Below are 216590 nucleotides of genomic sequence, written 5' to 3' on the forward strand. Positions count from 1 at the left end.
GCTCCGGACGACACCGGCGAGCGGCCGTCCGTGATAGGCGCTGACCGGGTTGCGGTGCTTCAACTTCGCGACGTCGACGACGAAAGCCTCGTCGGGTGCGAACACGCTGAAGTCGGCGTCGTAGCCCGGCGCGAGATGTCCTTTGCGCTTCATCCCCGCCTGCGCGGCCGGATGTTCGGCCATCCAGCGGACGACGTCGGTGAGCGCGAAACCGCGCTGCCGCGCCTGGGTCCAGACGGCGGGCAGGCCGAGCTGCAACCCGGCGATCCCGCCCCACGCGAGCCCGAAATCGCCGCTGTCGAAGCGTTTCAGCTCGGGCGTGCATGGCGAATGGTCGGTCACCACACAGTCGATGACCCCGTCCGCGAGGCCTTTCCACAGCAGTTCCCGGTTCCCGGCCTCGCGGATCGGCGGACAGCATTTGAACTGCGTGGCGCCGTCGCCGATCTCCTCCGCGGTGAAGCTCAGGTAGTGCGGGCAGGTCTCGGCGGTCAGCCGGACACCGTCGCGCCGCGCGCTCTCGACCATCGGCAGCGCGTCCGAAGAGGACAGATGCAGGATATGCGCACGGACGCCGGTCTTCCTGGCCAGCTCGATGACCTGCGCGATCGCCACGTTCTCCGCGCCGCGCGGCCGCGAGTGAAGGAAGTCTTCGTACTTCTCGCCGTGTGGATCGGGCGCGTGGTCGATCGCGTCGGAGTCCTCCGCGTGCACGATGATCATGCCGTCGAAGGTCCTCAGTTCGGTCATCGCCTCTTCGAGCCCGCGCGCGTCCAGCGGCGGGAACTCGTCGACCCCGGAGTGCAGCAGGAACGACTTGAAACCGAAGACTCCGGCCTCGTGAAGGCCGCGCAGGTCCGCGAGGTTGCCGGGGATCGCGCCACCCCAGAACCCGACGTCGACGTGCACCCGCCCCTCGGCGGTCTTGCGCTTCACCTCCAGCGACGCGACGTCGACCGTCGGCGGCAGGCTGTTCAGCGGCATGTCCACGATCGTGGTGACCCCGCCCGCCGCGGCCGCGCGGGTCGCCGAGGCGAACCCCTCCCATTCGGTGCGGCCAGGGTCGTTGACGTGCACATGCGTGTCCACGAGACCCGGCAGCAGGACCACGTCCTCAGCGAGTTCGAGCACCCGGTCGCCGTCCAGATCGGCTCCGGCGGGCTCCACCGCGACGATGCGGCCCCCGTCGACACCGACGGTCGCGGGTACCTCTCCGGCGGCCGTCACCGCCCGGGCGGCCTTGATCACCAGGTCCATCTCAAGCCTCCAACTTCCACTGAGTGGAATCGAGGTTTCGCACTCCGACATTAACTCCGGCCACCCTGCTCGTCAACGAGCCCGGGCGGCGCTACCTTCGCTGGGTGCAGTTAGAAGCCGAGTTCACCAGCGAACCGTTCCACGGCGAGGGTCCGCCACCCGAACACGCCGTCAAAGCCCGCGACACCGCGGAGGACGCGGGCCTGTCCGCCGACTTCGGCCCGCTCGGCACCCTCGTCCGCGGCGACGCCGACACCCTCCTCGACGCGCTCCCCGCCATCGCCAGGGCGGCCCTGGACGGCGGCGCCACCCGCGTGACCCTCCAGCTCCGGCAGGTCGGCGACGACGCGGGCGAACCCGCGGTCGAACTGCACAGCGCGCTGGCCCGGCTCATCGGTGACGTCGAACGCGAACTCGGCGGCAAACTCGACACTCTCGACCGCGCCTCGAAGCAGCGCGCGGTGCGGCTGCTCAAGGAACGCGGTGCGTTCGGCCTCCGCAAGTCGGTGTCGACCGTCGCCGAGGCGCTGGGGGTCACGAGGTTCACGGTCTACAACTACCTCAACCGGGACCAAGACTGAAGAGCTCTTTCAACAAAATGTTGACGACGGCCGAATCGTCGCCGTACCGTCAGTTCCCGTGCCGCTCACCATCCGAGAGTTCAACGAGGCCCCCGCACAGGACGTCCGGCCGGCGCTGACCGCCTGTCTCGACGTCCCGCGCTGGGTGGAGACCCTGCTGGCCAGGCGCCCGTACGCCGGCCTCGCCGCACTGCTCGCCGCGTCCGAGGCGCTCACCCCGTTGCGCCCCGAAGAGGTCCGGCGCGCCATGGCCGCCCATCCCCGCATCGGGGAGAAAGCGGACGGGAGGAGCACCGAAGCGGGCTGGTCCCGCTCGGAACAGTCCGGTGTGGACGGTGAAGCGGCGCGCGAGTTCGCCGCGGCCAACGCCGAATACGAAGCGACGTTCGGGCATGTCTTCCTGGTCTGCGCGAGCGGCCGGAGCGGTGCCGAACTGCTGGAAAACCTGCGTTCGAGGCTCTCGAACGACCCCGAGAAGGAACTCGAAGTGGCCGGCCAAGAGCTGGCCATGATCGCCGCGCTGCGGCTGGAGAAGGCGGTGACGGCATGAGCCTCGTGACCACGCACATCCTCGACACCGCCGCGGGACGGCCCGCAGCGGACGTCGGCGTCCGGCTCGAAACCGGCGCGGGCGAACCCGTCGCCGAAGGGCGGACCGACGCCGACGGCCGGATCCGCGACCTCGGCCCGGACACCCTGGACCCCGGGGTCTACCGGCTGGTCTTCGACACCGGCGCCCACCTCGGCCCGGACTCCTTCTTCCCCGAAGTCACTTTGACCTTCCGCATCGCCGACGGGACCGAGCACCACCACGTGCCGTTGCTGCTGAGCCCGTTCGCCTATTCCACCTATCGAGGGAGCTGATCGCCCGTGGCCATCACCCTGGGCCCCAACCAGTACGGCAAGGCCGAAGTCCGGCTCGTCACCGTCCAGCGCGAAGGCACCGTCCACCACCTCAAGGACCTCACCGTTTCGACGTCGCTACGCGGCGATCTCGCGGCCACGCATCTCACCGGCGACAACGCCGACGTCGTCGCGACCGACACCCAGAAGAACACCGTCTACGCCTTCGCCAAGGAAGCCCCGGTCGGCGAGATCGAGGACTTCGCGCTGCGGCTCGGACGGCATTTCGTGGGCTCGTTCGAGCACATCACCGGCGCCCGGATCCTGATCGACGAACACGGCTGGAACCGCATCTCCGGTCACGACCACGCGTTCTCCCAGGCGGGCAGCGAAAAGCGGACGACCGCCGTGACCGTCCAGGGCGACCAGGCCTGGGTGGTGTCCGGTTTGGACGATCTCGTGGTGCTCAAGTCGACCGGTTCGGAGTTCCACGGCTTCCCGCGCGACGAGTACACGACGCTGGCGGAGACGAACGACCGGATCCTCGCCACCGCCGTGACCGCGCGCTGGCGCTATCAAGGCGACGGGATCGACTGGGCCACGAGCCACGCGGAGGTCCGGCGGATCCTGCTGGAGACCTTCGCGGACAAGCACAGCCTCTCCCTGCAGCAGACGCTGTACGCCATGGGAGAGGCTGTGCTCAAGGAACGCGAAGAGGTCGCCGAAGTCCGGCTCTCACTGCCGAACAAGCACCACTTCCTGGTCGACCTGTCACCGTTCGGGCTGAAGAACGACAACGAGGTCTTCTACGCCGCCGACCGCCCGTACGGCCTGATCGAAGGGGTCGTCCTCCGCGACGACGCCGAGGACGCCGGCTTGGCCTGGCACACCCTCGCCGCCTTCTAGGGCACCGGCAGCGGCATACCGGGGACGCTCTGGTCGGCGGGAACGACCCCGTCGACCAGGTAGGCGTTCACGATCTCGTCCAGCTTGGGGTTCCCGTCCGCGTAGAGCCCGTGGTCACCCTCACCGGTCACGGTCAGCATGCGCGAGTTCGCGAACCCCGCGTGCGCCTTGCGGGCGCCTTCGATCGCCGTGGCCGGGTCGTGCTCGGAGTGCACGATCAGCACCGGCGGGACCCCCTTGCCGTCCATTTTCGGCAGCGGACGGGGTTCCTTGTCCCAGAACAGGCAGACCGAGGCGTTCAGGGTGCCACCACCCGCCAGGAGCAGACCGCGGTCGAGGTTCCGCTGCGAAGCGCGGATCAGCGACTCGCGGGTGCCGGTGAACCGTCCCTCACCGCAGAGGGTGTTCCAGAAGGTGGCGTCCTGCGCGTCGGGGTGGTCACCCGCCGCCTCGACGGCGGCCTCGGCCTCGGCCCTGGCCTGCGGATTCTCCATCGCGTCCCGGATCTTGACCAGCAGATCGGCCAGCGCCGGGAAGGTCGCCTTCTTGTAGAGCAGGTAGATGATGGAGGTGTCGAGTTCCATCGGCCCGCTCCCGTTCAGCGGGTTGCGGGACAAGGCGTAGCGGACCCGCTCGTAGGTCTGCCGGACCTCTTCGCCGTTCGTGCCGAAGTGGTACTTCGCGTCGTACCGCGCCATCCACGGCAGGAAGTCCTGCCGCCAGCGCCGTTCGAAACCGACCGGCTGCCGGTCGAACGTCTTCTGCCAGTCCGTGGTGAACTCCGTCGAGGAGTCCAGCACGAACCGCCCGGTCCGCTGCGGAAACCGCTGGGCGTAGTGCGCGCCCAGCCAAGTGCCGCCCGAGTAGCCGACCCAGTTGATCTTCTCGCGGCCGAGCAGGTCGCGAAGCAGATCGAAGTCCCTGATCGTCTGGTACGTGGTGATCAGCGGCCCGAGCTCGCCGCCCGCACTCTGGCAGGACTTGGCCACGTGTTCGGCGTTGGCCAGGATCTGGTCCAGATTGCGCGGATCACGGTCGCGCGGATCCAGCTGCCGGATGAGATCGGCCGTGCCCCGGCAGGTGACGTTGGTGCTCTTGCCGGTCCCGCGGACGTCGATACCGATGATGTCCTGGTGCTCGCGCAGTTTCTCCTGCCCGCGGAACATCGTCGGCTGCCAGCGGCCCGCACCGCCCGGCCCGCCCGGGTTGGTGAGCAGCGACGCCGTCGACGGCCCGGTGGACTTCAGCCTGCTGACCGCGATGGTCAGGTCCTGCCGCTCGTCCGCACGATCCCAGTCCCGGGGCGTGCGGAACGTCGCGCATTCGAGCCCGCTGATATCGGTGCCCGGCGGCAACGAGATCAGGTCCGATTCGGCGCAGGGTTGCCAGGCCAGCTTCTGCTCGGCGTAGTGAGCCGGGACGCTCGCCGAAGCCGTCGTGGCTCCGGCGAGCAATCCGCCCACGATCACCGGGAGCAACCCGACGGCCAATAGCCGCTTCATGTTCTTCCCCCTTCTTCCTTGGTTTCCCAACGGATCACGACGCTAGGGCCGGACACATCAGGCGAACATCGACCGCAGGTAGCGCCGGAAGGTGAACCAAGGTCGAAGGGAGCACCGGAACTTGATAGAACGCTCTATCATGGGGGGCGTGACTGGAACGCGGGAACGCATCGTGAACGCCGGCGCCGCGCTGCTCCGGCGCAACGGGTACACCGGCACCGGGGTGAAGCAGATCGTCGAGGCGGCGAACGCGCCGTTCGGCTCGCTGTACCACTTCTTCCCCGGCGGCAAGGAACAGCTCGGCGAGGAGGTCATCCGCACTTCGGGGATGATGTACCTCGCGCTGTTCGAGATCTTCTTCGCCGACGAACCGGACCTCGTCCACGGTATCGAGGCGTGTTTCGCCAGCGCCGCCGAGACGCTGAAGGCGACCGATTACGCCGACGCCTGCCCCATCGCGACGGTCGCGCTGGAGGTCGCCAGCACCAACGAGAAGCTGCGGATCGCGACGGCCGACGTCTTCACGGCGTGGATCGAGACCGGTGCCGAGAAGCTGGGCAAGTACGGCCTCGAACCCGAAGCCGCGCGGCGCCTCACGATCGCTTTGGTGAACAGTCTCGAAGGAGCGTTCGTGTTGAGCCGTTCGCTGCGTGACACCGAAGCGCTCGAGGTCGCGGGGGCCTCGTCGGTGGCATACGCGCGCACGTTGCTCCCCGATGCGTGAAGCACCGACGGCGGAATCCTGAACACCGGGATTTTCCCGCAACGCACCGCGGCTTCCGGCCGACCTAGCCGTCGCCAACACCGGAATCCGTTTGGGGAGCCCATGATCATCAGGAAGCTCGTGATCGGCACCATCGCCGCGGCCGCGCTGCTCACCGCCGGCGCGGTACCCGCGACCGCCGCCGAGGTCCAGCCGTCCACCCTCACCACGACCACCAGCAGCACGAGGATCGACGCCGGGCAGACCGTCACGATCTCCGGCAAGCTCGCCAAGGCCGACGCCACGCCGATCGCGGGCGCCGAGGTGGGTATCTCGTTCTGTTTCAACGGCTTTTGCGGTGAGGCGCAGGCCAAGCCGGTCACCGACGCCGCCGGTGCCTACAGTGCGACGCTGACCCCGATCCGCACCGGCAACTACCGCGCCGACTTCTTCTCCACCGACCCGTCGATCGCGAACTCGGGCGCCGACACCGCGAAGATCGTCGTGCTCCACCCGGCGAAGATCACGTCGTTCGCGGCGGGCCGGGACGCGGCCAAGGCGGTGACCGGCTCCGGCACGATCGAGTTCCCCGGCCGGTACACCGCGAACCCGATCCCGGTCGAACTCCAGTACTTCTCGTTCAGCACCTACCGCTGGACCACGGCGGCGACGGTCACCGCCACCTGGAACGGCACCACCTGGGCCTTCGCGGCTTCGGCCGAGCACCGTAAGCCCAGTGCCTGGCGGGCCTTCTACGCGGGCTCGCCCGAGATGTTCCACGCGGCGGCGAGCGACCTCGTCTTCGTGCTCTGACGTTCCGTGAAGGCCTCCTTCCCTACTCTCAAGGTAGGGAAGGAGGCCTTCACGGACCACTAGCGGGACGCGAGGTAGGCCCGCCAATCGCCGACGGAGGAGATGTCGGTCAGTTCCGGTGAGTCCACACAGGACGAACGCAGGACCGTGGCGAGGCAGGCCGCGCCGTCCTCCAGTTCGATGACGCCCAGCTCCAGCTCGGGCGGCTCGGCCGGGACGAGGTGGTCCCGCAGCACCGTGAGCGGCAGGTCGTAGACCTCGCCCACGACGGACGCGGAACCGCCCTCGTGCATCGCCGGGAACCGGTCGCCCACCGAGTAGTAGTGGTACTTGGGAGCGGATCGGGCCACGCAGCACAAGGGCGCGCCCTGCAACTGTTCGTGCAGCGGTCCGCCGCGCATCCCGCCACCGTTGAGGAACATCAGAACCACGACATGATCCCTTCGATCCCGAAGTAAACCCCGAACACCGCGGCGAGGATCCCGAGGATCCAGCCGATCTCGCGGATCTTGCCCTTGCAGATCTTGATCAGCACGTAGGCGACCAGCCCGGCGCCGATCCCGTTGGTGATCGAGTAGGTGAACGGGATCAGCGCGATGGTCAGGAACACCGGGATCGCGAAATCCAGGTCCCGCCAAGGAATCCGCGCGCATTGCGCCATCATCATCCCGCCGATGACCACCAGCGCGGGCGCCGCGGCCTGCGCCGGGACGATGGCCGCGATCGGGGTCAGGAACAGCGTGGCGGTGAACAACCCGCCGGTGACGATGCTCGCCAGCCCGGTCCGCGCGCCCTCGCCGACGCCGGCGGCCGATTCGAGGAACACGGTGTTCGGCGCCGATCCGGTGACCCCGCCCGCCAGCGCGCCCGCGCCGTCGACGAGCAGGATGCGGCCCATCCCCTCGACCTTGCCGTTCTTCACCAGTCCCGCCTCCTCCGAGACGGACGTGATCGTGCCCATCGCGTCGAAGAATCCGGACAGCACCAGCGTGAACAGGAACACCGCCGCCGTCACCGCGCCCGCCGAACCGAATCCGCCGAAGAGATCGATGTCGCCCAGCAGGCTGAAGTCCGGGTGCGCCACGACCTGGTCGGGCACCTTGGGTTCGACCAGCCCCCAGCCTTCGACGTGGAACACGCTGTTGACCAGCACGGCGAGCCCGGTCGCGACCGCGATGCTGATCAGCACCGCGCCCGGCACCCCGCGGCTCACGAGCACGATCATCAGCAGCAGCCCGAGGCAGAAGATCGCGATCGGCCAGCCTTCGAGATGGCCGGCGATCCCCATCCGCACCGGTACCGTCGACTGCGCCGAATCCGGTGTCCTGGTCACGAAACCCGCGCTGACCAGGCCGACCAGCGCGATGTAGAGGCCGATGCCGACGGTGATCGCGACCTTGAGCGCCATCGGGATCGCGTTGATGATCCGTTCCCGGACGCCGGAAACGGCCATCAGCACGATGCAGAAGCCTTCGAGGACGACGAGGCCGAAGGCCTGCGCCCACGTCATGGCCGGAGCCATCTGGAAGGCGACGACACCGTTGACGCCGAGACCGGCCGCGAGCGCCAGCGGCGCGTTGCCGACCAGTCCCATCAGGATCGTGGTGACGCCCGCGGCCAGCGCGGTCGCGGTGGTGATCGCCTCGGTGGTCAGCTTCGCGCCGGTGATGTCGGCCGAAGCGCCGAGGATGAGCGGGTTGAGCAACACGATGTAGCACATCGCGACGAACGTGGTGATCCCGCCGCGCACCTCGCGGCCGACCGTGCTGCCGCGATGGGAGATCTTGAACCAGCGGTCGAGCCCGGACAGCCGCCCCGGCTCGGGTGAGGGCAGGTGGGGACGCTCAGTACCTAATTGGGTCATGCCTACTCCACAACGTTGTGGGGCGGGAAGAACTTCAGTAAGCCTTCTTGTCGGGTTTCGACAGCCAGGCTTGGAAAGGCGCGAAAGAGTCCGGAAGGGACAGTTGGCCGACGGGTAGTGACCAGGTCTCGCGCGGGCGGGAAAAGAGGTCGTAGAACTCGCGGTCGTCGAAGCCCGCCTCGGCCGCGTCGTGGCGGTCCGCGGCGTAGACGACCTTGCCGACACGCGCCCAGAGCGCGGCGGAAAGGCAGAGCGGGCAAGGCTCGCAGGAGGTCACGAGGACGCAGCCGTCGAGTTTGTAGTCGCCGATCGCCTGGCAGGCCGCGCGGATCGCGACCACCTCGGCGTGCGCCGTAGGGTCCAGCGTCGGCGTCACCTGGTTCGTCCCGGTGGCCAGCACGGAACCGTCCCGGACGATCATCGCGCCGAACGGGCCGCCGCCGCGCTCGACGTTCGAGGTGGCCAGCTGAACGGCTTCGGCGAGCCATTTCTGCTCGTCGGACTCCGAAATGGACAGACGGGTACCCACGGATGTGCTCCTAGCTCGGAAAAGTACGGATTTCTCAGGTGCCGGTCGGCGGAGCTGAAGGTGGATCCGAAAGCCGACCAACGCGTGAACCCGCCCCGGCCGAAGGCCCCGCTATCGCGGTGGCAGGGCGCCTTGTCCGCCATCGTGAGAGGGATGACCAGGCGGCGCCCTGCCGACGTCGATCGCGGACGCGGGTTCACCAACAGACAATCAGGTGCCGGTGAGGTGTTCGGGACGCACCGGGACACGGGGCAGCGCGAGCCCGGTGGCCGCGCGGATGGCCGCGACGATCGCCGGGGTGGACGAGATCGTCGGCGGTTCGCCGACCCCGCGCAGACCATACGGCGCGTTGGGGTCGGGCCGTTCGAGGACGTCGATGTCCATCGGCGGCATGTCCAGCACGGTCGGGATCAGGTAGTCGGTGAACGACGGGTTGCGGATCTTCCCGTCGGCGGTCTGGATCTCCTCCATCACCGCGAGCCCGAGCCCTTGTGCGGACCCGCCCTGGATCTGGCCGAGGACCGCCTGCGGGTTCAGCGCCTTGCCGACGTCCTGCGCGCAGTCGAGCGCGACGACCTTGATCAGGCCGAGTTCGGTGTCGACGTCCACGACCGCGCGGTGTGCCGCGAAACCGTACTGGACGTGCGCGTTTCCTTGCCCCGTCTCGGGATCGATGGGCACCGTCGGCCGGTGACGCCATTCCACGGTCTCGTCGAAGACCTCGTCGCCGAGGACGTCGGCGAGGTCCGCGAGCACGCTGCCGTCGGCGGAGACGACCTTGTTCGCGACGACGTTCACCTTCCCGTCCGCGGCGAGTTTGCCCGCCAGGTGCTTGTGCAGCCCCGAACGCACCGCGACGCATGCCGCCTGCACGGCGCCACCGGTGACGTAGCTCTGCCGGGAGGCGGACGTCGAGCCGCCGTTGCCGATGTTGGTGTCCATCGGCAGGATCGTCACCTGCTCGATGCCGAGTTCGGTCCGCACGATCTGCTGCATGATCGTGACCAGGCCCTGGCCGACCTCGCAGGCGGCGGTGTGCACGGTCGCCGCCGGTTCGCCGCCGACGAGCTGCAACCGCACGCGGGCGGTCGAGTAGTCGTCGAAACCCTCGGAGAAACAGATGTTCTTGATGCCGACCGCGTATCCGACACCCCGGACGACGCCCTCGCCGTGCGTGGTGTTGGAGACGCCGCCGGGCATGCGGCGCAGGTCGAGTTCCTGGTGCGTGACCGGCAACGGCTTGGCGCGCAGGCGTTCCAGCAGTTCGGCGACCGGGGCGGCCGAGTCGACCACCTGCCCGGTGGGCATGACGCTACCTTCGGCCATCGCGTTGCGGATCCGGATGTCGACCGGGTCGATCCCGCACGCCTCGGCGAGTTTGTCCATTTGGGACTCGTAGGCGAAACCCGCCTGCACCGCGCCGAAGCCGCGCATCGCGCCACAAGGCGGGTTGTTGGTGTACACACCCCAGCAATCGACCGAAGCACTGTCCACATTGTACGGTCCGACGCCGAGGGTGGCGGCGTTCGCGACCACCGCGCCGGTGGACGACGCGTACGCGCCGCCGTCCAGGTACAGCTTCGCCTTCACGTAGACGAGCCGGCCGTCCTTGTCGGCACCGTGCTCGTAGTACATTTTCGCCGGGTGGCGGTGCACGTGACCGTAGAAGGATTCCTCGCGGTTGTAGACCATCTTGACCGGCTTGCCGGTGTGCAGCGCCAGCAAACACGCGTGGACCTGGATCGAGAGGTCCTCGCGGCCGCCGAACGCGCCGCCGACCCCGCCCAGCGTCAGCCGCACCTTGTCCTTGGGCAGGCCGAGCGCGGCGACGATCTGCTGCTGGTCGACGTGAAGCCACTGCGTGGCCACGTAAAGGTCGACGCCGCCTTCGGTGTCCGGGATCGCCATACCCGACTCCGGCCCGAGGAAGGCCTGGTCCTGCATGCCGACCTCGTAGACCCCGGACACCACGACGTCGGCCTTCACCGACTGGTCGCCGTGCCGGATCTTCGCGTGGCGCACGACGTTCCCGCCGGGGTGCAGTTCGGCTCCCTCGCCGGCGGCGGCCTTCTCGGAGTCGGTCACCGGTTCGAGGACCTCGTAGGAGACCTTGATCCGCTTCATCGCCCGGCGCGCGGTCTCGGGGTGGTCCGCGGCGACGAGCGCGACGGGCTCGCCCTGGTAGCGCACGACATCGACGGCGAGCACCGGCTGATCCGCGTGCTCCAGGCCGTACTTGTTCACGCCCGGCACGTCTTCGTGCGTCAGCACCGCGTACACCCCTTGCACCGCAAGGGCTTCGGTGATGTCGATGCCGGTGATCCGCGCGTACGGATGCGGGCTGCGCAACGTCGCGCCCCACAACATGTCCTCGTGCCACAGGTCCGAGGAGTAGGCGAATTCGCCGCGGACCTTGACCGTTCCGTCGGGTCGCTGCGGGCTCGTCCCCACCCCGTTGCCGGTGGTCTGCCTGGAGACTTCCGTGGTGGTCATACCGTCTCCCTCAGCCGCGCACTGGCCACGGCCAGCTCACGGGCGATCTCGTCTTCGGATTCCTCGCGCAGTGTTCCGCCTTCGACGACGGTCGCGCCGCCGACGTACAGCCGCTCGACCGGCGGGGTCGTGCCGAGCACCAGGGCGGCGACCGGGTCGGTGATCCCGGCGTGGTTCAGGCCGTTCAGATTCCAGACCGCGAGGTCGGCGAGCTTGCCGACCTCGATCGAGCCCAGATCCTTTTGGCGGCCGAGGCAGCGCGCGCCGCCCATCGTGCCCATCCACAACGCCTCCCGCGTGGTCAGCGCGCGGGGCCCGCCGCGTTGACGGGCCAGGAGCAGCGACTGGTGCAGTTCTTCGCCGAGGCCACCGGATTCGTTGGACGCGGCGCCGTCGACGCCGAGCCCCACCGGCACCCCGGCGTCGAGCAGCTGCCGGACCGGGGCGATCCCGGCGCCGAGGCGCCCGTTGGACGTCGGGCAGTGGGCCGCGCCGGTGCCGGTCGCGCCCATCCGCCGGATCGCCTCCGGGGCGAGATGGACCGAGTGCGCGAGCCAGACGTCGTCGGCGAGCCAGCCGAGTTTGTCGGCGTACTCGGCCGGAGTGCAGCCGACTTCGGCTAGGCACTGCTTCTCCTCGTCGACCGTCTCGGCGAGATGCGTGTGGAGCCGGACGCCCTTGCGGCGCGCCAGTTCCGCCGCGCCGCTCATCAGCCGCTCGCTCACCGAGAACGGCGAACACGGGCCGGCCGCGATCTGCAGGTGGGCACCCGCGGAGTCGTCGTGGAACCGCTCGATCGCGGCCTCGGTGCCGAGCAGCGCGGCCTCGGTCTCCTCGACGAGGTTGTCCGGCGGGAGCCCACCCTGTGACTCGCCCCGGTCCATCGAGCCACGCACGACGTGCAGCCGCACGCCGACCCGGATCCGGGCGGCGGCGAGGGCCTCGACCTGGTCGCCGCCGTCGCGCGGGAAGACGTAGTGGTGGTCGGCGACCGTGGTGCAGCCGGTGGTCGCGAGCCGGGTGAGCCCGGCCGTGGCCGCCGCGTGCGTGATCTCGGCATCGAGCCTGCCCCAGACCGGGTACAGCGCGACAAGCCATTCGAAGAGCGTGTGGTCGGCGGCGAGGCCGCGCGTGGCCCACTGATAGAGGTGGTGGTGGGTGTTGATCAGTCCAGGGGTGACCAGGCAGCCGGAGCCGTCGACGCGTTCGTCGTACTCGTCGTCGGGCGCCTTCCCCGCGCCGACCGCCGCGATCCGGTCGTTCTCGATGACGACGTGACCCGAGGCGTGTTCGGTGCCCGCTCCGTCGACGGTCGCGATCGCGGCGTTCTCGATGACGGTCTTCACGTGGCTTCTCCCCTGGTCGCGGCCAGCCGGACGGCGTCGAGGATCTTCTCGTATCCGGTACACCGGCAGAGGTTCCCCGCCAGCGCCTCGCGAATCTCCTCGTCGGCGGGGTTTTCGACGCGGTTCAGCAGATCGTGCGCCGCCACCACGAGACCGGGGGTGCAGAAGCCACATTGGACGGCTCCCGCGTCCACAAAGGACTGCTGGACCCGATCCAGCTTGTCCCCCTCGGCGAGCCCTTCGACCGTACGGACCTCACGGCCCTCGACCTGACCGGCCGCGACCAGGCAGGAGCACACCGGGACGTCGTCGAGATACACCGTGCAGGAGCCGCATTCGCCCTGTTCACAGGCATTCTTGGAGCCCGGGAGACCGAGCCGCTCGCGGAGGACGTAGAGCAGGCTTTCCCCCTCCCAGACGTCGTCGGCCTGGCGGGACTCGCCGTTGATCGTCACGTTCACGCGCACTCGCGTTCACCCTTCTGGAAGTCGTTCCACGCCCAGGTCAGCGTTCGTCGCGCCAGGACGGACAGCGCGTGCCTGCGGTAGTCGGCGCTGCCACGGACGTCGTCGATCGGCGACGCCGCCTCCGACACCAGCTCACCGAACCGGCGTTTGACGGAATCCGTGATCGAAGCCTTGGTGGACCAGGGAAGTTCGTCGCCGAGGAACTCTTCGGCGGCGGTCGCGCGACGCGGGGTCGGCGCCGCCGAACCGACGGCCGCGCGGATCTCGCGCGTGTCCAGGTGCAGCGCCAGCGCGAACGAGCAGACCGCGATGACCATCGCGTTGCGCGTCCCGACCTTGGCGAACTGCTGCGGGCCGGCCTCGGCGGGCAGGTGCACCGCGGTGATCAGCTCGTCGGGTTCGAGGGCGTTGCGTTTGACGCCGAGGTAGAACTCCTCGGCCGGGATCAGCCGGGTGCCGCGGACGGAGGCGACCTCGACCTCGGCACCGAGCACGAGCAGGACGGGATGCGTGTCGCCGGCCGGCGAAGCGGCGCCGAGGTTGCCGCCGACGGTGCCCCGGTTGCGGATCTGGGGTGAGCCGACGGTGCGCGAGGCCATGGCCAGCGCGGGCAGAACTTCACCCAGCTCAGCGATCACCCGGACGTAGGGCACCGAGGCGCCGAGCCGGATCTTGCCGTCGCTCTCACTCCACTCGGCGAGTTCGGTGACACGGTTGAGGTCGAGCAGCGCACCGGGGCGGCGGTGGTCGAAGTTGAGCTCCACCATGACGTCCGTACCGCCCGCGATGGGCACCGCGTCGGGTCGCTCGGCCTTGACGGCGAGCGCCTCGGTCAGCGAGCTGGGGCGCAGGAAATCCACTCTCGGGCTCCTCGGTTCGGCGGCGTTGTGTGACGGCTGACTCAGTAGACGCCCTGCGCCCATACGGCGGCAACGGTGCCGAAGCATGAAATCTCCCCTGCACGCACCGGTCGTTTTGTGCTTTCCTACAAACCTGATGACGACCGTGAAAACTCTGCTGGCGCTCCCCGGGCTGCGCTTGCGCGTACGCGCCGGGACGGCCTTGCTCGACCGTCCGGTGTCCAGGATCTACGTCACGGAGCTGCCCGATCCCGGGCGGTACGTGTCGGCGGGCGAACTCGTCCTGAGCGGGTTGCTGTGGTGGCGCGGGCCGGGTGATTCCGAGGCCTTCGTCGCCGCGCTGGCGAAGGCCGGTGCGGCGGCGCTGGCGGCGTCCGGGGCGGATTCCGACGGCATTCCCGAAGACCTCGTCGAAGCCTGTACGCGCCATGGGATCCCGTTGCTGGAAGTGCCGGCGGATCTGTCGTTCTCGGTCGTCACCGAACGGGTCGTGCTGGCCTTGGCCGCGGCCGCGGAAGGCGCCCGCAAACGTTTGCTTTCGGCGGCGACGGAGGACTCTTCGGTCGAGGCCCTCCTGGAACGAGCACGCGGCGAGATCGGCCTCCCCTGCTGGGTGGTGCCCGTCGGCACCCCGTCGGATCTGGTGCGCCGGTTCGTCGCCGCGGGCGGGCGGTCCCTGGAAGCCGACGACGTCTCTGTCCGGCCTGTCGGCGGCAGGCACGCGTTGCCATGGCTGCTCGCGATCGGCGGCACACTGACCGCCGCCCAGGCGGAGATCGCCGAAGAACTCGCCGGGCTGATCGGCCTCGCGCGCACGCGGGCGGACGAGGTGCGCGCCGTCACCGACCGGGTGCTCGAACCGTTGCTCGCCGCGCTCGGCGAGGGAAGCGATCCGCACGCGGCGCTGGCCGCGACCGGGTTGCGCGGCGACCTGAGGTTCGTCGTCGCGCGCACCGAAGGATCCGAAGCGGCGCGCGGCATCCTGACGGAACTCCTGCCGACGGGCGCACTGGTCGGCCCCGCCGGGGAAACCACCTGGGCGGTGGCCGAGGACGACGGCGAGTGGCCGGAAGAGTGGCCGGCCACGGTGACCGCCGCACTGTCCACAGTGGAGCCGCTGTTGCCGTGCCGCCGGGTGCTGATCGGCATCAGCGACCGCTCCCCGGTCTCCGTGCTCCGGGGCGCGAAGGAGGTCGCGCGGTACGCGCTGGCCGTGGCGGCGGAACGGCCCGGCACGATCGAGGTCGTCCCCGGCGGCGAGATCGGCATGCACCGGCTGCTGCTGGCGGGCACACCCGACGACCTGCGGGCGGCGTTGCGGCGCCGGGTGCTGGGCCCGCTGCTGAGCTACGACGCCGAGCAGGGCACCGATCTGGTGCACACCCTGCGCGTCTTCCTCGAATGTTCCGGCTCGCCGACGCGGGCCGCGCGGGCGCTGCACGTCCACGTCAACACGTTGCGGTACCGGATCGGGCGCGCGAGCGAACTGCTCGGCACCGACCTGACCGAGTTCACCGAACAGCTCGACGTCTATTTGGCCTTGTCGGCAGGGAGCTGAAATGGGCATCACCACGGCGAAAGAAGCCGCCTACGACCCGCGCGTGGTCGCCTTCGGCCGGATGATGGGCGCCGCGAACCGGCTCGAATACCTGCTCGGCCGCGCGCTGGAGGCCGAATGCGGGATCTCGCATCTGATGTTCGAGGTCCTGCTCATCGTCGGGAGGTCGGGGGCCGCCGGGATGAGCATGCGGGCGATCGCGCAGGAACAGGTGCTGACCACCGGCGGCGCGACCAGGCTGGTCGACCGGATGACCACCCTCGGTCTTGTCGTCCGTGCGTCCGATCCCCAGGACCGTCGCGTGCAGCTCGTGCGGCTGACCGCGCAGGGCGAGGAGACGACGGTGCGGGCGGCGCGGGTGCACGTCGAGAACATCCAGCGGCTCTTCCTCGATCCGCTGCCCGCCGACCACCGTGAACGGTTCGCGCAGGACCTCCGGACGCTGAGCCACTCGGCACGTGACGCACTCCCCAAGCTCCGATAGGAATATCTGACCAGTCAGACATCGTTGGGTCTCGTCATGAAGCTCATCTATGTCTTCGACGCGTATTGCGGCTGGTCGTACGGGTTCGCCCGCACCATGGCCGACGTCGCGCACCGGCATCCGGACCTGCCGGTCGAGGTGGTGTCCGGCGGTCTGTTCCTCGGCGGGCGCCGCGTCCCGATCCGGCAGTTCGGCTACGTCCAGGGAGCCAACGCCGAGATCACCCGCCGGACCGGCGCGCCGTTCGGGGAGAGCTACGAACGGCTCATCTCGGACGGGGAGTTCGTCATGGACTCCGAAGCCGCCGCCTGCGGGATGGCGGCGTTGCGCGAGGTCGGGCCGGACCGCGCGGTACGGCTCGCGGCGCTCCTGCAGGAGGCGTTCTACCTGGATGGGCTGAGCCTGTCCGAGGTCTCGACCTATCGCGTGGTCGCGCAGCGGGCAGGCCTGGACGCGGACGCCGTCGAGGCCGCGCTGGACCGCGTTTCCGCGGCGGACGACTTCCGGCGGGCGCGGGAACTGGGCGTCACCGGCTATCCGACTCTTTTGGCCTCCTTGCCGTCGGAGCAGGTGGTGACGCTGGTCGCCGGGAACGCGAGCGCGGACGAGGTGGAACGGCGCATCGGCGCGCTGGTTTCCTAGACTCGGCGCCATGTCTCCTTCTTCGGTGTTGCGCCAGGCGATGCCCTCGGACGCCGACGCGGTCGCGAAGATCTGGTACCAGGGCTGGCAGGACGGCCATCTCGGCCACGTGCCCGACTCACTCGTCCGGATCCGCACCCGCGATTCGTTCTGGACACGGGCCGCGGACCGCGTCGGCGACACCACCGTCGCCGTGCTGGACGGTGAGGTGGCGGGTTTCGTGATGGTCGTCGGCGACGAGGTCGAACAGGTCTACGTTTCGCCGGACCATCGCGGTAGCGGAGTGGCAGGCGTGCTGCTCGCGGAGGCCGAACGGTTGGTGAGCGCGGGCGGACATTCGCGCGCTTGGCTCGCGGTGGCGCCGGGGAACGCGCGGGCGCGGCGATTCTACGAGCGCTGCGGATGGGCCGACGAGGGCGAGTTCGACAATCGGGTCGACGGCCCCGACGGACTGGTCTCGGTGCCCTGCCTGCGCTACGTGAAGCCGGTTTGAGTTCCGCATTCAGCCGACTAATTGCGGCGCTCTTTCAATGCGCAGCTTCAGGCTGGACGCCGCCGGTCGGGGCCGGGCGCATTTAGCCGACTAAATGCGACGCGGTTTCCTTGCGTGATCTCCAGGCTGGTTCATCACGGTGATTGGGCAGTACGGATGGCGGCCGATGGGTTACCGGAGTTCATCCCGCCCCAGTACCGGGATCCGCTCCGACACCCCCGCCGCAACACCCTGCACCACCCCTGAACCCCTAGGAGCCCGTCGCCGGCGGACGCGCCTCGGTCGTTGATGAAGGATTCGGGACGCTCAACGTCCCAAATGCTTCATCAACGATGGAGGCGGGCTTCGTGGATGCGCGGCTGGCTCAGAGGAAGATCTTGACCAGCTGATCCTGACCGTCCGGATCCCTCAGCACGACCTGTTTGCCCGCGCGGAGTTCCGCGTCGACGAACTCGTAGATCAGCAGCGCACGGTTGACCAGGTCGACCTTTTTCAACCCGGTGCGCTCCTGCAGTTTGCCCAGCGCGTCGACCGCCTCGGCGATCAGCGCGACGTTGACGCGATCGACCACCGCGGGGCGGCCGGTCGCGGTCTCCTCGACCGATGGCATACCCGCTCCCTTCCCCTGCGGCCGTTGGGCCGCCTGTCCATGCTGACACAGAAGGTGCGCGTTAACCACATTTTCCACACTGAAAATGTGCTAGATGGGTTGCGATCTTCCACACGACGGTCCTACAGTGGGTCTCGGCCCTTCGGGGCCGAGCCGGACCGGCATCCGTCCCATGCGACGGACGGCAAGTGCGACCACTCACTTCGTCGGTCTGGAAGGAGGAACGCGGTACGCGGGTTGGAGAGGGGAAATCCGCGAGCCGCAGTTTCTGGAGGGAGACGGAGGCGATCCGAGTCGCCTCCGGGCAAAGTGGTCCCCAGCGTGATGGGCCAATCCCGGCCCGCCCGACTGGGTCGGAAAGGGCATGCGCATGGCTGCCGAACTCGAGGGCCCGGGAGAGACCGCGCCCGTGGAAGCAGTACCGAGCTGGGCCGAGACACCGAGCCCGCTCGCCAGGGTCAGGATCGAAACGACCGAACTGAGGGCCGAAGCGGCGGTGCCCGCCGCTGAAACCCCTCGATTCCTCGCGACGATCCTGAACACGTCGTTGGTGCTCGGAGCCGTACTCGGCCCGGCGCTCACGTTGCAGGTGGTTCCGGCCGCCTTTCCGGTGTGGGCGACGGCTGGAACGATCGCAGCCCAGCTCGCCATGCTGGCGCTGGTCGCGAAGTCCGCCTAACGCCGCCGAGCGAGCAGCGGTTGAGTGAGCGCCTGCCACGAAAGGCGCTCACTCAACCGCTACTCACGGAGTTCGACGCGCGTAGCCGTCCAGTTCCGCCCGCGAGAACGAAAGCTCCCCCACGTCCACGGCTCCACAATCCAGCCCGCGCACCAAGAAGTTCGCCAGAGCCTGAGCGGTCGCCGGCTCGTCCAGCACGCCACGACCAGTCTGGTCCGCATAGTCCCGCAACCGGCCCAGCGCGGCCGGGAAACCTTCACGGAAGAACGCGTACGTGGCGGCGAACCGGGTCGGCAGTTGATGCGGATGCAGATCCCAGCCCTGATAGAAGCCGCGTTCGAGGGATCGCCGCACGAGCCGCAGATGTTCGCGCCAGGCCGGGAGGATCGCGTCGCCGACGGGCAGCTTGTTCGTCGAACCGTCGGAAAGCCGGACGCCGGTGCCCGCGGCCGAAACCTGCATGAGCTGCTTGGCGAAGTCGGCAGCCGGATGTTCCATGCTCTGGTACTCGGCGCTGATCCCGAGCCCGGCGCTGTAGTCGTAGGTTCCGTAGTGCAGGCCCGAACACCGGCCGCGCGCGGCTTCGATGATCCGCGGCACCGCCACCGTCCCATCGATGTCCACAATGGACTGGGCGGTCTCGATCTGGACTTCGAACCGCAGCGCGCCGTCGGGCAGCCCGTACGCGGATTCGAGGCGCTCCAGGACGTCCGCCGCCACTTCGACCTGCTCGACGGCGGTCACCTTCGGCAGCGTGACGACGAAACCGTCCGGCAGCGGGCCGCTTTCCAGCAACCCGGCCAGGAAGAGGTCGAGAGTGCGGATGCCGCGGCGGCGGGTCGCCTGCTCGAAACTCTTGAACCGGATGCCCACGAACGGCGTGCCGCCCGTGACGGCCAGGGTCCGCCCGGCGGCGAGCGCGATGGCGTCCTCTTCGTCGTCGCCCGGCCTGCCGAGGCCGTCTTCGAAGTCGATCCGCAGATCCTCGATCGGCTCGGTCAGCAGTTTGGTCCGGACCCGGTCGGCGATGTCCGCGTCCAGGCCCAGCTTGTCGGCGTGCTCGCCGAAGACCCGCAGGGCCTGTTTGCCCCAGTCCGCCACGAGCCGCGTCTTGTACTGCGACGCGGGCACGTACACGGTGTGCACGGGCTGGCGGCCGGGCGGCTCGCCGGGGTACTTGGCCGTGACGCGCGCGTCGGCCTCGGCGAGGCGCGCGTCAGCGGCGGTGTAGACGTCCTCGGTGAGCCGCCCGTTCCCCATCTGTCTACTTGATCCGTTCGTAGGCGGGCAGGGTCAGGAAGTCCGGGAACTCGTCGGCGAGCGCGACCTGCTCGAACAGCTCGACGGCGGGCTCCAGCAGTTCCGGCTTGATCTCGGCGGTGAGTTCACCGCGGACTTCGGCCAGCACGCCGCGCACCAGTTCGGCCGTGACCTTGTCGCCGGTGTCGAGCTGAGTGCCGTTGCGCACCCACTGCCACACCTGCGAACGCGAGATCTCCGCGGTGGCCGCGTCCTCCATCAGGTTGTGGATGGCCGCCGCGCCGTTTCCGCTCAGCCACGAGGCGATGTAGCGGATGCCGACGTCGACGGCGGCACGAAGCCCGGCCGCGGTGGCGCCGCCCGGCGTCGAAGCCGCGTCGAGCAGCTGGTCGGCGGTGACGGACACCTCGTCGCGGGTGCGGTCGAGCTGGTTCGGCTTGTCGCCGAGGACCTTGTCGAACTCCTCACGGCAGATGTCCACCATGCCGGGGTGCGCGACCCAGGAACCGTCGAAGCCGTCGCCCGCTTCACGGCTCTTGTCGGCGCGGACCTTGTCGAGCGCCGCCGCGGTGACCTCCGGGTCCTTGCGGTTCGGGATGAACGCGGCCATACCGCCGATCGCGAACGCGCCGCGCTTGTGGCAGGTGCGCACCAGCAGCTCGGTGTACGCGCGCATGAACGGCGCGGTCATGGTGACCGAGTTGCGGTCCGGCAGCACGAACTTCTCGCCCGCGTCGCGGAAGTACTTGATGACGCTGAACAGGTAGTCCCAGCGGCCGGCGTTGAGGCCGGAGGCGTGCTCGCGCAGCTCGTAGAGGATCTCCTCCATCTCGAACGCGGCCGGGATGGTCTCGATCAACACGGTCGCGCGGACGGTGCCGTGCTCGATGCCGAGCGTCTTCTCCGCGTGGGTGAAGACGTCGTTCCAGAGCCGGGCTTCGAGGTGGCTCTCCATCTTCGGCAGGTAGAAGTACGGACCCTTGCCGCGATTGAGCAGCTCCTGCGCGTTGTGGAAGAAGTGCAGCCCGAAGTCGACCAGCGCGCCGACGGCCTGACGCCCGCCGAAGGACAGACCGCGCTCGTCGAGGTGCCAGCCGCGCGGGCGGACGACGATGGTCGCGTGCTCGACGTCGTCCTTCAGCGCGTAGCTCTTGCCACCGCTTTCCAGCGTGATGGTCTCGCGGACCGCGTCGTACAGGTTGACCTGGCCGGAGACGACGTTCGCCCAGTGCGGCGTGTTGGCGTCCTCGAGGTCGGCCAGCCAGACCTTCGCGCCGGAGTTCAGCGCGTTGATGGTCATCTTGCGGTCGGTCGGGCCGGTGATCTCGACACGACGGTCACGCAGGGCGGGCGGCGCCTCGGCGACCTTCCAGTCGCCCTCGCGGATCTCCTTGGTCTCGGGCAGGAAGTCGAGCTTGCCGGTGGTCCTGGCCTCCTCGCGGCGCTTGCTCCTGGCCTGCAGCAGCTCGTCACGGCGGGCGGCGAAGGCCTCGTGCAGGCCGGCGAGGAAGGCGAGGGCCTCCGGCGTGAGGATTTCGTCCCCGCGCTCGACCGGATCGCCGAGCACCTGAGCTTCAGACATGAGTAACACCCCGAGTTCGGATAAATAACGTCCCTACGGTTTTACATGACGGACTATAGTTTCTGCATAGCGGAACATCAACGCCGACGTAAGGAGTACCACGATGGCGGCGGAGAAGAACGGGCGCGACGGCGGCGTCCAGTCCCTTCAGCGGGCCTTCGAGCTCCTCGAGCATCTCGCGGACACCGGCGGTGAGGCCAGTCTTTCGGAGCTGGCGACGCTGTCCGGGTTGCCGATGCCGACCATCCACCGGCTGATCAGGACGCTGGTGGATCTGGGTTACGTCCGGCAGAACACCAACCGCCGGTACGCGCTGGGCGCCCGCCTCATCCGGCTGGGTGAGAACGCCAGCATGCAGTTCGGCTCGTGGGCCCGCCCGCTGCTCGCGGAGCTGGTCGACGAGGTCGGCGAGACCGCGAACCTCGCCGTCCTGGAGCGGGACGAGGTCGTCTACGTCGCCCAGGTGCCCTCGAAGCACTCGATGCGGATGTTCACCGAGGTCGGACGGCGTCTCCTGCCGCACGGCACCGGTGTGGGGAAGGCGATGCTGGCGCATCTGCCGTCCGACGACGTCACGGCGCTGCTCGCCCGGACGGGCATGCCCTCCTACACCGAGCACACCTTCACCGACCAGGACGCGCTTCTGCGCGAGCTGGCGAAAATCGCCCAGCAGGGTTACGCGCTCGACGAAGCGGAGCAGGAGCTGGGCGTCCGTTGCGTCGCCGTCGCGGTCCCGGGGGCGCCGGTGCCGGCGGCCGTCTCGGTGTCCGGGCCGTCGGGACGGCTCACGATGGAGGCCGTCGAGCGGATCGCGCCCGTCGTCCAGCGGATCGCGACCTCGCTCGGTTCGACCCTTTCGAAGGACGGGGTCACCGTTTGAGCCTGACCTGCAGGCCGTCCAGCCCGTAGCGGAACTTCACGTCACGGGCCGCGGCGGGCTCCTGGTGCCTCGCAGTCCGCTAGCTGCTGAGCAGGGCCTCGACGAACGCGCCCGGCTCGAACGGCGCCAGATCGTCCGGCCCCTCCCCGAGGCCGACCAGCTTGACCGGCACCCCGAGTTCGCGCTGCACCTGGAAGACGATGCCGCCCTTCGCGGTGCCGTCCAGTTTGGTCAGCACGATGCCGGTGACGTCGATGACCTCCGAGAACACGCGGGCCTGCATCAGCCCGTTCTGCCCGGTGGTGGCGTCGAGCACCAGCAGCACCTCGTCGACCTTCGCCTGCTTCTCGACGACTCGCTTGACCTTGCCCAGCTCGTCCATCAGGCCGGTCTTGGTGTGCAGACGGCCGGCCGTGTCGACCAGGACCGCGTCCACCCCCGCCTCGGTGCCGCGTTTCACGGCGTCGAAGGCGACCGCCGCCGGGTCCGCGCCTTCCTTGCCGCGCACGACCTCCGCGCCGACCCGCTCGGCCCACGTCTGGAGCTGGTCCGCCGCGGCGGCACGGAAGGTGTCGGCCGCGCCGAGCACCACGGTGCTCCCCTGCGCGACGAGCACCCGGGCGAGTTTGCCGGTGGTGGTGGTCTTGCCGGTGCCGTTGACCCCGGCGACCAGCACCACGGCCGGCTGCTTCTTGCCGTCGACGGTATGCGGCAGCGCGCGGACGGCCCGGACCGCGTCGGTCGACAGGGCGGCGGTCAGCACCTCCTGCAAGACCGTGCGCGCCTCCTCGGACGTCCGCACGGCGCGTCGCTTCAGCTCGTCACGAAGACGTTCGACGATCTCGGTGGTCGTCGCGGCACCCAGGTCCGCCATGAGCAGCGTGTCTTCGACGTCCTGCCAGGAGTCCTCGTCCAGGTCGCCGGCGCCCAGCAGGCCGAGCAGGCTCTGCCCGAACACCGAACGGGACTTGCCGAGCCTGCCGCGCAGCCGCTCCAGGCGACCGGTGGCCGGGGCGATCTCCTCGGCGGGTGCCGGGGCCGCTTCCTCAGTGGCTTCGGGGGCTTCGACGGGTTCGGGAAGTTCGACGTCGCGCACCGTGCGCTGCGCGGAATCCCTCGGCACCGCGGCGTCGTCCCCGACCGCGGGCTGCCCATCGGTCTCCGGACGATCCTCGACCGGGTGTTCCGGTTCTTCCTCGGTCTTCTCGCCGCCGGGAGCGAGAGCGATCCCGCCTGTCGCGGTATAACCGCCGCCCTTCGGCTTCTCGACGACGTCGGCAGCCTTGGACTCGTCCAGGCTGATCCGGCGGCGGCGCGCGATGAGCAGCCCGGCCACCAGTACGGCGACCAGGACCACGACGGCAACGACAACGATCCAGAACCAGGGGGTACTCGACACGGCGCCATCCTCGCATCCGCACCCCGTCGCGCTCAGACGCCCCACGGGAAGGAAGCCGATCTTGTCAAGCATCCACTGGATAGGACTCATTTCGGACAAGAAGAAACGGTCCGGCTTGCGCGAGATCCGGAACGACGGCTAGACCACTCCGAATGACGGTTTCTTCCGGCACTGGGGTCCGGGTGATCGGGCTCATCTCCGGCACATCGATCGACGGGATCGACGTGGCGGCCGCCGAACTGCGCGCCGACGGGGACACGGTGGTGCTCTCGCCGCTCGGCCAGCTCGAAATCCCTTATCCCGAAGCGCTCCGCGAGGCGTTGCTCGCCGCCCTGCCGCCGAATCCCTGCGACGCCGAACAGCTCACGAAACTCGACACCCTGGTCGGCCAGGCCTTCGCCGAGGCGGCCGCGCGCGGCGTCGAGGAGCTGGCGGGTGGCGAGGCGGACGTCGTCGCCTCGCTGGGCCAGACGGTGTTCCACTGGGTCGAAGACGGCATCGCGCGCGGCACGCTGCAACTGGGGAACCCGGCGTGGATCGCCGAACGCACCGGACTGCCGGTGGTGGCCGACCTGCGCGTCCGCGACGTCGCCGCCGGCGGGCACGGCGCGCCGCTCGCCAGCACGCTGGACGCGTTGTGGCTCCGTGACATGGCCGCCTCCGGCCCGGTCGCGGCACTGAACGTCGGCGGCATCGCGAACATCACCGTGGTCCCCGCGAACGGTGCCGTTCTCGCCTACGACACCGGCCCCGGCAACGCGTTGATGGACATCGCCGCGCACCGCGTCACCGGACGGCGTGCCGACATCGACGGAGCGCTCGCCCTCCGCGGCACCGTCCGGCCCGATCTGCTGGCGAAACTCCTGCTCGATCCCTACTACGCGGCCGCGCCGCCGAAGTCGACCGGCAAGGAACTGTTCCACGCCACGTATCTCGACGAAGCGCTCGACGGGCTCCCGCCGGTCGGCGCGGAAGATCTCCTGGCGACGCTGACCGAACTGACCGCGGTGACGATCGCCGCGGAATGCCGTCGCCACAGCATCGCCACGGTGATCGTCTCCGGCGGCGGCGCCGACAACCCGGCGCTGATGGCCGCGCTCGCCAGGAACCTGCCGGATACGGCGCTGAAGACCAGCGACGACCACGGGCTGCCGCGCGCGGGCAAAGAGGCATACCTGACCATTCTGCTGGGCTGGCTCACCTGGTCCGGCGTCCCGGGGAACCTCCCGTCGGCGACCGGAGCCCGCGGCGACCGGCTGCTCGGCAGCATCACCCCGGGCGCGGGACCCCTGCGGCTCCCCGCCCCGCACAACTCAACCGTGACCCGGTTACGGGTAGCGGCGAAGACCGGCGAGCGATAGGAGATACGGATGCGCGCACTTGACCTCGCGATCATCGGGATTTTTCTGGTCGGCATGCCCCTGCTGGGCGTCTGGATCGGCGGCAAACAGAAATCCGGCTCCGACTACTTCGTCGGCGAAGGCAAGATCTCCTGGTGGGTGGCCTGTCTCTCGGTGGTCTCCGCGGAGACGTCCACCCTCACCGTGCTCTCCGTGCCGACGGTGGCCTACATCGCCACCCCCGGCGACGGCGGGATGACGTACCTGGCACTGGCGATCGGCTACATAGCGGGCCGGATAGTGGTGTCGATGGTGCTGTTGCCGCGCTACGTGGCGGGCAACCTGGTCACCGCGTACGCCTTCCTCGGCAAACGCTTCGGCAGCGGGTTGCAGGGCACCGCGTCGGTGACCTTCCTGCTCACCCGGACGCTGGCGGACGGCATCCGGCTCTTCGCCACCGCGATCCCGATCAAGGTGGTGATGGCGGCCTACGGCCTGAACGTCTCGTACTGGACCATCGTGATCGGCCTCGGCATCGCGATGGTGCTCTACAGCTTCTTCGGCGGGGTCCGCGCGGTCGTCTGGGTCGACGCGATCCAGATGCTCTGGTACGTCCTCGGCGCGGTCGTGGTGATCTGGGTGATCTCCGGCAGGCTGCCCGACGGCTGGTTCGGCAAGGCCGTGGACGCCGACAAGTTCCAGATCTTCGACTTCTCCTCGAACATGCTCACCGGCCAGTACGCGTTCTTCACCGCGTTGATCGGTGGTGCGGTGCTCTCGATGGCCTCGCACGGTTCGGATCAGCTGATCGTGCAGCGCCTCCAGGCCACCAACGATCTGCGCGCCGCACGGAAGGCCCTTGTGGCCAGCGGTTTCGTGGTGTTCCTGCAGTTCGCGCTGTTCCTGTTCATCGGCGTGCTGCTGTGGGCGCTGTACAACGGCCTCGCCCCGACGAAGCCGAAGCCGGAAGGACTGGGGCTGGCCAACAAGGACGAACTGTTCGCGAACTTCATCGTGAACGATCTGCCGAGTGGCCTCTCCGGCTTCGTGATCGCCGGAATCCTCGCCGCCGCACTGAGTTCGTCGCTCGGCGCGCTGGCCTCGTCGACGGTGACCGACGTCTACGAACGGGTGATCGGCCGGGAACTGCCGGAAGCCGACCGGCTGAAGCACGGCCGGATCTGGACGATCGTCTGGGCGGGCGCGCTGATCCTGTGCGCGGGGTTCTTCGCCTCCTCCAACAAGACCTCGGCCGACCCGATCGTGGTGCAGGCGCTCGGCATCACCGGCTACACCTACGGCGCGCTGCTCGGCGCGTTCCTGTTGGGCCTGCTGTTCAAGCGGGCGAGGCAGGCGGACGCGATCGTGGCGTTCGTGTCGACGGTGATCGTGATGGCGTTCATCATCCTGGGCGTCAAGTTCAACAAACCGGACGGCAGCCTGATCGGTGTCGACTTCAGCAAGGCTTCCGGGAACACCGTGGCGCTGGCGTGGCCCTGGTACACGCTGTGCGGCGTGGTGATCACGCTCGTGGTGGGCGGGTTGCTCTCGCTGCGGCACGGGAGCGTGGACCCGCTGGCCGAACCGGACGTCAAGGAGTCCACCCCCGTCTAGGGCCTCGTGAGTGGTAAGGACGGTTAGAACCGTCCTTACCACTCACGAGGTGACGAGCTCCTCTTCGGACGTACGCAGCCGCTGCGAGATCACCTTCGTGATGCCGTCGCCCTGCATCGAAACGCCGTACAGGGCGTCGGCGATCTCCATGGTCGGCTTCTGGTGCGTGATGATGATCAGCTGCGAAGAGTCCCGCAGCTGCTCCAGCAACCCGATCAGCCGTCGCATGTTGGTGTCGTCGAGCGCCGCCTCGACCTCGTCCATGACGTAGAAGGGCGAAGGGCGGGCACGGAAGATCGCCACCAGCATGCCGACGGCGACGAGCGACTTCTCGCCACCGGAGAGCAGTGAGAGCCGCTTGACCTTCTTGCCCGGCGGCCGCGCTTCGACGTCGACGCCGGTGGAGAGCAGGTCGTTGGGCTGAGTGAGCACCATGCGCCCCTCGCCGCCCGGGAACAGCACGCTGAACACCGTCTCGAACTCGCGCGCGACGTCCTCGTACGCCGACGCGAAGACCTCGAGGATCTTCTCGTCGACCTGCTTGATGACGGCTTCGAGGTCCTTGCGGGTGTCCTTGAGGTCTTCGAGCTGGGTCGAGAGGAACTTGTACCGCTCCTCCAGCGCCGCGAACTCCTCCAGCGCCAGCGGGTTGACCTTGCCCAGCAGGCTCAGGTCCTTCTCCGCACGCTTCGCCCGGCGGGCCTGGGTGTCGCGGTCGAACGGCATCGGCGGCGGCGGAGTGACGTCCTCGCCGCGTTCCTTGGCGGCCTCGTACTCGGCCATCTCCCCCGCGCTCGGCGGAACGGGAACGTCCGGGCCGTACTCGGCGACGAGATCCTCGAGACCGATGCCGAAGTCCTCGGCGATCTTGGTTTCGAGCTGTTCCAGCCGCAGCCGCTGCTCGGCACGCAGTACCTCGTCACGGTGGACGGCGTCGGTGAGCTTCTCCAGTTCGCCGGTCAGCTCGCGGACCTTGCTGCGGACCTGGGTCAGCGCGGTCTCCCGGGACTGCCGCTGCGCCTGCGCCTCGTCCCGTTCGTGGGCGGCGCGCTGTACGGAGAGCTCGATGCGCTCCAGCGCGATCTCGCCGCCGTTGACCACCGCGTTGGCGATCTCGGCGCCGCGTTTCCGCGCGGCCCTGGACTTTTCGGCGCGTTCGCGCGCCTGCCGCTCGGCGTGCGCGGCCCGGCGGAGCGATTCCGCCTTGCCCTGGATGCTCCGCGCGCGCTCCTCGGCGGTGCGCAGCGCGAGCCGGGACTCCATCTCCTCCTGGCGGACCGTGCCGAGGTCTTCGGCGGCCTGGTCGCGCTCGGCGGTGTCCGGATCCTCGTCGACTTCCTGGTCGGCGACGGCGGCCAGGCGCTCTTCGAGTTCGGCGAGCTGCCGCAACGCCTCTTCGCGACTCTGCTCGACCTTGGCGCGCTGATTGCTCAGCCGGTCCATTTCGGCCTGCGCGGCACGCGCGGCCTGCTGCATCCGGTTCAGCCGCTCGGACGAGCGGGCCTTGCGGACCTTCGCGTCCCCGAGCGCTTCCTTGGCCCTGCCGACCTCTTCGCGCCGCGCGGCCTGTCCCGCGCGGGCTCCTTCGAGTTCGGCGGCGGTGCGTTCCAGCGCGCGCTCGGCGGCACTCAGCCGATCGCCAGCCTCGTCGACCGCGGCCTGCACCTCGATGACGCTTTCGCTGCGGGCGGACCCGCCGACCGCCCAGCGTGCACCGAAGACATCGCCTTCGGGCGTGACCGTGCTGACTTCGGGATGCACCTCGACGAGACGGCGCGCGGACTCCAGACCGTCCACAATGGCCACCCGGTCGAGCGCGTGCTCGACGGCGGAGCGCAACGCGGGCGGCGCGGTGACGACTTCGCGCGCCCAGCGCGCACCCTCGGGCAGCGACGGCCAGCCGCTCGTGTCCACAGTGGACTCCAGGCCGCCGAGCAGGATGCCCGCGCGCCCGGAGTCGTTGTCCTTCAAGAACTTCAGCGCGGCGAGCGCGTCTTCGCCACCGTTGACCGCGACCGCGTCGGCGACCGGTCCGAGCGCCGCGGCCAGCGCGACCTCGTGTCCGGCCTCGACGGTGAGCAACGCGGCGACCGAACCGAGCAGGCCCGGAAGTTCGTGCTGAGCGCCGAGCAGCGCGCCGGCGCCGTCCTTGCGCCGCAGGCCCATCGACAGCGCCTCGACGCGCGCCTTCTCCGACGCGATCTCGCGTTCGGCGGCGCGCTCGGCCTTGACCAGCTCCTCGACGCGGGCCTTGGCGGCGTTGTTGGCCTCCACCGCGCGGTCGTGATGGGCCTGCAGGTCGGAGTCGTCGGATTCCTCGACGCCACCCGCGGCCTTGGCCTCTTCGAGCTCCTCGACGGCGATCTCGGCCCGCTCGGCGGCCTCTTCGAGCGACACGGTGAGCCGGTCGATCTCGTCGGAGGTGGCGCCGTTCTTACTGCGCAGCGCCTCGACCTGACCGGAGAGCTTCGCGAGCCCTTCCCGCCGGTCGGCGATCGCGCGGACGGCGGCCATATGCGCGCGCTCGGCGGCCTGGACGAGGTGTTCGAGCTGCTCGCGCCGCTGGACGGTCTCGGAAAGCACCATCCGGGCCTCGGCGACGGCCTCGTTGAGCTCCTGCTCCCGCTCGGCGACCTGCTCGGCCTCGGCGAGCAGCTCGTCGGGGTCGCGACCGGTGCTCGCCTGCTGGACGTCGGACGACAGGTGCCGCTGACGCTCCAGCGCGAGCCGCACGGTGCCGCGCAACCGCTCCGTCAGCGCGGAAAGCTTGTACCAAGTCTCCTGTGCCGCGGCCAGCTTCGGCGCGTCCTCGGCGAGCGACGCTTCGAGCTCGGCCTCCTCGGCGGCGACGATCTCCAGCGCCTGCTCGACCTCGGCGCGGCGCTGGCGGGCGACGCGTTCGTCGGCCTCTTCCTTGGCGATGCCTTCGCGCTGGGTGACCAGGTCGTGGGCGAACAACCGCAGCCGGGCGTCGCGCAGTTCGGACTGCACCCACTGCGCCTTGCGGGCGATCTCGGCCTGCTTGCCCAGCGGCTTGAGCTGACGGCGGAGTTCGGTGGTGAGGTCGCCGAGGCGGTCGAGGTTGCCCTGCATGTTCGCGAGCTTGCGCAAGGTCTGTTCCTTGCGCTTGCGGTGCTTGAGGACGCCCGCGGCCTCTTCGATGAAGGCGCGGCGCTCCTCGGGCTTCGATTCGAGGATCGCCGAAAGCTGCCCCTGTCCGACGATGACGTGCATCTCGCGGCCGATACCGGAATCCGACAGCAGTTCCTGCACGTCCATCAGGCGGCAGCGGTCGCCGTTGATCTCGTACTCGCTCGCGCCGTCACGGAACATCCGGCGGGTGATCGAGACCTCGGAGTATTCGATGGGCAGCGCGCCGTCGGCGTTGTCGATGGTCAGGGTGACCTCGGCGCGCCCGAGCGGGGCGCGGCCGGCGGTCCCGGCGAAGATGACGTCCTCCATCTTGCCGCCGCGCAGGTCCTTCGCGCCCTGGGTGCCCATGACCCAGCGGAGCGCGTCGAGGACGTTCGACTTGCCGGACCCGTTCGGTCCGACCACGCAGGTGATGCCCGGCTCGAAACGCAACGTCGTCGCCGAGGCGAAGGACTTGAAGCCCTTGAGCGTCAGGCTCTTCAGGTGCACGTCGTGCTGACCCCTCTGGCTGCGGGAACCGGTCTTTCAATCGACCCAGGCTACCTGTGTGCTCACGGTGATCGTGGGACGCCGGGCCTCAGCGCTCCACGAACCCGCGAAGCCCGCCTTTCGCGGGCGACCACCGCTCGACGACGTGATCCACACTTCCGGGTGATTCCCCGGAGCGCAGGGCGGCCAAAAGCCGCTCACAGTGTTCACGAACACCCTCCGCTACCACCTCGACACGCCCGTCGGCCAGATTGGCCGCGCCGCCGACCAACCCCAGCTCAAGCGCCCTGCTGCGGGTCCACCAGCGGAAACCGACACCCTGCACCCGGCCGTGCACCCACGCGGTCAGCCTGATGTGCGTTACTTCTTCACTCACGACCCCTATCGTGCACCATGCGGATGAACGCGGAGGGTGAACACCACGTGCGCTGTAGTTCGCAGACGGTGAAGCGGCGGTGATAATCTCCGCGCCGGGTCCCCACTTTGGGCTACCTCGCCCGGGTAGCCGAACTCCCCGAAGTCCCCCATCCGAGGAGCCAGCACATGCCCCGTCCCGACGGGTCTGATTCGAGCGCACGCGTGTCCGTGGCACCGCCGCGCGGCGCGACCGGCAAGCTCAACCGCGCGGGCTACGCCGTACTCGGCGTCAGCGGCCTCGTGGTGGCGACGGCCTTCGCCGCGATCGCCGAACTCGCGGGCCCCGGCGTCTCCGCCACCGCGGGCGGCACCGGCGTCCCCGGCGGCGGACAGGGCATCGCCCCCGCCGGCGCCCAGCTGATCCCGGGCAACGCCGTCCCCGGCGGCCCGATGACCGTCTCCGGCTCGCCGATGCCGGGCGCGCCCTCCAGCTCGACGGCGCCGCCGACCACGGTGACCTCGGTCGGGGCGGACGGCAAGGAGACGACGAGCGTCGTCACCCCGCCCCCGCCCGTCGTACCGCCGAACCCGAACCCCGGGCCTGGCCCCGGGCCGAAACCTGATCCTTCCTCGTCGGATCCGACGCCCACTCCGACCCCCACACCGACGAAGACGACGACGCCCACTCCGACTTCGACGACCCCGACGGATCCTCCGACGAGCACGCCCAACGGTAGCTCCAGCCCCGGCGGCGCCCCCAGCGAATCATCGCCGGGCAAGTCCAGCACCTCGGGCACCGACACGTCCACGAGCAGCGCCCAGTAAGACTTGAGGTCCGTGAAGGCCTCCTTGCCTACCTTCAGGGTAGGGAAGGAGGCCTTCACTACTTCCCAGGTCCGCGCCGAATCCGCCGCAGTTAGCCGACTAAATGCGGCACGGCGCTAGGCGGCAGGGGAGGTTGCGAAAGCCACTTTCGCAACCTTCAACGTTGCGAAAGTGGCTTTCGCAACGCGTCAGCCCGACACGCACCGGGGGCTCAAACCTCGAAGCGGTACCCCATCCCCGGTTCCGTCAGCAGGTGCCGCGGCCGCGAGGGTTCCGGTTCCAGCTTCCGCCGCAGCTGCGCCAGATACACCCGCAGGTAGTGCGATTCGGTCTCGTAGGTCGGGCCCCACACCTCGTGCAGCAGCTGCTTCTGCGCCACCAGACGGCCGCGGTTGCGCACCAGCAGTTCCAGCACCCCCCATTCGGTCTTGGTGAGATGCACTTCCTTGCCGTCCCGGCGCACCTTCTTCGCCGCGAGGTCGATCCGGAACGATCCCGTGTCCACCACCGCGTCCGCACCGTCCACACCGGACGACGCCGAGCGGCGCACGGCGGCCCGCAGCCGCGCCAGCAGTTCGTCCATGCCGAAGGGTTTGGTGACGTAGTCGTCGGCGCCGGCGTCGAGGGCCTGCACCTTGTCGGCCGAGTCGCCGCGCGCGGACAGCACGATGATCGGCACGGTCGTCCAGCCGCGCAGCCCGGCGATCACCTCGGTGCCGTCGAGGTCGGGCAGACCGAGGTCCAGCACGACGACGTCGGGTTTGGTCTCGGCGACGGCCTTCAGCGCGGCCGTCCCGTCGTGCGCGGTGATCACCTTGTAGCCGCGGGCGGACAGGTTGATCCGCAGGGCTCGCACGATCTGCGGTTCGTCGTCGACGACCAGCACGGTCGCCGACGCGGTGTCTGCGCTCATCGCACTCGCTCCTCCTCTTCGTTCTCCAGGCCCTCGTCGTCGAACGCGAGGAGGCTCTTTTCCGGATCCTGACCAACATATGCGGGCAGAGAGATGACGACGGTGAGTCCGCCGCCGGGCGTGTCCTCCGCCCGGATCCGCCCGCCCATCGCCTCGGTGAACCCCTTGGCGACCGACAGCCCCAGCCCCACGCCGGGCACGCTGTCCCGGTCTCCCCCGAGCCGCTGGAACGGCGCGAACGCCGAGTCCGCGGTGCCCTTCTTGAGCCCGCGCCCGTGGTCGACGATGCGCAGCTCGACGTGGTCCGAATGCGTGCTCGCGCGGGCCGAGACCGGCACGCCGGACCTGCCGTGCCGCAGCGCGTTGTCGATCACGTTCGCCACGACGCGTTCGAGCAGGCCGGGATCGGCGCACACCGAGGGCAGCCGCGAGTCGATCGCGACCACGACCGAAGCCGAGTTGTCCACATTGGACAGGGCGTGGGAGACCACCTCGTCGTAGCCGACCGGGCGCAGGTGCGGGCGCACCGCGCCGGTGGCCAGCCGGGACGAGTCGAGCAGGTTGTCGATCAGCCCGGCCAGCCGGTCCGCCGATTCCTCGATCGCTTCGAGCAGTTCGTCGGTGTCCTCTTCGGACAGTGAGATGTCGGTGGCGCGCAAGCTGCCGATGGACGCCTTGATCGACGTCAGCGGCGTGCGGAGGTCGTGGCCGACGGCAGACAACAGTGCCGTGCGGAGTTCGGTCGCCTCGGCCTTGCGTTCGGCCCGGATGGCCGCCTTCGCCGTCCGCTGCTGCCGCAGGGCGAGCAGCGCCTGCCCGGCGACGGCTTCCAGCACTCCCCGGTCCGACGCGGGCAGCGCGCGGCCCCGCAGCGTCAGGTGGACGTCGGCGGTGACGGCGATGTCGGCGTCGGCCTGATCCGGATCGGCGCAGGGATCCGAGCCGGCGTTCGCCACCCGTTTCCACTCCCCGTCCCGCTTTTCCAGCAGGGTCACCGACGTCAGGCCGAAGTTCTCGCGGACCTTCTCCAGCAGCCGCTCGATCGGATTGGTGTGCGTGAGCACGGTGCGCGCGTACGACGCGAGCAGCGCCGCCTCGGTCCGCGCCCGCGCGGCCTGCGTCGCGCGTCGGGCGGCGGTGTCGACGACCGCGGCGACGAGGATCGCCACCAGCACCATCGCGATCAGCGTGATCACGTTGCGCGGCTCGTGGACGGTCAGGGTGTAGAGCGGCGGGGTGAAGAAGAAGTTCAGCAGCCCCGCCGCGAGCACCGCCGCCAGTAGCGCGGGTCCGAGCCCGCCCACGAGCGCGACGAGCACCGTCGCCAGCATGTAGGCGACCACGTCGGTCGAGAAGTCGAGCTGCTCCTTCAGCAGGACGCCGAACAACGTCGCCAGGACGGGCAGGACGAAGGCGAGGATCCAGCCCGCCAGCCGCCGCGAGGAAGGCAGCGAGCTCCTGGTGAGCCGGGCACGCAGCCGCCCGCCCGCTTCGTCGTGCGTGACCATGTGGACGTCGATCGGGCCGGACCGCTGGACCACGGCCGCGCCGATGCCCTCGTCGAACAGTCTCGCCACCCGTGACCGCCGAGAGGTCCCGACCACCAGCTGGGTCGCGTTCACCCCGCGCGCGAAGTCGAGCAGCGCGTTCGGCACGTCGTCGCCGACGACGGTGTGGAAGGTCGCGCCGACCTCTTCGGCCAGCTTCCGGTACTTGCCGACGGCGGTCGGCCCCATCCCGGCAAGCCCGTCGCCGCGCAGGATGTGCAACACCTGAAGTTCGGCGCCCGCGCGGTTCGCGATGCGGCTCGCGCGGCGGATGAGCGTCTCGCTCTCCGGACCGCCGGTGATCGACACGACCACCCGTTCGCGGGCTTCCCACGTGTCGGTGATCTTCTGCTCGGCCCGGTACCGCTGCAGCGCGACGTCGACCTGGTCGGCGACCCACAGCAGCGCGAGCTCCCGCAGCGCGGTGAGGTTGCCGGGCCGGAAGTAGTTGCCCAGCGCCGCGTCGATCCGCTCGGCCGGGTACACGTTGCCGTGCGCCAGGCGCCGCCGAAGCGCTTCAGGCGTGATGTCGATTAGCTCCAGCTGCTCGGCCCGCCGCACGACCTCGTCGGGCACCGTCTCCTGCTGGGTGACGCCGGTGATCCGCTCGACGACGTCGTTGAGGCTCTGCAGATGCTGCACGTTCACCGTGGAGAGGACGTCGATCCCGGCGTCGAGCAGCTCGTCGATGTCCTGCCAGCGCTTCTCGTTGCGCGAACCCGGCACGTTGGTGTGCGCGAGTTCGTCGACCACGGCGACCTCGGGGGCACGGGCGAGCAGCGCGTCGAGGTCCATCTCCTCGAACTCGTGGTCCCGGTGCACGGACCGGTGGCGTGGCACGCTCTCCAGGCCTTCGACGAGCTCCTCGGTCTTCTTCCGCCCGTGCGTCTCGACCAGGCCGATGACCACGTCGGTGCCCCGGTCGAGGCGGCGGCGCGCCTCGCCGAGCATCGCGTAGGTCTTGCCGACGCCAGGGGCCGCGCCGAGGTAGATCCTCAGCTCACCCCGGCGCGGCTTGGTCGTGTTCTCGTCCACGTCTGTCAGTGTGCTCCTCCGGCCGCGTCGCGCACGGCCAAGTTGACCTTCAGCACATCGACTCCCGGCACCCCGATCCCGGCGCCGCTCGTGTTCTCGGCCACGAGCTGCCGGACCTTCTCCTCCGGCAGGCCCGTGTTACGCGCCACACGCGGGATCTGCAGGTCGGCGTAGGCGACGCTGATCGCCGGATCCACCCCCGACGCCGACGCCGTCACCGCGTCGGCGGGCACCTGTGACTCCTGGACACCCTCGCGGGCGGCGATGAGCTTCTTGCGTTCACCGATCGCGGCGACCAGGTCCTCGTTGTACGGGCCCTTGTTCGACGCGCCGGACGACGACGGGTCACCGGGGCCGAGGGCGTCCTTCGAGCCCGCGGACGGGCGGTTGTGGAACCACGGGTCCCTGGCCGGGTCGGCCGCGACCGGGTCGATGCCGATCAGGGACGAGCCGACCGCTTGCCCGTCCTGGGTGATGATCGAGCCCTCGGCGTTGCCTTCGAGGCCGGGGATCCTGGAGATCGCCCAGACACCCAGTGGGTAGACGACACCCAGCAGGACCGTGAAGACGAGCAGGACACGCAGCCCGGCGAGGGTCTGCTTCAGCAATGCGTTCATGGGGTCACCCGATTCCAGGGATGAGACGGACGAGCAGGTCGATCAGCCAGATCCCGAGGAACGGGCTGACGATGCCGCCGAGGCCGTAGACCAGCAGGTTCCGGCGCAGCAGCGCCGACGCCGAAGACGGCTTGTACCGGACGCCGCGCAGCGCGAGCGGGATCAGCCCGACGATGATCAGGGCGTTGAAGATGACCGCCGACAGGATCGCCGACTTCGGCGTCGCCAGCTGCATGATGTTGAGCGCGCCGAGCTGGGCGAAGATGCCGGTGAACATCGCGGGCAGGATCGCGAAGTACTTCGCGAGGTCGTTGGCGACGCTGAAGGTGGTCAGCGCGCCCCGCGTGATCAGCAGCTGCTTGCCGATCTCGACGATCTCGATCAGCTTCGTCGGGTCGGAGTCGAGGTCCACCATGTTCCCCGCCTCCTTGGCGGCGGAGGTCCCGGTGTTCATCGCGACGCCGACGTCGGACTGCGCGAGCGCGGGGGCGTCGTTGGTGCCGTCACCGGTCATCGCGACCAGCCGTCCGCCCTCCTGCTCCTTCTTGATCAGCGCCATCTTGTCTTCGGGTTTGGCTTCGGCGAGGTAGTCGTCGACGCCCGCGTCCCGCGCGATGGCCTTGGCGGTCAGCGGGTTGTCCCCGGTGATCATGACGGTCTTGATGCCCATCGAGCGGAGCTGGACGAACCGCTCCTTCATCCCGGGTTTGACCACATCGGACAGCCGGATCACGCCGCGTACGAACGCTTTGACGCCGTCGTACTCCGCGACCACGAGCGGCGTGCCACCCTCCCCGCTGATCTCGTCGACGACGCGTTCGGTCTCGTCCGGCATGTCGCCGCCCTGTTCGCGGACCCAATCCCGGACGGCCGAAGTGGCGCCCTTGCGGACCTGGCGTGCCCCGATGTCGATACCGCTCATCCGGGTCTGCGCGGTGAACTCGACGAACTCCGCGAGCTTCTCCTCGTCGGACGCGGTTTCCGCGAGACCGTGCTCCCTCGCGACGAGTTCGACGATGCTGCGGCCTTCCGGCGTGCCATCGGCGAGACTGGACAGCCGGGCCGCCTTGGCGATGTCGTCCATAGTGGACTCACCGACCGGGATCAGCTCGGTGGCCTTGCGGTTGCCGAAGGTGATCGTGCCGGTCTTGTCCAGCAGCAGCGTCGAGACGTCGCCCGCGGCCTCCACCGCGCGACCGCTCGTCGCGAGGACATTGCGCTGCACCAGCCGGTCCATCCCGGCGATCCCGATCGCGGACAGCAGCGCGCCGATCGTCGTCGGGATCAGGCAGACCAGCAGCGCGGTCAGCACGATCACGGACTGCTGGCTGCCCGAGTATCCCGCCATCGGCTGCAACGCCACGACGGCGAGCAGGAAGATGATCGTGAGCGTCGAGAGCAGGATCGTCAGCGCGATCTCGTTCGGCGTCTTCTGCCGGGAAGCGCCCTCCACCAAGGCGATCATGCGGTCCACAAAGGACTCGCCAGGTTTGGTGGTGATCTTCACGACGATGCGGTCCGAGAGCACCGTGGTGCCGCCGGTGACCGCGCACCGGTCGCCGCCCGATTCGCGGATGACCGGGGCCGACTCGCCGGTGATGGCCGATTCGTCGACGGTCGCGATGCCCTCGACGACGTCGCCGTCGCCCGGGATGACCTGCCCGGCCTCGACGACCACGAGGTCACCGACGCGCAGGTCGGCGCCCGGCACGGTCTCTTCGCCGCCGTCCTCGGTGAGACGGCGGGCGACGGTCTCCTTCTTGCTCCGCCGCAGGGTTTCCGCCTGCGCCTTGCCCCGGCCCTCGGCGACGGCCTCGGCGAGGTTCGCGAACAGGACGGTGAACCACAGCCAGATCGTGACGAGGATGGTGAACACGCTCGGATCGGTGACCGCGAAGACCGTGGTCAGCGCCGAGCCGACCCACACCACGAACATGACCGGGTTGGCGAGCTGGTGCTTCGGATTGAGCTTGCGCAGTGCTTCCGGCAGGGAGGTCAGCAGCTGGCGCGGGCTGAAGATCCCCGCGCCGACCCGGCCCGTGTTCTCCACGTGGTGCTGGGTCGTTTCTTCGGGGGTGCGTTCCTGGGTGACGGTCATGCCAATGCCTCTGCGATGGGCCCGAGCGCGAGCGCCGGGATGAAGGTGAGGGCCGCGACGAGCACGATCGTGCCCGCGAGCATCGTGCCGAAAAGCGGCCCGGTGGTAGGCAGCGTGCCGGCGGTCTCCGGAACCTTCCGTTGGGAGGCAAGGGATCCGGCCAGGCACAGCACGGCGAGGATCGGGATGAACCGGCCGAGCAGCATGGCCACCCCGAGGGAGGACTGGAACCAGTCGTCGGTGACGGTGAGCCCGGCGAACGCGCTGCCGTTGTTGTTGCCCGCCGAGGCGTAGGCGTAGAGCACCTCGGAAAGTCCATGGGCGCCCGGGTTGTTCAACGCGGCCAGGTTGCCGGAGTTCATCACCGCGATCCCGGAACCGAGCAGTACCACCGTCGGCATGGCGAGCATCGAGACCGCCGCGCAGGTGACCTCGCGTTTGCCGAGCTTCTTCCCCAGATACTCCGGTGTCCGGCCGACCATCAGCCCGGCGAGGAACATCGCGATCACGGCCATCACGAGGATGCCGTAAAGACCGGTGCCCACCCCGCCCGGCGAGATCTCGCCCAGCAGCATGTTGAGCAGCACTCCGCCGCCGCCGAGCCCGCTGTAGCTGTCGTGCATGCTGTTGACCGCGCCGGTCGACGTGCCGGTGGTGGCGTTGGCGAACAGCGAGCTCAGGCCGATGCCGAACCGCTGTTCCTTGCCCTCCATGTTCGCCCCGGCGGCCAGCGACGCCGGCCCGCTCGCGTTGGCCTCGGACAGCCAGGTGACCGTGAGCATCGCGGTGAACAGCCCGGCCATCACCGAAAGCAGGACGTAACCCTGGCGGGTGTTGCCGACGAGCTTGCCGAACGTGCGGGTGAGCGAGACCGGGATGACCAGGATCAGGAAGATCTCGATGAGGTTCGTCCAGGCGTTCGGGTTTTCGAACGGGTGCGAAGAGTTGGCGTTGAAGATGCCGCCGCCGTTGGTGCCGAGTTCCTTGATGGCCTCCTGGCTCGCGGCGGGCGCGAGCGCGATCTTGCTCGTGCTGCCGTCCGGGTTGAGGACGTCGACGCCGCTCTTGAGGCTCTGCACGACCCCGAGCGCGATGAGCACGATCGCCGCCACGAACGCGATCGGCAGCAGGATCCGGATCGTTCCGCGCGTCAGGTCCACCCAGAAGTTGCCGAGGCGGTCGGTCTTCGAACGGACGAAGCCGCGGACGACCGCGATGGCGACCGAAAGGCCGACGGCGGCAGACAGGAAGTTCTGCACGGTCAGGCCGGCCATCTGCACGAAGTGACCCATGGTCGCTTCGGGGCTGTAGGACTGCCAGTTCGTGTTGGTCACGAAGCTGACGGCGGTGTTGAAGGCGACCGCCGGCGAGACCGGTTCCTTGCCGAGGCTCCACGGCAGGATCGCTTGGAGCCGCTGAATCAGGTAGAGAAGAACGACGGAGACGAACGAGAAGCCGATCACGGCGGACGCGTAGGTCTTCCAGTGCTGTTCCGATCCGGGGTTCACCCGGAACAGGCGGTACAGGCCGCTTTCGGCCTTGGTGTGCTTCTCTGTCGAGAAGACGCGCGCTATGTAATCGCCCATTGGCCGGTAGACCACGGCGAGCGCGACGAGAAGGAGGCCGGCCTGTAAGAGGCCGGCCATGACGTCTGACATCAGAATTTCTCCGGCCTGACCAGTGCGATGAACAAATAGACGATCAGCCCCAGCGCCAGCAGTCCGCCGACGACGTTGGCCACGATTCCCGTGCCGGTCACAGCTTTTCCAGACCGCGAAGGGTCAGCGCGAGAACCACGAATACGCCGATCAGGAGCACGGCGTAGAGCAAGTCGGCCACTAAGCACCTCTCAGGACAGGTCACCCCATCGGTGACCAGACTCCGCAACACTGCGGCAGGTCAGGCCCTATCCGGCGCCGGAATGACGGCCTCTTGATGCCCCGATCGGGTGCCTTTACGACTTCTTGATGCTCGGTGACGTGCCCCACAGGCCGTGACGTACTGCGGACGGAGCGTGCAATTCGGGCAGACAAGCGACCTAAATCGTGTTACACCAGTGTTACGAATAGTTGTATGTGCTAACTAATCACCGGGAGGTAGCGATGTGCGGAATCGCAGGGTGGGTCTCCTATGACACGGACCTGACACAACGTCGCGAGGTCGTCGACGCGATGACCGCGACCATGGCGTGCCGCGGACCGGACGACTCGGGCACCTGGGTCCGGCCGAACGTGGCGCTGGGCCACCGGCGGCTGGCGATCATCGACCTGCCGGGCGGCAGGCAGCCGATGGCCGAGGCCGGGCTGGCCGCGATGGTCTACAGCGGTGAGGCGTACAACTTCACCGAGCTGCGCGAGGAACTTCTCAAACGTGGCCACAAATTCGAGACCGACAGCGACACCGAGGTCGTGCTCCACGGCTACCTGGAGTGGGGCGACGAGGTCGTCGACCACCTCAACGGCATGTACGCCTTCGCGATCTGGGACGAGCGCGACGAGAAGCTCGTGATGATCCGCGACCGCATGGGTATCAAGCCGTTCTACTACTACCCGACCTCCGACGGCGTCCTCTTCGGTTCCGAGCCGAAGGCGATCCTCGCGAATCCCTTGGCGCGCAAGGTGGTCGACACCGACGGCCTCCGCGAGCTGATGTCCATGACCAAGACGCCCGGCTGGTCGCTGTGGAAGGGTATGCACGAGGTCGGGCCGGGCACCATCGTCACGGTCGACCGCTCCGGGATCCGCACGCGGACGTACTGGAAGCTCGACGCGAAACAGCACACGGACGACCGGGAGACCACGGTCGAGCGGGTGCGCGAGCTGATGACCGACATCGTCCACCGCCAGCTGATCGCCGACGTGCCCCGCTGCGTCCTGCTCTCGGGCGGGCTCGACTCCAGTGCCGTCACCGGTCTCGCCGCCGCACGGCTGGCCGAACAGGGCGAGCGGCTGCGCACGTTCTCGGTCGATTTCCAGGGCCAGGAAGAGAACTTCAAACCGGACGAGGTGCGGGACACCCCGGACTCGCCCTTCATCCGCGACGTCGCGCAGCTGGTCGGCTCCGACCACAAGGACGTCGTGCTCAACCCGGCCGAACTCAGCGATCCCGAAGTCCGGCGCAAGGTGCTGGCCGCGCGGGACATCCCCGCCGGGCTCGGGGACATGGACACCTCGCTGTACCTGCTGTTCAAGGCGATCCGCGCGGAATCGACGGTGGCGCTGTCCGGTGAATCCGCCGACGAGGTCTTCGGCGGATACCGCTGGTTCCACGACGAAGCCGCGGTGAACTCGGGGACGTTCCCCTGGCTCGCCTTCCGGATGGGGCTCACGAGCGAGCGGGGCGCCCTCCTGCGCGGCGAGGTCCAGGAGAAGCTCGACCTGCCCGGCTACATCGCCGACCAGTACGCCACCGCCGTCGCCCAGGTCGAGCACCTCGACGGCGAAAGCGAGCAGGACCGCAAGATGCGCACGGTCTGCAACCTGCACCTGAGCCGCTTCGTGCGGATGCTGCTGGACCGCAAGGACCGGGCGTCGATGGCCGTCGGGCTCGAAGTGCGGGTGCCGTTCTGCGACCACCGCCTCGTCGAGTACGTCTACAACACGCCGTGGTCGCTGAAGACCTTCGACGGCAGGGAGAAGAGCCTGCTGCGGCACGCGACCGAACACGTGCTGCCGGCGTCGGTGCGGGACAGGGTCAAGAGCCCGTATCCGTCCACACAGGACCCCGGCTACGCGGCGGCGTTGCAGCAGCAGGCCAAGGAGGCTCTGACCGAACGGGACAACCCGGTGTTCGAGCTGGTGGACCGCGACTGGCTGCACCGGGTGTCCGAAGTGGACCCGGCCACGATGTCGTCGGCCCAGCGCTCCGGGATCGACCGGGCGCTGGACCTCTACCACTGGTTCGATCTGTACCGGCCCGAACTCCAGCTCGACTGAGGTCCTGGTCCGCCGCCGTCTCAGCGACGGCGGCGGACCGTGCCCCCTACCGCGGTGCCCCCGAGCACCGCGGTCGCGGCGAGCAGGATGCCCGCCTCGGTCCATTGGAACCGCCAGAACCGATCGGCGGGCTGGTAGACGGTGAAGTCCCGGTATCCCGCCGCCTGGGCGCACGCGTTCTTCCCCAACCCCAGCGGACAGCCGGGCACTTCATCCAGCGAACTCGTCTCGCGGCCGTCCGGCGTGACCCTGCCCAGCTTGACGATCAGCGCCCCCTTGGTCGCCGGATCCGCGCCGATCGTGCGCACCGGCTCGGCGTAATGCGGCCTCAGCACCAGCAGGGCGATCGAAGCCGCGAGGAACACCGCGACGGTGATCGCGATGGCGGGCAAGGTCTTGCGCACGAGTGCCCCGGCCGCCGCACCGAGCGTGAAGGCGAACAGCCACCAAGCGGCGGGCGCGATCCCCAGCGCGCCGAAGTAGGACGTCTCGGCGAAGGTTTCGGCCTTGCCGGGGAACATTTCCAGCCACTTGCCGAACATCTGGCCCGAAGTGAGCCCGGCGAGCAGCGCGCACCCGGCGAGAACGCCGAACTTGACGGCCAGCCAGTGTCCCCGGCCGACCGATTGGGTCCACGCGAGCTGGTGGGTGTTGCGCTCGTACTCCCTGGCCAACAGCGGTGCGCCCCAGAAGACACCCGCCAGCAAGGGAATGAACGGCACCAACACGACCAGCGGGTAGATCTTCTGGTAGAGATCCTCCAGCCCCGCGTCGTATTCACGGCACGGGACGCCGCCGCCGTGGCAGTACAAGGAGGTCTTGCCGTTCGCGGCGTCGGCGGCGATCTGTCCGGAAAGGAACAGGACCCCGCCGAGCACGGCAAGGAATCCCAGGGTGACGAGCAGCTGGGTTCGATGCTGCCGCCAGGTTAGCCAAAGCAAGAAGCTGTGCCTTTCTAGGAGCGACGGCGGATGGCGAAGGTCGCGGCGACGGCCAGCAGGAGCGAGACGCCCGTCAGGATCGCGGCTTCGGTCCATTGGAAACGCCAGTACCAGTCCGCGGGCAGGACCTTGAGCGCGGTGATCTCCCCGGCGGCGTCCCTGACCATTTCGACCACCCGGCCCACGGGTTCCGCGCCCAGCGCGACGACCCGGGGTTCCGCGTAGAGGTCACGGACGTCGCTCAGGCCGATCATCAAGCCCACCGACACCGCGATGGTGGCGGCGATGGCGGGCAGCGTCTTGCGGACGAGCGCGCCCGCGGCCGTGCCGAGCACGAACCCGAAGAGCCACCACGCTCCCGGCGCGACACCGGTCATCGCGAACAGGACCGGGTTGTCGAAGCGGCTGGTGAAGGCGGTGTCGCCGCGGTCGGTGGGGAAGACCGCCACCCACCGCTGCGTCATCGTGCCGAACGCGAGCCCGCCGAGGGTGGCGAGAACGGCGAGGAACCCCAGCTTCACGCCGAGCCAGTGGAACCGTGAGATCGACTGGGTCCAGGCGAGTTTCGTGGTGCCGCGTTCGAATTCGGCCGCGATCAGCGGGGCGCCCCAGAACACGCCGATCGCCACCGGGACGACCTGGAGCCAGGAGAGGTAGGTGTAGAGGTCCTTGAAGAGCTTCGCCGGGTCCGGGCTCGTCGCCGCGGCGTTGCCGTTGACCAGCAAGACGATCCCGACGGCGACGAGCAGACCGGCGGTGATCACCAGCTGCATGCGATGCTGACGGTAGGTGAGCCAGAGCATCGTTTCCCCCTTACGCCGAAGCCAGTGTCGGGCGAGGCAGGCTCGCGGATTCGGGCCGTCGCAGGTAGGCGAGCACCAGTTCCTCCAGGTTGGCCGGCCGCTCGGTCCACTGTGGACCCAGCGGGACCGGTTCGGTGCGGGCGAAGACGGTCGCCTGCCGCCCTGCCCTCGCCTCGTCCACGATCGCGACCCGCCTGGCCAGCGCGTCGGCCTCCTCGGCGGGGCCGACGAAGGTCCGGTGCCCGGCGACGAGTTCGTCGATGTCGCCGCTGACCTGGACGCGGCCGCCGTTGAGGACGATCAGCCAGTCGCAGGTGTTCTCCAGATCGGAGACGACATGGGACGAGAGCAGCACGGTCATCCCGGTCTCGGCGACCGCCTCCATCAGCCCGCGCATGACCTCGTGACGGGCCAGGGGGTCGAGGTTCGCGAGCGGTTCGTCGAGGACCAGGAGGTCCGGGCGTTTCGCGAGGGCGAGGGTGAGCGCGACCTGCGCGCGCTGCCCGCCGGAGAGCTTGCCGACCTTGTGCTTCAAGGGAAGCCCGAGCGCGTCGATGCGCTTGAGCGCGAACTCGTCGTCCCAGCCGGGGTTGAGACGCCTGCCGAACTTGAGCATCTCCGCGATGCTGAAGCCGGAGTACAACGGCTTGTCCTGCGCGAGAAAGGCGGCGGTGCCCCGGATCGAGACCGAGCCGAGGGTCGCGTCGAGCAGGCCGACGGCCAGGTGCAGGGAGGTCGTCTTGCCCGCGCCGTTGGGCCCGACCAGCGCGACGACACGGCCTTTCGGGACGGCGAGGGAACAGTCGCGCAGCGCCCACTTGCGGCGGTAGCGCTTGCCGAGTCCGGTCGCCTCGATGACGGATTCATCGGTCATGCCGTCCGCTCCCCTCGAAAGCCATCGACCACCACCGAGGTGAACAGCGCCTCGACGTCTTCCTGATCCAGCCCGGATTCCCGCGCGTCGCGGACCCAAGCCCCCAGGCTTTTCCGCAAGCGGGTGTGCTCCGCGAACGAAGCGCCTCCGAGCGTCTTCTTGACGAAGGTGCCGAGCCCCGGCTTCCCCTCGACGAGCCCTTCGCGCTCCAGCTCGCGATAGGCCTTGAGGACGGTGTTGGGGTTGATCGCCAGCTCGGCGACCACTTCCTTCGCCGTCGGCAGCCGGTCCCCCGGCTCCAGCAATCCCAGGCGCAGGGCGTTCTTGACCTGCTGGACGAGCTGGACGTACGTCGCGACGCCCGTGCCCTTGTCCAGGTGGAAGGTGACCACTGGCAACACCCTTTCACTAATTAAGTAGTGAAAGGGTGCAGGCAGACGGCGGCGCCTGTCAAGTGATCACGCGGAAAAGACGTGAAGGCCCCCTTGAAGGTCCATCCATGCCCCCACCGCCACCCTCAGCGGAGACGCTGCGCGCCACTGCATGGATTCAAGTCCCTCAAGGGGGGCCTTCACGGATAAACCCCAGCCCCAGTCAAGAAGAAGCGCCAGTTCGACGACACGGGGGAAGACGTCGAGCTGGCACTACCCCCAACCCCCACCGCCCTCAGATGGCGGTGCCTGTGCAAGTGAGGGTGCCCACCGTCGTACCGGAACCGAATGGGGGGGTCCTGCCCGTCTGGTTGGTTGGGCACGGTTCCGGCGACGGGTCCTCGGTGGACACGTCGGCAAGCATCGCGCCGTCCGGATGCAGGGCGCTTGCACTACGCTTGCAGGCTCTGACGAGGGTGAGCGGAGGTGGCCGGGTGGAGTTCCGCGTCCTCGGCGCCGTCGAGGCGTGGGCCAGTGACGGTCCGGTCGATCTCGGCTCACCCAAACAACGGCTGGTGCTGGCGGTTCTGCTGCTGGAGGCGGGCAAACCGGTCCCGCGCGACCGGATCATCGATCTGCTCTGGCCCGAAGAACCCCCGGCCAGCGCACGGAACACCGTTCAAGCGCTGGTGTCCAGGCTACGTGCGGTGTTCCGCGGCGCGGGCGGGCCGGAGATCGTCTCCGAGGGGACCCGGTACCTGCTCAAGGTCGACCCGCGTCGGGTCGACCTGCACCGCTTCACCGAGCTGACCGCGCAAGCCCGCGACGCCGACGACGAGACCGCCGTCGAGCTTTTGGACGAGGCGCTCGGCTTGTGGCGCGGCGAGGCGATGTCCGACGTGGTGAGCGGCGACGTCGCCCAGCGGCTCCGCGGCGGTATGCACGAAGCACGCTGGACGGCACTGGAGGATCGCGCCGAAGCGCAGCTGCGGCTAGGCCGCGGCAGGCAGGTCCTCGCGGAGCTGACCGAACTGGTCGCCGCGCATCCCCTGCGCCAGCGGTTCGTCGGGCAGCTCATGCTCGCGCTGCACCGCGAAGGCCGCACCGACGACGCTCTCGAGGCCTTCCGTGCCCTGCGGGACCGGCTCGGCGCCGAGCTGGGTCTCGACCCCTCTCCTGAACTGCGGCGACTGGAATCCGCCATCCTCGGCGCCGATCCCGCGCTGGAACCCGCGACCCGGCCCGAGCCGGTCCGCCCGGCTCAGCTGCCCCACGACGTCCGGGGGTTCGCCGGGCGGGCGGCCGAACTGGGACGGCTCGACGAGGCGGCCCATGCGGGCGGGGGCACCGATATCTGGGTCATCAGCGGCACCGCCGGAGTGGGCAAGACCGCGCTCGCGGTCCGCTGGGCGCACCGCGTCCGCGACTCGTTCCCCGACGGCCAGCTCTATCTCGACCTGCGCGGTTTCGACCCCGACCACGAACCGCTCACCCCGGCCGTCGCGCTCACCCAGCTCTTGCAGGCGCTCGGCACCGCGCCCAAGGCGATCCCGCCGGACACCGACACCCGGGCCGCGCTGCTCCGGTCCCTTCTCGCCGACCGCCGGGTGCTGCTGGTGCTCGACAACGTGCGCGACAGCGGCCAGGTGCTGCCGCTGCTGCCGCCTTCGGGCACCGTCCTGGTCACCAGCCGTCAACGGCTCGGTGACCTGATCGCCCGCACCGGCGCCCGCGCGCTCCCACTGTCCGTGCTGCCCGCCGAGGACGCGCGGAATCTGCTGGAAGCCGTACTCGGCAGCGAAACCGTCGCCGCCGAGGCCGTCGCCGCCGCGGAACTGGCGCGGCTGTGCGGGCATCTCCCGCTCGCCCTCCGGATCGCGGCGGCCAACCTCGGTGCCAGTGGCGAACCCGAGATCGCCGAGCTCGCCCGCGAGCTGGCAGGCGGTGACCCGCTGGCGGAGCTGACCGTCGACGGGGCCGAGGAAAGTGCCGTGACCACGGCGTTCGGCGTCTCCTACCGGGCACTCCCCGAGGAGCACCGGGAGCTGTTCCGCCGGCTCGCGCTCGTTCCGGGCCAGACGTTCACCGCTCCCGCCGCGCAGGCGCTCACCGGTGTTCCGCACGCGAAGGCGAACCAGCAACTCAAGGCGCTCGCGGCGGCGCATCTGGTCGAGCGCTACACCCCGGGGCGCTACCGGTTCCACGATCTTCTCCGCAGTTTCGCGGCGGGCCGCACGCTGTCCGAGGACTCGAAGGCCGAACGTGACGCCGCGGAGAGGCGGCTCTTCGAGAGCTATCTGAGCACCGCCGACGCCGCGGGCCGCGCGCTCATCCCGCACTTCCTGCGCCTGCCGCGCGAAGAACCGGCGGACAAACCCTTCGCCGACAGCGAAGAGGCGCTGGCCTGGCTGGACGCCGAATGGCCGAACCTCGCCGCCGCCGTCGAGCACAGTGCCGAGCACGGCCCACCCGAGTTCTCGTGGCATCTCGCCGACGCGCTCCGCGCCTTCTTCCACCAACGCGGGCATCACGCGGAATGGATCGACACGGCCTCGACCGCGCTCAAGGCCGCCCGCCGCAGCGGCGCCGGGCAGGCACAGGCCGCGATGCATCTGAGTATCGCGCTGGCCTGCGTCAACAGCGGCCGCTACGACGAAGCGCGCGAACACCTCACCAGCGCCCTGCGCGGCGATCTCCTGGACGACTGGGACGCCGGCCGCGCGGCCGTGCTCAACAATCTGAGCGCGGTGCACCAGCGTCTCGGCGACCCGCAGGAGGCGATCCGCTGCGGACTGGAATCCCTGCGGCTGTGCGAGGAATTGAACATGCCCGCCGTCTCGATGGCGCTGGCGAACCTCGGTTTCCCGTACTGGCAGACGGGTCAGCTCGACGAGGCGCTCACCAACTTCACCCGCGCCCTCGCGGTCTCCGAACGCGACGGCGCCCGGTTCAGCGTCGCGGTCCTGCTGGTCGACCTCGGCAACGTGCACCGCGACCTCGGCCTTCTCGACGACGCCTACGACTTCTACACCCGCGCGCTCGCGGCCAACCGCGAGCTGGGCTACACCTACGGCGAGGCGATGGCGCTGTCCGGCAGGGCCGTACTCGAAAGCAGGCGCGACCCGGGCGAGCAGAACCGCGCGGACGCGCTCGAAGCCGTCGAACTCACCCGGAAGATCGGCGACCGGGGCACCGAGGCATGGACGCTCGTCGGGCTCGGCGAGGTCTGCCTGCGGCTCGGCCTGCCCGAGGAAGCTGTGGAGCACTACCGGCTCGCGTTGTCCATCGCGCGGACGACCAGCTTCTTCTGGTGCGAGGCCGCCGCACGGACCGGGCTCGCGGAAACGCTGCTGGAACTGGGAAAGCTCGCGGAAGCCCGCACCCACGGCGAGCTGGCGCAGGAACTCGCCGCGCGCTCCGGCTACCGGCTCGTCGAGGAACGCGCGAAACTGATCTTGGACGAACTCTAGCTCTTCTTCCCGTACGACTTCACGCTGGCCGCGATCGCCGCCGCGACCGCTGCCAGGACACTGAAGACGATCATCAGCGCCATCGCGGTGCTGTCGCTGTCGTCGAAGCTGAAGAGCCACTTGACCTGACTGCCGAACGGCGTGCCCCCGACGAGCGGCATCCCCGCGAACACGGCCACCACGGAGAACACGCAAAATCCGAACAGGGTCCACGCACCGGGAATCCTGCGAGCGAACGTGAATCCCGCCGCGACCACCAGCACCACGGAGGCGACGGTGCCGCTGACGATGTTCTGCACCGTGATACCCGACAAGCCACCGTTCGCCTCGACGGCGACGAAGACGTTGTAGAGCGCGAACCAGACGAGCATGGCGGCGGCGAGCAACGCGAGGATGCCGGCCGTCACCGCTGCCGGCGCGTTGGCCCGCGGCTTGGGCCGCGCCGTGTGGCCCCACGGCGGAGGTCCGCTCGGCGTCGGCTGACCGTACTGCGGAAAGCCGGGCTGCGGTGGATTCGGCTGCATCCGCACTCCTCGCGCGTTCGGCGGCACGAACCGGCCGCCTGTCGTGGTTCGTGGTCACCGTAGCGATAGTCGGCTCGTGGTGGGCCGTTGATGGCAGGAAACGGCCTACGCGACGCGGTGAGGCCGCCCAGGTGACACAGTCGGCCCCGAGCCATGTCGCGAAAGCCACTTTCGCGACGTCGGATGTCCCGAAAGTGGCTTTCGGTTGTTCGGCTGAGGAAACTCGACCTTCGCACGTGGCACCGGGGCAAGCACTCGTGACTTCTTCGGGGTCGCTAGAGCCGACCGTGTCTCAGGGATGTACCGCCGGGTGCGCGAGTGGACGACACGCGTGACTGGATGGACGACACGCGTGATCAGACTGCCGACTCATTGCGAGCTCCGGCCACGCGCGTGTCGTCCGCCCAGTCACGCGTGTCGTCCATCTGATCACGCGTGTCGGCTGGTCAGACGCGGACCTCGTCGACGCGGACGGGGCGACGTTCGCGGCGCGAGACTTCGCACGCCTCGGCGATGTAGAACGCCTCCAGCGCGTCGGCCGCGCCGCACGGGCTCGCCGCGCGACCGGCGGCGACGTCGAGGAACGCCTTCAGTTCGCTGATGTACGCGGGGCGGAAGCGTTCCATGAACCCGGGGTAGGCCGGGCCGGGCAACGGCTGGACGCCGGGTTCCACCGAGGTCAGCGGCGCCCGGTCGTCCAGGCCCACCACGGCGTTGCCCGCCGAGCCGAGGACTTCCAGCCGGACGTCGTAGCCCGCGCCGTTGTAGCGCGTCAGCGAAACCACCGCCAGCGTTCCGTCGTCGAGCGTCAGCGTCGCGGCCGCGGTGTCGACGTCACCGGCGTCGACGAAGAACCGCTCGCCCTTGTTGGCGCCGACCGCGTAGACCTCGACGACCTCCCGGCCGCTCACGAACCGGACGACGTCGAAGTCGTGCACCCCGCAGTCGCGGAACAGGCCACCGGAGTGCGCGACGTACTCGGCGGGCGGCGGTGCCGGGTCGAGCGTGGTCGCGCGCAAGGTGTGCAGCCAGCCGAGTTCACCGGACGCCACCGCCGCCCTGGCCGCCGCGTAGCCCGCGTCGAACCTGCGCTGGAAACCGATCTGCACCGGCACGTCCGCACCGGAGATCTTGTCGATCACCGCGAGCGTTCCCGGGATGTCGGCGGCGACCGGCTTCTCGCAGAACACCGGGATACCCGCGTCCACGGCCCGGAGGATCAGCTCCGGGTGCGCGTCCGTCGCCGCGGCGATCACCAGACCGTCCAAAGAGGACGCGAAAAGCGCGGGGATGTCCGCCACCGCCTCGACGCCGAGCTTCGCCGCGGCGGCCTGGGCACGAGCGGCGTCGACGTCGGCGACGACCACGGAGGAAACCTCGTCGAAGCTCTTCAAGGTCTCGGCGTGCGAAGTGCCGATCCGGCCGGTGCCGGCGAGTCCCAACCTCATCTGGTTACCTTTCTGGAGCGGCGGTGGTCGAACGGACCACCAGCGACGGGTGCAGCAGATGCCGGACCGGTTCGGCGCGTTCGCCCCGGATCCGTTCGAGCAGTGCTTCGACGGCCAGCCTGCCCATTTCCGTGCGCGGCTGGTCCACAGTGGTCAGTGAGAGATGGCGCAGCGCGGCGAGCGAGGTGTTGTCGTAGCCGACCACCGAAACGTCTTCCGGCACGCGCAGGCCCACCTCTTCGAGAGCGGAGATCGCGCCGACGGCGTTGAAGTCGTTGCCCGCCACCAGCGCCGTCGGCATTCCGCCCATCGGCGGGTCGCCGAGCAGTTCGTGCACGGCCTTCTCCCCGGCGGTGTCCGTATGCTCGCTGTGCACGATGATCGGGTGCAGCCGATGCCGCCGCATGGCCTGCTGGTAACCCCGGCGCCGGGCCGCCGCACCGGCGGCGAGCCCACCGTCCAGATGGGCGATCCTTCGGTGGCCCAACGAAACCAGGTGATCGACCGCGAGCGCCGACCCGGCCTCGCCGTCGTCGTTCACGGTGTCCACGCCCGCGGCGCGCGAAGTACGTGACACCAGGACGACGGGACCTTGCGCGGCCGCCTCCTCGATCGCCGACGCGGGGACCACCGGCGACAGCAGGATCACCCCGGCGGGGCGGAAGGACAGCAGGCTCTTCAGCGCGGCACGCTCGCGCGCGGGACTGCGGCCACCGGTGTTGAGGATCAAATGGAACCCGGCCGCTTCGGCCGCCGCGTCCAGCCCCTCGACGACGTCGGCGAAGAACGCGTTGCGGAGGTCGGAAACCATCACGCCGAGGACGGTCGACGTCCGGCTCGCCAGCGACCTGGCCATCGCGTGCGGTTCGTAACCGAGTTCGTGGGCCGCGCACAACACACGCGTGCGCCGTTCGTCGGAGACGTTCGGCGCGTTCCGCATCACCAGCGACACGAGCGCACGGGACACCCCCGCCTTCGCGGCGACGTCCTCCATCGTCGGTCGCGCCATTTCCACCGCCCCCCGCTCTTCCGCCCCTGCCCTTGACTTTACTGTGACGGACGCTACATGATTGGAGCGCTCTAATCAATAGAGCGCTCTAACCCGATCACCCGGAGGCCGCCGATGACAGCCACGACACCCCGGATCCGAATCGCCGCAGCCCCGATCTCCTGGGGCGTCTGCGAAGTCCCCGGCTGGGGCCGCGTGCTCGACACGGAGACCGTACTGGGCGAGATGGCGGAACTGGGGGTGCGCGCCACCGAACTCGGACCGCCCGGGTACCTGCCGCGTGACCCGGCCGCGCTGCGTGAACTGCTGGGCGGGTACGAGCTCGAACTCGTCGGCGGTTTCCTCGCCGTGGTGCTGCACGAGAACCCCGAGGCCGCGCTGGCCGCGGCCGAGGAGTCGGCGGCGCTGTTCGCGGCCTGCGGCGGCGACGTGCTCGTGCTCGCCGCCGCCACCGGTCTCGACGGCTACGACGACCGGCCGAAGCTGAGCGGCGCCGAATGGACGACCCTCGTCGAAACCTCCGGCGCGATCAGCGAAATCGCCGCGCGCCACGGGCTTCGCACCGTGTTGCACCCGCACGTCGGGACACACGCGGAAACCGAGGAAGAGGTCGAGCGCTTCCTCGCCGATTCCGCTCTCCCGCTGTGTCTGGACACCGGGCATCTCCTGATCGGCGGGACCGATCCGGTCGCGCTGGCGAAGCGGTATCCCGGACGGGTCGGGCATCTGCATCTCAAGGACGTGCGCGGCGAGCTCGCCGAAGACGTCCGCGCCGGCAGGCTTCCCTATGCCGAAGCGGTGGGCAAAGGTCTGTATGTCCCCCTCGGCGACGGGGACGTCGACATCGAAACGATGGTCAGGTCCGTCCACGAGGCGGGCTACGACGGGTGGTACGTGCTCGAACAGGACACCGCGCTGAGCGAGGGGAGCCCGGAGGATCTGCCGAAGCGGGACGTGGCCAGGAGCCTGGCGCATCTCGACGGAATCGTCAGCCGGCTCCCGGCTGCCAGGTAACGGAAGAAGCGAGGAGAGACGACGATGTCCCATCGCTTGAAAGCGGCTTTGGTGGTCGTGGCGGGGCTGCTGCTCCTGTCCGCGTGCACCGGGCCGAAGGCCGAGGTGAAGCCCGTCGCGGGCGCGGGCCCGGAGACGGAACAGCCCAGCGGGCCGTTGCGGGTCGCGGTCATCTCGCACGGCACGGCGGGCGACGCGTTCTGGAACGTGGTCAAGAACGGCGCCGAGGAGGCGGGCAGGCAGCTCGACGTCCAGGTCGAGTACAACTCCGACGGAGACCCCGGCAACCAGGCCAAGCTGATCGACAACGCGGTCGCCCAGCGGGTCGGCGGGCTGGTGGTGTCGATGGCGAACCCGGAGGCGCTCAAGACCTCGATCGAGAACGCGGTCCGCGCCGGGATCCCGGTCATCACGATCAACTCCGGAGAGGACAAGAGCGCGGCCTACGGCGCGCTCACCCACGTCGGGCAGAACGAGACCATCGCCGGCGAGGAAGCCGGGAAGAAGTTCCGGGAACTCGGCAAGAAGAAGCTGCTCTGCGTGGTCCACGAAGCGGGCAACGTCGGGCAGGCGCAGCGGTGCGACGGCGCCAAGACCGGCTTCGCGGGCGACGTGCAGACCCTGCAGGTCGACATCAGCAACCCCACCGACGCCGAGTCCCGGATCAGGGGCGCGGTGCAGACCGACTCCTCACTCGACGCCGTTCTGACCCTGAACTCGCAGGTCGCGGCGCGGGCGGTGAGCGCGATCAAGGCGGTCGGCTCGCAGGCCCAGGTCGGCACGTTCGACCTCAACACCGACGTGGTCGGCGCGATCAAGGCGGGCGACGTGGTCTTCGCGGTCGACCAGCAGCAGTACGAGCAGGGCTATCTCCCGGTGCAGTTCCTCAAGCTCTACCGGGACAACGCGAACGTCGTCGGCGGCGGGAAGCCGGTGCTCACCGGGCCCGACCTGGTCGACAAATCCACTGTGGACACCGTCGGCAAGTACGTGCAAAGGGGCACGCGATGACCACCACCACGCTCGACGAACGGATCGCGAAACCCCGGCTGCTCGACCGGCTGGTCGTCCGCCCCGAGATCGGCGCGCTGCTCGGCGCCGTCGTCGTCTTCCTGTTCTTCACCCTCGTCACCGACCAGTTCTTCAGCGGCAGCGGCGTGGCGACCTGGCTGGACGACGCCTCGACGCTCGGCATCATGGCGGTCGCGGTGTCGCTGCTGATGATCGGCGGCGAGTTCGATCTCTCCGCCGGCGTCATGACGGCGTCCACCGCGCTGGTCACCGCGACACTGGCGACCCAGGCGGGTTGGAACGTCTGGCTCGCGTTGTTCGCGTCGCTGGTCTTCGCCCTCGCGGTGGGCGCGTTCAACGGCTGGCTGGTGATGCGCACCGGGCTGCCCAGTTTCATCGTCACCCTGGGCACCTTCCTGGCACTGCAGGGGCTCAACCTCGGGGTGACCCGCCTGGTCACCGGCACCGTCCAGGTGTCCGGGATGCGGTCGGCCGACGGCTACGAATCCGCCGGCTTCGTCTTCGCGTCCACAGTGGACATCGGCGGAACCGCGTTCCAGATCTCCATCGTCTGGTGGATCGGGTTCGCCGTGCTGGCGGCCTGGCTGCTGGTGCGGACCCGGTTCGGCAACTGGATCTTCGCCGTGGGCGGCTCCGCGCAGAGTTCGCGCGCGGTCGGGGTCCCGGTGGTGCGCACCAAGATCATGCTGTTCATGACCACCGCGCTCGCCGCGTGGCTGGTCGGCTCGATCAACATCCTGCGGTTCGCGAGCGTCCAGGCGAACCAGGGCATCGGGCTGGAGTTCCAGTACATCATCGCGGCCGTGATCGGCGGCTGCCTGCTCACCGGCGGGTTCGGTTCGGCGATCGGCGCCGCGATCGGCGCGCTGATCTTCGGGATGGCGCGGCAGGGCATCGTGTTCGCCCGCTGGGACAGCGACTGGTTCATGCTGTTCCTCGGGGTCATGCTGCTGTCCGCGGTCCTGGTCAACAACGCCTTCCGGCGGCGCGCGGAAAGGGTGCGGCGATGAGCCATCTCCTCGAGGTCAAGGAAGTCGGCAAGACCTACGGCAGCGTGATCGCGTTGCGCGACGTGTCCACCGTGGTCGACGCGGGTGAGGTGACCTGCGTGCTCGGCGACAACGGCGCCGGGAAGTCCACCCTGATCAAGATCCTCGCCGGGGTCCACCAGCACGACAGGGGCGAGTTCCTGGTCGAAGGCGAGCCGGTCAAGTTCGCTTCGCCCCGTGAGGCGCTCGATCGCGGCATCGCGACGGTGTACCAGGATCTGGCGGTCGTCCCGCTGATGAGCGTCTGGCGGAACTTCTTCCTCGGCTCCGAACCGACGGTCGGGTTCGGTCCGTTCCGCGCGCTCGACCGGAAGAAGGGCCGCGAGACGACCAAGAAGGCGTTGTCCGACATGGGCATCGACCTGCGTGACGTCGAGCAGCCGGTCGGCACGCTGTCCGGTGGCGAGCGGCAGTGCGTCGCCATCGCACGCGCCGTGTACTTCGGGGCGAAGGTCCTGATCCTCGACGAGCCGACCGCCGCGCTGGGTGTCAAGCAGGCGGGTGTCGTGCTCAAGTACGTCGCACAGGCCCGCGACCGCGGGCTCGGCGTCGTGCTGATCACGCACAACCCGCATCACGCGTACCCGGTGGCCGATCGCTTCCTGCTGCTCAAACGGGGCGCGTCGCTCGGCGCGTACGAGAAGTCCGAGATCGATCTGGCCGAGCTGACCCGGCAGATGGCGGGCGGCGCGGAACTGGAAGCCCTCGAACACGAATTGCGAGCCGCGGAGTCCCCTTCATGACCGCTCTCGAAGCATTGACCGTCGGCCGCGTCGGGGTGGACCTCTACCCCGAACAGAGCGGCGTGCCGCTGGCCGCGGTCAGCACCTTCGCCAAATCGCTCGGCGGCACCGCGACCAACGTCGCGGTCGCCGCCGCGCGGCTCGGCCGCTCGACGTCGGTGCTGACCAAGGTCGGCCCGGACGGCTTCGGCGAGTACGTGCGCCAGGCGCTGCGGGAGTTCGGCGTCTCCCCCGAGCACGTCGGCACGTCGGCCGGATTGCAGACGCCGGTGGTGTTCTGCTCGCTGGACCCGCCCGCGGATCCGCCGCTGCTGTTCTACCGGTCCCCCATCGCCCCGGACCTGACCATCACCGAGAAGGACGTGCCCTGGGACGTCGTGGAATCCGTTCCGCTGCTGTGGGTCACCGGCACCGGCGTCTCCGTCGAACCGGCGCGCGGTACTCAGCGCAGGATGCTCGAGCGGCGCGGACGCCGGTCGCACACCGTGCTGGACCTCGACTTCCGGCCGATGTTCTGGCCCGACACCGAAACGGCGCACGAAGAGATCGGCTGGATGCTCGACCACGTCACGGTCGCCGTCGGCAACCGCACCGAGGCGGAGGTCGCCGTCGGCACGGCGGACCCCGACGAGGCCGCGTCCCGGATGCTGGCCAGAGGTGTCGAGCTGGCGGTGATCAAGAAGGGTGCCGAAGGTGTCCTGGTGGCCACCGCCGAGGGCCGCTGGACGGTGCCGCCCCAGCGCGTCGAGGTCGTCTGCGGCCTCGGCGCCGGGGACGGTTTCGGTGGCGCGCTGATCCACGGTCTGCTGTCCGGCTGGGATCCGGTGCGCATCGCCACCTACGCCAACGTGGCGGGCGCGCTCGTCGCTTCCCGGCTCGCCTGCGCCGACGCCATGCCCACCGCCGACGAGATCGAGGAGTTGCTGTGAGCAAGCTGCACCGTCCACTCGGGACGCTTTCGGACGAGCGGGACCCGGTCCGGCTCACCCCGGACTCGGCGGGCTGGGACTACAGCGGCCTGCGGGTTCTCTCGTTGGCCGCCGGCGAGTCCAGGGTGGTGCGCACAGGCGAGTACGAAGCGTTCGTGCTGCCCCTGGCCGGTGCGTGCACCGTCCGGGTCGACGGACAGGTCTTCGCGCTCGCGGGGCGGGATTCCGTGTTCACCCGTGTCACGGATTTCGCCTATGTGCCAAGGGACGCCGAAGTCGAGCTGTCGACCGTCGCGGGAATCGAGGTCGCGCTGCCGATGGCCCGCTGCACCCGCCGTCTCGAACCACGCTACGGACCGGCCGAAGACGTGCCGGTGGAGGTACGCGGGGCGGGACAGGCGACCAGGCAGGTCACCAACTTCGGCGTGCCCGGTGTCTGGGACCACGCGGACAAGCTGAACGCCTGCGAGCTGATCACCCCCGGCGGCAACTGGTCGTCGTACCCGCCGCACAAACACGACGAGGCGTCCGACTGCGAGGTCGTCAACGAGGAGATCTACTACTTCCGCATCGCGGGCCGCGACGGCGTGACACCTTCGCGTGAGGGGTTCGGCCTGCACCGGACGTACACCGCCGACGGTGAACTGGACGAGGACGTCGCGGTCCGCGACGGTGACGTCTTCCTGATCCCGCGCGGCTACCACGGTCCTTGCGTCGCCGCGCCCGGCTATCCGATGTACTACCTGAACGTCCTGGCCGGGCCCGCCGGCGAACGGTCGATGGCCTTCTGCGACGACCCCGCGCACGGCTGGGTCCGCGAGACGTGGAACGACCAAGAGCTCGATCCGCGGTGCCCGGTCACGAGCCACGAAGGGCGAGTCTCATGAAGCTGACGACGGCACAGGCTCTCGTGCGCTGGCTGCTGGCGCAGCGGTCGGAGACCCTGGACGGGCGGGAAGTCCCGTTGTTCCCCGGGGTGTTCGCGATCTTCGGGCACGGCAACGTCCTCGGTCTCGGCACCGCGCTGGAAGAACACCGCGACGAACTCCCCGTGTGGCGGGGGCAGACCGAGCAGGGCATGGCGCTCGCGGCGGTCGGCTACGCCAAGGCGACGCACCGGCGGCAGGTCGGCGTGGTCACGTCGTCGATCGGGCCCGGCGCGCTGAACATGGTCACCGCGGCCGGCGTCGCGCACGCGAACCGGTTGCCGGTCCTGCTGCTCCCCGGGGACACCTTCACCAGCCGCGCCCCGGATCCGGTGTTGCAGCAGGTGGAGCATTTCGGCGATCCGACGGCCACGGTCAACGACGCCTTCCGCGCGGTGAGCCGGTACTTCGACCGGATCGTCCGGCCGGAGCAGTTGCTTTCGACACTGCCGCAGGTCGCCAGGGTGCTGACCGATCCGGCGGACGCGGGGCCGGTGACGCTGGCGCTACCCCAGGACGTCCAGGCGGAGACCTACGACTTCCCGGACGCGTTGTTCGAGCCGGTGACCCATCGCCCGCAGCGTCCGCGGCCCGACCGCCGGGCGCTCACCGAAGCGGCAGGCCTGCTCCGGGCGGCGCGGAAACCGTTGCTGGTGCTCGGCGGTGGCGTCCGGTATTCCGGCGCCGGCGCGCGTGCGCTCGCCTTCGCCGAACGGCACGGCATCCCGGTCACCGAAACCACGGCGGGGCGCACCCTGGTCCCGCACGGCCATCCGCTGCACGCGGGCCCGCTCGGGGTCACCGGCTCGGCCTCGGCGAACGTCCTGGCCGCCGAGGCGGACGTGGTGCTGGCCGTCGGCACCCGCCTGCAGGACTTCACCACGGCGTCCTGGACGGTGTTCTCCCCCGGCGTCCGGCTGATCACCCTGAACGCCGCCCGGTTCGACGCGGTCAAGCACGGTGCGCTGGCCGTCGTGGGCGACGCCGACGCGGGTCTCGTGGATCTGGCCACCCAGCTGGAGAACTGGCAGGCCGATCCACTGTGGACGGAGCGCGCCTCGGCGGAGCGCGCCCGCTGGGACGCGCATGTCGACACCCTGCGCGCCGCTTCCGGCGAGGTGCCGACGTACGCCCAGGTCGTCGGCGCGGTCAACGATCTCTCCGAACCGCAGGACTACGTGATGACCGCGTCCGGTGGGATGCCGGGCGAACTGATCGGCGGCTGGCGCGGGTCGGGCTCGATCAGCATGGACGTCGAGTACGGGTTCTCGTGCATGGGCTACGAACTGGCGGGCGCCTGGGGTGCGGCGATGGCACACGACGAGGGCCTCGTCACCACGATGCTCGGCGACGGTTCGTACCTGATGCTGAACTCCGAGCTGTTCTCGGCCGCCTTCGCCGGGCATCCCTTCGTGGCGGTGGTCTGCGACAACGACGGTTACGCGGTCATCGCCCGGCTGCAGCAGGGGCAGGGCGGCAAGCCGTTCAACAACTTCCTCGGCGACTGCCGGAGCGCGCACGCCACTCCCCCTCGGGTCGACTTCGCGCGGCATGCGGAATCGCTGGGGTGCGCGGTGTTCGCGGCGTCCACTGTGGACGAGGTGCGGTCGGCGTACGCGAAGGCTCGGGAAGCCGCGGTGGCCGAGCGCCGGCCGGCGGTGGTCGTGGTGCGCACCCAGCCGGACTCGTGGACCGAAGCCGGCGCCTGGTGGGAAGTCGGCGTTCCGGAGCACCTCGCGGGAAGGGAGGATATTGAGCGCGGGAAGGCGGCGCAGGTCCGGTACCTGACCGGCCGCATTTAGCGGGGTAAGGCAGACGTGTCGGGCTCGTGGGCGGGTCGCGGTGGGCTGAAGGCTCCCTTCGCCGAGTCCGATGCGGTGAAGGGAGCCTTCAGCCCTGGGTCGGGTGGGTCGTAAGTGGTACGCCCTCGGCGACCTCACCGCCCGAGCAGGCGCCGGATCTCGGTGACGGCCGCGCGGCCCGCCCGGTTCGCGCCGACGGTGCTGGCGGAGGGGCCGTAGCCGACGAGGTGCAGCCTCGGTTCGGCGACGACGCGGGTGCCGTCCATCCGGATGCCTCCGCCGGCCGCGCGCAGGCGCAGCGGCGCGAGATGGTCGATCGCGGCACGGAACCCGGTGGCCCACAGGATGACGTCGGCGGGCTCGAAGGTGCCGTCCGCCCACTCCACGCCGTCCGGCGTGATCCGCTGGAACATCGGCTGCCAGTCGAGGATCCCCGCGTCGAGGCCGGCGCGCACCTCCGGCGTCACCGCCAGGTCGGTCACGCTGACGACACTCTTCGGCGGCAGGCCCTCGCGGACGCGCCGATCGACTTTCGCGACGGCTTCCCTGCCCCAGTTCTCGTTGAACGGCTCGTCGCGCCACACCGGCGGGCGCCGGGTCACCCAGCGCGTCGAGCGCGCGAACGGCGCGATCTCCAGCAACAGCTGGACGGCCGACGCGCCACCGCCGACCACGACGACGCGTTTGCCGCGAAAGTCACCGGCACCGGTGTAGTCGGCGGTGTGCAACTGGCGGCCGCGGAAGGTTTCCTGCCCCGGGTAGTACGGCCAGAACGGGCGGTCCCAGGTTCCGGTCGCGCTGATCACCGCACGCGCGGCCCAGCTTTCGGCCGCGCTCGCCACCACCAGCCGATCGTCCTCGGCGCTCACCGACAGGACGTCGACGGGCCGATGGACCGGAAGGTCGTAGGTGCGCTCGAACCGGCCGAAGTACTCGGCGACGGCCTCCGCCGCGGGCTGTTTCGGATCCGGGGTGCCGAAGGACATGCCAGGAAGGTCGTAGACGCCGTGGACCTTCTCCATCACCAGCGAGGGCCAGCGGTACTGCCACGCGCCGCCGGGCCGTTTGCCGTGGTCGAGCACGACGAAGCCCGCCTCGTTGGCGAAGCCCGCGCGGCGCAGGTGATACGCCGCCGACAGACCGGCCTGCCCCGCCCCGATCACCGCCACGTCGACTTCGTGATCCGCCTTCATACCGGGTTCAACGGTTGGCGGAAGCCACTATTTCGTCCGGTGCGTCACAGCCCGCACGATCGCGACGACCAGGAGCACCCCGGTGAGCACCACCAGCACCGGCGCCACCCGTTTGACCACGGATTCGCCCGCGTACTCCATCAGGTCGATGGCTTCGCCCTCCGTCACCGGCTTGACCGCCTGCAACGGCGGGCGTTCCTGGGGTTTCTCAGGCTCGGGCGTGGCGGCGAGCTTGCCGGACAGGCACTCCGCGAACGAGTCGAGGATCTTGCCGCCGACCTCGGAGATCATCCCGCGCCCGAACTGGGCCGGTTTGCCGGTGACCGCCAGCTCCGTGGCGACGGCGCCATGGGTCACGCCGTCCTTCTCGGTCAGGGTGAGGGTCACCGTCGCCGACGCCGTGCCCGCCCCGCGGGCGTCCTTCCCGGCGGCCTTGATGACCACTTTCTTGGCTTCTGCGTCCTTTTCGATGAACTGGCCGGTTCCCTTGTAGAGCAGGGAGATCGGCCCGAGCTTGACCTTCACCGTGCCTTTGAAGGCGTCCCCGTCGACTTCGGTGACGGTGGCGCCCGGCATGCACGGCGCCACCCGTTCCGGATCGACGACGGCCTTCCAGACCTCGCCGACCGGGGCGGGAACGGTGAATTCGTGGTCGAGCCGCACGGGCCGACCTCCCTTCTGTCTAGGAGCCCGCGGCGGCGAGGACCGCCCGGCCGGTCAGCACCCGCGCGAGGTGCTGCCGGTATTCGACGTCGGAGTTGCCGTCGGCCGTGGGGTTCGTGCCCTCGGCCGCGCGTTCGGCGGCGCCGCGGATCGCCTCGGCGGTGGCCGCGCAGCCGATCAGCGCCTCCTCGACCCCGGCCGCCCGTACCGGGGTCGAGCCCATGTTGGTGAGCGCGACCCGCGCCTCCTCGATGGTGCCCGCCTCGGTGCGGACGCAGGCCGCGACCGCGACCATCGACCACGCCTGCGCGACCCGGTTGAACTTCTCGTAGTGGGCGTGCCAGCCGGTGTGCTTCGGCACCCGGACCTCGACCAGGAGTTCGTCCGCGGCGAGCGCGGTGGTGAACATGTCCTGGAAGAAGTCCGCCGCGGCGACCGTCCGCCGCCCGCCCGGCCCGGCGACGACGAGTTCGCAGCCGAGCGCGAGCACGGGGGCGAGCAGGTCACCGGCGGGATCGGCGTGCGCGATGGCGCCGCCGAACGTTCCCCGGTGGCGGATCTGCGGATCGGCCACCGTGTCGGTGGCGGCCTTGAGCAACGCGGCGTGCTCGGCGACCAGCGCGTCCCGCTGGACGTCGTAATGCGTGGTCATCGAGCCGATCACCAGCGCGTCGCCGTCCTCGCGGACACCGCGCAGCTCGGCGACCTTCCCGAGGTCGACCAGCGTGGTCGGCGTGGCGAGCCGCATCCGCAACACCGGCAGCAGGCTCTGCCCGCCCGCCAGCACCTTGGCGTCCTCACCGGCTTCGGCGAGCGCGCTGATCGCTTCGTCCACTGTGGACGGGGCGACGTAGTCGAACGGGGCCGGGATCACTGGGCACCTCCGGTGGCGTCGATCGAACCGAGACCGCCACCGGCTTCGGAGCCCAGCCCGCCCGCGGCGGCCGACCCGTGCTGGATGGCGTGCCAGACCCGCATCGGGGTCAACGGCATTTCGATGTCGTTCACCCCGAAGTGCCGGACGGCGTCGACCACGGCGTTGACCACCGCCGGGGTCGAGGCGATCGTGCCCGCCTCCCCGACTCCCTTGGCGCCCAACGGGTTCGTCGTCGACGGGGTCTCGGTGCGGTCGGTGGTGAAGCTGGGCAGATCCGCCGCCGACGGCAGCAGGTAGTCGGCGAAGGTCCCCGTGGTCAGCGTTCCGCCCTCGTCGTGGACGGCCTCCTCGAACAACGCCTGCGCGATGCCCTGCGCGAGCCCGCCGTGCACCTGGCCTTCGACGATCAGCGGATTGACCGCGACACCGACGTCGTCGACGCAGACGTAGGAGCGCAACCGCACTCGTCCGGTCTCGGTGTCGACCTCGGCCGCGCACAGATGCGTGCCGTGCGGGAACGAGAAGTTCTCCGGATCGAACGTGTCCGCCGAATCCAGCGACGGTTCGACCCCGTCCGGCAGGTTGTGCGCCGAGAACACGGCCCACGCGATGTCCTGGATGGACGTGGAGGAATCCGTGCCCTTGACCGAGAACTTGCCCGCCGAGAACTCGAGGTCGTCCTCGGAACACTCCATCAGATGCGCCGCGATCGGCTTGGCCTTGGCGAGGACCTTGTCCGCCGCCTTGACCACCGCGATCCCGCCGACCACCAGCGACCGGGAGCCGTAGGTGTCCATGCCCTTGTGCGAGGACTGGGTGTCACCGTGGATGACCTCGATGTCCTCGAACGGGACTCCGAGTTTGTCGGCGACGATCTGGCTCCACGCCGTCTCGTGCCCCTGGCCGTGCGCGGAGGCGCCGGTGATGACCTCGATCTTGCCGGTCGGCAGCACCCGGATCTCGGCGTGTTCCCAGCCGCCCGCGGCGTAGTCCAGCGAGCCGAGCACCCGCGACGGCGCGAGACCGCACATCTCGGTGAACGTCGAGATGCCGATGCCGAGCTGGACCGGGTCGCCCGATTCCCGCCGTTCCTTCTGCTCGCGGCGGAGGCCGTCGTAGTCGAAGAGTTCCTTGGCCTTGGCGGTCGCGGCCTCGTAATTACCCGAGTCGTAGGTCAGCCCGGCGATCGTGGTGAACGGGAACTCCTCGTGCTTGATCCAGTTCTTCTCCCGGATCTCCATCGGGTCCATGCCCAGTTCGACGGCGAGCTCGTCCATCATCCGCTCGATCCCGAACGTGGCCTCCGGCCGCCCTGCGCCGCGATAGGCGTCGGTGAGCGTGGTGTTGGTGAAGACGTTGGTGCAGGCGAAGTGGTACGCCGGGAACTTGTAGATCGCGTTGAACATGAACGCGCCGAGGATCGGCACGCCGGGGCCGACGAGGCCGAGATACGCGCCCATGTCGGCGAGCAGTTCGACCTTGAGGCCGGTCACCGTGCCGTCGCGGTTCGCGGTGATGGTGAGGTCCTGGATCTGGTCGCGGCCGTGGTGCGCGGCGACCATCGTCTCCGAACGGGACTCGGTCCACTTCACCGGTTTGCCGAGCCGCTGGGCGATGAGCGTCGACATCATCTCTTCGGGCAGCACGGCGATCTTGCCGCCGAACCCGCCGCCGACGTCGGGCGCGATCACCCGCACCTTGTGCTCGGGAAGCCCGAGCGTGGCCGCGGTCATCGTCTTGAGGATGTGCGGGACCTGGGTGGCCGACCACATGACCAGCTGGTTGCCCGTCGGGTCGACGACGCACGCCCGCGGTTCCATGAACGCCGGCACCAGCCGCTGCTGACGGAACCGCCGTTTGAGCACGACCTCGGAGTTCGAGATCGCGTCTTCGACGCTGGAACCCGTTCCCGCGTCGGCGGAATCGAAGACCCAGACCGCGTTCTGGTTGGTGCCGAGATCCTCGTGCACCAGCGGCGCGCCCTCGGCGAGCGCGTTCTCCAGGCCGAGGACGACCGGCAGTTCGTCGTAGTCGACGTCGATCTTTTCGAGGGCGTCGTGCGCTTCGGCCGAGGTGCGGGCGACGACCACCGCGACCCCCTCACCGGCGAAGTTCACCGTGTCCGAGGCGAGGATGGGCCGCCTCGGCGACTTCATGTCCGGCGTGATCGGCCACGCGCACGGCATGCCGATGGCGCTCTCGGGGTCGAGGTCCTTCCCGGTGAAGACCGCGACCACACCGGGTGCGGATTTCGCCTCGGCCACGTCGATCGAGACGATCTTGGCGTGCGCGAAGGGGCTGCGGAGCACCGCGAGGTGCAGCATGCCGGGCAGGGTCAGGTTGTCGGTCCACCGGGTCCTGCCGGTGATCAGGCGCTCGTCCTCCTTGCGGCGACGGGACTTGCCCACCTCCGGTTCGATCGTGGAGGTCATCACTCACCACCCGCGCCGACACGGGAAGCGGTGTCCGAAGCGAGCCGCTCGGCTTCGGGGCCGGCGCCGGGCCGCATCTCGTGGGCGGCGTCGCGCACCGCCCGGACGATGTTCTGGTAACCCGTGCAGCGGCACAGGTTGCCTTCGAGTCCTTCGCGGACCGCCTTCTCGTCCGGATCGGGATTGTCGGCGAGCAGGTCGATCGACTGCATGATCATGCCGGGAGTGCAGAAACCGCACTGGAGCGCGTGATTCTCGTGGAAGGCCTTCTGCACCGGATGCAGTTCGCCGTCGCGGGCGAGTCCCTCGATCGTGGTGACCTCGCAGCCGTCGGCCTGGACCGCGAGTACCGAACAGGATTTCACGCTGTGCCCGTCGAGGTGGACGGTGCAGGCGCCGCAGTTGCTGGTGTCGCAGCCGACGACGGTGCCCACCTTCCCGAGCCGTTCGCGCAGATGGTGCACGAGGAGGGTGCGGGGCTCGACTTCGTCGGTGTAGCTGGTGCCGTCGACGGTGACGGTGATGCGCATCAGGCCTCCAAAAGCAAGAGAAACCCCGCGCTGGTCCGGGGTCGTTCGGGAGCGGCCGGTCATTCGGTTGTCACGGACCGACCCCGGAGCGACCGTGATCGGACTCACAGTCGAGCGTGCTACTTAGGTCCTGCCAGAGCAACCCCCACCAGGGGGTGACTCGCGAACGGTTCCGCGGATGCGGTTGCATAGATGGAAAAGCCGTGCAGATGCGGGGGAAGCGCGAGTGTCCTTTCGGTACAGCCTCGTGAGTGGCAAGGACGGTTCTAACCGTCCTTACCACTCACGAGGCACTGCGGCGTTCGCCCCGGTGATCACGGTGGCGACCCGGTCGCCGGGGATGTCGTGGACGGTCAGCGCGGCCAGGCCGGCGGCCCCGGCGGGTTCCGGCAGGACACCGAGGGTTTCCGCGCCCAGCCGCATGGCCGCGCGCAGATCGTCGTCCTCGACCAGCACGAAGTCGTCCACGAGGGTCCGCATCCGCCGGACCGACTCGGGCTCCGGGGTGCGGATCGAGATCCCGCCGGCGAACCAGTTGGCCCGATCGACGGTGACCGGCTCGCCGGCCAGCCAGCTCTTCGCCATGGCGGGCGCCGACGTGGTCCCGACGCCGACGACCCGGACGTCCGGCGAATGCGCCTTGAGCCACAGCGCGACGCCGGCGATCAGCGCGCCGTCGCCGACCGGGAGCACGACCGTGTCGATCCCGCCCGCCCCCGCCAGTTCCAGCCCGATCGTGCCCGCCCCTTCGGAGATCGCGGGATCGCGGCCGTCGACCACGAAGACCCGGTCCGGCGCTTCGGCGGCGAAGGCGGCCGCGGCGTCCTTCACCTCGCCCTCGACCCTCCGCACCCGCGCCCCCAATGTCTTCATCCGCCTCAGTTTGACCGGGGAGACGTCGGCCGGGACGAACACTTCGGCCCGCAACCCGCGTTTCCGGGCGGCGAACGCGACGGCCTGCCCGAAGTTGCCGCTGGTCCCGCACACCATCGTGGTGCCCGGCTCCAGCCCGGCCGCGAAGTAGTCCGCGCCCCGGCCTTTGAAGCTGCGCAACGGATTCAGCGTCTCGATCTTCACCAGCACGGAACGGCCGAGCCGTTCGTTCAGCTGTTCGTCGCTGTACTGCGGGGAGTTCAGGAAAACGGGATCGATCACCTTCGCCGCCTCGGCGACGTTGTCCAGCTTCAGGTCGATGTCGGTCATGAAGCCCAAGCTAGGCCGGGAGCCGATCATGCCGATTGTAAATTCTCCCGCCCGCGTGCAAAAATCTTGCGTGCCTCTCGACGAGATCGACCATCTGTTGCTCGACCTCGTCCAGGGCGACGCCACCCGCCCGCTGCACGACCTGGGCGACGCCGTCGGACTCTCCCCCAGCGCGGTCCAGCGACGGCTGACCCGGCTGCGCGCGGCGGGCGTGATCCGCGCCGAGGTCGCCGTACTCGATCCGGAGACGCTCGGCGCGGGGATGACGTCGGTCGTCCTGGTCGCGCTGATCGACGACGACGAAAAGCACCACACGGGCTTCCGCGAGCGCATGCTGGCCGAGCCCCGCGTCCAGCACTGCTACAGCATCGTCGGGCACTGGGATTACGTCGTCGTCCTGCTCACCCCGGATCTCAAGGCGAACCGGCACCTGTCCAGGAAACTGTTCGACAAGCACGTCAAACGATTCGAAACCCTGCCCACCTTCGAAGTGATCAAGTCGAGCCAGGCGGTCCCGGTACCCGGCGTCAGCCGTGGATCCGGCCGCTGAGTTCGGCGAGCCGTGAGCCCGAACCGCTCCACCGCAGCGCGATGATCTCCGCCGCGATCGACACCGCGGTCTCCTCCGGGGTCCGCGCGCCGAGGTCGAGGCCGATCGGCGACGAAAGCCGTTCCAGTTCCGCCTCGGTGACTCCCGCTTCACGCAGCCGCGCGAACCGGTCGTCGTGGGTCTTGCGCGAACCCATCGCACCGACGTAGCCGACGTCGAGGCGCAACGCGACCTCCAGCAACGGCACGTCGAACTTCGGGTCGTGGGTGAGCACGGCGATCGCGGTCCGGCCGTCGACCCGGCCCGCGTCGGCTTCGGCCTTGAGGTAACGATGCGGCCAGTCGACGACGACCTCGTCCGCGTCGGGGAACCGGCTCTTCGTCGCGAACACGGGCCGCGCGTCGCAGACGGTGACCTGGTAGCCGAGGTACGCGCCCATCTTCGCCATCGCCGCGGCGAAGTCGATCGCGCCGAAGACCAGCAGGCGCGCGGGCGGTTCGAAGGAGTTGACGAAGACCGTCATCCCCTCGCCGCGGCGCTGCCCGTCCGGCCCGTAGTGCAGGGTGCCCGTGCGGCCGCCGGCGAGCATGCCGCGCGCGTCGTCGACGACGGCGTCGTCCATCCGCGACGAACCGAGCGAACCCGCGACGCGATCCGGCCAGACGATCAGATGCTCGCCGACCATGCCCTCCCGTTCGTGCTCGATCACCGTGACCACGGCGACCGGCTGTCCACTGTGGACCGACTCGACGACGTCGCCGAGCTCCGGCATCGAGTCGCGGTCGATGTGCTGGACGTAGATGTCGATGATCCCGCCGCAGGTCAGCCCGACGGCGAAGGCGTCGTCGTCACTGACGCCGTAGCGCTGCAGCACGGGCGCGCGTTCGGCGACCACCTGCTGGGCGAGCTCGTAGACGGCGCCCTCGACGCAGCCACCGGAGACGCTGCCGGTGACCGTGCCGTCCGGGGCGACGAGCATCGCCGCGCCCGGGCTCCGCGGCGCCGACGAGAACGTCGCCACCACCGTGCCGACCCCCACGGTCTCGCCTGCCGCCCAGCGGCGGTGCAGTTCGTCCAGTACGTCACGCATCGGCGATCTCCACCAGCAGTCGTTCCAATGTGGCCAAGCTGTGCCCGGCGAGCAGCCGATCGAGGTGCGGGAGCGCGGCCACGATGCCGGACTGCACGGGAGCGTAACCCGCCCGCCCCGCGTGCGGATTCACCCAGAATACGACGTGCGCGAGCCGTCGCAGCCTGGCGAGCTGCTCGCCGAGCAGGCCGGGGTCGCCCCGTTCCCAGCCGTCGGAGAACACGGTGACCACGGATCGCCTGGCCACGCCGCGTTGTCCCCATCGGTCCAGGAACGCCCGCAGGGTCTCGCCGAGCCTGGTCCCGCCCGCGAAATCGGGGACCGCGGCGGCCGCGGCGAGCATGGCGTGCTCGGGATCGCGCAGCCGCAGCTGGCGGGAGACCCTGGTGAGCCGGGTGCCCAGGGTGAACACCTCGACCCGGCCGGGAGCGCGTCGCGCCACGACATGCGCGAACCGCAGCAGGGAGTCGGCGTACGGCCCCATCGAGCCGGAGACGTCGATCAGGAAGACGACGCGGCGGGCTTTGACGCCCTTCCGCCGGTACGCCAGGCGCACGGGCTCGCCGCCCCCGGCCAGCATCGCGCGGAGCGTGCGCGACGGATCGAGCGCGCCCCGCCGAGCCGCGCGACGGCGCGGGGACGGCCGGGACGGGAGCGCCGGGCGCAGTTTCGCGAGCAATTCCCGCAGGTGAGCGCGTTCGGCGACACTCAGCTCGGCGAGATCGCGGTGCCGCAGGATCTCTTCCTCGCTCGCCGCCACGCGGAGCTCGTCGGGATCCGCGCCGGACTCGCCCTGGCCGGCTTGCGCGAGCGTGGCGATCCTGGCGCGCTTCGGGGCCGCTTGCCGGCCGCGCCGCCGTGGTCCGGCTTCCTTTTCGGTGAACCAGCCGTCGAACGCGGCGTCGTACCGCGGCAGGTCGTCGGGATCCGCGCACAGCGTCAACCGTCCGGCCCAGTACAGCTGGTCCGGGTCGGCCAGATCGATCTCGCCGACGGCTCCGAGGTACGCCTGCACTCGGTGCGCGTCGCACGGCAAACCGGCTTCGCGCAATGCCTCCGCGAAGCCGACGAAGCCCGCCAGTGGATCGCTCACTCCTCCATTATGAGCCTCGGCGAGCGAAGATCGGGGTCTTCTCGCGCAGGGGGCCGATGCCGCCCATGACCGCCGCGAGGGCGGTGAGCTGCGGGAACCGGTCCGAAATGCGGAGCGGCAGCGGGATCGTCCGCTCGTTCAAGGTCCCGTCGAGAGCGGGTTCGATGAGCATCTTGTGCTCCTCCAGCTGCTGCTTCTGGGCGAGCGTGACGGCCAGGGCCCGCCGTCGCTGCACGCGGGCGAGGTCCCGCGCGGTCAGCGTCCCGCGCAGCAGCGGGGCGGCGAGGATCCGCGCGGCCGCCACGGCGTCCTGCACCGCGATGTTGACGCCCATCCCGCCGACCGGCGACATCGCGTGCGCGGCGTCGCCGATGCAGAGCACCCGGCCGGAGTACCAATGCGGGAGCTTGGACATCCGCACGTTCAGCAGTTTGACGTCGTCCCAGCCGCGGATCTCGTTCAGCTGCTCGTCGCTCCAGCCGAACAGGCCGCCGATCCGCTCCCGGAACTTCTCGATCCCTTCGGCGCGCCGCGCGGCGTCCTGCCCCTTCCGGATCAGGTACGAGGTCTGGAAGTAGCCGCCGCGGTCCATGGTCACGCCGGCGAGGCCGCCCTCGAACCGGCCGAACACCTGCGCCTCCTTTCCGGTGTCCTGGAGTTTCGGCACCCGGACCCACCAGACGTCCATCGGCACGTCGTACTCCGTCGGCACGAGCCCGGCTTCCGCGCGGATCAGCGAATCCCGGCCGTCGCAGCCGACCACGAGCGGTGCCGCCAGCTCCCGCTCCGCGCCGTCGGCGTCGCGGTAGCGCACGCCGCCACCCTCGCGCAGACCGAGCACCTCGGCCCCCATCTCCAGGCTGAACGTGGGCTCCTCGGCCGCGGCTTCGGCGAGCAGGTTCAGGAAATCCCATTGCGGGACCATCGCGATGTACTTGCGCGGCCCGGGGATACGGCTGAAATCGGCGGCGACGATCGTCGCGTCGCCGATCAGCATCCGCATCTTCTCCAGCCGTCGCGAAGGCAGCTCCGCGAAACGTTCGCCGAGCCCGAGTTCGTCGAGCAACATCAACGTCGGCGGATGCACCGTGTCACCACGGAAGTCGCGGAAGAAGTCCTTGTGCTTTTCGAGAACGGTGACCTCGACCCCGGCGCGCGCCAACAGGAGTCCGAGCACCATCCCCGCCGGACCACCCCCCACCACACAACACTGTGTACGTTCCATATCCGAGTTGTAGCGCGTGGATTGGGCCGTCGCCATGGCTTCGAGTGAGAAGGGGACCTAGGTCCTGAGGCCCGCGATCAGGACCTCGACCATCTTGCGCGCGTTGTAGCGCGGATCGTTTTCTGCGCCGATGCAAAGGTTTCCGACGCCGCGCATGACTTCGAGCGCCTCCAGGTCGGAGCGGATCTCGCCGGCTTCCGCCGCCGCGCCGAGCAACCGGGCGCACACCGGCAGGAGGGTGTCGAGGAAGTAGGTGTGGAGCGTCTCGAACCCGGCGTTGTCGGACTGCAGCACCGCCGCCAGACCGTGTTTGGTGACCAGGAAATCGACGAAGAGGTCGATCCAGCGCCGCAACGCCTCGTAGGGGGAATCGCTCGACGCCAGCAGTTCCGGCCCGGCTTCGGCGCACGCGTCGACCTGATGCCGGTACACGGCGATGATGAGGTCGGCCCTGGTGGGGAAATGCCGGTAGATCGTGCCCATCCCGACACCGGCCTTGGCCGCGATGTCGCGGACCGGCGCCTCGACGCCCGAAGTGACGAAGACGGCGGCCGCGGCGTCGAGCAAGGTCTTCTCGTTACGGCGGGCGTCCGCGCGTTTGGACTTGGTGCCCTCTTCACTCATCGAGCCACTCCTCTGCCACCGGGGTTGCCAAACGGAACACTGCTCCGTATCGTTAGCGGAGCAACGTTCCGCTTGTATATTTTGCCATGGAGGACATCCTCATGCAGTACCGCACCTTGGGCAGGACCGGCGTGCAGGTCAGCACCCTCGCGCTCGGCGCGATGAACTTCGGCGCGATCGGGCGCACCACCCAGGACGAGGCCACCGCCATCGTCGACGCCGCGCTGGCGGGCGGGATCAACCTCGTCGACACCGCCGACATGTACAGCGCAGGCGAGTCCGAGGTCATGGTCGGGAAGGCCATCGCGGGCCGCCGTGACGACATCGTGCTGGCCACGAAGGCGAGCATGCCGATGGGCGACGAGCGCAATCACCAGGGCACTTCCCGCCGCTGGCTGGTCACCGAACTGGACAACAGCCTGCGCCGCCTCGGGGTCGACCACGTCGATCTCTACCAGGTCCACCGCTGGGACCCGAAGACCAGCGACGAAGAAACCCTTTCCGCGCTGACGGATCTGCGGCAGGCGGGGAAGATCCGCTACTTCGGTTCGTCGACATTCCCCGCCTATCGCATCGTGCAGGCCCAATGGGCCGCCCGCGAACTCCGTCTCGGCCGCTACGTCACCGAGCAGCCCAGCTACTCGATCCTCCAGCGCGGGATCGAAGCGCAGGTCCTGCCGGTGACCGAGGAATACGGGATGGGCGTGCTCGCATGGAGCCCGCTGGCGTCCGGCTGGCTGTCCGGCGCGGTCCGGGAAGGCCGGGAGATCAGCACGAACCGTTCGGCGGTCATGCCCCAGCGTTTCGACCTGACCCGGCCTGCCAACCGGACCCGGCTGGAGGCCGTCGAACGGCTGGTCAAGGTCGCCGACCAGGCCGGACTGAGCCTGATCCAGCTCGCGCTCGGCTTCGTCGTCGCGCATCCGGGGGTGACGAGCGCGCTCATCGGCCCCCGCACCCTCGGGCACCTCGAGTCGCAACTCGCCGCCGCGGACACCGTGCTGTCGTCCGACGTCCTCGACGCGATCGACGAGATCGTCGCCCCGGGCACCGACCTCGCCCCGGAGGAGAAGCACGACACCCCGCCCGCCCTGCTCGACGCGGCACTGCGGCGCCGCTGACGCTCAGGCGAGCAGTTTGTCCAGCTTGGCGCGGACCCTGTCCAGGTCTTCGCTGTACTTGAGCACCGAACCGAGGGTCCGGGCGGCGGCCGCGGCGTCCAATTCGGACATTCCGAGCGCGAGGAGCGCCTGAGCCCAATCGAGGGATTCCGCCACCCCGGGCGGTTTGAGCAACTCCATCGCGCGAAGCCGCTGCACCGCCGTCGCGACCTGAGCGGCGAGCGCCTCGCCCAGATCCGGGATCTTGCGGCGCAGGATCTCGATCTCGCGGCCGAGGTCCGGATGTTCGAGCCAGTGATAGAGACAGCGGCGCTTCAGCGCGTCGTGCACCTCCCGCGTCCGGTTGGACGTGAGCACCACGAGCGGCGGATGCTCGGCGCGCACCTCGCCGAACTCGGGGATCGTCACCGCGTTCTCGTCGAGGAGTTGCAGAAGGAAGGCTTCGAACTCGTCGTCGGCCCGGTCGATCTCGTCGACCAGCAGGACACACGGAGCGGTCTGCAATGCCTTCAGCAGCGGCCGGGAGAGCAGGAAACGTTCGGTGTAGAGGGACTGTTCGGCGGCCTCGACGTCGAGGCCGCCGTCACCCGCGGCTTCCAGCGCCCGCAAATGCAGCAGCTGACGAGGGAAGTCCCATTCGTACAGTGCCTGCGCCGCGTCGATCCCTTCGTGACACTGGAGCCGGATGAGCGGCATACCGAGCGCTTCGGCCAGTCCCAGCGCGAGCGAGGTCTTGCCGGTGCCCGGTTCGCCCTCGCAGAACAGCGGGCGGCCGAGCGCCACGGCGAGGAACCCGGCCGTGGCGATGCCGTCGTCGGCGAGGTAGCCGACCGTTTCCAGGGCTTCGGCCAGTTTCTCGGGCGATTCGACGGTCACCCGCCGATCGTAAGCCTCGGCGGGCCGGAGATCAGCCCGGAAGATCCTCGCGGCGGTCCACGTCGTGCCCGGTGCCGAGATCGCCGCATTCGACGAGCCGCAGGTCCTGGCGTCCCTTGAGCCAGTCGCGGGCACCCTTGTCCCCGGACGCGCCCGCCACGATCTCCGGCCACCAACGGCGGCCGAGTACGACGGGATGGCCGGGAACGCCCTCGTAGGCCGCACGCGCGACGGTGTCTTCATCGGCTTCGGCGGCGACCCGGCGGACCACATCGGCGCCGACGCCGGGGAGATCCACGAGATGCACGACGGCGGCTTCGGCATCGGTTCCGGTGAGCGCCCTCAGACCCGCACGCAAGGACGCTCCCATACCGGACTCCCAGTCTTCGGCCACGACAGCGGACTCGGGGTCGGGCAGAAGCGCGCGGGCTTCCTCGGCCGAGGCACCCAGCACCACCCGGACCGGAGCACAGCCCGCGTCGGTGAGCACCCGCAACGCCCGCACGACGAACGGCTCGCCGTCGAGGACGGCCAGCGCCTTCGGCCCGCCGAACCGGCGTCCGGCCCCGGCCGCGAGCAGCAGCCCGGCGACCTCAGCCATGACGCGCTTTGCTGGGCGGCGCAGAGGCCAGATCGGTCTCGATGGCGCGCGCCGCCGTGAGCAGGGGCGGCAGCAGTTCCTGTTCGACCGACTCGCGCGTGGTGCGACTGGCGTGGGTGGAGAGGTTGACCGCGGCCACGACCCTGCCCCGCCGGTCCCGGATCGGCGCGGCGATCGAACGGAGGCCCTCTTCGAGTTCCTGGTCGACCATCGCGTAGCCCTGCCTGCGGACCCTGCTCAGCTCGGAGACCAACTCGTCCGGCCGGCTCTTGGTGTGCGCGGTGAGCTTGTCGAGCTTCGCCCTGGTGAGGTATTCCCACAGTTCTGCGTCATCGAGGCCGGCCAGCAGGACATGCCCCATCGACGTCGCGTGGGCGGGAAAACGGGTGCCGACGTTGATGCTGACGGTCATGATCCGCGACACGGCCACCCGGGCGACGTAGACGATGTCCGGGACTTCGAGCACGGAGACCGAACTCGACTCGTGCACCTCGGCGGAGAGCCGCTCCAGATGCGGCTGGGCGACCTCCGGCAGCGACAGGCTCGACAGGTAGGAATAGCCGAGTTCGAGGACCCGGGCGGTCAGCGAGAAGTACTTGCCGTCCGTGCGCACGTATCCCAGGTCGACGAGGGTGAGCAGGAACCGGCGGGCGGCCGCCCTGGTCAGCCCGGTCGCACGGGCGACGTCGCTCAGGGTGAGTTCCGCCGCGTCCGCGTTGAACGCCTTGATCACGGCCAGCCCGCGCTCCAGCGACTGGACATGATGCGCCCCGCGCTCGGTCACCTCGCCTTCGTCCATACGAGAACCCTAACGGCCTCCCCTTTCCTGGGCCGCGGGCTCACCGAGTTCGGCCAGCACGCGCTGGGCCACGGCGAACGCGGCGTTGGCGGCCGGGGCACCCGCATAGACGGCGGTGTGCAGCAGGACCTCGGAGATCTCCTGCGCGGTCAGTCCATTGTGGACGGCGGCGCGGACGTGCATCGCGAGCTCGTCGTGGGCGTGCAAGGCGGTGAGCGCGGCCAGGGTGACACAGCTGCGGGTCTTGCGGTCGAGCCCGTCCCGCGACCAGACCGATCCCCAGGCGCCCCGGGTGATGTAGTCCTGGAAGGGGCGGCTGAACTCGGTGGTGCGCGCGACGGCTCGATCGACGTGCGCGTCTCCGAGGACCTCTCGGCGCACCTTCATGCCGGTCTCGTAGGTGTCGTCGGTCATCGGGCGGCCTCCAGGTGTTCGAGGATCAACGCGGTGAACCGCTCGGGCTGCTCGAAGCTCCCCAGATGCGCGGCGCCTTCGACGACTTCGAGCCTCGCGTCGGGGATGCCGCCCGCGATCACCTCGGCGTGCTCGACCGGGGTGGCCGGATCCTCGGCCCCGGCGATCACCAGGGTCCTCGCCGCGATCTTGGGCAGGTCGCCGACGAGATCCATCCGTTCGATGGCCTGACAGGACGCCGCGTATCCCTCGGCGGGGACGCCCGCGATCATCTCGCGCAGGTACCCGGCCCGGTCGGGGTGGGCGGCGGCGTAACCGGTGGTCAGCCAGCGGCCGACCCCGGCCTCGGCGACCGCGGCGGTGCCCTTCTCGCGGACCGTCTTCGCCCTGTCCGCCCACATGCTCGGCGGCCCGAGCTTCGCGGACGTGCAGCACAGCACGAGACTCGCGATGCGGTCCGGCGCGTTCACGCCGAGCCACATCCCGGTCATCCCGCCGAGCGAGAGCCCGACGACATGGGCGCGCTCGGCACCGTGCTCGTCGAGCAGTGCGAGCAGGTCGCCGCCGAGATCCGCGAGGGTGTACGGCCCGGGCGGAACCGGCGACGCGCCATGCCCGCGGGTGTCGTACCGGATCACCCGGAAACCCTTGTCCACCAAGGGTTTCACCTGCGGTTCCCACATGCGGTGATCGCTGCCGAGCGATCCGCTGAACACCACGACAGGACCGTCCGCCGGCCCTTCCGCGACGCTGTGCACCGGCTCAGACATCGAAGAACACCGTCTCCCCCTTGCCCTGCAACCGGATGTCGAACCGGTAGCCGTCGCCGTCCTTGGCGGCGACCAAGGTGCCCCGGCGGGCCTCCGGGACCGAGGCCAGCACCGGATCCCCGGAGTTGTCGTTGTCCTCGAAGTAGATCCGGGTGACCACCCGGTGCAGGAGTCCGCGGGCGAACACCGAGACGTCGATATGCGGGGCCTGCGTGCTACCCGCCGGACCGGGCAGCGAACCGGGCATGATCGTCCGGATCTCGTAGTGGCCGCCCGGATCGGTGGGACAGCGCCCGAAGCCCCGGAATCCGCTCGCGACCGCTCCGCGCGGGTCGTCGGGGTGCTCGAACCGGCCGTCGGCGTCGGCCTGCCAGGTCTCGATCATCGCGTCCGGGACGGGTTCGCCCGCGCCGTCGAAAACGAGGCCGTGGATCCGGACCGCGGCGGGCTCGTCCGCGGGGACGACGTCCGGCCCGTCCGGCCAGGGCAGGCCGATGGACAGGTACGGGCCGACGGTTTGCGAAGGCGTCGTCTCCGGCATCAGTGCTCGTCCTCCTCGTCTTCGAAGACCGAAGCCTCGCGGCCGCGCACGACGATGTCGAACTGGAAAGCCAGCGCCCACTCGGCTTCGGTGCGATCGAGGTCGAAACGCGCGATCATCCGCTGCCGCGCCTTCTCGTCCGGGATGGAGTTGAAGATCGGGTCCTGCGAAAACAGCGGGTCTTCCGGGAAGTACATCTGGGTGACCAGCCGCTGCGTGAACGCGCTGCCGAACACGGAGAAGTGGATATGCGCCGGCCGCCAGGCGTTGTCGTGGTTCTTCCACGGGTACGCGCCCGGTTTGATCGTGGTGAAGGTGTACCGCCCTTCGGCGTCGGTGAGCGTCCGGCCCGCGCCGTCGAAGTTCGGGTCCAGCGGCGACGGCCAGCGATCACCGGTGTGCCGGTACCGGCCGCCCGCGTTCGCCTGCCAGATCTCCACGAGCGAATCGCGGATCGGCCGCCCGTCGCCGTCGAGCAGCCGTCCGGTGACGATGATCCGCTGGCCCTGCGGCTCCCCCGCGTGCCCCTTGGTGAGGTCGTTGTCGAATTCACCGACGCGCCCTGGCCCCAGCGCCGGCCCGGTGACCTCGGTCAGCAGATGCGGGAGCACGATCAACGGCTCCTTGGGGTGCCGCAGCGCCGTCGACCGGTAGCCGGGGTAGCCGAGGGGTGGATGCGTTCCCTCCGGATCGCGCCGGTAGCGCGGGAGCCTCAGTTCTGCGGGTGCGGACATGCTGTTCCCTCCAGCGCGACTCAGTGGATCACTGGGCTTCGAGGACGACGGCCAGCCCCTGGCCGACGCCGATGCAGATGGCGGCCAGGCCCCACCGGCCGCCGGTGCGGCGCAGGTGGTGGGCCAGCGTGCCGAGGATCCGGCCGCCGGAGGCGCCCAGCGGATGCCCGATCGCGATCGCGCCGCCGTTCACGTTGACGATCTCCGGGTCGAGCTTCGACCAGTCCCGCAGGCAGGCCAGCGACTGCGCGGCGAAGGCCTCGTTCAGTTCGACGGCGGCCAGGTCTTCCCAGCCGATCCCGGCGCGCTCCAGTGCGATCTCCGCCGCGCGCACCGGGCCGATGCCGAAGACGTCCGGATCGACGCCCGCCGCGCCCCGGCCGGCGATCCGGGCCAGCGGCGCCTTGCCGAGCCGCTTCCCCGCCGCCTCGTCACCGAGCAGCAGCGCGGAGGCGCCGTCGTTCAACGGCGACGCGTTCGCGGCCGTGACCGTCCCTTGTGGACGGAACACGGGTTTGAGCTTCGCCAGCTTCTCCGGGCTGGAATCCGGCCGGATGCCTTCGTCGCGGGTGAGCTCGACACCCTCGACCGGGACGACGTGATCGTCGTAGAACCCCTCGTCCCAGGCGCGGGCGGCGTTGACGTGACTGCGGACGGCGAACGCGTCCTGCTCGTCGCGGTCGATGCCGTAGCGCTCCGCGAGCTGCTCGGTGGACTCGCCGAGCGAGACCGTCCACTGCTCGGGCATCTTCGGGTTGACCATGCGCCAGCCCAGCGCGGTGGAGTACAGCGTCTGGTTGCCCGCCGGGAAGGCCTTCTCCGGTTTCTGCATCACCAGCGGCGAACGGCTCATCGACTCGACCCCGCCCGCGACGGCGAGCGAGGCGTCGCCGACCTGGACCGACCGGCTGGCCTGCATGACGGCGTCGAGACCGGAGCCGCACAGCCGGTTGACCGTGGCACCGGGCACACTCGTCGGCCAGCCCGCGAGCAGCGCCGCCATCCGCGCGACGTTCCGGTTGTCCTCGCCCGCGCCGTTGGCGTCGCCGAGCACCACCTCGTCGACGGTGGCCGGGTCGAGGTCGTTGCGCTCGGCCAGCGCCCGCAGGACGGTGGCGGCGAGGTCGTCCGGGCGGACGCCGGACAGGGCGCCGCCGTACTTGCCGAACGGGGTACGGATGGCGTCGAACAGGAAGACGTCGGTCATGCGCTCGCCCTTGTGAGGTCTCGGAGGATGCGGAGTTCTGCCTCGGTCGGCGCCGGGGTGGTTCCCAGGTCGCCTGCCACCTTCAGTTTCCACCCGGTCGCCTCGACGACCTGATCGACCTCGACCCCGGGGTGCAACTCGGTCAGCGTGAGCTCGGCGGTCTCCGGGTCGGGCCGCATCAGGCCCAGGTCGGTGACCACCAGCGTCGGCCCGGCGCCGGGGAGACCGAGGCGCTCGCGATCGCCCTTGCCGGTGCCGTGCCCGAACGACGTCACGAAGTCGACCTTCTCGACGAACGTGCGGGTGCTCTGCCGGAGCACCACGAACACCTCGCGGCACGACGCGGCGATCTCCGGGGCACCACCCGCGCCGGGAAGGCGCACCTTGGGGTTGGCGTAGTCCGGGCCGATGACGGTGGTGTTGATGTTGCCGAACTTGTCCAGCTGGGCGGCGCCGAGGAAACCGACGTCGATCCGGCCCGGCTGGAGCCAGTAGTTGAAGACCTCGGGAACGCTGACCACGGCGTCCGCGGTGTCGGCGAGCTCACCGTCGCCGATGGACAACGGGAGCCTGCTCGGCTTGGCGCCGAGGCAGCCGGATTCGTAGATGAGCGTCAGGTTCGGCGCGTGGCCACGGCGGGCCAGGTTGGCGGCCGTGCTCGGCAGGCCGATGCCCACGAAACAGGACATCCCGTCGCCGAGCGCGCGAGCCGCGGCGACGCTCATCATCTCGTCGGAGGTGTACTCGGTCATGCCTTCACTCCCGTCAGCTCGTCGAGCCAGCGGGTGAAGCTCTCCCTGTCCCGGCCGATCGCGTCCCATGCCTGGTAGGCGTCGTTGTCCCGTTCGTAGTACCCCGCCGCGTACGACGGCCTCGCGCCGCCGGGCACCTCGGCCAGGGCGGTGACCGCCCAGGACGGCAGCACGATCGCGCCCGGCCTGGGCTCCAGCTCGTCCACGACCTCCTCGACGGTGACCAGCGACCGCTTCGCCGCGAGCACCGCCTCCTTCTGCACGCCGGTGATCCCCCAGATCTGGACGTTGCCGGACCGGTCGGCGCGCTGGGCGTGCACGATCGTGACGTCCGGGTTGAGCGCGGGGACGGCCGCCAGGCGCTCACCGGTGAACGGGCAGGTGATGGGTTTGATCGTGTCGGTGTGGGCGGCGAGATCGGTGCCGGTGTACCCGCGCAGGACGGCGAACGGCAGCCCCGAGGCGCCGGCGACGTACCGGTTCGCCATGCCCGCGTGACTGTGTTCCTCTATCTCCAGCGGTACCGGCCAGGAGTGCTGGACCGCGTCGCGGAACCGGTGCAGCGAGCCGACGCCGGGGTTGCCACCCCAGGAAAAGATCAGCTTGCTCGCGCAGCCCGCGCCGATGAGCTGGTCGTAGACGATGTCCGGGGTCATGCGGACCAGCGTCAGGCCGGTGCGGCCCTGGCGGATGATCTCGTGCCCGGCGGCCACGGGGATGAGGTGCGTGAAGCCCTCGAGCGCGACGGTGTCCCCGTCGTGCACCAGCCGTGCCACGGCCTCCTTCAACGACAGCAGCTCAGCCATCCCCACTCCCGGCTTGTTCGAAGCGCTTGTTCGTATCGCGCACACATGTTCTGCATATGAACATAGCACAGCCGAGCCGATCATGGCACTGCTTCGAGCCGGTGAATCCCCCGGAGCGGATGGCGTCGCCGGCCGCAAGGTGACCGGGTTCGCCTGACGCAAGGAAGCGCGCTCTACGAACTCGCCTCCTGCGATCAGCCGATACCGCTGCCGGGCGGGAACCATTCGACGGCCTTGAAGTCCCCGCTCTCGACCCGTTCGAAGGTCGCGGTGCTCAGACACGGCGGCACGATGTGCTTGTTCCCGGGGTCCGGCCCCCAGCTGTAGCCGAGCCGGTCGCGCCTGCCGTCGTCGTACACCGTCATCCCGACCCGGCGGTCCTCGAGACCGGGGACGTCCGTGTCCTCGACGATGCCGGTGACCACGGCGACCGGGCCGCCGACGACCAGGCAGTCGATCCTGCCCCGGAAGTAGGCGGAGAACCCCTCACCCACGTGGCTCACCCGGAAGGTCCCCCTGCTCTCCGGGAAGAGACCGTGCGCGTCGAAGGCGAACCGGACGTCCTGTCCGTCCTTGCGCAGCATCTTCGCGCTGCCGACGAGACTCGGTTCGGACGGCTTCCCCTTGGCCTCCTCCGCGGCGGACACCGGACCGGCCGCGACGAGCGTCGTGGCGAGGACCATCGCGGCGCCGACGGCGGCGAGTTCTCGTGATCGTTTCATGTTCCACCCCTGGAATCCCCTGCTCGCGGAGCCTTTCCGCACTCCTCACCATCCCGGCGCGCCCGGCGGTGACGACTCCCCCGCGCAGGGGAAGTGCCTCCCTCATAGCGGGGATTTCCATATTTGGGATACCAACCGTCGCACACTAGGGTGAGGGCGTGACCTCGAAGATCGCGGTGACCCGGTGGATTCCCGACGAAGCGCTGAAAGTGCTCGCGGAAGCCGGGGAGGTGAAACTGTCTCGCGCCGACCGGCCGCTGACACGGGACGAACTGCTCGAGTTCGTCCGTGGCGCGTCCGCGATCGTCGGCATGCTGCACGACCGGCTCGACGGCGAGGTCGCCGACGCGGCGGGCCCCGGGCTGAAGGTCGTGGCGAACGTGGCCGTCGGCTACGACAACGTCGACGTCGCGGCGCTGTCCGGGCGCGGGATCACCGTCACCAACACCCCCGGTGTGCTCACCGACGCCACCGCGGATCTGGCGTTCGGGCTGATCCTCGCGGTCACCCGCCGGCTCGGCGAGGGCGAACGGCTGATCCGCTCGCGTACCCCGTGGTCGTTCCATCTGGGTTTCCTGCTCGGTTCCTCGCTGCAGGACAAGACGCTCGGGATCGTCGGGCTCGGCCAGATCGGGCAGGCGGTCGCACGGCGTGCCCTCGGTTTCGGGATGCGGATCGTCTACACAGGACGATCGCGGGCCGCCGAAGACGTCGAGAAGACCTTGGGCGCGAAGTACGTGTCCTTCGGCGAACTGCTGCGAAGCTCCGACGTCGTGTCGCTGCACTGCCCCCTGACGCCGGAAACCCGGCACCTCATCGACGCGGACGCGCTGGAATCGATGAAACCGGACGCGTACCTGATCAACACCACCCGTGGCCCCGTCGTCCACGAGGCCGCGCTGGCGGACGCGCTCGAAGCGGGCGAGATCGCCGGAGCCTGCCTCGACGTGTTCGAGGCCGAACCCGAGGTCGAACCGCGCCTGCTGAACCGCGAAGACGTCGTGTTGACGCCACATCTGGGATCGGCGACGGTCGAGACCCGTACCGCCATGGCCGTGCTCGCGGCCGAGAACGTCGCGTCGGTGCTCACCGGCGGAAACCCGCTGACGGAGGTTCGTCCATGACTCGCGTGGTCATCGCGCCCGACAAGTTCAAGGGAAGCTTGACCGCGGTCGAGGCCGCGGAGGCGATCGCCGACGGCGTCCGCGACGCGCTGCCCGGAGCCGAGGTCTCCTCCTGCCCGGTCGCCGACGGCGGCGAGGGAACGCTCGACGTCCTCGTCGCGGCGGGTGGCCGTCTCGTGGAACTCCCCGTCCGCGGGCCGCTCGACGACACCGTCGACGCGCGCTATGTGGTGCTCGACGGAACGGCCTACATCGAATCGGCCCGCGCGTGCGGTATCGAATTCGTGGAACCGAGCCCGGAAGTCGCGCTGGCCGCGCACACCTGGGGCGTCGGCGAACTCCTCGCGCACGCGCTCGACAACGGTGCGCGACGCCTGGTGCTGACCGTCGGCGGAACGGCGAGCACCGACGGCGGCGCCGGGATGCTGGCGGCACTGGGTGCCGGGGTCTTCGACGCGTTCGGCGCGCCGGTCGGGCTCGGCGGCGGCACGCTGGGCCGCGTCGCGCTGGCCGAACTCGGCCCGGTGCGCGAACGGCTCGGCTCCGTCGAGGTCGCCGTCGCCACCGACGTGACGAACCCGCTGCTCGGGCCCCGTGGCGCGGCCGCGATCTTCGGCCCGCAGAAGGGCGCGGGCCCGCGCGAGGTCGAGCAACTGGACGCGTCCCTGTCCCGCTGGGCACAGGCGTTGCGGAACGCCGGGACCCCCGATGTCGCCGATCTTCCCGGAGCGGGCGCGGGCGGCGGGGTCGCCGCGGGCGCGATCGCGGGGCTCGGCGCGAGCGTCGAATCCGGTTTCCAGCTCATCGCCGGGCTCACCGGGGTCGCCGACGCCATCGAACGCGCCGACCTCGTCATCACCGGCGAGGGCTCACTGGACGAGCAGAGCCTCGACGGCAAGGCCCCGGCGGGTATCGCGGCCCGCGCGCGGGAGCACGCGGTACCGCTGATGGTGCTGGCCGGACGGATCCAGCTGGACCAGAGCCAGCTCGCCGGCCTCGGTGTCGTGGGCAGCGCCGCCCTGATCGACCACGCGCCTTCGCTCGACCACGCGCGTGCGCACGCGGCGGAGCTCCTGCGCGAGCGGGCCGGCGAACTGGTCCGCGCCTGGGCCCGGACTTAAGCCTGAAACCGCCGGGCTCAGCTGCCGGGCTGCGGCTGAGCCTGCGGGAGTACGGCGAAGGCGACTTCGCCGGTTTCGTCCTGCTGGACGTCGAGCACCTTGTCGTCGAGCAACGCGGCCGCTTCCGGCTCCAAGAACACCTTCGGGCCGCCGTCGGCGCCGAGTACCTTGTCGCCGCTTTCCGGTTCGGGGGCGACGGAGACCGCGAGCTGGGGACTGTCCCCCTGCTGGGAATGCATCGCGAATCGCAGGCCGCCTCCGTCCTGGCCGTTCTCCTGCCCGGTCAGTGCGGTGATCGCCTCGGCGGCGGCTTCGGTGACTGTCAGCATCTCTGCCCTTCCTTCGTCGCGGTCTTGCACTTGACCGACCACGCTAGGGGCTGTCGGCATGGCCCGCCGTCTGAGTGAAGATCATTTCTCGCCGACGTCCGGCTCCTCCTCGGCCAGCCGCATGGCGTGCGACTCGCCTTCGCGGATTTCCGCGGGCGTGGTCCCGAAGCGGTCCGCGCCGCTCCAGTGCTCGGGCGGTTCGACACCTTCTTCGAGCGGGTCGACGCGGAGTTCGTCCTCGTCGAACGCCTCGCTGGGAGCCAACGTTTCCGGCTCCGCGGTCTCACGGTCGCTCATCGGCCGCTCCCTCCTGGTCGGACGTTGGCCGGGGCGTGCTGTACTCGACCCGGTCCCTGTGGCTTACCCGGCGTCTCCGCAGGCCAAACGGTGACGCTGTCGCGGGGATCACAGTTTCTCAGGTGGTTCATTACCTTCACAAGTTTGTGAAACAAGGAGTAGCGTCGTCGGTATGACCACCACCAGGTGGGCGCCAGGGCACCGGATCATCCGGCGCGCGCCGGAGCGGCATCACGAACTCGGCAACCATGCCGCTTGGTACGTCGTCGCCGGCGTCGCCGCCACCGGCCTGCAGGCGGTGCTGTTCCTTGCCCTGCAGCCGGTCCTCGGCCCCCAGGTGGCCAACCTGGTCGCGCTCGCGGTCACGACCATCGGGAACACCGAGTTCCACCGCAGGGTCACCTTCGCCGCCCGGAAGAGCAACCCGGGCAAACGGCATTTCCAGGACCTGGTGACCTTCGCCTTCTACGCCGCGTACGGCTCGATCGTGCTCGCGTCGCTCGACGCGGTGATCACCGAGCCGACCGCGCTGGAACAGACAGGCGCTCTGCTCGCGGCCAGCGTCGTGGGCGGCATCGCACGCTTCGCGGTCCTTCGCTGGTGGGTCTTCGCGCGCGGGAACGCCTAGGCGGTGTCCGGCCAGCCTGCGTGATGGGCTTCGTGATCCAGGTGGTTCCTGGCGGTGCGGGCGGATCGTCCTCGTACCGGGTCGTACTCGGGCGCATCCGCCCGTGCCGCCAGGGACGACCTGGGCGCGAAGACCGCGCGCAGGCCGGCCGGACACCGCCTAGTCTCCTTCACGTGGCAGAGATCAACGGCCCGCACGACGGCGGCTCCGAACCCGACTACCGATTCACGCTCGCCAACGAACGGACCTTCCTCGCCTGGCTCCGGACCGCGTTGGGCCTCCTGGCCGGTGGCGTCGCCGTCCATCAACTGGTGCCCGACCCGAACGCGCTGAGCACCGTCCTGGCGGGGCTGTGCGTCTTGCTGGCCGCCGTCCTCGCGGCGAGCGCGTATCCACGCTGGCGGCAGGTACAGAACGCGATGCGCGCGGGGCGGCCGTTGCCGAAGAGCGGGATGCCGATCCTGCTGACCGGCGGGATCCTCGCGATCATCCTGACGGCGGCGGCGTTGGTGGTCTTTTCGTGAGCCCGCGCGATCACGGAGCGCAAGCGGAGCGGACCGGGCTGGCGTGGCGCCGGACCGCGCTCGCGGCTACTGCCTGCACACTCCTCCTCTTGCACACCGCGGCCCGGCGAGGGTGGGGCACGGCGGTCGTCCCGGTCGTGTTCGCGGGCGCCATGGTGATCGTCTTCGTCGTCGCCGGCGCGATCCGTGAACGAGCACTGCGCGGTCCGGAAATCCCGAAACCTCTTAACCGATCCCTTGCTGTCACGGCATCGGCACTCGTCGTAGCGACGGCGGTCGCGCTGGTCGCGGTGCGCTAAGCGGCGCGCACGTCCTGCGACCCCGAAGCCCCTTTTCCCGACGCAGAGTCTCGGTTGTATTAAGGCGGTTCCGGCGAATGGGCTATCTCTAGTTGAAATCTTTACTGCCGTCCGATCGGCGCCTACGATTACGCTGCGTCGCAACGGCGGCAGATGAATCTGATCTTACGGAGCATCTGCCGCCCTCAATCGTTACGGAGTGTTGACCCCTAGACAGCGACGGTCGCAGGGTCGGCCGGGGAGGACGACCATGCAAGCGATTTCAAGCGCGTCCAGAACCGTCGCCCCCGACGCGGTCCCCGGATACACGACTCCGGAGAATCTGCCGCGCCCGGGCGGACGGCTGACGAAGGAAGACCTCGATCCGCTCGTCAAGGACGCGGGCGACGGGAATCCCGCCGCGATCCAGTCCCTGCTGCGGATGATCGGCCCCGTCGTGGTCCGCTACTGCCGCGCCAGAATGGGTGGCCGCGACCTGTCCTACCTGTCGGCGGACGATGTCGCGCAGGAAGTGTGCATGGCGGTGCTGAAGGCGCTGCCCGGCTATCAGGATCGCGGCGGTTCGTTCCTCTATCTCGTGCACGCCATCGCCGCCAACAAGGTCGCCGACGCCTACCGCGCGGTCTCCCGTGACCGGTCGGAACCGGTCCCGGAACTACCGGAACGGCCCATCGGCGACAACGAACCCGAAAAGCACGCCCTGCACCTGGACCTCGGTGCCCGGCTCAGCCGCCTGCTCTCCACCCTGCCGCGGGTGCAGCAGGAGATCCTCGCCCTCCGCATCGCCGTCGGCCTTTCCGCCGCCGAAACGGCCGAGGCGCTCGGGATCTCCGCCGGCAACGTGCGCGTGACGCAGCACCGCGCACTGGCCCGCCTGCGGACGATGGTCAACCAGGACGAGTTCTGATCTTTTCCTCTCCTGCCGCAGGTCGTCGACCGGCGGCACCCAGGCGCCCGGACCCCGCGCCGCCCACGTCTTCCCTTCGCATCTTGCTGTCGCCCTACCGCTCCCAGACTCGGCGAGTCGAGTGCGCCCAATGTGGCATTGGGGACGCTCACCGTCTCCCATGCCACATTGGGCGCATCCTGAAAGCGAGGCACGGCTGCTCACGAGAGGCGGTAGGCCCGCCGCGCCGTCCCGTCGAAGAACTCCAGCCGCTCGGCGTCGCTCAACGAGCCCGTCAGCGAAAAAGCCGTGTCCACGACGACTTCGTACGCGGCCGCGAGCTCGCAGACCGGCCAGTCCGAGCCGAACATCAGCCGCGAAGCCCCGAAGGACTCCAGCACGTGCTCGGCCCAGCGCGCCAGCTGACCGACCTTCCATCGTGCCCAGTCCGCCTCGGTCACCAGCCCCGAAAGCTTGCAGTACACGTTGTCCAGCTCCGCCAGCGCCGCGACACCGTCCGCCCACGGCCGCCATTCGCCCGAGGCGATCGGCGGCTTCGCGGCGTGGTCGAGGACGAAAACCTGGTCCGGCAACGCTTTCGCGGCGGCGAGCGCGGCGGGGAGCTGCGGTGGCTTCACCAGCAGGTCGTACGCCAGCCCGGCCTCGCCGAGGGCGGCGAGACCGCGCAGAACCTCGGGCCGCGTCAGCCACCACGGGTCCGCCTCGTCCTCCACCTGGTGCCGGATCCCCACCAGCGGACCGGAAAACGAAGACACGCGCTCGCCGACATCGGGTGCGGTGAGGTCGGTCCAGCCGACGACGCCGGCGATGAGCGGTTCGGCCTGGGCCGCCGCGAGGAACTCTCGCGTCTCCTCTTCCGACGAGACCGTCTGCACCAGCACGGTCCCGTTCACCCCCGCCGCCTTCGTCACCGTGCGCAGATCGTCCACTGTGTACGGACGCCGGATCGGCTCCAGCGCCGTACCGGTCATCCACGGGTAGTCCCGCCGCGACGGGTCCCAAAGGTGGTGGTGCGCGTCGATCACGGCTGTCCTTCCTCCCGCAGCACGGTGTCCTCACGCAACAGTCCCGCACGGATCAGATCCGTCCACAACTCGCGCGGTACCGGACGCCGGAACCGTTCGGCGTTGAGCCGAACCTGGCCGGGATCGTGCGCGCCGACTACGACGGACACCACCGCCGGATGCGCGGCCGGCAACGCCAGCGCGGCTTGTGGGAGTTCGACCCCGTGCCGCGCGCAGACGTCGGCGATCCGCTGGGCGCGCTCGACCAGTTCGGCGGGCGCCTCGGCGTAGTCGTACATCGTGCCCGGCGATGCGGTGGCGAGGATCCCGGCGTTGAACGCCCCGCCCACCACCACGTCCACGCCGCGTTCCGCGCACAGCGGGAGAAGGTCGTCGAGCGCGGGCTGGTCGAGCAGGGTGTACCGGCCCGCCAGCAGGATCACGTCGAGATCGAACCGGCGGACGAACTCCGTGAGCATCGGCGCCTGGTTCATCCCGGCCCCGATGGCGTCGACGACACCCTGCTCCCGCAGTTCGAGCAGCGCGGGGAACGCGCCGTTCACGGTGTCCTCGAAGTGTTCGTCCGGATCGTGCACGTAGACGACGTCGACGCGGTCGAGGCCCAGGCGTTCCAGACTGTCCTCAAGCGACCGGAGGATCCCGTCGCGGCTGAAGTCCCACCGCCGTTTGTACGCGGCGGGAACGACGAAACCCTGCGAGTCGGTACGCGAAGCGCCGTCGGGATCGGGTTCCAGCACGCGGCCGACCTTCGTCGAGACCACGAAATCCGCACGGGGATACGCCGAAAGCGCCGCGCCCAGCCGACGTTCCGACAGGCCGAGACCGTAGTGCGGGGCGGTGTCGAAATAGCGGACACCTTCGTCCCACGCCTGCCGGACGGTCGCCTCGGCCGTCTCGTCGGTGATGGCGTGGTACAGGTTGCCCAGCTGCGCGCAGCCGAGCCCCAGCGGGGACAGGGGGATCTTCACGGAAGCTCCCAGACGAGGCCGAGGCCCGAATCGTCGCCCGAGTAGTCGTCTTCGACGTCGAGCAGTTCCGACATCCGTGCCTGCCAGGGAATATTGGCCGGGTGATCGCGCAGGATCGCGCGCATCTTCGCGTAGTCCTCGACCTCCACGACATGGAAGAGGTCGAGCCCGTCCCGCCAGATCCGCCACGAACGCACGCCCGCACCGCGCAGGGCTTCGTCCAGATCAGGCGGGATGACGGCGTGGACCGACTCGTATTCGGCCTCCTTGCCCGGCTTCAACCGGGTGTGGAGTGCCACTCTTTGTAGTGCGACACCGTGGGTCACCGCGCCTCCTTCGTCCGAAACATGGCACTCTGTCAACTAACACTCAAACATCCGAGGTCTTCGGGGAGGGCGGTGGAACATGCCGGTCACCGATGTCGCGATCGACAAGATCAAGGACATGATCATCTCCGGCGAGCTTGCTCCGGGCGACAGGCTGCCGAAGGAGGCCGAACTGGCCCAGCGGCTCGGTCTGTCCCGCAGTTCGCTGCGCGAAGCGGTGAAGGCGTTGTGCCTGATCCGCGTGCTCGACGTCCGCCAGGGCGACGGAACGTACGTCACCAGCCTCGAACCGAATCTCCTCCTCGACGCGATGACGTTCGTGGTGGACTTCCACCGCGACGACACCGTGCTGGACTTCCTCGCCGTGCGCCGGATCCTCGAACCGGCGGCGACGGCGATGGCCGCGGTGCACATGAGCGACGAGGACATCGAGGAACTAGGCCGCCTGCTCGACGAACTGGCCGACTCGCCGACGGTGGAGGCGCTGGTCGCGAACGACCTGCAGTTCCACCGCAAGATCGCCGACGGCTCCGGCAATCCGGTGCTGTGCTCGCTGCTGGACAGCCTGTCCGGCCCCACCGCGCGCGCCCGCATCTGGCGCGGGCTCACCCAGGAGGGCGCGGTCGCGAAGACCCGCGAGCAGCACACGGCGATCTACGAGGCCATCGCGGCCCGCGAGCCCGAGCTCGCGCGTTCGTGGGCCACCGTGCACGTGGCCGGGGTGGAGCAATGGCTCCGCAACGCGCTCGGCACCGCAGACGACCCCACCACGGCCGCGGAAGCTTCCTGACACCGCACTCTCCTCCATCGACGTTCCGTGAAGGCCTCCTTCCCTACGCTCAAGGTAGGGAAGGAGGCCTTCACGGACTTTCGGGCTAGGTCTGGGCCTTTCCACCGGCGTAGCGGGAGATGATCAACGCGACCAGGATGATCACGCCGTAGATCGCCTTCAGCCATTCCGGCGGCACCTGCGCCACCTGCAGCAGGTTGGTGACCGTCTGCAGGAGCAGCACGCCGGTGAGCGCCCCGACCAGCGTGCCCTTCCCACCGTCCAGTGAGACACCGCCGATCACCGCAGCCGCGAACACCTGAAGGATCAATCCGTCGCCCTGATCGGCGCCGAGCGCGCCGACGTAGCCGGTGTACGCGAGCCCGCCGAGCGCGGCCAGCACCCCGGCGACCACGAAGACACCCCACGAGATCCGGTCGACCCGGATACCGGCGGCCCGCGCCGCTTCCCGGTTGCCGCCGATGGCGTACAGCGACCGGCCGATCCGGTGGTACCGCAGCCCGAGCCCGAACACGGTGAACAGCGCCGCGGCCAGCCACACCGACATCGGCAGCCCGATGAAGGTCGTCGTGGCCAGCGCGGTGAACACGTCCAGCTGATCGAAGAGCGTCTTCCCCTGGGTGGACCCGATCTGCGTGCCGCGCAGCACCGTCAGCATCGCCAGCGTGACGATGAAGGCGTTCAGCTTCAGCTTGACGATCAGGAAGCCGTTCACGAAGCCGACCGCGGCACCGGCCACCAGCACGGCGAGAATGCCCGCGAAGCCGGGGATCTCGGTGCCGAAGCCCGAGGACGCCACCGGGATGACCAGCATCGCGCCGAGCGCGGGCGCCATGCCCATGGTGGATTCCAGCGACAGGTCGAATTTCCCGGTCAGCAGCACGAGCGATTCGCCGAGCACCACCATCGACAGCGCGGCCGAGGCGGACAGGATCCCGACGATGCTGCCGAAGGTCAGGAACGTGTCACTGATCAGTCCTCCGATGATCAGCACCACGATGAGCGCGGGCACGAGCGCGAGTTCGCGCAGCCAGCGGAACTTCCGGCGGCGTGGCGACGCCGGAAGCGTCGAAGTCTTCGGATCGGTCATCAGTTCGGTCACCGTTCGACTCCTTCGATGTCGGCCACCAGGTCGCCGTCCGACCAGCCCGCCCGGTGTTCGGCGACCACGGCACCGGCGCGCAGCACCAGCACCCGGTCGCTCAGGCGAAGATCGTCCAGCTCGTCGCTGACGATCAGCACCGCCTTGCCCTCCGCGCGCACCCGGTCGACGACCGCGAGCAGCGCCTCCTTCGATTTCACGTCCACCCCCGCGGTCGGGTTGATCAGCACCACCAGGCGCGGATCCCCGGCCAGCGCGCGGGCCAGGACGACCTTCTGCTGGTTGCCGCCGGAAAGGTCGGACACCGGCTGGTCCGCGTCGGCCGCGACGATGTCGTAATCCCGCAGCGCCTGGGCGGCCCGGCCGTATCGCGAGCCCGGTGCCGCCAGGCCACCCTTGCCCATGCGGTCCAAAATGGACAGGGTGGCGTTGTCCGCGATGGAATGCTCCAGCACCAGTCCCTCGTGATGCCGGTCCCTCGGCACACAGCCGATCCCGGCGCGGATCGCGGCCGGGATGTCTCCCGGTTTCAACGGCTTCCCGTCCACCCGGATCGTGCCGGAGGACGGCGAACGCAGTCCGTACACGGTTTCCGCGACCTGGTGCTTGCCGCTGGCGTTGCTGCCCGCGAGCCCGATCACCTCGCCGCGGTGGATCCGGAACGTCACATCCTCGAAGCCGTCACCGGAAAGCCCGTCGACGGTCAGCACCTCGTCGGCGTCCGCGGCCAGCGCCTCGCGGGTGGAGGCGTCGCGCACGGAAAGCCCGCCCTGCTCGCCGGTCATCGCGTCGATCAGCTCGGCACGGCCGACCTCGGAGACCGGCGCGGTCAGGATGTGCTTGGCGTCGCGCAGCACGGTGACCGCCTGACACACCTCGTACACCTCGTGCAGGTGATGCGAGATGAACAGGAACGTCACCCCGCTGTCCTGCATCTGGCGCATCCGCGCGAAAAGCCGTTCGATCGCCTGGCTGTCCAGCTGCGCCGTCGGCTCGTCGAGCACGATGAACCGGGCGCCGTAGGACAACGCGCGCGCGATCTCGACGAACTGCCGGTCCTCGACCGAAAGCTCGCCGGCCGGGGTGTCGACGTCGACGCGCACGTCCCAGGAGTCGAGCAGTTCCCGTGCCTGACGGCGCAACCGCTGCCAGCCGATCGCGAAACCCTTGCCGGACTGGCGATTCAGGAAAAGGTTCTCCGCGACGGTCAGCTGCGGCACGACCATCGCGTGCTGATAGACGCAGGCGACCGCGCGTTTCCAGTCGTCCTGTTTGGACAACGGCGGCGCCGGGACGCCACCGAACTCGACGTGGCCGGTGTCCGTTTTGGACAGTCCGGTGAGGATGGAGACGAGGGTCGACTTCCCCGCACCGTTGCGGCCGACGAGCGCGTGCGACTCGCCGGGGTGCACGGTGAGGCTGACGTCGGACAGCGCCACGGTGGGGCCGTAGCGTTTGCCGACGCCCTGTGCGCTGACCACCGGCACGGCGGCGGATCCGGCGGGCAGCGCGCTCACAGGTTGTTCCCCCAGAGGGCCTTGTCGTCCACGTTGTCCTTGGTGACGACGGGCGCGGGGAGCTGGTCTTCGAGGATCCCCGGCCGCACCTCGACGACGGTGCTGCCGTGGTCGGTCGGCCCGGCCTTGAAGGTCTCCCCCGCCATGGCCTTCTTGATCCAGTACATGCCGTACTTGGCGTAGTCGTCGGCGGGCTGGGAGACGGTCGCGTCGAGCTCGCCCGCGCGGATCGCGGCCAGCTCCTGGGGAATGCCGTCGTTGCTGACCAGCACCACGTGCTTCGGGTCGCCGACCGGGAAGTAGAGGTTCTTGCGTTTGAGCGCCTGCTGCGTCGGCGCCAGGTACACGCCGCCCGCCTGCATGTACACGGCCTTGATGTCCGGGTTCGCGGTCAGCAGACTGTCCAAACCGGACGAAGCCTTGTCCGCCTTCCATTCGGCGGCGACCTCCAGCACCTGGACGTCCGGGTACTTGGTCTTCATGCACTGCCGGAACGCCTCGGAGCGGTCGCGGCCGTTGACCGAGGCAAGGTCGCCCATGACCTGCACGACCTTGCCCGACGTCACCTTCGCGCCGATCGCCTCGCAGGCCTTGGTGCCGTACGCCTTGTTGTCCGCGCGCACCACCATCGCGACCTTGCCGCTCTCCGGCGCGACGTCGACGGCGACCACCGGGACACCCTTGTTCTCCGCCGCCTTGAGGCCCGCCACGACGGCGGCGGAGTCCAGCGGCGTCACGACCAGGCCCTTGACCCCCTGGTTGAGCAGGGTGTTGATGTCGGTGATCTGCTTCGCCGGATCGCTGTCCGCGTTGACCGTCGGCAGCGCCTCGACGCCCTGTTCCCTGGCCTTCAGCGGTACGTAGTTGTTGTAGGCCTGCCAGAACGGCGAGGTCAGCAACGGGATCGTCGCACCGACCTTGCCGCCTCCGCCTGCACCCGGTTGGGGAGCATTATCCTTTGTGGACCCACACGCCGACAGGGTCAGCCCGAGCGCGGCGGCCGCGGCGGCCACCTTGATCACCCTCGTACGCACCGCATCCTCCTTGATGACAGCGAAAACTACTGCTGGACCGGGCCGCGCGGACGCAGCCCGTACATACCTCCGTCGACAGCGAGCGCCGTTCCGGTGGTCGAAGCCGACAGCGGGCTGGCGAGGTACACGACCGCGTTCGCGACCTCGTCCGCGGTGACCAGCCTGCCCATCGGCTGACGGGCCGCCAGCGCGGCGCGTTCGGCCTCCGGATCGCCCGCGGCGTCGAGCAGCCTGCCGACCCACGGGGTGTCCGCGGTGCCGGGGCAGACGCAGTTGACGCGGATCCGGTCGGCGAGGTGGTCGGTCGCCATCGCCAGGGTCAGCGAGAGCACCGCGCCCTTGCTGGCCGAGTACAGCGCGCGGTTGGGCAGGCCCGCCCACGCGGCGATCGAACAGGTGTTGACGATCGCGGCCGACGGCGAGTTCTTGAGGTGCGGCAACGCCGCCCGCGCGAGCCGCACCATGCCGACGACGTTGATGTCGAGCACTCGGTGCCATTCGTCGTCGCCGTTGGCGGTGACGTCACCCTGCGCGCCGATGCCCGCGTTGTTGACCAGGACGTCGAGCCTGCCGAACCGGTCCGCGACCGCGTCGATCGCCGACCGGACCTCCTTGTCGGACCCGACGTCGCAGCGGAATCCGGCGAGACCTTCGGGAAGGTCGCCGGGATTCAGGTCGAGGACCGCGACCTTCGCCCCGCGCGAGGCGAGCAGGTCCGCGGTGGCCCTGCCGATTCCCGACGCGCCTCCGGTGACCGCCGCGACGAGGCCTTCGAACTCACTCACTTGCTTGTCTCCGTCCATTCCGGACCGTCGGGGAAGGTGAACCGGCGCAGCGTCGCGTCGTGCATCCGGGCCGAGAAGCCCGGCGCGGACGGGGCGACGTAACGACCGTCGACGACGGCGGCCGGATCGGTGAAGTGCTCGTGGAGATGGTCGACCCATTCGATGGACCGGTCGGTGTCGGAACCGGACACCGCCACGAAATCGAACATCGACAGATGCCGGACGAGTTCGCACAGCCCGACACCGCCGGCGTGCGGGCACACCGGGATCCCGAACTTGGCCGCCAGCAGCAGGATCGCCAGGTTCTCGTTGAACCCGCCGACCCTGGCGGCGTCCAGCTGCAGCACCGAGATCGCGCCCGCCTGCAACAGTTGCTTGAACACCACACGGTTCTGGACGTGCTCGCCGGTGGCCACCCGGATCGGGGCGAGCGCCTTGGCGATCGCGGCGTGCCCGAGCACGTCGTCCGGCGAGGTGGGTTCCTCGATCCAATACGGGTCGTACGGCGCCAGCGCGGTCATCCAGGTGATCGCGGTCGAGACATCCCAGCGCTGGTTCGCGTCGACGGCGACCCGGATGTCCGGGCCGACGGTCTCGCGGGCGAGTTTCATCCGGCGGACATCGTCCTCGAGATTCCCGCCGACCTTCAGCTTGATCATCTCGAAGCCGTCCGCCACCGCCTGCTCGGCGAGCCGGACCAGTTTCGCGTCCGAGTAGCCGAGCCAGCCGGGGGAAGTGCTGTACGCGCGGTAGCCGTCGCGCTCGATCCGGGCGATCCGCTCGGCGCGGCCCGGCTCGGCGGCGCGAAGGATGTCGAGCGCCTCCTGTTCGGTCAGCGCGTCGGTGAGATAGCGGAAGTCGACGAGGGAGACCAGCTCCTCCGGCGACATCCCGGCGGCGAACCGCCAGACCGGGAGGCCGGCGATCCGCGCGGCGAGATCCCACGCGGCGTTGACCACCGCGCCGATCGCCATATGCGCGACACCCTTTTCCGGGCCGAGCCAGCGTAGTTGCGAGTCGCCGACCAGCGTCCTCGACAGATCGCCGAGCGCGGCCGCGCCGGTGGGCACGTCCCTGCCGACGACGTGCGGCTCCAGCGCACGAATCGCCGCGGCCTGGACGTCGTTGCCGCGGCCGATGGTGAAGGCGAGCCCGTAGCCGTCCGGGCCGCCGTCGGTGTGCAGCACGACGTACGCGGCCGAGTAGTCAGGGTCCGGGTTCATGGCGTCCGAGCCGTCCAGCTCCCGCGAAGTGGGGAAGCGGACGTCGAGCACCTCCATGCCCACGATCTTCGCCATCACGCCTGCCTGACGTTCTGGCGCTGACGGCCGAGGCCGTCGATCTCGAGCTCGATCACGTCGCCCTCGCGCAGGTACGGTTTGGGGTCCGGCTGCCCGAGCGCGACCCCCTGCGGGGTGCCGGTGTTGATGAGGTCTCCGGGGCGCAGCACCATGTACTGGCTCACGTAGTGCACGATCTCCGCGACCGTGAAGATCATGTCCTTGGTCGACGAGTCCTGCTTCTTCTCGCCGTTGACCCACAACCGCAGGCCGAGGTCCTGCGGGTCGGGCACCTCGTCGGCGGTGACCAGCCACGGGCCGAGCGGGTTGAAGTTCTCGCACGACTTGCCCTTGTCCCAGGTGCCGCCGCGTTCGAGCTGGAACTCGCGCTCGGACACGTCGTTCGAGACGGTATAGCCGGCGACGTACTCCAGGGCTTCTTCGACGCTTTCGAGGTAGCGCGCGGTCTTGCCGATGACGACGCCGAGCTCGACCTCCCAGTCGGTCTTCGTCGAGCCCCGCGGCACGAGCACGTCGTCCTCCGGCCCGACGACGACGTCGGGGGCCTTCATGAAGACGACCGGTTCGGCCGGCACCTCGGCACCGGACTCTTCGGCGTGCTGCCGGTAGTTGAGGCCGATGCAGACGACCTTTCCGGGCCGCGCGATCGGCGCGCCCACCCTGGCCCGCGCGGCTTCGGAACCGGCTTCGGGCAGCTCACCGGCGGCCAGCGCGGCCGCGACCCTGGCGACTCCGTCGCTCGCGAAGAAGCCGCCATCGATGTCGGCGGTCAGCCCCGAAAGGTCGCGCAGCGTGCCGTCCCCGGCACGTACGAACGGACGCTCACTTCCCGGCTCCCCGAGTCGCAACAGCTGCACGGATCTTCCCTTCCAGCCGAACCGTCAACATTCAACGGCTCCCAACAGACATCCGATGTATACCCGACGACTCGGCGCGAGATCTAGGGGTCGTTCGGATTTGGATCGAAAATTGATCGGATCAGTCTTGCGAAGTCCAGGTGGCGAGACTCACAGCGGGAATAGTTACCTACTCTAAGCAAGTTGTTCCTCGCGGAACCATGACTGGGGAAGGAACGAGCATGACCATCGCGCCCGAGCGAGTGGAAGAGACCGTCGCGCGGCCCGTCACGACCGGCCGCGCCCGGTTCGTCCTGATCCTCGGCGGCCTGTCCGCCTTCGGGCCCCTGTCCATCGACATGTACCTGCCCGCACTGCCGCAGATGGCGGGCGAACTGCGCGCCGCGGACGCGACCGTCCAGCTCACGCTGAGCGCGTTCATCATCGGGCTCGCCATCGGCCAGCTGATCCTCGGACCGCTGTCCGACGCGATCGGCCGCCGCAAACCGCTCGTGGCCGGCCTCGCGCTCTACATGATCGGCTCGATCCTGTGCGCCGTCGCCCCGACGGCCGAACTGCTCATCGCCGCACGAGGCATCCAGGCCTTCGGCGCCGCGGCGGGCATCGTGATCGCCAGGGCGACCGTGCGCGACCTCTATTCCGGCACCGCGATGACGAAGTTCTTCTCGCTGCTCATGCTGGTCAACGGGCTCGCCCCGATCCTGGCGCCGATCATCGGCGGCCAGATCCTGAACTGGACCTCGTGGCGCGGCGTGTTCGTCTGCCTGACCGTGTTCGGCGCGATCCTGCTCGCCGTCGTCTTCTTCCTGCTGCCGGAACCGCTGCCCGAGGAACGCCGCACCCCCGCGCGGTTCGGTTCGGTGCTGCGGAAGTACGGGAGCCTGCTCCGCGACCGCGGCTTCCTCGGGTACGCGCTGGCCTCGGGGCTGATGTTCGGGAGCCTGTTCGCCTACATCTCCGGCTCGTCCTTCGCGCTGCAAGGCGTCTACGGGCTCAGCCCGCAGGCGTACAGCCTGGTGTTCGGGCTCAACGGCATCGGCATCGTGGCCGTCGGCCAGCTGAACGGGCGCATCGTCGGACGTTTCCCGGAGCGGACGCTGCTGACCGTCGGTCTCGTCATCGCGGCGGTGGCCGGCTTCGGTGTGCTGGCCGCGACGGTGCTGGACCTCGGCCTGATCGGGCTGCTGATCCCGCTGTTCGTCCTGGTGTCGAGCATCGGCATGGTCGCGCCGAACGCGAGCTCGCTCGCGCTCGCCGAACAGGCGCGGTCCGCCGGTTCGGCGTCGGCGCTGCTCGGCGTGCTGCAGTTCGTCGTCGGCGGGCTGGCGACGCCGCTGGTGGGGCTGGGCGGTCCGGGCACCGCGGTCCCGATGGGGATCGTGATGGCGGCCTTCGGCGTGCTCGCGCTGCTGGCCTTCGGGACCATGACGCGGCCCGCCACGGCACCGGCACCGGAAGCCCTGGCGCTCTCGCAGGCGTAGTGGCTCGTGAGTGGTTAGGACGGTTAGAACCGTCCTAACCACTCACGAGTCCCTTGAGGTCAGCAGTCCTCAACTGCTCCGCGGTCACCGTCGCCCGTCCCTCGACCAGGGCCTTCAAGGCGTCCCCGTCATCCCACTGGTTGACGTTCATCGCGGCGGTCACCTGCCCGTCCCGCAGCCAGAACGCCGTGAAGTCGCGCGACGCGAGGTCGCCCCGCACCACGAGTTCGTCGCTTTCGGGGTCGGCGAGACCCCGGTATTCGCAGCCCAGGTCGTACTGGTCCGAGAAGAAGTACGGGCTCCGCAGGTACGGCTCGTTCTCTCCCAGCAGGTTCCCCGCGACGTGTTCGCCTTGCCACTTCGCGTTCGACCAGTGCTCGACGCGGACACGTTTTCCGTAGCGGGGATGGAAATGCGCGGCGATGTCGCCGATGGCGTAGACGTCGGGCGCGGCCGTCCGCAGGCCGGCGTCGGCGCAGACACCGCCGTCGTCGGACAGCTCCAGCCCGGCCGCGTGCGCGAGGTCGACCCTGGGCGCGGCGCCGACGGCCACCAGTACGACGTCCGCGGGAAGCTCGTCGCCACTCTGAAGACGTACGCCGGTCACCCCGTCCTGGTCACCGGTGAAGCCCGCGACGCCTTCACCGAGACGCCAGTTCACCCCGTGCTCGGCGTGCAGATCCTTGAAGACCCCGGAAACCTGTTCGCCCAGCACCGCGAGCAGCGGCGAGGCGACCTGGTCGACCACGGTCACCTCGGCGCCGTGTTCCCTGGCGGCCGCGGCGGCTTCGGTCCCGATCCAGCCCGCGCCGACGATCACCACCCGCCCGGCGTCCTTGAACGCCGAGCGCAGCGCCAGCGCGTCGTCGAGGGTGCGCAGGGTCCGAAGGCCCGGCAGGTCCCCGCCGGGCACCGGCAACGAGCGCGGCCGGGAGCCGGTCGCGAGCACGAGCCGGTCGAACCGGTGTTCACCGCCCGCGTCGTCGTGCACGAGCCGGGCGCCGAGCTCGATCTTGGTCGCGGTCGCACCGCTGGAGAACGCGATGTCCTTCTCCGCGTAGAAACCCTCGTCGTGCACCCAGTCGGGTTCATCGGTGTTGCCCATCAGGAGCCCTTTGGACAACGGCGGTAATTCGTACGGGCGATGCGTGTCGGTGCCGAGCAGCAGGATTTCCCCCGCGTAACCGCGTTCTCGCAGCGTCCCGGCCGCCGTGGCCCCGGCGAGACCGGCTCCGACGATGACGATCTTCCTGGGTTCGGACATCCCATGACCTCCCAAGCAGTGCCTCCCCCGGACGCTACTCCCGTTCCTCCCCTTCCGGCCTAGCGAGAGCGGAAGTCGATCACGATATGAAGGATCGGTTAACCCATCAGTAGGAACATGGGGTAATCGGCGTCACGCCCCCGAAAGCGCCCCGTCCCAGCCTCGGACGAGAAAGGGAGATCATGGGATACGGGAGGATGAGGACGTTGGCACCCCGGGACGAATGGTCGGTCGGCTGCCGGGATCTCGCGGGCAGGCGCAGGGACGTGACGGTGTTCGTGAGCAGCGACAAGATCGTGCTCGTGGCGCCGCCCGGCGAGGCCGCCGTACTCGGGCCGCTGGACGTGGGGCGCCTGCGCGCCGCGCTCCGCGACGCCGTGGTCGCGGTGGCCGAGCATCCGGACCACAGTGAATGACAACTACCGTTCCTACTTTTGAGTAGGTAGAGTCGGCTCCGTTCGGAAGGAGCCGGCCATGACCACCTACTTCGTGACGGGCGCGACGGGTTTTCTGGGAAAACGCCTGGTCGCGCGCCTACTACGGCGACCGGAGACCGTAGCCGTCCATGTTCTCGTGAGGGAGACCTCACGCGGGAAGCTCCCGAGCCACGAGAAGCTCGTTCCCGTCACCGGCGACCTGACCGAACCCCTGCTGGGCATCGATCCCGCCCGCCTGGAACCTCTTGACCACGTCGTGCATCTCGGCGCGATCTACGACCTCACCGCGGACGAAGCGGCGAACCGCGCGGCCAACGTCGACGGCACCCGCAACGTCCTGGAGTTCGCCGCCGCCGCGAAGGCCGGGCTCTTCCACCACGTCTCGTCGATCGCGGTCGCCGGGCAGTACGCCGGGCGGTTCACCGAGGCCGACTTCGACCTCGGCCAGAGTTTCGCGTCGCCGTACCACGCGACGAAGTTCGAGGCGGAGAAACTCGTGCGCCGGCACGGGAAAACGCCGTTCCGGGTGTACCGGCCGTCCGCCGTGGCCGGCGATTCGCGCACCGGTGAGATGGACAAGATCGACGGCCCGTACTACTTCCTCCCCGCGATCTCGCGGCTCGCCACGCTGCCCCGCCGGCTCCCTCTCGCCGCGCCGGATCTCGGCGCCACGAACCTCGTCCCGGTCGACTACGTCGTCGAAGCGATGGAACACCTCATGCACGTCGACGCGCCCAGCGGGAGCACGTACCACCTCGCGTCGCCCCGGCCGCAGCCGCTGCATGAGGTCTACAACGCCTTCGCGCGGGCCGCGGGCGGGCCGAAGATCTCCGCGGTCCTTCCTGCCGGACCGTCCGGAGCGCTGAAACGCGCCGGGACCAGGCTGGCGAAATCCGCGGCCGCCGGATTCGACCGGGTCCCGGGCGGGCGTTCGGCCCGTGCGGCGGTGCTGGCCGAACTCGGCATCCCGCTCGAAGTGCTGCCGCATCTGAGCATGGAGGTCGACTTCGACACGAGCGCGACCACGGCCGCGCTCGAACGCAGCGGGATCACCTTGCCGCCGTTGAAGGAGTACGCCGGCCCGCTCTACCGGTACTGGCTGGAGCACCTGGATCCCGACCGCGGCCGCCGCCGTCCGGGGCCCGACCCCCTGGAGGGCCGGAAGGTCCTCATCACCGGCGCGTCCTCGGGTATCGGTCGCGCGTCCGCGCTCGCCGTCGCCGCGAAGGGCGGCGAAGTGATCCTCGTGGCCAGGCGCGCCGACGAACTCGAACAGGTCCGCGAGCAGATCGTCGCGGCGGGCGGGAAGGCGTCGGCGTACCCGTGCGACCTCACCGACGGGGGTGCCGTCGACGCGCTGGTCAAGGACGTGCTCGCCGCGCACGGCGCCGTCGACATGCTGGTCAACAACGCGGGCCGCTCGATCCGGCGGTCGGTTTCGCTGTCCACCGAACGGTTCCACGACTACGAGCGGACGATGGCGATCAACTACTTCGGCCCCGTGCGGCTGACGCTGGGCCTGCTGCCGTCGATGACCGCGCGCGGATTCGGGCACGTCGTCAACGTGACCACCCAAGGACTGCAAACGGACACCCCGCGGTTTTCCGCTTACCTGGCCTCGAAGGCCGCGCTGGAGGAGTTCGGGCTGACCGCCGGCCGGGAAACGCTTTCCGACGGTGTCACCTTCACCTCGGTCCGGATGCCGCTGGTGCGCACCGACATGATCGCGCCGACCGGGTCCTATCGAGGCATGCCGTCGAGCTCCCCCGAACGCGCCGCCGCCCTGGTGGTGAAGGCACTGGAGAAACGACCCGAGATCCTCAATCTGCCCGAAGGCACGGCCGCCGAACTCGTGACGCTCGTCGCACCGAAGACGGCGCGGTTCTTCGCCCACCTCGTCTATCGCGCCATGCCCGAGTCCGCGCCGGAATCCCGTGGCCTGCCCCGGAAGGCTCCGCTCGCCTCGGTGGCGGGCGCGGTCACCCGGCTGGTCTGGCGCCGTCGTCCCTGACGTCCCGCCGCCGGGGCTCGATCGGGGGACGCCCCCGGCCGCTACCATCGGTTTCCGATACGCCGGGGGGTCGGCGGGCACGGGCCGAGGCAGGACGACCGGGAAGGGGCAGTGTGGACGTCGCCAGTCCCCCGCTGTCGACCGGACCGGACGCCGCTGGGATGTCAGCGGTACGTCCCGCCAGGACAGTGCTCCGGCTGTCCCTGCACGTGGCGTGGGTGCTCGCGCTCGCCGTCGCCACCGAACTCCGGGTGGGGCGCTTCGGTTTCCACCCGTCGGACCAGGGTTTCATCCTCGCCCAGGCGTGGCGGGTACTGCACGGCGAAGTCCCGCATTCCGACATCATCTCCGCGCGACCGCTCGGTTCGGCGTACCTGCACATCGTCGATTTCGGGCTGCCGGGGCCGCTGTTCTTCGTCTCCAGCGTGCTCAGCATGCTGGAGATCATCCTGGCGACCATCGCGTTCGCCGTCCTGGTCACCCGGCGCCGCGTCCGCGACTGGGGCCCGGGGCTCACCGGGCTGACGGCGGCCGCGTCCCTGCTGAACCTCAACGCCTTCCCGCTGATGGCCTGGCACACGATCGACGGGATCTTCCTGACCGCCTGCGGTGCCTGGGCGCTGGATTCGGGGCTGCGCAACGGCAAGGCGTGGCCGCGGCGGCTCGGCCTGGTGCTGCTGGGCACCGCGGTCTTCGTCAAACAGAGTTTCGCGCCGGTGCCGTTGATCGCGTTGTGCTGGCTGCTGCTGCACCCGTCACTGCGGGAAGGCGCGTTCCGCACCGGCCGCTGGTGGGGGCGGCTGGCCTGGGATCTGCTGGCGCTGGGCGCCTTTCTGGTGTTCTACATCGGAATCGTCACCCTCGACGGCGGGCTCGGCGCGATGGCCGAGCAGCTCACCGGCGGCCTGCCCGCGTACGGCGAGCGCCTTCTCGGGCTGTGGCTGGAAAATCCCGCGTCCCTGCTGCGGCCGCCGGTACGGGGCTTGACCTTCTTCGTGATCGCCGGGGTGTTCCTGGCCCTGCTCGGGATCTTCCGCGACCGCGCCGGATTCGCCGGGGCCGTCCTCGCCCGGCTGCTGCTCCTGGCCGGCGTGGCGGTGGTGGTCGGTACCGTCGTCGACGGGCACTTCACCGGCGCGTCGCGCTGGGCGGACGTCCTCTGGTGGATCCTCGGTGTCGCTCTGCTGGTGAACTGGGCGGCGACACGGCGGTTCTCGCGCATGGGCGCGCTGGTCTTCGCGACCGGATTCATGACCAGCCTGTCGTGGGGCAACGACACCCCGACGTTGTTCACCGGAACACTGGCGCTGACGGCGATCCTGCTGCTGGCGGACGCGCTGCCGCCCCTGCCGGAGCCGTCCCGCCGGCTTGGGCTGGCGGGTGCCACGGCGATGGGCCTGGTCGCGGTGCTGGCGTCGGGCTGGGCCGTGGTCGCGCACCACGACGACGCCGCGTACCTCGACATGGCACACGAGAAGCTGACCGGTGACCTCGGCAAGGTGACGCCGTCGATGCGCGGTATCCGGACGAATCCGGGCACGTTCACCTATATCTCCCAGATCCAGGACTGCGTCACGCGCTTCCCCGCCGGGCGCACGGCCGTCCTGCCCGACAACCCATTCGCCTATCCCGCTTTCGGCCTGCGCAACCCGTTCCCGCTGGAATGGCCGCTGCCGCTGGAGATCGTCGCCGACGCCCCGGAACGCATGCTCGCGAGGGCCGACGAGCTCAATCGCGAAGGCGACTATCTGGTGCTGTTCCAGACCGTGAGCATGCCCGCGCTGGCCAAGGGCGGGCCGGTGCCCGCCGAGGTCGCGGGGGACGCCCCGATCTTCGACTACCTCGGGCTGGAGAACGCGCTGCGGTCGCGGCTCACCGGGCAGACCGTCACCTGCGGCAGCTTCGTCGGCAAGTGGGCGCCGCACCCCTGACGCATTTCGTCCTCTGAATGCGGGGATCAGTCGACGCCGGCGTCCTCGGGGCGGCCGGAAGCGAGTCCGGCGAGGACGTCCAAAGCGGCCCCGAGCGTCTCCAGGGGCGGCGACGAGACGGCGAGGCGGACCGCGTTCGGGGCGTGACCAGGGACGACAGCGAACGCGGCCGCCGGGGTGACCGCGATCCCGCGTCGCGCGGCCGCGGCGACGAAGGTCTCGGCGCGCCAGTGATCGGGGAGTTCCCACCAGCAGTGATACGCCCGCGGATCGGCACGCAGGGTGAACCCGGCCAGCCGCGCCGCCGTCACCCGCTGGCGTTCCGCGGCATCGAGCCGTTTCGCCCGTTCGACGGTTTCCAGGGTCCCGCCGGTGATCCACCGGGTGGCGGCTTCGACGGCGAATCGGGGCGCGACCCAGCCGCCCGAGCGCACGGCCGCGGCCAGCCGTTCCCGCCATTCCGCCGGGACGGCGAGGAATCCGGTGGTCAGTCCCGGGGCGAGCCGTTTGGACAGGCTGTCGGTGAACACCGTGCGCTCCGGCGCGTACGCCGCGAACGGGCGGACCTCGGGCCGGAGGAAGGTGTAGATACCGTCCTCGATCACCGGGATGTCCATCCGCCGCACGGTTTCCGCCAGCTCGACCCGCCGCGCTTCGTCCATTGTGGACCCGAGCGGGTTGTGCAGGGTCGGCTGGACGTACAGCGCGCGGACGGACGCGGCTTCGAGTGCCTCGGGAATGAGGCCCAGGTCGTCGGTCTCGATGGGCACCAACTGGACACCGAGCCGTCCGGCGAGCGCCTTGACCACGGGATAGGTGATGGCTTCGACGGCGAGACGTTCCCCCATCGGCACGAAGGCGGCGATGGCGGCCGCGATGGCCTGACGCCCGCTCCCGGCGAAGAGGATTTCCGGCGTCCAGCCGTCCTTCGCGAGCAGGCCGGCGGCGGCGTCACGCGCCTGCTTCGAGCCGGAGACGCTTCCCGGCCGCAGCGCCGCGGTCAGGACGTCGTCGCGGAGCAACGGCTCCAAAGCCTTCCCGGCCAGCGCCGACTGGTCCGGGAGGACGGCGAAGTTGAGCTCGAGGTCGACCGTCGCGCCACCGGGTTCGGCGAGCGCGGTCTCCAACGGCGGCCTTCCGGCGCGGACGAACGTGCCCCGGCCGACCTCGCCGACCACGACGCCTCTCCGGACGAGTTCGCCGTAGACCCTCGCGGCCGTCGAGTTCGCGATCCCGCGTTCGCGGGCGAACCGCCGCTGCGGGGGCAGCCGGTCGCCAGGACGAAGCCTTCCCGCCTCGACGTCGGCGGAGATCTCGTCCGCGACTATCCGGTAATCCTCCATGCAGGTTCCTTCGATCGCACCGAGACCGCTCGCGGGATTGCACTGGGGATGATGCCATCGACGAGCGTCGTGAGCCGACTGCGACCTACGGAACACCACAACGGCGGGCTCCTAGGTTAGCCTAACCTGCGTGGAGACCGTGGAAACCCTCACCGAGCAGAGCACGACGTCCCGCCTGCACGCGGACGCGCTGACGCTCGCCTACGACGGCCGGACCGTGGCCGAAGACCTCGGGGTGGTCATCCCCGACCGGTCGTTCACCGTCATCGTCGGCCCGAACGCCTGCGGCAAGACGACCCTGCTGCGCGCGCTCGCGCGGATGCTCAAACCCCGCCAGGGGTCGGTGTTCCTCGACGGGCAGGTGATCAGCTCCTTCCCCGCCAAGGAGGTCGCCCGGCGGCTCGGCCTGCTCCCGCAGAGCTCGATCGCGCCCGACGGCATCACCGTCGCGGATCTCGTCGCGCGTGGCCGGTACCCGCACCAGCGCCTGCTGCGCCAGTGGTCCCGCGAGGACGCCACCGTGGTCGCGGAGTCCATGCGCGCCACCGGGGTCGACGACCTCGCCGAGCGGCTGGTCGACGAACTGTCTGGTGGTCAGCGGCAGCGCGTGTGGATGGCGATGGCGCTCGCGCAGGAGACCGATCTCCTGTTGCTCGACGAGCCGACGACCTATCTGGACATCGCACACCAGATGGACATCCTCGACCTGTGCGCGCAACTGCACCGGGAACAGGGCCGGACGCTGGTCGCGGTGCTGCACGACCTCAACCACGCCGCCCGCTACGCGACGCACATGATCGCGATGCGCGGCGGCGAGGTCCTGGCGACCGGCTCGCCCGAAGAGGTGGTGACCGCCGCCAACGTCGAGAAGATCTTCGAGCTGCCGTGCCGGGTGATGCCGTGTCCCGAAACCGGGACGCCGCTGGTGATCCCGAAGGCAGGGCGCCGCGCCGCGTGATCATCCCGGAGTAGGTTGGCGGCGGAGGTGCCATGTCACAGCAACTGTGGTCCGAAGTGGACGACTACCTGTCCGGGGCGCTCATCCCGTCCGACCCCGCCCTGGAGGGGGCGCGTGAGGCGTCGGATCGGGCCGGGCTGCCGTCGATCGCCGTCGCGCCGAACCAGGGCAAACTGCTCAACCTGATGGCGAGGATGATCGGTGCCCGGTCCATCCTGGAGATCGGCACGCTCGGCGGGTACAGCACGATCTGGCTCGCCCGCGCCCTGCCGCCGCAGGGCAGGCTCGTCACCCTCGAATACGACCCGAAGCACGCCGAGATCGCGCGCGGCAACATCGAAGCGGCGGGGCTCGGCGGGCTGGTCGACGTCCGCGTCGGCAAGGCGCTGGACCTGCTGCCGTCGGTCGAGGGCCCGATCGATCTGGCGTTCATCGACGCCGACAAGGTCAACAACCCGGCCTACTTCGAGGCGTCGCTGAAGCTCGTCCGGCCCGGCGGCGTGATCGTGGTCGACAACGTCGTCCGCGGTGGCGCGGTGACCGACGCCGCCAGCGAAGACCCGAACGTCCAGGGGATCAGGCGGCTGCACGAAATGATCGCCGCCGAACCCCGCGTCGACGCGACGGCCGTCCAGACGGTCGGCAGTAAGGGTTACGACGGGCTCACCGTGGTGCTCGTGAAGCCCTGACGGCGCCCGTCCGCCCGTGATCGGACGCGTAACTCGCGTGATCGAAGGCGTAACTCGCGTGATTGGACACCGCACTCGGAGTTACGCCCCTGATCACGCGAGTTACGCGTCCGATCACGCGGACCTCACCGCGGCGCCGTCGTGGCAGGTAGCGGACCGGAGCCCTCCGGCCACCGCACCGGCAGTCCCTGGTGGACACCGTTCATGAAGCGCTGCCACACGTCGGCCGGGATGGTCCGGCCGGTCAGCTTCTCCCCGGCGGCGTCCCGCATCCGGCGCGGCTCGTCGGAGCCGACCCAGACCGCGGTCGCGAGCTGCGGCGTGTACCCGACCGCCCAGCCGCCGGCGTTGTCGTCCGTCTCGTTGTACTGGAAGTCGCCGGTCTTCAGCGCCGCCGGACGGTCCTTCAGGCCGGTGGCCAGCACCTGGCTCATCGTGCCCGCGATCCGCCGGCTCAGCGTCTCGTCGTCCTTGAACGCGGGTGCCCTGTCCGGCGGCCGTTCCCACACGATTTCGCCGTTCTCGTCCCGGATCTTCGACACCAGATGCGGGGTGGCGCGCAGACCGCCGGCGGCGAAGGTCGCGTACGCACCGGCCATGTCGCTGGGGCGCAAGGGATACCGGCCGACCGCGATCCCGGCGCCGATCAGGAACCCGTCCTTCTCGCGCAGGGTCACCACGCCGTCGACGGTCTCGGGGATTCCGGCCGAGCGAGCGCCGTCGCGGACCGCCTCCGCGCCGAGTTTCTTCGCCAGGTCGACGAACGGGCCATGAGCGCCCCGCCCCATCGCCTCGCGCAGGGTGCACTTCCCGGATTCACCGCACTGGTCCTCGAATTTGAAGGTTTCGCCGAGGAAGTCGACCGACGCGGGCGCCTTCAGCGGCTCGTCCACGTTCACCCCCCGTTCGAGCCCGGCCGCGAGGAGGAAGGGCTGAAAAGCCGAGCCGGTGCCGTACGGGGTGCCTGCGTAGTCGTGCACGCTCCAGCCACCGCCGTTGTAGGCGCGGATGGCGCCTGTCCCGGGCTCGACGGCGACCAGCGACGCGCGGAAGTGCTCCGGTTGCCCCTTCAACCGCTCCTTGACCGCCTTCTCGGCTTCGGCCTGCGCTCGCGGATCGATGGTCGTCTCGACCTTCATCGCGCCGCCGCGGAGCCGGTCGAGCGGGTAGCCGACCTGTTCCAGTTCCGCGAGCACCTGCTGCTTGATGTGGTACTGCTCGTAGGTCACGCGACCCGCCCGGGTCTCCGACGGCGCTTGGATCGCGTCCTCCGGATAGGTCATGGTGACCGCTTCGGCCTGACTGACGTAGCCGCGCGCGACCAGTTTGTTCATCACATAGGACCAGCGCTTCATCGCGTGCTCGTGGCTGGAGGCGTACGGGTCGTGCACCGAAGGCGACTGGATCATGCCCGCGAGGAACGCCGCCTCACTCCAGGTCATCGAGTCGTCGAGCTTACGGCCGAAGTAGGCGTTCATCGCCGACGCCGGGCCGTAGGTGCCGCGGCCGAACGAGATGATGTTGACGTAACTCTCGAAGATCTCCTTCTTCGTCTGCTGCTGGGTGATCTTCGTGGCGAGTACCAGCTCGGAGAACTTGCGGGTGAGGGTGGCGTCCTCGTTGCCGGTGGACTTCTTGATGTACTGCTGGGTGATCCCCGAGCCGCCGCCGACGCCGGTCACCAGCGCGCGGCCGAGCCCGGTGAGGTCGAAGCCCTCGTTGTCCCAGAAGGTCGGGTCCTCGGTCGCGACGATCGCGTCGCGCAGTTTCGCGGGGATGGCGTCGTACGACACGAACAGGCGATCGCCGCCGGGCGGGACCACCTTGAGCAGTTCGGAGCCGTCGGCGTTCTGCAGGACGACGGTCTTGTCGAGGTCGGCGAGGACCTCTTCCGGGCTGCGGACGTCGAGCAGGACGTACGCGAGCCCGAACGCGACGACGGGGATGCCGATCAGCAGGCCGAACGCCCAAGCGGCGATCCTGCGCCACCTGCGCTTCCCGCTCTTCGGCTCGGGAGTGGCCGTGGTCTCCGACTCGGGTGCGTCTGCCTCATCCGGGTTCTCCACGCCAGGTTAGACGCCCGAACGAGTGAAAAGGTTGTGGGAAAATCACCGAATCGAGTCCGGCTCCGGTATGCCACCTGTCTCGCACCCCAGTGTTCCCCATGTCGCTTTTGGGACGCTGAGCGGCTCGAGTGCGACACGGCAACACTTGCAGGGATCGCGACTTGAAGAATTCTTCATTTGATAATGTGGCCATGTGCCCGTTCCTCTGTACCAGGCCAAAGCGGAGTTCTTCCGCATGCTGGGCCACCCAGTCCGGATCCGTGTGCTCGAACTGCTCGCCGAGGGCCCGAGGGCCGTCCGCGAACTACTCGCCGAGATCGAGGTCGAACCATCCAATCTCTCGCAGCAGCTTGCCGTCCTGCGCCGATCGGGAATCGTCACCTCGACGCGGGAAGGGTCGACGGTCGTGTACGCGCTCGCCGGCGGGGACGTCGTCGAGCTCCTGCGGGCCGCCAGGCGCATCCTCACCGAGTTACTGACCGACCAGAACACCCTCCTGGCCCAGCTACGCGAGGCGGAGTGACGTCGTGGCAGGTGTGAGGCTCTCGGAATTGCGCTCGCTCCTGCCCGGACGCGAAGACCTGCGCACGCTCAAACGCGCTCCGCGGCGCGATCTCATGGCGGGCCTGACGGTCGCGATCGTCGCGCTCCCGCTGGCGCTCGGTTTCGGCATCTCCTCCGGGCTCGGGGCCGAAGCCGGGCTCGTCACCGCGATCGTCGCCGGTGCGCTGGCCGCGGTCTTCGGCGGCTCCAACCTCCAGGTGTCCGGGCCGACCGGGGCGATGACCGTGGTGCTGGTGCCGATCATGGCCACGCACGGAGCGGGCGGCGTGCTGACGGTTGGCCTGCTCGCCGGTTCGCTGCTGCTCCTGCTCGCGGCCGCCCGCGCCGGCCGGTACATGCGCTACGTGCCGACGCCGGTGGTCGAAGGGTTCACGCTGGGCATCGCCGGCGTGGTCGCTCTGCAGCAGATTCCCTCCGCGCTCGGTGTCGTCACCCCGGAGGGGGACAAGGTCGCCGTCGTCGCGGCGAAGGCGGTGGCCGATTTCGCCGGGCACCCGTCCTGGCCATCGATCGCGATCGCGGCCGGGGTCACCGCTCTGATGCTGCTCGGCGCCCGATGGCGGCCGTCGATCCCGTTCTCACTGGTCGCGGTCGCGCTCGCGACCCTCGTGAGCCATTTCGCGCAGCTGCCCGTCGCCCGCATCGGCGCCCTGCCCAACGGCCTTCCCGCGCCCTCGCTGGACTTCCTGGACCTGTCCGCCTTGGGCGCGCTGATGCCCTCCGCGGTCGCGGTCGCCGCGCTGGCCGCGCTCGAAAGCCTGCTGTCGGCCACGGTCGCGGACGCGATGAGCGTCAACGAGAGGCACGACCCGGACCGGGAACTCTTCGGGCAAGGCCTCGCGAACCTCGTCACCCCGCTGTTCGGCGGTGTACCCGCCACGGCGGCGATCGCGCGCACCGCGGTCAACGTCCGCGCGGGCGCGAAGTCCCGGCTGGCCTCGTTCACCCACGCGATGGTGCTGGCGGTGATCGTCTTCGCGGCCGCGCCGCTGGTCGCCACGATCCCGATCGCGGCACTCGCCGGGGTGCTGCTGGCCACGGCCGTCCGCATGGTCGAGGCGGGCTCCGTCCGCGCGCTGCTGCGCTCCACCCGGCGTGACGCGCTCGTGCTCGTGCTCACCGCGGCCGCGACCCTGATCCTGGACCTGGTCACGGCGGTCATCCTCGGCCTCGTCGTGGCGGGCGCGCTCGCGCTGCGGGCGATCGCGAAGGCGGCCCGTGTCGAGGAGGTGCCGCTCGACCACGCCGATCACGCGGCCGAGGAACGAACGCTGCTGGACGAGCACATCGTCGCGTTCCGGCTCGACGGCCCGCTGGTCTTCGCCGCGGCCCACCAGTTCCTGCTGGAGCTGTCCGAGGTGGCCGATGTGCGGGTGCTCATCCTCCGGATGTCGCGGGTGTCGGCCATCGACGCCACCGGCGCCCTCGTCCTGCGCGACGCCATCGAACGCCTGGAACATCGCGGGATCACGGTCCTCGTGTCGGGTATCAAACCCGGTCACGAGAAGGTGCTCGACGAGCTCGGCGTCGCGGACCGGCTCCGCGCGGAGGGCCGGGTGTTCCCGGATACGCCGCACGCCATCGACTTCGCACACGCGCTGCTGACCTCAAGCGAGGAAGGCGCGAAGCAGTGACGCGGTCCCTTCGACGTGCTCCGTCATCGCCCGGCGGGCCGCCTCGGAGTCTCCGGCGAGGATCGCGTCGACGATGGCCTCGTGCTGCGCGTTGGAGTGCTCCAGGTTCGGTTCGAGCAGCGGGATCATGTCGAGCAGCTGGTTGACCCGCATCCGCGCGTCCGCCATCGCCGTGGTCAGCGAGCCGGACGCGGTGACCTCGGCGATCGCCAGGTGCAGCCGCGAATCCTTGCGCCGGTAGTCGCCGACGTCGGCCGCGGCCGCCTCGGCGAGCGTGCTGGTCAGGTGCTGCCGGTCGGCCGGGCTGAGCGAACGTGACGCCGCCATCTCGGCGGCGCCGGTCTCCAGGACGTGCCGCAGGCCGAGCGCGTCCTCCAGGGTGGCGTTGTCGATCTTCCGCCCGTCGGTGGCGGGCGGGTCGGGCAGGGCGTCGTTGACGAACGTGCCGCCGTAACGCCCGCGCCGCGACTCGACGTAACCCGCGTCGGACAACGCGCGGATGGCCTCACGCAGCGTCACCCGGCTGACCCCGAGCCGCTCGGCGAGCTCGCGTTCCGAGGGCAGCCGCTCCCCCGCGCCCACCACGCCCAGCCGGATCGCCTGGAGCAGCCTTTCGACGGTCTCCTCGAAGGCGTTGCCCGCGCGCACCGGGCGGAACAGCGCGTCACCCGCTTTCGACTCCACCACTCGAGTTTAGGCCGCCCGCAATTCGTCCTCTGGATGCGGTACTTGCGTGTGCAACTACCGCATCCAGAGGACTAAATGCCGGGCGTCAGCATTCGATGACGTTCACGGCGAGGCCGCCGCGTGCGGTCTCCTTGTACTTCACGCTCATGTCGGCACCGGTCTCGCGCATCGTCTTGATCGCCTTGTCCAGCGTCACGACGTGCGAACCGTCGCCGCGCATGGCCATCCGCGCGGCGTGGATCGCCTTCGACGCGCCGACGGCGTTGCGTTCGATGCACGGGATCTGCACCAGCCCGCCGACCGGGTCGCAGGTCAGCCCCAGGTGGTGCTCGACACCGATCTCGGCGGCGTTCTCCACCTGCGCGGGTGAACCGCCGAGGACCTCGGTGAGCCCGGCGGCGGCCATGGCGCTGGCCGAGCCGACCTCGCCCTGGCAGCCGACCTCGGCGCCCGAGATCGAGCCCGTCTGCTTGAGGATCGAGCCGATCGCGCCCGCGGTGAGCATGAACGTCACGATGCCGTCGTCCGACGAGCCCCGGATGAACCGTTGGTAGTAGTGCAAAACGGCCGGGATGATCCCCGCCGCGCCGTTGGTCGGCGCGGTGACGACGCGGCCGCCCGCGGCGTTCTCCTCGTTGACCGCCAGCGCGTACAGGCTCACCCAGTCCATCGCGTACAGCGGGTCGCCGACGCCGTCCTCGGCGAGGAGCTTCTCGTGCAACGCCTTCGCGCGGCGCGGCACCTTCAGCCCGCCCGGCAGGACGCCCTCGTGCTCGCACCCGTTGCGCACGCACTCCACCATGACCTGCCAGATCTCCAGCAGACCCTCGCGGACCTCCTCACGCGTGCGCCACGAAAGCTCGTTGCGCAGCATGATCTCGCTGATCGGCAGTCCGGTGTCCTCGCAGTGCTTCAACAGATCCGCACCGGTACGGAACGGGAACTCCAGCCGGGTCGAGTCCTCGACGACGACGGTGTCGGTCTCATAGGACTCGTCGCGCACGAAGCCACCACCGACGGAGTAGTAGGTGCGCTCGCGCAACACCTTCCCGTCGGCGTCAAACGCGCGGAAGATCATCCCGTTCGGATGCGCCGGCAAGGACTTCCGCCGGTGCATCGTCAGGTCGGTGTCCTCGGTGAACACGATCTCGTGCTCGCCGCGCACCTTCAGCCGGCAGGATTCCCGGATCTCCGCGATCTTGCCGGGCACGGTGTCGGTGTCGATCTCCTCCGGACGCTCCCCCGACAGCCCGAGCAGCACGGCCTTGTCACTGCCGTGCCCGAACCCGGTCGCGCCGAGCGAACCGAAAAGCTCGCTCTGGACACGCGTCGTGGCGGAAAGGTCGCCGTCGGCGGCCAGACCGTCCACAAAGGTCAGTGCGGCGCGCATCGGGCCCACCGTATGGGAGCTGGAGGGGCCGATGCCGATCGAAAACAGGTCGAAGACGCTGATCGCCATTGATCTGCCCTCCTTCCTATCTGGCCAGCAGTGAGCTGGCTTCTTGGGCCGCGGGCCCTTCGGCGGCGAGATGGGCCAAGTTCTCCGACAGCGCTTCGCCGCGGTGGGCCTTCGTCTGGGCGAAAAGGCGACCGGCCCGATACGACGAGCGTACGAGCGGCCCGGCCATCACACCAGCGAAGCCCATCGCTTCGGCTGCCTTCGAATGCTCGACGAACTCTTCCGGCTTGACCCACCGATCCACCGGGTGGTGGCGAGGCGACGGCCGCAGGTACTGGGTGATCGTGAGGATCTCGCAGCCCGCGTCGACCAGGTCCTTCATCGCCGGAGCCACCTCCTCCGGCGTCTCACCCATACCGAGGATCAGGTTCGACTTGGTCACCAGACCGGCCTCACGCGCCCGGGTGATGACTTCCAGCGACCGCGCGTACCGGAAACCCGGCCGGATCCGCTTGAAGATCCGCGGCACCGTCTCCACGTTGTGCGCGAGCACCTCGGGGCGGGAGCCGAAGACTTCGGCGAGCTGGTCGGGATCGGCGTTGAAGTCCGGGATCAGCAGCTCGACACCGGTGCCCGGGTTCAGCGCGTGGATCTGGCGCACGGTCTCCGCGTACAGCCACGCGCCGCCGTCTTCGAGATCGTCACGCGCGACACCGGTGACCGTCGAGTAGCGCAGGCCCATCGCCTGGACACTCTCGGCGACCTTGCGCGGCTCGGTCCGATCCAAAGCCGACGGCTTGCCCGTGTCGATCTGACAGAAATCACAGCGCCGCGTGCACTGATCCCCACCGATCAGGAACGTCGCCTCACGGTCTTCCCAGCACTCGTAGATATTGGGACAACCGGCTTCTTCGCAGACAGTGTGGAGGCCTTCACGCTTGACCAGCCCCTTGAGCTCCGTGAACTCCGGACCCATGCGCGCACGGGTCTTGATCCACGGCGGCTTCTTCTCGATCGGCGTCTGCGCGTTGCGGACCTCCAGCCGGAGAAGTTTGCGCCCCTCGGGGAGCGCGCTCATCGGCCGAGGTCCGCGTACAGCGGGTGCTTCTTGGCCAGCAGTTCGACCCGGGCGGACAGCGACTGGCGCAGATCCTCGTCGAAGTCCGGGCGCAGCGCCTCGGCGATGATGTCGGCCACCTCGGCGAAGTCCTCGGCGCCGAAGCCGCGGGTCGCGAGCGCCGGGGTGCCGATCCGCAGGCCGGAGGTGACCATCGGCGGCCGCGGGTCGAACGGGACGGCGTTGCGGTTGACCGTGATCCCGACCGAGTGCAGCCGGTCCTCGGCCTGCTGACCGTCCAAAGTGGAGTTGACCAGATCGACGAGCACCAGGTGCACGTCGGTCCCGCCGGTCAGCACGCGGACACCGGCTTCGGTGCAGTCCGTGCGCGAAAGGCGATCGGCCAGGATCTTCGCGCCTTCGAGCACGCGCTGCTGACGCTCGCGGAACTCCTCGCTCGCGGCGATCTTGAGCGCGACCGCCTTCGCGGCGATGACGTGCTCCAGCGGGCCGCCCTGCTGGCCGGGGAACACGGCCGAGTTGATCTTCTTGGCGAGTTCCTGGCGGGACAGGATGATGCCGCCGCGCGGTCCGCCGAGGGTCTTGTGCGTGGTCGTGGTGACGATGTCGGCGTAGGGCACCGGGCTCGGGTGCAGGCCCGCGGCGACGAGACCGGCGAAGTGCGCCATGTCGACCATGACCTTCGCGCCGACCTCGTCGGCGATGCGGCGGAACTCGGCGAAGTCCAGCTGACGCGGGTACGCCGACCAACCGGCGATGATCAGCTTCGGCTTGTGCTCCTTGGCGAGGCGCTCGATCTCCTCGATGTCGACGATCCCGGTCTCTTTGTCGACGTGGTAGGCGACGACGTTGTAGAGCTTGCCCGAGAAGTTGATCTTCATCCCGTGGGTCAGGTGCCCGCCGTGCGCGAGGTCGAGACCGAGGATGGTGTCGCCGGGGTTGAGCACCGCGACCATGGCGGCGGCGTTGGCCTGCGCGCCCGAATGCGGCTGGACGTTGGCGTGCTCGGCGCCGAAGAGTGCCTTCGCGCGGTCGATCGCCAGCTGCTCGATGACGTCGACGTGCTCACAACCGCCGTAGTAGCGGCGGCCGGGGTAGCCCTCGGCGTACTTGTTCGTCAGCACCGAACCCTGCGCCTCGAGCACGCCCACCGGGGCGAAGTTCTCCGAGGCGATCATCTCCAGGGTCGACTGCTGCCGGTCGAGTTCGGCCGCGACGGCGGTGGCGACCTCGGGGTCCACTTCGGACAGGGCAGCGTTGAACATCTCAGTTCTCCTGGGTCAGGACGGCGTACGCCTGGGCGTCGAGCAGGGCGGGCACGTCGCCGGACAGACGCACCTTCAGGAGCCATCCTTCGGCGTACGGGTCCGAGTTGATGAGCTCGGGGGTGTCCGTTGTGGCCTCGTTCACCTCGACGACCTCGCCGTCCACGGGTGCGTACAGCTCGCTGACCGACTTGGTCGACTCGACCTCGCCGAACACCTCGCCCGCGGTGACGGTGTCGCCGACCGAGGGGAGCTGGACGAACACGATGTCACCGAGCGATTCGGCCGCGAAGGCGGTGATACCCACGGTGGCGACGCCGTCGGCGACGTTCAGCCACTCGTGTTCCTTCGTGTACTTCAGGTCCTGGGGGATGCTCATGATCGAAAAGGCCTTTCAGGCGCGGGAGTAGAAGGGCAGGGCGACGACCTCGACGGGCTCGACACGGCCCCGGATGTCGACGGAAAGCTCGGTGCCGGGCTCGGAGTGCTCCCGGTCCACGTAGGCCATGGCGATCGGGTAACCCAGCGTCGGCGAGAGGGCACCGCTGGTGACCTCGCCGATCTCGGTCTCGCCCGCCAGGACGGTGTAGCCGTGACGCGGCGCGCGGCGGCCGGAGCCCTTGAGCCCGACACGCACGCGGGGAACGTCCTTCTTGGACAGCTCTTCGAGTGCGGCCTTGCCGACGAAGTCGTTCGGCTTCTCGAACTTGACCACGCGGCCGAGCCCGGCCTCGAAGGGGCTCAGCTGGAGGCTGAGTTCGTTGCCGTACAACGGCATTCCCGCTTCGAGACGCAGGGTGTCGCGGCAGGCGAGGCCGGCCGGGAGCAGGCCGTGCGGCTCACCCGCGTCGGTCAGGATGCGCCAGACGGCGGGAGCCTCGCCGGCCGGGACGTACAGCTCGAAGCCGTCCTCACCGGTGTACCCGGTGCGGGCGAGCAGGACGTCGTGACCCTTCACGACGGCCGGGACGCTCGCGTAGTACTTGAGCGCGCCAAGGTCGGCGTCGGTCACGGCGCCGAGGATCTCGACCGCCTTCGGACCCTGGACGGCGATCAGGGCGACGTCCTCGGACTTGTTCTCGACGACCGCGTCGAAGCCCGAGACCCGCTCGGCCAGCGCGTCCGCGACCACGGAGGCGTTGCCCGCGTTGGCCACGACCAGGAACTTCTCCTCGGCGAGGCGGTAGACGACCAGGTCGTCGAGCACGCCGCCGTTCTCGTCGCAGATCATCGTGTAGCGCGCCCGGCCCGGCTTGACGCCGGACAGGTTGCCGACCAGCGCGAAGTCGAGCGTGTCGGCGGCCTGCGGGCCGGTCACCTCGATCTCGGCCATGTGGGAGAGGTCGAACAGGCCCGCGGCCTCGCGGACCGCCTTGTGCTCCGCCAGTTCGCTGGAGTAGCGGATCGGCATCGACCAGCCCGCGAAGTCGGTGAACAGCGCACCCAGTCCTTTGTGGACTCCGTGCAGGGACGTCTCTTTCGACATCAAGTGCCTCAGTTCTCGTAGGCGTTGAGCGGCGGGCAGGAGCAGACGAGGTTACGGTCCCCGCGCGCACCGTCGATGCGGCGCACCGGGGGCCAGTACTTGGACTTGCGGTTCACCCCGGCGGGGTACACCGCCAGTTCACGGTCATACGGCAGGTCCCAGTCGCCGACGAGGGTCTCGGCGGTGTGCGGGGCGTTGCGCAGCGGGCTGTTGTCCGCGGCCCACTTGCCCTGCGCGACGGCGTCGATCTCCGCGCGGATGGCGATCATCGCCGCGATGAAACGGTCGATCTCGCCGAGGTCTTCGGATTCGGTCGGCTCGACCATCAGCGTGCCCGCGACCGGGAACGACATGGTCGGGGCGTGGAAGCCGTAGTCGATCAGGCGCTTCGCGACGTCGTCGACGCTGACGCCGGTCTCCTTGGTGAGCCCGCGCAGGTCGAGGATGCACTCGTGCGCGACCAGGCCGTCCTGTCCGGTGTAGAGCACCGGGTAGTGCTGGTTGAGGCGCTTGGCCACGTAGTTCGCGGCGAGCACGGCGACCTGCGTCGCGGCGGTGAGCCCGCCCGCGCCCATCATGCGGACGTACGCCCACGAGATCGGCAGGATCGACGCCGAGCCGTACGGGGCCGCGCTGATCGGGCCGACACCGGTTTCGGGACCGGCCTTCTCCAGCAGCGGGTGGTTCGGCAGGTACGGCGCGAGGTGCGCGCGGACCGCGACCGGGCCGACGCCGGGGCCGCCGCCACCGTGCGGGATGCAGAAGGTCTTGTGCAGGTTCAGGTGCGAGACGTCGCCGCCGAACTCACCCGGCTTGGCGAGCCCGAGCAGCGCGTTGAGGTTCGCGCCGTCGACGTAGACCTGGCCGCCCGCGTCGTGGACGATCTTGGCCAGCTCGTCGATGCCGTGCTCGTACACGCCGTGCGTGGACGGGTACGTGACCATGATCGCGGACAGCGTGTCGCGGTTGGCCTCGACCTTGGCCCGCAGGTCTTCGAGGTCGACGTTGCCCTCGTCGGTGCACTTGACCACGACGACGCGCATCCCGGCCATGACCGCGGAGGCGGCGTTCGTGCCGTGGGCGGACGACGGGATCAGGCAGACCTCGCGCTCTTTCTGCCCGTTCGCGTGGTGGTACGCGCGGATCGCGAGCAGGCCGGCGAGCTCGCCCTGGCTGCCCGCGTTCGGCTGCAGCGACACCTTGTCGTAGCCGGTGACCTCGGCCAGCCAGCTCGACAGCTGCTCGACCAGGGTGTGGTAGCCCTCGGCCTGGTCGGCGGGGGCGAACGGGTGGATCCCCGCGAACTCGCGCCAGCTGATCGGCTCCATCTCGGTGGTGGCGTTGAGCTTCATCGTGCAGGAGCCGAGCGGGATCATGCCGCGGTCGAGCGCGTAGTCCAGGTCGGACAGGCTGCGCAGGTAGCGCAGCATCGCGGTCTCGGAACGGTGCGAGTGGAAGACCTCGTGGGTCAGGTAGTCGCTCTCGCGGCTGAGGCCGGCGGGCAGCGCCTTGGTGCTTCCGGCCTGGTTCTCGACACCGAACGCGTTGAGCACCTTGGCGATGATCGCGGGCGTGGTGACCTCGTCGACGGCGATGCGGACGTGGTCGGCGTCGACCGGGCCGAGGTTGATCCCGTTCTCGCGAGCGACCGCGACGACCGCTTCGGCCTGTCCGGGCATACGGGCGAGGACGGTGTCGAAGAAGCCCTCGTGGACGACCTCGACGCCTGCCGCGCGCAGCGCGTCGGCCAGGCCGGCGGCGAGCCCGTGGACGCGGGTCGCGATGCGCTTGAGGCCGTCCGGACCGTGGTAGACCGCGTACATCGCGGCGAGCACGGCGGGCAGGACCTGCGCGGTGCAGATGTTGGAGGTGGCCTTCTCGCGGCGGATGTGCTGCTCGCGGGTCTGCAGGGCGAGGCGGTACGCGGGGTTGCCGTCGGCGTCGACCGAGACCCCGACCAGACGGCCCGGCAGCGAGCGTTCGAGCCCGGCGCGGACGGCCATGTACCCGGCGTGCGGACCGCCGTAACCGAGCGGGACGCCGAAGCGCTGGGTGGAACCGGCGGCGATGTCGGCACCGAACTCACCCGGCGCGGTGATCAGGGTGAGGGCGAGCAGGTCGGCGGCGACGGTGTACAGCGCGCCGGCGGCCTTCGCGGTCTCGGAGATGGCGGAGTAGAAGCCCGCGCCGCGCAGCACGCCGGAAGCGCCCGGGTACTGGACGACGACGCCGAAGAACTCCTCCGGCAGGCCGGTGAGCAGGTCACGGACCTCGACCTCGACGCCCATGGCCTCGGCCCGGGTGCGCACGACGGCGATGGTCTGCGGCAGACATTCGGCGTCGAGGACGACCTTGTTCGACTTCGCCTTCGACGCGCGGCGCATCAGCATGACGGCCTCGGCGACGGCGGTGGACTCGTCGAGCAGGGAGGCGTTCGCGGTGGCGAGACCGGCCAGCTCGGAGACCATGGTCTGGAAGTTGAGCAGCGCTTCGAGGCGGCCCTGCGAGATCTCCGGCTGATACGGCGTGTACGCCGTGTACCAGGCCGGGTTCTCCAGCACGTTGCGGCGGATGACCGCGGGGGTGACCGTGTCGTGGAAGCCGAGACCGATCATCTGGGTCATCGGCTTGTTGAGTGCGGCGAGCGCGCGAAGCTCGGCGATGGCGTCCTCTTCGGACGCGGCGGGGGGAAGTTCGAGGTCGCGGGTGACCCGGATCGCGGACGGCACGGCGGCCTGCACCAGGGCATCGAGACTGCCGTAGCCGACCTCGGCGAGCATCTTGGCCTGCTCGGACTCCGAGGGGCCGATGTGCCGGTCGTCGAAGGACGTACTGGTCAAGGGAGCTCCTTGGGTCAGGCGCCGGATAGACCGGTGCGCTGGGAACTCCCCCTCTGTCATGGCACCTGAGAGTTTCACCACCGTTGAGGGTGGCTTTCACCTTGGGTGAGACGCACTTGCGCGCCTGCTTTCCAGAGTGGCCTCGCGTGAAGCGGTAGTGGGTACCTGAGAGATTCCGGGGAGTTTGCTCCTTCGGTGCCCCACCACGTTCATGGGGGCTCTCCCGCTCCAGCTCGACGGCCCTGTCTGAAGTTGTGCGCACACCGTACCTGGCGTGTTCGACGCGCGTCTACTTCCAGCCGAGCACGTCACTTGCGTGCTTGGAGCCGTAACTCGCGTGATCAGAGGCGTAACTCGTGAGTTACGCCTTCAAGCACGCGAGTGACGGCTCTGAGCACGCGAGTTACGCGGTTTCCATCATCATTTCGGCGGTGATGGTGCCGCAGAGCTCGGCGCACCGCATCATCATGTCGGCGGCGTCGGCGAGTTCGGCGTCGCCGGTCTTGGCGCACTCCTCGGCGCACATGCGCATCATCTGGGAGGCGAGGCCGCACATCTTCGCGCACATGCGCATCATTTCGAGGTCGGCGACCATGGCGGAGCAGCGCATCATCATGTCGGCGCACATGCGGGACATGTCCGCGCAGGTCACCATCATCATCCCGAGCTTCGCACCGCCCACCTCCATGCAGCGCGTCATCATCTCCTCGCACCTGACGTGGCACTCGTTGCACAGGTCGATGCAGTCACGCATGGCGGTGCTCATCTGCCGGGTCATTCTGGGGCCTCCCTGTGGTCCTGGATGCTGGCTTCGCGCTGTCAGGACTACAGCGCAGGTCAGCGACCCGCCATCCCAGCCACCGGGACGAGTGACGCGCACCCTGGGCCCGGTCCGTGGTCAGAGAGGCGTGACGTAGGCGCCCGAGATACCGCCGTCCACCAGGAACTGCGAAGCCGTGATGAACGAAGCGTCGTCGCTCGCCAGGAACGCGACGGCCGCCGCGATCTCCTCCGGCTCCGCGAACCGCCCGACCGGTACGTGCACCAGCCGTCGCGCGGCCCGCTCGGGGTCCTTCGCGAACAGTTCCTTCAGCAGCGGCGTGTTCACCGGCCCCGGGCACAGCGCGTTCACCCGGATGTTCTCCCGCGCGAACTGCACGCCCAGCTCCCGGCTCATCGCCAGCACCCCGCCCTTGGACGCGGTGTAGGAGATCTGCGACGTCGCCGCGCCCATCACCGCGACGAACGACGCCGTGTTGACGATCGAGCCCTTCCCTTGCCGCTGCATGTGGGGCAGCACCGCCTTGCAGCACAGGTACACCGAGGTCAGGTTGACCTTCTGCACCTTCTCCCACGCGTCGATGCCGGTGGTCAGGATCGAGTCGTCCTCGGGCGGGGAGATGCCCGCGTTGTTGAACGCGACGTCGACCGAGCCGAAAGTGTCCACAGTGGTCTGGAACAGGGCCTCGACCTGCTCGGCGTCGGTGACGTCGGCCTGCACGAACAGGCCGCCGACCTCGTCGGCCGCGGCTTTGCCCGCCTCGGCGGAGATGTCACCGATGACGACCTTCGCGCCTTCGCTCGCCAGCCGCCGCGCGGTGGCGAGGCCGATACCGCTGCTGCCGCCGGTGATGACCGCGACACGGCCCTCGAAACGCTGAACCATTTGCTTATTCCTCCGTGCTGATGAAGACATTCTTGGTCTCGGTGAAGGCGTCGACGGCGTCCGGGCCGAGTTCACGACCGAGCCCGGACTGCTTGAATCCGCCGAACGGCGTCCAGTACCGGACGGACGAATGCGAGTTGACCGACAGGTTCCCCGCTTCGACACCGCGCGCGACGCGGAAGGCGCGGCCGACGTCGCGGGTCCAGATCGAGCCGGACAGCCCGTACTCGGTCTGGTTGGCCATGGTCACCGCGTCCGCCTCGCCGTCGAACGGGACCACGGCGACGACCGGGCCGAAGATCTCCTCCGACGCCAGCGGATGCCGCAGGTCGGGCGGGGTGACTACGGTCGGCGCGAACCAGTATCCGGGGCCGACGGGCGCGTTGCCCCGGAAGGCGACCGGCGCGGAGTCGTCCACATAGGACGACACCTTCGCGTGGTGCCCGGCGGAGATCAGCGGCCCCATCTCGGTCACCTCCAGCCGCGGATCCCCGACGACCACCCCGTTCACCGCGGGTTCCAGCAGCTCCATGAACTTCTCGTACACGCTCGACTGCACCAGGATCAGCGACCGCGCGCAGCAGTCCTGCCCGGCGTTGTCGAACACGCCGTACGGCGCGGTGGCCGCGGCCTTCTCCAGGTCGGCGTCGGCGAAGACGATGTTCGCGTTCTTGCCGCCGAGCTCCAGCGTCACCCGCTTCACCTGTGCGGCGCAGCCCGCCATGATCTGCTTGCCGACCTCGGTCGAGCCGGTGAACACCACCTTCCGCACCGCCGGGTGGTCCACGAAACGCTGCCCCACCACCGATCCCTTGCCGGGGAGCACCTGGAAGACGTCCGCGGGGATCCCCGCCTCGCGGGCGAGTTCACCGAGGCGGATCGCGGTCAGCGGAGTGAGCTCGGCGGGTTTCAGCACGACGGTGTTCCCGGCGGCGAGCGCGGGCGCGAACCCCCAGCCCGCGATGGGCATCGGGAAGTTCCACGGCACGATCACCCCGACCACGCCGAGCGGCTCGTGGAACGTCATGTTCACGCCACCGGGTACCGGGATCTGCTTGCCGCTCAACCGTTCGGGCGACGCGGAGTAGTACGTCAGCACGTCACGGACGTTGCCCGCCTCCCAGCGCGCGTTGCCGATCGTGTGGCCGGCGTTGGCGACCTCCAGCGCGGCGAGGTTCTCGACGTCGGCGTCGACGGCGTCGGCGAACCGGCGCAGCAGCCGCGCCCGGTCGCCGGGGGCCACGGCACGCCAGGCGGGGAACGCCGCGTGCGCGCGGGCGATCGCCGCGTCGGTCTCCTCGGCCGAGGTCGGCTCGACCGACCGCACCACCTCTTCCGTGGCGGGGTTGATCACCTCGAACGTCATGCGCGCTCCTTAGCCGCTTCTACGAGTGCCTCGAAAAGCCTGATGTCGTCGGGATTCTGCTCGGGATGCCATTGGACGCCGAGGACGAACCCGTCGCCGGGCAGCTCGGCCGCCTCGATCGTCCCGTCGGCGGCCCAGCCGACCGGGACCAGCCCGTCCCCGAGCCTGTCGATCGCTTGATGGTGGTAACACGGCACCTTGGTCTCGGCGCCGAGGATCGACGCGACGCGGCTGCCCCCGGCGAGGCTCACCGTAGTGGTGCCGAAGGTCCCGGGCGCGGGCTGGTGATCCCTGGTGTCCAAGGTGTCCGGCAGGTGCTGCGCGAGCGTGCCGCCCAGCGCGACACTGAGGACCTGCAGCCCCCGGCACACGCCCAGCACCGGTTTCCCACTGTCCAAAGCGGATCGCAGCAGGCCGAACTCGAAGGCGTCCCGGTTCGGCCTCGTGTACGTCGTCGCGTGCTGCTCCTGGCCGTAGCGCGCCGGGTCGACGTCGGCGCCGCCGACCAGCACGAGCCCGTCCACGGCGGAGATCAGCCGATCGTGTGCCGTGCTCACCGGCGGCAGCAGGACCGGAATCCCACCAGCCGCGACGATCCCGTCGACGTAGACCCGATGGAGCAGTGCCGCTTCGGTCTCCCACACCAGGAACTTCGCGGGTTCCAGATAGGACGTGAGCCCGATCAGGGGCTCAGAGACGTTCGAAGCCACGGATCCTCTCCCAGTCGGTGACGGCGGCGTCGTACGCGGCCAGCTCGACCTTCGCCGCGTTCAGGTAGTGGTCGACGACCTCGTCCCCGAACGCGGACCTCGCGAGTGCGCTCCCGTCCAGCAGCGCCGCGGACTCCCGCAGGGTCGTCGGCACGGTCGGCTTGCCGGAACCGTAGGCGTTGCCGCGGAACTCCGGTTCCAGCTCCAGTTCGTTCTCGATACCGTGCAACCCGGCCGCGATCAGCGCGGCCACCGCGAGGTACGGGTTCACGTCACCGCCGGGGACGCGGTTCTCGGTGCGCAGCGAATCACCGTGCCCGACGACGCGGAGCGCGCACGTGCGGTTGTCGGTGCCCCACGCGACGGCCGTCGGCGCGAAGCTGCCGGGGACGAAACGCTTGTAGGAGTTGATGTTCGGCGCGAAGAAGTAGGTCAGCTCGCGCAGTCCGGCCAGCTGACCGGCGAGGAAGTGCTCCATCAGCGGCGAGAACCCGCCAGGGCCGTCACCGGCCAGGACGGGTTCGCCCTCGGCGGAGCGCAGGCTGATGTGGATGTGGCAGGAGTTGCCCTCGCGTTCGTTGTACTTCGCCATGAACGTGAGGCTCTTGCCCTCCTGCGCGGCGATCTCCTTGGCGCCGGTCTTGTAGACGCTGTGGTTGTCGCAGGTGGTCAGCGCGTCGGCGTAGCGGAACGCGATCTCGTGCTGACCGGGGTTGCACTCGCCCTTGGCCGACTCGACGTACAGGCCCGCTCCGCCCATGTCGTTGCGGATACGGCGCAGCAGCGGCTCGATCCGGGCGGTGCCGAGCATCGAGTAGTCGACGTTGTACTGATTGGCCGGGCGAAGGTCCTGGTACCGCTTGTCCCAGGCCGACTCGTAGGTGTCGTCGAAGACGATGAACTCCAGTTCGGTCCCGACGTAGGCGGCGAGACCACGTTCGGCGAGCCTGTCCAGCTGACCGCGCAGGATCTGGCGCGGCGAGGGGGCCACGGCCCCGCCCTCGACCCGTTCGAGGTCGGCGAGGACGAGCGCGGTGCCCTCCTGCCAAGGGAGCAGACGCAGCGTGCCGAAGTCCGGGCGCAGGACGAAGTCGCCGTAGCCGGTCTCCCAGGACGACATCGCGTAGCCGTCGACGGTGTTCATGTCCACGTCGACCGCGAGCAGGTAGTTGCACGCTTCGGTGGCGTGCTCGACGACCTCGTTGAGGAAGTATTCGGCGGCGCAGCGTTTGCCCTGCAGCCTGCCCTGCATGTCGGTGATCGCCACCAGCACCGTGTCGACGGTGCCGTCCTCGACCAGTTCCCGGAGCCGATCGAGCGTGAGCATGCCGCGCCTGTTCGCCATCAGCCTCACCTAAAGGTTCGAAGCGGTACCTTTGCGGCTTCTTCCTACCGGGTCGACCCAGCCCGGTCAACTCGGCCAATGGTCTGGTTCGTTACCCATTGCTCACCGTAGTTGATCCCTGGGCGGATTGTCTCCGATGCCCGGCTGAGAAGATGCTGTGAATCCCGCCGCACCGGGAGGAGATCCGCGCATCCGGGACGTTGTACGGATCAAGAGAGGTGAGAAGGAATGACACAGGCATTCACGCAGCAGACCACGTTCACCGAGCCCCAGGGGCGGGCTCAGCTCCCGACGATGCCCAGCGGGTGGCCGATCGGCTCGTACGAGTCGTACTCCGAGGCGCAGCGTGCCGTCGACCACCTCGCGGGAACGGACTTCCCGATCACGGACGTCACCATCGTCGGTGTCGAGCCGGTCCTGGTCGAGCGGATCGCCGGCCGGATGGGCTGGAGCAAGGTGCTCACCAGCTCGGCGCTGTCGGGCGCGATGTTCGGTATGTTCCTCGGCCTCGTGCTGAGCCTGCTGAACCCGGGCGCCGGGCTGGTGCCGATCCTCGTCGGCCTCGTCGGCGGTATCGGGTTCAACCTGCTCTTCGGCGCGCTGGGGTACGCGGCCTCGAAGAACAAGCGCGGGTTCATCTCGCAGAGCCAGCTGGTCGCCCGGCGTTACGACGTCCTGGCCCAGCCGCGCAACGCCGAGAAGGGCCGTGCCCTGCTGGCCGACCTGGCCGCCAGGAGCGCGTTCACCCACTGAGCCTCACCCCACGCGAGCCGGCACCTCTCCGAGAGGTGCCGGCTCGCGGCTTTACGGGGTCAGGCGGTGCAGGTCACGCGGGAACAGCGTCGCCTGACGGACATTGGGCAGCCCGAGCAGCCGGGCCGTCCAGCGTTCGAGACCGAGCGCGAAACCGCCGTGCGGCGGCATCCCGTGCGCGAAGACGGACAGGTAGTCGCGGTACGGCTCGATGGACTCACCGCGCGCCGCCAGCGCGGCGACGTAGTCCGCGTGCCGGTGCAGCCGCTGTCCGCCGGTCACCAGTTCCAGCCCGCGGAAAAGCAGGTCGAAACTGTTCGAGTACGCGGGCCGCTCCGGGTCCGGATGCGTGTAGAACGGCCGCTTCACCATCGGATAGCCGGTGACGAACAGGAATTCCGATCCGTGTTCGCGCAGCGCCCAATCCGAAAGCAGCCGCTCGTGCGCGGGCGCGAGGTCGGGCTCGCCACGCGGGTCCTCGTCCGACAGCCGCGCGATCAGCTCCTGGGCTTCCGCGAAGTGGATCTCCGGAATCTCCTCGGGCACCGAGACATCCGCCCGCGGAACCGCGGCGGCCATCCCGGCGATGGCTTCCCGCAGCACCGTCATGACGTCGTGGTGGCCGTCGATGAAACCGAGTTCGGCGTCGAGGCTGGTGTACTGCGCCAGATGCCGCGCGGTGTCGTGCGGTTCGGCGCGGAAGACCGGGCCGACCTCGTACACGCGCTCGAAAACCCCGACCAGCGCCTGTTTGTAGAACTGTGGGGACTGCGCGAGGAAGGCCCGCCTGCCGAAGTAGTCGATGCCGAAGACGTTCGCACCGGATTCCGTGGCCGACGAAACGATCTTGGGCGTCTGGATTTCCGTGAACCCGAGCCCGTCCAGGGCCGACCGGAACCCGGCGACGCTCGCCGCCGCGACCGTGAAAACCTCCTTCAGCCGCGGATGCCGCAGCGCGACGGCGGCGTTGTCCAGCACCGTGGGCAACGCCGCCGGAACCGACGGCCGGTAGAGGTCGAACGGCGGTGGTTCGGCGGGTTCGGACAGCAGCCCGACGGACGGCTCCGTGAGTTCGAGCCCGCCCGGCGCCTGCGGATTCGCGGTGACGAGCCCCTCGACCTCGACGACGGTTTCTTCAGGTGGGCCACCAGGTTCGGCGAGGACCACCTGGGCGAGTCCGGAACGGTCCCGGATCACCAGGAAGGTGACGGTTTTCAGGCGGCGCCGGCGGTGCACCCAGCCGGCGACGCGGACACGGCCGCCGACGTGCCGGGGCAGGTCGGCGGCGAGGACACGCGAGATCATCACAACTCCTGTACGGATGTGCGCGACCCCTTGGGAGTGCGGGCGAGAAGGGAACTCGCGGTACCACCGCACTTTCGCCGCCGCCTGGGACGGCGGCCTCGATGGCCCGTGACGAGGGCCGGACGGCGGGGCATGGGGCGCGGACGCCGTTCCTCCCCGCACTCGGGAGGGTCTTCACCGAAGGGCGCGAGGCCGCCTTCCCAGCTACCGGCGGCTCTCTGGGCTCGCGTGGTCCCTTGGCTACTCGTCTCCGTCAACGCGTTGCCCCGGAGGCTACGTCGCCCGGGGCGACCCCCGCATCCGCATTTCGTCCTCTGAACGCGGTGGTTCGCGGGCCCAACCGCCGGTGTTCCCCAGAGAGCGGCCTTCGCGGCATGGTTCCGAGCCGGCCAACAGGGTGCGGTAGCGAAGGCCCCTCTTCACTACCGCACCCTGCACCCGAGGTTGGGGAATGCACGTTAGCAACCTTGTAGGTTTGGAAAATGGGGTTGGCCACCCTGCACCCGAGGTTGCGAAAGCCACTTTCGCAACGTTGAAGGTTGCGAAAGTGGCTTTCGCAACCCGCCACCTTGCCTTACCGAGGACAGCGAGAAGGTGCCGCCACCCGTCCCGGACCACCCACGAAATGCGGGTGGAGGCGCCCCCGACGGCCGCCTCCACCCGGGGCCACCTAGCGCGTCGGCTGGGTGGAGTTCGACGGCGGCGCCGGGGACGAAGGCGGAGCCTGGGCGGTCGTCGAAGGCGGCACCGGAGCACCCTTCGGGATCGCCGCGCTGAACGGCACGTCCGTCCTTTCCAGACAGTAGCTACGGGAACCGTTGTAGCCGTTGAGGTTTCCTTCGTTGTCCTGGACTCCCCGTTCGAGCCTCGGTCGCGGGTAGCGGTTGTCGTCGCCGACCTTCCGCTTCTCGCCCGTGCTCCGCTCGCAGGCGAACCGGGTCGTGCTGAGCGGACGGCCGTTCTCGTCGTAGAGGTAGACCTCGGCCAGCGGCTTGCCCTCGGCGTCGAACGCGTAGATGTTCTCCACGTCCTGGCTGCCGTACGTCAACTGCGGATTGCCGTAGCCGTCGTTGGCGCTCGGCGTGTACTGGCCGTTGTAGGAACCGTTGCCGTAGGACCGCTTCGCGATCAGGTCGACCGCCGCGCCCGCACCGCCGAGCATGCTGCCGATGACGAACGCCGAGATCGGCACAGCCAGCCAGAGCAGCCGCCGGTCGGCCTTCAGCTTCGGGCCCGCCCAGACCACCGCGACGGCCGCCAGCAGCATCAGCGGCAGGAGCAGCACGGCTTCGGTGTCGCGGAGCACGAGCAGCAGGCCGAAGACGACCAGCACCGCCGCGCACAGCACCCACCACGCCGGCTTGAGCGTGCGGAAGTAGTTCAGCCCCTTGCTGTTCCGGTCTTTCTGGAAAGAGGCCGCGATTTCGCGGAGCTTGACCACCTCGGGCAGTTCCGCGATCGGGGCGACTCCCTTCCGGACCACGTAGGCGACGCTGATCGCGAGCACGGGTGCGACGAAAAGCAGGCCCAGCAACGGTTCCACCCGGACCCACACCGCGGCGGCGAAGCCGAACAGCGCGAAGCCACCCACCGAGAACACCAGACCCCAGAACGCGAACCGCGCTCCGCCGATCCCGGTCTTCACCTTCAGCACGGTGGTCCTGTCGCCCGCCTCGGCCGGACGCGGCGGGTAGCCGCCGGACGCCCGCAACTCGGCGGCGTAGCTTTCGGGGCTGCCCAGCCGCTCGATCAGGGCGTCGACCTTGGGGTTGTCCCCCAGCTCCGCCTCCATCTCGGCGAGATGCGGCCGGACGTCCTCGAGGATCTCCTCGACTTCGCTCTCGGGCAGGTCGGCGAGCGCGCTCCTGACCCTCGCCAGATACACCCGCACGGCGGTCGGATTCTGCGTGCTCATGCTGCCTCTCCCAACAGGCTGTTCATCGTCGTGGCGAAAGTCCGCCAGGTCTGCCCCGACTCTTCGAGCCGCTGGCGACCCGGCTCGTTGAGGCTGTAGTACTTGCGGTGCGGGCCTTCCTCGCTCGGCACCACATAGGACGTCAGCAGGCCCGCCTTGTACAAGCGCCGGAGCGTCCCGTACACCGAGGCGTCGCCCACCTCCTGCAACCCCGCGATACGAAGTCTTCGGAGTACGTCGTAGCCGTAGCCGTCCTCTCCGCGAAGCACCGCGAGAACGGCTAGGTCCAGCACGCCTTTGAGTAGCTGACTGATCTCCACAGTCGCGTCCCTCCCAGTCTTACGCAACAGAAGGTACCACGCATTGCACAGTAGTGCGCAAGGCGGAGACTACTTGCGCCCGAGGGGTGGTTCATGGGTTACTTAGTCCAGTAATGAACCACTGCACCAATGAGGTGCCCGAAGACTGGGGACGGAGGTGTCGTGCTCGACGAAGGAACACCCCTGTTCGCGCAGATCGCCGAACAGATCGCCGACGACATCGCCGAGGGAAGCCTGGCCGAGGGGGAACGCGTGCCGTCAACCAACGAACTCGCCGCCTTCTACCGGATCAATCCGGCGACGGCGGCCAAGGGGATCAACGTGCTCGCCGACGACGGCCTGCTCGAAAAGCGGCGCGGTATCGGCATGTTCGTCGCCGCCGGCGCGCGGCAGAAGCTGCTCACCGACCGGCGGCAGCGGTTCGCCGAGCAGTACCTCGACCCGATGCTCAGCGAAGCCAGGCGCCTCGGCATCGACGACGAAACCCTGATCTCGCTCATCCGCGGGAACGGACACCGGAACGGAGGACCCGCCGCATGACGCCGACCATTTCGACCACCGGCCTGACCCGGCGCTACGGCGACCATCTCGCGCTCGGCGATGTCTCGGTCGACATCGAAGAAGGCAAGATCACCGGCCTGCTGGGCCGCAACGGCGCGGGCAAGAGCACCTTCCTGCGCATCGTCACCGCGCAGGAGTTCGCCAGCGCGGGCTCGGTCCGCGTGTTCGGCGAGAGCCCGGTCGAGAACGAGCGGGTGCTGAAGCGCCTGGTACTCGTCCGCGAAGACCAGCAGTTCCCGGATTTCAAGGTGCGGCACGCGCTTTCGGCGGCGTCGTGGTTCTATCCGAACTGGGACGCGGAACTCGCCGACACGCTGCTCCGCGATTTCGACCTGCCGACGAAGCGCCCGATCAAGAAGCTCTCGCGAGGGATGCGCTCGGCGCTGTCCATCACGATCGGGCTAGCGGCGCGAGCGGAACTCACGCTGCTCGACGAGCCGTACGCGGGCCTCGACGCCGTCGCACGCCAGCTGTTCTACGACCGGTTGCTCGACGACTACTCGGCCCATCCGCGCACGATCCTGCTCTCCACGCACCTGATCGACGAAGTGGCCGATCTGCTGGAGCACGTGGTGATGATCGACAAGGGCCGCGTCGCCCTCGACGCGGCGGCCGACGAACTGCGCGGCTCGGCCGTCACGGTCTCGGGTCCCGCCCTCGCGGTGGACGATTTCGTCAGCGGCCGCCGGGTGCTGCACCGCCGCAAGATCGGCTCGCGGGCTTCGGTCACCGTCGCCGACGCGCTCGACGCCGCCGCGACGGCGAAAGCGAAGGCCCTGCACCTGAAACTCGAACCGCTTTCCTTGCAGCAACTGATGGTGCACACCTCCAACGGACAGACCGCAGAGGAGGCGTCCGCATGAACACCCTGATCAACGTCGCGCGCTACCATCTGGTGGACCGGCTCCAGTACGTCGTCCTCCCGGTCGGCGTCACGTTCTTCGCGTTCCTGGTGAATCTCACCGTCTTCGCGGTGATCCCCGAGACAACCGAGGAGAACTACTCGGGCGGCCTGTTCACGCTGTACGTGTTCATGTTCGTCTGCGGCGCCTTGAGCATGACGAAGTCGCTGCCGTTCGGGCTCGCGCTCGGCGTGTCGAGGCGGTCGTACTACCTGGGCACGGTCCTGCTGATCGCCGGGCTGTCGGCGCTCTACGCGGTGGGGATCGTCGTGCTCCAGACGATCGAGAACGCGACCGGCGGCTGGGGGATCGGCCTCAACTACTTCCGGGTGCCCTGGCTGCTCGACGGTCCCTGGTACCTGACCCTGCTCACGTCGTTCGTGCTGCTGACGCTGATGTTCGTCTACGGCATGTGGTACGGCCTGATCTACCGGCGCGCCGCGGTGCTGGGCGTGACCCTGTTCACCGCTGTGCAGGTTTTGCTACTGGTAGGCGGGGTGCTGCTGCTCAGCTGGACCGATTCCTGGCCGAAGGTCGGCACGTTCTTCAGCACGCTGACCGTCGGCGGAGTGACCGGGGTGGTCGCCCTGCTGGTCTGCGTCGCGGGGGCGGGCGGATTCGCCACGATGCGCCGCGTCACGGTCTGAAACCCTTCCACACCAAGGAGTTCCGTGATGGCCGTGACTCATGTGGTGCTGTCGGTGCTGCTGGCCGCGATCTTCGCCGCGCTGGGGGTGGCGAAGATCCTGCGTCAGCCGGCGTTGGTGTCCCGGACCGGGAGGCTCGGCTTCCCGGTCCGGGCGATCCAAGGGATCGGCGCGCTCGAACTCGCGGGGGCGGCGGGCCTGGTGGCCGGGTTCTTCTGGCGGCCGCTCGGGGTCGCGGCGGCGATCGGCCTGGTGGCCCTGCTGATCGGGGCGGCGGTCTCCCACGTGCGGGCTGGCGACGGGATCAAGGACGTCGCCCCGCCGGTCTGGCTCGCGCTGGTCTCGGCGGCGGCCGCCGTCACCGCGATCGTTTCCGCTTAAGCCGCGAGCGTTTCACGGGCTCGGTCGCGAACGCGTCCGACCACAGTGGACCGCCGCCAGGCGTGCGTGACCTCCACCAGCCACGCCGCCTCGGTGGCGATGTCCGGCTCGTCGAGGTAGGTCGCCGGAACGTCGTCGGGGGCGTACCGGCGGCCCGTCTCGGAGGCGACGAGCGCGGCGGCCAAGGCCGCGGCCTCGATCGTCGCGGCGATCCGGGCTTCGGGGACCTTCGCCTCACGTGCCTCGGCTTCCGCGAGCGGCGGGACGTCCGGATCGAAGTAGGGCCGCAACGCCAGATGGCCGTCCCGGATCTCGATGACCCTGCGGTACAAGGCGAATTCGACGCCGCCCGGCATACCGGGGCCCGGGTCCAGCGCGATTCCGGGGACCGCGTCGCGCAGCGCGGCCCACAACGGTTCGATCCGGCGGTAGGTCCGGTACGCGCCGATCAGCCGAAACGGCGTGGCCAGCGCGGGCCCCCACACGCTGAGCGTCGCGCCCGCCCCGGCGAGCCCGACGCTCAGCGCCGCCAGGATCGCCGAGAACGTGTCCTCGCCGGCGTCGACCGCGCCGGTGGTGGCGAGGATGTAGATGTCGTCGACGTCCCAGAAAGTCCAGCCCAGTGCGGAAATCCCGCCACCGACGAGCAGCCACAGCCCGATGCGAAGCGGACCGGGAGCGGCATGACGCGCGAAGCGGGCGAAGACGATCGAGAAGGTCAGCAGGCTGATCAGACCGTAGACGAGGAAAAGGACGTTGTACGCGACGAACCAGCCGAGCCCGCCCGGCCCGGCGGCGGTGTGGTCGCCTACCCGGTAGCTGCCGGACAAGAAGAAGAGCGCGGTTTCGGCGGCCACCACGGTCCAGGAAAGCACCGCGTGCCACCCGATCCGCGTGCCCTCCCCCAGTTTCAGCGAACGCGCGAACGCGACCGCGAACGCCATCGCGCCGATCTTGAGCAGGTCGGCCCCGAGGTTCAGGAGACTGCCGATGGGTTCTTCGACACCGACGGCGTTCTCCATGGCCGGGGTGAGCAGCATGATGCCGCCCGCGATGCACATCCCGAAGGCGCTGAGGAACCACATCCGCCGCAGGGGCTGGGTGCGGCGGGCCTGGATCAGCTTGTAGCCGAAGCCCGCGAACGCCACCACGCAGCAGAAGTACGCGATGGTCTCGGTCACGGCCGTTTCCGGCTGCCGAAGAGGTCGTCGACCCTCGCCATCCCGCCGGCGAGATCGCTCCCGCTCTCGCCGGGGCGCGCGGCGCCGTGCACCGCCGTCCGCGCGACACGGTGCGCGAGGAGGCTGGCGAGCAGTTCGGCCTCCTGCTCCTCGACGGCGCTGTACCCCGTGCGGCCGAGGACACGGCGGACGAGTTCGGGCGACAGATTCGGCATGAGGGTCTTTCCGGCGGCGGCGTCGAGCACGATCCCGTCGGCCCCGGCGTCCGAACCGACGTGACCGCACACCAGATGGCCGACCTCGTGCAGCAGGATATGCCGCCGGTGCAGGGCGGTGGTGTTGGTCGGATACAGGATGTAGTCCGCGCGTTCCGTGCTCATCAGCAACCCGCACGGACCGCTGGAAGGAACGCTGACCTGCATCAATTCGATGGGACGGCCGCGTTCGGCCGCCAGCTCCGCGACGAAGGCCCCGGCGTCGAACGGATCCGGAAGGGTGACGCCGTCGGCGAGACTCCGGCAGCGGCGCCACAACTCCTTACGGCGACGGTCCACTCACGACTCCTTCTTCGGGCCGCCCCGTCCGGATTCCCTGCGGGCGATCGCGTCGATCATGTCGCTGATGGTGTCGAGTCCGTCGGGGGAAAGCGTTACGGCCCGCAGCGCGACGTCGCGGACACCGGCGTCGCGAAGGGCACCGAGGAGCGCGAGTTCCTCGGCGATCTTGGCGCTCTGCTCGTCGTCGAAGAAGTACGCGGGCGAGACACCGAAGAACTGCGCGAGCGCCTCGAGGTGGCGTTTCGTCGGATTGTCGCGACGCCCCGTCCGCAACTGCCACAGGTACGTCGTCGAGAAGCTTTCGCCGGTCGCCTCGCGGCAGGCCTTGGCGACCTCCTCATGGCTGTACGTCTCGCGATCGGGTCTCAGCACGATCTGGAACAGCTTGTCGATCTTCTCGGCGAGCGTCGTCTTACCGGGCTCGGTCGCGGCCACCATCCCACTCCCTACCTGTCGTGCCCGTTCATGCTAGTTGACGCGGCGCCTATGGCGTACACGACAGTTTTCACCTCGCGCGCGGCTTCGGCTGGCACCGCGGGCAGGAGAACGACGACCGGTTCATGAAGGGGTCGCGCCGGATGGCCGTCCCGCACCGGCCGCAGGGCAGTCCTTCCTGGCCGTAGGCGTCGAGTGACCGGTCGAAGTAGCCGGACTCGCCGTTGATGTTGACGTACAGCGCGTCGAACGACGTCCCGCCGGCGACCAGCGCCTCGGCCATCACGTCACTGGCGGCGGTGAGCACGGCGCGGCCGTGGGCGGCGGTGAGCCTGTCGGTCGGGCGGGCCCAGTGGAGTTTGGAGCGCCAGAGTGCCTCGTCGGCGTAGATGTTGCCGATCCCGGAGACGAGCGTCTGGTCGAGCAGGGCGCGTTTGAGCTCGGTCCGCCTCGACCGCAGCGCGCGGACGGCCTGGTCGAGGTCGAACCGCGGATCCATCGGGTCGCGGGCGATATGCGCGATGGTGCCCGGCAACGCCGTCCCGTCGACCTCGGTGAGTTCCGCGAGCGCGAGCCCTCCGAAGGTCCGCTGATCGACGAAGCGCAACTCCGGCCCTTTGTCGGCGAAGCGGAATCGCACGCGAAGGTGCTTCTCGTCCGGCGCGTCGCCGGGCTGGACGAGCATCTGGCCGCTCATGCCGAGGTGCGCGAGCATGGCCTGGCCGTCGGAGAGCTCCAGCCACAGATACTTGCCGCGACGGCGGGCGGCGGCGATCTTCACCCCGGAAAGCCGTCCGCCGAAGTCCTCGGCGCCGAGTTCGTGGCGGCGGATCGCACGGGCATGGAGGACTTCGACCTCGGTGATCGTCCGGCCGGAGACATGCGCCTCGAGCCCGGCACGGACCACCTCGACCTCGGGAAGTTCGGGCATACCGTCGATTCTCCCACCGGCCCTCGTGAGTGGTGAGGACGGTTCTAACCGTCCTCACCACTCACGAGGGGTCAGCGACGTCACCCGGACGACCTGAGCACCCGAAGCAGCGGCAGGACCTGTCACCAGCGCCAAAATCATCGCTGTGACCAGGCAGAAATGACGCATCCGCCGACCTCGACAGGCGACCTGAACGGTCGCGTCAGTGGCGGCGGACTGCGCTGACGTTACTGATTCACCGGCGCACGCGTCAACGAACCGTCCAGCTGAGGAGGACTCAGGTCGTCTTCGGCGGCTGATCGATGTCGAGCTCGGCCGAAAGCTGTCGCCAGGCCGTCTCGGCGGCCTTCTGCTCGGCTTCCTTCTTGGTCGTTCCCGAGCCGTAGCCGAGTTCGCGCCCGCCGACGAGGACGGTGGCGCTGAACTCCTTGCGGTGATCGGGCCCAGTGTCCTCGACCTTGTACTCGGGCACGCCGAGCCCGGCCGACGCCGTCAGCTCCTGGAGGCTGGTCTTCCAGTCCAGGCCGGCGCCACGCAGCGGCGCCTCGGCGAGCAGGTCGTCGAACAGGTGGTGCACGAGCTTGCGCGCGACGTCGATGCCGTGCTGCTGGTACGCGGCGCCGATGACGGCTTCGAGCCCGTCGGCGAGGATGCTCGCCTTGTCCCGGCCGCCGGTGAGCTCTTCGCCCTTGCCCAGCAACAGGTGCTTGCCCAGCCCGCCCTCACCGAGACCGCGCGCGACCCTGGCCAGCGCGTGCATGTTGACCACGCTGGCACGGAGTTTCGCGAGCTGTCCCTCGGCAAGTTCGGGATGGGTGTTGTAGAGGTGGTCGGTGACGACCAGGCCCAGCACCGCGTCCCCGAGGAACTCGAGACGCTCGTTCGGCGGCAACCCACCGTTCTCATAGGCATAAGAACGGTGGGTCAACGACAGCGTCAGCAGCTCGGGTTCGATCGTGATCCCGAGAGCTTCGAGCAGTGGTGCGGGGTCCGCGGGTGGTCCACCGGCAGATTTGCCCCCCATGTCGTCGGCTGCCGATCAGGCGGGCTCGACGACCTGGCGACCGTTGTGCTGGCCGCAGGCCGGGCACGCGATGTGCTGGAGCTTCGGCTGCTTGCAGGCGCGGTTGGAGCAGGGCACCAGCTGAACCGGAGCCGCCTTCCACTGGCTGCGGCGCGCGCGGGTGTTGGATCGCGACATCTTCCGCTTCGGGACGGCCACGAGTAGATCTCCTTCAGACGGTCTGCCCGCGGTCGCGAGCGAACTTGCTTCTCCGGAACGAGCTGGTGCTCGTCAGGCTTGCTTTCCGGGGCCATCGGCCTGGTCATCGCCCGTTTCGTCATCGAAACGATCGACCAGCGCGGCCCACCGAGGGTCTATCTTCTCATGCCCGTGACCGGGCTCGAGATCGGCCCACTTGACACCGCATTCGGTGCACAGTCCCCGGCAGTCCTCGGCGCACAGCGGGGCCAGCGGCAGCGCCAGCACCACCGCGTCCCGGACCGTCGGCTCGAGGTCGATCCGGTCGTCCACCAGGCGGGGGATCTCGTCCTCGTCGGTGGTCTCCTCGGTCGCGGAGCCGGGGTAGGCGAAGAGCTCGGTCAGGTCGACCTCGACGTCCTCGGTGATCGGGTCGAGGCACCGCGAGCAGTGCCCCGTCGCGACGGCGGACGCCGTGCCGCTCACGAGCACACCCTCGACGACGGACTCGAGCATGAGGTCGAGTTCGAGGGTGGAGCCGGCGTCGATGGTGATGACGTCGGGCACACCGAGCGCGGTCTCGACGGGGATCGAGCGTTGGACGGCCTTGCTCAGGCCGGCGTGACGGCCGAGTTCGCGGGTGTCGAGCACCCACGGGTTCCGGTCGTCCAGTTGCGCAGGCCTGGCCTGCGGCGACTTGTTCTCAGACATCGGTCACCAGGGTACGCAGGTACCGCCACTCACTTTCGGGCGCGGTCGGTGAGCCACCAGTGCGCGGCGGACGAGTGTCCCCGATGCCACATCGGGCGCACTGGACGGAGCCGCGAGTCCGTGAAGGCCCCCTTCACTGCGTCTAGCGCGGCGAAGGGGGCCTTCAGGTACTCGAGCGATCAGCTCTGGTAGTCGTACAGCGACGTCCGGCTGTTGCCCGGCAGGTTGACCGGGGACCGCAGGTGGTTGCGCCCGGAGTCGACCGTCCGCAGCGTGGTCGCCAGCAGTTCGGAGAACTCGGCCAGCTTCCCGTCGACGTAGGCGTCGCAGTCGCCGCGCTGCTTGTCGGCCTCGACGTGCGCCTCGTCGACGATGCGGGCCGCCTCGCCGTGCGCGGCCTGGACGACCTCGGTCTGGGCGACGAGCCGGGCCTGTTCGGCGCGGCCGTCCTCGATGGCGCGCTCGTAGGCGTCGCGACCGGCCTGGATCATCCGCTCCGACTCGGCGCGGGAGCGGTCGGTGAGGTTCTGGAACTCGGCCTGCCCGGCGGCCACCATGCGCTCGGCCTCGGCGTGCGCGTCGCCCATCATCTGCTCGGCGCGGGCGCGGGCGTCGGCGAGGATGCGCTCGGCCTCGGCCTGCGCGTCGGCGACCGTGCGGTCGGCCTCGGTGTTCGCCGTGGTGATCGTCTCCGCCGCTTCGGTGCGGGCGGTCTGGATCAGCTGATCACGTTTGTCCAGGACGTCCTGGGCGTCGTCCACCTCGCCCGGCAGCGCGTCGCGGATGTCGTCGAGCAGCTCCAGGGTGTCCCCGCGCGGGACGACACAACTGGAGGTCATCGGCACGCCGCGGGCTTCCTCCACGATGGTGACGAGCTCGTCGAGCGCCTCGAAAACCCGGTACACGGCCACTCCCTACCTACAGCGATCCCCACATTCCCTGAGATCAGTTTGCCCTCATCGCCGCCGTAAGGGGTGAAAGCGCGCGGTACCGGGCGTGTCCCCGCCGGTACCGCGCGCCATGATCACCTCGGGTCGAAGGCCGGATCCAGGATCAGCGCCAGCAGCTGCTGGTCGGTCAGGGAGGGGCCGCCCCGCGTGGCGTCGTCGAGGGTGCCGAGATCGAAGACGTTCACCGCCCCGCCGCCGGGCCGGAAGGCGATCGCGTTCCGGCCGACCGCCTGCCCGGTCGAAACGCCCTGGCCGATGATGACGTCGCCGTCCGAGCCCGCGGATTTCGGGGCGGTTTCGGTGATCACCACGAAGCTCCCGTCCGGCTGGGGAAGTTCCGCGCACCGCATCGGTTTCCGGTCGGGCCCGATCCCGTCGACCAGCTTCTCCGGCTCGCACCGGCCCTCGCGCGGATAGCCCTCCTTCGTGCTCACCGGACCGCTGATGGTGAGGTTGACGCCCCGCTCCCGCCCTTCGGCGTCGGTGAACCTGATCTGCGAGGTCTTCAGGTCGCCGTGCGCTGCCGCGAAGGCACCCACTTCGATGTCCTTCGCGCCGACGATCACCTTCGGCACCACGTCCTTGAGGTGCTGGAGATCGTCCTTCGGCGCGGCCTGCGCCGAAGAAGCGGCCGGTGAGACCTGCGCCGGACCGCTTCCCGGCGCCACGAACACCACCGCCGCCGCGATCACCGCCAGCGTGGCTCCCCCGGTCAGCGCCACCGCCCGCCGGTTCCGCACCTTCTTCGCCGCCGTACCGGCGACCTCGTCCGGGTCGAAGCCGAGCGGGGGCTCGGCCAGTGTGATCCCGCGCAGCCTGTTCTCGAGTTCGTCCATCACGCGCTCCTCCCGGAGACAGCCTCGTCGTGCTGTCTCTGCAGGGCCGCGCGGAGGACGTCGAGCCCCCGCGCGGCCTGGCTCCTGACCGTCCCTTCCGAACAGCGCAGCGCGACGGCGACCTCCGCGGCCGGCAGATCGGCGCAGTAGCGCAGCACGACGGCGGCGCGCTGTTTCGGGGGAACTTCGGCGAGGGCGCGCAGCAGCGAATCCGAGATCCCGGCGGTCGCCGGGGCCACGGGCTCTTCGGGGACGACGCCGTCGCGGTTCTCTCTGCTCCGCCATGGACGTCGCCGCTCGTCGAGCCAGCAGCGCATCAGGATCTGCCTCGTGTAGTTGTCGACGGGCCCTTTCCGGCGGACCTTCGGCCAGACCCGGTAGAGCTTGATGAGCGCGACTTGGACCAGATCCTCCGCGAGATGCCAGTCGCCGCAGAGCAGGTACGCCGTCCGTCTGAGCGGTAGCGCCTTGTCCCTGGCGAACTCCCTGAAGCTCGCATCGTCCCCAGACCGCATCGTGCCTCCTCGTCCGCGTTCCGGTGTATCTCACGGACGAGGAGGCACGAAATGTTGCACGGACGGGTCAGCCGGCGAGATTCACCAGCTTGAAGGTCGCGTAGCGGTCCGGCGTGTAGACGACCTCGCCGCCCTTGCCGGAGATCACGCGGTCGCTCGTGCCCACCGGGAACAGCTGGTAGTAGCCGGCGGCGCACGACGGCAGCACGCCTTCGCGGTTCTCGTAGACCGTGCCGGTCGCGCCGCCACGGGCCTTGTCCACCACGGACTTCGCGGCGGAGGACAGCGTCGAGTAGCCGATCTTCGTCAGCTTCGAGGTGTCACCGCAGGACGGCGCCGGGGTGCCGTCGGCGTCGATCACGGAGAAGGTCTTGTAGTGGTCGGCGGTGTAGAAGTGCTCGCCGGCGTTACCGGTGACGATGCGGCGCGCACCGCGATCGGGCGAGCCCGGCGTCGGGACCGTGTACTCGCGGTAGTAGCCCGACGCGCACTTCGGGAGGATGTTCTCGCGGTTGGAGAAGACCGTGCCGTCCTTGTCCGGATACGGGAACGGGCCACCCTTCTGGATGAGGTCGTAGGTCGTCGTCGCCTCGGCGGGCAGCGACGACAGCGACACGTGCTTGAACCCGGTGAGATCCCCGCACGGGTTCTGCTGGATGGAAACGGGGGCGGCCGTGGCCTGCGCGGCACTGAGCCCACCGAAGAACGTGACAAGCAGAACGAGCAGCGCGGCGGCGACCCGCGATCGTTTGTTGGTCATTTTCGGACCATAACCCGATCGCGTATTCACCAGAAGGCGCCGAGATGAACTCTCGCCGCCTACCGACCAACGGCTTCGGCCGTTCGGGTCAACCTCGTTCGGAATACTTCTCCGAGAGGCGTTTGAACACTACCGGCGGCACCAGGTGCTCGATGTCGCCGCCGAGCGCGGTGACCTCCTTGACCAGCGAGCTCGACACGAACCCGTACGCCGGGTTGTTCGCCATCAGCAGGGTTTCGAGCCCGGTCAGCTCACGGTTCATCTGCGCCATCTGGAGCTCGTAGTCGAAGTCGCTGACCGACCGCAGCCCCTTCGCGACCGCGATGATGTCGTTTTCGCGGCAGTAGTCGACCAGGAGTCCTTGCCACGAGTCGACGCGGACGTTCGGCAGCTTCGCGGTGATCTCGCGAAGCATGTCCATCCGCTCCTCGGTGGTGAACAGGCCCTTCTTGCTCTTGTTCACCCCCACCGCGACGACGACCTCGTCGAACAGCTTGGCCGCCCGCTCGATGATGTCGAGATGTCCATTGGTGGCCGGGTCGTAGGACCCGGGACAGACCGCACGCCGCATGGCGCGGACGCTACCAAGGCGGGGAACGTCCTGCGCGTTCTGCGCGTTCTGCGTCACACCTGATATTCGGCCCAGTAGAGCGCGGTGTCGCCGTAGCGCTTCGTCCGCATCGGCTCGAAACCCGGCGGCCAGTCCGGCTCGCCGTCCCGCGCGGCGCGTTCGATCACCAGAAGCGCCCCGTCGGTGATCCACCGGCCCGCCGCGAGCGCGGCCATGACCTCCCCCAGGCGGGTGGAATCGACTGCGTAGGGCGGATCGGCGAGGACGATGTCGAACGTTTCCGGCGCCGGAGCGGCCACGACGGACTCGACGGCCCCGGCCCGGACCGTGCCGCCGAGCCCCAGCGCGGCGACGTTCCCCTTGAGCACTTCGACCGCGCGCCGGTCCGACTCGACGAACAGCGCGCCGGACGCGCCGCGGGACAACGCCTCCAGCCCGAGCGCGCCCGAACCGGCGTAAAGGTCGAGGACCTGGGCCCCCTGCAGTTCGCCGGCGACCTCGAGCGCGTTGAACAGCGCCTCGCGCACGCGTTCCGAGGTGGGCCTCGTGCTCTTCGGCGGGACCTTCAGCCGCCTGCCGCCCGCGGTCCCCGCCACGATCCTGGTCATGGGTGCATCGTGCCTCAACGCCTTCCATCGTGACGTTGGCCGGGACTTGGTGAAGCCGCCGCCCAGCTCGCGTAGAGTCGTCCTTCGCCCTCGGAGGCGATAGAAGCGTTTAGGAGCGTTGCGTGTCCGAACCTCGGGTCAGACGGGCCGAGATCGCCATCGAGCAAGCCCATGTGGACACCGTCTACACCCGGCTCGCCGAACTGCGAGCCCAGGCTGAGGCCATGCGTACCAAGGGCTATGAGATCGGCCATGGCGCCGGGCGGGAAGCCATCTTCGAGCAGGCGTCCATGCTGTTCGAACGGGACATGATGGTGTACCACGCCAATCAGACCCTCCAGACCCTCGACGCGGAGTACGAGGGCCTGGTGTTCGGCAGGCTCGACCACCTCGACAACGACCACATCTACGTGGGCCGCCTCGGCATCCGCGACGCCGAGTTCGACAACCTCGTCACCGACTGGCGCGCGCCCGCGGCCGCGGCGTTCTACCAGGCGACGGCCGAGGAGCCGATGGACGTCGTCCGGCGCCGGGTGATCCGGTGCTCCGGCCAGAACGTGCTCGACGTCGACGACGACGTCCTGATCGCCGACGCGGTCCCCGACGGGATGCAGATCGTCGGCGAAGGCGCCCTCATGGCCGCGCTCGGCCGGTCGCGTGGCGAGAAGATGCGGGACATCGTCGCCACCATCCAGAAGGAGCAGGACGAGGTCATCCGGGCGCCGTGGCGCGGGGTCACGGAGATCACCGGCGGCCCCGGCACCGGCAAGACCGCGGTCGCGCTGCACCGCGCGGCGTACCTGCTCTACCGCCACCGCCGCCAGCTCGGCGGCGCGGGTGTGCTGGTGATCGGCCCGTCCGGGGTGTTCACCAGCTACATCTCGCGGGTGCTGCCGTCGATGGGTGAGACGAACGTCGAACTGCGCGCGCTCGGCGAGGTCCTCGACGGCTTGGAAGCGACCCGTCAGGACCCGGCTCCGCTGGCGGCGATCAAGGGATCGCTGCGGATGCGCAAGATCCTGCTGCGCGCGCTGCGGGACACGCCGGAAGACGCGCCGGAGGACATGAAGATCGTCTACCGCGGCGAGGTGCTGCGGCTCAACGCGCGCGAGCTCGACAAGGTGCGCCGCAAGGTGCACACCGCGGGCGGGCCGCCGAACCGGTCGCGGATCCGCGCCGCCGAACTGCTGCTCGACGCGCTCGCCGCGAAGGCCGAGCAGCACGCGAAGGACGACGGGCGTCAGATCGACAAGGCCGAGCTGATCACCGAACTCGGTGAGCGCATCGAGTTCCACCGGTTCCTGGTGACCTGGTGGCCGATCCTGTACCCGGCGCAGATCCTGCGCTGGCTCGGCAGCGAGAAGCGGCTCGCCTCCGCGGCGAAGGGCCTGCTCAACCGCGGCGAGATCAGCATGCTCGCGGCCGATTTCGCCGACCGCTCGCGCGGCTGGACCATCGCGGACGTCGCGCTCCTCGACGAGCTGCGCGTCCTCATCGGCACGCCGCCCAAGAGCCGCCGGGCCCGCCAGAACATCGAGGTCAACCCGGAACGCGGCGGCGCCCCGACCCGGCCCGAGCACTACGACGAGTACTCGCACGTGGTCGTCGACGAATCGCAGGACCTCTCGCCGATGCAGTGGCGGATGGTCGGGCGGCGCGGCAAGTACGCGAGCTGGACCGTGGTCGGCGACCCGGTGCAGAGTTCCTGGCCGGATCCGGCCGAGGCCGCGATGGCGCGGGACCAGGCCTTCGGGCTCAAGACGACCCGGCGCCGGTTCACCCTGCGCACCAACTACCGGAACTCGGCGGAGATCTTCGATCTGGCCGCGAAGGTCGTCGCGGGGCACGCGGAGGCCGACGAGCTTCCGCGCGCGGTGCGGCAGACCGGCGTCACACCGGAGGTCCGGCCCGTCGAGGCCGCCGGCCTGGAGGCGGCGACGCAGGCCGCGGTGAAGGAGATGCTGGGGGTCGTCGAAGGCACCGTCGGCGTGATCACCGCCATGGACCGGGTGCCCGAGATCGAAGGCTGGCTCGACGGGCTGTCGGACGAGCGGCTCAAGGTCGTCGGCAGCCTCGACTCCAAGGGCCTCGAGTACGACGCCGTGGTCCTGGTGGAGCCGAACGACCTCATCACGGAGTCGACCACCGGACGCCGGGTGCTGTACGTCGCGCTGACCCGCGCGACCCAGCAGCTGACCGTCCTGGCCTCGAACCCGGACTGGATCCCGGCCGCCTGATCACGCGAGTCGTCCATCTGATCACGTGAGTTCGCCGCTCAATCACGCGAGTTACGCCTTCAAGCACGCGAGTTACGTGCCTGATCACGCGAGTTCGGCGTGCCGGGACGGACGACACGCGTGATCCAACGGACGACACGCGTGACTGGATGGACGACACGTGTGTTTGAAGGCGTAACTCGCGTGCTTGAAGGCGTAACTCGCGTGATCAGAGGCGAAAAAAGCTGAAGGGCTCCTTCAGGACACTGGTGAATGCCCTGAAGGAGCCCTTCAGACCCCCGGTGAGTGAACGATGTGGGGACGCATCGCACGTCCAGGGGTATTTCTAGCGCCTCTTCGTTGTTCGGTGTCACGGCGAATCCACCGAACAACAACGCCGAACAACGTATCGGCCGTGGTCATGGGCACGGAGGCCGGTAATCGAGCCCCGGCAGGTGTTGTTCCCACTCGTCCGGCGTGATCCGCGGGTACACCGTCGCGCAGATGCGTTCGGCGGCCCGTTCGGGGCTGGTCTCCCACAACCGCACGCTGCCGTCCGCGACCGAACCCGCGAGCGTGTGCCCATCGGGGGCGAACGCCACGGCGTTGACCCGGTCGACGTCGTCGGTCAGGTTCGCCGATTCGCGGACGGATCCCGGATCGGAGACGTCCCATAGTCGCACGGACCGGTCGTAGCTGCCGGTCGAGAACGTCTTCCCGTCCCCGCTGAAGGCGACCGAGATGACGTTGTCGGTGTGCCCGGCCAGCAGTGCCGCCTCGCGCGGGGCCGCCGGATCAGTCACGTCCCAGAGCCTGCCGGTGCGATCCGCGCTGCCGGTGGCGGCGAGTTTGCCGTCCGGGCTGTAGGCGACCGAGAACACCGTGTCGGAGTGCCCCTTCAGGACCGAGAGTGGCTTCGCCATCGAGACGTCCCACAGCCGGGCGGTGTGGTCCCATCCGCCGCTGAGCAGGGTGCGGCCGTCCGGGCTGAACGCGATCGAATGGACGTCGTCCTCATGTCCGGCCAGCGTCGCGAGTTCGACGGGCCGCCGGACGTCGGAGACGTCCCACAGCTTCACGGTATGCCCGGAACCCGCGGTCGCGAGCGTCCGGCCGTCCGGGCTGAACGCGACGGGGTCGATCTCCTCCGACGGCCGGTAGAAGACGCCCATGTCGACCGGCTTGTGCGGATCACCGACGTCGATCAGCCGCATCGTGTGGTCCCAGGAGCCGGCGGCGAGCGTCCGCCCGTCCGGACTGAACGCGAGACCGCAGACGCCCTGGCCGAAGCCCGCGACCTTGCCCATCTCACGCGGATTGCGGGTGTCGGAGACGTCGACCAGGCGCACCACGCCGTCCTGGCTGCCGGTGGCCAGGAGCTTCCCGTCGGAGCTGAACACCGCCCGGCAGGCCGACCTCGACGGACCGCTGATCGCGGGACCCGGCAGATCCCACATCCGCACCGTCTGGTCGTCGCTCGCGGTCACGAGCGTGCGGCCGTCCGGGGAGAACACCGCCCAGACCACGGCCGCGGTGTGCCCGACGAGCGAAGGCTTCTCGCGCGGATTCGCCGGATCGGTCACGTCCCACAGCCGGGCGGCACGGTCGAAACCGGTCGTGGCCAGCGTCGTCCCGTCCGGGCTGAACGCCACGGACCGCACGATGGTCTTGTGCGCGGCCGTCGTCCCCAGCGGCGACGGCGCCATCGGATCGGCGACGTTCCACAGGCGCGCCGTCTGGTCGATGCTCGCGGTGGCGAGCGTCCGGCCGTCCGGGCTGAACGTCGCGGAGTGGATCCCGGCGGTGTGCCCGCTCACCACTCCGAGGGGCTTGGCCTGAAGCGGGTCGGCGACGTCCCACAGCCGCGCGGTCTTGTCCGCGCCTGCCGAGACGAGCGTCCGCCCGTCGGGGGCGTAGGCGAGACCGTTGACGTTGCCGGTGTGCCCGGGCAGCGTGGCCGCGAGCACGGGTTTCGCGGGATCGCGGACGTCGAACAGGCGCACCGTGCCGTCGCCGTCGGCGGTGGCGAGCACCGCCGCCTTCGGACTGAACGCCACCGCGTTGACCCGGCTCGGATGCTCCCCGACCAGCACTCCCGGCCCGGGTTTCGCGGGATCGGCGACGTTCCAGAGCCGCGCGGTCTTGTCCCAGCCCGCCGTCGCGACCGCGGTGCCGTCGGCGCTGAACGACACCGAGTTGACGTTGCCGGTGTGCCCGGTCAGCGTGGCCAGCTCGCTCGGGCGATGGGGATCCTTGACGTCCCACAGCTTGGCCGTCTGGTCCCAGCTGCCGGTGACCATCACCTGGCCGTCGCCGCGCAGCGCGGTCGCGTTGACGCGATGGCCGTGCCCGCGGACGCGGGTCGAGTACGGCGACTCGAACATCCCGAGCACGCTGCCGCGGGTGTCCACGCTCGGATCGACGCGGTACGCCGCCAGCGCGAGCTGCGCGGCCAGCGCCGGATTCGTCGTCCGCATCTCGATGGCCTGCCCGGCGACCTTCTGCGCGAGCGCGCTGTTGCGCTGGGCTGTCGCGGTCTGCTCGGCACGGACGGCGTACGCCATCGCGGCCGTCGCCAGCACCAGCAGGACGGCCAGGAGCGCGACCAGCTGACGCAGCCGCCGGGTGCGGCGCCGGGCGACGGCCTGCTCGTGGTTCTCGATCGCGGCGCTCGCCTCGAGGAACCGGCGTTCACGTTGGGAAAGCGCGCTGTCGTGCTCCTCCGCCCACTCCCTGGCGATGGCCAGCCGCGTGCCGCGGTAGAGCCAGCCGTCGTCGCGGCCGACGGATTCCCACGCGTCGGTCGCCTCGGTGAGCTGGCGGTGCACGCGCAGGCCCTCACGGTCCTCGGCGAGCCATTCGCGCAGGCGCGGCCAGCCCCGGATCAGCGCCTCGTGCGCGATCTCGATGCCGTTGTCGTCGAGCGTGACCAGCCGCGACGACGCCAGCCTGTCCAGCACGACGGCGACGTCCGGGTCGTCGGTGTCCACCTCGTCGCGGGTGATGCGGCGTTTGGTGTCCTCGGTGCCTTCGCCGAGCGCGGTCATCCGCAGGAAGATCTGGTTCGCCAGCCGCTGCTGGTGTTCGGTCAGCGCGGTGAAGGTGTGCTCGGAGGTCTGCGCGACCGACCGTTCGATCCCGCCGGTGGACTCGTAGCCGGTGAGGGTGAGGGTGTTGCCGTGGCGGCGGCGCCAGGTCTCCAGCAGGGCGTGCGAGAGCAGCGGCAGCACGCCGGGCTGCCCGGTCGCGTCGGCGACGAGCCGCGAGACCAGCGCGTTCTCGACGCGGTACCCGGCGTCGATCGCCGGCCGTGAGATGGCCTGCCGCAGCTCCTCGGTGCTCATCGGGCCGACGAGGATCTGCGCGTCCTGCATGGCCTCGACCAGCTCGGGATGCCGCGCGCAGTGGGTGTAGAAGTCGGTGCGGATGCCGAGGACGACCCTGGTCCGGCTCTCCGGCTCGGTCGTCGCGGTGACCAGCGCCGACAGGAAGGCCGTCCGTTCGTCGGCGTCCTGGCAGAGCGTGAAGACCTCCTCGAACTGGTCGACGACCAGCACGACGTCGCCCTCGCGGTCGGCGACCAGCTGACGGGCGGCGAGGCCGAGGTTGCGGGGATGGCCGGTGAACTCCGCGAGCAGCCCGCCCGGGGCGAGCCCGAGCGCGGCGCCGAACTGGACGGCGCATTCCTGCAGCGGCCGCGATCCGGGGGTCATCAGCAGCGTGACCGAGGTCTCGGCGACGGCCGGGAGGAGACCCGCCCGGAGCAAGGACGACTTACCGGAACCCGAAGCCCCCAGAACGGCCAAGAATCGTTGGTTCGAAAGCCGCGTGACGAGTTTTCCGACAAGTCGTTCGCGACCGAAGAATCGGCTCGCGTCATCCGGCCCGAATGCGGCAAGGCCGATATAAGGGACCGATTCCCCATTCAGCGGGGTAACCGGTGAATCGTCGACTCCGGCGCGCGTCCGCTCGGTCACGTCGTGCCATCGCGCCTCCCACTCCTCCTCTGGGCCGTCGCACGCCCGGACGTAGGCCAACGTGACCGCCAAGCTGGGCATCTTCTTCCCGCCGGCGGCCTCGGAGAGGGTGCCGGCGGAGTAGTGGGCACGCCTGCCCAGCTCCCGGTACGTCGGATTTCCGGCCTTCTCCCGCAGCCGGCGGAGATCGGCGGCGAACCCCAGCAACGGATCGTCCCCGGGGTCCAGCGGTCGTTCCGGACGCGGCACCCTCAATCCTTTCTTTTCAGTGGTTTTCCCACGCTCGCATTAGGGGGCAACCGTACCGTGGAAACGGGGGAACTCCGCCGAGTACCGGGTACATCGAGTCGGTTAATTTCGATCGATCGACAGGTGCGGGAAGGGATCGGGGGCCCGCGGCGTTGTACCGATGCGTGACCTCTCTGCCTGACATCCCGCTGTCCGTGCTCGACCTCTCGCCCGTCGTGGCCGGAGGCGGTGTCGCGGATTCGCTGCGCAACACCCTCGACCTCGCGCGCCGGACCGAAGCCCTCGGCTACCACCGGTACTGGCTCGCCGAGCACCACAACATGCCCGGTATCGCGAGCTCCGCGACCGCCGTGATGATCGGCCAGGTCGCGGCCGCCACCGAACGCATCCGGGTCGGCTCCGGCGGGGTCATGCTGCCGAACCACGCTCCGCTGGTGGTGGCCGAGCAGTTCGGCACCCTGGAGGCGTTCCATCCCGGCCGGATCGACCTCGGCATCGGGCGCGCCCCGGGCACCGACCAGCGGACCGCGCTGGCGCTGCGCGGCCCCGGCGGGCTCACCGCGGAGAACTTCCCGCAGCAGTTCTCGGAGCTGCTGGCCTACTTCGAGCACTCCGACCAGCGCGCCGTCAACGCCGTGACCGCCGAAGGCAACAAGCCGCCGGTGTGGCTGCTCGGGTCGAGCGGCTTCAGCGCGCGGATGGCGGGCGAACTGGGCCTGCCGTTCTCGTTCGCGCACCACTTCAGCGCCGAGAACACGCTCCCCGCCGTGGCGCTCTACCGCGACTCGTTCAAACCGTCGGACGTCCTCGACGAGCCGTACGTGATGCTCGGCGTCTCCGTGGTCGCCGCCGAAACCGACGAGCGCGCGCAGTACCTCGCCGCCCCCAGCGGCCTGACGTTCCTCAGCCTGCGCAAGGGCCGCCCCATTCCGCTGCCGACGCCGGAAGACGCCGCGGCCTACCCGTACACCGACATCGAGCGCGTGTTCATCGAAGACCGGGCCGCGAGCAGCATCATCGGTTCGCCCGAGACGGTCCACAAGGGACTCGAGACCCTGCTGGCCGACACGGGCGCGAACGAGCTGATGATCACGACCATGGTGCACGACCAGGCGGACCGGGTGCGGTCGTACGAACTGGTCGCCGAACTGGCGCGCTGACGCCGGGCGCCGTGAAGGCCTCCTTCCCTACGCTCAAGGTAGGGAAGGAGGCCTTCACGGACGTTCGGCTCGGGCGAGCGAAGATTCCTGCCATGACCGTCGATGCCGCACGGCGAACCGGGCGCGCCAACCCGGCGGCCACGTTGCGAAAGCCACTTTCGCAACGTTGACGGTTGCGAAAGTGGCTTTCGCAACACCGCTCACCCGAGCCTCGCCGTCCCCTGAACGCTGCCCGTTCCGTGAAGGTCTCCTTGAGGGACCCTGAGTCCCTCAAGGAGGCCTTCACGGACTTGGCACCAACCAAGCCCGCGCCACGAATGGACCAACGCGTCACCGAACGCGAAAGAACGGACAAGACCCCCGCGCGCCTTTGTCACAAAAGAACAAGAATTCTCCGGTTACCAGGACGTGACGTCTTGATCACACCGAAGTTCTTGTCACCAGGCAGGCGCGTGATTAGCGTACCGACCAGTAGCAAACTGCACGGTAACACCCCGTTGACCCTATTCAACGATTCCGTTCCGCCATTCGGAGCAAAGGAATTGCGCAAGCTGGGGTGTATTCGCCGTGCCCGGAAAACGGGAGGGTCGGCGTGGGCGTCCGGACTAACGCACCCTCATTCCCCGGCGCGGGTGCGATCCGGGAGACCGGCAGGCTCTACTCACTCGGCCTCGACGTCGTCCGCCTGACCTTCCGGCGGCCGTTCCAGGCCCGCGAACTGATCCAGCAGTTCTGGTTCATCGCGAGTGTGTCGATCCTGCCGACGGCGCTGGTCGCGATCCCGTTCGGCGCGGTGATCGCGCTGCACATCGGTTCGCTGACCGCGCAGATCGGCGCGCAGTCCTTCACCGGCGCGGCCAGCGTGCTGGCGATCATCCAGCAGGCCAGCCCGATCGTGACCGCGTTGCTGATCGCGGGCGCCGGCGGCTCGGCGATGTGCGCGGACCTCGGGTCCCGCACGATCCGCGAGGAGATCGACGCGATGGAGGTGCTCGGGGTCTCCCCCATCCAGCGCCTGATCGTGCCGCGGGTGCTCGCCGCGATGGGGGTCGCCGCGTTCCTCAACGGAATGGTCAGCGTGGTCGGCGTCCTCGGCGGTTATTTCTTCAACGTCATCATGCAGAATGGGACACCGGGTGCGTATCTGGCCAGTTTCTCCGCGCTCGCGCAGCTCCCGGACCTCTGGATCAGCGAGATCAAGGCGGTCATCTTCGGTTTCGTCGCGGCGATCGTCGCCTCTTATCGAGGGCTCAATCCGAAAGGCGGCCCGAAAGGCGTCGGTGACGCGGTGAACCAATCCGTGGTCATCACGTTCCTCCTCCTGTTCCTGTTGAACCTCGTGCTGACGACGCTTTACCTGCAGCTCGTCCCGGCGAAGGGCAGCTGATGGTCACGACTTCCCCCACGCGTACGGCGCGGGTCCGCGAAGCGGTCGATCGCCGGTTCGGGTTCCTGGACACGCTCGGCGACCAGATCCTCTTCTTCCTCAAGGCGCTCGCCTGGGTGCCGCGCGCGGTGCGCCGCTATCTCCGCGAGATCACCCGCCTGCTGGCCGAAGTCAGCTTCGGCAGCGGCGCGCTCGCGGTCATCGGCGGCACGATCGGCGTGATGATCGGGATGACCGTGTTCACCGGCACGGTCGTCGGGCTCCAGGGGTACTCGGCGCTCAACCAGGTCGGCACGTCGGCGTTCGCCGGGTTCGTCTCCGCGTACTTCAACACCCGCGAGATCGCGCCGCTCGTGGCGGGGTTGGCGTTGTCGGCCACCGTCGGCTGCGGTTTCACCGCGCAGCTGGGCGCCATGCGGATCTCCGAGGAGATCGACGCGCTGGAAGTGATGGGCATCCCCAGCGTCCCGTACCTGGTGACCACGCGGATCATCGCGGGTTTCCTCGCGGTCATCCCGTTGTACGCGATCGGCCTGCTGACCTCGTATCTCGCGTCACGCCAGATCACCGTCTGGTTCTACGGCCAGTCCGCGGGCACCTACGACCACTACTTCCTGCTGTTCCTGCCCCCGGGCGACGTGCTCTGGTCGTTCGGCAAGGTGCTGGTGTTCAGCGTCGTGATCGTGCTCGCCCACTGCTACTACGGCTTCCGCGCGAGCGGCGGCCCGGCGGGCGTGGGCGTCGCCGTCGGCCGCGGGGTGCGGACCGCGATCGTGGCGGTCAGCGTGCTGGACTTCTTCCTCAGCCTCGCGATCTGGGGCGCGACCACGACGGTGCAGGTGGCCGGATGAGCAGGCGCGGGCTGCGCAAAGCCGGGGTCAGGACGGCCGGGGTGCTGTTCCTCGTGGTGATGTCCGCCCTCGTGCTGCTGTCGATCAAGATCTACCGGAAGGATTTCGTCGACTCCGTGCCGGTGACGCTGCAGGCGGACCGCGTCGGCAACCAGTTGCGCCAGGGCGGGCAGGTCAAGGCGCGTGGCGTGGTGGTCGGCGAGATCCGTGACGTCCGCGCGACGCCGGGCGGCGCGGAGATCGACCTGGCCATGGAGCCCGGCAAGGTCTCGAAACTGCCCAAGAACGTGTCCGCGCTGCTCGTGCCGAAGACGTTGTTCGGTGAGCGGTACGTGCAACTGTCCATTCCGGACGGATCAAAGGCGCAGCCGCTGGCGGCGGGCGACGTGATCACGCAGGACCGGTCGGCTAACGCTATCGAGCTGGAACGCGTCTTCGACAACCTGTTGCCCCTGCTCAAAGCCGTCCAACCGCAGAAACTCGCGACCACGCTGACCACCGTCGCCACCGCGCTGGAAGGCCGCGGCGACCAGATCGGCGACACGCTCGCCACGGCGGCCGCCTATCTGAAGGACTTCAACCCGAACCTGCCGAAGCTGAACGACAACATCCGCGACCTCGCCACGGTTTCGAAGCTGTACGGCGACATCGCGCCGGATCTGCTCGACGCGCTGAGCGCCTCGGCCGTCACGCTCGACACGGTCAAGGAGAAACGGGCCGAACTGGCGTCGGTGTACCAGCAGGTGACGTCGTCTTCCCAGCAGGTCACGACGTTCCTCGCCAACAACCGCGCCAACATCATCGCGCTCGCCGCCGACAGCCGCGCACCACTGGAGGTCGCCGCGAAGTACTCGCCCAGTTTCGCCTGCACACTGCGCGCGATGGCCGAGCTGAAACCGCAGATGGACAGGGTGCTGGGCGCCGGGACCGACGAACCTGGCCTCCACGCGGAGATCACCGTCAGCCAGCCCCGGGGCAAATACGTGCCCGGCAAGGACGACCCGGTCTACAACGCCGCCGGGGAACCGCGCTGCTACCCGACGAACGGCCTGATGAGCCAAGGGATCGTGGCGACCGGTGAGCGGACGGCGGCCCTCCCTGGCGCACAGGGCGACCTCGGCCTGGCGAACTCGCCGCAGGAACGGGAGCTGATCTCCACGCTCGTCGCGCCGTCCATCGGTGTCCCGGCGGCGCAGGTCCCCGCTTGGGGCAGCGTGCTCGTCGGCCCGCTCTACCGGGGCACGGAGGTGACGCTGCGATGAGGAACTTCGTGAGCCCGCTGATCAAGGGGCTGATCTTCGTCGTCGTCACGACGCTGGCCACGGTGCTGCTGGCGGTGTCCATCACGAACACCGGCCTCGGTGACACGAAGACCTACAGCGCCAAGTTCCTCGACGCGACGTCTCTCAACGTCGGCGACGACGTCCGGATCTCCGGGGTGCGGGTCGGCCAGATCGAGGAACTCGAGATCGCCGACCAGAGCCTGGCCCGCGTCCGGTTCTCCCTCGACTCCCAGCGCAGGCTGCCCGCCGACGTGACCGCGGTGATCAAGTACCGCAACATGGTCGGCCAGCGCTACATCGCGCTCGAACGCGGCAAGGGCACCCCCGAGCTCCTGGAGCCCGGCGCCGAGATCCCGCTGGAGCGGACGACGCCGGCACTGGATCTCACGGAACTGTTCAACGGCTTCAAACCGCTGTTCCAGGCCCTGTCGCCCAAGGACGTCAACCAGCTCTCCGGCGAGATCGTCCAGGTACTGCAGGGCGAGGGCGGCACGGTGGAAAGCCTCCTGGCGCACACCGGTTCGCTGACCACCACGCTCGCCGGCCGCGACAAGGTGATCGGTGACGTGATCACGAATCTGGACACGGTGCTCAAGAGCATCAACGGCAAGGGCGACGCACTGTCCACTTTGGTCTCCACGCTGAAGGAGCTGGTGGCCGGGCTCGCCGGTGACCGCACCGAGATCGGGGAGGCCGTGTCCGGGCTCGCGGACCTCACCACCGCCACCGCCGGCCTGCTCGAACAGGGCAGGAAGCCGCTCAAGGACAGCATCGAAGGACTGGGCCTGCTCGCCGGTCAGCTGACGACGGAGACCGGCAAGGCCGAGGTCGACCGCTTCCTCACCGTCCTCCCGGGGAAGCTGAACGACCTGGGGCGGATCGGCTCCTACGGAACGTGGATGAACTTCTACCTGTGCTCGGCCGTCCTGCAGACCAAGCCTCCGCGCGGGGTCCCGGCGACGGCGGAGAGGTGCACGTCGTGAAACCCTTCAAGGAGCGGAACCCGATCGTCGTCGGTCTCGTCGGCAGTGCCGTCGCGGCCGCGGTGCTGACCGCGACGCTCAACTACGAGAACCTGCCGATCATCGGCTCCGGGACCACGTACCAGGCCGAATTCTCCGAGGCGGCCGGGCTGCAGCAGGACGACGAAGTCCGCATCGCCGGGATCAAGGTCGGCGAGGTGAGCGACGTCCGGCTCGCCGAAGACCACGTGGTGGTCAGCTTCCGGGTCAAGGACGCCTGGATCGGCGACCGGACCGCCGCCGAGATCAAGATCAAGACCCTGCTGGGCCGGAAGTTCCTCGCCCTGCGCCCGACCGGCGAGTCGGTGCAGAACCCGAAGCAGGTCATCCCGCGCACCAGGACCGTGACGCCGTACGACGTCACCGAGGCGTTCAACGGGCTGGCCGACACCGCGGGCGCCATCGACACCGATCAGCTCGCGGAGAGCTTCACCACGCTGAGCGACACGTTCAAGAACTCGCCCGCGCATATCAAGAAGGCGCTGGAAGGGCTGACCTCGCTGTCGAAGACCGTGTCCTCCAGGGACAACGAGCTCGCCAGCCTGCTGTCCAACGCGCACGGCCTCACCACGACGCTCGCGAACTCGAACGACGACTTCGCCAAACTCCTTTCGGACGGCAACCTGCTGCTGACCGAACTGGACAAGCGGCGGCAGGCGATCCACGACCTGCTGACCGGCTCGCAGGAGCTCGCCACCCAGCTTTCGGGGCTGGTGCGGGACAACAAGGACCAGCTCGGCGGAGCGCTCAGCCAGCTCGGAGAGGTGACCGACATCCTGCAGCGGCAGAACGACAATCTCGCCAAGAGCCTCGAACTCGCCGCGCCGTACTTCCGCGTGGTGAACAACTCGCTCGGCAACGGGCGCTGGGTCGACGGCTACCTGTGCGGACTCATCCCGGAGAACCGGGATCCCTGCACCCCGCCGATCCCGGGAGGTGGCCGGTGATCAGCAGATTCGTCACCCTCGCGCTCGTGCTCGCGCTGGCCGTCGTCGGCGGGCTTTGGTGGATCTTCTCCGGTAACGGGCTCGACCGCGTCACCGTGTACTTCTCGCGCGCCGTCGGCGTCTACAGCGGATCGGACGTGCGGGTGCTCGGCGTCCGCGTCGGCCAGGTCGAATCGGTGGACCCCGAAGGAGAACGGGTCAAGGTCGTCCTGACCGTCGACGGGTCGACCCCGATCGCCGCCGACACGAACGTCCTGGTCGTGGCGCCCAGTGTGGTGGCCGACCGCTACGTCCAGTTCACCAAGCTCACCCGCACCGGGAACCGGCTGAACGACGGCGCGGTGATCCCGGTCGAGCGCACCGGAACCCCGGTGGAACTCGACCAGCTCTACTCCAGCCTCGACACGCTCGCCAAGGCGCTCGGCCCCAAGGGCGCGAACGCCGACGGCGCGCTTTCGGAGCTGCTGCGCACCGGCGCGAAGAACCTCCAGGGCAACGGCAAACCGTTCAACGAGTCGGTGCGCAACTTCGCCGACCTCGCCAGGACCCTGTCCGGGAACTCGCAGAACCTGTTCGCCACCGTCGACGAACTGCAGCGGTTCACCTCGATGCTGGCGACCAACGACCGGAACGTCAGCGAGGTCAACAAGCAGCTCGCCTCGGTGACCGGGACGCTGGCGCAGAACAAGGACGAGCTCGCTCGCGCGCTCAACGGCCTCGGCGGCGCGCTGGCGGAGATCCAGCAGTTCATCAAGGACAACCGCGCGCTGATCAAGTCCAATGTGGACAAACTCGCGCTGACCACCGGGACGCTGGTCGACAAACGCGCCGCGCTGGCCGAAACCCTCGACACGATCCCGCTGGCGGTGACGAACGTGCTCGAAGCCGTCGACCCGAAGACCGGCAAGCTGCAGAGCCGCGGCAACATGCTCGAATACGCCCCGCTCCCGCTGCCCGTCGCCGGCGACACCTACACCGGGGGGCGCTGATGGCCGCGAACCGGAAGATCGCCGTGCTCGCCGCGTGCTGTGTCGCGCTCACCGCGTGCTCCTCGGATTTCAAGGGCGTCTACGACCTGCCGCTGCCCGGCGGCGCGGACATCGGCGACCATCCGTACCGGGTGACCGTGCAGTTCGCCGACGTCCTCGACCTGGTGCCGCAGGCCGCGGTGAAGGTGGGCGACGTCCCGGTCGGCCGGGTCGAGACGATCAAGCTCGGCGAAGACGGCTGGACGGCCGAGACCGTCCTGGCGGTCAACGGCGACGTCCACCTGCCTGCCAACGCCATCGCGCGGCTGCGGCAGTCCAGCCTGCTCGGTGAGAAGTTCATCGAACTGGCCCCGAGCGCGGCGAAGGCCGAGGGCAGGCTGGGCGAGGGCGCGGTGATCCCGGTCGCGAGCACGAACCGCAACCCGGAGTTCGAGGAGATCTTCGGCGCGCTGTCGCTGCTGCTCAACGGCGGCGGGATCGGCCAGTTGCAGACCATCAACCGGGAGCTGTCGAAGGTGATGGACGGCAACGAGGAGGAGATCCGCTCCTTCCTGTCCACGGTGGAGCAATTGGTGTCCAACCTGGACACGCACCGCTCCGACATCACCTCCGCGCTCGACGGGCTCAACCAGCTCTCGGCCACATTGGCGAACCGGAAGAAGCAGGTCGAGGGTGCGCTCACCGATCTCACCCCCGGTCTTCAGAGCCTTGCCGACCAGCGCACCCAGCTCGTCTCGATGTTGCAGGCGCTGGACCGGCTCTCCGGCGTCGGCGTCGACGTGATCAAGAAGAGCCGGGCCGATCTCGTCGCGGACCTCACCGCGCTCGCGCCGATCCTCAAGCGGCTGGCCGACGCCGGCGAGGCCTTGCCCAAATCGCTGGAGATCCTGCCGACGTTCCCGTTCACCGACGCCGTCCGCGACGGCATCAAGGGCGACTATCTGAACGTCTACGCCTCGGTCATCCCCGGGCCGGGCGTCGAACTCCCGCCGCCTGGCGAAGGGGTTCCGCCGGACCTCCCGACCTTGCCGCTGCCGTCCTCCGGAGGTAGCTGATGCTCACCACCCGTGTCCGGATCCAGGTCATCGCGTTCGTCATCCTCGCGCTGGCGACGACGGCGTTCGTCGGTGCCAGCTACGCGGGGCTCGGCCGGCTATTCGGGGCGGGCGGATACACCGTGAAGCTCGCCCTGACCGACGGCGGGGGCCTGTTCACCAACGGCGAGGTGACCTACCGGGGCGTCGCCGTCGGCCGGGTCGGCGAACTGCGGCTCACCGACGGCGGGATGGAAGCGGATCTGCTGATCGACGACGACGCGCCGCCGATCCCCGCGAACTCGCGGGCGGTCGTGGCGAACCGGTCAGCGGTGGGCGAGCAGTTCGTCGACCTCCAGCCGCGGACCGGCGACGGGCCGTACCTCGCCGAGGGGTCGGTCATCCCGCGCGAGGCGACGGCCGTTCCGCTGCCGGTGCAGCATCTGCTGACCGACCTGGACTCGCTGACCGCGTCCGTGCCGACCGAGGATCTGCGGACCGTGGTCGACGAACTCGACAACGCCCTGCGCGGTTCCGGCGCGAACCTGCAGGTGCTGCTGGACTCCACCACCGACTTCACGAAACAGGCCGCGGACCACCTGCCGCAGACGGAGAAGCTGATCACCGACGGCTCGACCGTGCTGAAGACGCAGGTCGACTCGTCGCAGGCGTGGCGGCAGTTCAGCGGTAACGCCAAGCAGTTCGCCGAGCAACTGTCCCGTTCGGACGGTGACCTGCGGCGGCTGATCGCGACGGCGCCGGACGCGGCCACCCAGCTTTCCGGGCTGCTGCGGGACAACGAGCCGGGCCTGCCGATCCTGCTGGCGAACCTGCTCACCACGTCGCACGTGTTCTCCGCCCGCACCGACGGCCTCCGGCAGCTGCTGATCAACACCCCGAAGGCGGTGTCCGCGGTCGACGCCGCGGTCGACGAGCGGTCCGGGAAGATCGGGCTGGTCCTGACGTTCTTCGACCCGATGCCGTGCACCAAGGGCTATGAGGACACGACGGTCCGCGACAGCAGGGATCTCTCGCCGCTGCCGTTCAACACCGGTGCCGCGTGCACGCTCGAAAAGGGCAACGCGAGTTCGGTCCGAGGCTCGCAGAACGCGCCGAAGGGCGGGGTCCCGCCCGCCGCGATCCCCGGCGGCTTCGGCGCCGACGGCCAGCCGACGTCCACCAGCCTCGAGGAGATGTTGTGGCTGCGCAACTGAAGATCGCGATCGCCGTGTTCGCCGCGGCCTGCGCGTTCGCGGGATGGGCCGGGTACACCTGGTTCACCGCGACGGGTTCCGAAGCCGTGGCTTACGGGAATTCGCGCGACGAAGCCCTGAAGTCCGGGCGCGAACTCGTCGCCCGGCTCACCAGCCTCGACCACCACCGCGTCGACCAGGGCATCGCCGACTGGCTCGCCGCGTCCACCGGCCCGCTGCGCGAGCAACTGGGCAAGGCCGACGACGCGACGAAACGGACGCTCACCCAGGACGCGACCGTCTCGACCGGCAAGGTGCTCGACGCGGCGATCAGCGAACTGGACGACCACGCGGGAACGGCCAAGATGCTGGCGTCGGTGGAGATCACGATGGCGAAGGAGGGCGCGGCACCGACGACGAAGCGCAACCGGTTCGCCGCCGGGCTGACCAGGACGGACGAGGGCTGGAAGCTCAGCGCGCTCGATCAGCTGCCGGTGGGTGCGCGATGACCGCCACCGCCGAAACCGAAACCGAGGTCGTCGAAGAAGAGGCCGTCGCCGGGAAGCCGTCGCGGCGACCGAAGGCGCCGTTGATCCTGCTGGTCGCGGCGGCCGTGCTGGTGGCGGCCGGGGTGTGGTTCACGCTGGAGGCGAAGACGATCTCGGCGGCGCCGTCGGCGGCCAACACCGCGCTCACCGACGTCGGCGCGACCGCCGAGGTGAACTCCGCGGTGACCGTGGCGCTCGACAAGATCTTCTCCTATTCCTACGACCGGACCGACGCCACCGAAAAGGCGGCGGCGTCGGTGCTCAGAGGCAAGGCACTGGAGTCCTACAACCAGTTGTTCGCGCAAGTCCGGGAAAAGGCTCCGGCGCAGAAACTGGTTCTCACCACCCGCGTCTCCTCATCCGCCGTCCAGGAACTCGGCGACGGTAAAGCGAGACTGCTGGTATTCCTCGATCAAGCGGCCACCCGGGCCGACAACAATTCTTCGACAACGGCCGCGGCCCAGCTTTCGATCACCGCGGAACGCGAAGGCGACAACTGGGTCATCACCGACCTCATCCCCAGGTAATCCGCTTTGTAAACCAGGAGAGAAAACGAGGAGAATCATGTTCGAGGTACGTTCCCCCGCCGAGAACACATCAACACAGCTCGGTCGAACGGTTCCCCCTAAAACAGCCCGTCGTCGTCTCGGCACGGTCGTCGCGCTCACTTCCGCGCTCGCCATGGCGGGCAGCCTCGCCGCGACCCCCGCCCTGGCGGACGACCCGGTGGAGATCCCGGTCTCCTACACCGTCACCGGGAAGACCACGGTGAAGAAGACCGGCGGCACCCTCGACCTCGGCCCCGGCCAGCTCGACGGCGCCCTCGTCATCGACGGTGACAACGTCGGCATCCGGGGCGATCTCGCCCTGCCGCCGTCGACCGCGAACATCTCGCTGGTCTCGGGCGTCTTCAAGATCAAGGCCCGCGTGCGGATCGAGCCGACCGGCCCGGTCACCGGCACGCTCGCCAACGGCGACCTGACCACCCACTCGCAGGCGAACATGCTGATCGACAACATCGTCGTCGGCCTGTTCTGGCCGGTCATCCCGCTCCCGACGGTGCCGAACGCCTGCAAGACCGTGAAACCGCTCGACCTGACCCTGGTGTCGAAGAACGTCGACCTGTTCGCGCCGAGCATCCCGTCCTCGGGGACGTTCACCATCCCGGAGTTCAAGGACTGCTTCATCAACGACCTCGCGCTGGGGGCGTTGATCTCCGGTCCCGACAACACGATCAACCTGAGCATGAAGTCGAACCTGTCTTAAGACCTCGTGAGTGGTAAGGACGGTTAGAACCGTCCTTACCACTCACGAGACCGTCAGCAGAACTGCGGAGCGGCCGGGTCGACCAGCGCGACACCGGTGCCGTCACCTGCGGAAACGGCGTAGACCGGCACACAGACGCCCGAGAACTTCCACATGTCCATCGGCGGCTCCGAGCTGGTGTCCCGGCTCTCCTGTTTCAGGTTGCTGCCCCAGGCGAAGACACTCCCGTCCGCCTTCAGCACGACGTTGTGGTTGTAGCCGGCGTCGAGGGCGACGACGTCGGACTGCGCTTCGGGCGGCACCGACGACTGGCCGTAGGTGTTGTCACCCCAGGCGATGACACCGCCGTTCTTGAGCGCGATGCTGTGGCGGAATCCGCCCGCGATCGCCGTCACCCCCGACGACGCCGCCGTCGGCACGGTGATCTGGCCCTTCGAGTTGCTGCCCCACCCGATCACGCCACCGTTCTTGATGGCAAGGCCGTGGTCGACACCCGCGGCGATCGAGGTCACGCCCGAGGAGACCGCCGGGGGAACGGTGGTCCGGGAACCCCAGCTCAGCACGCCGCCGTTCTTGAGCGCGAGATTGAAGTACGCGGTGGTGGAGATGGCCGTGACCCCCGAGGTGGCGGCGGCCGGGACGACGTTCTGGCCGTAGAAACCGTTGCCCCACGCGATGACCCCGCCGTTCTTGAGCGCGAGTCCGTGCGCCCAGCCCGCCGCGATCGCCGAGACGCCCGACGTCGCCGCGGCGGGCACGGTGGCCTGGCCGTAACTGTTGTTGCCCCAGGCGAGCACGCCGCCGTCCTTGAGGGCGAGATGGGTGAGCGAGCCCGCGGAGACGGCGGTCGCGCCGAAGGCCGAGACGGGCACGGTGCCCTGCCCCTGTTGATAGTCGTTGCTCCCCCATGGCCGCGGTTCGCCGGTGGGCGCGGCGTGCGCGGTGCCGGAAAGGGAAACCGTGGCGATCATTACGGCTATCGCGGTACTCGTCACGCGCCGTGTCGCGGGTCGTCGATTGACAGAAGCCATGCGGGAAATGTTAACCCGGTTCCGCCGGCCGGCGGCTTCTTTGTCATCGCCGGACAAACTTCATAATCGCATTCAGCGTCCACTGACAAGAAAGAACGGGCCTCTCACCGACCATGAAACATGTCGACATGAATCCTTGTTACGTACATAACTCGCGGGTAACCTCGGTTTACCCCACCACCGAGAAAGCCGCTCGAGTCGAGCATATTTGATCAGAAGAATCCGCCGAAAGGCGCATGGGGAAAGCCGCCCGAGACGTAAACTGGATCAAAGGAGATGACAGGTATGTCCCGCAGACTTGGCAAGTTGTCAGCCGGCGTCGCCACCACCGGCATCGTGTTCGGCGCCGTCGCCGTGCTCACCGCCGGAACGGCCGCGGCCGCGACCACCTACGCCACCGGCACCGTCGCCTACATGTGCAACTTCCCTGGTATCGGCCAGCAGCAGCTGGACGTGAAGGCCAACTTCAGCGGCCCGGACTCGGTCGCCGCCGGCGGCACCTTCACCCCGGCGTCCGTCGGGGGCTCCGCCACGATCAACGCCACCATCAACGCGCTGCTCAACGCCGCCAACTACGACGGCGTGCGCGGCAAGGCGAACATGCCGGTCACGGTCACCAACGCCTCGCCCGCTTCGGCGACGGTGACCAACCTGGACGTTCCGACGCAGATCAACCCGTACGTGCCGGGACCGCGGACGTTCAACATCGTCCAGGACGCGGGCACCGGCGTCCCGACGTTCACCGCGGGCACGCCGGGTTCGGCGACCGCCTCCCTCGGCACCACGATCAACGCGCCGCTGGACTTCCACAAGAAGGACGGCACCTGGACGGCGTGGAACTTCAACTGCACCGTGAAGAACACCAACCCGGCGCAGAACCGGGCGTTCAGCCCGGCGATCCCGGTCACCTGATGAACCACCCGTGCGGGGCGGGGACGCCCGCCCCGCACGGGTCACCCCGCGTCCGTGGAAGGAGTCCGCATGCGACGAGCGCTCGGCAGGCTGGCCGCCGCCACCGTCGTCCTCGTGTCCGGCGTTCTCGCGGCACCCACGGCCGCGGCGGCGACGGACCACTCCACCGCCACCCTCACCTACTCCTGCAACCTTCCCGGTGTCGGCGCGCAGCCGGTGTACCTCACGATGTCCTTCCACGGCCCCGATTCCGTGCCGAGCGGCGGCGGCTTCACCCCGGCCGGATTCACCGGTTCCATGACCTTCAACGCCGCCGCCGTCGCCCTCTTCAACGCCGGTTTCGACCGTATCCGTGGTGGACTGGCCGCACCGATCACCGGGACGAACGTGTTCCCGCCCCCGGTGAGCACCGTGACCATGAAGCTGCCCGAGGTGCCCGGCCCGTTCGCCGCGCCCTTCACGGCGTACCTCGTGGAAGACCCGGGCAGCGCAGTGCTCACCTTCACCGCCGGATCACCCGGGACGGCGACGCTCGCGCTCGGTACGCCGCTGAGCTTCGTTCTCGAACTCCGCGACCGGAACGGCTCGTGGATGCCGTGGCAGGTCGCTTGTGCCGTGCGGGTCACCAGCCCGCCGCAGAACCGGACGTTCGCCCCGGCGATCCCGGTCACCTGACGTGAGAGGAAGCCTTGTGAGACAGCAGGTCCGGCGGATGAGCGCGGTCTTCGCCGCCTTGGTAGCGGCACTCTCCCCGCTCACCACCGGGCAGGCATCGGCCGCCACCGCGCATGCCACCGGCGTCGTCGTGTACCTGTGCGGATTCCCCATGATCGGCCAGCAGCCGCTCGACATCACGACCAGGTTCGACGGCCCGGGCACGGTGGCCGCCGGCGGCACGTTCACCCCGGACACGATCGCGGGTACCGCGACCTTCAGCGCCCTCCACAACGCGACGATCTTCAGCGCCGCCAACTACGACGGGGTCCGCGGCCGCGCCACCGCCCCGCTGTCCGGTACGAACGTCACCCCCGCATCGGCGACCGTGGCAGCACTGAACGTGCCGGAGCAGATCACCCCCTACGTACCCGGGCCGCGCACGGTCGGCTTCGCACAGGACACCGCCACTTCCGTGCCGGCCTTCACCGCGGGAGCGCCCGGTTCGGCGGTGCTGGCGCTCGGCACGACGTTCAAGCTCGAACTCGATTTCCACAAGCGCGACGGAAGCTGGGATCCGTGGACGCTGAACTGTACGGTCAAGAACACGAACCCGGCGCAGAACCGCGCGTTCGCCCCGGCTGTCCCGGTCGTGTGACAGGAGAGGAAGCCAGATGACGCAGCAGGTTCGCCGGACACTCGGGAGGCTTCCCGTACTGGCGGGCGTGATCCTGCTGGCGGGGGCGCACGGGGCGCTCGCCTCCTCGGCGGCGACCGATCCGGCGACCGCCGAGACGCCGCTGCAGGGCGCCGCGCCGGCCCGGCAAACCCTGGGGAACACTTGCGTCTTCCCGGATCCGGTCGGCGAACGTCCGGTGCCGATGGCGGTCCAGGCCATCCTGCCGATGGTCGTCCCCACGGGAAAACCATTACAGGTCAAGGATTTCTCCCTGACGTTCACCCTCCCCGAGGGAACACTGGGCGGCCTCACGGAAGTGGCCGGTGCGGCGACGATCGAGCTCACGGCCACGCGCGAGGACAAGAAGAGCCAGGTCCCGGTCGCCCTCGAGATCCCGGCGACCAAGGTCCCCGCCACCGGTGAGCTGAAGCTGGTCGCGAAGGGCAAGGTGCCCGACATCGTGGTCACCCTCCCCGGCGAACTCCGCCTCACCACGGGCACTCCGTCCCTGGCGCTGACCGCCGTCCCGGCCGCAGAGCCGCCGGTGAAGCCGGTCACCTGCACGCAGGCGCCGGATCAGGACACCGAACTGGGCAAGATCACGCTCCTGAAGATGGAGGCCGCGAAACCCGGCGACGCGAAACCCGGGAAGAAGCCCGCGGCCGAGGCGAAAGCACAGGACGCCGACGACGAACGTGAGCCGATCTTCGTGCAGCCTTTGCTGCCGTTCGAAACGCAGGGCCTCTCGACGGTGGCGAAACTGGGCGCGGTCGTCCGGTTGACGCCCTCGTTCATCTTCAACGCCTTCTGGCACGTGTACATGGAACCGCCACATCGCTTCACCGGCTCCACGATCATGCCGCCGAGCAAGGTGACGATCCTCGGCTTCGGTTTCGTGCCGATCAACGGAACGCTGGAACTCCTGCCGCCCGACTACAAGACGGGCAACAACGTCATCGACGTCGACGGCCAGCTCCACGGGGACACCACGACGACGGCCACCACCCGGCTCGAAGTGTTCGGGAAGTTCAAGGACGTGACCGTCAACGGCGTCGCCCTCGACGTCGGCTCGAACTGCATGACCAGTGAGCCGATCGTGCTGAACCTGCGCGGACCGAACTGGGACGTGAGCTACGGCGGCGTGCTGCGGACGGATCCGAACGACCCGGATCCCGCTTATCGGGGCTTCACCCTGCCCACGTTCTCCGGCTGCGGGGTCAAGGAGGACCTCGACTCCCTGCTGAGCGGAATGGGCTCGGGGCCGGGCAACCAGGCGTGCGTCGGGGTCAACCAGGTCGGCCTGCCCTGGGACGACGTCCGCAAATGCCCGAACGCGGAGCCGCCGGCGGCGCGCCGCTGACAGCGGGGCGCTACGGCCCGCTCGGCGTCCACTGTGGACTCTTGCGCGGCGCCGGAAGCACCTCCGGCAAAGGACAACCGGCGGGCGCGACACCGGCCCGCAGCGCGAGCTCCATCTCGAACCGTGCCCCCGGGTCGCGCAGGTGCTCGCCGAAGGTCGCCTGCAACTGCCGCATGCGGTACCGGACGGTCTGCGGATGCACCTGGAGGCGCTCGGCGATGTCGACGACGTTGCCCTGGCTGTCCAACCAGGCGCGAAGGGTTTCGAGCAGCCGTTCCCGCTGTTTCCCCGTCATTTCCACGAGCGGAGCGAACAGACGGTCGCGCAGCTGACAGGTCAGCGCGGCGTCGGCGTTCACGAGCAGGGTGGCGAGGTGTTCTTCGGCGCGGATCACCCGGCGGGCCTGGATGATGCCGCGTTCGGACAGATACAGGGCATCGCGCGCCCAGCGGAGGGAATCGGCGACGGAGTCCAGCGGACGGCACGGGCCGATCGAGAGCCGGTAGTCCGGCAGCGCGGCCTGCAAGGTGGCCAGGCGGGCGACGGAGATCTCGCCGGGGACGAGCACACGCGGCTCGGCGCAGTCGAGTTCGGCGAGCACGTCCGAATCCACGGCGTTGTGCCGCCGGGGTCTGACGGTTTCGCCGATCGGATGCAGCACCACCGGCGTCGCGCGCTCGGGCACCGTCCAGCCGGTCAGCTGCGCGAGTTCCGCGATCGCCTTCGACGGCGCGGGCGGGGTTTCCAGCACCAGGTGGAGCAGTTTGCGGCGCCAGGTGTCCAGCGCCCCCGCCGTGCGCGCCTTCGCTTCGAGGTACCCGTCCAGCGCGACGGACGCGAGTTCGTCCATGAACGCGAGCATCGCGTCGGCCAGTTGCGACATCACCGCGGACGAGAGACCGCTGCGGCGGCCGACCCGCATGATGCGCCGCCACGAGACCCTGGCACCGACGCGGTACGCCGACTGGAGGGTGTCGAGGCTGCGGCCTTCCCGCATCTCGTTCTGCCCGAGCCGGTGGTGGACCTCGTGCGACTGCTCCTTGGAAACGGTGGGATCCGCGATCTGGGCGACGAACAACGTGATCGCGTACTCGACGCCCGCGCGGATCGACTTCCCGTACGGCCCGTCGAGCGGGCGCGCGTACGCGGGGATGGTCGCCCGGATCTCGTCGACGATCTCGTTGGCGAGACTGCCCAGTTCCGGTCGCAAAATGTCGGCGAGTTTGCGGGGAAGTGCCGCAGGGGGCTGCGCAGCGTGTTCGATTCCGCGCTCCACCGACATCGCAGCTCCTTTGCTCCGCCCAGCGTCCCGACATCCCACGATCGTCGTGGGGTGACAACGAACACATCGCGATGTCGCTCGTAAATGTGTCACCTATCGCAGAAGAAACCGATTTCTTGTCACCATCGTGACAAAATCACGGGTCATCCCTGAATTTTGATGACAAGTGCCCGGCAAACGCCTCGCGCGGTACGTACGAACGGCCGATGAATACGGAGCGTCACTGTTTTCCGGTGAGCAATTCCCCGAGTACTTCGAGCACGGGCTCCAGCACCCGGACCTCGGTACCGGCGCATTCGGTGATCCCCGCGCCGACGACCTCGAAGCCGCTCAGCCCGCGAAGCATCGCTACCAGACGCTCGATCGTCAAGCCGCCGGGCTCCGGATAGTTCAGCCCGTCGAACTCCGCCGGGTCGAGCACGTCGAGGTCGAGGTGGACGTAGACCTTCTCCGCGCCGGCCAGCCCGGCGGCGACGTCGGCCCTCTCGACGACGAGCCCGCGTTCGACCGCGGCCCGCTCGGCGTCGTCGAAGGCCCTCGTCCCGGCGAGAACGACGCGGCCGGGTTCGATGGGCGGGTTCGCGGCGAACTCCGGATCGCCCTCGCCGAGCAGCGACCGCAGCACCATGCCGTGGAACGCGCCCGACGGCGACGTCTCCGCGGTGTTGAGGTCGGAGTGCGCGTCGAACCAGGCGACGCCGAGCCCCGGCCCGAAGCGGTAGCGCGCGACCCCGATCGGGATCAGCTCGACGCCGCAGTCCCCGCCGATGGTGAGCACCGGCCCGCCCGGCGCTTCGAGGGCGGCGAGCTGCGCGGCGCGATTCGCACCGGTGAGCACCGCGCGGTTGGCGATGCCGTCGACCGCGGGCGACGTCTCCCGGGTCTGCCGGATGTGGTGCACCGGCACGCCTAGCACGTGACCCGCCAGCTCGGCGAGCGCGACGCAGCCTTCGGGCAACTCCGGCGCGCGCTCGGTCAGAGCGCCCTGGAACTGGGGTACGGCGTTGATCAGCACCGGTCCACGTTAGCGGCGGCCGCAAGTCCGAGGAGAGCGGACGGCCGGGGCTTGGGCGGATCGAGGCGCCGCGTTGCGAAAGCCACTTTCGCAACGTTGAAGGTTGCGAAAGTGGCTTTCGCAACGTCAGCGGCGCCTCTTCGCAGGTACGCGAGGGCCCTCTTCCCCGGCCGAGCCGAGGGAAGAGGGCCCATAACGCGCTATACCCACGTCACTCCAGGACGAGCAGGAGGTCCCCGCCTTCCACCTGCTGGACGGCGTTGATCGCGCGCCGCGACACCTTGCCGCCGCTCGCCGCGGTGATCGACGCCTCCATCTTCATCGCCTCGATGGTCGCGACCGTCGCACCGGCCTCGACCTCGTCGCCCTCGGACACCTGCAGCGTGACCACACCCGCGAACGGCGCGGCGATCTGCTTCGGGTCGCTCTTGTCGGCCTTCTCCGTCGCCGGGATGTCCGACGCGATCGAGGTGTCGCGCACCTGGATCGGGCGCAGCTGGCCGTTGAGCGTGGACATCACCGTGCGCAGCCCGCGCTCGTCGGCCTCGCCGACGGCCTCCAGCTCGATCAGCAGCCGGACACCCTGTTCCAGGTCGACCGAGTACTCCTCGCCCGGCCGCAGGCCGTAGAAGAAGTCCTTGGACGGCAGGACGGAGGTGTCACCGTACTGCTCGCGGTGCGCCTCGAAGTCCTTCGTGGGCCCGGGGAACAGCAGCCGGTTCAGCGTCCGGCGCCGGTCCTCGGCCAGCCCCTTGCGGTCCTCTTCGGACAGTTCCTGCACCGGCTTCGGCCGTGCCCGGCCTTCGAGGGCCTTGGTGCGGAACGGCTCCGGCCAGCCGCCGGGCGGGTCGCCCAGTTCGCCGCGCAGGAAGCCGATCACCGAGTCGGGGATGTCGAACTTGTTCGGCTCGGCCTCGAAGTCGGACGGCGAGACGCCCGCGCCGACGAGGTGCAGGGCGAGGTCACCGACCACTTTGGACGAAGGCGTGACCTTGACCAGGTGCCCGAGGATCTTGTCCGCGGCCGCGTACATCGCCTCGATGTCCTCGAACCGCTCCCCGAGGCCGAGCGAAATCGCCTGGGTGCGCAGGTTCGACAGCTGACCGCCCGGGATCTCGTGGTGGTACACCCGCCCGGTCGGCGAGGAGAGCCCGGCCTCGAACGGCGCGTAGATCTTGCGCACGCTCTCCCAGTACGGCTCCAGGTCACCGATCGCCTGCAGGTCGAGCCCGGTCGGCCGGTCCGAGTGGTCGGTGGCCGCGACGAGCGCCGAAAGCGACGGCTGCGACGTCGTGCCCGCCATGGACGCGACGGCACCGTCGACGGCGTCCGCCCCGGCCTGGATCGCGGCGAGGTACGTCGCCAGCTGACCACCCGCGGTGTCGTGCGTGTGGATATGCACCGGTAGGTCGAACTCCTTGCGCAGCGCGGAAACCAGCCGCGCCGCCGCCGGCGCCCGCAGCAGGCCGGCCATGTCCTTGATGGCCAGGACGTGCGCCCCCGCGCCGACGATCTGCTCCGCCAGCTTGAGGTAGTAGTCCAGCGTGTACAGCTTCTCCGACGGGTCCGACAGATCCGAGGTGTAGCAGAGCGCGACCTCGGCGACGGCGGATCCGGTCTCGCGGACGGCCTCGATGGCCGGGCGCATCTGCTCGACGTCGTTGAGCGCGTCGAAGATCCGGAAGATGTCGATCCCGGTCGCCGTCGCCTCCTCGACGAAGGCGTTGGTCACCTCGGTGGGGTACGGCGTGTACCCGACGGTGTTGCGGCCGCGCAGCAGCATCTGCAGGCAGATGTTCGGCACCGCTTCCCGCAGCTTCGCCAGCCGCTCCCACGGGTCCTCCGCCAGGAACCGCAGCGCGACGTCGTAGGTCGCGCCGCCCCAGCATTCCAGCGAGAGCAGCTGCGGCGTGGTCCGCGCGACCACCGGCGCGACCGCGAGGAGGTCCTTCGTCCGCACCCGGGTGGCGAGCAGCGACTGGTGCGCGTCACGGAACGTGGTGTCGGTGACGCCGATGGTCGGCGACTCCCGCAGCCAGCGGGCGAAACCGTCCGGGCCGAGCTCGGTGAGCTTCTGCTTCGAGCCGGGCGCCGGCTCGAGCCCCTTGGGCAGCTTCGGCAGCTTGACCTGCGGGTCGAGGGTGCGCGGACGTTCGCCGTGCGGTTTGTTGACCGTCTTGTCGGCGAGGTAGGTCAGCAGCCTGGTCCCGCGGTCGGCCGAATGGCGCGCGGTGAGCAGATGCGGGCGCTCCTCGATGAACGACGTCGTGACGCGGCCTTCGCGGAAGTCCGGGTCGTCGAGGACGGCCTGCAGGAACGGGATGTTCGTGGCCACACCGCGGATCCGGAACTCGGCGACGGCGCGGCGGGCCCGGCCGACGGCGGTCTTGAAATCGCGGCCGCGGCAGCTGAGTTTCACCAGCAGCGAGTCGAAGTGCGCGCTGATCTCGGTGCCGGCGAACGCGGTCCCGCCGTCGAGGCGGATGCCGGAGCCACCGGGCGAGCGGTACGCGCTGATCATCCCGGTGTCCGGGCGGAAGCCGTTGGCGGGATCCTCGGTGGTGATGCGGCACTGCAGCGCGGCGCCGCGCAGGTACACCTTGTCCTGCGCCAGCCCCAGGTCGTCGAGCGTCTCGCCGGAGGCGATGCGCAGCTGCGACTGGACGAGGTCGACGTCGGTGACCTCCTCGGTCACCGTGTGCTCGACCTGGATACGCGGGTTCATCTCGATGAAGACGTGGTTGCCGTCGCGGTCGAGCAGGAACTCGACGGTGCCGGCGTTGCGGTAGCCGATCTGGCGGGCGAACTTCACCGCGTCGGAGCAGATCCGGTCGCGCAGTTCGGACGGCAGGTTCGGCGCGGGGGCCAGCTCGACGACCTTCTGGTGCCGCCGCTGGACCGAGCAGTCCCGTTCGTAGAGGTGGATCACGTTGCCCGCGCCGTCGGCGAGGATCTGGACCTCGATGTGGCGCGGCTCGACGACGGCCTTCTCGATGAACACCGTCGGGTCACCGAAGGCCGACTCGGCCTCGCGCGCGGCGGCCTCGATGGACTCGCGCAGCTGGGCGGGGTCCTGGACGCGGCGCATACCGCGCCCGCCACCGCCGGCGACGGCCTTCACGAAGACCGGGAAGCCGATCTCCTCGGCGGCGGCGATCAGCGCGTCGACGTCGGAGGACGGTTCGGAGGAACCCAGGACCGGTACGCCCGCGTCGCGCGCGGCCTTGACCGCGCGGGCCTTGTTGCCGGTCAGTTCGAGGATGTCCGCGCTCGGTCCGACGAAGGTGATGCCTTCGTCCTCGCACGCGCGCGCGAGGTCCGGGTTCTCGGAGAGGAAGCCGTAGCCGGGGTAAACGGCGTCTGCGCCCGCCTTCTTGGCGGCCGCCACGATTTCCTCGACCGACAGATAGGCCCGCACCGGGTGACCGGGTTCGCCGATCTCGTAGGCCTCGTCGGCCTTCAGCCGGTGGAGCGAATTGCGGTCTTCGTGCGGGAACACAGCCACCGTGCCCGCGCCGAGCTCGAATCCGGCGCGGAACGCGCGGATGGCGATCTCGCCCCGGTTGGCGACCAGTACCTTGCGGAACATGCCGGTCCTTCCCATCATCGGATCGGTAGGTGAGGCACGTTACCCGTTCGGTCCCGCAGGGCGGGAGTTGTCGTCCAGGTGATGGACATCATCCCTGGCTGAGTTGCGCTCCGGGACTCTGCAGCAACCTGTTCGCGGTGCCCTCGTGGACGCCGGTCAGCACGTCGGCGGCGGCGAGGTCCACGAGCGCCTTCGTGACGTCCGGCGCGGAGACCGCGGGATGCAGGGCCCGGTACAGCGCGGCCACCCCGGCGACGTGCGCGGCGGCCGACGACGTCCCGCTGAGCACCCGGCCGCCGTTGCCTCCGGCGTTGGGTCCCGGCACGTCAACGCCGGGGGCGAACAGGTCGACGACCTCGCCGTAGTTCGACGTCGAACCGACCTGATCGCTCGCGTCGGTCGAACCGACGGTAAGCGCTTCGGTGACCCGGCCGGGTGAGAACTTGCCCGCGTCGGTGGCCTCGCCGCCCGCCGGCAGGGCGATCGGGACGACCGCCGCGAGCGCGCGGACGGCGGCGTCGAGCTGGTCGTTGGCCGCGCCGCCGATACCGAGGACGGCGACGGCGGGCTGCTGTGCGTTCTGCGTCACCCAGTCGATCCCCGCGATGATCTTGTCCGTCGCGCCGCCACCCTGTGCGTCGATCACCCGGACCGGGACGATCCGCGCGCCCTTCGCGACACCGAAGGTCCTCGACGCGGCGACACCGGCCAGGTACGTGCCGTGACCATTGGTGTCGGTGGTGTCCGTGCCACCGTTGAGGAAGTCCTTACCGGGTTTCACCCGGCCGCCGAAGTCCGGATGCGCCGCGTCGACGCCGCTGTCGATCACGTAGACCGTGACGTCCTTCGCGTCGGTCTCGTAGTGGTAGAGCTGGTCGAGACCCGTTCGCTGGTCGATCCGGTCCAGCCCCCAGTTCGGCGGGTTCTGCTGGACTTCCGTCGCGGAGGCGGGCGGCGCCACCAGCACCAGGAGCGCCAGCGCGGCCATGACCCGTACCAGTCGAATGATCATGCCTTGGCTCTACGCCTGTGCCCCGGGGGCGGCAACCCCGGAGTGTCACCCGTTCGACTGGTCTTGCCCGATATGGCCGCTGACCGTCGATTTCGGGAAGCAGACCAGCGCGTCGAACGCCTCCACGACGTCGACCGGATTGAACAGATGCGCGTGCCGGATGCTCTGCGGTCCCTCGGTGCCGCGGCGCGTGCGGAGATCGACCAGACCGGGTCCTCCGGCTTCGACGCTGCCGTCCGCGGGTGCTTCGAGGTTTTGGCGGTACACGGTGAACCCGAGCCGCGCGGCCGGATCCGGCTTGAGCCCGGTGGTCTCGCCCTCGACGGCGGTGAGCGCCAGCGCGAAGTAGTCGTCGCCGAACTCGGCCGCCAGATGCGTGCCCGCCGACGGCGAGGTGAGCCCGGGGAACGGCGAGAACGGGACGCGCTGGAGGTGTCCGTTGTGGAGCATCACGACGATCTTCGTGTCGTCGCCGTGCAGCCGCCGGATCAGCCGGACGGTGTCGGCCATGTAGGCGTCGCGCGAACCGCTCTGCAGGGCGGGCGCGTCGCCGGACATCATCGCGGCGACCTCGGCGAGGTACGCGTCGACACGCAGCGCGCCTTCGACATGGTGCTCCGCGACGGCGGTGTCCCCGTAGACGGGACACAGCGAGGTGAGGTGCGTCTTGAGGCGGGTGAGCGCCGCGGTCGCCTTGTCCTTCGCGGGCGTGTCGAGGGCGGCGTACTTGGCGGGCGCCTCCGCGCTGCTGACCGACGCGTACCCCTTGGTCGCCTCGATCGCCGCGTCGACCAGGCCCGTGGCATCTTCGTCCACAGTGGACAGATAGGCGCGGACCGCGTCGAGCGACGGCACGGGCGAGCCCGCGGAACTCGGCACGTCGAGGCCGTAATAGCGGACGTCGCCCCGCGCGCGGAGCCACGTGAGCATTTCGTGAGCCTCGGGCGACTCGCCGAGCGAGAAGGTGAAGCCGTCGCGACCGATGTCGGCGACGTCGCCCGGGGCGCCCTTCAGCCAGTCTTCGACGAGCTCGCCCTCGGCGAAGCCGGATTCGAAGCCCACGATGCGGAAGCCGTGATGCTCGACGAGGTGCTGGAGCAAACGATTGCGGAAGTCGCCGAACTCGTGGATGTGGTGGTTGTTCTCGCCGAGGGCGACGATCTTCGCGTCCCCGATGAGTTCGGCGATCTTCGCTGGGTCTGACATACTGCCCACACTAACGCAACAGGAGTAGCAATTGGCAACCTCCGGTACCCAGCGGCCCGGCGGCCGGACCGAGCGCACCCGCCAGGCCGTCCTGCACGCCACCCTCGACCTGCTGGCCGAACGCGGGTTCGGCGAACTGACCGTGGACGCGGTCGCCGAACGGTCCGGGGTGCACAAGACCACGGTGTACCGGCGCTGGTCGTCGCCGGACGGCCTCGTCGCCGCCGCGCTGCAGATGGGCGCCGAGGACGACTGGACGGCGCCCGACACCGGTTCGCTCGAAGACGATCTGTACGAAGTGGCGGCGGAGGTCGTGCGGTACTTCACCGAGCCCGCGCTGAAGGAGCTGCCCACGGCTTCGGTGCTGGCGGCGTTCCAGTCACCGCCAGCGGCCGAAGCCCTGCACGACTTCTACGCCGACCGGCACGTGCGCATGGCGCCGATCGCGGAGCGGGCCGTCGCGCGGGGCGAGGCCCCCACCGGCACGGACGGCGACGAACTGGTGCGGGCGGTGTGCGGACCGATCTTCTACCGGCTTTTTCTGTCGCGGGAGAGCGTCACGGTGGCGGATGCGCGGTTCACGGCGCGAGCGGTGGCGGTCGCGGCGCGTGAGGGTGCTTTTGTGCGGTCGTGACCACGCATTTAGTCCTCTCGATGCGGGTTATCCGGGCGAAGTCCTGGTCGCCGTTCCGTGAAGGCCCCCTTGAGGGACCCAGGGTCCCTCGAAGTTCCCCTCACGGGGCGGAACTCTCAGTGACACCCGCCAGCACGTGAAGGCCCCCTTCCCTCGGCTCAGCCGAGGAAACTCGACCTTCACGCCTTGCCGAGTACGTGAAGGACCCCTTCCTTGTGTCAGGCGCAAGGAAGGGGTCCTTCATGCACTTATGGGCAGAGGGGTCTTGAGTCGTTCGAATCGGCCGTGCGGTTTGGTTCGGGCATGCCGAGGGGCCCGTCGCCGGTGTGGCGGGCGGGCTCCTCGGAGGTTCAGCGGTGGTGCAGGGTGTTGCGGCGGGGTTGTCGGAGCGGATCCCGGTACTGGGGCGGGATGAACTCCGGTAACCCGTCGGCCGCCATGCGGACTTGCCAGTCACCGTGATGAATCAGGCGGTGATGGAAACCGCATAGCAGCACGAGATTCCGGAGATCGGTGGGTCCGCCGTCTGCCCAATGGACGATGTGATGGGCGTGGCAGTTCTTGGGTTTCCGATGGCAGCCGGGGAAGGCGCAGCCGCCGTCGCGGATGTTCAACGCGCGTCGTTGCCCGGGGGTGACGAACCGTCGGAGGCGTCCCATGTCGAGTGGTTCGCCCGAGGTGCTCATGACGACCGGGAGCATGAGGCAGTCGCAGGCGGCGAGCCGGGCTTCGCGGGCGGTCATCGTCCCCACGAAGTCCAGACACGCGGTCCCGAGACCGGATTTGAGTTCCTCCAGCCCGATGGTGACATGAACAAGCGTGCGGTAGCCGCTGGTGCCCGGCTGATCCGGGCACGCGATCGCCAGATCCAGGAGGTCAACCCAGGCGTCGCCCATGCGTTCGCACTTCATCCGCAGGTCGGCTTGTCCGAACTCGTCCACCGGGCGTGGCTGGGCGTGCGCCTCCAGTGCGGCGGCGGTGCGGGCACCGGTCTCGTCGTCGAGCAGGCCGGTGAGTTTCCAGAACCCGTCCTTGCGGCGCTCCAGCGTGATTTCCCGGCGTGGTTCCTTCGGCTCGGGGTCTTTCGGTTCCTTGCCGTCGGGGTCCAGCCACCCCAGCAGGTTCGCCTCAGCCTCGACGAGTTGGTGAGGACCGGCGTTAGGGGCGAGATCGGCGAGGATCTTCTCCGCGGTGGCGCGATCCTCAGCCGTGGTGTCGGCAGGAAGGTTCTTCAAGATCTCCAGGATCTGATCGATCCGCTCATCCCCGACCAACCCCTGAGCGGCGACCGCGGCCGTCGCCGGAGCGACCGGCGGAACCTCCGTGCCATCCAAAGCCCGAGTCGGGTTCAGGGCGAGCGCACGGTTCACCACCGCCCGCGCCTCACCCACCGACAACCCCGCCATGTCCGCGAACCACTTATCCGTACGGCCATACCCGTACAAGTCTTTGGGGCCCCGATTCTCGATCTCCGCCAAAAACTGCCCCAACCCGGCAGTGGCCATCCGAATCACCCGCAAAGACTGCTGCACACCATGCGCAAGCTCCAGCTTGCCAGCGCGCCACAACTCCTGCGGCAACTCAGGGAGAAAGGTCTCGGACACCCCTCCATAATACCGCAAAACAATCGAACACGCGTTCGTAATTTTAAGCAACAAGGGAAAGTGCAAACCAACACTGAAGGGTGATCGAGCCCGAAAGGTCCGCTACCCCTCGAAGCCTCCGGACACCGAGGACCCATCGCGGGATTGAGGACAGTTTTACCGTCAGCGCCAACGACCTTCCCGGCCACACTGGTCACTCCGCACCAAGAGAGGGGACAGTCATGTCCGCGGTTCCCTCTGGGTCAGGTGGTCCTCAACGTCAGGGTGATCGAGCTCGAAAGGGTCGCTACACCCCCGAAGCCTCCGGACACCGAGGACCCACCGCGGGCTTGAGGACAGTTTTACCGTCAGCGCCAACGACCTTCCCGGCCAGACTGGTCACTCCGCACCGAGAGAGGGGACAGTCATGACCGAGGAAGTCCGGAACCGGCCGGTGGAGATGCCGGGCAGGCTCAAGCTCGTCCGCGGTTTCCTTTGGGTGCAGGCGGTCCTCAACGTCCTCGCGAGCGCGCTCGTGACCGCCCTCGCGATCAACGAGCTCGAGCACGGCAACGAGGAAGCGGGGCTCGCCTTGGCACTGGCGATCCTCGGTTTCGTGGTCGCCGTCGTGCTGATCGCTTGCGCGACAAGGATTTCCCGCGGTTCGCCGTGGTTGCGGCCGACCATCGTCGCGGTGGAGGGGCTGGTCGTGGTCATGGGGCTGGTCAGCCTGGTCAACGGCGGGGCGATCACGCAGCTGATCGGGATGGGCATCGCCGTCGGCGTCATCGTCGTCCTCAACAAACCCGAGGAAAGCGCCTGGTTCAAGCGCTGACGAGGTCGATCCGGTAGCGCACTTCGGACAGCGGGACGTCCTCGCCGGGCATGGTGTCGGTCTTGGTCGCTCCGTCCGGCACCCAGCCCCCGGCCGCGTAGAAACGCTGGGCGCGCTTGTTGGTGTCGAGCACCCAGAGCGTCGCCTCGCGGTGCCCCGATTCCCGCAGCGCGGCCACGGCGGTGTCGAGCAGCAGCCTGCCCCGCCCGGTGCCCCAGCGCTCCGGGTCGAGGTAGATCGCGCGCAGTTCGCCGCGGATCCGGTCGACGGCGGTGAAACCGAGGAGCGATCCGTCTTCGACCAGGACCAGGATGTCGCCCTGGTTGGCGGGATCGGCGAGGGTCCGCTGCCAGCGGGCGGCCCGGCCCTCGACGGAGAGATCACGGAGGTAGAGCTCGGGCAGCAGGCCCTGGTACGCCGACTGCCACGACCGCACGTTCACCTCGGCGATCGGCCAGGCGTCCTCGACGGTCGCGGGGCGGATCATGGCGCTTTCCATGCCGCGAAACCGGTCACGACGGCCAGCGACAGGACCGCTCCCAGCGCGATCCCCCAGCCGGCGCCGGTCACGCTCGAACTGCTCGGCATCGCGTAGAACAGCGTGCACACCATGACGATGCCGCCTCCGGCCACGCCGCAGAGGAACGCGGTTCCGAACGCCGCCGGCCTGAGCAGCACCCCGAGCGCCGTCCCGGCCAGGAGCAGCGCCGAGACCACGAGGTAGACCGTTCCTTCGTCGGCGCGGCTCGACGAGTAGCCGAACAGCTCGACGGCCTCCGTCACCAGCCCGGCCGCGCAACCGGCCCCGGCCACGAGGGCGGCGACGCCGAGCGCGTCCCGCGGTTTCCCCAGCCCGAGCCGGAAACTCCGGTCACGTCGCACCGCGAGCAGCGCGCAGACGGCTCCCGCGAGCAGAAAGCCGCCGGTGAGGACGAGAAGCACCGAACCGAACGGGATCACCGCGAGCAGCGCCAGTCCGCACAGCGCCCCCGGGCCCGCGATCCGGCGCGTGCCCGGCAGGAGCATCGCGATCCCCGCCGCGGTCGCGAAGACCGCGAGCGGCAAGACCGTCCAGCCGCCGTCTTCGAAGAAATCCTCCAAGCTGCTGCCGCGCAGGAACGCGATGGCAACGAGGTACACCGCGGCGGTGATCGCGAGCAGTCCCGCGGCGATGGCGAACGGGTCGGGCTTCGGCACCGGCGTCGCGGCTGCGACCGGCAGGGGTTCAGGGGCCGTTTCGGGCTCCGGTCGCGGCGCCGGTTCCGCGACGACCCGGCCCTCGATCCGCACCATCGCCTCGCCGGTCGGCCCGGTCACGGTGACCCGCGCCTCGAACGCCCCGAGTTCTTCCTGCTCCAGCACGATCTCGGCCTCGTCGCCGTCTTCGGTCACCCGCAGCCAGGAATGCGAGGACGCGAACCGGCACGCCCGCGCGATCGGCGGTCCCGCCAGCCGGATGCGCGCCGCCGGGCGCGATCCCCGGACGACCTCACCGAAGCGGACCACCTCGGATTCGGCCCGCACCCGTGCTTCCCGCCGCGCGAGGTCGGCGGCCTCGGCGATATGCCGGATGTCGGTCTGCGCCATCGTGGTGAGGACCTCGTGCGCGCCGATGGCGACGGAGAGGTTCTCGCTCGCCAGCCGCCGCTGGAGTTCCGTCACCGCGCCGAGGCGGGTGAACATGTTGGGATCCTCGCTCGCCGCGCGCAGATCGGCCGGGACCGGCGACGGTTTGATCCGGCGGCGCCTGCTCCTGGCCAGGTACAGCTCGCCCTGCATCTCGATGTCGCGGCTGGGGGTCTGGTTCGGGTTCCGCTCCCGGACGCTGTCGAACAGGTAGTCGTACAGCTCGCCGAGCGCGATCCAGCCGTCCTCGTCGCGGTCCGCGTCGCCGGTGCGGAGGCCGTCGACCAGTGCCGAGGTGAACACCGACGGGCGGACGTGGTCGTCGGCGAGCTGGTCACCCTCGAAGGCGTACTCGATGGAGTTCGACGCGGTGATCACCGCACGGCCGCGGCCGCCGAAACCGCCGGCCGGGAACGCGTCGAGCACGTTGGCCTCGCCGGTGGCGCGCACGGCGACCCCTTGGCTGAAGGCACCGCCGTAGCAGCAATCCAGCAGGAGGACGATGCTCCGCGACCGGCTCATCCGCAGGCAGCGCTGGACGAAATCGGCGGGGACGGCGGTCGACGCGAGCCGTTCCGGTCGGGTGTTGCGGGCGGCGAAGAACAGCTCACCCGACTCGCTTTTCAAGCCGTGGCAAGAGAAATGCACCAGCAGGACGTCGTCCGGCGCGCTGTCGGCGAACAGGTCCTCGACCCGGCCCGCGATCACGTGGGCTGTCTCGTCGCGCACCACCTGGACGTCGAAGTCGCTGATGGCGCGATCGCCGAGGACTTCGGCGAGCGCTTCCGCGTCGGCGGCCGGGGACCGCAGCGCGCTCAGCCCGGGGTTGTCGTACTCCCCGTTGGCGATGATCAAGGCACGCCGCTCGCCGGTCATGGCGACGAATGCCTGCTCACGAAGAGATCGACGAGCTTGTCCTGATCGGTGAGCGTCGCTTCGGACAGCTCCAGCACGTCGCCGTCGATCTCCAGCCGTACCGTTCGCTTCACCCGTCCGCCACGCGAAAGCCACTCACGCACGGCCGCGACGACCGAACGCAGTCCCTGCGCGGACTGCCCCAGCGTGACCAGCAGCCCGCCCACCGTCGCGACGTCGAACCCCCGCGAACCGGGCGGTGCCGGACCGGCAGGCAACGTCTTCACGTCGGCGAGCCCGCGCTCGATCAGTGCCCCTCGAAGGTATCCGGCGAGCTGGTCGACCCGTTCCGCGTCGGCCCCGTCCTCACCGAGCTGCACTCGCACCGCTGACGTCATCGCCGGCCTCCCTCGCCCGTACCGAAGAGGAAAGCCCCTTGGCCCGTCCGGCGGCAAGGTCCGATCGGGCAGAGCTGTTCACGTCAGCTTTTTTCCAGGTACTCCACGCGATCTTCGTCGACGACGTCGGCGATCATGTGCGCCAGCCCCAAATAATTACCCAAGGCCGGGTCCTTTTCGACGATTTCCAACGCACGGGCCCTGGCCTCGGCGATGACGTCCTCGTCGCGCAGCAGCGACAGCAGTTTCAGGGTCGACTTCTTCCCCGACTGCGCGGCGCCGAGGATGTCGCCCTCGCGGCGCAGTTCCAGGTCCATTCTGGACAGTTCGAACCCGTCCGTCGTGGACTCGACGGCGGCCAGCCGCTCGCGGGTGGTGGTCCCGTCCAGGGTTTCGGTGACCAGCAGGCAGAGCCCCGGCACGCTGCCCCGGCCGACCCGTCCGCGCAGCTGGTGCAGCTGGCTGATGCCGAACCGGTCGGCGTCCATGATCACCATCGCGGTCGCGTTCGGCACGTTGACGCCGACCTCGATCACGGTGGTGGCGACGAGCACGTCCAGGTCTCCCCTGGAGAACGCCTGCATCACGGCGTCCTTGTCGTCGGGGGGCATCCGGCCGTGCAGGACCCCGATCTTCAGGCCCTTCAACGGTCCTTCGGCCAGCTCTGGCGCCACGTCGAGCACCGCGAGCGCGGGCCGCTTGTCGCCCTTGTCCGATGCCGGTTCGTCGCCGATGCGCGGGCAGACGATATACGCCTGGTGGCCCTTGCCGCATTCCTCGCGGACCCGCTGCCATGCCCTGTCCAGCCAGGCGGGCCGCTCCGCGACCGGCACCACCGAGGTCTTGATCGGCGACCGGCCGACCGGCATCTCGCGCAGCGCGGAGATCTCCAGATCGCCGTAGACGGTCATCGCGACCGTGCGCGGGATGGGCGTCGCCGTCATGACGAGCACGTGCGGGCTGGTCTCGTCGGAGCCGCGGGAGCGCAGCGCGTCCCGCTGCTCCACCCCGAAGCGGTGCTGCTCGTCGACCACGACCAGGCCGAGATCCGCGAAGGACACCGTGTCCTGGATGAGCGCGTGCGTGCCGACGACGATCCCGGCCTCACCGCTGACCGTCTCCAGCAACGCCTTCTTGCGTTCCTTGGCGCCCATCGAACCGGTCAGCAAGGTCACACGCGTCGCGTTCTCCGCGCCGCCGAGCTCACCCGCCTGCCCGAGGTCGCCGAGCATCTCGCGCAGCGACCTGGCGTGCTGCGCGGCGAGGACCTCCGTCGGCGCGAGCATCGCCGCCTGCCGTCCGGAATCGACGACCTGCAGCATGGCGCGCAGCGCGACCACCGTCTTGCCGGAACCGACCTCGCCCTGCAGCAGCCGGTTCATCGGATGCTCGGTGGACAGATCCCCGGCGATCTCCTCGCCGATCTCCTGCTGGCCCGCCGTCAGCGCGAACGGGAGCCGCTTGTCGAAGGCCTCGAGGATGCCGCCGTCGGTGTGCGGACAGGCTTTCGCCGGCCGCGAGACCAGAGAATGCCTGCGCTGCGCGAAAATCAGCTGCACGGCCATGGCTTCGTCCCATTTGAGCCTGTCCCGCGCGGAGTTCAATGCCTGCCAGCTCGACGGGCGGTGGATGCCGCGCAGCGCGCTCTCCAGGCTGGGCAGGCCGTACCGGGCGAGCAGCTCGATCGGCATCGGGTCCTCGTCGACCTCCAGCACGTCCAGCACCTGCCGGACGGCCTTGGCGATCACCCAGGTCGGGATCCCCTGCGCCGCCGGGTACACCGGGATGATCTCGGCGAGGAAGTCGTCCATCGCCTCGGCCTGGCGCTCGGCGTCGAACAGTTCGTACTCGGGGTTCGCCAGCTGCAGGACGTCGCGGAAGGCGGTGACCTTGCCCGCGAAGAGGCCGTTCTTGCCGGGCACGAGTTCCTTCTCGCGCCAGGCCTGGTTGAAGAAGGTGCACTGCAGGCGGCGTTTGCCGTCGGTGATCACCATTTCGAGCAGGGTGCCGCTGCGCGCCTTCATCCGGCGCTTGTTGACCCGCTCGATCCGCGCCATCACGGTGGCGTGCTCGCCGAGTTCGAGCCCGGCGATGTCGGTGAGCTGGCCGCGCTCGGCGTAGCGGCGGGGGTAGTGGCGCAGGAGGTCGCTGACCGTCTCGATCTTGAGGCCCTTGGCGAGGGCCTTCGCCGTCGCCGCGCCCACGACCAGCTTGAGGTCCGCGCGCAGGTTGGTCATGCGGTCACTCCACCCCCATCAGCAGCACGGCGCCGGTCTGGCCGCCCGCGTAACTCGTCACTTCGACCTCGGGATGCTCCAGGCGCAGCTGATCGGCCAGCTCACCGGGCAACCGGACCGGGGCGTCCAGCCCGGTCAGCACCGTGACCAGCTCGCCGCCGAGGGCCAGCATCCGGTTCAGCACGCCGACCGCCGCCGCGACCAGGCTCGTCTCCGAGGCGGGCGCGGGCTCGATCAGCACCACCTCGCCGTCGACGAGGCCGACGACGTCTCCGGCCTGCGCCCGGCCCACCCAGGTTAGCGACTCCTCCTGCGCGATCCTCAATTCGCCACGCCTGGTGGCGGCGGCCGCTTCGGCCATCGCGACCACGTCGTCGTTGGTGCGGCGGTCCTGGTCGTGGACGGCCAGTGCGGCGAGCACCTGGACGGGTGAAACGCACGGGATGACGACGACGTCGCGGTCCGCGGCCATCGCGTGCCCCGCGGCCGCGTCGGCCGCCGCGGTCAGCTCCTGACCGCCGGGAAGGACGGTGACGTGATGGCCGGCGGCCTCGTTGATCAGGCCCAGCATCTCCTCGACCGTCGGCTCGACCCCGTGCGGGACCGAAAGCACCGCGACCCCCTCCGCACGGAGGAGTTCGGCCAGCGGCCCGCCGTGGACCACGGCGACCACCGAACGGTCGATACCGCCGCCGACCTCGACCGGGGTGGGCGTGATCAGCGGCTCGACCCGGACCCGGCGGGGGCGGCCGAGCTCGATGCCGGCCTCCAGCGCCGCGCCGATGTCCGCGCAGTGGACGTGGACGGCGTACGCGCCGGCGCCGTCCCCGGCGACCGTGACGCTGTCGCCGAGGCCGCTGAGGGTCTTGCGAAGCCCGGGAAGACTGGTTTCGTCGACGTCGTCGAGCAGATACATGACCTCCCAGGCCGTCGGCGCCTCGATCGGGTGATGGTGATGCGCCTCGAGCGGGTGGTCCGGCTCGGTGAGGCCGCCGGAGATCACGCCGTACAGGGCGTCGAGGACCGCGACGAGGCCGCGGGCGCCCGCGTCGACCACGCCGGCCACCGCCAGGACGGGCAGCTGCTTCGGGGTCTCTTCGAGGGCTTCGGCGGCGATGCCCGCCGCGGCGGCGGCCACCTCTTCGAGTGGCCCTGTCGCGTCGCGGACGGCCGCGGCGACGGTGTGGAGCACGGTCAGGATGGTCCCGGCCACCGGACGGCTGACCGCGCCCGTGGCGGCCCTGTCCGCGCACCCGAGCGCCTCCGCGAGCCCGGGCCCGTCGAGCTCCCTCGCGGCCGCCGTCTCGGCGATCCCGCGCACGACCTGCGACATGATCACGCCCGAGTTGCCCTTGGCCGCGGCGACCGCGCCCTTGGCGAACGCCGACAGCGCCTCGGCGGCCGTCGCGGGTTCGGCCTCGGCCAGCGCGTCGCGGGCCGCGGTCATGGTGAACAGCAGGTTGGAGCCGGTGTCGGAGTCGGCGACCGGGTAGACGTTGATGCCGTCGATCGCCGGCCGCAGCACCGACAGGCTGTGCACACAGGCCGCCGACCAGGCCGACACCGCCGCCACGTCCAGCACCCGCACCCCGTAACCTCCTAGCTGTTCCAGCGAGGGTATCGACCCGGTGCCGGAGGGCTCTGAGCCACTGGTTACTATGGTCGAGTTGCCCAGCATGCTGGGCGCGTCATTCTTTGTCCCAGATCCAGAGGAGTTCGACGTGGCTGCCGTGTGCGACGTCTGTGGCAAGGGACCGGGCTTTGGCAAGTCGGTCTCGCACTCCCACCGGCGTACCAACCGCCGGTGGAACCCGAACATCCAGACCGTTCACGCCAAGATCGGTCTGTCCCAGCGCAAGCGCCTGAACGCCTGCACCTCGTGCATCAAGGCGGGCAAGGTCGTTCGCGGCTGAGCCGGGTTTTTGGGGAATGGCGGGTGCTCTCCGGAGCGCCCGCCATTTTTTTGTGCTCCGGGGCGCGCGTTCATGAAGGTTTTGGGACGTCGAGTGTCCCGATTCCCTCATCAACGCCCCCTTCATGCCCCGCCGCGCCCGGCCCTGGGGCACGTTGCGAAAGCCACTTTCGCAACGTTGAGGGTTGCGAAAGTGGCTTTCGCAACGTGGGCCTCGGCCGCGCTGTCCGTGAAGGCCTCCTTCCCTACCCTCAAGGTAGTGAAGGAGGCCTTCACGGACTTTCGCCATCGCCCCAGGAGCCCCATCGGTCTCTGCTGTCACGCAAGCGCGTGAAGGCCCCCTTCCCTCGGCTGAGCCGAGGGAAGGGGGCCTTCACGCGCAACAGCGGGTTTACGGGAGCTTCCAGTCCACGGGACCGGCGCCCTGATCGGCCAGCAGCTGGTTCGCCCGGCTGAAGGGCCGCGAGCCGAAGAAGCCGGCGTGCGCCGAAAGCGGGCTCGGGTGCGCGGACTCGATGCACGGCACCTTCCCCAGCATCGGCTTCAGGTTCCGCGCGTTGCGGCCCCACAGGATCGCCACCATCGGCTCGTCCCGGGCGGCGAGGGCCTTGATGGCCTGCTCGGTGACCGCTTCCCAGCCCTTGCCCTGGTGCGAGTTCGACTTCCCGGGCTGCACCGTCAGCGACCTGTTGAGCAGCAGGACCCCTTGATCGGCCCACGGCGTCAGATCCCCGTTCGACGGCAGCGGGTGCCCGAGGTCCTCGCAGTACTCCTTGTAGATGTTGATCAGGCTCTTCGGGATCGGCCGGACGTCCGGCGCCACCGAGAAGCTCAGCCCGACGGCGTGCCCGGGCGTCGGGTACGGGTCCTGGCCGACGATCAGCACCCGCACGTCGTGGAACGGCTGCTGGAACGCCCGCAGCACGTGTTCACCCGCCGGGAGATAGGTCCGGCCGGCGGCGATCTCCGCGCGGAGGAACTCCCCCATCGCGGCGACCTGCGGCGCCACCGGTTCGAGGGCCTGCGCCCAGCCTGCTTCGACGATGTCCTGCAGCGGTCGTGCGGTCACGGCGTGCGAGCTTACTCACGTCCGTCGAGCCGCCGGAGTTCGACCCGGAACCGTGCCGCCCGCTCGACATAGCCGTCGACGACCAGCTTGATCATGTCCGGCCCGAACGACGTGTTCGGCCGCGTCTTCGCCGGGACGCCGAGCGCGATATGCCCACTGTCCACATAGGACCCGTAGGAGAGGACCGCGCCCGCGCCGACCATCCCGCCGTCCTCGACGACGGTTCCGTTCAGCACCACCGATCCCGACGCGATCAGGCAGCCCTCGCCGATCCGCGCGCCTTCGATGTGCACCGAATGCCCGACGGCGGAGGACTTCCCGATGATCGTCGGCTCCTTGCGGGTGCAGTGCAGGACGCAGCCGTCCTGGACGTTGGACCGCTCGCCGATCTCGATGAATCCGTGGTCGCCGCGCAGTACGGTCTGCGGCCACACCGACGCGAACGCCGCGATCCGGACGTCGCCGATCACCGTCGCGTCGGGGTGGACGTAGGCGTCCGGGTGGATCGACGGTTCGAGGTCGCCCAGTGCGTAGATCGGCATGCGTTCTCCTAGACCAGCGGCTTGCCGTAGCAGATGCTTTCCGGCTCGTCCTTGTAGTACCCGAAGCCCGGAATCTCCCGGTAACCGGCCGATTCGTACAGCGCGATGGCTTCCGGCTGCTTGTCGCCGGTTTCGAGCACCATGCGCAGCCGTCCGGCCTCGGCGGCCGTCCGCTCCAGGTCGGCGAGGATCGCCCTCGCCAACCCGCGACCTCGCGCCGAAGCCATCACGAACATGCGCTTGATCTCGGCATCGCCCGGCAGCAGGGGTTCCGGCCCGTCGTGCGCCCGCCAGGCGCCGCACGCGACCGGGACGTCGTCGAGGTAGGCGGCCATGAACAGCCCCTTCGGCGGGGCGAACTGCGCCGCGTCCATCGGGGTCTCGTCTTCGCTGCCGTACCGGGCGGCCAGCTCGAGCTGTGCTTCTGCCAGCAGCTTCACCGCGTCGGGGTGGTCGTAGGCCAGCACACGAAGGTCCATGAGCGCGACATTAGCGACCGGCCTCGTCACGGGGAAACGGGATTGGCCCAAGTGGATGCGGCGTGTTCGGCACTGTCGCCGGAACCGTGGCACGCCTTAGGTTCTGCCCATGTCGAGCGAAACGCCCCTGCGTCAGGCACGCAATTCCGCCGCGTTCTGGGCCGCGACCGGCCGGTCCCGCGGGCACGAGGTGATCCGCCGTCGCGGCTTTCTCGCCGTCGCCGGCGGGCGCGCGGGGTTGCGCGTCCTGATCCAGGAGCCCGGTCTCACCGCCGGTGAGCTGGCGGAAATCACCGAGCTCGCCGCACGGGCGACGGGACCGGTGGAGGCCGAGGATCCCTTCAGTGTCACCGATCTGAGCCATCTCGGAGACATGCGCAGCTGGCGGATGCCCGTCATGCTGCGCCCACCCTCCCCGGTCGCCGAACCCGCGATGGAAGTGATCCGGGTACGCGAGGAGGCCGACCTGCGGGCCGCCGAACGCGTGGTGGTCGAAGCCTTCGAACTCACGCGTTTCCAGCCGGGTGAGATGTTCCCCACGGCCCTGCTCGGCCGGCCGGGCGTCGAGGTGTTCGTCGCGCGGCTCGACGGCGAGGTCGCCGGGGCGTGCGTCACCGTCGTCGACGACGGCTTCGGCAGCCACTACTGGGTCGGCACGACGGACGCCTTCCGCTCGCGTGGCGTGGGACGAGCCGTGATGCTCGGCTCGCTCGCCCCACTGGCGGGGCTGCCGGTCACCCTCACCGCGTCCCGGCTGGGCAGGCCGCTGTACGAATCGCTCGGCTTCACCGCCGGCGCGGAATCGACCTGGTGGGCCTCACGCTCCTAGCGCCAGTGCTGCCAGCCGCTGTCGTGCCCGTACCGCTTCCCGTCCACCGTCACCCCCGAATCCGGCATGGTGACGACGCCGATCTCGGTCCAGCCCTCCGGCAGGTCGGCGAAGGCGGGGAAGGTGGCCGCGAATGCGTGGTCCTCGCCGCCGGTGAGCACCCATTTCAGCGGGTCGGCGCCGAGCGCGGTGCCGACCTCGGTCAGCCTGCTCGACACGTCGAGGTCCGCCGTCCGCACGTCGATCCCGACGCCGGAGGCCTCGGCGATGTGGCCGAGATCGGACAGGAGCCCGTCGGACACGTCGATCATCGACGTCGCGCCGCCGTCGGCCGCGCGGATCCCCGCCTCGTAGTCCGGCTCGGGACAGCGCTGCGCGTTGACCACACTGACCGGTGAGCGGAAACCACGCCCGAGCACGGCGAGCCCGGCGGCCGCCCAGCCGAGCCGCCCGCAGACCGCGACGACGTCGCCGGGACGCGCGCCGGACCGGGTCACCGGTTCCCGGCCACCGAGGTCGCCGAGGGCGGTGACACTGATCACGATCTGGTCGGCGCGCACCATGTCGCCGCCGACGATCCCGATCCCCGCGCGGTCGGCTTCGAGCCACATGCCCTGGGTGAGTTCGGTGACGAGTGACGTCGGCGTGTCCGAGGGGCACGCGAATCCCATGAGGACGGACGTCGGGCGCGCGCCCATGGCGGCGATGTCGGTGAGATTCACCGCGACCGCCTTGCGCCCCACCTGCTCGGCGCTGGACCAGTCGAGCCGGAAATGGACGCCCTGCACGAGGATGTCGGTGGAGGCCACCGTCCGCCCGTCCGGGGTGGCCACGACGGCCGCGTCGTCCCCCGGTCCGAGCAGTGTCGTCTCCGGCTGTTTCCGGCCGGCGGTCACCGCCTCGATCAACCGGAATTCACCGGTCCCGGCGACCGTGCCGTCGTTCGGTGACACCCGTCACCTCCACTTTCCCTTGTCCGGACAAATAGCGATCACCGATAGTCGGAAGCCCTAGGTTTTTCCCGGGGCTGGCGATACGTTGCTACAACGTTCCTACCTTGAGCCGACTTTTACGAAGGGGCGCGCCGTGGTCCACGCATACATCCTCATCCAGACCGAGGTCGGCAAAGCGGCCGCGGTCGCCGCGGAGATCTCCACCATCTCCGGTGTCACCAGTTCGGAGGATGTCACCGGCCCGTACGACGTCATCGTCAAGGCCGCGGCCGACACCGTCGACCAGCTGGGTCAGCTCGTGGTCGCCAAGGTGCAGAACGTGGAGGGCATCACGCGGACGCTGACCTGCCCGGTCGTGCACTTGTGACAAGTGGTGTAGTTGTCCGGTGGCTGACACGGACACCGGCGCACCGCCGAAACCCCTGCTGATCGCGGCCGCCTGCCTGGCGATCCTGCTCGTCGCGGGCGTGGCCGTCTTCGGGCTGACCCGCGGCGCGGACTCCGACGCCCCGGCCGCCGACGGCCCGCTCCCGCTCGTCCCGGTCCCGGCACCGCAGTCGGGGTCACCCGAATGCGCGAAACTCGTCGGCGCGCTCCCGCACGAGCTCACGTCGTCCGGCAACACGCTGGTCCGGCGGAAGCTGGCCGACCCCGCCCCCGAGGCGACGATCGGCTGGGGCACCGGCGACCCGGTGGTCCTGCGGTGTGGTCTCGGCAAGCCGCCGGAGCTCACCCGGACCTCGCAGCTGCGGACGATCAACGGCGTCCAGTGGCTGCAGGTCGAGGGTGAGGGCACCGCGACGTGGTTCGCGGTGGACCGCCCCGTCTACACGGCGCTCACCGTGCCGGGCACCGCGGGGACCGGGCCGCTCCAGACCGTTTCCGAGGTCATCGCCGCCAATCTCCCCGCGGTGCCGCTGCGCTTCTGATCAAGGCAGCAGAAGGCTCTTGCCGGTGTACCGCCGCGCCTCGATGTCCGAGTGCGCGGCGGCCGCCTCCGCCAGCGGGTACGTCCGGCCGATGACCGGCGTCAGCTTCCCGTCTGCCGCCTGCCGCAGCACTTCCCGCACCCGGCGCGGGTTGTCGGGCCAGAACCCCACCAGCTGCGCCATGTCCACAACGGACAGCCGGGCGCGGTCGGCGTCGCCGATCACGGTCTCCGCGCCGCTGGACATGCCGTAGCCGGAGAAGCGGCCGCCGTTCCTCAGCAACGCGAGCGAGGCGGCGCCGAGCTCGCCGCCGACACCGTCGAAGACCACGTCCAGGCGATGGCCACCGGTGAGGGCGAGGACGTCGCCCGTCCAGTCCGCCGCCGAGTAGTCGACCGGTTCGGCGCCCAGTTTCCGCGCGATCGCCGCCTTTTCGTCGCCGCGGACCGCCGCGAAGACAGACGCGCCCGCCGCGCGGGCGAGCTGCACCAGCACGCTGCCGAGCCCACCGACGCCGGGCGCCACCAGGACCCGCTCCCCCGCCGTGACCGGGGTCTTCTCCAGCAGCGCCAGTGCGGTACTGCCGTCGTCGAACAGGGCCACCGCGTGCAGCGGATCCAGCCCCTCCGGAAGCACGAAGGTGTCGTCCGGCAGCGCGACGACCGTGTCCGCGTATCCCCCGCCGTATCCGCCGGGCGCGTGGGTGAGGACCTGCTTCCCCAGCCAGGTTTCGTCGATTCCGGGACCCACCGCGTCGACGGTGCCCGCCACCGACCCGCCCGGCACGTACGGCGGCTCGACCGCGAACACGTCGGGTCCGTCCCCTCGCCGGATGAGGGCGTCGAGCCAGCCGACGCCGGCCGCCGTCACCGTGACCCGGAGTTCACCCTCCGCCGGTTCGGGGGTGGGCATTTCGACCTGTTCCAGGACGCCGGGATCACCGAACCGGGACACTCTGATCTCACGCATGAGCGCAAGCTATGACCTCCAGCATGGTGGAGGTCAAGCGAGCACGGCGATCAGCGGTTCGAGCGCGGATCGCAGCGCCTCGCGCGAACAGCCCGCGTACCCGATGAGGTTCCCGAACACCGTCGGCGTCCCGGCGAAATGCCGGGCCAGCCCGTCGAGCCGGATCCCGGCGCGTTCCGCCGCCGCCATGCGCGCCACCTCGTCGGCCGCCGAGCCGCAGGGGACGACCAGATGAGCGCCCGCGTCGTCGCCGAGCACCGGGATCCCCGCCGAAGTCAGTGCCGCCGAAACCAGGGACCGGCGCTCCGACAGCTCCCGCCGGAGTTTTCGCAGGTGCCGGCCCAGATCGCCGTGCCGCGCCAGTTCGGCGAGCACCCGCTGCCCGGCGGGCGAAGGACGCGTCCCGGTCGCTTCGCGGTACTCCAGCACCGCCGCCGCGACCTGCGACGGCGCGACCATCCAGCCCGCGCCCAGTGCCGGCGTGAGGATCTTGCTCGTGGTCCCCAGATGCGCGACGACGTCGGGCGCGAGCGCGGCCAGCAGCGGCAGCGGCGCGACGTCGAACCGCAGCTCACCGTCGTAGTCGTCCTCGATCACCAGCATGCCGTTGGCGCGCGCGAGTTCGACCAGGTCGACGCGGCGGGACGCGCTCATCCGGCTGCCGAGCGGGTACTGGTGCGCGGGCGAGCAGTACACCGCGCGAACGTCCGCGGGGACGGCGTCCGGGCGCAGGCCCTCTTCGTCGACCGGGACGGGCACGACCTCCATCCCCGCGCGCCGGAACGCCTGCACCGCGCGCTGGTAACCCGGCTCCTCGATCGCGACCCGGTCACCGCGCGAGAGCGTCGCGCCCGCGAGTTCGATCACCGCGGCCGTCGTCCCGCCGGTCGCGAGCACCGTTCCGGCGGCGAGGCCACGGTGCCTCAGCAGATGTTCGGACACGGCGTCCCGGTACGCGGGCAGACCGGCCCTGTCCTCGCGATAGGTCGGGCGCGGGTCGGCGGCGGCCCGCCACGCGCGGCGCCAAGCCGCCTTCTCGATGCCGTCGGCCCACGGGACGCCCGGCGTGAGGTCGACCAGCGTGGGCGGCTTGGCGGGGACACCCGGCGCGGGCCCTTTCGAAGGCCGGTCCGCGGGCGGCGTGGTGGTGACGTACGTGCCGGAGCCGTGGCGGCCGGCGATCCAGCCCTCCGCGTGAAGCTGTTCGTACGCCGCGGACGTCACCGTGCGGCTGACGCCGAGACGGCTCGCGAGTGCCCTGGTCGAGGGCAGTCTGTCGCCGCCGCGCAGATGTCCGTCGCCCGCGGCGGCGCGCAACGCGTCGGCCAGCTGGACCGCGAGCGGGACGAGCGAATCGCGGTCGAGACTGACCGGCAGGGCGGTGTCGGACATGGTGTACTCCGGACTTACGGGAAGTGGCCTTCTCAAGTATAGGAGAATTGGACATTATTACAGGCCACTCTCGTGGGTGAGACTGCTCGCATGTCTGCCCCGCTCTCACCCACCGACCGGACCACCCTCGGCCGCAAGAAGAACCGCGCCCTCACCGACCGCTCGGCGTTGTACTCGGTGCTCGACGAGGGCCTGGTCTGCCATCTCGGTGTCGTGCGCGACGGCGTCCCGCTGGTCATCCCGACCGGCTACGGGCGCGACGGCGACACGCTCTACCTGCACGGTTCGACGGGCGCGAGGAGTATGCGCGACTCCGACGGCGTCGAGGTCTGTGTCACGGTGACCCTGCTCGACGGCATCGTCTACGCGCGCTCGGTCAACAACCACTCGATGAACTACCGCAGCGCGGTGATCCTGGGCAGGGCGGCCGCGGTCACCGATCGCGAACGCAAGATGCACGGCCTCCACGTGCTGACCGACCACCTCGCGCCCGGTTCGTGGGAACACGCGCGGGATGTCGACGTGAAGGAGTTCGCGGCCGTTTCGGTGCTGGAACTGGACCTCACCGAGGCTTCGGTGAAGATGCGCGGCGAGGGCCCCGACGATCCCGAGGACGAGGTCGCGGCCGATCTCTCGTGGGCGGGGGTGCTACCGGTGCGGACCGTGTTCGGTGAACCGGAGCCGTCGGCGGATCTCGTCAGTGAGTGGACGGTGCCGGACCACGTGAAGCGGCGGGTCTCGTGAGTGGTAAGGACGGTTCTAACCGTCCTTACCACTCACGAGCGGTGACGCGGCAGCCGCACGGTGAACGTCGTCGCCCCCGGCACGCTGTCGACCTCGATCGTCCCGCCGTGCGCCGAAATCAGCGACAGCACCACCGAAAGCCCGAGCCCGGTCCCGCCGTTGCCGCGAGTGCGGGCGGTGTCGACCCGGTAGAACCGGTCGAAGATCCGCTCCCGCGCCTCCGGCGGGATCCCGGGCCCGGCGTCGCTCACCCGCAGGACGACCTCCGAGTCCGAAGCCGCCGCGGACAACGTCACCGGCGTCCCTGGCGGCGTGTGCACCGCGGCGTTGGCGAGCAGATTGTCCAGCACCTGCCGCAGGCGCACCGGATCCGCTTGCAGGACAACGCCTTCCGGTAGCGCGCCGATGCTCAGCGGATGCTCCGGGCGGCCGGCGGCGAAGGCCTCCCCCGCGTCGGTGATCAGCTCGGCGACGTCGACTCCGACCAGCCGCAGCGGCGCCTCGGTCTCCGGCGCGTCGAGGCGCGCTAGGAGCAGGAGGTCGTCCACGAGCACGCTCATCCGCTGCGTCTCTTCCCGGATCTTCGACAGGTGCGCCTCGCGTTCGGCGGGTTCGTTCGCCGCGGCGTAGCGGAAAAGCTCGGCGTAACCCCGGATCGACGTCAGCGGCGTGCGCAGTTCGTGGGAGGCGTCGGCGATGAACCGCCGGAGCCGCTCGTTCGCCTCCCGGCGTGCGACCAGCGAGGAATCGAGGTGCGCGAGCATCACGTTGAACGCCGTCCGCAGTTCTTCGACTTCGGCACCGCCGCCGCTCGCTTGCGCGCGCACCGGGAGGTCGGCGTTCGCGGTGAGGTCGTGCGAAGCGATGTCGTGCGCCGTCCCGGCCATGTCGCTCAGCGGCCGCAGCCCGCGCCGCAGCACCAGCCGCCCCGCGATCACCAGCACCGCCAGCGCCAGCAGGAACGCGACGACCTCGACCATGATCAGCTGGCTGACCGTCCGGTCCAGATCCGCCTGCGGCGCGGCGCTGACCAGCACGATGTTCTGCGCCGGTTCGATCGGGCAGGCCCGGACCCGGTAGGTGCCCTTGTCCTCGATGTAGACGGTGCGCAGGACCTCGGTCCGCGTCGCGTCCTCGGCGACCTTTTCCAGCGCCTTGGTGTCCGGCGGCAGGGAACCGCCCGCCTGCGGCAGCGCCTCGCCGTCCCGCACCGCGAACACCGCGGAGAACCAGCCGTAGGCCTGCTGAGGTTTCCCGCCGTGCGTGGTGCGAAGTGACGGCACCTGGCTGATCTGGGTCTTGGCGAGCTGTTCGTCGAGCCGGTCGTTCAGGTAGCCCTTCATGATGCCGACCATCACGGTCCCGACGATGGCGAACACGACCAGTGCCAGCGCGCCGAGCCCGAGCGCCAGCCGGGTGCCGAGCCTCGACCGGCGCCAGGCGTCGAACCACCGGCGCAGTACCTTCATCTCGCCGCCTGCCGGACGACGTAGCCGACCCCGCGCACGGTGTGGATCAGCGGTTCGCCGCCCGCGTCGAGTTTGCGGCGCAGGTGCGAGATGACGAGTTCGACCACATTGGACCGGCCGCCGAAGTCGTACTCCCAGACGTGGTCGAGGATCTGCGCCTTGGTCAGCACCGAAGGCGAACGCCGCATGAGGTAACGCAGCAGCTCGTACTCGGTCGGGGTCAGCTCGGCGGGTTCGCCGCCGCGGGCGACCTCGCGGGTGTCCTCGTTCAGGGTCAGGTCACCGACCCGCAGCACCGCCGCCTTGGCCTGGTTGGTGCTCCGCCGCAGGACGGCGCGCAGCCGTGCCATCAGTTCCTCGACGGAGAACGGCTTCACGAGGTAGTCGTCACCGCCGCGGGTGAGCCCGGCGACCCGGTCCGCGGTCGCGTCCTTCGCGGTGAGGAAGACCACGGGCACCGCCGTCCCGGCCTCGCGGAGCTTGTCCAGCACGGTGAACCCGTCGATCCCGGGCAGCATCAGGTCGAGCACGACGATGTCGGGCCCGAATTCGGCGGCGCGTTCGAGCGCGGCCTCCCCCGATCCGGCGGTGACGGCCTGCCAGCCCTCGTAGCGGGCGACGGTGGCCACCAGGTCGGCGATATGCGGCTCGTCGTCCACCACCAGCAGGCGGACGGGGTTCTCGGTGTTCACAACGCCATCCTCCGTGAACGCGCGCGCGAGGGCGAGGCGGGAGCGCACACGACAGGAAGCCGACAGGTTCCGCCAAGAAAGGTCACAGGTTGGCGCAGCAGGCTCGGCACTGAACCGGATCGGAAGGAACCACGTGTGACCACCATGACGCAGACCGCCGTGAGACAGCGCCCGGCGATCCGTCCCAGGATCGCCGCGCGCGCCGGGCTCTTCCTCTTCCTCGGCGCCAACGTGGCCGCCGTGACCACGCTCTTCTTCGCCGCCGGGCCGTCGGACAACGTGCTCATCAGCGTCGGCAGGCTCGCCGGGCTGTACGGGGCGCTGGCGATGGCGTTCCAGCTGCTGCTGGTCGCGCGGCTGCCGTGGTTCGACCGCCGCCTCGGCATGGACCGGCTCACCGGCTGGCACCGCTGGACCGGGTTCAGCCTGCTGTGGACGCTGCTCGCCCACTTCGTCTTCATCGTCTTCGGCTACGCGCAGGTCGAGGACACCGGCGTGGCCGGCGAGTTCGTCACGATGGTGACCGAACTGGAGGGGATCCTGCGCGCGGTCGTCGCGTTCGCGCTCATCCTGCTCGTCGGCGCCGTTTCCGCCCGATTCGCCCGGCGCCGTCTGGCGTACGAGACCTGGCATTTCATCCACCTCTACACCTACGCGGCGGTCGTGCTGGCGTTCAGCCATCAGATCGCGCTGGGCGGATCGTTCGCGTCGTCGGCGGGGGCGCAGGTCTACTGGTGGGCGGTGTGGGGTGTCGCGCTCGGCTCGGTCGCCGCCGGCCGGGTGGTGCTGCCGCTGGCACGTAATCTGCGTCACCGGCTGAAGGTCGTCGCCGTCGTCCCCGAATCCCGCGACGTCGTCTCGGTGTACATCTCCGGCAAGCACCTCGACAAGATGCCCGCGCGGGCAGGCCAGTTCTTCCTGTGGCGCTTCATGACCCGGGATCGCTGGTGGCAGGCGAACCCGTTCTCCCTGTCGGCCGCGCCGGACGGCCGCACCCTGCGCCTGACCGCGAAGGCCGCCGGTGACGGCAGCGCGTCCCTGCGGTCGCTGAAGGTCGGCACCCGGGTGTTCGCCGAAGGCCCGTACGGCGCGTTCACCACGATGCACCAACAGAAACCGAACGCGTTGCTCGTGGCGGGCGGCGTCGGGATCACCCCGGTCCGCGCGCTGCTGGAGGAGATCTCCGGACACGTCGTGGTGCTCTACCGCGTCCGCGACCGACGCGACGCCGTCCTCCTGCCCGAGCTGATCGGACTGGCGCGGGCGCGCGGCGCGGTCGTCCGGGTCCTCAGTGGACCGTCCGATCAGGCCGGTCCGGTACTCGGCGCGCCCAACCTGCGGCGGATGGTGCCGGACATCGCCGACCGGGACGTCTTCGTCTGCGGCCCGCCGGGGATGACCTCCGCGACGCTGCGCAGCCTGCGGGAGCTGCGGGTGCCGTCCCGGCAGGTCCACGCCGAACGCTTCAGTCTCGCCGCCTGAGCCAGGGAGTCCCGATCATGAAGAAGACCATCGTCGCCGCCACGGTCGCCCTTTCGGCCGCCGGTTTCCTCGGTGTCTGGCTGTACGAACCGGGTCCGCTCGGCTCGGAGACCGTGGCCGTCGCGGCGCCTTCGTCTCCGGGTGTGTCCTCTTCGGATAGTGGCGCGGCCGAACGCACCATCGACGGTTCGGTGGAGAGCAACCGGTACGGCACCGTCCAGGTGCGGCTGGTGTTCTCCGCCGACGACAGGATCGCCGAAGTACGCCTGCTGCGACGGCCGACCAGCGGCCGCGGGGTCGACGCGATCCCGGTCCTGCAGGCGGAGACGCTGACCGCGCAGAGCGCCGACATCGACACCGTCTCCGGGGCCACGTCGACAAGCGAGTCGTACGTCAAATCCCTGCAGGCGGCACTGGACGCGCGATGAACCGCGTCGAACAGGTGATGGGGCTGCCGGTCTCGGTCGACGTCCGGACGGGCGGCGACCTCGCCCGCCACGCGATCGACGGCGTTTTCGGCTGGCTGCGGGAAGTCGACGCCCGGTTCAGTCCGTTCAAGGCCGACAGCGAGGTCTGCCGCTACGACCGCGGCGAACTCGCGCCCTCGGAACTGAGCGACGACCTCCTGGAGATCCTCTCGCTGTGCGATCACTACGAACGGTTGTCCGGTGGGGCGTTCACCGCCCGGCTTCCCGGGCGGCGGCTCGATCCGAACGCGGTGGTGAAGGGCTGGGCGGTGCAGCGAGCGGCGGCGTTGTTGCTGGCCGAGGGCCTGGACGTCTTCTGTGTCAACGCGGGCGGGGACGTCGTCACCTCCGGCGAGCCGGAGCCCGGCCGCGCCTGGCGGGTCGGCATCCGGCATCCCGAGCGGCCCGACGCGGTCTGTGCCGTGGTCGAATCGTCCGGTGGCGCGGTCGCGACCTCGGCGGAGTACGAACGCGGCGCGCACATCCTGGACGGACGGACCGGGCGCCCGCCGGCCGGGCTGCTGAGCGTCACGGTCGCCGCCGACGACCTCGTCACCGCGGATTCCCTCGCCACGGCCGCTTTCGCGATGGGGGCCGAGGGGATCGCCTGGGTCGCCTCGCAGCCGGGTTGCCAGGTGCTGGTCATCGACGCGGAGCGGCAGGTGCACCGGTCGCCGGGGCTACGGCTCGCTTAAACCGTTGGCCGCCCGTCGCGGGCTCAGGCAGACTGCGGCGTCATGACCTCTGTCGTACAGAACTTCTTCTTCGACTGCGCCGACGCCTACGAACTGGGCCGGTTCTGGAGCGGCGTCGTCGGAAAGCCGATGGCGGACGACGACGTGCCGGGCGATCCCGAAGCGATCATCGAGATGGACAACGGAGTCACGCTTTTCTTCGGGCAGGTCCCGGAGCCGAAGACGGTGAAGAACCGGATCCACCTCTGCCTCACGCCGGACATCCCGCGCGACGAGGAGGTCGAGCGCGTGCTGAAACTCGGCGCGACCCTCCTGCACGACCGGCGCAACCCGGACGGCACCGGCTGGGCGGTTCTCGCCGACCCCGAGGGCAACGAATTCTGCGTGCTGCGCAGCGCCGCCGAAAAGGCCGCCACCTCGTGACCGACTACCTGACCGTCAACCGGGCGAACTGGGACGAACGCGCTCCGGCCCACGCCGCTTCGACGGACTACGGCTACAAGAAGTTCGTCGCGGACCCCACGCACCTCAGCGGCGTGGTCACCTTCGACCGGCCGCTGCTCGGCGACGTCTCCGGCGCCCGGGGAGTGCACCTGCAGTGTCATATCGGCACGGACACGCTTTCACTGGCCCGCCTCGGCGCCCGGATGACCGGCCTCGACTTCTCCGCGCCCGCGCTGGAGATCGCGCGCGGGCTGGCCGCCGAGACCGGCGCGGAGATCGACTACCACGAGTCCGATGTGTACAGTGCCGCCGACGTGCTGGGCACCGGGGAATTCGACCTCGTCTACACGGGGATCGGCGCGCTCTGCTGGCTGCCGGACATCGCCCGGTGGGGGCAGGTCGTCGGGCGGTTGCTGAAGCCTGGCGGACGGCTGTTCATCCGCGACATGCACCCGATGCTGGGCACCCTCGACGAGACACAACCGCTGATCACGCCGCGGTACCCGTACTTCGAGCATGCCGAACCGCTGGTGTTCGACGAACCGGGGACCTATGTGGACACCGACGTTTCGTTCCAGCACAACCGGACGCACGAATGGAACCACGGGCTCGGCGAGATCGTCACTTCGCTGCTCGACGCCGGGCTCACGCTGACGCGGCTGGTGGAGCACGACAGCGTGCCGTGGAACGCGCTGCCCGGGTTCATGACCCTGAACGAGGCGACCGAGGAATGGCGGCTGACGGAGGATCCGCGGCGGCTGGCGGCGAGTTACACCATCGAGGCCGTGAAGGCGACCTGAGCGTCGGGCATGTGCTGCTGCATGCGAGCAAAGGGTGGCGGTGGCGTGGTCGGTCAAGTCTCGGTGTACGGGCGGCGGTTTCGTGTGACTGACCGGACGACACGCGTGATCAGATGGACGACACGCGGCGGAACGCCGTTCACGCGTGTCGTCCGGTCGGTCACGTGACATCGCCGGTCAGGTCTCGTGAGTGGTAAGGACGGTTAGAACCGTCCTTACCACTCACGAGACTTTGGAAGAATGTCCGCATGAGCGTCTCCCCTGAGAAACGGCCCCTTGTCGCCGTCGCCGCCCTGGGCGGCACCATCTCGATGGTCCCCGGCGACGGCGAGGACCACGCCGTCCCCCGGCTCACCGCCGCCGACCTGCTCGGCGACCTGGGCGAGAACCTCGAGATGGACGTCCGCGCGGAGACACTCGCCGGGATCTCCAGCGCGTCGATGGATTTCGCGACCCTGATCAGGACACGCGACTGGGCCGCCCGGGCCGTCGACGAGGGCGCGGACGGCGTCGTCGTGGTCCAGGGCACGGACACGCTCGAAGAGACCGCGTACTTCTTCGAGCTGACCTGGGCTTCCGAGGCGCCGATCGTGGTCACCGGCGCGATGCGCAACCCCAGCCTGCCCAGCGCCGACGGCGCGGGGAACCTGCTGGCCGCGTTGACCGTCGCCGCCGATCCCCGCAGCCGGGGCCGCGGCTCCCTGGTCGCGTTCAACGACGACGTCCACGCCGCGCGCTGGGTCCGCAAGACGCATTCGAGCCATGTCGAGGCGTTCTCCTCGAATCCCGCCGGGCCGCTCGCGCTGCTCAGCGAGGGCTTGGTGCACTACTTCCACCCGGTCGCCGCCCGCCCGGCGGCGTTGTCCTTGGCGGACGCGGACTTCTCCGGGCTGGTGCCGATCGTCGAGAGCGGCGTCGAGGACACCGGCGAGCTCCTGGAAACGCTGGTCAAGGCCGGGGTGAAGGGTGTGGTGCTCGCCGCGAACGGTGCCGGGCACGTCTCGGCGGGGTCCGCCGAGGTGATCGAGCGGGTCCTGCCGGAGGTGCCGATCGTGGTCGCCGGCCGCACCGGCGCCGGGCCGACGTTCCGCGGCACCTACGGCTTCCGCGGTTCCGAATCGGATCTGATCGCGATGGGCGCGACCATGGCGGGCTGGCTGGACCCGCGCAAATCCCGGCTCCTGCTGCACACCCTGCTCGCCACCGGCGCCTCGCGCGACCGCGTCGAGGCCGAATTCCGGCTCCGGGGCGACCTCGCCTGAGCCGCGTTTCGTCCTCTGAATGCGGTAGTTGCACGCGCAAGGAAAGCATTCAGAGGACGAAATGCGGGAGGGATCAGTCCCGGACGGGGCCCGAGACGGGGTCCAGGTGGTACGGCCGCATGGCGCGGGGCCGGTGCCGGTAGACGTGCACGCTGACGGCGGGGTCCGGGCCGTCGTTGCGCACTTCGTGGACGTAGCCGGGGCCGAAGACGCGAGACTGGCCCTCCGACAGCGAGTGCAGCTCGGTCACGGCCCGCCCGTCGACGGCGCGCCGGGCGACGGTCTCGCTCAGCTTCCCGCTGACCACGGTGAACGCGCCCGCGGCGAATTCGTGGTCGTGCAGGTCGGTGCGCTGACCGGGCAGCCAGCTCATGAGCCAGATCTCCTGCAGCTCGTCCGAGTCGACGAGGGCGGAGAACCGCTCGTCGGGGTCGTACCGCAGCAGGTGCCGCCAGCGATCACGGTCCGCGGCGAATTCGAGCGCGACGCGCACCGGGTGGCGCAGAGCGGGGTTTTCGGGAATGACGAGCGTGTTGTCCGGGACGGCGAACATGAAGAGGTCCTCGCAAAGGAAAGAAGGTGTCGAGCTGGGCCGGGGCTGAGTTCACCGACAACAGCGACACGACGCACACGAGACGGCGCCAAGACCCGAGAGGCCCCGCGACACAGTCATCCCACGTGCGAACATGCGCACAGCGAACCACCACGGAGCCCGGCGGTCAACCGATCCCACACCGTGGACCGCGTCTCAGGACCACTCGTGCTTCTGCGACCGGCCGAGCAGCTCGGCTCCCGCGCGCCTCGGATCGACCCCTTCGTGGCACACGCGGTGCATCGCGTCGGTGATCGGCATGTCGACACCGAGACCCATCGCGAGCTCCCGGATCGACGTGCACGATTTGACGCCCTCGGCGACCTGACCGCCGGTGGCCGCGAGCGCCTGCTCCAGCGTCTCGCCCCGGCCGAGCCGCTCGCCGAAGGTCCGGTTGCGCGACAACGGCGACGAGCAGGTCGCCACCAGGTCGCCGACACCGGCGAGCCCGGCGAAAGTCAGCGGGTCGGCGCCCAGTTTCGCGCCGAGCCTGGCCATCTCGGCCAGCCCGCGGGTGATCAGGGTGGCCACGGTGTTCGCGCCCAGCCCGAGCCCGGCCGCCATCCCGCAGCTGAGCGCGATGACGTTCTTGCACGCCCCGCCCAGTTCGCAGCCGACGACGTCGGTGTTGGTGTACGGCCGGAAGTACTGATTGAAGCTCGCCCGCTGGATCGCCTTGGCGTTGTCGTGGTCGGTGCACGCCAGCACCGCCGCCGCCGGCTGCCCCAGCGCGATCTCCTTCGCCAGGTTCGGCCCGGACACGACCACGATCTGCCCGGCGCCGACGCCGGCGATCTCGGCGATGACCTCGCTCATCCGCTTGAGCGTGCCCAGTTCGACGCCCTTCGCGAGGCTCACCAGGATCGCGTCGGACGGCAGGAGACCGGACCACTCCGACAGATTGGTCCGCAACGTCTGGCTCGGCACCGCGAGCACCACGGCCTGCGCGCCGTCGAGGGCCTCGGCCGGGTCCGCCGTCGCGGTGATCCGCTCCGGCAGTTCGATATCGGGTAAATAGGACGAATTGCGGTGCCGTTCCCGGATGTCGGCCGCGACCTCGGGCCGCCGGGCCCAGATGGTCACGTCGCGTCCGGCGTCGCCGAGCACCTTGGCGAACGCCGTCCCCCAGGATCCGGCGCCGAGCACGGTCACCCGCTGGACCTCGGCCATCAGGCGTCGTCCTCCGGCTTCTTCGCGGGCGGTTCCTCCTGGCGGATCTCCGCGAGCAGCGCGGTGATCTCGGTCATCATCAGATCGGTGACCTCGCGCAGCTTGGACGCGCTGCGGGTCGAACCGTTCTTGTAGGCGGAAAGATCCATCGGCTCGCCGACCAGGTGCGTGATCGTCTTGCGCGGGAACGGCGTGAACTTCTTCGTGTAGCCGTTGAAGATGTGGTTCGTGCCCCAGCGGGCGATCGGGATCACCGGCACGTCGGTCTCCAGCGCGAGCCGCGCGGCCCCGGTGAACGGCTTCTTCGGCCAGCCGTCCGGGTCCTTGCTGATCGTCCCCTCCGGATAGATCACGACGACCTTGCCGTCACGCAACGCCTGGTGGGCGGCCTTGAGACTGTCGCCGGCGGCGGCGGAACCGCGCGAGACCGGGATCTGGCCGGCGCCCACGAAGATCTTGCCGAAGAGCGGTGTCCTGGTCAGGCTCTCCTTGCCGAGGAACCGCGGCACCCGCTTCTGGCGGTGCACGAACACCGCGTCCACCGCCGGGTCCATGTGGGACACGTGGTTGAGCAGGAGCAGCGCGCCGCCTTCGCGGGGGATCCGCTCGGCGTTGCGGTAGACCCGCTTGCCGATGGCCGTCGCCGGGTAGAACAGTGCGGCGGCGATGCCCACCCAGATGCCGCCCTTCTCACGCCGGGCCAATTCGTCCTCCTCGAAGTCACGCGTGTCGTCCCAGGCCACTGATCCTGCCGCGCGCGTACGAGCGCGGTCCAGGGAGGGTCGGGTAAGAAGTGAGATGTGGACAGTGTGGGTATCGACCTGATCGTGCCGATGAAACGCCCGGCAGAGGGCAAGTCGCGGCTTCGCGGCGCGGTCGTGCCCGAGCGGCACGCCGAACTGGTGCTGGCGCTGGCCTACGACACGTTGTCCGCGGCGACCTCGGCGGAGGGGGTCCGGCGGGTGCTGGTGGTCGCCGCCGACCCGGCGTCGGTGGCGGATCTCACCGAACTCGGTGTCGAAATCGTCACCGAACCGTCGCACGGCGGCTTGAACGCGGCCCTTCGCCACGGCGAAGAGCTGCTGCGCCGCGACACACCCTCCGGTCTCGTCGGTGCCCTGCAGGCCGACCTGCCCGCGCTGCGGACCGAAGACCTCACCGCCGCGCTCGCCGAAGCCGCCGGAGAGCGGGCGTTCGTCGCGGACCGGCAGGGAACGGGTACGACCCTGTTGCTCGCGGGGGCGGGCCGCCCGCTGGCGCCCCGGTTCGGCGCGGGTTCCGCGCGGGCGCACACCGCCTCCGGTGCGACCCCGCTCACGATCGCCGCGGAATCGCTCCGGGCCGACGTGGACACCGCGGATGATCTCGCTCACGTTCGCACCCTCGGTACCGGAAAGCGCACTTCAACGCTGTTGGGAACACCCTGCGTGGCGATGTGACGAGAGTTCACCCCGGCGACCCGCGCGAGGCGCACATAATCGCCCCGAGTGGTGAACAATGAAGCCCGTGAGCACAAATGACGGCGGCACCCCGAACTCGGCAAGGAAGCGGAAGACCTCCGCCGCGAAACCGGAACCGGACAGCGGCACGGCGAAACCCGTCAGGGCGAGAAAGAACAGCAGTCCGGTCCCGCGCACGGCCGTCCGTGCGACACGCGGCGGTTCGGCGAGCCGCCCCGCCCAGGAGTTCCGCGCGCTGCCCGCCGCGCCGCCCGCGGTGACGTCGGCGCCCACGGCCGTCGAATCGCTGCCCGACGACCGGTACTTCAACCGTGAGCTGTCGTGGCAGGACTTCAACGCACGCGTGCTCGCGCTGGCCGAGGACGAGTCGCAGCCGCTGCTCGAACGCGCCAAGTTCCTGGCGATCTTCGCGTCCAATTTGGACGAGTTCTACATGGTGCGGGTCGCCGGGCTGAAGCGCCGCGACGAGACCGGGCTGCCGGTCCGCAGCGCGGACGGGCTCACCCCGCGCGAGCAGCTGGCCTACATCGCCAAACGCAACCAGGACCTGGTCGAGCGGCACACGAACGCCTTCGAACTGCACCTGCGGCCACAGCTGGCGGACGAGGACATCCGCATCGTCGGCTGGAACGACCTGACCGGCGCCGACCAGCTCCGGCTGTCCAACTACTTCAGCGAGCAGATCTTCCCGGTGCTCACACCGCTGGCCGTGGATCCCGCGCACCCGTTCCCCTACATCTCCGGCCTTTCGCTCAACCTCGCCATCACCGTCCGGGACCCCGAAGCGGGCACGGAGCGGTTCGCGCGGGTCAAGGTGCCGAGCAACGTGCCGCGCCTGATGCGGATCGAGCAGCAGCCGCGGGAGAGCCACACCGCGACGTTCCTTCCGCTGGAGGAACTGATCGCCGCCCACCTCGGCGAGCTGTTCACCGGGATGGAGGTGACCGAGCACCACGCGTTCCGGGTCACCCGCAACGCCGACTTCGAGGTCGAAGAGGACCGGGACGAGGATCTTCTCCAGGCGCTGGAACGCGAACTGGCGCAGCGCCGGTTCGGCCCGCCGGTGCGGCTCGAAGTGGCGCAGGACATGAGCGAGCACATGCTCGAACTGCTGCTGCGCGAACTGGAGGTCGACCCGCGCGACGTCGTCGAGGTCCCCGGTCTGCTGGATCTCACCTGTCTGCACCAGTTGTCGGGTGTCGACCGGAAGGAACTCAAGGACCGCCCTTTCGTTCCCGCCACGCATCCGGCGTTCGGTGAGCGCGAGACGCCGAAGTCGGTGTTCGCGACGCTGCGCGAGGGCGACGTCCTCGTGCACCATCCGTACGACTCGTTCTCCACCAGCGTCCAGCGGTTCATCGAACAGGCCGCCGCGGACGACAAGGTGCTGGCGATCAAGCAGACGCTGTACCGCACCTCCGGCGACTCCCCGATCGTCGACGCGCTGATCGACGCCGCCGAGGCGGGCAAGCAGGTCGTCGCGCTGGTCGAGATCAAGGCACGGTTCGACGAACAGGCCAACATCACCTGGGCCCGTACGCTGGAACGCGCGGGCGTGCACGTGGTCTACGGGCTCGTCGGGCTGAAGACGCACTGCAAGGTGTCGATGGTGGTGCGCCAGGAGGGTTCGACCATCCGCCGCTACTGCCATATCGGCACCGGCAACTACAACCCGAAGACCGCGCGCCTGTACGAGGACCTCGGCATCCTGACCGCCGACCCGACGATCGGCGCGGATCTGACGGATCTGTTCAACGTGCTGACCGGGTACTCCCGCCAGGACACCTACCGCAACATCCTCACGTCGCCGCACGGGATCCGCCGCGGCATCGTGCGCGCGATCGGCGAGGAGATCGAACTCGCCCGCGCCGGCCAGACCGCCGGGATCCGGATCAAATGCAACTCGCTCGTCGACGAGCAGGTGATCGACGCGCTGTACCACGCTTCACAGGCGGGGGTGCCGGTCGACATCGTGGTTCGCGGGATCTGCTCGCTGAAACCGGGTGTGGAGGGACTGAGCGAGAACATCCACGTGCGGTCCATCCTCGGCCGCTTCCTGGAACACTCGCGCGTCTTCACCTTCCTCGCGGGCGGCACGCGGTGGATCGGCAGCGCGGACATGATGCACCGCAACCTCGACCGCCGGATCGAGGCACTGGTGCGGGTCAAGGATCCGAAGCTGACCGCACAACTGGACTACATCTTCGAATCCGCGCTGCATCCCTCGACCCGGTGCTGGGTGCTGAACTCGACCGGCGAGTGGACCCCCTTCCCCGCCTCCGGCGACGACGTCCGCGACCACCAGGTCGAGCTGGCGAAGCGGCACGGGGCGGCGGGATGAGCGGGGTCATCCGGGCGGCGGGAGCCGTTCTCTGGCGTCGTGACGGGGACCGGATCGAGCTGGCGCTGGTCCACCGGCCACGCTACGACGATTGGTCGCTGCCGAAGGGAAAGCTGGATCCGGGCGAGACCATCGCGGGCGCGGCGGTCCGGGAGATCGAAGAGGAGACCGGATTCGAGGCGGTCCTCGGCCGCTATCTGGTCCGGACCGAATACACCGTCGCGGGAGCGCCGAAGACCGTCGACTACTTCTCCGCGCACGCCGTTTCCGGTGCTTTCGCGCCGAACGAGGAAGTCGACGAGCTGCGCTGGCTCGACGCGGAGGCGGCGGAGAAACTGCTGACGCGGCCCGAGGACGTCCGGGTGCTGCGCGAGTTCTCCGCGCTGCCGCCCGAACTCACCACGGTGATCCTGGTGCGGCACGCCAAAGCGGGTAAACGCGACGAGTGGAACGGCGACGACGACCTGCGGCCGCTTTCGGACGCGGGCCAGCGCCAGGCCGAAGCACTGCGTTCGCTGCTGCGGCTTTACGCGCCCGGCAGGGTGCTCTCGGCGCCGCGGCTTCGGTGTGTCCAGACGGTGAACGGGCTCGCCGAAGACCTCGGGGTCGAGGTCCGGCACGAGCCGCTGCTGTCGGAGGAGGGCTACTGGCCGGACCCGGTGCTCGGTGTCGCGCGGCTGCTGGCCATCGCCGGTGACGGCGGGACGCCGGTGATCTCCAGCCAGGGCGGGGTGATCCCGGACGTCGTCAGCGCGCTGGCCGACCGCGACGGCGTCGACCTGACCGCCGCGCGCGGCGGCGTGGTGCCGTCCAAGAAGGGTTCGTTCTGGGTGCTGTCGTTCCGGCCGCCGACCGAACAGGACGGGCCGGTGCTGGTGGCCGCGGACTATTTCGCGTCGCCTTTGCCCACGCCGGCTCCCGCCCATCCCTGAGGCTTCGCTTCGCGCGTGAAGGCCCCCTTCCCTCGGCTGAGCCGAGGGAAGGGGGCCTTCACGCGCAACCGCTAAGAACCCATCCCCGCCCGTTCGAAGGCCAGCGTCGGCAGATCGACGGCGTGCGCGCCGCCGTCCGCCACGATCACCGCGCCGGTGATGTACGACGACTCCGGAGACCCCAGGAACCGCACGATCGACGCGATCTCCTCCGGTTCGGCGGGACGGCGCAGCGGGACCTCTGCGGTCACCCTCCGGTAGCCCTCGTCGTGGCCGCCGTCGAAGCCCGCCGCCTCGGCGAACTGGTCCATCTCGCCGTCCGCCATCGGCGTGCGCACCCAGCCGGGGCAGACCGCGTTCGCGCGCACCCCCTTCGGTCCGTAGTCCCGGGCGATCGAGCGCGTCAACCCGATCAGCGCGTGCTTCGCGACGGTGTAGCCGGCGACATTGGGACCGGCGAACAGCCCCGCCAGCGACGACACGATGACCACCTGACCGCCGGTTTCGACCAGCGAGGGCAGCGTGGCCCGGCAGAAGACGAAGGCGCTGGACAGGTTCGAGCGCAGGGCCAGTTCCCATTCCTCGTCACCGGTGTCGACCACCGAGGACAGCCCGTGCCCGCCGGCGTTGGCCACCACGACGTCCAGCGTGCCGAACTTGCCGACGATCTCCGCCGTGGCGTTTTCGGCGGCTTCGCGGTCGCTGGCATCGCAGGCGACGACGTGCGCGCCGGTTTCGGCGGCCACCTTCTCCAGCGGTTCGAGCCGCCGTCCGAGCACCACCACCTGGGCGCCTTCGTCGGCGTACCGGCGGGCGACCGCGGCGCCGATACCGGTACCGCCACCCGTGATCGCGACAACCTTCTTCACTTGCGGAGTCCTTTCTAAGCGGGAAAACCGGAACGGGCCGAGACGCCGAAGTCGGCGAGCACGGCCTGGCCGTTGACCGCCCGCGAACGCGCGGACGCGAGGTGGAGCACCTGCCAGGCGACCTCTTCGGGAGCCTGCACCGGAAACGCGGGATCGTCGAGCACGTCGCCGAGATCGCCGCGCGCCATCGGGGTGTCGACCACCGACGGGCAGACGCAGTTCACCCGGACGCCGGGGAGATCGACGGCGAGCGCCCTGGTCATCGCGACCACGGCGCCCTTCGAAGCGCAGTACGGGACCATGCCGGGCGCGCTGGTGAACGCCGAGTCGCTGGCCAGCAGCACGACCGAGCCACCCGACGCGGTGAGCCAGGGCGCGGCGTGTTTGACCAGCAGGAACTGTCCGGTGACGTTGACCGCCATGAGCGCGGCGAAGTCCGCCGCCGAGGTTTCGGTGACCGGGGTTCCCACCGGCCCGGAGATCCCCGCGCAGCCGACCACGACGTCGAGCCCACCGAAGCGGCTCGCCACGGCGTCGACCGCGGCGGCCACCGACGACTCGTCGGTCACGTCGGCGCGGAGCGCGAGGAGACCGTCGGACAGTGTGGGCACGGGAGCCCGGTCGAGGGCGCCGACCCGCGCGCCCTCGGCGAGGAAGGCCTGGACGCAGGCAAGGCCGATACCGGACGCCGCGCCGGTCACCAGTACGGCCTTGCCCGCGAGATCCAGTCCCATGACGTCATCCTCCGGTCCGGACCTTTCACGGAGGTTGGCCGTCAGTGCACCCTTCTTGTCGGCAGCCGCACGACGGCCTTTCCAGTCCCGGCCGGACCGGCAAGACTGCGAACCATGACCAGGCCGCATCCACTCGACCCGCTGACCGCCGACGAACTCACCGCAGGCCGCGAGATCCTGGCCGCCGAAGGCCTGCTCGCCGCGACCACCCGGTTCCCGGCCGTGCTGCCGGTCGAGCCCGAAAAAGGCGACGCCGCCCCCGACCGCCGTGTCCAGTACACGCTGCTCGACACGGCGACCGGCCAGGCGCGCGATGTGGTCGTCTCGCTGGCGAAACGCGAAGTGATCTCCAACGAGGACTGCGGCCCTGGCCAGCCCGCGTACCTGTTCGAGGAGTACGACCTCGCCGCGTCGATCACCAAGGCGTCACCCGAATGGCAGGCCGCGATGCAGCGGCGCGGTCTCGGCGACCGGATCGGGCACGCCTTCTGCGCTCCCCTGGCCCCCGGTTTCTTCGGCAGGCCCGACGAGACCGGCCGGGTCATCCGCTCGCTGACGTTCCTGCGCGACGACGCGTCCGACAGCCCGTGGGCACATCCGGTCGAAGGCCTGATCGTCCACATCGACCTGACCGGGCAGCGCGTCATCCGGGTGGAGGACGAGGGTGACGTGCCCGTGCCGCCGGAGCACGGCCGCTACGACGGCGTCCCGGCCCGCACCACGCTGAAGCCGATCGAGATCACTCAACCGGAGGGCCCGAGCTTCACCGTCGACGGCAACGAGGTCACCTGGGAGGGCTGGAAACTCCGCGTCGGCTTCAACGCCCGCGAGGGTTTGACGCTGCACCAGGTCTCGTTCCAGGACCGCTCGGTGCTCCACCGCGCCTCGGTACCGGAGATGGTGGTGCCCTACGGCGACACCGCGCCCGGCCGGTTCTGGATCAGCTACTTCGACGCGGGCGAGTACCTGCTGGGCAAGAACGGCAACGACCTGCGCCTGGGCTGCGACTGCCTCGGCGTCATCCACTACTTCCCCGCGTTCGTCGCCGACGACCACGGCCATCCGGTCGAGATCCCGCGCGCGATCTGCATGCACGAAGAGGACTACGGGATCCTCTGGAAGCACACGGATCTCGACGGCCGCGCCGAGGTCCGCCGGTCGCGGCGGCTGGTGATCTCGTCGATCTCCACCATCGGCAACTACGACTACGGCTTCTTCTGGTACCTCTACCTCGACGGCACCGTGGAGCTGGAGGCGAAGGCCACCGGCGTCGTGTTCGCCGGCGCCGCGCACCCCGGCACGGACCACCCGCACGCCAACGAGATCGCGCCCGGGCTGTTCGCGCCGGTGCACCAGCACCTGTTCTGCGCGCGGCTCGACGTGGCCATCGACGGAGAGCGCAACTCGCTCGTCGAGGTCGACGTCGAACGCGTCCCCATGGGCGAGCAGAACCCGTACGGGAACGCGTTCACCTGGAAGGAGACCCCGCTGCGGACCGAGCAGCAGGCTCAGCGGTTCGCGGACCCGGCCAAGGCGCGTGTCTGGGAGATCCGCAGTGCGGACCGGACCAACCGGCTCGGCTCGCCCACCGCGTACCAGCTCGTGCCGCGACCGTCCGCGACCCTGATGGCACAGCCGGAATCGACCGTCCACCAGCGGGCGACGTTCGCCACCCGTCACCTGTGGGCGACGCCGTACCGCGCGGGCGAGCGGTTCCCCGCGGGCGACCGCCCGAACGCGCATCCGGGCGGCGCGGGTCTCCCCGCCTGGACCGCCGCCGATCGCGACCTAACCGACACCGATCTCGTGCTGTGGCACGTATTCGGCCCGACCCACATCCCGCGTCCGGAGGACTGGCCGGTCATGCCGGTCGACTACTCCGGCTTCTCCTTGCGCCCGTACGGCTTCCTGGACCGAAACCCGGCACTCGACCTGCCTTCCGGCGCCTCCGACGAGCACTGTTCCGCCCACGAGCACTAGGACTCACCGATGCCCGAACTGACCCTGTCCGACACGTCCACCTGGCTGCCGCTGGACGGTCTGGCCCCCGGTTTCGACGCTAACAAGGCCCCCACGGTCGGCGACCTGCACGGCCGCACCTTCGAACTCGCCTGTGAAGACGGCACCACGTTCACCGCGGCCTTCTCCGGGACCCGGATCGAGTGGACTTACCACGGCACCGGCACCGACCGCTGCGAGACGTTCCTGGTCGACGACGACCTCTACTACGTCCAGTTCCACCCGCAGGCCCGGCAGGACGAGGCGTTCACCCTGCTGCTGGACCTGCGCCGCAGCCGCGCCCTCCTCGTGCTGAGCAAGATCGGCGACACCTCGCCCCGTGTCACGCAGTCGTTCGTGGCCGCCACGATCGGCGGCATCGAGCCCACCGGGGAATCGCTCGCCCCGACCACGTCGCTGGTGGGGCGCAGGGTGCTGTGGGTGTACAGCACCGAGCACGCCTACGAGCACGTGTACCTCAGCCCGCACTGGTACACGTGGCAGTGCCTTGCCGGTCCCGAGCGGGGGCTCGCGGACACCGACGAGAACTCGGTCTACGAACTGCGGCCGGGGATCTACGTCTTCGCCTGGCGGGAGAAGGTGATCCCGTGCGCCTCGGTGACCGTCGCCGACCACCGTGACGCGAAGCGGCTGCGCTCGCACGGTGTCCTTTTCGGACTGGACGCCAGCGGGAGCACTCCGACCCACTTCACCTTCGGCGCGCACGGCAGGCTGCTGAGCACCACCGTGCACCCCGAGGCCTACGACCCGGCCGGGAGCTGAGCCTTGACCGCCGACATCGTCCTCACCAACGCCACGGTGTACACAGTGGACGGTCACCGGCCCTGGGCGTCGTCGCTGGCGATCAAGGACGGGAAGGTGCTGTCGCTGGAGGACATCGAACGCGGCCCGAGCACCGAGGTCGTCGACCTCGACGGCGCGTTCGTCATGCCCGGCCTGGTCGACGTGCACAACCATCACGCCTTGGCCGGGCGCGCGGCCCTGTTCGAGCTGAACTTCGGCCTCGACGCGGGGCTGGACGACATCCTCGCCGCGGTCCGCGAGCGGGCCGCCGGGCTCGGGCCGGACGAGTGGGTGGTCGGCGGCGCGTGGGCGTCCACTTTGGTCAGAACGCTCTCGCGGACGTCGGCCCGGCACGCGCTCGACGAGGCCGCCGGCGGACGCCCGGTGATGCTTTCCGACGACAGCAGGCACAACCGCTGGGTGAGCAGCCGGGCACTGGAGCTGGCGGGCGTCACCGCCTCGACGCCCGATCCGGCGGGCGGGGAGATCGTCCGCGACCACTCGACCGGAGAGCCGGTCGGCGTCCTGCTCGAAGCGGCGGGCGTCGCAGTCGAGCGGGCGCTCAGCGAGACACGGACGCTCACCCCGGAGCAGCACGTCGCGGCGTCACGGCACGGGATCGGCACGCTGCACTCGTACGGCGTCACCGCGTTCCAGGACGCCGGTGTCTCGGCGGACATCCTGCGGGCGTTGAAATCGCTCGACGACGCGGGCGAACTGCACGCCTGGGTGGTTTCCTCGCTGCTGATCAACGACCCGATCTTCGGTTTCGACCCGATCGGGGCACCGTTGCTGGAGGTCGCCGGGCAGTACCGGAGCGAGCATCACCGGCCGGACTTCGTGAAGATCTTCCTCGACGGGGTGCCGCCGACGCGGACCGCCGCCTTCCTGGAGCCGTACCTGCCGGACGCCGCGCACGGGGCCTGCCATCACGGCGCCACCACCATGCCGGGCGAGGAACTCGTGGGCTGGTTGCGCACGGCGGCCGCGGCGGGGCTCTCCGCCAAGGTGCACTGCACCGGGGACGCGTCGGTGCGCGCGACGCTCGACGCCGTCGAGAAGGTGCGTGCCGAGGGGTTCGCCGACGCGCGTTTCCAGGTCGCGCATGGCCAGTTCGTCCACCCCGACGACCTCCCTCGATTCGCCTCGCTGGGTGTCGCCGCGGACATCTCGCCGTTCCTGTGGGTCCCGGGCGTCATCCCGGCGGCCATCGCCGAGGTGTTGCCCGGTGAGCGGGCCGGGCGGATGCAGCCGAACCGGTCGCTGCTCGACGAAGGCGCGCTGGTCGCGGGCGGTTCGGACTGGCCGGTCAGCGAGTCACCGAACGCGTGGGAAGGCATCCACGGCCTCGTCACGCGCCAGGATCCGACCGGCACGTTCCCCGGCGCGCTGTGGCCGGAGCAGGCGATCGGCCTGGACGAGGCGATCGAGGTCTTCACCCTGGCCGCCGCCCGCGCGATGGGACTGGGCGACGTCACCGGCTCGCTGGCCCCCGGGAAGTCGGCGGATTTCGTCGTACTGGACCGCGATCCGTTCCGGACCGATCCGTCCGCGCTCGTCAAGACGAAGGTGACGCAAACGTGGTTCGCCGGGCACCGCGTGTACCACCGCGCCTGATCTCCTACACTGGTAGAAGAACCAGTGCGGGAGGTCAGCCGATGCCGAAGATCATCGACCACGACGAGCGGCGCAGCCATATCGTCGACGTCACCTGGGATTTGATCACCCAGGGCGGGATCGAGGCCGCCACCATGCGCGAGATCGCGGCGGCCGCCGGCTTCGCCAACGGCGCGCTCAAGCTGTACTTCCCGAGCAAGGAAGACATCATCCAGGCCACCTACGAACGCGCGCTCGGCATGATGCGCGAGTACGTCGAGCTGGACGAGTTGCGCGGGCTGACCGCGCTCCGCGAGCTGTGTGTCTCGTCGATGCCGATCGACGAGGACCGCATCGCCGCGGGGCGCGTCCTGCTCACGTTCTGGCAGCTGTCGCTGACCAACCCGAAACTGCAGGACAAGTACCTCGAGCACATCCGCTCGTGGCGGGGCCTGCTGCACCGGTATCTCACCGAGGGCCGGGAGGACGGCGACATCGTCACCGAGACCCCCGACGAGCAGCTCGTCGACGAGGTCGTGCTGATCAACGCCGGGGCGAACGTGATGAGCCTGGTCGCCGGGGAGTTCTCGACGATCGCCTTGCAGCGGCAGCACCTGGAGTCCTTCTTCGAGCGCCTCACCCGCCCCTGAACTCCTCCACACTCCCGCATTTCGTCCTCTGAATGCGGTAGTACGTGGTGCGAACCGCCGCATCCAGAGGACTAAATGCGGCGGGCGCCGACCCCTCAGGCGCGACTCGCGTGACGGTAGGCGGAACTCGCGTGATTGGACACCGATCTCGCGTGATTCAAGGCGTAACTCACGTGATCAGGCCGCACACGCGACTTACGCCTCCAATCACGCGAGTTACGCCCCCGCACACGCGAGTTACGCCCCCGGACACGCGAGTTCCGGTTCTGTCGAGGGGCAAGGCAGTCTGGCGTGTCGCGAAGCTTCACCGACTCCGGAGCCGTGGTTTGGCGTCACGGCGGCCCCGGTGTCACGAGGGCCGGTAGTGAAGGCCCCCTTTACTACCTTCAGGGTAGGCAAGGAGGCCTTCACGGACCGGGGGGCGTGGCGCCCAGGAGGCGAGGTCGGCATCTGGACACCGCAGGCCCGCCGCAAGCAGGTGACTAATCGCGGCGGTCGAAGGTCCGGGTCAGGAAGCTCGCCACGTGCCGGTGCGAGCGCGGCGAGGCCGGGAGATCCGTGTAGAGCCCGTAGAACCCGTGGATCTGACCCGAGTAGCGCGTCAGCTCGACCTGGGTCCCGGCATCGGTCAGCCGCCGCGCGAACTCCTCCCCTTCGTCCCGCAGGACGTCGTACTCGGCCGTGAGCACCAGCGCCGGCGGGAGCCCGGTCAGGTCGTCGGCGCGCAGCGGCAGCAGGTACGGATCGTTCAGCTGCGCCGGATCCGACACGTACTGCTCGAAGAAGAACCGCATGGCCCCGGCGGTCATGCCGAAACCCTCGGCGAAGTCCACATAGGACCGAAACCCGTCGTCCGGATGGCCGAACACCGGGCAGATCAGCACCTGCGCGGACACCGGCGGGCCACCACGGTCGCGGGACATCATCGAGACCACCGTCGACAGGTTGCCGCCCGCGCTCTCCCCGCCGATCGCGATCCGCGTCCCGTCCACCGACGGCCCCGCGCCACCCGCGGCGAGCCATTCGACGACGGCGTAGCAGTCGTCCGGGGCCGCCGGGTACGGATGCTCGGGCGCGAGCCGGTAGTCGACCGCGACGACGGCGACCTTCGCCGCGTTGCACACCGCCCGCGACGCGACCTCGTTCTCGTCGATCGAGCCGATCGTCCAGCCGCCACCGTGGATCCAGACGAACGCGGGTACCGGCGCGGTGACCTCGGGCAGGTAGATCCGCACCCGCACGCCGGACGGCAGGACATGGTCGGCCACCGACCCGACCTCTTCGACCGATTCGGGGCGTCGCCACGAAGCGGCGAAAGCGGCTCGTAACTCGGGAGCTGTCAGAGGTCCGGCCGGCGCCTCCGAGGGAGCGCTGCGGGCCAGGAGTTCCTTCACCGCGGGATCGAGGGTCACGGTCACACCGCTTCCGCGACCAGCACCCGCGGGCTGCCCGGCAGCGCGAGCCGGTCGGTGAGCCGCCAGCCCGCCCCGTTCAGCCACTCGCGAACCTCGGCCTCCGGGTAGACGACCGTCCCGTCGATCACCAGGTACTCCCCCGCGTGCAGCGCGTCGATCGGCCGCTGCACCGCGTCGTCATCCAAGAAGAAGTCGAGCAGCAGCAACGTCGCTCCCGGCGCGGCGGCGGCGCGGGCGTTGCGCAGGATCTCAGCGTTCTGCTCGGCGTCGAAACGGTGGACGACGTGGTTGACCATCACCAGGTCGAACTCGCCTTCAGGCCGCGCGGTGGGCGTCTCCGCGCCGACGACGGTCACCCGGTCCGCGAGCCCCGCCTCGGCCGCCGCGGTGGTGACCGACTCGGTGAAGCCCGGGTCGAAGACGAACGTGGTGCGCAGCCCGGCGTTGGCCTTCATGGCCTCGACCGCGAACGCGCTCGACAGACCGCCCAGGTCCAGCAGGTTTCGATAGGAGCCGAAGTCGAACGCGCCGGCCAGCATCTTGGCGTGCAGGGCGTTATACGTCATGACGCCTGCCATGAACGTTCCCCAGCGCGCGTCGTCCATCTCCAGCTTGCCCGGCTCGCCGCTGTCGGCCGTGTGGCCGAACTGAAGCCAGTGCGGGTAGCTGATCGAGTCGAGGAACGTCAGGAACGGCGCCAGATCGAGGTCTCCTCCGCCGAGGTACTCCGCGGCGTCCGCGGCCAGTTCGTACCGTCCGTCCACACGGGACAGCAGACCGAGTGATGACATGGCGTCACCGAGAATGCGGGTGATCTTCTCCGGTTTGCCGGTCTTTCCGGCCAGTTCCGCGGCCGTCAGCGGCCCGTCGGCGAGCGCGGTGAACAGCCCGATCCGGCTCGCCGCGAAGAGTTGCTTGGCCGCCATGTAGCCCACGGCGATGTCCACGATCCGCTCGGGACCGGCAGTCTTGGTCGACCCGCTCACGGGTGCCCTCCTTCGTTCGTCACCGCCGAGAGTCTACAGACGTAGACAAAAGAATCCAGTGCAAGTTTTCGCCCACTACCAGGAAAAAGTCGCCGGATATCAACTTCCTACGTTCGTAGAATATACCCATTGACAGCGCACTCCCCCAGTGTCAACATGCGTAGAACTACCCCCGCCGGAGGTCCGTTCCCCGGCAGTGCGGTCCGCTTCGGGCGGGCTCGGGAAAGGGGATTCATGACCCTGCTCGAATTACGAGAACTCACCGTCGGCGTCATCGCTGACGAGACCGAACGCGAACTGGTCCGCGAACTTTCGTTCGACCTCGACCAAGGCCGGACACTCTGCGTGGTCGGCGAATCCGGCAGCGGTAAAACGGTGACGGCCTTGTCGATCATCCGGTTGCTCGAATTCGTCGCACCGGTGTTCACCCGCGGCGAGATCGCCGTCGACGGCGTGGACGTCACGCGGCTTTCCGCCGACGAGATGCGCGCGTACCGGGGCCCGCGGATCGGCATGATCTTCCAGGAGGCCTTGGATTCACTCAACCCGAGCCAGCGGGTCGGCAAGCAGCTGGTCGAGGCATACCGGAAGCCCGGTTCCCTGCCACGCCAGGCCGCACGCAAGGGCACGCCGTTGCATCGCGAGGCCGAGGCGAAGGCCCGCGGCTTGCTGAAGGAGATCGGCCTCACCGACACCGACCGCGTGCTTTCCCTTTATCCGCACCAGATGTCGGGCGGGATGCAGCAACGGGTGATGATCGCGCTGGCGTTGATGGCCGATCCGAGCCTGCTGATCGCCGACGAGCCGACCACGGCCCTGGACGTGACCACACAGGCGGAGATCCTCACCCTGTTCGACCGGGTCCGCCGCGACCACGGCACGGCGTGCGTCTTCATCACGCACGACATGGGCGTGGCCGCACAGGTGGCGGACCGGATCGCGGTGATGTACCGCGGTGAACTGGTCGAGCTCGGGTCCACAGAGGACATTCTGCACGGGCCGAAACATCCCTACACCAAGGCGTTGCTCGATTGCGTCCCGCAGCTCGGGGTGAGCAGGCGCGACGGTTTCCCCACGATCTCCGAGGCGCTGCTCGAAGCCGCGATGAACGGCGAATCGGCGGTCGCCACCGAAACCAGGGTGTTGAGCCGACCGAAGACCGAGGACACCGGCGGGGGCACCGCGCTCGTCATCGACTCCGTGTCCAAAGTGTACGGACGGCGCGGCCGGTTCTCGCTGAGCCGCGAACCCGAGGTGCACGCGGTCAAGGACGTTTCGTTGGAGATCGCGCCGGGCGAATTCTTCGGCCTGGTCGGGGAATCCGGTTCGGGCAAGACCACGCTCGGCCGTCTGGTGAGCGCGCTGGAGCCGCCGACCTCGGGCACCATCTCCTTCGGTGAGCACCGGTGCACGCCGTCCGGGCTCGACGGCGACGAGCGCGCGTTCCGCCGCCGCGCGCAGCTCATCTTCCAGGACCCGCAGAGCTCGCTCGATCCGCGCCACACCGCTGCCCGGATCATCGCCGAACCACTGCGGGAACTCGCCGGCCTCCGCGGCGCCGAACTCGACCGCCGTGTCACCGAACTCATCGACGAGGTCGGCCTCCCCTCCGACACCGCGAAGAAGCTTCCCTCGCAACTCTCCGGCGGGCAACGGCAGCGCGTCTCGATCGCCCGCGCCATCGCGGCGGAACCCGACCTCATCGTCGCCGACGAGCCCACCTCCGCGCTCGACGTCTCGGTGCAGGGCCAGGTGATGAACCTGCTGTTGGACCTGCGGCGCACCCGCGCGCTCAGCTTCCTGTTCATCACGCACAACCTCAGCCTGGTGCTCTCGGTCGCCGACCGGGTCGGCGTGATGTACCGGGGCGAACTGATCGAAATCGGCGAACCGGACGAGATCCGGCTCCGCGCCCGGCACGAGTACACCCGCCGTCTCCTCGCGGCGAACCCCGAAATTGGAGTGCGGAACCCATGAGACGAACCCTGACCAAGGCCGCGCTCGGCCTGGCGACCGTCGTGCTGCTCAGCTCGTGCATGGGAGGACAGGCGGGCGGTGGGGCCGCCGACGGGCCGCCGAAGCCCGGCGGCAACCTGAACGTCGCCGTGCCCACCGACCCGCAATCCCTCGACATGGTCGCGAATCCCGGCCAGGTCACCGCGCATATCGGCAACATGATGTACGAGAAGCTCTTCGAGGTTGACCGCGGTTTCACCGCCCGGCCGATGCTGGTCGAGGACTACACCACCAGCCCGGACCGCCTCACCTACACCTTCAAGCTCCGCCAGGGAGTCACCTTCCACGACGGCAATCCGCTGACGTCCGAGGACGTCGTGGCGAGCCTGAAGCGATGGCAGCAGATGCACCGCACCGGTCAGCTGGTCACACCCGACATCGAGGCGATCACGCCCGCAGATCCGGCGACGGTGACCATCAGGCTCAAGAAGCCGCGCTACCCGCTGATCAACGAGCTCGCCGGCGCGGGCACGGAGATCTACGAGGCGAAGAACCTCGCCGGTGTCCCGCCGACCGGGTTCGCCCAGGACAAGGCGATCGGGACCGGGCCGTACAAGCTCAAGAGCTGGGACATCGGCCGCGAACTGGTGCTGGAACGCCACGCGGGCTACAAGTCCCGGTCCGAAGAGGACTGGGGCGGGCAGGCGGGCGCCAAGCACGCGTACCTGGACACCGTGACCTACAAGGTGGTCTCCGACCAGGACGCGCTGATCAACGGCCTCCAGACCGGCCAGTGGGACCACATCATGCCCACGAACGACCAGTACGAGCCGCTGCGCACCAACCCGGCCGTGGTCGTGCACAACCTGCCCGGCGGCAACCAGAACGTGGTGATCCCGAACTTCAACACCGGTTCGAAGTTCGCCGACCCCCGCGCCCGCGAGGCGCTGAACCTGCTGTTGGACAAGCCCGCGATCAACGCGGCCACCGGCGGCAGCAAGGACCTCACCCTGGAGACCGGTGCCTTCGCCTCGCCGGACAACAAGCAGTTCTATTCGACCGCGGGCGAAGAGGTCTACAAGGCGCACGACCCCGAAAAGGCCAAGCGGCTGCTGGCCGAGGCCGGGATCACCGCCGGCGCCACGATCCGCATCGTCACCACGAACTCGTACCCGGAGTTCGGCAAGTGGGCCGTGCTGATCCAGGACAGCCTGTCGAAGATCGGTATCAACACCAAGATCGACACCTTCGATTTCGCCACCATGCTCGGCACACTCACCAAGGAACCGGGCGGCTGGGACATCACCACACTGTTCTTCGACTCGGCACTGACCTCGCCCGCGCAGATGCCCGCTCTGACCCTGGGCACGCTGAACGGTTCGTCCTCGCCCGAACTCGACGCGCTCATGGCCGAGTTCAACGCTTCGACCACGCCTGAGCAGGCCAAGGCGGTGGTGGACAGGATGCAGGCGTTCACGTGGAAGCAGTTGTCGGTGATCACTCTGAGCCAGTCGAAGCTGTACGCGGCCTACTCCCCCAAGCTCAAGGGCTACGGCGACTTCTACCGTGTCTTCTGGAACACCTGGCTGGCGTCATGACCGGTCTGCTGCTGCGCAGGCTGCGCGATCTGGTGATCATCCTGGTGATCGTCGGGACGATGATGTTCTTCGTCATCCGGCTGATCCCCGGCGACCCGGCGCAGGCCATCCTCGGCCCGACCGCGCGACCGTCCGATGTGGACGCCCTACGCGAGAGCATGGGGCTGAACGGCACCCTCTGGGAGCAGTACTTCAGCTGGGCCGGAAACGTGCTGCAAGGCGACTTCGGTACGTCGATCACCTATCACGCGCCGGTGCTCGGCGTGGTCGCCGACCACATCCTGCCGACGCTGACCCTCGCCGTGCTCTCGACGGTGATCAGCTTCTTCCTTTCGGTCGCGATCACCTCGTGGCAGGCGGTCTCACCGCGGAATCCGGTGGCGCGGGCGCTGGACCGGCTGTCCGCGCTCGGGATGGCGATGCCGGACTTCTGGATCTCGCTGATGCTCGTGCTGGTGTTCTCGGTGACGCTGCGCTGGTTCCCCTCCAGCGGCTACGAAAATCTGTTCACCGATCCGGCGACGGCGGTGCCCGCCCTGGTACTGCCGCTGACCGTGCTGGTCATCGGGCAGACCGCGTTGTTCGTGCTCACCCTGCGGGAAAGCCTGCTCGGCGAGCTACCCCTGGCGTATCTGCGCACCGCGCGGGTGAAGGGGCTGTCGGAACGGCAGGTCATGACCAAGCACGTCCTGCCGAACGCGCTGATGCCGCTGATCACCCAGCTGGGCAGCAACTTCGCCATGCTGGTCGGCGGGATCGTGATCATCGAGTCCATCTTCGTCGTGCCGGGGCTCGGCCATCTGCTGATGGGCGCGGTGTCGACCCGCGACTTCCCGCTGATCCAGGGTGTGACGCTGTTCGTCGCGGTGCTGTTCGTGCTGGTCAACCTGCTGGTGGACCTGTCGTACGCGCTGCTCGATCCGAAGGTGCGTGTCTCGTGAGCGTGGCTCTCGTGGAAAAGACCTCGCCGGTGCGCGAGAAACCGTCGCCCGGCCGCGCGGCCCGGGTGTTCCGGCGGAACCGGATGCTGGTGATCACCACGGCCATCCTGGCGGTGATCGTCCTCGCCGTGATCGTGTGGCCGTTCTTCCTGCCGAGCGTCAGCGCGACCGACCCGGTGAACCGGCTGCTCCCACCCTCGGCCGCGCATCCGCTCGGCACGGACTCCTTCGGCCGGGACGTGCTCGCCCGGCTGGTCTCCGGCGGCCGGGCGTCGCTCGGGCTGTCCGCGCTGATCACCCTCTGCGCGGCCTTCACCGGCCTGGTGATCGGGCTGATCAGCGGGTTCTTCCGCGCCGCCGACGCGGTGCTGATGCGCGTGATGGACGCCTGGATGTCGTTCCCGGCGATCATCCTCGCGATGGCACTGGCGATCTCGCTCGGCGCGAGCATCTGGACCGAGCTGATCGCGCTGACCGTGATCTTCACGCCGTTCACCGCCCGGGTCATCCGCAGCCGGGTGCTCGGCATCGCCGGCCGCGCCTACATCGGCGCCGCCCGGGTTTCGGGGATGAGCCGGTGGAAGATCCTCGTCGTGCACGTGTTCCCGAACGTGCTGCCGCTCGCGCTGGTGCAGGTGGTGATCCTGTCCGCGGCGGCGATGCTCGTGGACGGGGCGATGAGCTTCCTCGGTCTCGGTATCGCTCCCCCGACCCCGACCTGGGGCAACATGATCGCCGAAGGCCGGTCGTACCTGGTGCAGGCGCCCTGGCTGGTGATCGCGCCCGGCGTGACGATCATGGTGTGCGTGTTCCTGCTGAACCTCATCGGCTCGTCGCTGCGGATCGCCGTCGACGCCCGCGCGCGGACGCTGAGCGAGATGCAGCGCCTGCGCACCCGCCGCCCCTCCGGCAGCTGAGAAAGGATCCCGTTGTCCGCCACTACTTCCCTGGCCGTGCGCCGGTTCGCTCCCGAAACCGTCTCGGGACCGCCTATGCTGCTGGTGCACGGCTTCGCCTCCGACGGGCATACCGACTGGATCACCACCGGGTGGCCTGCCGCGCTGACCGCCACGGGCCGCGAGGTCCTCATACCGGACCTTCCCGCGCACGGCTCCAGCCCGGCCCCGTCGGGTTCGCTGGGTGCCGTCGCGATCACTTCCGAGCTGAGCCGGCTGGTCTCGGATCTGTCCGAAGTGGACGTCGTCGGCTACTCGCTGGGGGCACGGCTGGCTTGGGAGCTGCCCGCGCAGGCGCCGGTCCGGCGGCTGGTGCTCGGCGGCGTGAGCCCCTTCGAGCCTTTCGGTGCCGTCGATGTCGCGGCCGCGCTGGCTTTCGCCGGCGGCGGCAAGGCGCCGTCGGATCCGCTGACGGGGATGATCGCGCATATGATCACCGCGCCGGGGCGGAACCCGGCCGCGCTCGCGCGATGCATCGAGGACCTGCGGGCGGAGCCTTTCGCGCCTGTCGCCGGTGCGATCTCCGTGCCCACCCGCTTTGTGGCGGGCGTGGAGGATCCGGTGAGCCAGGGCATCGAGACGCTGGTGGAGCTGGTGCCGGGGGCCGACCTCGTGCGGGTGCCCGGGGACCACGGCGGGGCTTTGCGGAGCCAGGAGTTCAAGGCGGCTGTGCGGGAGTTCCTCTCCTAGGCGGCCGCGGCTCCGGTGGTGTTGGGGGGGAGCCCGATGGCAAGAGGGGTGGGTGGGGAGTTGGGGTTTGACGAACACCCCCAACCCGGGGACCCCCCCCCCCCGGCGGCGGCCCCC

207 protein-coding genes and 1 riboswitch (1 of these 208 only partly in view) are annotated in these 216590 nt (G+C 69.5%); of the genes, 87 read left to right on the plus strand and 120 right to left on the minus strand.

Features of this window, described 5'->3' with window-relative positions; translation table 11 throughout:
- Positions 1-1257, minus strand: the 5' portion of a protein-coding gene (gene allB, locus ACZ3HL_RS10685; protein WP_465530239.1) for an allantoinase AllB. 72 nt of this gene lie to the left of the window's left edge; only the first 1257 of its 1329 coding nucleotides appear in the window; it begins with the start codon at positions 1255-1257; the stop codon falls past the left edge of the window.
- Positions 1258-1361: 104 nt separating this feature from the next.
- Here allB and ACZ3HL_RS10690 point away from each other — a divergent pair, with 104 nt between their 5' ends.
- The 4 genes from ACZ3HL_RS10690 to pucL are packed head-to-tail and all read left to right on the plus strand — an operon-like array spanning position 1362 to position 3587.
- Positions 1362-1838 carry a helix-turn-helix domain-containing protein gene (locus tag ACZ3HL_RS10690; RefSeq protein WP_465414135.1) on the plus strand — a complete coding sequence of 159 codons (477 nt, stop codon included), beginning with the start codon at positions 1362-1364 and terminating at the stop codon, positions 1836-1838.
- Positions 1839-1896: 58 nt separating this feature from the next.
- Entirely contained in the window at positions 1897-2388 is a 492-nt protein-coding gene (uraD, locus tag ACZ3HL_RS10695) for a 2-oxo-4-hydroxy-4-carboxy-5-ureidoimidazoline decarboxylase (RefSeq protein ID WP_465530241.1), read from the plus strand.
- On the plus strand, positions 2385-2702 hold the full coding sequence (gene uraH / locus ACZ3HL_RS10700) for a hydroxyisourate hydrolase (protein ID WP_465530243.1): 318 nt from the start codon (positions 2385-2387) through the stop codon (positions 2700-2702). Before uraD ends, uraH begins: the two co-directional genes overlap by 4 nt.
- 6 nt (positions 2703-2708) lie before the next feature.
- Complete coding sequence (gene pucL, locus ACZ3HL_RS10705; protein WP_037342290.1) at positions 2709-3587, plus strand: factor-independent urate hydroxylase; 879 nt, start codon at positions 2709-2711, stop codon at positions 3585-3587.
- On the opposite strand, the gene ACZ3HL_RS10710 is transcribed toward pucL, so the two are convergent.
- On the minus strand, positions 3584-5089 hold the full coding sequence (locus ACZ3HL_RS10710; RefSeq protein WP_465530245.1) for an alpha/beta hydrolase: 1506 nt from the start codon (positions 5087-5089) through the stop codon (positions 3584-3586). The genes pucL and ACZ3HL_RS10710 overlap by 4 nt on opposite strands.
- A 139-nt stretch (positions 5090-5228) precedes the next feature.
- Here ACZ3HL_RS10710 and ACZ3HL_RS10715 point away from each other — a divergent pair, with 139 nt between their 5' ends.
- Positions 5229-5813: a TetR/AcrR family transcriptional regulator gene (locus ACZ3HL_RS10715; RefSeq protein ID WP_465530247.1), complete on the plus strand. Its 585-nt coding sequence runs from the start codon at positions 5229-5231 to the stop codon at positions 5811-5813.
- Between the two features lie 102 nt (positions 5814-5915).
- Positions 5916-6605, plus strand: coding sequence for a hypothetical protein (locus ACZ3HL_RS10720; protein WP_465530249.1), 690 nt, complete (start codon positions 5916-5918; stop codon positions 6603-6605).
- Between the two features lie 59 nt (positions 6606-6664).
- On the opposite strand, the gene ACZ3HL_RS10725 is transcribed toward ACZ3HL_RS10720, so the two are convergent.
- From ACZ3HL_RS10725 to ACZ3HL_RS10755, 7 genes are all read right to left on the minus strand, one after another.
- On the minus strand, positions 6665-7036 hold the full coding sequence (locus ACZ3HL_RS10725; protein ID WP_465413476.1) for an allophanate hydrolase-related protein: 372 nt from the start codon (positions 7034-7036) through the stop codon (positions 6665-6667).
- A complete protein-coding gene (locus ACZ3HL_RS10730; protein ID WP_465413478.1) occupies positions 7027-8469 on the minus strand; it encodes an NCS2 family permease in 1443 nt (480 codons plus the stop codon). Before ACZ3HL_RS10730 ends, ACZ3HL_RS10725 begins: the two co-directional genes overlap by 10 nt.
- A gap of 34 nt (positions 8470-8503) precedes the next feature.
- The gene (locus ACZ3HL_RS10735; RefSeq protein WP_192740924.1) at positions 8504-8998 is read right to left on the minus strand and encodes a nucleoside deaminase; all 495 of its coding nucleotides are present in this window, start codon (positions 8996-8998) and stop codon (positions 8504-8506) included.
- 210 nt (positions 8999-9208) lie between these two features.
- Positions 9209-11491 (minus strand): xanthine dehydrogenase subunit D, encoded by a 2283-nt coding sequence (pucD, locus tag ACZ3HL_RS10740; RefSeq protein WP_465530251.1) that lies wholly within the window; start codon positions 11489-11491, stop codon positions 9209-9211.
- Entirely contained in the window at positions 11488-12837 is a 1350-nt protein-coding gene (locus ACZ3HL_RS10745) for an 8-oxoguanine deaminase (RefSeq protein ID WP_465530253.1), read from the minus strand. Before ACZ3HL_RS10745 ends, pucD begins: the two co-directional genes overlap by 4 nt.
- Positions 12834-13304, minus strand: coding sequence for a (2Fe-2S)-binding protein (locus tag ACZ3HL_RS10750; RefSeq protein ID WP_465413484.1), 471 nt, complete (start codon positions 13302-13304; stop codon positions 12834-12836). Before ACZ3HL_RS10750 ends, ACZ3HL_RS10745 begins: the two co-directional genes overlap by 4 nt.
- Entirely contained in the window at positions 13295-14164 is an 870-nt protein-coding gene (locus ACZ3HL_RS10755; RefSeq protein ID WP_465530255.1) for an FAD binding domain-containing protein, read from the minus strand. Before ACZ3HL_RS10755 ends, ACZ3HL_RS10750 begins: the two co-directional genes overlap by 10 nt.
- A gap of 136 nt (positions 14165-14300) precedes the next feature.
- On the opposite strand from ACZ3HL_RS10755, the gene ACZ3HL_RS10760 reads away from it, so the two are divergent.
- From ACZ3HL_RS10760 to ACZ3HL_RS10775, 4 genes are read left to right on the plus strand one after another with little or no spacing between them, the layout of a single operon-like run.
- Positions 14301-15722, plus strand: coding sequence for a PucR family transcriptional regulator (locus ACZ3HL_RS10760; RefSeq protein ID WP_465530257.1), 1422 nt, complete (start codon positions 14301-14303; stop codon positions 15720-15722).
- A gap of 1 nt (position 15723) precedes the next feature.
- The gene (locus ACZ3HL_RS10765) at positions 15724-16206 is read left to right on the plus strand and encodes a MarR family winged helix-turn-helix transcriptional regulator (protein ID WP_465413490.1); all 483 of its coding nucleotides are present in this window, start codon (positions 15724-15726) and stop codon (positions 16204-16206) included.
- A 36-nt stretch (positions 16207-16242) separates the two neighbouring features.
- Positions 16243-16848 (plus strand): DsbA family protein, encoded by a 606-nt coding sequence (locus tag ACZ3HL_RS10770; RefSeq protein ID WP_465530259.1) that lies wholly within the window; start codon positions 16243-16245, stop codon positions 16846-16848.
- 10 nt (positions 16849-16858) lie between these two features.
- Positions 16859-17341 (plus strand): GNAT family N-acetyltransferase, encoded by a 483-nt coding sequence (locus tag ACZ3HL_RS10775; RefSeq protein WP_465530261.1) that lies wholly within the window; start codon positions 16859-16861, stop codon positions 17339-17341.
- Between the two features lie 364 nt (positions 17342-17705).
- Here ACZ3HL_RS10775 and ACZ3HL_RS10780 read toward each other — a convergent pair whose 3' ends face one another.
- A complete protein-coding gene (locus ACZ3HL_RS10780; protein ID WP_101609689.1) occupies positions 17706-17951 on the minus strand; it encodes a hypothetical protein in 246 nt (81 codons plus the stop codon).
- A 370-nt stretch (positions 17952-18321) separates the two neighbouring features.
- Here ACZ3HL_RS10780 and ACZ3HL_RS10785 point away from each other — a divergent pair, with 370 nt between their 5' ends.
- Positions 18322-18630: a hypothetical protein gene (locus tag ACZ3HL_RS10785; RefSeq protein ID WP_465530264.1), complete on the plus strand. Its 309-nt coding sequence runs from the start codon at positions 18322-18324 to the stop codon at positions 18628-18630.
- Positions 18631-18693: 63 nt separating this feature from the next.
- On the opposite strand, the gene ACZ3HL_RS10790 is transcribed toward ACZ3HL_RS10785, so the two are convergent.
- Entirely contained in the window at positions 18694-19890 is a 1197-nt protein-coding gene (locus ACZ3HL_RS10790; RefSeq protein WP_465530266.1) for a DUF6986 family protein, read from the minus strand.
- A 4-nt stretch (positions 19891-19894) separates the two neighbouring features.
- Positions 19895-21472, minus strand: a complete 1578-nt coding sequence (gene aceB, locus ACZ3HL_RS10795; RefSeq protein WP_465530268.1) for a malate synthase A — start codon at positions 21470-21472, stop codon at positions 19895-19897.
- 103 nt (positions 21473-21575) lie between these two features.
- On the opposite strand from aceB, the gene ACZ3HL_RS10800 reads away from it, so the two are divergent.
- Positions 21576-22352 carry an IclR family transcriptional regulator gene (locus ACZ3HL_RS10800; RefSeq protein ID WP_465413503.1) on the plus strand — a complete coding sequence of 259 codons (777 nt, stop codon included), beginning with the start codon at positions 21576-21578 and terminating at the stop codon, positions 22350-22352.
- Between the two features lie 79 nt (positions 22353-22431).
- Here ACZ3HL_RS10800 and ftsY read toward each other — a convergent pair whose 3' ends face one another.
- On the minus strand, positions 22432-23751 hold the full coding sequence (gene ftsY / locus ACZ3HL_RS10805) for a signal recognition particle-docking protein FtsY (RefSeq protein WP_465530270.1): 1320 nt from the start codon (positions 23749-23751) through the stop codon (positions 22432-22434).
- Between the two features lie 152 nt (positions 23752-23903).
- Between ftsY and ACZ3HL_RS10810 the strand changes: the two genes are divergently transcribed.
- Positions 23904-25112, plus strand: coding sequence for an anhydro-N-acetylmuramic acid kinase (locus ACZ3HL_RS10810; RefSeq protein ID WP_465530272.1), 1209 nt, complete (start codon positions 23904-23906; stop codon positions 25110-25112).
- A 9-nt stretch (positions 25113-25121) separates the two neighbouring features.
- Positions 25122-26705: a sodium:solute symporter gene (locus ACZ3HL_RS10815; RefSeq protein WP_465413510.1), complete on the plus strand. Its 1584-nt coding sequence runs from the start codon at positions 25122-25124 to the stop codon at positions 26703-26705.
- Between the two features lie 42 nt (positions 26706-26747).
- Here the strand turns inward: ACZ3HL_RS10815 and smc are convergent, their stop codons facing one another.
- The 9 genes from smc to kdpF form a co-directional block, all read right to left on the minus strand.
- A complete protein-coding gene (gene smc / locus ACZ3HL_RS10820; protein WP_465530274.1) occupies positions 26748-30347 on the minus strand; it encodes a chromosome segregation protein SMC in 3600 nt (1199 codons plus the stop codon).
- Between the two features lie 88 nt (positions 30348-30435).
- A complete protein-coding gene (locus tag ACZ3HL_RS10825) occupies positions 30436-30723 on the minus strand; it encodes an acylphosphatase (RefSeq protein ID WP_465413513.1) in 288 nt (95 codons plus the stop codon).
- Positions 30724-30976: 253 nt separating this feature from the next.
- Positions 30977-31501 carry a hypothetical protein gene (locus ACZ3HL_RS10830; protein ID WP_465530276.1) on the minus strand — a complete coding sequence of 175 codons (525 nt, stop codon included), beginning with the start codon at positions 31499-31501 and terminating at the stop codon, positions 30977-30979.
- Positions 31502-31740: 239 nt separating this feature from the next.
- Positions 31741-32442: a response regulator gene (locus ACZ3HL_RS10835; protein WP_126733454.1), complete on the minus strand. Its 702-nt coding sequence runs from the start codon at positions 32440-32442 to the stop codon at positions 31741-31743.
- Positions 32439-35024, minus strand: coding sequence for a DUF4118 domain-containing protein (locus ACZ3HL_RS10840; protein ID WP_465530278.1), 2586 nt, complete (start codon positions 35022-35024; stop codon positions 32439-32441). Before ACZ3HL_RS10840 ends, ACZ3HL_RS10835 begins: the two co-directional genes overlap by 4 nt.
- Before the next feature lie 5 nt (positions 35025-35029).
- Positions 35030-35641, minus strand: a complete 612-nt coding sequence (locus ACZ3HL_RS10845) for a potassium-transporting ATPase subunit C (protein ID WP_465530280.1) — start codon at positions 35639-35641, stop codon at positions 35030-35032.
- 4 nt (positions 35642-35645) lie between these two features.
- A complete protein-coding gene (gene kdpB / locus ACZ3HL_RS10850) occupies positions 35646-37739 on the minus strand; it encodes a potassium-transporting ATPase subunit KdpB (RefSeq protein ID WP_465530282.1) in 2094 nt (697 codons plus the stop codon).
- Positions 37736-39397, minus strand: coding sequence for a potassium-transporting ATPase subunit KdpA (gene kdpA / locus ACZ3HL_RS10855; RefSeq protein WP_465530284.1), 1662 nt, complete (start codon positions 39395-39397; stop codon positions 37736-37738). Before kdpA ends, kdpB begins: the two co-directional genes overlap by 4 nt.
- Positions 39397-39498: a K(+)-transporting ATPase subunit F gene (gene kdpF / locus ACZ3HL_RS10860; RefSeq protein ID WP_378368642.1), complete on the minus strand. Its 102-nt coding sequence runs from the start codon at positions 39496-39498 to the stop codon at positions 39397-39399. The genes kdpA and kdpF overlap by 1 nt, the downstream gene beginning before the upstream one ends.
- 343 nt (positions 39499-39841) lie before the next feature.
- On the opposite strand from kdpF, the gene asnB reads away from it, so the two are divergent.
- Positions 39842-41674, plus strand: coding sequence for an asparagine synthase (glutamine-hydrolyzing) (gene asnB / locus ACZ3HL_RS10865; protein ID WP_465530286.1), 1833 nt, complete (start codon positions 39842-39844; stop codon positions 41672-41674).
- A 20-nt stretch (positions 41675-41694) separates the two neighbouring features.
- On the opposite strand, the gene ACZ3HL_RS10870 is transcribed toward asnB, so the two are convergent.
- From ACZ3HL_RS10870 to ACZ3HL_RS10885, 4 genes are read right to left on the minus strand one after another with little or no spacing between them, the layout of a single operon-like run.
- A complete protein-coding gene (locus ACZ3HL_RS10870; RefSeq protein ID WP_465530288.1) occupies positions 41695-42615 on the minus strand; it encodes an ABC transporter permease in 921 nt (306 codons plus the stop codon).
- A gap of 14 nt (positions 42616-42629) precedes the next feature.
- Positions 42630-43418 (minus strand): ABC transporter permease, encoded by a 789-nt coding sequence (locus ACZ3HL_RS10875; protein ID WP_465530290.1) that lies wholly within the window; start codon positions 43416-43418, stop codon positions 42630-42632.
- A gap of 10 nt (positions 43419-43428) precedes the next feature.
- Positions 43429-44292, minus strand: a complete 864-nt coding sequence (locus ACZ3HL_RS10880) for an ABC transporter ATP-binding protein (protein WP_465530292.1) — start codon at positions 44290-44292, stop codon at positions 43429-43431.
- Complete coding sequence (locus tag ACZ3HL_RS10885; RefSeq protein WP_465530294.1) at positions 44289-44684, minus strand: GntR family transcriptional regulator; 396 nt, start codon at positions 44682-44684, stop codon at positions 44289-44291. The genes ACZ3HL_RS10880 and ACZ3HL_RS10885 overlap by 4 nt, the downstream gene beginning before the upstream one ends.
- 473 nt (positions 44685-45157) lie before the next feature.
- Between ACZ3HL_RS10885 and ACZ3HL_RS10890 the strand changes: the two genes are divergently transcribed.
- Positions 45158-48133 carry an AfsR/SARP family transcriptional regulator gene (locus ACZ3HL_RS10890; protein WP_465530296.1) on the plus strand — a complete coding sequence of 992 codons (2976 nt, stop codon included), beginning with the start codon at positions 45158-45160 and terminating at the stop codon, positions 48131-48133.
- Here ACZ3HL_RS10890 and ACZ3HL_RS10895 read toward each other — a convergent pair.
- The 3 genes from ACZ3HL_RS10895 to ACZ3HL_RS10905 form a co-directional block, all read right to left on the minus strand.
- The gene (locus tag ACZ3HL_RS10895; RefSeq protein ID WP_465530298.1) at positions 48130-48657 is read right to left on the minus strand and encodes a hypothetical protein; all 528 of its coding nucleotides are present in this window, start codon (positions 48655-48657) and stop codon (positions 48130-48132) included. The two genes, ACZ3HL_RS10890 and ACZ3HL_RS10895, sit on opposite strands and share 4 nt — an antisense overlap.
- Positions 48658-49103: 446 nt before the next feature.
- The gene (locus tag ACZ3HL_RS10900) at positions 49104-50105 is read right to left on the minus strand and encodes a Gfo/Idh/MocA family protein (RefSeq protein WP_465530300.1); all 1002 of its coding nucleotides are present in this window, start codon (positions 50103-50105) and stop codon (positions 49104-49106) included.
- A gap of 4 nt (positions 50106-50109) precedes the next feature.
- Positions 50110-51114: a LacI family DNA-binding transcriptional regulator gene (locus ACZ3HL_RS10905; RefSeq protein WP_465413541.1), complete on the minus strand. Its 1005-nt coding sequence runs from the start codon at positions 51112-51114 to the stop codon at positions 50110-50112.
- A 114-nt stretch (positions 51115-51228) separates the two neighbouring features.
- On the opposite strand from ACZ3HL_RS10905, the gene ACZ3HL_RS10910 reads away from it, so the two are divergent.
- The 7 genes from ACZ3HL_RS10910 to iolD are packed head-to-tail and all read left to right on the plus strand — an operon-like array spanning position 51229 to position 58609.
- On the plus strand, positions 51229-52128 hold the full coding sequence (locus ACZ3HL_RS10910) for a sugar phosphate isomerase/epimerase family protein (protein WP_465413543.1): 900 nt from the start codon (positions 51229-51231) through the stop codon (positions 52126-52128).
- 24 nt (positions 52129-52152) lie between these two features.
- Positions 52153-53139, plus strand: a complete 987-nt coding sequence (locus ACZ3HL_RS10915) for a sugar ABC transporter substrate-binding protein (protein WP_465530302.1) — start codon at positions 52153-52155, stop codon at positions 53137-53139.
- Complete coding sequence (locus ACZ3HL_RS10920) at positions 53136-54170, plus strand: ABC transporter permease (RefSeq protein ID WP_465530304.1); 1035 nt, start codon at positions 53136-53138, stop codon at positions 54168-54170. Before ACZ3HL_RS10915 ends, ACZ3HL_RS10920 begins: the two co-directional genes overlap by 4 nt.
- The gene (locus ACZ3HL_RS10925; RefSeq protein ID WP_465530306.1) at positions 54167-54952 is read left to right on the plus strand and encodes an ATP-binding cassette domain-containing protein; all 786 of its coding nucleotides are present in this window, start codon (positions 54167-54169) and stop codon (positions 54950-54952) included. The genes ACZ3HL_RS10920 and ACZ3HL_RS10925 overlap by 4 nt, the downstream gene beginning before the upstream one ends.
- Positions 54949-55881, plus strand: coding sequence for a 5-dehydro-2-deoxygluconokinase (gene iolC, locus ACZ3HL_RS10930; protein ID WP_465530308.1), 933 nt, complete (start codon positions 54949-54951; stop codon positions 55879-55881). The genes ACZ3HL_RS10925 and iolC overlap by 4 nt, the downstream gene beginning before the upstream one ends.
- A complete protein-coding gene (gene iolB, locus ACZ3HL_RS10935; protein WP_465413554.1) occupies positions 55878-56768 on the plus strand; it encodes a 5-deoxy-glucuronate isomerase in 891 nt (296 codons plus the stop codon). The genes iolC and iolB overlap by 4 nt, the downstream gene beginning before the upstream one ends.
- Positions 56765-58609 (plus strand): 3D-(3,5/4)-trihydroxycyclohexane-1,2-dione acylhydrolase (decyclizing), encoded by a 1845-nt coding sequence (gene iolD / locus ACZ3HL_RS10940; protein ID WP_465530310.1) that lies wholly within the window; start codon positions 56765-56767, stop codon positions 58607-58609. Before iolB ends, iolD begins: the two co-directional genes overlap by 4 nt.
- Before the next feature lie 134 nt (positions 58610-58743).
- Here the strand turns inward: iolD and ACZ3HL_RS10945 are convergent, their stop codons facing one another.
- From ACZ3HL_RS10945 to ACZ3HL_RS10970, 6 genes are all read right to left on the minus strand, one after another.
- Positions 58744-59802: an NAD(P)-binding domain-containing protein gene (locus ACZ3HL_RS10945; protein WP_465530312.1), complete on the minus strand. Its 1059-nt coding sequence runs from the start codon at positions 59800-59802 to the stop codon at positions 58744-58746.
- 27 nt (positions 59803-59829) lie between these two features.
- A complete protein-coding gene (locus tag ACZ3HL_RS10950) occupies positions 59830-60465 on the minus strand; it encodes an SRPBCC family protein (protein WP_465530314.1) in 636 nt (211 codons plus the stop codon).
- 19 nt (positions 60466-60484) lie between these two features.
- A complete protein-coding gene (locus ACZ3HL_RS10955) occupies positions 60485-61339 on the minus strand; it encodes an FAD binding domain-containing protein (RefSeq protein ID WP_465530316.1) in 855 nt (284 codons plus the stop codon).
- Positions 61336-63774, minus strand: a complete 2439-nt coding sequence (locus ACZ3HL_RS10960) for a xanthine dehydrogenase family protein molybdopterin-binding subunit (protein WP_465530318.1) — start codon at positions 63772-63774, stop codon at positions 61336-61338. The genes ACZ3HL_RS10955 and ACZ3HL_RS10960 overlap by 4 nt, the downstream gene beginning before the upstream one ends.
- Positions 63774-64304, minus strand: coding sequence for a (2Fe-2S)-binding protein (locus ACZ3HL_RS10965; RefSeq protein ID WP_465530320.1), 531 nt, complete (start codon positions 64302-64304; stop codon positions 63774-63776). The genes ACZ3HL_RS10960 and ACZ3HL_RS10965 overlap by 1 nt, the downstream gene beginning before the upstream one ends.
- Positions 64305-64580: 276 nt before the next feature.
- Entirely contained in the window at positions 64581-65507 is a 927-nt protein-coding gene (locus ACZ3HL_RS10970; RefSeq protein WP_465530322.1) for a threonine ammonia-lyase, read from the minus strand.
- A 70-nt stretch (positions 65508-65577) separates the two neighbouring features.
- Here ACZ3HL_RS10970 and ACZ3HL_RS10975 point away from each other — a divergent pair, with 70 nt between their 5' ends.
- Complete coding sequence (locus ACZ3HL_RS10975) at positions 65578-66057, plus strand: Lrp/AsnC family transcriptional regulator (RefSeq protein ID WP_465413578.1); 480 nt, start codon at positions 65578-65580, stop codon at positions 66055-66057.
- On the opposite strand, the gene ACZ3HL_RS10980 is transcribed toward ACZ3HL_RS10975, so the two are convergent.
- Genes ACZ3HL_RS10980 through ACZ3HL_RS10995 form a run of 4 tightly spaced genes read right to left on the minus strand, consistent with a single transcriptional unit; the run spans position 66035 to position 70089 of the window.
- Positions 66035-67147 carry an XdhC family protein gene (locus ACZ3HL_RS10980; RefSeq protein WP_126733484.1) on the minus strand — a complete coding sequence of 371 codons (1113 nt, stop codon included), beginning with the start codon at positions 67145-67147 and terminating at the stop codon, positions 66035-66037. The two genes, ACZ3HL_RS10975 and ACZ3HL_RS10980, sit on opposite strands and share 23 nt — an antisense overlap.
- Positions 67140-68240, minus strand: coding sequence for a vWA domain-containing protein (locus tag ACZ3HL_RS10985; protein WP_465530324.1), 1101 nt, complete (start codon positions 68238-68240; stop codon positions 67140-67142). The genes ACZ3HL_RS10980 and ACZ3HL_RS10985 overlap by 8 nt, the downstream gene beginning before the upstream one ends.
- Positions 68241-68247: 7 nt before the next feature.
- Positions 68248-69501, minus strand: a complete 1254-nt coding sequence (locus tag ACZ3HL_RS10990) for an FAD-dependent oxidoreductase (protein WP_465530326.1) — start codon at positions 69499-69501, stop codon at positions 68248-68250.
- Between the two features lie 21 nt (positions 69502-69522).
- Positions 69523-70089, minus strand: a complete 567-nt coding sequence (locus tag ACZ3HL_RS10995; protein ID WP_465413585.1) for a TetR/AcrR family transcriptional regulator — start codon at positions 70087-70089, stop codon at positions 69523-69525.
- A 101-nt stretch (positions 70090-70190) separates the two neighbouring features.
- Here ACZ3HL_RS10995 and ACZ3HL_RS11000 point away from each other — a divergent pair, with 101 nt between their 5' ends.
- Positions 70191-71210 carry an aldo/keto reductase gene (locus tag ACZ3HL_RS11000; RefSeq protein WP_465414137.1) on the plus strand — a complete coding sequence of 340 codons (1020 nt, stop codon included), beginning with the start codon at positions 70191-70193 and terminating at the stop codon, positions 71208-71210.
- Positions 71211-71213: 3 nt separating this feature from the next.
- Here the strand turns inward: ACZ3HL_RS11000 and ACZ3HL_RS11005 are convergent, their stop codons facing one another.
- From ACZ3HL_RS11005 to ACZ3HL_RS11055, 11 genes are all read right to left on the minus strand, one after another.
- Positions 71214-72086: an AAA family ATPase gene (locus ACZ3HL_RS11005; RefSeq protein WP_465413587.1), complete on the minus strand. Its 873-nt coding sequence runs from the start codon at positions 72084-72086 to the stop codon at positions 71214-71216.
- 31 nt (positions 72087-72117) lie between these two features.
- Entirely contained in the window at positions 72118-72687 is a 570-nt protein-coding gene (locus tag ACZ3HL_RS11010) for a nucleotidyltransferase family protein (protein ID WP_465530328.1), read from the minus strand.
- On the minus strand, positions 72680-73486 hold the full coding sequence (locus ACZ3HL_RS11015) for an IclR family transcriptional regulator domain-containing protein (protein WP_465530330.1): 807 nt from the start codon (positions 73484-73486) through the stop codon (positions 72680-72682). The genes ACZ3HL_RS11010 and ACZ3HL_RS11015 overlap by 8 nt, the downstream gene beginning before the upstream one ends.
- Positions 73487-73495: 9 nt before the next feature.
- A complete protein-coding gene (pcaC, locus tag ACZ3HL_RS11020) occupies positions 73496-73900 on the minus strand; it encodes a 4-carboxymuconolactone decarboxylase (RefSeq protein ID WP_465413594.1) in 405 nt (134 codons plus the stop codon).
- On the minus strand, positions 73897-74670 hold the full coding sequence (gene pcaD / locus ACZ3HL_RS11025) for a 3-oxoadipate enol-lactonase (RefSeq protein ID WP_465530332.1): 774 nt from the start codon (positions 74668-74670) through the stop codon (positions 73897-73899). The genes pcaC and pcaD overlap by 4 nt, the downstream gene beginning before the upstream one ends.
- Complete coding sequence (gene pcaG, locus ACZ3HL_RS11030) at positions 74663-75211, minus strand: protocatechuate 3,4-dioxygenase subunit alpha (RefSeq protein WP_465530334.1); 549 nt, start codon at positions 75209-75211, stop codon at positions 74663-74665. The genes pcaD and pcaG overlap by 8 nt, the downstream gene beginning before the upstream one ends.
- On the minus strand, positions 75211-75945 hold the full coding sequence (gene pcaH, locus ACZ3HL_RS11035; RefSeq protein ID WP_465413600.1) for a protocatechuate 3,4-dioxygenase subunit beta: 735 nt from the start codon (positions 75943-75945) through the stop codon (positions 75211-75213). The genes pcaG and pcaH overlap by 1 nt, the downstream gene beginning before the upstream one ends.
- A gap of 28 nt (positions 75946-75973) precedes the next feature.
- Positions 75974-77152, minus strand: coding sequence for a thiolase family protein (locus tag ACZ3HL_RS11040; RefSeq protein WP_465530335.1), 1179 nt, complete (start codon positions 77150-77152; stop codon positions 75974-75976).
- A complete protein-coding gene (locus tag ACZ3HL_RS11045) occupies positions 77149-77904 on the minus strand; it encodes a CoA-transferase subunit beta (protein ID WP_465413604.1) in 756 nt (251 codons plus the stop codon). The genes ACZ3HL_RS11040 and ACZ3HL_RS11045 overlap by 4 nt, the downstream gene beginning before the upstream one ends.
- Complete coding sequence (locus ACZ3HL_RS11050) at positions 77901-78710, minus strand: CoA transferase subunit A (RefSeq protein ID WP_465530337.1); 810 nt, start codon at positions 78708-78710, stop codon at positions 77901-77903. Before ACZ3HL_RS11050 ends, ACZ3HL_RS11045 begins: the two co-directional genes overlap by 4 nt.
- Positions 78711-78904: 194 nt before the next feature.
- Entirely contained in the window at positions 78905-79432 is a 528-nt protein-coding gene (locus ACZ3HL_RS11055) for a hypothetical protein (protein WP_465530339.1), read from the minus strand.
- A 158-nt stretch (positions 79433-79590) separates the two neighbouring features.
- On the opposite strand from ACZ3HL_RS11055, the gene ACZ3HL_RS11060 reads away from it, so the two are divergent.
- Both ACZ3HL_RS11060 and ACZ3HL_RS11065 read left to right on the plus strand, forming a co-directional pair.
- On the plus strand, positions 79591-80556 hold the full coding sequence (locus ACZ3HL_RS11060; protein ID WP_465530341.1) for a 2-hydroxyacid dehydrogenase: 966 nt from the start codon (positions 79591-79593) through the stop codon (positions 80554-80556).
- Positions 80553-81677 (plus strand): glycerate kinase, encoded by a 1125-nt coding sequence (locus ACZ3HL_RS11065; RefSeq protein WP_465530343.1) that lies wholly within the window; start codon positions 80553-80555, stop codon positions 81675-81677. Before ACZ3HL_RS11060 ends, ACZ3HL_RS11065 begins: the two co-directional genes overlap by 4 nt.
- Before the next feature lie 17 nt (positions 81678-81694).
- Here ACZ3HL_RS11065 and ACZ3HL_RS11070 read toward each other — a convergent pair whose 3' ends face one another.
- Together ACZ3HL_RS11070 and ACZ3HL_RS11075 are read right to left on the minus strand one after the other, a co-directional pair.
- Positions 81695-82006 carry a hypothetical protein gene (locus tag ACZ3HL_RS11070; protein WP_005153325.1) on the minus strand — a complete coding sequence of 104 codons (312 nt, stop codon included), beginning with the start codon at positions 82004-82006 and terminating at the stop codon, positions 81695-81697.
- 81 nt (positions 82007-82087) lie between these two features.
- Positions 82088-82303 (minus strand): hypothetical protein, encoded by a 216-nt coding sequence (locus tag ACZ3HL_RS11075; RefSeq protein ID WP_465530345.1) that lies wholly within the window; start codon positions 82301-82303, stop codon positions 82088-82090.
- Positions 82304-82475: 172 nt separating this feature from the next.
- On the opposite strand from ACZ3HL_RS11075, the gene ACZ3HL_RS11080 reads away from it, so the two are divergent.
- The 4 genes from ACZ3HL_RS11080 (at position 82476) to shbA (ending at position 84661) form a co-directional block, all read left to right on the plus strand.
- Positions 82476-82931, plus strand: coding sequence for a GtrA family protein (locus tag ACZ3HL_RS11080; RefSeq protein WP_465530347.1), 456 nt, complete (start codon positions 82476-82478; stop codon positions 82929-82931).
- A gap of 173 nt (positions 82932-83104) precedes the next feature.
- Positions 83105-83455, plus strand: coding sequence for a YidH family protein (locus ACZ3HL_RS11085; RefSeq protein WP_465530349.1), 351 nt, complete (start codon positions 83105-83107; stop codon positions 83453-83455).
- A complete protein-coding gene (locus tag ACZ3HL_RS11090) occupies positions 83452-83754 on the plus strand; it encodes a DUF202 domain-containing protein (RefSeq protein ID WP_465413623.1) in 303 nt (100 codons plus the stop codon). The genes ACZ3HL_RS11085 and ACZ3HL_RS11090 overlap by 4 nt, the downstream gene beginning before the upstream one ends.
- Positions 83755-84004: 250 nt before the next feature.
- Positions 84005-84661 (plus strand): RNA polymerase sigma factor ShbA, encoded by a 657-nt coding sequence (shbA, locus tag ACZ3HL_RS11095; RefSeq protein ID WP_465530351.1) that lies wholly within the window; start codon positions 84005-84007, stop codon positions 84659-84661.
- Positions 84662-84861: 200 nt separating this feature from the next.
- Here shbA and ACZ3HL_RS11100 read toward each other — a convergent pair whose 3' ends face one another.
- Genes ACZ3HL_RS11100 through ACZ3HL_RS11110 form a run of 3 tightly spaced genes read right to left on the minus strand, consistent with a single transcriptional unit; the run spans position 84862 to position 86953 of the window.
- On the minus strand, positions 84862-85686 hold the full coding sequence (locus ACZ3HL_RS11100) for an amidohydrolase family protein (RefSeq protein WP_465530353.1): 825 nt from the start codon (positions 85684-85686) through the stop codon (positions 84862-84864).
- Positions 85683-86654, minus strand: coding sequence for an aldo/keto reductase (locus ACZ3HL_RS11105; protein WP_465530355.1), 972 nt, complete (start codon positions 86652-86654; stop codon positions 85683-85685). The genes ACZ3HL_RS11100 and ACZ3HL_RS11105 overlap by 4 nt, the downstream gene beginning before the upstream one ends.
- Positions 86651-86953 carry an L-rhamnose mutarotase gene (locus tag ACZ3HL_RS11110; RefSeq protein ID WP_465414140.1) on the minus strand — a complete coding sequence of 101 codons (303 nt, stop codon included), beginning with the start codon at positions 86951-86953 and terminating at the stop codon, positions 86651-86653. The genes ACZ3HL_RS11105 and ACZ3HL_RS11110 overlap by 4 nt, the downstream gene beginning before the upstream one ends.
- Before the next feature lie 106 nt (positions 86954-87059).
- Here ACZ3HL_RS11110 and ACZ3HL_RS11115 point away from each other — a divergent pair, with 106 nt between their 5' ends.
- Positions 87060-87770, plus strand: a complete 711-nt coding sequence (locus tag ACZ3HL_RS11115) for a FadR/GntR family transcriptional regulator (RefSeq protein WP_465413631.1) — start codon at positions 87060-87062, stop codon at positions 87768-87770.
- Positions 87771-87855: 85 nt separating this feature from the next.
- Here the strand turns inward: ACZ3HL_RS11115 and ACZ3HL_RS11120 are convergent, their stop codons facing one another.
- The 6 genes from ACZ3HL_RS11120 to ACZ3HL_RS11145 are packed head-to-tail and all read right to left on the minus strand — an operon-like array spanning position 87856 to position 94366.
- Positions 87856-88872: an ABC transporter permease gene (locus ACZ3HL_RS11120; RefSeq protein ID WP_465530357.1), complete on the minus strand. Its 1017-nt coding sequence runs from the start codon at positions 88870-88872 to the stop codon at positions 87856-87858.
- Positions 88869-90389 carry a sugar ABC transporter ATP-binding protein gene (locus ACZ3HL_RS11125; RefSeq protein WP_465530359.1) on the minus strand — a complete coding sequence of 507 codons (1521 nt, stop codon included), beginning with the start codon at positions 90387-90389 and terminating at the stop codon, positions 88869-88871. The genes ACZ3HL_RS11120 and ACZ3HL_RS11125 overlap by 4 nt, the downstream gene beginning before the upstream one ends.
- The gene (locus tag ACZ3HL_RS11130; RefSeq protein ID WP_465531043.1) at positions 90386-91411 is read right to left on the minus strand and encodes a sugar ABC transporter substrate-binding protein; all 1026 of its coding nucleotides are present in this window, start codon (positions 91409-91411) and stop codon (positions 90386-90388) included. Before ACZ3HL_RS11130 ends, ACZ3HL_RS11125 begins: the two co-directional genes overlap by 4 nt.
- 38 nt (positions 91412-91449) lie before the next feature.
- Positions 91450-92208, minus strand: a complete 759-nt coding sequence (locus tag ACZ3HL_RS11135) for an SDR family NAD(P)-dependent oxidoreductase (RefSeq protein WP_465530361.1) — start codon at positions 92206-92208, stop codon at positions 91450-91452.
- A complete protein-coding gene (locus ACZ3HL_RS11140) occupies positions 92205-93506 on the minus strand; it encodes an enolase C-terminal domain-like protein (RefSeq protein WP_465530363.1) in 1302 nt (433 codons plus the stop codon). Before ACZ3HL_RS11140 ends, ACZ3HL_RS11135 begins: the two co-directional genes overlap by 4 nt.
- Complete coding sequence (locus ACZ3HL_RS11145; RefSeq protein ID WP_465530365.1) at positions 93506-94366, minus strand: fumarylacetoacetate hydrolase family protein; 861 nt, start codon at positions 94364-94366, stop codon at positions 93506-93508. Before ACZ3HL_RS11145 ends, ACZ3HL_RS11140 begins: the two co-directional genes overlap by 1 nt.
- 221 nt (positions 94367-94587) lie before the next feature.
- On the opposite strand from ACZ3HL_RS11145, the gene ACZ3HL_RS11150 reads away from it, so the two are divergent.
- Positions 94588-95847, plus strand: a complete 1260-nt coding sequence (locus ACZ3HL_RS11150; protein WP_465413643.1) for a Bcr/CflA family multidrug efflux MFS transporter — start codon at positions 94588-94590, stop codon at positions 95845-95847.
- Between the two features lie 34 nt (positions 95848-95881).
- Here ACZ3HL_RS11150 and ACZ3HL_RS11155 read toward each other — a convergent pair whose 3' ends face one another.
- Positions 95882-97111, minus strand: a complete 1230-nt coding sequence (locus ACZ3HL_RS11155) for an NAD(P)/FAD-dependent oxidoreductase (RefSeq protein WP_465530367.1) — start codon at positions 97109-97111, stop codon at positions 95882-95884.
- A 197-nt stretch (positions 97112-97308) separates the two neighbouring features.
- Between ACZ3HL_RS11155 and ACZ3HL_RS11160 the strand changes: the two genes are divergently transcribed.
- The 3 genes from ACZ3HL_RS11160 (at position 97309) to ACZ3HL_RS11170 (ending at position 101490) form a co-directional block, all read left to right on the plus strand.
- Positions 97309-97527, plus strand: coding sequence for a hypothetical protein (locus ACZ3HL_RS11160; protein WP_039922712.1), 219 nt, complete (start codon positions 97309-97311; stop codon positions 97525-97527).
- Positions 97528-97585: 58 nt separating this feature from the next.
- Positions 97586-99559, plus strand: a complete 1974-nt coding sequence (locus ACZ3HL_RS11165) for an SDR family oxidoreductase (RefSeq protein ID WP_465530369.1) — start codon at positions 97586-97588, stop codon at positions 99557-99559.
- A 113-nt stretch (positions 99560-99672) separates the two neighbouring features.
- The gene (locus ACZ3HL_RS11170; protein WP_465530371.1) at positions 99673-101490 is read left to right on the plus strand and encodes a hypothetical protein; all 1818 of its coding nucleotides are present in this window, start codon (positions 99673-99675) and stop codon (positions 101488-101490) included.
- A 26-nt stretch (positions 101491-101516) separates the two neighbouring features.
- On the opposite strand, the gene ACZ3HL_RS11175 is transcribed toward ACZ3HL_RS11170, so the two are convergent.
- On the minus strand, positions 101517-102833 hold the full coding sequence (locus tag ACZ3HL_RS11175) for an aminotransferase-like domain-containing protein (RefSeq protein ID WP_465413671.1): 1317 nt from the start codon (positions 102831-102833) through the stop codon (positions 101517-101519).
- 130 nt (positions 102834-102963) lie between these two features.
- Here ACZ3HL_RS11175 and ACZ3HL_RS11180 point away from each other — a divergent pair, with 130 nt between their 5' ends.
- Positions 102964-103791 carry an ABC transporter ATP-binding protein gene (locus ACZ3HL_RS11180; RefSeq protein WP_219149614.1) on the plus strand — a complete coding sequence of 276 codons (828 nt, stop codon included), beginning with the start codon at positions 102964-102966 and terminating at the stop codon, positions 103789-103791.
- A 32-nt stretch (positions 103792-103823) separates the two neighbouring features.
- Positions 103824-104480, plus strand: coding sequence for an O-methyltransferase (locus ACZ3HL_RS11185; protein ID WP_465413674.1), 657 nt, complete (start codon positions 103824-103826; stop codon positions 104478-104480).
- A gap of 125 nt (positions 104481-104605) precedes the next feature.
- Here ACZ3HL_RS11185 and ACZ3HL_RS11190 read toward each other — a convergent pair whose 3' ends face one another.
- Positions 104606-106546 (minus strand): transglycosylase domain-containing protein, encoded by a 1941-nt coding sequence (locus ACZ3HL_RS11190; RefSeq protein WP_465530373.1) that lies wholly within the window; start codon positions 106544-106546, stop codon positions 104606-104608.
- Between the two features lie 193 nt (positions 106547-106739).
- Here ACZ3HL_RS11190 and ACZ3HL_RS11195 point away from each other — a divergent pair, with 193 nt between their 5' ends.
- On the plus strand, positions 106740-107069 hold the full coding sequence (locus ACZ3HL_RS11195) for an ArsR/SmtB family transcription factor (RefSeq protein ID WP_465413678.1): 330 nt from the start codon (positions 106740-106742) through the stop codon (positions 107067-107069).
- 4 nt (positions 107070-107073) lie between these two features.
- The gene (locus ACZ3HL_RS11200; protein ID WP_465530375.1) at positions 107074-108744 is read left to right on the plus strand and encodes a SulP family inorganic anion transporter; all 1671 of its coding nucleotides are present in this window, start codon (positions 107074-107076) and stop codon (positions 108742-108744) included.
- On the opposite strand, the gene ACZ3HL_RS11205 is transcribed toward ACZ3HL_RS11200, so the two are convergent.
- The 12 genes from ACZ3HL_RS11205 to ACZ3HL_RS11260 form a co-directional block, all read right to left on the minus strand.
- Positions 108718-109428 carry a FadR/GntR family transcriptional regulator gene (locus ACZ3HL_RS11205; RefSeq protein WP_465413682.1) on the minus strand — a complete coding sequence of 237 codons (711 nt, stop codon included), beginning with the start codon at positions 109426-109428 and terminating at the stop codon, positions 108718-108720. The two genes, ACZ3HL_RS11200 and ACZ3HL_RS11205, sit on opposite strands and share 27 nt — an antisense overlap.
- Before the next feature lie 88 nt (positions 109429-109516).
- Positions 109517-110890: an L-serine ammonia-lyase gene (locus tag ACZ3HL_RS11210; RefSeq protein WP_465530377.1), complete on the minus strand. Its 1374-nt coding sequence runs from the start codon at positions 110888-110890 to the stop codon at positions 109517-109519.
- Positions 110891-110906: 16 nt separating this feature from the next.
- Positions 110907-111908 (minus strand): lipoyl synthase, encoded by a 1002-nt coding sequence (lipA, locus tag ACZ3HL_RS11215; protein WP_465530379.1) that lies wholly within the window; start codon positions 111906-111908, stop codon positions 110907-110909.
- Positions 111905-113173 (minus strand): serine hydroxymethyltransferase, encoded by a 1269-nt coding sequence (gene glyA / locus ACZ3HL_RS11220; protein ID WP_465413687.1) that lies wholly within the window; start codon positions 113171-113173, stop codon positions 111905-111907. Before glyA ends, lipA begins: the two co-directional genes overlap by 4 nt.
- A gap of 1 nt (position 113174) precedes the next feature.
- Positions 113175-113552, minus strand: coding sequence for a glycine cleavage system protein GcvH (gene gcvH / locus ACZ3HL_RS11225; protein ID WP_016336369.1), 378 nt, complete (start codon positions 113550-113552; stop codon positions 113175-113177).
- A gap of 15 nt (positions 113553-113567) precedes the next feature.
- The gene (gene gcvT, locus ACZ3HL_RS11230) at positions 113568-114659 is read right to left on the minus strand and encodes a glycine cleavage system aminomethyltransferase GcvT (protein ID WP_465413690.1); all 1092 of its coding nucleotides are present in this window, start codon (positions 114657-114659) and stop codon (positions 113568-113570) included.
- A gap of 8 nt (positions 114660-114667) precedes the next feature.
- Positions 114668-117499: an aminomethyl-transferring glycine dehydrogenase gene (gene gcvP, locus ACZ3HL_RS11235; protein WP_465413692.1), complete on the minus strand. Its 2832-nt coding sequence runs from the start codon at positions 117497-117499 to the stop codon at positions 114668-114670.
- Positions 117500-117641: 142 nt separating this feature from the next.
- Positions 117642-117735, minus strand: a riboswitch (glycine riboswitch).
- Between the two features lie 167 nt (positions 117736-117902).
- Complete coding sequence (locus ACZ3HL_RS11240) at positions 117903-118277, minus strand: four-helix bundle copper-binding protein (RefSeq protein ID WP_465530381.1); 375 nt, start codon at positions 118275-118277, stop codon at positions 117903-117905.
- 120 nt (positions 118278-118397) lie between these two features.
- Complete coding sequence (locus tag ACZ3HL_RS11245; protein ID WP_465530383.1) at positions 118398-119165, minus strand: 3-oxoacyl-ACP reductase; 768 nt, start codon at positions 119163-119165, stop codon at positions 118398-118400.
- A 4-nt stretch (positions 119166-119169) separates the two neighbouring features.
- On the minus strand, positions 119170-120531 hold the full coding sequence (locus ACZ3HL_RS11250; protein WP_465413699.1) for an aldehyde dehydrogenase family protein: 1362 nt from the start codon (positions 120529-120531) through the stop codon (positions 119170-119172).
- Positions 120528-121241, minus strand: coding sequence for a gamma-glutamyl-gamma-aminobutyrate hydrolase family protein (locus ACZ3HL_RS11255; protein WP_465530385.1), 714 nt, complete (start codon positions 121239-121241; stop codon positions 120528-120530). The genes ACZ3HL_RS11250 and ACZ3HL_RS11255 overlap by 4 nt, the downstream gene beginning before the upstream one ends.
- Positions 121222-122586: a glutamine synthetase family protein gene (locus ACZ3HL_RS11260; RefSeq protein WP_465530387.1), complete on the minus strand. Its 1365-nt coding sequence runs from the start codon at positions 122584-122586 to the stop codon at positions 121222-121224. Before ACZ3HL_RS11260 ends, ACZ3HL_RS11255 begins: the two co-directional genes overlap by 20 nt.
- 228 nt (positions 122587-122814) lie before the next feature.
- Between ACZ3HL_RS11260 and ACZ3HL_RS11265 the strand changes: the two genes are divergently transcribed.
- Positions 122815-123339 carry a YflT domain-containing protein gene (locus ACZ3HL_RS11265; RefSeq protein ID WP_125673321.1) on the plus strand — a complete coding sequence of 175 codons (525 nt, stop codon included), beginning with the start codon at positions 122815-122817 and terminating at the stop codon, positions 123337-123339.
- Positions 123340-123390: 51 nt separating this feature from the next.
- Here the strand turns inward: ACZ3HL_RS11265 and aspS are convergent, their stop codons facing one another.
- The 3 genes from aspS to ACZ3HL_RS11280 all read right to left on the minus strand — a co-directional run bounded on the left by aspS (position 123391) and on the right by ACZ3HL_RS11280 (position 126879).
- Positions 123391-124644 (minus strand): aspartate--tRNA(Asn) ligase, encoded by a 1254-nt coding sequence (gene aspS / locus ACZ3HL_RS11270; RefSeq protein WP_465530389.1) that lies wholly within the window; start codon positions 124642-124644, stop codon positions 123391-123393.
- A 670-nt stretch (positions 124645-125314) separates the two neighbouring features.
- The gene (locus ACZ3HL_RS11275; RefSeq protein ID WP_465413707.1) at positions 125315-126559 is read right to left on the minus strand and encodes a DUF1700 domain-containing protein; all 1245 of its coding nucleotides are present in this window, start codon (positions 126557-126559) and stop codon (positions 125315-125317) included.
- Positions 126556-126879 (minus strand): PadR family transcriptional regulator, encoded by a 324-nt coding sequence (locus ACZ3HL_RS11280; RefSeq protein ID WP_034323457.1) that lies wholly within the window; start codon positions 126877-126879, stop codon positions 126556-126558. Before ACZ3HL_RS11280 ends, ACZ3HL_RS11275 begins: the two co-directional genes overlap by 4 nt.
- 162 nt (positions 126880-127041) lie before the next feature.
- Here ACZ3HL_RS11280 and ACZ3HL_RS11285 point away from each other — a divergent pair, with 162 nt between their 5' ends.
- The 4 genes from ACZ3HL_RS11285 to ACZ3HL_RS11300 are packed head-to-tail and all read left to right on the plus strand — an operon-like array spanning position 127042 to position 129370.
- Positions 127042-127419, plus strand: coding sequence for a GntR family transcriptional regulator (locus ACZ3HL_RS11285; protein WP_126733537.1), 378 nt, complete (start codon positions 127042-127044; stop codon positions 127417-127419).
- Positions 127416-128303 (plus strand): ABC transporter ATP-binding protein, encoded by an 888-nt coding sequence (locus ACZ3HL_RS11290; RefSeq protein ID WP_465413710.1) that lies wholly within the window; start codon positions 127416-127418, stop codon positions 128301-128303. The genes ACZ3HL_RS11285 and ACZ3HL_RS11290 overlap by 4 nt, the downstream gene beginning before the upstream one ends.
- Positions 128300-128989, plus strand: coding sequence for an ABC transporter permease (locus ACZ3HL_RS11295; RefSeq protein WP_465530391.1), 690 nt, complete (start codon positions 128300-128302; stop codon positions 128987-128989). The genes ACZ3HL_RS11290 and ACZ3HL_RS11295 overlap by 4 nt, the downstream gene beginning before the upstream one ends.
- A gap of 27 nt (positions 128990-129016) precedes the next feature.
- A complete protein-coding gene (locus tag ACZ3HL_RS11300) occupies positions 129017-129370 on the plus strand; it encodes a DoxX family protein (RefSeq protein ID WP_465413714.1) in 354 nt (117 codons plus the stop codon).
- On the opposite strand, the gene ACZ3HL_RS11305 is transcribed toward ACZ3HL_RS11300, so the two are convergent.
- The 13 genes from ACZ3HL_RS11305 to rsmD form a co-directional block, all read right to left on the minus strand.
- Positions 129367-130551 (minus strand): MAB_1171c family putative transporter, encoded by a 1185-nt coding sequence (locus ACZ3HL_RS11305; RefSeq protein ID WP_465530393.1) that lies wholly within the window; start codon positions 130549-130551, stop codon positions 129367-129369. The two genes, ACZ3HL_RS11300 and ACZ3HL_RS11305, sit on opposite strands and share 4 nt — an antisense overlap.
- On the minus strand, positions 130548-131105 hold the full coding sequence (locus tag ACZ3HL_RS11310) for a hypothetical protein (RefSeq protein WP_465530395.1): 558 nt from the start codon (positions 131103-131105) through the stop codon (positions 130548-130550). Before ACZ3HL_RS11310 ends, ACZ3HL_RS11305 begins: the two co-directional genes overlap by 4 nt.
- On the minus strand, positions 131106-131546 hold the full coding sequence (locus ACZ3HL_RS11315; RefSeq protein ID WP_465413721.1) for a helix-turn-helix domain-containing protein: 441 nt from the start codon (positions 131544-131546) through the stop codon (positions 131106-131108).
- Positions 131547-131613: 67 nt separating this feature from the next.
- Positions 131614-132474 (minus strand): bifunctional DNA-formamidopyrimidine glycosylase/DNA-(apurinic or apyrimidinic site) lyase, encoded by an 861-nt coding sequence (gene mutM / locus ACZ3HL_RS11320; protein ID WP_465530397.1) that lies wholly within the window; start codon positions 132472-132474, stop codon positions 131614-131616.
- A 277-nt stretch (positions 132475-132751) separates the two neighbouring features.
- Positions 132752-133498: a ribonuclease III gene (rnc, locus tag ACZ3HL_RS11325; protein WP_465530399.1), complete on the minus strand. Its 747-nt coding sequence runs from the start codon at positions 133496-133498 to the stop codon at positions 132752-132754.
- A gap of 15 nt (positions 133499-133513) precedes the next feature.
- On the minus strand, positions 133514-133696 hold the full coding sequence (rpmF, locus tag ACZ3HL_RS11330) for a 50S ribosomal protein L32 (RefSeq protein ID WP_005160412.1): 183 nt from the start codon (positions 133694-133696) through the stop codon (positions 133514-133516).
- A 72-nt stretch (positions 133697-133768) separates the two neighbouring features.
- Complete coding sequence (locus tag ACZ3HL_RS11335; protein WP_126733546.1) at positions 133769-134386, minus strand: YceD family protein; 618 nt, start codon at positions 134384-134386, stop codon at positions 133769-133771.
- A gap of 179 nt (positions 134387-134565) precedes the next feature.
- On the minus strand, positions 134566-135291 hold the full coding sequence (locus tag ACZ3HL_RS11340) for a DivIVA domain-containing protein (protein ID WP_465413727.1): 726 nt from the start codon (positions 135289-135291) through the stop codon (positions 134566-134568).
- A 119-nt stretch (positions 135292-135410) separates the two neighbouring features.
- On the minus strand, positions 135411-136172 hold the full coding sequence (locus tag ACZ3HL_RS11345; protein ID WP_465530401.1) for a hypothetical protein: 762 nt from the start codon (positions 136170-136172) through the stop codon (positions 135411-135413).
- Positions 136172-136687 carry an RNA polymerase sigma factor gene (locus ACZ3HL_RS11350; RefSeq protein ID WP_465530403.1) on the minus strand — a complete coding sequence of 172 codons (516 nt, stop codon included), beginning with the start codon at positions 136685-136687 and terminating at the stop codon, positions 136172-136174. The genes ACZ3HL_RS11345 and ACZ3HL_RS11350 overlap by 1 nt, the downstream gene beginning before the upstream one ends.
- A gap of 67 nt (positions 136688-136754) precedes the next feature.
- Positions 136755-137447 carry a ribonuclease domain-containing protein gene (locus ACZ3HL_RS11355; protein ID WP_465530405.1) on the minus strand — a complete coding sequence of 231 codons (693 nt, stop codon included), beginning with the start codon at positions 137445-137447 and terminating at the stop codon, positions 136755-136757.
- A gap of 88 nt (positions 137448-137535) precedes the next feature.
- On the minus strand, positions 137536-138018 hold the full coding sequence (gene coaD / locus ACZ3HL_RS11360; RefSeq protein WP_034323497.1) for a pantetheine-phosphate adenylyltransferase: 483 nt from the start codon (positions 138016-138018) through the stop codon (positions 137536-137538).
- Positions 138019-138071: 53 nt separating this feature from the next.
- The gene (rsmD, locus tag ACZ3HL_RS11365; protein WP_465413735.1) at positions 138072-138626 is read right to left on the minus strand and encodes a 16S rRNA (guanine(966)-N(2))-methyltransferase RsmD; all 555 of its coding nucleotides are present in this window, start codon (positions 138624-138626) and stop codon (positions 138072-138074) included.
- A 122-nt stretch (positions 138627-138748) separates the two neighbouring features.
- On the opposite strand from rsmD, the gene ACZ3HL_RS11370 reads away from it, so the two are divergent.
- Entirely contained in the window at positions 138749-140863 is a 2115-nt protein-coding gene (locus ACZ3HL_RS11370; RefSeq protein ID WP_465530407.1) for a HelD family protein, read from the plus strand.
- Positions 140864-141261: 398 nt separating this feature from the next.
- Here the strand turns inward: ACZ3HL_RS11370 and ACZ3HL_RS11375 are convergent, their stop codons facing one another.
- The gene (locus ACZ3HL_RS11375; RefSeq protein ID WP_465530409.1) at positions 141262-145068 is read right to left on the minus strand and encodes an nSTAND1 domain-containing NTPase; all 3807 of its coding nucleotides are present in this window, start codon (positions 145066-145068) and stop codon (positions 141262-141264) included.
- A gap of 164 nt (positions 145069-145232) precedes the next feature.
- Between ACZ3HL_RS11375 and ACZ3HL_RS11380 the strand changes: the two genes are divergently transcribed.
- From ACZ3HL_RS11380 to ACZ3HL_RS11435, 12 genes are all read left to right on the plus strand, one after another.
- Positions 145233-146228: an LLM class flavin-dependent oxidoreductase gene (locus tag ACZ3HL_RS11380; RefSeq protein ID WP_465530411.1), complete on the plus strand. Its 996-nt coding sequence runs from the start codon at positions 145233-145235 to the stop codon at positions 146226-146228.
- 592 nt (positions 146229-146820) lie between these two features.
- Positions 146821-147615, plus strand: a complete 795-nt coding sequence (locus tag ACZ3HL_RS11385) for an MlaE family ABC transporter permease (RefSeq protein WP_020630757.1) — start codon at positions 146821-146823, stop codon at positions 147613-147615.
- Positions 147615-148466, plus strand: a complete 852-nt coding sequence (locus ACZ3HL_RS11390) for an MlaE family ABC transporter permease (RefSeq protein ID WP_465413744.1) — start codon at positions 147615-147617, stop codon at positions 148464-148466. The genes ACZ3HL_RS11385 and ACZ3HL_RS11390 overlap by 1 nt, the downstream gene beginning before the upstream one ends.
- Positions 148463-149728 carry an MCE family protein gene (locus ACZ3HL_RS11395; protein WP_465530413.1) on the plus strand — a complete coding sequence of 422 codons (1266 nt, stop codon included), beginning with the start codon at positions 148463-148465 and terminating at the stop codon, positions 149726-149728. The genes ACZ3HL_RS11390 and ACZ3HL_RS11395 overlap by 4 nt, the downstream gene beginning before the upstream one ends.
- Positions 149725-150732 carry an MCE family protein gene (locus ACZ3HL_RS11400; protein WP_465530415.1) on the plus strand — a complete coding sequence of 336 codons (1008 nt, stop codon included), beginning with the start codon at positions 149725-149727 and terminating at the stop codon, positions 150730-150732. Before ACZ3HL_RS11395 ends, ACZ3HL_RS11400 begins: the two co-directional genes overlap by 4 nt.
- On the plus strand, positions 150729-151718 hold the full coding sequence (locus tag ACZ3HL_RS11405) for an MCE family protein (RefSeq protein ID WP_465530417.1): 990 nt from the start codon (positions 150729-150731) through the stop codon (positions 151716-151718). Before ACZ3HL_RS11400 ends, ACZ3HL_RS11405 begins: the two co-directional genes overlap by 4 nt.
- A complete protein-coding gene (locus ACZ3HL_RS11410) occupies positions 151715-152707 on the plus strand; it encodes an MCE family protein (protein WP_465530419.1) in 993 nt (330 codons plus the stop codon). The genes ACZ3HL_RS11405 and ACZ3HL_RS11410 overlap by 4 nt, the downstream gene beginning before the upstream one ends.
- Positions 152707-153762, plus strand: a complete 1056-nt coding sequence (locus ACZ3HL_RS11415) for an MCE family protein (protein ID WP_465530421.1) — start codon at positions 152707-152709, stop codon at positions 153760-153762. The genes ACZ3HL_RS11410 and ACZ3HL_RS11415 overlap by 1 nt, the downstream gene beginning before the upstream one ends.
- A complete protein-coding gene (locus ACZ3HL_RS11420) occupies positions 153762-154955 on the plus strand; it encodes an MCE family protein (RefSeq protein ID WP_465530423.1) in 1194 nt (397 codons plus the stop codon). The genes ACZ3HL_RS11415 and ACZ3HL_RS11420 overlap by 1 nt, the downstream gene beginning before the upstream one ends.
- The gene (locus tag ACZ3HL_RS11425; protein ID WP_465413758.1) at positions 154940-155443 is read left to right on the plus strand and encodes a hypothetical protein; all 504 of its coding nucleotides are present in this window, start codon (positions 154940-154942) and stop codon (positions 155441-155443) included. The genes ACZ3HL_RS11420 and ACZ3HL_RS11425 overlap by 16 nt, the downstream gene beginning before the upstream one ends.
- Entirely contained in the window at positions 155440-156009 is a 570-nt protein-coding gene (locus tag ACZ3HL_RS11430) for a hypothetical protein (RefSeq protein ID WP_465530425.1), read from the plus strand. The genes ACZ3HL_RS11425 and ACZ3HL_RS11430 overlap by 4 nt, the downstream gene beginning before the upstream one ends.
- Before the next feature lie 37 nt (positions 156010-156046).
- Entirely contained in the window at positions 156047-156748 is a 702-nt protein-coding gene (locus tag ACZ3HL_RS11435) for a hypothetical protein (protein ID WP_465530427.1), read from the plus strand.
- 53 nt (positions 156749-156801) lie between these two features.
- Here ACZ3HL_RS11435 and ACZ3HL_RS11440 read toward each other — a convergent pair whose 3' ends face one another.
- On the minus strand, positions 156802-157719 hold the full coding sequence (locus ACZ3HL_RS11440; protein ID WP_465414144.1) for an RCC1 domain-containing protein: 918 nt from the start codon (positions 157717-157719) through the stop codon (positions 156802-156804).
- A 345-nt stretch (positions 157720-158064) separates the two neighbouring features.
- Between ACZ3HL_RS11440 and ACZ3HL_RS11445 the strand changes: the two genes are divergently transcribed.
- From ACZ3HL_RS11445 to ACZ3HL_RS11460, 4 genes are all read left to right on the plus strand, one after another.
- Positions 158065-158691, plus strand: a complete 627-nt coding sequence (locus ACZ3HL_RS11445; protein ID WP_465413764.1) for a DUF6801 domain-containing protein — start codon at positions 158065-158067, stop codon at positions 158689-158691.
- A 69-nt stretch (positions 158692-158760) separates the two neighbouring features.
- Positions 158761-159366, plus strand: coding sequence for a DUF6801 domain-containing protein (locus ACZ3HL_RS11450; protein WP_465413766.1), 606 nt, complete (start codon positions 158761-158763; stop codon positions 159364-159366).
- Positions 159367-159382: 16 nt separating this feature from the next.
- Entirely contained in the window at positions 159383-160003 is a 621-nt protein-coding gene (locus ACZ3HL_RS11455) for a DUF6801 domain-containing protein (protein ID WP_465413768.1), read from the plus strand.
- 16 nt (positions 160004-160019) lie between these two features.
- Positions 160020-161384 (plus strand): DUF6801 domain-containing protein, encoded by a 1365-nt coding sequence (locus ACZ3HL_RS11460; protein WP_465413770.1) that lies wholly within the window; start codon positions 160020-160022, stop codon positions 161382-161384.
- Between the two features lie 10 nt (positions 161385-161394).
- Here ACZ3HL_RS11460 and ACZ3HL_RS11465 read toward each other — a convergent pair whose 3' ends face one another.
- From ACZ3HL_RS11465 to ACZ3HL_RS11485, 5 genes are all read right to left on the minus strand, one after another.
- Positions 161395-162666: a PucR family transcriptional regulator gene (locus tag ACZ3HL_RS11465; protein ID WP_465530429.1), complete on the minus strand. Its 1272-nt coding sequence runs from the start codon at positions 162664-162666 to the stop codon at positions 161395-161397.
- 220 nt (positions 162667-162886) lie between these two features.
- Positions 162887-163681: an arginase family protein gene (locus tag ACZ3HL_RS11470; RefSeq protein ID WP_465413774.1), complete on the minus strand. Its 795-nt coding sequence runs from the start codon at positions 163679-163681 to the stop codon at positions 162887-162889.
- 211 nt (positions 163682-163892) lie between these two features.
- The gene (locus ACZ3HL_RS11475; RefSeq protein ID WP_465530431.1) at positions 163893-167270 is read right to left on the minus strand and encodes a pyruvate carboxylase; all 3378 of its coding nucleotides are present in this window, start codon (positions 167268-167270) and stop codon (positions 163893-163895) included.
- An 88-nt stretch (positions 167271-167358) separates the two neighbouring features.
- The gene (locus ACZ3HL_RS11480) at positions 167359-168282 is read right to left on the minus strand and encodes a S8 family peptidase (protein WP_465413778.1); all 924 of its coding nucleotides are present in this window, start codon (positions 168280-168282) and stop codon (positions 167359-167361) included.
- Positions 168283-168327: 45 nt separating this feature from the next.
- Complete coding sequence (locus ACZ3HL_RS11485; protein ID WP_465530433.1) at positions 168328-169488, minus strand: erythromycin esterase family protein; 1161 nt, start codon at positions 169486-169488, stop codon at positions 168328-168330.
- A gap of 31 nt (positions 169489-169519) precedes the next feature.
- Here ACZ3HL_RS11485 and ACZ3HL_RS11490 point away from each other — a divergent pair, with 31 nt between their 5' ends.
- Positions 169520-170122 carry a TetR/AcrR family transcriptional regulator gene (locus tag ACZ3HL_RS11490; protein WP_465530435.1) on the plus strand — a complete coding sequence of 201 codons (603 nt, stop codon included), beginning with the start codon at positions 169520-169522 and terminating at the stop codon, positions 170120-170122.
- A gap of 350 nt (positions 170123-170472) precedes the next feature.
- Here ACZ3HL_RS11490 and ACZ3HL_RS11495 read toward each other — a convergent pair whose 3' ends face one another.
- The gene (locus tag ACZ3HL_RS11495; protein WP_465531045.1) at positions 170473-171726 is read right to left on the minus strand and encodes an HNH endonuclease signature motif containing protein; all 1254 of its coding nucleotides are present in this window, start codon (positions 171724-171726) and stop codon (positions 170473-170475) included.
- Positions 171727-172132: 406 nt separating this feature from the next.
- On the opposite strand from ACZ3HL_RS11495, the gene ACZ3HL_RS11500 reads away from it, so the two are divergent.
- Positions 172133-172540, plus strand: coding sequence for a hypothetical protein (locus ACZ3HL_RS11500; RefSeq protein WP_465530437.1), 408 nt, complete (start codon positions 172133-172135; stop codon positions 172538-172540).
- Here the strand turns inward: ACZ3HL_RS11500 and ACZ3HL_RS11505 are convergent.
- From ACZ3HL_RS11505 to ACZ3HL_RS11525, 5 genes are all read right to left on the minus strand, one after another.
- On the minus strand, positions 172530-173027 hold the full coding sequence (locus ACZ3HL_RS11505; RefSeq protein WP_465530438.1) for a GNAT family N-acetyltransferase: 498 nt from the start codon (positions 173025-173027) through the stop codon (positions 172530-172532). The two genes, ACZ3HL_RS11500 and ACZ3HL_RS11505, sit on opposite strands and share 11 nt — an antisense overlap.
- Positions 173024-175042, minus strand: coding sequence for a caspase, EACC1-associated type (locus tag ACZ3HL_RS11510; protein WP_465530440.1), 2019 nt, complete (start codon positions 175040-175042; stop codon positions 173024-173026). The genes ACZ3HL_RS11505 and ACZ3HL_RS11510 overlap by 4 nt, the downstream gene beginning before the upstream one ends.
- Positions 175039-175419: a hypothetical protein gene (locus tag ACZ3HL_RS11515; RefSeq protein WP_465413792.1), complete on the minus strand. Its 381-nt coding sequence runs from the start codon at positions 175417-175419 to the stop codon at positions 175039-175041. Before ACZ3HL_RS11515 ends, ACZ3HL_RS11510 begins: the two co-directional genes overlap by 4 nt.
- 83 nt (positions 175420-175502) lie before the next feature.
- Positions 175503-177656 carry an ATP-dependent DNA helicase RecG gene (gene recG / locus ACZ3HL_RS11520; RefSeq protein WP_465413794.1) on the minus strand — a complete coding sequence of 718 codons (2154 nt, stop codon included), beginning with the start codon at positions 177654-177656 and terminating at the stop codon, positions 175503-175505.
- A gap of 4 nt (positions 177657-177660) precedes the next feature.
- The gene (locus ACZ3HL_RS11525; protein WP_465530442.1) at positions 177661-179244 is read right to left on the minus strand and encodes a DAK2 domain-containing protein; all 1584 of its coding nucleotides are present in this window, start codon (positions 179242-179244) and stop codon (positions 177661-177663) included.
- Positions 179245-179377: 133 nt separating this feature from the next.
- Here ACZ3HL_RS11525 and rpmB point away from each other — a divergent pair, with 133 nt between their 5' ends.
- A complete protein-coding gene (gene rpmB / locus ACZ3HL_RS11530; RefSeq protein ID WP_007031450.1) occupies positions 179378-179569 on the plus strand; it encodes a 50S ribosomal protein L28 in 192 nt (63 codons plus the stop codon).
- 390 nt (positions 179570-179959) lie between these two features.
- Here rpmB and ACZ3HL_RS11535 read toward each other — a convergent pair whose 3' ends face one another.
- The 3 genes from ACZ3HL_RS11535 to ACZ3HL_RS11545 are packed head-to-tail and all read right to left on the minus strand — an operon-like array spanning position 179960 to position 181658.
- Positions 179960-180637 (minus strand): uracil-DNA glycosylase, encoded by a 678-nt coding sequence (locus ACZ3HL_RS11535; protein WP_016336425.1) that lies wholly within the window; start codon positions 180635-180637, stop codon positions 179960-179962.
- An 11-nt stretch (positions 180638-180648) separates the two neighbouring features.
- Entirely contained in the window at positions 180649-181179 is a 531-nt protein-coding gene (locus ACZ3HL_RS11540) for a gamma carbonic anhydrase family protein (RefSeq protein ID WP_465413798.1), read from the minus strand.
- A gap of 8 nt (positions 181180-181187) precedes the next feature.
- Positions 181188-181658, minus strand: a complete 471-nt coding sequence (locus ACZ3HL_RS11545) for a GNAT family N-acetyltransferase (RefSeq protein ID WP_465413800.1) — start codon at positions 181656-181658, stop codon at positions 181188-181190.
- 109 nt (positions 181659-181767) lie between these two features.
- Here ACZ3HL_RS11545 and ACZ3HL_RS11550 point away from each other — a divergent pair, with 109 nt between their 5' ends.
- Positions 181768-182487: a GNAT family N-acetyltransferase gene (locus ACZ3HL_RS11550; protein ID WP_465530444.1), complete on the plus strand. Its 720-nt coding sequence runs from the start codon at positions 181768-181770 to the stop codon at positions 182485-182487.
- Here ACZ3HL_RS11550 and ACZ3HL_RS11555 read toward each other — a convergent pair.
- A complete protein-coding gene (locus ACZ3HL_RS11555; RefSeq protein ID WP_465530446.1) occupies positions 182484-183440 on the minus strand; it encodes a thiamine-phosphate kinase in 957 nt (318 codons plus the stop codon). The genes ACZ3HL_RS11550 and ACZ3HL_RS11555 overlap by 4 nt on opposite strands.
- A gap of 133 nt (positions 183441-183573) precedes the next feature.
- Here ACZ3HL_RS11555 and ACZ3HL_RS11560 point away from each other — a divergent pair, with 133 nt between their 5' ends.
- Both ACZ3HL_RS11560 and ACZ3HL_RS11565 read left to right on the plus strand, forming a co-directional pair.
- Entirely contained in the window at positions 183574-183807 is a 234-nt protein-coding gene (locus ACZ3HL_RS11560; protein ID WP_005160289.1) for an Lrp/AsnC ligand binding domain-containing protein, read from the plus strand.
- A 19-nt stretch (positions 183808-183826) separates the two neighbouring features.
- Positions 183827-184369: a DUF3515 domain-containing protein gene (locus ACZ3HL_RS11565; protein ID WP_465530448.1), complete on the plus strand. Its 543-nt coding sequence runs from the start codon at positions 183827-183829 to the stop codon at positions 184367-184369.
- Here the strand turns inward: ACZ3HL_RS11565 and ACZ3HL_RS11570 are convergent, their stop codons facing one another.
- Together ACZ3HL_RS11570 and pdxR are read right to left on the minus strand one after the other, a co-directional pair.
- Entirely contained in the window at positions 184370-185338 is a 969-nt protein-coding gene (locus tag ACZ3HL_RS11570; RefSeq protein ID WP_465413808.1) for a zinc-binding dehydrogenase, read from the minus strand.
- 33 nt (positions 185339-185371) lie between these two features.
- Positions 185372-186730, minus strand: coding sequence for a MocR-like pyridoxine biosynthesis transcription factor PdxR (pdxR, locus tag ACZ3HL_RS11575; protein WP_465530450.1), 1359 nt, complete (start codon positions 186728-186730; stop codon positions 185372-185374).
- A 90-nt stretch (positions 186731-186820) separates the two neighbouring features.
- On the opposite strand from pdxR, the gene ACZ3HL_RS11580 reads away from it, so the two are divergent.
- A complete protein-coding gene (locus tag ACZ3HL_RS11580; protein ID WP_465530452.1) occupies positions 186821-187474 on the plus strand; it encodes a pyridoxamine 5'-phosphate oxidase family protein in 654 nt (217 codons plus the stop codon).
- Between the two features lie 32 nt (positions 187475-187506).
- On the opposite strand, the gene ACZ3HL_RS11585 is transcribed toward ACZ3HL_RS11580, so the two are convergent.
- Positions 187507-188943, minus strand: coding sequence for a sensor histidine kinase (locus ACZ3HL_RS11585; protein WP_465413814.1), 1437 nt, complete (start codon positions 188941-188943; stop codon positions 187507-187509).
- Positions 188940-189635: a response regulator transcription factor gene (locus ACZ3HL_RS11590; protein WP_465413818.1), complete on the minus strand. Its 696-nt coding sequence runs from the start codon at positions 189633-189635 to the stop codon at positions 188940-188942. The genes ACZ3HL_RS11585 and ACZ3HL_RS11590 overlap by 4 nt, the downstream gene beginning before the upstream one ends.
- Positions 189636-189779: 144 nt before the next feature.
- Between ACZ3HL_RS11590 and ACZ3HL_RS11595 the strand changes: the two genes are divergently transcribed.
- The 6 genes from ACZ3HL_RS11595 (at position 189780) to ACZ3HL_RS11620 (ending at position 194785) form a co-directional block, all read left to right on the plus strand.
- Positions 189780-191117, plus strand: a complete 1338-nt coding sequence (locus ACZ3HL_RS11595) for a ferredoxin reductase family protein (protein WP_465531047.1) — start codon at positions 189780-189782, stop codon at positions 191115-191117.
- A gap of 17 nt (positions 191118-191134) precedes the next feature.
- On the plus strand, positions 191135-191545 hold the full coding sequence (locus ACZ3HL_RS11600; protein ID WP_465530454.1) for an FMN-binding protein: 411 nt from the start codon (positions 191135-191137) through the stop codon (positions 191543-191545).
- Positions 191542-192279, plus strand: a complete 738-nt coding sequence (locus ACZ3HL_RS11605) for an FAD:protein FMN transferase (RefSeq protein WP_465530456.1) — start codon at positions 191542-191544, stop codon at positions 192277-192279. The genes ACZ3HL_RS11600 and ACZ3HL_RS11605 overlap by 4 nt, the downstream gene beginning before the upstream one ends.
- Positions 192280-192321: 42 nt before the next feature.
- Positions 192322-192702: a VOC family protein gene (locus ACZ3HL_RS11610; RefSeq protein WP_465413824.1), complete on the plus strand. Its 381-nt coding sequence runs from the start codon at positions 192322-192324 to the stop codon at positions 192700-192702.
- Complete coding sequence (locus ACZ3HL_RS11615; protein ID WP_465530458.1) at positions 192699-193523, plus strand: class I SAM-dependent methyltransferase; 825 nt, start codon at positions 192699-192701, stop codon at positions 193521-193523. Before ACZ3HL_RS11610 ends, ACZ3HL_RS11615 begins: the two co-directional genes overlap by 4 nt.
- Before the next feature lie 248 nt (positions 193524-193771).
- Positions 193772-194785 (plus strand): asparaginase, encoded by a 1014-nt coding sequence (locus tag ACZ3HL_RS11620; protein WP_465530460.1) that lies wholly within the window; start codon positions 193772-193774, stop codon positions 194783-194785.
- Positions 194786-194858: 73 nt separating this feature from the next.
- On the opposite strand, the gene ACZ3HL_RS11625 is transcribed toward ACZ3HL_RS11620, so the two are convergent.
- The 3 genes from ACZ3HL_RS11625 to ACZ3HL_RS11635 form a co-directional block, all read right to left on the minus strand.
- On the minus strand, positions 194859-195338 hold the full coding sequence (locus ACZ3HL_RS11625; RefSeq protein WP_465530462.1) for a cysteine dioxygenase: 480 nt from the start codon (positions 195336-195338) through the stop codon (positions 194859-194861).
- 195 nt (positions 195339-195533) lie between these two features.
- Positions 195534-196547, minus strand: a complete 1014-nt coding sequence (locus tag ACZ3HL_RS11630; RefSeq protein WP_465413834.1) for an NAD(P)H-dependent glycerol-3-phosphate dehydrogenase — start codon at positions 196545-196547, stop codon at positions 195534-195536.
- Positions 196547-197290, minus strand: coding sequence for a lysophospholipid acyltransferase family protein (locus ACZ3HL_RS11635; RefSeq protein WP_465413836.1), 744 nt, complete (start codon positions 197288-197290; stop codon positions 196547-196549). The genes ACZ3HL_RS11630 and ACZ3HL_RS11635 overlap by 1 nt, the downstream gene beginning before the upstream one ends.
- A gap of 66 nt (positions 197291-197356) precedes the next feature.
- Between ACZ3HL_RS11635 and cofC the strand changes: the two genes are divergently transcribed.
- Genes cofC through ACZ3HL_RS11650 form a run of 3 tightly spaced genes read left to right on the plus strand, consistent with a single transcriptional unit; the run spans position 197357 to position 201280 of the window.
- Entirely contained in the window at positions 197357-197986 is a 630-nt protein-coding gene (cofC, locus tag ACZ3HL_RS11640) for a 2-phospho-L-lactate guanylyltransferase (protein WP_465414148.1), read from the plus strand.
- Positions 197987-198044: 58 nt separating this feature from the next.
- Positions 198045-200348, plus strand: a complete 2304-nt coding sequence (locus tag ACZ3HL_RS11645; RefSeq protein WP_465413839.1) for an RNA degradosome polyphosphate kinase — start codon at positions 198045-198047, stop codon at positions 200346-200348.
- Positions 200345-201280 (plus strand): NUDIX hydrolase, encoded by a 936-nt coding sequence (locus ACZ3HL_RS11650; protein WP_465413841.1) that lies wholly within the window; start codon positions 200345-200347, stop codon positions 201278-201280. The genes ACZ3HL_RS11645 and ACZ3HL_RS11650 overlap by 4 nt, the downstream gene beginning before the upstream one ends.
- Positions 201281-201351: 71 nt before the next feature.
- Here ACZ3HL_RS11650 and ACZ3HL_RS11655 read toward each other — a convergent pair whose 3' ends face one another.
- Together ACZ3HL_RS11655 and ACZ3HL_RS11660 are read right to left on the minus strand one after the other, a co-directional pair.
- On the minus strand, positions 201352-202149 hold the full coding sequence (locus ACZ3HL_RS11655) for an SDR family NAD(P)-dependent oxidoreductase (RefSeq protein WP_465530464.1): 798 nt from the start codon (positions 202147-202149) through the stop codon (positions 201352-201354).
- A gap of 14 nt (positions 202150-202163) precedes the next feature.
- A complete protein-coding gene (locus ACZ3HL_RS11660; RefSeq protein ID WP_465530466.1) occupies positions 202164-202883 on the minus strand; it encodes an SDR family NAD(P)-dependent oxidoreductase in 720 nt (239 codons plus the stop codon).
- Between the two features lie 114 nt (positions 202884-202997).
- On the opposite strand from ACZ3HL_RS11660, the gene ACZ3HL_RS11665 reads away from it, so the two are divergent.
- From ACZ3HL_RS11665 to ACZ3HL_RS11680, 4 genes are read left to right on the plus strand one after another with little or no spacing between them, the layout of a single operon-like run.
- Positions 202998-204863 carry a primary-amine oxidase gene (locus ACZ3HL_RS11665; RefSeq protein ID WP_465530468.1) on the plus strand — a complete coding sequence of 622 codons (1866 nt, stop codon included), beginning with the start codon at positions 202998-203000 and terminating at the stop codon, positions 204861-204863.
- 9 nt (positions 204864-204872) lie between these two features.
- The gene (locus ACZ3HL_RS11670) at positions 204873-205664 is read left to right on the plus strand and encodes a molybdenum cofactor biosynthesis F family protein (RefSeq protein WP_465530470.1); all 792 of its coding nucleotides are present in this window, start codon (positions 204873-204875) and stop codon (positions 205662-205664) included.
- 3 nt (positions 205665-205667) lie between these two features.
- Positions 205668-207302 (plus strand): amidohydrolase, encoded by a 1635-nt coding sequence (locus ACZ3HL_RS11675; RefSeq protein ID WP_465530472.1) that lies wholly within the window; start codon positions 205668-205670, stop codon positions 207300-207302.
- A gap of 41 nt (positions 207303-207343) precedes the next feature.
- On the plus strand, positions 207344-207931 hold the full coding sequence (locus ACZ3HL_RS11680; RefSeq protein WP_034306161.1) for a TetR/AcrR family transcriptional regulator: 588 nt from the start codon (positions 207344-207346) through the stop codon (positions 207929-207931).
- Positions 207932-208413: 482 nt separating this feature from the next.
- Here ACZ3HL_RS11680 and ACZ3HL_RS11685 read toward each other — a convergent pair whose 3' ends face one another.
- Positions 208414-209349 (minus strand): alpha/beta hydrolase, encoded by a 936-nt coding sequence (locus tag ACZ3HL_RS11685; RefSeq protein ID WP_465530474.1) that lies wholly within the window; start codon positions 209347-209349, stop codon positions 208414-208416.
- A complete protein-coding gene (locus ACZ3HL_RS11690) occupies positions 209346-210332 on the minus strand; it encodes a methyltransferase (protein ID WP_465530476.1) in 987 nt (328 codons plus the stop codon). Before ACZ3HL_RS11690 ends, ACZ3HL_RS11685 begins: the two co-directional genes overlap by 4 nt.
- Before the next feature lie 234 nt (positions 210333-210566).
- On the opposite strand from ACZ3HL_RS11690, the gene ACZ3HL_RS11695 reads away from it, so the two are divergent.
- The 5 genes from ACZ3HL_RS11695 (at position 210567) to ACZ3HL_RS11715 (ending at position 216473) form a co-directional block, all read left to right on the plus strand.
- A complete protein-coding gene (locus ACZ3HL_RS11695) occupies positions 210567-212309 on the plus strand; it encodes a dipeptide ABC transporter ATP-binding protein (RefSeq protein WP_465530479.1) in 1743 nt (580 codons plus the stop codon).
- The gene (locus ACZ3HL_RS11700) at positions 212306-213886 is read left to right on the plus strand and encodes an ABC transporter substrate-binding protein (RefSeq protein ID WP_465530481.1); all 1581 of its coding nucleotides are present in this window, start codon (positions 212306-212308) and stop codon (positions 213884-213886) included. The genes ACZ3HL_RS11695 and ACZ3HL_RS11700 overlap by 4 nt, the downstream gene beginning before the upstream one ends.
- Positions 213883-214827 carry an ABC transporter permease gene (locus tag ACZ3HL_RS11705; RefSeq protein ID WP_125678541.1) on the plus strand — a complete coding sequence of 315 codons (945 nt, stop codon included), beginning with the start codon at positions 213883-213885 and terminating at the stop codon, positions 214825-214827. The genes ACZ3HL_RS11700 and ACZ3HL_RS11705 overlap by 4 nt, the downstream gene beginning before the upstream one ends.
- The gene (locus ACZ3HL_RS11710; protein ID WP_465420844.1) at positions 214824-215744 is read left to right on the plus strand and encodes an ABC transporter permease; all 921 of its coding nucleotides are present in this window, start codon (positions 214824-214826) and stop codon (positions 215742-215744) included. The genes ACZ3HL_RS11705 and ACZ3HL_RS11710 overlap by 4 nt, the downstream gene beginning before the upstream one ends.
- A 75-nt stretch (positions 215745-215819) precedes the next feature.
- Positions 215820-216473 carry an alpha/beta fold hydrolase gene (locus ACZ3HL_RS11715; protein WP_465531049.1) on the plus strand — a complete coding sequence of 218 codons (654 nt, stop codon included), beginning with the start codon at positions 215820-215822 and terminating at the stop codon, positions 216471-216473.
- Positions 216474-216590: the final 117 nt, after the last annotated feature.

Source organism: Amycolatopsis sp. NPDC000009, from assembly GCF_055563465.1.

Coding starts and splice junctions, on each gene's coding strand:
- ACZ3HL_RS10965 (WP_465530320.1), bottom strand. CDS start 64,304: ATGCGCATCACCGTCACCGTCGACGGCACCAGCTACACCGACGAAGTC.
- glyA (WP_465413687.1), bottom strand. CDS start 113,173: ATGTTCAACGCTGCCCTGTCCGAAGTGGACCCCGAGGTCGCCACCGCC.
- ACZ3HL_RS11595 (WP_465531047.1), top strand. CDS start 189,780: ATGACGCAGACCGCCGTGAGACAGCGCCCGGCGATCCGTCCCAGGATC.
- ACZ3HL_RS11505 (WP_465530438.1), bottom strand. CDS start 173,027: ATGATCCGCCCCGCGACCGTCGAGGACGCCTGGCCGATCGCCGAGGTG.
- ACZ3HL_RS11450 (WP_465413766.1), top strand. CDS start 158,761: ATGCGACGAGCGCTCGGCAGGCTGGCCGCCGCCACCGTCGTCCTCGTG.
- ACZ3HL_RS10875 (WP_465530290.1), bottom strand. CDS start 43,418: ATGCTCTGGCTCACCTACCGTCAGCATCGCATGCAGCTGGTGATCACC.
- ACZ3HL_RS10920 (WP_465530304.1), top strand. CDS start 53,136: ATGACCACCACCACGCTCGACGAACGGATCGCGAAACCCCGGCTGCTC.
- ACZ3HL_RS11275 (WP_465413707.1), bottom strand. CDS start 126,559: ATGAGCACGCAGAATCCGACCGCCGTGCGGGTGTATCTGGCGAGGGTC.
- ACZ3HL_RS11075 (WP_465530345.1), bottom strand. CDS start 82,303: ATGAGCGACCGTGAGACCGCGGAGCCGGAAACGTTGGCTCCCAGCGAG.
- rnc (WP_465530399.1), bottom strand. CDS start 133,498: ATGGGGGGCAAATCTGCCGGTGGACCACCCGCGGACCCCGCACCACTG.
- ACZ3HL_RS11420 (WP_465530423.1), top strand. CDS start 153,762: ATGCTCACCACCCGTGTCCGGATCCAGGTCATCGCGTTCGTCATCCTC.
- ACZ3HL_RS11150 (WP_465413643.1), top strand. CDS start 94,588: ATGACCATCGCGCCCGAGCGAGTGGAAGAGACCGTCGCGCGGCCCGTC.
- kdpA (WP_465530284.1), bottom strand. CDS start 39,397: ATGTCAGACGTCATGGCCGGCCTCTTACAGGCCGGCCTCCTTCTCGTC.
- ACZ3HL_RS11665 (WP_465530468.1), top strand. CDS start 202,998: ATGACCAGGCCGCATCCACTCGACCCGCTGACCGCCGACGAACTCACC.
- ACZ3HL_RS10960 (WP_465530318.1), bottom strand. CDS start 63,774: ATGACCTCCACGATCGAACCGGAGGTGGGCAAGTCCCGTCGCCGCAAG.
- ACZ3HL_RS10835 (WP_126733454.1), bottom strand. CDS start 32,442: ATGAGCGCAGACACCGCGTCGGCGACCGTGCTGGTCGTCGACGACGAA.
- ACZ3HL_RS11485 (WP_465530433.1), bottom strand. CDS start 169,488: ATGTCAGACCCAGCGAAGATCGCCGAACTCATCGGGGACGCGAAGATC.
- iolD (WP_465530310.1), top strand. CDS start 56,765: ATGAAGCTGACGACGGCACAGGCTCTCGTGCGCTGGCTGCTGGCGCAG.
- ACZ3HL_RS11045 (WP_465413604.1), bottom strand. CDS start 77,904: ATGACCGAGTACACCTCCGACGAGATGATGAGCGTCGCCGCGGCTCGC.
- ACZ3HL_RS11610 (WP_465413824.1), top strand. CDS start 192,322: ATGACCTCTGTCGTACAGAACTTCTTCTTCGACTGCGCCGACGCCTAC.
- ACZ3HL_RS10715 (WP_465530247.1), top strand. CDS start 5,229: ATGGGGGGCGTGACTGGAACGCGGGAACGCATCGTGAACGCCGGCGCC.
- ACZ3HL_RS11540 (WP_465413798.1), bottom strand. CDS start 181,179: ATGCCGATCTACGCACTGGGCGACCTCGAACCGTCGATCCACCCGGAC.
- ACZ3HL_RS11415 (WP_465530421.1), top strand. CDS start 152,707: ATGGCCGCGAACCGGAAGATCGCCGTGCTCGCCGCGTGCTGTGTCGCG.
- ACZ3HL_RS11625 (WP_465530462.1), bottom strand. CDS start 195,338: ATGTTCGCCGTCCCGGACAACACGCTCGTCATTCCCGAAAACCCCGCT.
- ACZ3HL_RS11140 (WP_465530363.1), bottom strand. CDS start 93,506: ATGGCGAAGATCGTGGGCATGGAGGTGCTCGACGTCCGCTTCCCCACT.
- ACZ3HL_RS11670 (WP_465530470.1), top strand. CDS start 204,873: ATGCCCGAACTGACCCTGTCCGACACGTCCACCTGGCTGCCGCTGGAC.
- ACZ3HL_RS10760 (WP_465530257.1), top strand. CDS start 14,301: ATGACGACCGTGAAAACTCTGCTGGCGCTCCCCGGGCTGCGCTTGCGC.
- recG (WP_465413794.1), bottom strand. CDS start 177,656: ATGACCAACCTGCGCGCGGACCTCAAGCTGGTCGTGGGCGCGGCGACG.
- ACZ3HL_RS11260 (WP_465530387.1), bottom strand. CDS start 122,586: ATGGCGAACAGGCGCGGCATGCTCACGCTCGATCGGCTCCGGGAACTG.
- ACZ3HL_RS11715 (WP_465531049.1), top strand. CDS start 215,820: ATGCTGCTGGTGCACGGCTTCGCCTCCGACGGGCATACCGACTGGATC.
- ACZ3HL_RS11115 (WP_465413631.1), top strand. CDS start 87,060: ATGCCGGTCACCGATGTCGCGATCGACAAGATCAAGGACATGATCATC.
- ACZ3HL_RS10785 (WP_465530264.1), top strand. CDS start 18,322: ATGGCTGCCGAACTCGAGGGCCCGGGAGAGACCGCGCCCGTGGAAGCA.
- ACZ3HL_RS11315 (WP_465413721.1), bottom strand. CDS start 131,546: ATGGTGGCCGCGACCGAGCCCGGTAAGACGACGCTCGCCGAGAAGATC.
- ACZ3HL_RS10980 (WP_126733484.1), bottom strand. CDS start 67,147: ATGCGTGACGTACTGGACGAACTGCACCGCCGCTGGGCGGCAGGCGAG.
- ACZ3HL_RS11080 (WP_465530347.1), top strand. CDS start 82,476: ATGACCACCACCAGGTGGGCGCCAGGGCACCGGATCATCCGGCGCGCG.
- pcaH (WP_465413600.1), bottom strand. CDS start 75,945: ATGTCCGCACCCGCAGAACTGAGGCTCCCGCGCTACCGGCGCGATCCG.
- ACZ3HL_RS10910 (WP_465413543.1), top strand. CDS start 51,229: ATGACAGCCACGACACCCCGGATCCGAATCGCCGCAGCCCCGATCTCC.
- ACZ3HL_RS11250 (WP_465413699.1), bottom strand. CDS start 120,531: ATGACGTTCGAGGTGATCAACCCCGCCACGGAAGAGGTGGTGCGGTCG.
- ACZ3HL_RS11300 (WP_465413714.1), top strand. CDS start 129,017: ATGGCCGTGACTCATGTGGTGCTGTCGGTGCTGCTGGCCGCGATCTTC.
- ACZ3HL_RS11580 (WP_465530452.1), top strand. CDS start 186,821: ATGTCTGCCCCGCTCTCACCCACCGACCGGACCACCCTCGGCCGCAAG.
- uraH (WP_465530243.1), top strand. CDS start 2,385: ATGAGCCTCGTGACCACGCACATCCTCGACACCGCCGCGGGACGGCCC.
- ACZ3HL_RS11430 (WP_465530425.1), top strand. CDS start 155,440: ATGACCGCCACCGCCGAAACCGAAACCGAGGTCGTCGAAGAAGAGGCC.
- ACZ3HL_RS11630 (WP_465413834.1), bottom strand. CDS start 196,547: ATGGCCGAGGTCCAGCGGGTGACCGTGCTCGGCGCCGGATCCTGGGGG.
- ACZ3HL_RS10880 (WP_465530292.1), bottom strand. CDS start 44,292: ATGACCGATGAATCCGTCATCGAGGCGACCGGACTCGGCAAGCGCTAC.
- ACZ3HL_RS11210 (WP_465530377.1), bottom strand. CDS start 110,890: ATGGCGATCAGCGTCTTCGACCTGTTTTCGATCGGCATCGGCCCCTCC.
- aspS (WP_465530389.1), bottom strand. CDS start 124,644: ATGATCTCGCGTGTCCTCGCCGCCGACCTGCCCCGGCACGTCGGCGGC.
- ACZ3HL_RS11695 (WP_465530479.1), top strand. CDS start 210,567: ATGACCCTGCTCGAATTACGAGAACTCACCGTCGGCGTCATCGCTGAC.
- ACZ3HL_RS10900 (WP_465530300.1), bottom strand. CDS start 50,105: ATGAGGTTGGGACTCGCCGGCACCGGCCGGATCGGCACTTCGCACGCC.
- ACZ3HL_RS10790 (WP_465530266.1), bottom strand. CDS start 19,890: ATGGGGAACGGGCGGCTCACCGAGGACGTCTACACCGCCGCTGACGCG.
- ACZ3HL_RS11585 (WP_465413814.1), bottom strand. CDS start 188,943: ATGAAGGTACTGCGCCGGTGGTTCGACGCCTGGCGCCGGTCGAGGCTC.
- ACZ3HL_RS11165 (WP_465530369.1), top strand. CDS start 97,586: ATGACCACCTACTTCGTGACGGGCGCGACGGGTTTTCTGGGAAAACGC.
- ACZ3HL_RS11445 (WP_465413764.1), top strand. CDS start 158,065: ATGTCCCGCAGACTTGGCAAGTTGTCAGCCGGCGTCGCCACCACCGGC.
- ACZ3HL_RS11070 (WP_005153325.1), bottom strand. CDS start 82,006: ATGCTGACAGTCACCGAAGCCGCCGCCGAGGCGATCACCGCACTGACC.
- ACZ3HL_RS11680 (WP_034306161.1), top strand. CDS start 207,344: ATGCCGAAGATCATCGACCACGACGAGCGGCGCAGCCATATCGTCGAC.
- ACZ3HL_RS11700 (WP_465530481.1), top strand. CDS start 212,306: ATGAGACGAACCCTGACCAAGGCCGCGCTCGGCCTGGCGACCGTCGTG.
- ACZ3HL_RS11050 (WP_465530337.1), bottom strand. CDS start 78,710: ATGGCTGAGCTGCTGTCGTTGAAGGAGGCCGTGGCACGGCTGGTGCAC.
- ACZ3HL_RS11185 (WP_465413674.1), top strand. CDS start 103,824: ATGTCACAGCAACTGTGGTCCGAAGTGGACGACTACCTGTCCGGGGCG.
- ACZ3HL_RS10970 (WP_465530322.1), bottom strand. CDS start 65,507: ATGACCGACATCGACCTGAAGCTGGACAACGTCGCCGAGGCGGCGAAG.
- ACZ3HL_RS10710 (WP_465530245.1), bottom strand. CDS start 5,089: ATGAAGCGGCTATTGGCCGTCGGGTTGCTCCCGGTGATCGTGGGCGGA.
- kdpB (WP_465530282.1), bottom strand. CDS start 37,739: ATGACCGTCACCCAGGAACGCACCCCCGAAGAAACGACCCAGCACCAC.
- iolC (WP_465530308.1), top strand. CDS start 54,949: ATGACCGCTCTCGAAGCATTGACCGTCGGCCGCGTCGGGGTGGACCTC.
- ACZ3HL_RS11355 (WP_465530405.1), bottom strand. CDS start 137,447: ATGACCAACAAACGATCGCGGGTCGCCGCCGCGCTGCTCGTTCTGCTT.
- ACZ3HL_RS11155 (WP_465530367.1), bottom strand. CDS start 97,111: ATGTCCGAACCCAGGAAGATCGTCATCGTCGGAGCCGGTCTCGCCGGG.
- ACZ3HL_RS10995 (WP_465413585.1), bottom strand. CDS start 70,089: ATGAGTGAAGAGGGCACCAAGTCCAAACGCGCGGACGCCCGCCGTAAC.
- ACZ3HL_RS11265 (WP_125673321.1), top strand. CDS start 122,815: ATGACACAGGCATTCACGCAGCAGACCACGTTCACCGAGCCCCAGGGG.
- ACZ3HL_RS10765 (WP_465413490.1), top strand. CDS start 15,724: ATGGGCATCACCACGGCGAAAGAAGCCGCCTACGACCCGCGCGTGGTC.
- ACZ3HL_RS11440 (WP_465414144.1), bottom strand. CDS start 157,719: ATGATCGCCACGGTTTCCCTTTCCGGCACCGCGCACGCCGCGCCCACC.
- ACZ3HL_RS11290 (WP_465413710.1), top strand. CDS start 127,416: ATGACGCCGACCATTTCGACCACCGGCCTGACCCGGCGCTACGGCGAC.
- ACZ3HL_RS10845 (WP_465530280.1), bottom strand. CDS start 35,641: ATGAACGCATTGCTGAAGCAGACCCTCGCCGGGCTGCGTGTCCTGCTC.
- ACZ3HL_RS11500 (WP_465530437.1), top strand. CDS start 172,133: ATGACCGAGGAAGTCCGGAACCGGCCGGTGGAGATGCCGGGCAGGCTC.
- ACZ3HL_RS10905 (WP_465413541.1), bottom strand. CDS start 51,114: ATGGCGCGACCGACGATGGAGGACGTCGCCGCGAAGGCGGGGGTGTCC.
- ACZ3HL_RS11395 (WP_465530413.1), top strand. CDS start 148,463: ATGAGCAGGCGCGGGCTGCGCAAAGCCGGGGTCAGGACGGCCGGGGTG.
- ACZ3HL_RS10945 (WP_465530312.1), bottom strand. CDS start 59,802: ATGAAGGCGGATCACGAAGTCGACGTGGCGGTGATCGGGGCGGGGCAG.
- pcaD (WP_465530332.1), bottom strand. CDS start 74,670: ATGTCTGAGCCGGTGCACAGCGTCGCGGAAGGGCCGGCGGACGGTCCT.
- lipA (WP_465530379.1), bottom strand. CDS start 111,908: ATGAGCGCGCTCCCCGAGGGGCGCAAACTTCTCCGGCTGGAGGTCCGC.
- ACZ3HL_RS10815 (WP_465413510.1), top strand. CDS start 25,122: ATGCGCGCACTTGACCTCGCGATCATCGGGATTTTTCTGGTCGGCATG.
- ACZ3HL_RS11460 (WP_465413770.1), top strand. CDS start 160,020: ATGACGCAGCAGGTTCGCCGGACACTCGGGAGGCTTCCCGTACTGGCG.
- ACZ3HL_RS11015 (WP_465530330.1), bottom strand. CDS start 73,486: ATGGACGAAGGCGAGGTGACCGAGCGCGGGGCGCATCATGTCCAGTCG.
- coaD (WP_034323497.1), bottom strand. CDS start 138,018: ATGCGGCGTGCGGTCTGTCCCGGGTCCTACGACCCGGCCACCAATGGA.
- ACZ3HL_RS11055 (WP_465530339.1), bottom strand. CDS start 79,432: ATGAAACGATCACGAGAACTCGCCGCCGTCGGCGCCGCGATGGTCCTC.
- ACZ3HL_RS11705 (WP_125678541.1), top strand. CDS start 213,883: ATGACCGGTCTGCTGCTGCGCAGGCTGCGCGATCTGGTGATCATCCTG.
- aceB (WP_465530268.1), bottom strand. CDS start 21,472: ATGTCTGAAGCTCAGGTGCTCGGCGATCCGGTCGAGCGCGGGGACGAA.
- ACZ3HL_RS11650 (WP_465413841.1), top strand. CDS start 200,345: ATGAGCGGGGTCATCCGGGCGGCGGGAGCCGTTCTCTGGCGTCGTGAC.
- ACZ3HL_RS11550 (WP_465530444.1), top strand. CDS start 181,768: ATGTCGAGCGAAACGCCCCTGCGTCAGGCACGCAATTCCGCCGCGTTC.
- ACZ3HL_RS11480 (WP_465413778.1), bottom strand. CDS start 168,282: ATGATCATTCGACTGGTACGGGTCATGGCCGCGCTGGCGCTCCTGGTG.
- ACZ3HL_RS11040 (WP_465530335.1), bottom strand. CDS start 77,152: ATGACCGACGTCTTCCTGTTCGACGCCATCCGTACCCCGTTCGGCAAG.
- ACZ3HL_RS11335 (WP_126733546.1), bottom strand. CDS start 134,386: ATGTCTGAGAACAAGTCGCCGCAGGCCAGGCCTGCGCAACTGGACGAC.
- ACZ3HL_RS11065 (WP_465530343.1), top strand. CDS start 80,553: ATGACTCGCGTGGTCATCGCGCCCGACAAGTTCAAGGGAAGCTTGACC.
- ACZ3HL_RS11010 (WP_465530328.1), bottom strand. CDS start 72,687: ATGGCTGAGGTCGCCGGGCTGCTGCTCGCGGCCGGGGCCGGACGCCGG.
- ACZ3HL_RS11345 (WP_465530401.1), bottom strand. CDS start 136,172: ATGGACGAACTCGAGAACAGGCTGCGCGGGATCACACTGGCCGAGCCC.
- asnB (WP_465530286.1), top strand. CDS start 39,842: ATGTGCGGAATCGCAGGGTGGGTCTCCTATGACACGGACCTGACACAA.
- ACZ3HL_RS11545 (WP_465413800.1), bottom strand. CDS start 181,658: ATGGACCTTCGTGTGCTGGCCTACGACCACCCCGACGCGGTGAAGCTG.
- ACZ3HL_RS10990 (WP_465530326.1), bottom strand. CDS start 69,501: ATGGCGACGGCCCAATCCACGCGCTACAACTCGGATATGGAACGTACA.
- ACZ3HL_RS11605 (WP_465530456.1), top strand. CDS start 191,542: ATGAACCGCGTCGAACAGGTGATGGGGCTGCCGGTCTCGGTCGACGTC.
- ACZ3HL_RS11435 (WP_465530427.1), top strand. CDS start 156,047: ATGTTCGAGGTACGTTCCCCCGCCGAGAACACATCAACACAGCTCGGT.
- pdxR (WP_465530450.1), bottom strand. CDS start 186,730: ATGTCCGACACCGCCCTGCCGGTCAGTCTCGACCGCGATTCGCTCGTC.
- ACZ3HL_RS11350 (WP_465530403.1), bottom strand. CDS start 136,687: ATGCGGTCTGGGGACGATGCGAGCTTCAGGGAGTTCGCCAGGGACAAG.
- ACZ3HL_RS11465 (WP_465530429.1), bottom strand. CDS start 162,666: ATGTCGGTGGAGCGCGGAATCGAACACGCTGCGCAGCCCCCTGCGGCA.
- ACZ3HL_RS10915 (WP_465530302.1), top strand. CDS start 52,153: ATGTCCCATCGCTTGAAAGCGGCTTTGGTGGTCGTGGCGGGGCTGCTG.
- ACZ3HL_RS10730 (WP_465413478.1), bottom strand. CDS start 8,469: ATGACCCAATTAGGTACTGAGCGTCCCCACCTGCCCTCACCCGAGCCG.
- ACZ3HL_RS11515 (WP_465413792.1), bottom strand. CDS start 175,419: ATGACGTCAGCGGTGCGAGTGCAGCTCGGTGAGGACGGGGCCGACGCG.
- ACZ3HL_RS11645 (WP_465413839.1), top strand. CDS start 198,045: ATGAAGCCCGTGAGCACAAATGACGGCGGCACCCCGAACTCGGCAAGG.
- ACZ3HL_RS11475 (WP_465530431.1), bottom strand. CDS start 167,270: ATGTTCCGCAAGGTACTGGTCGCCAACCGGGGCGAGATCGCCATCCGC.
- ACZ3HL_RS11390 (WP_465413744.1), top strand. CDS start 147,615: ATGGTCACGACTTCCCCCACGCGTACGGCGCGGGTCCGCGAAGCGGTC.
- ACZ3HL_RS11600 (WP_465530454.1), top strand. CDS start 191,135: ATGAAGAAGACCATCGTCGCCGCCACGGTCGCCCTTTCGGCCGCCGGT.
- ACZ3HL_RS11240 (WP_465530381.1), bottom strand. CDS start 118,277: ATGACCCGGCAGATGAGCACCGCCATGCGTGACTGCATCGACCTGTGC.
- shbA (WP_465530351.1), top strand. CDS start 84,005: ATGCAAGCGATTTCAAGCGCGTCCAGAACCGTCGCCCCCGACGCGGTC.
- ACZ3HL_RS10810 (WP_465530272.1), top strand. CDS start 23,904: ATGACGGTTTCTTCCGGCACTGGGGTCCGGGTGATCGGGCTCATCTCC.
- ACZ3HL_RS11000 (WP_465414137.1), top strand. CDS start 70,191: ATGCAGTACCGCACCTTGGGCAGGACCGGCGTGCAGGTCAGCACCCTC.
- ACZ3HL_RS11620 (WP_465530460.1), top strand. CDS start 193,772: ATGAGCGTCTCCCCTGAGAAACGGCCCCTTGTCGCCGTCGCCGCCCTG.
- ACZ3HL_RS10775 (WP_465530261.1), top strand. CDS start 16,859: ATGTCTCCTTCTTCGGTGTTGCGCCAGGCGATGCCCTCGGACGCCGAC.
- ACZ3HL_RS10800 (WP_465413503.1), top strand. CDS start 21,576: ATGGCGGCGGAGAAGAACGGGCGCGACGGCGGCGTCCAGTCCCTTCAG.
- gcvT (WP_465413690.1), bottom strand. CDS start 114,659: ATGTCGAAAGAGACGTCCCTGCACGGAGTCCACAAAGGACTGGGTGCG.
- ACZ3HL_RS11510 (WP_465530440.1), bottom strand. CDS start 175,042: ATGACCGGCGAGCGGCGTGCCTTGATCATCGCCAACGGGGAGTACGAC.
- ACZ3HL_RS10895 (WP_465530298.1), bottom strand. CDS start 48,657: ATGCAGCCGAATCCACCGCAGCCCGGCTTTCCGCAGTACGGTCAGCCG.
- mutM (WP_465530397.1), bottom strand. CDS start 132,474: ATGCCCGAACTTCCCGAGGTCGAGGTGGTCCGTGCCGGGCTCGAGGCG.
- rsmD (WP_465413735.1), bottom strand. CDS start 138,626: ATGACCAGGATCGTGGCGGGGACCGCGGGCGGCAGGCGGCTGAAGGTC.
- pcaC (WP_465413594.1), bottom strand. CDS start 73,900: ATGACCGACGACACCTACGAGACCGGCATGAAGGTGCGCCGAGAGGTC.
- ACZ3HL_RS10770 (WP_465530259.1), top strand. CDS start 16,243: ATGAAGCTCATCTATGTCTTCGACGCGTATTGCGGCTGGTCGTACGGG.
- ACZ3HL_RS11245 (WP_465530383.1), bottom strand. CDS start 119,165: ATGGTTCAGCGTTTCGAGGGCCGTGTCGCGGTCATCACCGGCGGCAGC.
- ACZ3HL_RS11660 (WP_465530466.1), bottom strand. CDS start 202,883: ATGGGACTGGATCTCGCGGGCAAGGCCGTACTGGTGACCGGCGCGGCG.
- ACZ3HL_RS11160 (WP_039922712.1), top strand. CDS start 97,309: ATGAGGACGTTGGCACCCCGGGACGAATGGTCGGTCGGCTGCCGGGAT.
- ACZ3HL_RS11175 (WP_465413671.1), bottom strand. CDS start 102,833: ATGGAGGATTACCGGATAGTCGCGGACGAGATCTCCGCCGACGTCGAG.
- pcaG (WP_465530334.1), bottom strand. CDS start 75,211: ATGCCGGAGACGACGCCTTCGCAAACCGTCGGCCCGTACCTGTCCATC.
- ACZ3HL_RS10925 (WP_465530306.1), top strand. CDS start 54,167: ATGAGCCATCTCCTCGAGGTCAAGGAAGTCGGCAAGACCTACGGCAGC.
- ACZ3HL_RS11400 (WP_465530415.1), top strand. CDS start 149,725: ATGAGGAACTTCGTGAGCCCGCTGATCAAGGGGCTGATCTTCGTCGTC.
- gcvH (WP_016336369.1), bottom strand. CDS start 113,552: ATGAGCATCCCCCAGGACCTGAAGTACACGAAGGAACACGAGTGGCTG.
- ACZ3HL_RS10780 (WP_101609689.1), bottom strand. CDS start 17,951: ATGCCATCGGTCGAGGAGACCGCGACCGGCCGCCCCGCGGTGGTCGAT.
- ACZ3HL_RS11570 (WP_465413808.1), bottom strand. CDS start 185,338: ATGCGTGAGATCAGAGTGTCCCGGTTCGGTGATCCCGGCGTCCTGGAA.
- pucD (WP_465530251.1), bottom strand. CDS start 11,491: ATGACCACCACGGAAGTCTCCAGGCAGACCACCGGCAACGGGGTGGGG.
- ACZ3HL_RS11295 (WP_465530391.1), top strand. CDS start 128,300: ATGAACACCCTGATCAACGTCGCGCGCTACCATCTGGTGGACCGGCTC.
- ACZ3HL_RS10720 (WP_465530249.1), top strand. CDS start 5,916: ATGATCATCAGGAAGCTCGTGATCGGCACCATCGCCGCGGCCGCGCTG.